The sequence below is a fragment of the Enterobacter sp. JBIWA003 genome (assembly GCF_019968825.1).
In the GTDB taxonomy this organism is placed as follows: Bacteria; Pseudomonadota; Gammaproteobacteria; order Enterobacterales; family Enterobacteriaceae; genus Enterobacter; species Enterobacter quasiroggenkampii.
This window is the reverse complement of record NZ_CP074170.1, coordinates 283,500-514,185: the sequence shown is the minus strand read 5'-3', so window position 1 is coordinate 514,185 and position 230,686 is coordinate 283,500. Positions and strand designations below refer to the sequence as shown.

Below are 230,686 nucleotides of genomic sequence, written 5' to 3'. Positions count from 1 at the left end.
AACGGCCATGCCGGTGCCCATGTTATCGCCCAGCACTTCGACGATTTTACCTACCGCTTTGGTGCGACGGGTTGGGCGCTGGGTGAGTTCCACCACCACCACAAAGCCCATGCGGGCACCCATCACCTCTTCAGGTGGGATCAGGATGTCGAAGCTCAGACGGCTGTCGTCCGGCACCACGAACCCCACGCCCGCGTCGGTAAAGTAGCGGCCGACAATCTGGCTGGTTTTTGGCACCAGCACGCGCACGACGCGCGCTTCGCGGCGGCCTTTACGGTCAGCGCCCAGCGGCTGCGCCAGAATTTGGTCGCCGTGGATGCACATTTTCATCTGTTCAGATGAGAGATACAGATCGTCTTTACGGCCTTCCACGCGCAGGAAGCCGAAGCCATCGCGGTGACCAATGACGGTCCCTTTCAGCAGATCGAGGCGTTCTGGCAGCGCGTAGCACTGGCGGCGGGTAAAGACCAGTTGCCCGTCACGCTCCATCGCGCGCAGGCGGCGGCGAAGGGCTTCAATTTGCTCTTCACCTTCAATGTTTAATTCAACAGCAAGTTCTTCACGATTGGCGGGTTTTTCGCGTTTTGTTAAGTGTTCAATGATGAACTCGCGGCTGGGGATAGGATTCGCGTATTTTTCGGCTTCGCGTTCCTGGAAAGGATCGTGTGACATGTCGGTTCCTCCGTTGTCAGCTCCGGTGGAAATTTTCTTCATTCCACCAGCAATAATTTATAAAGCGGTTGATTCTCTTCAACCAAATCGGCCAGCGTGTAGTTATCCAGTTCCATGAGAAAACTTTGCACGGCCTTAGAAAGCGCCTGTTTCAGGCGGCAAGCGGGCGTGATGTGGCAGAACTCGCTGCTGCAGTTCACCAGAGAGAGCGGCTCCAGTTCACGTACCACATCGCCAACACGAATACTCTGTGCCGGTTTACCAAGACGGATCCCACCATTCTTCCCGCGGACGGCAGCAACGTATCCGGCACGACTAAGTTGATTGATTATTTTGACCATATGATTACGGGATACGCCGTAGACCTCTGTGACTTCAGAGATACTGGTCATTTTCCCATCGGGTAACGACGCCATGTAGATCAGCGCGCGTAAGCCGTAATCGGTGAAACTTGTTAACTGCACATCAACCTCAGGAAAAAGGGAAATCGCGGACAAACCGCAGAGATATTCATTAATGATGATAAACCAGCCAGATAGTTAGCGGCTAATTTATTTGACAGACGGGGCGAAAAAGCGGAGATCCAGGAGCGGTCGCCGGATGGCGCTACGCTTATCCGGCCTACGGGTCTCCCCGCAGGCCAGCAGTCACGAAGATTATGCGTCGAACGGGTCGCGCAGGATCATCGTTTCAGTACGATCCGGGCCGGTAGAAATAATATCGATCGGCACTTCGGTCAGTTCTTCAATACGCTTGATGTAATCCAGCGCCGCCTGCGGCAGGCCGCTACGCTCTTTCACACCGAAAGTGGTCTCAGACCAGCCCGGCATGGTTTCGTAGATTGGCTCAATGCCTTCCCAGTCGTCAGCAGCCAGCGGAGTGGTGGTCACTTCGCGGCCATCTGGCATACGGTAGCCTACGCAGATTTTCACTTCTTTCAGGCCGTCCAGTACGTCCAGCTTGGTCAGGCAGAAGCCAGACAGGGAGTTGATCTGCACTGCACGACGCACGGCAACCGCATCCAGCCAGCCGGTACGACGACGACGACCGGTGGTCGCGCCAAACTCGTTACCCTGCTTGCACAGGAACTCGCCGGTTTCATCAAACAGTTCGGTCGGGAATGGACCCGCACCCACGCGAGTGGAGTACGCTTTGATGATACCCAGAACGTAATCCACATAACGTGGACCCAGGCCAGAGCCGGTCGCCACGCCACCCGCGGTGGTGTTAGAGGAGGTTACGTACGGATAGGTACCGTGGTCGATGTCCAGCAGCGTACCCTGCGCACCTTCGAACATGACGAAATCGCCACGCTTGCGCGCCTGGTCCAGCAGATCGGACACATCAACAACCATACCGGTCAGAATGTCTGCAATCGCCATGACGTCATCCAGCACTTTCTGGTAGTCAACAGCGTCAGCTTTGTAGAAGTTCACCAGCTGGAAGTTGTGATATTCCATCACTTCTTTCAGCTTTTCAGCGAAGGTCGCTTTGTCGAAGAGGTCGCCCACGCGCAGACCGCGACGTGCAACTTTATCTTCGTAAGCCGGGCCGATACCACGACCGGTGGTGCCGATCGCTTTCGCGCCACGTGCTTTCTCACGCGCAACGTCCAGCGCCACGTGATAATCCAGGATCAGCGGGCAGGCTTCGGAGAGCAGCAGACGCTCACGAACAGGGATACCACGGTCTTCCAGACCTTTCATCTCTTTCATCAGCGCCGCTGGAGACAGCACAACGCCGTTACCGATGATGCTGGTGACGTTTTCGCGAAGAATGCCTGATGGAATAAGATGGAGGACGGTTTTTTCACCGTTGATTACGAGAGTATGGCCTGCGTTGTGACCGCCCTGGTAGCGCACAACATATTTAGCCCGTTCAGTCAGAAGATCAACAATCTTCCCTTTACCTTCGTCACCCCATTGGGTGCCCAGTACGACGACGTTGTTACCCATTTTTTTCAAAATCACCGTTTGCTTAAAAATGGATTCTACCATCGCTTTTTCAGATATACAGCACTTTTTGACCTCAAAATACGCCGATTGCGCCTACTTTTTGATCAGCCAATCGTTTTCCTCAACATGTAGTAGATCACGATGCCCGCAACCACAAGACCGCCGCCAAAACGACGTAAAATATTATCCGGCAGTTGGCTCATGGTGGCGATCATTCGACGCCAGGCGCGTGGATAGAGCATCGGTCCCAGACCTTCCAGCACCAGAACCAGGGCCAGCGCGAGCCAGATCGTTGAATTCATTTTTGTTCCTTATAAAAGAAAACCACCGCTCCGTGGGGAGCGGTGGTTTGAATACTCAAACGAGCCTGAGTTTATCGCGTTGCGTTAGTCGGCGTCTTCATATAACGGAAGAAATCGCTGTCCGGGCTGAGCACCATCACATCCTGGTTGCTCTGGAAGCTATTCTCGTAAGCACGCAGGCTACGGATAAAGGCATAGAAGTCAGGATCCTGGCTGAAGGCATCAGCAAACAGTTTCGCGGCTTCCGCATCACCTTCACCGCGCAGGATACGGCCCTGGCGCTCAGATTCTGCCAGCGTCTTGGCCACTTCGTAGTCCGCAGCAGCACGCAGCTTCTCCGCCTCTTCCTGGCCCTGTGAACGGTGACGACGGGCGACCGCTTCACGCTCGGCGCGCATACGGTTGTAAATCGCCTCGGACACTTCCACCGGCAGGTTGATCTGCTTGATACGCACGTCCACCACTTCGATACCCAGCGCAGCCATACTGTTCGGGTTGATCACCGGTACTTTACCGTTGGTCTCCGCCTGAACGCGTTCAGCCGCTTTGGCAATTGCATCGTCAGCTGCTGGCGTTGAAACTTCATCTTCCGTGCCCGCGGTGCCGGAGTTCAGCGCATCGCGAACTTCCAGGGTCAGACGCCCACGGGAGTCGGTCACGATGTCTTTCACATCCAGACGACCAATCTCGGAACGCAGACGGTCAGAGAACTTACGTTTCAGCAGCACTTCCGCCTGAGAAACGTCACCGCCGCCCGTTGCCAGGAAGTAACGGCTGAAATCACTGATGCGCCATTTGATATAGGAATCAACGATCAGGTCCTTCTTCTCTTTGGTCACGAAACGGTCGGCCTGGTTATCCATGGTCTGGATACGCGCATCCAGCGTTTTCACAGACTGAATGAACGGCACCTTGAAGTGCAGGCCCGGTTCGTAAATGACCGGACGTTTGTCGCCATCACGCACGACGCTGCTGAACTGGAACTTAATCCCACGCTCGCCCTCTTTCACCACAAAGATCGAGGTATAAAGCACGACCAGTACGATGACGATGATCGCAATAACTGACTTACGCATCCTTATTCCCCCTGACGCTGGTAGTCGTTACGCTGCGCGTTAGCACGGCGTTGGTCCATAATGTCACCATCGTTCGAAGAAGGCGTTGTGTTCGTGCTGGCGCTGCCCGTTGAGGATGGCGGCAGACGCAGCAGGTTGTTCGCACCGCTGTTGTCTTTTGCTGCCGGAGCAGAACCGCCTTTCAGCATCTGATCCAGCGGCAGCACCATCAGGTTTCCGCCTTTACTGTCGTTAACCAACACTTTGCGGGTGTGGCTCAGCACTTTTTCCATGGTCTCGATATAGAGACGCTCACGGGTAATTTCCGGCGCCGCTTTATATTCAGGCAGGATCTTCGCAAAGCGAGCCACTTCACCCTGTGCTTCCAGGATGGTCTGGGTCTTATACGCACGCGCTTCTTCCAGAATACGCTGCGCCTGACCGTTAGCACGCGGCTGAACTTCGTTGGTATAGGCTTCTGCTTCACGAATGTACTGCTGTTCGTTTTCACGTGCAGCAATCGCATCGTCAAAGGCCGCTTTTACCTCTTCCGGCGGACGGGCAGCCTGGAAGTTGACGTCCAGCAGGGTAATACCCATGTTGTACGGACGAATGGTCTCTTCCAGCTCACGCTGGGTATCGCTACGAATAACGGTACGACCTTCGGTCAGAATGCGGTCCATGGTGTATTTACCGATCACACCACGCAGGGCGCTGTCGGTCGCCTGACGCAGGCTGTCATCGGCACTGGTCACGCTAAACAGATAACGCTCAGGATCGGTTACGCGGTACTGCACGTTCATCTCAACGCGCACGACGTTTTCGTCAGAGGTCAGCATCACGCCAGAGGCGGCCAGTTCACGGACGGATTCCACGTTGACCGCAGTCACGTCGTCAATGAAGGTCGGTTTCCAGTTCAGGCCCGGCTCAACCAGATGGCTGAACTTACCGAAGCGGGTCACCACACCGCGTTCCGCTTCTTTAATGGTGTAGAACCCGGTAGCAGCCCAGATGATTACCACTGCAGCGGCAACAATACCCACTACGCGGCCACCCATTTGCGGGCGCGGCCCCTGGGTAGAATTTCCACCTGAGCCAGAACCTTTACCTCCGCCAAGACCACCAAGCTTTTTGCTCAGCTTGCGGAAGATATCATCCAGATCCGGCGGCCCCTGCTCGCGACCACCTTTGTTGCCATTTCCCCCAGAGTTGCCGCCTTGATTATTGCTGCTTCCCCACGGGTCGCGGTCCTGTCCGTTATTACCGGGCTGATTCCACGCCATGTATATGCTCCATATTTGTTATGCAAGGGCGAATTATTCAGGCATCCCCTTTCTGATCAGACGATATAGTCGACCAGCGCAGGTTCTTGTTTACAGAGGCGACGCCAGTCAACGATCGGCATACGCACCTGCATCCCCACGCTGCCGTCATCCTCCATCCACTCTTTTTCTATCGCCTGAAGCTGATAAAACCGGCTGCGCAGCCTGCCTTCCTGTGGCGGCAGTCGCAGCGTGTGCTGAGCTACCTCACCGGAAAGACGTTCTGTCAAAGCCTGGAAAAGCAGTGGCACACCAATACCGGTCTGGGCAGAAAGCCAGACCCGAATCGGTTTGTTCTCTTCATCTCTGTCGATACGCGGTTCGAAATCGTCCAGCATATCGATCTTGTTCATGACCAACAGCGTGGGAATTTCGTGGGCGTCGATCTCTTCGAGCACCACGTTCACCGCGTCGATGTTCTCCTGCACGCGCACATCTGCCGCATCAATCACGTGCAGCAGCAGCGTCGCCTGTCGCGTCTCCTGCAGGGTGGCCTTGAATGCCGCCACCAGGTCATGCGGCAGGTGACGGATAAACCCTACGGTATCCGCCAGCACCGTTTCACCGACGTCTGCGACGTCAATACGGCGCAGCGTAGGGTCCAGGGTCGCAAACAGCTGGTCTGCGGCATAAACCTGGGCCTCGGTTATCTGGTTAAACAGGGTGGATTTACCGGCGTTGGTATACCCCACCAGCGACACCGTTGGGATGTCGGCTTTGGTTCGTGCCCGACGCCCCTGCTCACGCTGTTTCTCAACCCTTTCCAGACGTGAGAGGATCTGGGTAATTCGGCCACGCAGCAAACGACGGTCGGTTTCGAGCTGGGTTTCACCCGGGCCGCGCAAACCAATCCCGCCTTTTTGTCTTTCAAGGTGTGTCCAGCCACGCACCAGACGCGTTGCCAGATGGCGCAGCTGCGCCAGCTCAACCTGCAGTTTCCCTTCGTGGGTACGTGCACGCTGAGCAAAAATGTCTAAAATCAATCCCGTGCGATCGATAACACGGCATTCGCAGAGAGCTTCCAGGTTGCGCTCCTGGGCTGGAGACAGCGCATGATCAAACAACACGACTGACGCGCCGGTTGCTTTTACGGCATCCGCAATTTCGACTGCTTTACCTTCACCAACAAAATACTTTGGGTGCGGCGCTTTACGGCTACCGGTAATCACCTGCATTGCTTCGACACCGGCGGAAGAGACCAGAGATTCAAACTCCTGGAGGTCTTCCATATCTTTGTCTTGCGAAAAATAGATGTGTACCAGCACCGCCTGCTCACCGGCATCATAACGGTCAAACAAGCGTAAACCTCTCTAAAAAGATCAGCGGGGAACGCAGGATCCCTGGCTCCCCGTGTGGATAACAGTGCGAAACCTTATTCGGTCTCGTCGCTGTCCTGCGCTGGCGTTGAAGAACCCTGCGCGTTGCTGCCATGATGGTAGTTACTACCTGTGCCGCCGCCAGCGTTATTGCTGTGATGAGATACCGGACGGGACGGAACAACAGTAGAAATAGCGTGCTTGTAGACCATCTGACTGACCGTGTTTTTCAACAGAATCACGAACTGATCGAAAGACTCAATCTGACCTTGCAGCTTAATACCATTCACCAAATAAATAGAAACTGGAACACGTTCCCGACGCAATGCGTTCAGGAACGGATCTTGTAAAGATTGCCCCTTAGCCATTCTATCTTTTCCTTATATGCTTGTTTTGTACTTAGAACCTTGCGATTCTGAAAAATTGCGCACGATACGTCTCAATTGTACACATTCAGTGAGCGATATCACCAACAACCTCAATCACGTCGTTTAACGCCTGTTGTGGTTTTTCACTGTCTAACCAGTGAACCCCTTCCCAACCGCGCAACCAGGTGATCTGGCGCTTCGCTAACTGTCTCGTGGCGCAAACACCTCGATAAACCATTTCATCGTATGAAATCTCACCTTCAAGATACGACCACATCTGGCGGTATCCCACACAACGAATGGAAGGCATGTCCGTATGCAAATCTCCACGGGCAAATAACGCCCGCACTTCTGCTTCAAAATCTGAAGCTAACATCTGATGAAAACGCTGCTCAATTCGCTGATGGAGCAGTTCACGGCTCGCCGGGGCGATGGCGAACTGATGCACCTGATACGGCAGAGCGTCTCCTGACGTTTGCGTCAGTTCCGTTAAAGTTTTACCCGAAATGAAAAAAACTTCCAGTGCCCGGGAAAGCCTTTGCGGATCATTTGGATGGATCCGTGCTGCGGCAACCGGATCAATCTCCGCCAGTTGCTGATGCAAAACGTCCCAACCCTGCTCTGCCGCCTGCTGCTCAATTTTCGCTCTTACTTCCGGGTCCGCGGATGGCAGAGGTGATAACCCCTCCAGCAGCGCCTTGAAGTAGAGCATGGTTCCGCCAACCAACAGCGGTATACGCCCCGCCGCCGTTATCTCGGCCATCTCGGCTAAGGCATCCCGGCGAAAATCCGCTGCGGAGTAAGCCTGAGCCGGGTCGAGTATATCCAGCAAACGGTGCGGTGCCGCACGCAGCTCTTCTGCGTCAGGCTTCGCCGTGCCGATGTCCATCCCCCGATAAATGAGGGCGGAGTCGACGCTAATCAACTCTACAGGCAAAACTTTACGCAACTCAATGGCGAGCGCCGTTTTGCCGGAGGCCGTTGGGCCCATTAAAAAAATTGCCTTAGGCAGGCTCGCCTTACTTACATCAATCATGTTTCAGGGCGTTCATCGCCGTTTGTAAATCAACAGGTTGTAATAATCCACCCGGCGGCGTTTTCACCAGATGCGGACAGAGACGTTCCACCTCCGCCAGCACGCTAATGGCCTGTGCCATACTCCACGGCGTGTGTTCGCTTGCCAGATGACGGGCGATCCACTGCGCGGTGTTAGCGGCATCAAACGCTGTTTGCTGCGCCAGGTAGCCTATCAGTTCAGGAATCAAGTTTTGTAAATTTTGTTGGCGTAAGGGTAAAGGCACTGCACGAATTGTCACATGTTGCGGTTCGAGCACAGTTTCAATCCCCATCTGCGCCAGCTGCGCCTCGGCGCGCTGCAATACCCTTGTTTCATCAGGGGATATTTTCAGGCGAACCGGAATTAACAGCGGCTGCGCACAGGCGGCATTTTCGCCCGGCGTGAGCTGCACCTGTTTAAGCCAGCGTTCAGCCACCGGCAGTGCCAGAAGCATCAATTTACCGTCACGCTCCAGCAGCGCCATATCCGGCGCGATGATCGTCAGCACACGACCAAAACTCTGGCTGTGGCCGTCCAGAGAAGGCTGAGGCGCCGGAATAGATGTTTTACGCTCCACGGCCGGCGTTTCCAGCAGTTTGCGGTACAACGCGCCCTGCTGCTTTTGATAGCCAGGCTGGGCATTCGGGTAGTTAGCACCCGTTGGACGCGGTGCTCCCCCGGCGGAGGAAAAGCGCGGCGCTTCCGGTTCACGCGCGACGGCGGGCTCCGCAAAATGGTTGCGGCCGGCCGCGACGCGGTTTTCCAGAATTGGGCGTGGCGCCGGTTCTGCGTGTTCCAGCGGCAATGACGTTTCAACCTGCTGCTGCAGCACGCTCAGCACGCCCTGATAGATAAAATCATGCACCAGTCGCGACTGGTGGAATCGTACTTCGTGCTTGGCAGGATGAACGTTCACATCCACCTGATGCGGGTCGATGTCCAGATAAAGCACGAAAGCAGGCTGCTGATCGGCCCCGAGCTTGTCTTCGCAGGCCTGGCGAATGGCGTGATTGATGAGACGGTCGCGCATCATGCGGCCGTTGACGTAGCAATACTGGATCTCCGCAAACGCAGCGCTGCTCGCGTTCGGATCGGCTACCCAGCCGCGCAGCGCCAGATCGCCGTGCTGCCACTCAATGGCCAGCGCCTGTTCCAGAAACGGGGTCCCGCAAATGGCGCCCAGCCGTCGCTCTTTCTGTCCACCTTCCGCCACCGCGCGATACTGGCGCATCACCTTGCCGTTGTGGCTGAGGTTGATGGTGACATCGAAACGCGCCAGCGCGATACGGCGGATGATCTCGTCGATGTGTCCGAATTCGGTCTTCTCGGTACGCATGAACTTGCGTCGGGCGGGGGTGTTGTAGAAGAGATCTAATACTTCAAGCGTCGTGCCGACAGGGTGCGCCGCGGGTTTGACCGTTACATCCATATCGCGCCCTTCGGCGTACGCCTGCCAGGCTTCCTGCTGTTCGGCGGTACGGGAGGTCAGCGTTAAGCGCGAAACCGAGCTGATACTGGCCAGCGCTTCACCGCGAAAGCCGAGGCTAATAATCGCCTCCAGGTCATCCAGAGAAGCAATTTTACTGGTGGCGTGACGGGCCAGCGCCAGCGCCAGCTCCTCTTTTTTTATGCCACAGCCGTTATCACGAATGCGGATAAGCTTCGCGCCACCGCGCTCGATATCAATATCAATACGGGTCGCGCCCGCATCAAGGCTGTTTTCCACCAGCTCCTTCACGACCGACGCAGGACGTTCCACCACCTCACCGGCGGCGATTTGGTTCGCAAGCTGCGGCGGCAGAACCTGAATCGGCATGAATTCTCCTTAGTTGGTCGCGGTCATCTCACCCGGCAGCGCTGCGCTGGCCGTCTGGCCTGCGCCACTCTGTGGCGCAGACTGCAGCGGATGGGCATCAAAGTATTTACGCAGACCGTTATAAATCGCTTCGGCAATTTGCTGCTGATAGCTGTCGCTTCCCAGCAGACGCTCTTCACCGTTGTTACTGATAAAGCCCGTCTCTACAAGGATGGACGGGATATCTGGCGAGCGCAGAACGCCGAGGCTGGCATGTTCAGGACGACGCTTATGCAGCACGCCAATACTTTGCAGTTGGTTCAATACGTTAGTGGCGACATCATACCCGACGCGCTGAGAATGACCGAATTGTAAATCCAGCACCGCCTGGCTGAGATACGGGTCTGACTGGCTGTTTGCCAGCACATCGCCCGCGCCGCCCAACAGTTCGGACTGCTTCTCATGCTCTTCCAGCCAGTTGGCCATTTCGCTGTTGGCGCGACGGTTCGAGAGTACCCATACCGAGGCGCCGGTCGCGTTACGGTTTGGCGCAGCATCCGCGTGGATGGAGACCAGGAAGTTCGCATTCTGCTTACGTGCAACGTCCGAACGCCCCATCACCGAAATGAAGTAATCCCCGTCGCGGGTCAACACGCCTTTGAACATAGGGTCGTCGTTGAGCAGCGCACGCAGCTTACGGGCAATGGCGATGGTGACATTTTTCTCTTGCGTCCCCCCCGGGCCAATCGCACCCGGGTCCTGTCCACCGTGACCCGCATCAATGGCGATAATCACTTTGTCACCGCTGGCCGCTGTACGGCGCGCACTCGCTGCCGGACGCGTTACCGTATTGCTGCTGGTTGCCGCAGTGATGCGATCGTTCTGCGATTTAAACGGATTACGCGCAGGTTCAGCAGGACGCGGCGTATACACCGGTTCTTCGACGCGTTTCGCAACGACCGGCGGCGGTGGAGGCGGTGGCGGGACATCGGCATTGATGGTAAAGACCACCGTATAGTTCGCCCCGTTTTGCTGCTTCACCGCCTTCGTTTTGCCCTTTTCGGTCAGATCGACCACCAGGCGTAACGACTGGCTATCCTGCGGCGTACCCGAACGGATACTTTTCACCAGGTTGTTGCCGCTGAACTGCAGCGGGAGTCCCTGGATCACGCCTGTCTGTTTGATATCCAGCGCCACGCTGTGGCTGTCTGGCTGTGAAAACGCATACTCAGGATCGCCCATAAAGCTGAACGTGATCCGGGCCTGGCTTTCGCCGTTCGAGACCTGAATATCTGAGAGGTTTGCCGCCCCGGCCTGCGCGCACAGCAGCACGGTGGCAGCAAACAACCAACCTTTAACGCGATTTATCATCCCGTCATCCCTACGCTTAACCGGCCAGTCGCGCCAGTAAGGAACTGCCTGATGAGGAAACAGCACTGATGCGTGCCTCACGCCCTTGTGCCTGGTAATCTAAGTGAATTTCGACATCCGGGTCAGGCAGCACACCCGCACCTTGTTGCGGCCACTCCACCAGGCAGATGGCATCATTGGCAAAATAATCACGGATCCCCATAAATTCCAGCTCCTCAGGATCCGCAAGGCGGTATAAATCGAAGTGGTACACCATGAGATTTTCAAGGGTGTACGGTTCTACCAGCGTGTAGGTTGGGCTTTTCACATTCCCGTTATGCCCTAACGCCTGTAAAAAACCCCGGCTGAAGGTGGTTTTACCCGCACCTAAATCACCATACAGATAAATGACGGTTGCCCCCTGACAGGCCTGCGCCACGCGCTTGCCGAGTTCTAAAGTGGCTTGTTCATCAGGTAAAGGAATCGCTCGATTAGTCATTTTCTACGTCAATCACATCCGGGTTAACAACACGCCGCAGCGTGCAAAAGAGATCGGTGGCCAGCATACCGCGTGTACCGTAACGCGCAGCCAGTTTATCTGCCGCAACGCCGTGGGCCACGCAGCCCGCGCAGGCTGCATCATAAAGGGGAAGTTTCTGTCCAAGCAATGCGCCGATGATGCCGGAAAGCACATCGCCCATGCCGCCGCTCGCCATGCCCGCATTTCCGGCATCAATAATGCCCTCCGTCTCGTCACAGGCGACAACGGTTCCCGCCCCTTTTAAAACAGCAACACCTCCGTAACGTTTTACCAGACGCTGAGCAGAAAGTAAGCGATCGCTTTCAATTTCTGCCACGCTGCAGTTAAGCAGCCGCGCGGCTTCGCCGGGGTGTGGCGTCAGAATGCGATTGTGACGCTTATCCGGGTTTATTGCCAGAAGGTTAAGCGCGTCGGCATCCCACAGCATCGGTTTGCGAAAATTCTCGACCTTTTGCAGGGCCTGTTTACCCCACGCCTGCTGTCCAAGCCCGGGACCGATCACCACCACATCCGCCCATTCGAGGCTTTCCTCTAACGTCTGAAGCGTAAGCTCATGGACCATCAACTCCGGTCGGGCAGTGATGATTGGCGCAATATTCTCAATGCGAGTGAGCACTCGCACTAATCCGGCGCCGCTGCGCAAAGCCGCTTCACCGGTCATGCGAATCGCACCTGCCGTACCGTGGTCGCCGCCCACAATGACCAGCCTGCCGTGATCGCCCTTATGGGACGTCGACCGGCGCGGCGGGAGCCACGCTGGGAGCTGCGAGGCGTCAAAGCGTGACAGTTTCGTTTCCTGCCCGGCGAGCCAGCTCTCCAGCCCCAGCGCACTGTGGTGCAACACGCCGACGACATCCCGCGCTTTGCCGGTCAGTAACCCCGGCTTGAGGGCGATGAAGGTCACCGTATGTGCCGCCTGAATCACCGCCCCCGGCGTCGCGCCGGTTTGTGCCATCAGTCCAGAGGGAATATCCAGGGCGACTACCGGCGCGGAATGTCTGTTCGCGTGTTCAATAAGCGCGGCAACGTTTTCGCGCGGCGCGCTGCGCAGCCCGGTGCCCAGCAGCCCGTCAACAATCAGATCAACATCCTCTGGCCAGACGATATCAGGCGCATGAATCACACCGCCTGCGTTCAGCCATGCCTCCCGCGCCGCGCTGGCCTCTTCCGGCAGCGGTTTATCACTTTCGAGAGCCAGCAAGGTCACGCGGATACCCGCAGCCACCGCGAGACGGGCAACGACGTAGCCATCACCGCCGTTGTTGCCGTGCCCGCACAGAATTAGCCAGTGAGCCGCCTGCGGGAAGGCGCTTCGGGCAACGTCAAACGCCGCCTCACCCGCGCGCAGCATCAGTTCATACAGGGTAATCCCGAGGCTGTCTGCGGCCTCTTTTTCGGCGCGCCGGAGGTCATCCGCATGCCAGATGGAATGTGGTATACTTGCGGGGTTTTTCTTCACCGTATGGTCCGTCATGTCACAGTCCCTCGATCTCAATGAATTAGCGCAAAAAATAAAACAGTGGGGTGCTGAGCTTGGCTTCCAGAAGGTGGGCATTACCGATACCGACCTTTCCGCCAGCGAGCCGAAACTGCAGGCCTGGCTGGACAAACAATACCACGGCGAAATGGAGTGGATGGCGCGTCATGGCATGATGCGCGCCCGTCCACACGAGCTTTTGCCGGGCACATTACGCGTCATCAGCGTGCGCATGAATTATCTGCCCGCCAACGCGGCCTTTGCGCGCACGCTAAAAGACCCCTCGCTGGGTTACGTTAGCCGGTACGCCCTGGGACGTGATTACCATAAGCTTCTGCGTAACCGTTTAAAAAAACTCGGGGAAACTATTCAGCAGCACTGTGTTTCGCTGAATTTTAGACCCTTTGTCGATTCCGCGCCTATTCTTGAGCGTCCGATCGCCGAAAAAGCCGGGCTTGGCTGGACAGGTAAGCACTCACTTATCCTTAGCCGCGACGCCGGATCGTTCTTCTTCCTCGGTGAACTGCTGATCGATTTACCGCTGCCGGTAGACGGCCCGGTAGAGGAAGGCTGTGGCCGCTGCGTGGCCTGTATGACCATCTGCCCTACCGGCGCCATCGTTGAGCCCTACACCGTTGATGCGCGCCGCTGTATCTCCTACCTGACTATCGAACTGGAAGGGGCCATTCCAGAGGAATTTCGACCGCTTATCGGCAACCGCATCTACGGCTGCGACGATTGCCAGCTCATCTGCCCATGGAACCGCTATTCGCAGCTTACTGATGAAGAAGATTTCAACCCGCGTAAGGCGCTCCATGCCCCGCCGCTTATTGAGCTGTTCGCCTGGTCCGAGGCCTGGTTCCTGAAAGTGACAGAGGGTTCGGCTATTCGCCGTATCGGCCATCTGCGCTGGCTGCGAAATGTCGCCGTCGCGCTGGGGAATGCCCCGTGGGATGAAGCCAATATTCGGGCGCTTGAAAGCCGTCGAGGTGAGCACCCACTTCTTGATGAACACATAGAATGGGCGATTGCGCAGCAGATAGACAAGCGTAATGCCTGCGTGGTCGAGGTGCAGCTACCGAAGAAACAGCGTCTGGTGAGGGTGATTGAGAAAGGGCTTCCGCGGGATGCCTGAACTATTCACACCCTGTGAATAAAATTACAAACTCAAGCGCCATCTGGTCTGGAGATGAGGTCAAGTGATCTCAATAACATTTTGAAATCAAATTTTATACTGTAAATACAGTGCGTTATAAAGATATTATTCACCCTGCTAAGTTTTAACCCTGTTTCGGTTAAGCGCAGTTTCTGTGGATAACTCTGTTCACAAGAGTATTTCAGAGACAATAGAAAACGTCCCCAGCGACGCTTTTCGCTATGGATATTTTAGAGATAAAGAAGAATTTGGAGCGGGAAACGAGACTCGAACTCGCGACCCCGACCTTGGCAAGGTCGTGCTCTACCAACTGAGCTATTCCCGCTTGGGTGGTCCGTGCTGTGGAAGCACTTTCAAATTTTGGAGCGGGAAACGAGACTCGAACTCGCGACCCCGACCTTGGCAAGGTCGTGCTCTACCAACTGAGCTATTCCCGCTTGGGCAGTCTGTGCTGTGGAAGCACTTTCAAATTTTGGAGCGGGAAACGAGACTCGAACTCGCGACCCCGACCTTGGCAAGGTCGTGCTCTACCAACTGAGCTATTCCCGCAAATCTGCACTGCTTTTGTTGCTGTCGTAACGTGTAATTCTCTGTCGTTACGGGAGGCGCATTATACGAGAAATCCTTTTAGCTGCAACCCCCCTTAAAGCGATTTTTTCGAAATTCAGTTCAAATGCTTATTTAATCGGCAAGCTGAACAATTTAACGACAAAAACCCGGCCACGCAAGGCGCCGGATCTCAAAATCACAGCTTAATAAAGTTTTCGCGGTAGTAGGAAAGCTCCGCCACGGACTCTCGGATATCGTCCATCGCCTGATGCGTCCCCTGCTTTTTAAAGCCGTCGAGGATTTCAGGCTTCCAGCGACGCGCCAGCTCTTTCAGCGTGCTGACATCCAGATAGCGGTAGTGAAAGTAAGACTCCAGCTCCGGCATGTACTTAAACAGGAAACGACGATCCTGGCCGATGCTATTCCCACAGATAGGCGATTTGCCCGCCGGAACCCACTGTTTCAGAAACTCAAGCGTCGCCAGCTCCGCCTCACGGTCACCCATGGTGCTCACCTTCACGCGCTCCACCAGACCACTGCCGGTGTGGGTACGCACGTTCCACTCATCCATCAACGCCAGCTGGTCATCGGACTGATGCACCGCTATCGTTGGCCCTTCCGCCAGGATATTCAGGTTGGCGTCCGTCACCAGGGTTGCAATTTCAATGATGCGATCGCGCTCGGGATCCAGCCCGGTCATTTCGAGATCGATCCAAATCAGGTTGTTTTCATCCGCGCTCATGTTATTTTCCACCCTTCTCGCATAACCGGCAGTAGCAGGTTAACTAGTATTAATTAGAGTGTATCATAGAGGTTTTGCCCCCTACGGGCGACCAGGAGCCAGTGCGATTGAGTAAAAATAAACTCTCCAAAGGGCAGCAGCGCCGCGTGAATGCCAATCACCAGCGCCGTCTTAAAACCACTGCGGAGAAGGTCGATTACGACGACAACCTGTTTGGCGACCCAACGGAAGGCGTAGTCATCAGCCGTTTCGGTATGCACGCTGACGTGGAATCCGCCGATGGTGCGATTCACCGCTGCAACATCCGCCGGACCATTCGTTCTCTGGTTACCGGCGACCGCGTCGTCTGGCGGCCGGGTAAAGAGGCGGCGGAAGGCGTGACGGTAAAAGGTATCGTTGAAGCGGTCCATGAGCGCACGTCCGTGTTAACCCGTCCCGATTTCTACGACGGGGTCAAACCGATTGCCGCCAACATTAACCAGATTGTTATCGTATCGGCGATTTTGCCCGAACTGTCGCTCAATATTATCGACCGATACCTCGTCGCCTGCGAAACGCTGCAGGTTGAGCCGATTATCGTGCTGAACAAAATCGATCTGCTGGACGACGACGGAATGGCCTTCGTCAATGAGCAGATGGATATCTATCGCAAGATTGGCTACCGCGTCCTGATGGTCTCCAGCTACACCAAAGATGGCCTGAAACCGCTGGAAGAGGCGCTTACCGATCGCATCAGCATCTTTGCAGGCCAGTCCGGCGTGGGCAAATCGAGCCTGCTGAACAACCTGCTTGGCCTCCAGCAAGAGATCCTCACCAACGATGTCTCTGATGTCTCGGGCCTGGGCCAGCACACCACTACCGCGTCACGCCTGTATCACTTCCCGCATGGGGGCGATGTCATTGACTCCCCGGGCGTGCGAGAGTTCGGTTTATGGCACCTGGAGCCGGAACAAATCTTTAACGGATTTGTCGAATTCCATGATTATTTAGGCGCTTGCAAGTACCGCGACTGTAAACACGATAACGACCCAGGCTGCGCTATCCGTGAAGCGGTTGAGAAAGGCGAAATTGCGGAGACCCGCTTCGAGAATTACCACCGTATTCTTGAGAGCATGGATCAGGTAAAAACGCGTAAAAACTTTTCTGATTCTGATAACTGACAACTAAGCTAAGCATCGCTAAAATCGTCCCCTTTTTTCAGGTTCCGGCGGCTTAACGCCGGATCAGGAACGACAAAACAATGGCCTGGAGGCTACCTTGTTAAACGCATTTAAACTTTCGCTTCAATACATTCTGCCAAAACTGTGGCTCACTCGCCTGGCGGGCTGGGGCGCGAGCAAACGCGCAGGCTGGCTGACCAAACTGGTCATCGACCTTTTCGTAAAATATTACAAGGTCGATATGAAAGAGGCGCAGAAGCCGGATACCGCCAGCTACCGCACCTTCAACGAATTCTTCGTGCGCCCGCTGCGTGACGACGTGCGTCCGGTGAACACCGACCCTAACGTCCTGGTGATGCCGGCAGATGGCGTGATCAGTCAGTTGGGTAACATCGAAGACGACAAAATTCTGCAGGCGAAGGGCCATAACTACAGCCTGGAAGCGCTGCTGGCGGGTAACTACCTGATGGCGGATCTGTTCCGCAACGGTACCTTTGCCACCACCTATCTGTCACCGCGCGACTACCACCGCGTGCACATGCCGTGTAACGGCATCCTGCGTGAAATGATTTACGTCCCGGGCGATCTGTTCTCCGTGAACCACCTCACCGCGCAGAACGTGCCAAACCTGTTTGCCCGTAACGAGCGCGTCATCTGCCTGTTTGATACTGAATTCGGCCCTATGGCACAGATTCTGGTCGGTGCGACCATCGTCGGCAGCATCGAAACCGTCTGGGCTGGCACCATTACCCCACCGCGCGAAGGCGTGATCAAACGCTGGACCTGGCCTGCCGGTGAAGCGGAAGGCTCTGTGGCCCTGCTGAAAGGCCAGGAGATGGGTCGCTTTAAGCTGGGCTCCACCGTGATCAACCTGTTTGCGCCGGGCAAAGTGAAGCTGGCTGAACAGCTTGAAAGCCTGTCGGTGACAAAGCTGGGCCAGCCGCTGGCGGTCTCTACTGAAACCTTCGTGACGCCAGAGGCAGAACCGGCTCCGCTGTCACAAGAAGAGATCCAGGCCGAGCACGACGCCAGCCCGCTGGTTGACGACAAAAAAGACGAAGGCTAACAACAGAAGGATCGCTGACGTGCGCCCGATTATCGTTCTACTGATGGCCTGGTGCCTCAGCATGGGGGCGTACGCAGCGACAGCCCCCGACGCCAAACAGATAACCCAGGAACTGGAGCAGGCAAAAGCGGCCAAACCCGCTCAGCCAGAGACCGTCGAGTCGCTCCAGTCCGCACTGAACGCGCTTGAGGAGCGGAAAGGCTCTCTTGAGCGCGCTCAGCAGTATCAGCAGGTTATCGACAACTTCCCCAAACTCTCGCAGACGCTGCGCGCGCAGCTCAATAATTTGCGTGACGAACCGCGCGATGTGCCCGCAGGGATGACCTCCGACGCACTGAACCAGGAGATCCTGCAGGTCAGCAGCCAGCTTCTGGAAAAGAGCCGCCTTGCTCAGCAGGAGCAGGAGCGAGCGCGCGAAATTGCCGACTCTCTCAGCCAGCTTCCGCAGCAGCAAACCGACGCCCGTCGCCAGCTTAATGAAGTTGAGCGCCGCGTGGGTACGCAAAACGGCAACACGCCGCAGGCACAGGCCCAAAATCTGGGCCTGCAGGCAGAATCGGCTCGCCTGAAGGCCCTTGTCGATGAGCTTGAGCTGGCGCAGCTTTCCGCCAATAACCGCCAGGAGCTGTCGCGGATGCGCTCAGAACTCGCTCAGAAGCAGAGCGAGCAACTGGACGCGTATCTTCAGGCCCTGCGCAACCAGCTCAACAGCCAGCGCCAGCGTGAAGCGGAGCGCGCGCTGGAAAGTACCGAGCTGCTGGCAGAAAACAGCGATAACCTGCCTGCCGGCATCGTCCAGCAGTTTAAGGTCAACCGTGAGCTTTCGGCCGCGCTGAACCAACAGGCGCAGCGTATGGATCTGGTGGCCTCGCAGCAGCGTCAGGCCACCAATCAAACCCTTCAGGTTCGCCAGGCGCTTAACACCCTGCGCGAGCAGTCCCAGTGGCTCGGATCGTCAAACCTGCTGGGCGAAGCGCTGCGCGCCCAGGTCGCGCGGCTGCCGGAAATGCCCAAGCCGCAGCAGCTGGATACCGAAATGGCCCAGCTGCGCGTTCAGCGGCTGCATTTTGAAGATCTTCTCAACAAACAGCCGCAAATCCGCCAGATCCGTCAAGCTGACGGACAGCCTCTGACCAGCGAGCAAAACCGCATTCTTGAAGCCCAGATGCGTACCCAGCGTGAACTGCTGAACTCTCTGCTCCAGGGCGGGGATACGCTGATTCTGGAGCTGACCAAGCTAAAGGTGTCCAACAGCCAGCTGGAAGATGCGCTGAAAGAGGTGAACGAGGCGACGCACCGTTATCTCTTCTGGACGTCCGACGTGCGTCCGATGACCTTCTCGTGGCCAATTGAGATTGTCCAGGATCTGCGCCGCCTGATTTCGCTGGATACCTTCAGCCAGCTGGGACAGGCCAGCGTGATGATGCTCACCAGCAAAGAGACCATTTTCCCGCTGCTGGGGGCGTTGATTCTGGTGGGCTTCAGCATTTACTCGCGCAGACATTTCACCCGCTTCCTCGAGCGTTCCAGCTCCCGGGTGGGGAAGGTTACCCAGGATCACTTCTGGCTGACGTTGCGCACCGTATTCTGGTCGATTCTTGTCGCCTCCCCGCTGCCGGTGCTGTGGATGACGCTGGGCTATGGCCTGCGGGAAGCCTGGCCCTATCCGCTCGCGGTAGCGATTGGCGATGGCGTCACCGCCACGGTACCGCTGCTGTGGGTGGTGATGATTTGCGCCACCTTTGCGCGACCCAATGGCCTGTTTATCGCCCACTTTGGCTGGCCGCGTAATCGCGTGGCGCGCGCCATGCGTTACTATCTGATGAGCATCGGGCTGATTGTGCCGCTGATTATGGCGCTGATCATGTTCGATAATCTCAACGACCGCGAATTCTCAGGCTCGCTGGGCCGCCTCTGCTTTATGCTGATATGTGGAGCGCTGGCCATCGTCACGCTCAGCCTGAAACGCGCGGGTATTCCGCTCTATCTGGATAAAACCGGCAGCGGCGACAACATGTTCAACCGGCTGCTCTGGAACCTGCTGCTCAGCGCACCGTTGATTGCGATGCTGGCAGCCGCGGTGGGTTACCTGGCGACGTCGCAGGCGCTGTTGGCACGTCTGGAAACCTCGGTGGCCATCTGGTTCCTGCTGCTGGTGGTGTATCACGTGATCCGCCGCTGGATGCTGATTCAGCGCCGCCGTCTGGCGTTTGATCGTGCCAAGCATCGCCGGGCGGAGATCCTCGCCCAGCGCGCGCGGGGTGAGGAAGAGCCAAACCACGTCAACAGTACGGAAGGCACGACGGAGGCGGATGAGGTCGAGCTGGATCTGGATGCCATCAGTACCCAGTCCCTGCGTCTGGTTCGCTCCATCCTGATGCTGATTGCCCTCCTGTCGGTCATCTTCCTGTGGTCGGAGATCCACTCCGCATTTGGCTTCCTGGAGAACATCTCGCTGTGGGATGTGACCTCCACGGTACAGGGCGTTGAAAGCCTGGAGCCGATCACCCTAGGGGCAGTGCTGATTGCCATTCTGGTGCTGATCATCACCACCCAGCTGGTGCGCAACTTCCCGGCGCTGCTGGAGCTGGCGCTGCTGCAGCATCTGGATTTAACGCCGGGTACGGGCTATGCGATCACGACCATTACCAAGTATCTAATCATGCTGTTTGGTGGACTGGTTGGCTTCTCGATGATCGGCATTGAGTGGTCGAAGCTCCAGTGGCTCGTCGCAGCGCTCGGCGTCGGGTTAGGTTTTGGTTTACAGGAGATCTTCGCCAACTTCATCTCTGGTCTGATCATTCTGTTCGAAAAACCGATCCGTATTGGCGATACCGTCACGATCCGCGATCTGACCGGCAGCATCACGAAGATCAACACCCGTGCGACGACGATCAGCGACTGGGATCGGAAAGAGATCATCGTGCCAAACAAGGCGTTTATTACCGAGCAGTTCATCAACTGGTCGCTGTCAGACTCCGTTACCCGTGTGGTGCTGACGGTACCGGCACCGTCGGACGCTAACAGCGAAGAGGTCACCCAGATCCTCTACACTGCCGCGGAGCGCTGCTCGCTGGTGATCGACAACCCGGCGCCGGAAGTTTTCCTTGTGGATTTACAGCAGGGGATTCAGATTTTCGAGCTGCGTATCTACGCCGCCGAAATGGGGCACCGTATGCCGCTGCGCCATGAGATCCACCAGCTGATTCTGGCGGGCTTCCGCGAGCACGGTATTGATATGCCGTTCCCACCGTTCCAGATGCGTCTGGAAAGCCTGGACGGGCGTAAAACGGGAAGAACGCTGACGTCAGCGGCGCGTACGCGCCCGGCGGGCAGTCTGTAACGCGTCTCCCCTCCCTTTCGGGAGGGGAATATTCCCGCTACGCCACTTCTGCGATGTACGCCGTCGCGCGTCGACGGTAATTCTCATAAATCCCCATCGCTAACAGCGAGAAGAAGATTGGGCCGCCCACCATCCACAGCGCGCTGTTCCAGTCGTTCGCCTCAATCACCGGCTGAATAATGGTGAAGATGTTGGCAAACGCCACCACCAGCAGCACCACCGTGGTGGCCAGCAGCGTTGCCGCGCGGGTTTTGAAGATCACAAACGGACGTTCAAGGTCCTGCTTCGCCTTAAAGAACGGGAACGCCAGGGTCAGGAACAGGTACGGCAGGGTCATCGACACGTTTGCCATCAGGGTCAGCTTGTTGTAAAACGCAGACGCCGTATCGCCGCCAAATGACACCAGCAGAATGAACGCACATACCAGCAGGCACTGCATCCACATCGCGTTAGCAGGCATCCCCGTCGTGTTGAGCTGGGTCATGCGCGCAGGCCACAGCGCCTTCGGCGTACCCTGAATAATCGCTTTCAGCGGCGAATAGATCAGCGTGAAGAATGCGCCGGTATAGGCGAGGAACATCGACAGACCGGTAATACGCGCAAACCAAATGCCCAGCGTTGCCGCCGCATCCGGCGTCAGGTTCATCGCCTGCCCCAGCGTCATCCCCAGGCTTTTCATCAGCACATAAGTGATGTTCCCGAGGTTGGTGGTGCTGTTGCTCAACACCTGTTGCCAGTTGGTGCTGACCCCCCAGAGGAAAATCGCCAGCGAATAGCCGATGGAAATCACGATGGCGGCAAAAATAATGCCTTTGGCAAAGTTTTTCTCCGGGTTCTCGGTCTTGTCGACCAGGCCGCCAACGGCTTCAATGCCGCCGTAAGCGAAGATAGCAAACACCACGAAGGAGAGCATGGCCAGCCCGGACTGGTAACCTGGATTAGGCGATGAAACGAAGTTCACCTCCTGCGCAAAATGACCACCGTTCAGGCACAGGATAGCGATACTCACCAGCAGCAGCACCAGGTTCAGGCACATCACGGAAATCCCGCCAACGGCAGTAATCCGGGCAATTTTGTTGATGCCTTTAGACGCCACCAGCGTCACGACAACCATCCAGCATACCGCCAGAATCCCGACGACCTGCGTGGAGCTCAGCCCGGCTAACGACCAGACCTGGGTTTTATCGGCGCCGAAAACAAACGTCGAGAACGGCACCCAGACTTTAGCGGCCGTACTGACCATCCAGACGACGTAGGATGAGAACCACATAAACGTACCGATAAAGGCATAACGCGGGCCGACGCTGTTATTCATCCATGAGTAAATCCCGCCCTCTTCTTTCCGGTAAGCCGAGCCCATCTCCGCCATCATCAGCGCAAACGGGATAAAGAAGAACAGAGCAGAAACGATATAAAACGGCGTCGCGCTATAGCCCATCAGATAGAACGCGGAGGGGCTGTTTGCAAAGCCAAACACTGAGGTAAATATCATCAGGATGAGCCCGGTGAGGGTCATCTTTTTGAGTGAGTGGGACATAGAACCATCCAAAGCGGAATTAAACTGCGCGGATGGTAGCAGAAGACCAGACTAATATTGTGGCTATAAGGGCCAAATTAAGAAAAACACCCGTATAGTGATAATAGGGCAGTTTTTAATGTGGCAGGGCCAAGTGACCGAGTAGGCCGGGTAAGCGACAGCGCCACCCGGCAATTCTTTAAGCGCGATCGACCGTAAAGGCAATCACATCGCCCAGTTGCTCGGCGCCCAGCGCCAGCATCACCAGACGGTCTACGCCCAGCGCCACGCCGGAGCAATCCGGCAGGCCCGCTTTTAACGCTTCCAGCAGGTTGGTATCGATCGGCTGCTGTGGCAGGCCGCGCGCGGCGCGCTTGCGGTTATCCTGCTCGAAACGCTGCGCCTGCTCGCGGGCGTCGGTCAGTTCGTGGAAGCCGTTCGCCAGCTCAATACCTTTGTAATAGACCTCAAAACGCTCTGCGACACGATGGTCTTCGGTACTGATCTGCGCCAGTGACGCCTGGCTTGCCGGGAAGTGATAGACAAACGTCGGACGGTCTTTGCCAATCTGCGGTTCCACGCCGAAGGTGAACAGCAGCTGCAGCAGCGTGTCGCGATCCTCTTCGGTATCCGCCACGTTGCTCAGATCCAGTTTTGCCGCCACTTCGCGCAGCTGGGTTTTGTCCGCCGACAGCGGATCGATTTCCAGATAGCGCTGGAAGGCCTGCTGATAAGAGAGCGTTTCAGCTTCAGAGCAGTCCAGGACCTGCTGCAGCAGATCGTCCACCTCATTCATCAGGCGGTACATATCATAATGCGGTCGGTACCACTCCAGCATGGTGAATTCCGGGTTGTGGTGACGCCCCATCTCTTCATTACGGAAACTGCGGCACAGCTGATAGACCGGACCACACCCCGCCGCCAGCAGGCGTTTCATGTGGTATTCCGGGCTGGTCATCAGATACAAATTCATGCCCTGAGAGTGGCCGGGGCCAACAAAACGGGTTTCAAACGGGACCAGATGAATATCCGTTACCGTTGCCTGACTCATGCACGGGGTTTCCACCTCCAGGACGCCGCGGTCGGCAAAGAAACGGCGAATCTCCGTCATAATTGCAGCGCGTTTTAACAGATTAGGGATGGATGCGCTCGGCTCCCAGGTGGCCGTTTCGCTCATGAGTTGTTCTCCGATTTCAGACAAGGGCACGAAGTCTACTCGTTAGCAGGGACAGAGACAAATTTTGCGCAGTAAAAAAGCGCATTTCATTTAGGTGAACAATTGCGTGATGCAATTCATCAATCTCAATGATAAATCGCCGGACAGAACAGCAAAAAAATCGAACACGTCAAATTTCCCTGACATCTACACGGTTATACTGTTTTACCCATAAAGGAGCAGTGGAAACGCTTTCGCAATCGTCCTTTTGGACGGGTGAACTACCTTTAGTTTGTCGCGTTGCGAAATAACAAAAATCTGGAGGAATGTCGTGCAAACTTTTCAGGCCGATCTTGCCGTAATAGGCGCTGGCGGGGCTGGATTACGTGCTGCGATTGCTGCAGCGCAAGCTAATCCCAACGCTAAAATCGCATTGATTTCAAAAGTCTATCCAATGCGCAGCCACACGGTGGCCGCAGAAGGAGGGTCCGCCGCCGTTGCGCAGGATCATGACAGCTTTGAATACCATTTCCACGACACGGTTGCAGGGGGCGACTGGCTTTGTGAACAGGATGTCGTTGACTACTTTGTGCACCATTGTCCAACGGAGATGACCCAGCTTGAGCAGTGGGGTTGTCCGTGGAGCCGCCGTCCGGACGGCAGCGTCAACGTTCGCCGCTTCGGCGGCATGAAGATCGAACGCACCTGGTTCGCTGCCGATAAGACCGGCTTCCACATGCTACACACCCTGTTCCAGACCTCCCTTCAGTTCCCACAAATTCAGCGCTTCGATGAGCATTTCGTCCTCGACATTCTGGTGGATGATGGACACGCGCGCGGCCTGGTGGCGATGAATATGATGGAAGGCACGCTCGTCCAGATCCGCGCTAATGCGGTGGTGATGGCGACGGGCGGTGCGGGCCGCGTTTATCGTTATAACACCAACGGCGGCATCGTTACCGGCGATGGTATGGGTATGGCGCTCAGCCACGGCGTGCCGCTGCGCGATATGGAATTCGTGCAATATCACCCAACCGGTCTGCCAGGATCCGGCATTCTGATGACGGAAGGCTGCCGTGGTGAAGGCGGTATTCTGGTCAACAAAAACGGCTACCGCTACCTGCAGGATTACGGCATGGGTCCGGAAACCCCGCTCGGCGAGCCGAAGAACAAGTACATGGAGCTCGGCCCGCGTGACAAAGTCTCTCAGGCTTTCTGGCACGAGTGGCGCAAAGGCAACACCATCTCCACGCCGCGCGGCGATGTGGTCTATCTCGACCTGCGCCATCTGGGCGAGAAAAAACTGCTGGAACGTCTGCCGTTCATCTGCGAGCTGGCGAAAGCCTACGTCGGCGTCGATCCAGTGAAAGAGCCGATTCCGGTACGCCCAACGGCGCACTACACCATGGGCGGGATCGAAACCGATCAGCAGTGTGAAACCCGTATTAAGGGTCTGTTCGCCGTCGGTGAATGTTCCTCCGTGGGCCTGCACGGCGCCAACCGTCTCGGCTCAAACTCGCTGGCCGAGCTGGTCGTCTTTGGCCGCATGGCGGGCGAGCGCGCGATGGAGCGGGCGGCAACCGCAGGCGAAGCCAACGGTGCCGCGCTGGATGCGCAGGTCGCCGACGTTGAAAAACGCCTGAAAGATCTGGTGAACCAGGAAGGTAACGAAAACTGGTCGAAGATCCGCGACGAGATGGGCCTGTCGATGGAAGAAGGTTGCGGTATCTACCGTACCCCTGAGCTGATGCAAAAAACCGTCGACAAGCTGGCGGAACTGCAGGAGCGCTTCAAGCGCGTGCGCATCACCGATACCTCCAGCGTTTTCAACACCGACCTGCTCTATACCATCGAACTGGGCCACGGCCTGAACGTGGCGGAATGTATGGCGCACTCTGCGCTGGCGCGTAAAGAGTCGCGTGGTGCCCACCAGCGTCTGGACGAAGGCTGTACTGAGCGTGACGACGTCAACTTCCTGAAACACACGCTCGCCTGGCGCGATGCGGATGGCACCACACGTCTGGACTACAGCGACGTGAAAATCACCACGCTGCCACCGGCTAAACGCGTGTACGGTGCAGAAGCAGAAGCCGCCGAGAAGAAGGAGAAGGCGAATGGCTGAGATGCAAACACTCAAAGTTGAAGTGGTGCGCTACAACCCGGAAGTGGATGCCGCACCGCACAGTGCTTTCTATGAAGTCCCTTACGACGAGCAAACCTCCCTGCTGGACGCGCTCGGCTATATCAAAGACAACCTGGCGCCAGACCTGAGCTACCGCTGGTCCTGCCGCATGGCGATCTGCGGCTCCTGCGGCATGATGGTCAACAAGGTGCCGAAGCTGGCCTGTAAGACCTTCCTGCGTGACTATACCAAAGGCATCAAGGTCGAAGCCCTGGGCAACTTCCCGATTGAACGCGATCTGGTGGTCGATATGACCCACTTTATCGAAAGCCTGGAAGCCATTAAGCCCTACATCATCGGCAACCCGCGCACGCCGGATCAGGGGCCAAACACCCAGACCCCGGCTCAGATGGCGAAATACCATCAGTTCTCCGGCTGCATCAACTGCGGTCTTTGCTACGCTGCCTGTCCACAGTTTGGCCTGAACCCCGAGTTCATCGGCCCGGCCGCCATTACCCTGGCGCACCGCTATAACGAAGACAGCCGCGATCACGGTAAAAAAGAACGTATGGCGCAGCTTAACAGCCAGAACGGCGTCTGGACCTGTACCTTTGTGGGCTATTGCTCCGAAGTCTGTCCGAAGCACGTCGACCCGGCCGCCGCTATTCAGCAGGGTAAAGTGGAAAGCTCGAAAGACTTTCTTATCGCTACCCTGAAACCACGCTAAGGAGTGCATGATGACGACTAAACGCAAAGCCTATGTGCGGCCTGTGCCGTCCACCTGGTGGAAAAACCTGCCGTTTTATCGCTTCTACATGCTGCGTGAAGGCACGGCGGTACCGGCGGTCTGGTTCAGCCTTGAGCTGATGTACGGCGTTTTTGCCCTCAAGCATGGCCCGGAAACCTGGGCCAGCTTCGTCGGTTTCCTGCAAAACCCGATCATAGTGATTCTGAACCTGATCGTGCTCGCGGCCGCGCTGCTGCATACCAAAACCTGGTTTGAACTGGCGCCAAAAGCGGCGAACATCATTGTAAAAGGCGAGAAAATGGGGCCAGAGCCGGTAATTAAGGGGCTCTGGGCGGTGACGATTCTGGTCACCGTGGTCATTCTGTTTGTCGCACTGTTCTGGTAAGGAGACTATTGTGATCAATCCAAATCCAAAACGTTCTGATGAGCCGGTCTTCTGGGGCCTCTTTGGCGCAGGCGGCATGTGGAGTGCCATCATTGCCCCCGTCATCATTCTGCTGGTCGGCATTATGCTGCCGCTGGGGCTGTTCCCGGGCGATGCGCTGAGCTACGAGCGCGTACTGGCGTTCGCGAGCAGCTTTATCGGCCGCGTGTTCATCTTCCTGATGATCGTCCTGCCGCTGTGGTGTGGCCTGCACCGTATTCACCATGCGATGCATGACCTGAAAATCCATGTACCGAGCGGGAAATGGGTATTCTACGGTCTGGCGACCATCCTGACCGTGGTGACGCTGATTGCGGTGGTCACCCTCTGACGCCTCTGGCCCGCCATCCGGCGGGCCTTTTATTTCTGCATCTTCCCCACCAGCCACTGGGCAAACTCACTCATTGCGGGCGTTTCTGCGCGTGACTGCAGCCTCGTGAGCCAGTAGCTGCCAAGGTCAATCTGCGTCGCAAAGGGTTGCACAATGCGCTCACTGTTCAGCAGGTGGGTAAACATATCGACAGGGGCAATCGCTATGCCCGCGCCTGCCTGCGCAGCTTCCAGCATGGTCACGGACGAATCAAACACCATCACCCGGTGCGTCGGTGAAGGCGGGTGTTCTCCCGCGGCCTGCATCCAGGCGGTCCACTCGTCGCGCCGGTAAGAACGCAGCAGGGTAAACTTCAGGATATCGGCAGGAGTAGGCAACGCGGCAGCGATATCTGGGGTGCAAAGAGGTGCCAGCGGCGCAGAACAGAGAAATGTCGCTTCCGTGCCGTGCCACGCCCCTCCGCCATAGCGAATGGCGTAATCAAGCCCCTCGGCTGCCGGATCGACGCGATTGTTGTGCGTCGACAGCTGAAGATCGATATGCGGATAGCAGCGACGAAAGTCAGCGAGCTGCGAGAATAACATCCCCGTAGCAAAGGTACCCACCACGCCAATTTTCAGCTTCTCCTGAGCGCGCTGGCTGGCAAAGCGATCCAGCATTCCGGCAATTCGGTCGAACGAGTCATTCAGTACCGGCAGCAAATTCTCGCCTTCCGTGGTCAACATCAGCCCACGGGAAACGCGGACGAACAGCTGGCAGTTCAGGTGCTGCTCCAGCGCCTTTACGTGCTGGCTAATCGCGGAATGGGTGACATTCAGCTCGATAGCGGCATGCGTAAAACTGAGGTGCCTGGCGGCGGCTTCAAACGCCCGCAGGGAATTAAGAGGAAGATAGCTGCGCGTCATGGTCTCGTCCGTTAGAAAAATTAACAGCTAATGCTAAATTTAACCGTTTGTCAGCCACAGTCAAATCTCACAGACTACAGCGGTCTGACGGGCCCGGACACTCCCTTGAACTGCTATTACGGAAGATAACTAATGATGAAAAAAACCCTAAGCTGTGCCCTGCTGCTCAGCGTTGCCAGCGCTGCATTCGCCGCACCGATGTCCGAAAAACAGCTGGCTGAGGTGGTGGAACGTACCGTTACGCCGCTGATGAACGCGCAGGCCATTCCGGGTATGGCGGTGGCGGTGATTTATCAGGGTCAGCCGCACTACTTTACCTTCGGTAAAGCTGATGTTGCAGCGAACAAACCCGTCACCCCGCAAACCTTGTTCGAGCTGGGTTCGATAAGTAAAACCTTCACCGGCGTATTGGGTGGCGATGCGATTGCGCGCGGTGAAATAGCGCTGGGCGATCCGGTGACCAAATACTGGCCTGAGCTCACGGGCAAGCAGTGGCAGGGCATTCGCATGCTGGATCTGGCAACCTATACCGCAGGCGGTCTGCCGTTGCAGGTGCCGGATGAGGTCACGGATACCGCCTCCCTGCTGCGCTTTTATCAAAACTGGCAGCCAAAGTGGAAGCCGGGCACCACGCGTCTTTACGCTAACACCAGCATCGGTCTTTTTGGCGCGCTGGCGGTCAAACCCTCCGGCATGAGCTATGAGCAGGCCATGACGACGCGGGTCTTTAAGCCGCTCAAGCTGGACCATACCTGGATTAACATCCCGAAAGCGGAAGAGGCGCATTACGCCTGGGGATACCGTGACGGTAAAGCGGTCCACGTTTCGCCAAGGATGCTGGACGCGGAAGCCTATGGCGTAAAAACCAACGTGCAGGATATGGCAAGCTGGGTGATGGTCAACATGATGCCGGACTCCCTTCAGGATTCCCCACTTAAGCACGGTATTGCCCTGGCACAGTCTCGCTACTGGCGCGTGGGAGCCATGTATCAAGGATTGGGCTGGGAAATGCTGAACTGGCCGGTCGACGCCCAAACGGTGGTCGGGGGCAGCGACAATAAGGTGGCGCTGGCGCCGTTGCCTGCAAGAGAAGTGAATCCACCGGCACCACCGGTTAAGGCCTCCTGGGTCCATAAAACGGGCTCTACCGGCGGATTTGGCAGCTACGTGGCATTTATTCCTGAAAAGCAGCTCGGCATTGTGATGCTGGCGAATAAAAGCTATCCGAACCCGGCACGCGTTGAGGCGGCATACCGTATCCTCGACGCGCTGCAGTAAAACATTGCCGGGTGGCAGCTTCGCCTTACCCGGCCTATAAAATCCACAGTGTGCGGCGAAATACCCCGCACACTCTTCCGCATTTTTCCTGCTGTCATCTACACTTAACAAAAAACAGTAAGGAAACTCCTATGCGCATTCTGCCTGTTATCGCCGCGGTGACAGCCGCGTTTTTAGTGGTTGCCTGCAGTTCCCCTACCCCACCGCCTGGCGTTACCGTCGTCACGCCTTTTGATGCACAACGCTTCCTTGGAACATGGTATGAAATCGCGCGCCTCGACCATCGGTTTGAGCAGGGCTTAGAGAAGGTCACTGCGAATTACAGTCCGATGGATGATGGCGGTATTCAGGTGATCAACCGGGGCTATAATCCCGATCGTGAGATGTGGCAGCAGTCGGTTGGGAAAGCGTACTTCACTGGTGACCCGCGGCGAGCCGCGCTCAAAGTCTCTTTCTTTGGCCCGTTTTATGGCGGCTATAACGTGATCGCGCTCGACAGAGAGTACCGTCACGCGCTGGTCTGCGGGCCGGATCGCGACTACCTGTGGATACTCTCCCGCACGCCAACTCTTTCACCCGAAATGAAGCAGCAGATGCTGGACGTCGCGACCCGGCAAGGGTTTGATGTGTCAAAACTTATCTGGGTAAAACAGCCCCATTAGTGGGTGCTGAGCTTAAGCCCAACGATCCCGGCCACAATCAACGCGAGGCTGGCGATACGCGCCAGACTCGCTGACTCGCCAAGCAGCAGAATGCCGGTGATGGCAGCCCCCACCGCGCCAATACCCGTCCAGACGGCATAAGCCGTTCCCACAGGCAGAGAGCGCATCGCCCAGGATAACAGAACGATACTGACGATCATGGCGGTAACGGTAATGACGCTGGGGGTCAGGCGGGTAAATCCGTGGGTGTACTTGAGACCAATCGCCCATACCACTTCGAGCAGGCCAGCAATAAAAAGAATGATCCAGGACATGTCAGGCTCCTTAACTTAATGCAAGTTGGGGCCGTCCCCGGTGAAAGAAACGCTTACGGGTCGTCCCGTAAGGCAGAGATTACGCCCCCTATTGTGGTTAGCGTGCTATTTTTTTTCAATCATTTTTTGCTGAACACGTTAAGGCAAGAAATAGCCGCAGTATGGCGCGGAGTTCCGGCTTTTAGCACTCATCCGACTTCTCTATGATGATGTGCTTTCTGATGGCAGGAAGCCAAACCACTAGCCGACTGCGAATAAAATATGTTCAAAATTCTTTTGATTGACCGTTGTCACTTCACCCGCGCGGGGTTTGAAGCATGGCTCAATCATTCCGGTTTGTTCCCGGGACACTACGTTGTGACCGGGCTGAATAATCTGTTTCTTGCCAGAGAACACATTCTGCAATGGAAACCTGCGCTGATCATCGCTGACCTGTACGGCTTCAGGCAGGATATTCACCATTTTCAGCAGCTCTCTTCTCTGCTTAACGCCAGTGAACGCTTACCGTTTATTTTGCTGCAGTCGGGAGAGGACAGCGGCATGACCGACTGGCTTGGAAAGTTCCCGGTGTGGTCGTCACTGTTGAAAAACGCCAGTCTCAAAGAAGTAGCGACGGTTATCAACGACGCATTACGCTCGCGCGCAGGCGCTGACAGACCAACGGCGGCGGCCCCCTTGCTGACCCGCCAGGAAGAGAAGGTGCTGACATTGTGGATGGACGGCGCGAGCAATCAAAAAATTGCCGCTCACCTGAGTATCAATGGAAAAACGGTTTATACCTATAAACGCAATATCCGCATGAAATTACATATGGATACGCGTTTTTCTCCGTTCTTATCCCTGCAGGAATCAGAAAGCTGACGGTACGAAACCCGACTGGTCCCGTACCGTTTATTCGTTACTGCTGAGCTTTTGTTGCCGCACCAGAGATTGCGCTACCACCTTCAGAAATATCCTGACCGACGCCACGCGTGGTATTACAGGCCGTTAACACTGAAGAAAGTACCAGGACTGAAAAGATCGCTGCAATTGTCTTCTTAACCATAATATCTTCCTTTTATAGCCAAAGTTGTTTTGTGTATAGCAACTTAAGGATAGACAAAATCCCGCCGGTTGACGGAAAAGGACACATTTTTAGGAAAATTAGACGAACTTAGCTGGCGGCGTGAGAAATGATATGACCCAGATCCTGGATATCTTGTCCCATTCCACGCGTGGTGTTACAGCCGGAAAGTAATGCACTGGAGAGCGCTAACAGAAGCAGAATTTTAACGGTACGTTTCATCATCCCTGCCTGCAAAAATCAGGCGCAGCGGGCGCTGCGCCTTCAGTCATACGTAAATTACTTCACGCGGGACACGTATTCGCCGGAGCGAGTATCCACTTTGATCACTTCGCCAGTCTGTACGAACAGTGGCACTTTCACCACTGCGCCGGTAGACAGTTTGGCTGGCTTACCGCCGGTACCTGCGGTATCACCCTTCAGACCTGGATCGGTTTCTACGATTTCCAGTTCTACGAAGTTTGGTGGGGTCACCGCGATAGGCTGGCCGTTCCACAGGGTCACGATGCACTCAGCCTGATCCAGCAGCCATTTAGCGCTGTCACCTACCGCTTTCTCATCAGCAGAGAGCTGTTCGAAAGTGGAGTTGTTCATGAAATGCCAGAACTCGCCATCGTTGTACAGATAGGTCAGGTTCATATCAACAACATCAGCGCCTTCAGCAGAGTCAGTAGACTTGAAGGTTTTCTCAACACGGGTACCGGTCAGCAGACGGCGCAGCTTAACGCGTGCGAATGCCTGGCCTTTACCTGGTTTAACGAATTCGCTGGCTTCAACCGCGTACGGTTCGCCGTCCATCATGATTTTAAGACCAGCACGAAAATCGTTGCTATAGTACGTTGCCATAAGGCCCTCTAAATTTGTTAACTGGTAGCTAAGCCACAAAATGGCGCATATTGTAACCCTAAACACCCCGTCCAGAGAAGATTGGTTATCGCAACTTGCCGATGTAATCACCAGTCCTGATGAATTGCTGCGTCTTTTAGACCTCGATCAGCACCCAGAGTTGCTTGCAGGTCGCGAGGCAAAGCGCCTTTTCGCCCTGCGCGTTCCCCGTGCGTTTGTGGCGCGGATGGAGAAAGGCAACCCCGACGATCCGTTATTAAAACAAACGCTTACTTCGCAGGATGAATTCATTACTGCGCCGGGATACAGCACCGATCCGCTGGAAGAGCAGAACAGCGTGGTGCCGGGTTTACTGCATAAGTATCTCAACCGCGCCCTGCTGCTGGTCAAAGGCGGATGTGCGGTAAATTGTCGTTATTGCTTCCGCCGGCATTTCCCGTACGCCGAAAATCAGGGCAATAAACGCAACTGGCAGGTCGCGCTGGACTATATTGCCGCCCATCCGGAGCTGGATGAGATTATTTTTTCCGGCGGCGATCCGCTGATGGCGAAAGATCATGAGCTGGACTGGCTGCTGACTCAGCTTGAAGCCATCCCGCACATTAAGCGCCTGCGCATTCACAGCCGCTTACCGATTGTCATTCCGGCACGGATCACCGACGGCCTGGTGTTACGACTGGAGCAGTCCCGCCTGCAGGTGCTGCTGGTGAATCATATTAATCACGCGAACGAAATTGACGATGCGTTTTGCGCGGCGATGGCGCGACTGCGTAAAGCGGGCGTGACGCTGCTGAATCAGAGCGTGCTGCTGCGCGGCGTGAATGACAGCGCCCGCGTGCTGGCCGATCTGAGCAATGCCCTGTTTGATGCAGGCGTGATGCCGTATTACCTGCACGTGCTGGATCGCGTTCAGGGCGCGGCGCATTTCATGGTGACGGATGAAGAAGCCCGGCAGATTATGCGCGAACTGTTAACGCTGGTTTCAGGCTATATGGTGCCGAAGCTGGCACGTGAGATTGGCGGAGAGCCGAGCAAGACGCCGCTGGATTTGCAGCTGCGGCAGCACTAAAAAGGCAGGTGGCGCTACGCTTACCTGCCCTACAGGGCCGGGCGCAGCGCCATCAGTACATTACATCAGTTCGGGCACTTATAAACCTGGCCCGTCATCTGGCTGGCGGTCGGCACGAAGCTGGACAGCATACTCTGCGTTGGGCTGCTTACGCCGTAAATCACGTTGCCGCCCATTGCCGCAGCCTGATTACGCAGGGCATTCGCCGCACCGCGCATTGAGCCGCCTTCTTCGCCATGCTGCCCTGACATCCAGTTACTTTGCTCACCGGTTGCCGTGCCTAACAGCTGGCATTCAGTGCCAGGCTTATCTTCCACAAAGCGAACGCCCTGGCCCGCTGCCGACAGCTCATTGCTGGAGCTACACCCCGCCAGCAGCAGTGCTGCCCCTACAATCCCTGCACAGACTTTTACGCGCATGTTATTCCTCGTTTTCAATAAGCTGGACAGTAGTTGTCCGTGTGTAAATCTTATACCTAAAAGATGACCAAAAGAAAAACGTTGAGCAATTCTGCGGGCCTGATTCCAGTCATCCCGTCCCTGATATCCTAAATGAATTCTGATATTGGCCTTTGGGATATCGTGTTTTCTTCTCCGATCGTTTTTAGTGATGCGACGTACAACTTTTGTACGCAACGAAAAGGAGGTTACATGAGTGCATCATCCTCAGGTGAGGAAAGAGTGACATGGGTGGGCTATCTGGCGTTTGTGCTGACCATCGTTTTTTTCTCCGGTTTTTTCGCAAAAAGCACCGACTGGTGGCGCGTGCTGGACTTTACCGTCTTAAACGGCAGCTTTGGCCCGGTTAACGGCGCCCTGACGTTTCGCGGAACGGGCGGTACGGGGGCGAAAGACGGTTTCCTGTTTGCCCTTGAGCTGGCTCCCTCGGTCATCTTATCGCTCGGTATTATTGCCGTCACCGAAGGTCTGGGCGGGCTGCGTGCCGCGCAGCAGCTTATGACGCCTGTTTTACGTCCGCTGCTTGGTGTGCCGGGCGTTTGCTCCCTGGCGCTGATTGCCAACCTGCAAAACACCGATGCGGCGGCAGGGATGACCAAAGAGTTAACCGATGAAGGCGCGATTACGGACCAGGAGCGCGCTATTTTCGCCACCTTCCAGACCAGCGGTAGCGCCATCATTACTAACTATTTTTCTTCCGGTGCCGCGCTCTTCACCTTCATTACCGTCCCGGTGATTACGCCGCTGGCCGTCATTCTGGTGTTTAAGTTTGTTGGCGCGAACGTCCTGCGCCTGTGGATCGCCCACATGGAAAATCGTCTTCAGGAGGAAGAACATGATCGCCCAGCCGCGTAAAAATATCATGGATATGTTTATTGATGGTGCCCGCCGCGGCTTTACCATCGCCACCACCAGCCTGTTGCCGAACGTCGTCATGGCGTTTGTCATCATTCAGGCGCTCAAGGTCACCGGCCTGCAGGATATTGTCGGCAAACTATGTCAGCCGATTATGGCGCTGTGGGGCCTTCCGGGCGCGGCGGCAACGGTTCTTCTGGCCTCGGTGATGAGTATGGGGGGCGGCGTGGGTGTCTGCGCCAGCCTGGTCGCCGCCGGCACGCTCAACGGCCACGATGCCACCATCCTGCTGCCCGCCATCTATCTGATGGGCAATCCGGTGCAAAACACCGGCCGCTGCCTGGGGACCGCCGGGGTGAATCCGAAATATTATCCGCATATTATTACTCTTTGCGTCATTAATGCCCTGATCTCGATGTGGGTGATGCAGCTACTCTTCTGAGGAGATAAAAATGGATTTTTCAGTGCTGACCCCCCACCTTTTCCGCAACGCGCATCTCTTCGCTCCGGAGGATAAAGGACGTTGCGATCTGCTGATCGCTGCGGGGAAAATCGTGGCGATCGAAAAAGCGAGCCAGGGAACAACGAGGCCAGACTGCCCGGAAAGCGATCTCGCCGGGGCGGTGGTTTGCCCGGGGTTTATCGACCAGCATGTGCATTTGATCGGGGGCGGCGGTGAGGCAGGCCCTCACACCCGCACGCCAGAGGTTCGCCTGTCTGCACTCGTGGCCGCAGGCATCACCTCCGTTGTTGGCCTGCTCGGCACCGACGGCGTAACCCGCCATCCTGAATCGCTGCTGGCAAAAACGCGGGCGCTCGAACATGAAGGGATCAGCGCATGGATGCTGACGGGCGCGTACGGGCTGCCTTCACCGACAATCACCGGCAGTGTCGAAAAAGACGTGGCGCTGATAGACAAAATTATCGGCGTGAAATGCGCAATCTCTGACCATCGTTCTTCCGCGCCAGCAGACCACCAGCTCGCCAGTATGGCTGCCCAGTCTCGCGTAGGTGGGCTGTTGGGTGCCAAAGCGGGCATATCCGTGTTTCACCTCGGCAACAGCCCAAAGCTGCTGGAGCCGCTATTAAGCATCCTGCATAACGCCGACGTTCCCCGCGTAAAACTGCTGCCAACCCACGTTAACCGCGCCCAGGCGCTGTTCCATGCCGCGCTGAACTATGCCCGCGAAGGCGGCTATATCGACATCACGACCAGCATCAGCGAACCGATTGACGCCGCCAGCGCCATCGTGATGGCCCGCGAGGCGCAGGTGCCGTTTAACCGGCTTACGCTCAGTTCTGACGGTAACGGCAGCCAGCCGAAATTTGATGAGAGCGGCAATCTGGTGGGTATAGGCGTAGCGGGGTTCGAATCCCTGCTCGAAACCCTGCAACAGCTGGTCAACCGACATCAGTTGCCGCTGGAAGAGGCGCTTCTTCCGTTTACGCAAAACGTGGCGGCGTTTCTCGGTCTGGAACATAAGGGCCGGATCGCGCCCGGATGCGATGCCGATTTCCTGGTGCTGACGGATGATCTGCAGATCCGCGACGTCTGGGCCAAAGGCCGCCAGATGGTGCGTGAAGGGGCTGTATGCGTCAAAGGGACTTTCGAATAGCACGCAATAAAAAACCCCGGGCATTTCTGCCCGGGGTTCGTTCTGAGAGGTTCAGAACAACATGATTACATCATGCCGCCCATTCCGCCCATGCCGCCCATACCAGCAGCACCTAAGTCAGGCGCATCGCCTTTTGGCAGGTCGGTCACCATACACTCGGTGGTGATCATCAGACCAGCAACAGAGGCCGCGTACTGCAGAGCAGAACGGGTCACTTTAGTTGGGTCCAGGATACCGAAGTCGATCATGTTGCCGTATTCTTCGGTTGCAGCGTTGTAACCGTAGTTACCTTCGCCCGCTTTAACCTTGTTCGCCACTACAGATGGCTCTTCACCGGCGTTAGACACGATCTGACGCAGAGGGGCTTCCATTGCGCGCAGCGCAACTTTGATACCCACGTTCTGGTCTTCGTTCTGAGCAGTCAGGCCAGCCAGTTTAGCGGCAACGCGCACCAGCGCAACGCCACCACCTGCAACCACGCCTTCTTCTACCGCAGCACGGGTCGCGTGCAGGGCATCGTCAACGCGAGCTTTTTTCTCTTTCATTTCAACTTCGGTCGCAGCACCGACTTTGATTACCGCAACGCCGCCAGCCAGTTTCGCTACGCGCTCCTGCAGTTTTTCACGGTCGTAATCGGAAGTCGCTTCTTCGATCTGCTTACGGATCTGACCTACGCGGCCCTGAATAGCGGCTTCTTCACCCACGCCATCGATGATGGTGGTGGTGTCTTTGTTGATCACAACGCGTTTTGCCTGACCCAGGTCTTCCAGGGTCGCTTTTTCCAGCTCCATACCGATCTCTTCGGAGATGACGGTACCGCCGGTCAGGGTAGCGATATCCTGCAGCATCGCTTTACGACGATCGCCGAATCCAGGTGCTTTAACCGCAGCCACTTTCACAATGCCGCGCATGGTGTTAACCACCAGGGTCGCCAGCGCTTCGCCTTCAACGTCTTCAGCAATGATAACCAGCGGTTTGCCTGCTTTCGCAACGGCTTCCAGCACTGGCAGCATTTCGCGGATGTTGGAGATTTTCTTGTCAGCCAGCAGGATGAACGGGCTTTCCAGCTCAACAGCGCCAGTCTCTGGCTTGTTGATGAAGTATGGGGACAGGTAACCGCGGTCGAACTGCATACCTTCAACCACGTCCAGTTCGTCTTCCAGACCGGTACCGTCTTCAACGGTGATCACGCCTTCTTTACCGACTTTATCCATCGCTTCCGCGATCAGTTTACCCACGGTTTCGTCGGAGTTAGCGGAGATAGTACCTACCTGAGCAATGGCTTTAGAGTCAGAGCACGGTACGGACAGCGCTTTCAGTTCTTCAACAGCGGAAGCGACAGCTTTGTCGATACCACGTTTCAGATCCATTGGGTTCATGCCCGCCGCAACGGCTTTCAGACCTTCGGTGATGATCGCCTGCGCCAGAACGGTCGCGGTGGTGGTACCGTCGCCTGCAGCGTCGTTCGCTTTAGAGGCAACTTCTTTCACCATCTGCGCGCCCATGTTTTCGAACTTGTCTTCCAGCTCGATTTCACGTGCTACAGAAACACCATCTTTGGTGATGGTTGGCGCGCCGAAGGATTTATCCAGCACTACGTTACGGCCTTTCGGGCCCAGGGTCACTTTAACTGCATCTGCCAGTACGTTTACGCCGCGGAGCATTTTTACACGAGCGTCGTTACCGAATTTTACGTCTTTAGCTGCCATGTTCTTATTTCCTCAAATTCTCGTGCGTAAATTACGCTTCAACAATTGCCAGAATGTCGCTCTCGGACATGATCAACACTTCTTCATTGTCGATCTTCTCGGATTTCACGCCGTAGCCATCGTTGAAAATTACGATGTCACCAACTTTAACGTCCAGCGGCTGCACAGTTCCGTTTTCCAGGATGCGGCCCTTACCGACAGCGATGATTTCGCCACGCGTTGATTTGGCTGCTGCAGAACCGGTCAGAACGATGCCGCCAGCAGACTTGGTTTCAACTTCTTTACGTTTGACGATCACACGATCATGTAACGGACGAATACTCATTGATAGCTCTCCTTTGAGAAAGTCATTATCAGTTATGGATGACGCCGGCCCGCATGCGGTTTTCCGACTAGTGCCCTGAGAGATGGGGATAGCTTTTTACCCCTTCAAGGGGGAGTTGAAAAAAAAATTTGCGAAAGTGTTACCATCGCCTCTCTTTTGGTATTGGCAGGGCAATGTCAATGAGTGGACTCAAGCAGGAGTTGGGGCTGGCGCAGGGCGTTGGCCTGCTCTCAACCTCCTTGTTAGGTACGGGCGTGTTTGCCGTACCCGCACTGGCGGCGCTGGTGGCAGGAAATAACAGCCTGTGGGCGTGGCCGGTGTTGATTGTACTGGTTTTCCCGATAGCCATTGTGTTTGCCATCCTGGGGCGGCATTTCCCCAGCGCGGGCGGCGTGGCGCACTTTGTCGGCCTGGCCTTTGGCGCACGGCTGGAGCGAGTGACCGGCTGGCTGTTTCTCTCCGTCATTCCGGTTGGCCTCCCGGCGGCGCTGCATATTGCGACAGGTTTTGGGCAGGCGCTGTTTGGCTGGCATCATGAGCAGCTGTTGCTGGCCGAGCTGGGGACGCTGGCTATCGTCTGGTGGGTGGGCTCACGCGGCGCCAGCTCCAGCGCCAACCTGCAGACGCTGGTTGCAGTGCTGATTGTCGCGCTTGTGGCCGCTATCTGGTGGGCGGGCGATATCACCGTAAAGGAGATTCCCTTCCCGGCGGTAACAGACATCGACCACGCGCAGCTTTTTGCCGCGCTCTCCGTCATGTTCTGGTGTTTTGTCGGTCTGGAAGCCTTTGCCCATCTGGCGTCGGAATTTAAGCAACCTGAACGTGATTTCCCCCGCGCGCTGATGATCGGCCTGCTGCTGGCGGGTACGGTCTACTGGGCGTGTACCGTGCTGGTGTTGCACTTCCACGCGTTCGGCGCGGATCTCGCCGCCGCGGCATCGCTGCCGGGTATCGTGGTTGAACTGTTTGGTGTGAAGGCGCTGTGGATCGCCTGCGTTATCGGCTATCTGGCCTGTTTTGCCAGCCTCAACATTTATATCCAGAGCTTTGCCCGTCTGGTGTGGTCGCAGGCGCTGGATAAACCTGATAACCGCCTCGCGCGCCTGTCTAAACGCCAGCTGCCGCTGAATGCCCTGAATGCCGTACTGGGCTGCTGCGTGCTGAGTACGCTGTGCATTTACGCCCTGAAGATCAATCTGGATACGCTGCTCGTCTATGCCAACGGCATTTTTATTATGATCTACCTGCTGTGTATGCTGGCGGGCTGCCGTTTGCTGAAAGGCCGTTATAAAGCACTGGCGGTTGTTGGGGGGCTGCTGTGCCTGCTGTTGCTGGCGATGGTGGGATGGAAGAGCGTGTATGCCATCGTCATGCTGGCGGTGTTGTGGCTGGCGCTTTAGTAGGCCCGGTAAGCGAAGCGCCACCGGGCAACAAAATCACCGATCGTCTTTGTGGTCCAGACGGTCGTGCTGTTCATCCTTACGCTGATATTCCCCTTCAAACGTGTCGCCAGGCCCGGTGCTGAACCCACCGCCGGGCATACGGCTAAAGCGCAGATGCGGCAGCAGCTTCATGGTCAGGTGCTTTTGCACCGGCGGAAGAAGCAGCAGAAGGCCGAGGAAATCGGTGAAGAACCCTGGCAGAATCAGCAGCAGCCCCGCAATAATCAACGACACGCTTTTGATCATCTCTTCCGCCGGGCTTTCGCCTGCGGCCATCTTCTGCTGCATTATCAGGAAATTTTTGAAACCCTGATTACGCACCAGCGACATGCCGATGACGGAGGTGAAAATCACCAGAATCAACGTCAGCAGGACGCCCAGCACATGGGCAACCTGGATGAAAATGGAAATCTCAATGTAAACATAGAGAAAGAAAGCAATAAACGGTATCCAGCGCACTGGCATCTCCTGTGTGGCAGAGGCCATCGGGCCCCTGTCTGAATGTGTTCGCGACGCGCGTTTGTATGAGATGGTGACGGTTAGCGAAAATTCAATCAGTTTGCACGGATATTTTTTTTGGAAATATTAAAGCGGTGACCCATTTCACAGATTAATAATTATCATGGAATCGGCTCGATAATAAGTGATCCAGCTTACGGCAATTCGCTATCATCAGCATATGATCTCGAGCATCTGGCTGATTGAGGGAATAATCGTCGGCCAGAAAATATTCAAAACCACATAAATACTGTGTGTTTAGTACAATCCATCGGCAGCTTGAAAAGAAGGTTCACATGTTAAACAACATTCGTATCGAAGAAGACTTGTTGGGTACCAGGGAAGTTCCAGCGGATGCCTACTACGGTGTCCACACTCTGAGAGCGATTGAAAACTTCTACATCAGCAACAGCAAAATCAGTGACATCCCTGAGTTTGTTCGTGGCATGGTGATGGTGAAGAAAGCCGCAGCCTTGGCCAACAAAGAGCTGCAAACCATTCCTAAAAGCGCGGCAAATGCGATTATCGCGGCCTGCGATGAAGTGCTGAACAACGGCAAATGCATGGATCAGTTCCCGGTTGACGTCTATCAGGGCGGCGCGGGCACTTCCGTCAACATGAATACTAACGAAGTACTGGCAAACATTGGCCTGGAGCTGATGGGTCACCAGAAAGGTGAATACCAGTACCTGAACCCGAACGACCACGTCAACAAATGCCAGTCCACCAACGACGCCTACCCAACCGGCTTCCGAATTGCGGTGTATGCCTCCGTGGTGAAACTGGTGGATGCGATCAACCAACTGGGCGATGGCTTCCAGCGTAAAGCGGTTGAGTTCCAGGACATTCTGAAAATGGGTCGTACCCAGCTGCAGGATGCGGTGCCGATGACCCTCGGTCAGGAATTCCACGCGTTTAACGTACTGCTGAACGAAGAGACCAAAAACCTGCTGCGTACCTCCGAGCTGCTGCTGGAAGTGAACCTGGGCGCCACCGCCATCGGTACGCGTCTGAACACCCCGGATGGCTATCAGCAACTGGCGGTACAGAAGCTGGCTGAAGTGTCCAACCTGCCGGTTGTGCCTGCAGAAGACCTGATTGAAGCGACCTCCGACTGCGGCGCCTACGTCATGGTACACAGCGCGCTGAAACGTCTGGCGGTGAAACTGTCCAAAATCTGTAATGACCTGCGCCTGCTCTCTTCCGGTCCGCGCGCTGGCCTGAATGAAATCAACCTGCCAGAACTGCAGGCGGGTTCATCCATCATGCCGGCCAAAGTGAACCCGGTCGTGCCAGAAGTAGTGAATCAGGTTTGCTTTAAAGTCATCGGTAACGATACGACCGTAACCATGGCCTCTGAAGCGGGTCAGCTGCAGCTGAACGTGATGGAGCCGGTAATTGGCCAGGCGATGTTTGAATCTATCCACATTCTGACCAACGCCTGCTACAACCTGCTGGAAAAATGCATTAACGGCATCACGGCGAATAAAGAAGTCTGTGAAGGTTATGTCTATAACTCCATCGGGATCGTCACCTACCTCAACCCGTTCATCGGCCACCACAACGGCGACATCGTCGGTAAGATTTGTGCCGAAACCGGTAAGAGCGTGCGTGAAGTGGTGCTGGAGCGCGGGCTGTTGACCGAAGCCGAGCTGGACGATATCTTCTCGGCCCAAAACCTGATGCACCCGGCATATAAAGCGAAACGATATACCGATGAAAGCGAACAGTAACCGTTCAGGCTAGGCTTCTTAAGGCACGTCACTTGTGACGTGCCTTTTTTCTTTTTAGGCGTTACCAAAATACAACAATTCAATATCAACTTGTTAATAAGCAAGGCAGGTCCTTATGTTTGGAGCAGAACTCGTCATCGTCTTGTTGGCGATTTATTTGGGAGCACGACTCGGGGGTATCGGCATCGGTTTTGCCGGCGGTCTTGGAGTGCTCGTTCTTACCCTTATCTTTCAGATTAAACCCGGCGCTATCCCGTTCGACGTTATCGAAATCATCATGGCTGTTATTGCCGCTATTGCCGCCATGCAGGTGGCAGGCGGTATGGACTACCTGGTAAGCCTGGCGGAACGCATGCTACGCCGCCACCCTAAATACATTACCTTCCTTGCTCCGCTGGTGACCTGGTTTATGACCATTCTCGCCGGTACTGGCCACACCGCTTTCTCCACGTTACCGGTGATTACCGAAGTGGCGAAAGAACAGGGTATCCGTCCATCGCGTCCGCTCTCTATTGCGGTCGTCGCGTCCCAGATCGCCATTACCGCCTCGCCGATTTCCGCGGCGGTGGTCTTCTTCGCCGGTATCCTGGAGCCGATGGGCGTGAGCTACCTGACGCTGCTGGCGATCTGTATCCCGGTGACGCTGATTGCGGTGATGATTACCGCTGTGCTGTGCAACTTCCTCGGCGCTGAACTGAAAGACGACCCGGTTTATCAGGAGCGTCTGGCAAAAGGTGAAGTGAGCCTGCGCGGCAGCCAGGTCTTCGAACTGAAGCCACATGCGAAACGCTCCGTGCTGCTGTTCCTGATTGGGATTGTCGCCGTCATGTTCTATGCGACCGCCATCAGCGATACCGTGGGGCTGATCCAGAACCCGGTCCTGCCTCGTAACGAAGCGATTGTGGTGTTCATGCTGACCATCGCAACGCTGATTAGCATCACCTGTAAAATTGATACCAGCGAAGTGCTGAACGCCAGCACCTTCAAATCCGGTATGAGCGCCTGCGTGTGCGTGCTGGGTGTGGCGTGGCTCGGTGATACCTTCGTGAAAGCGCACATTAGCGACATTCAGACCGTAGCAGGCGACCTGCTGCATAACTACCCATGGCTGCTGGCGGTCGTGCTGTTCTTTGCGGCTACCCTGCTTTACTCTCAGGCAGCGACCACCAAAGCGCTGATGCCTGCGGCTCTGATGCTGGGCGTCACCCCGTTAACCGCTATCGCCTCGTTTGCTGCTGTTTCTGCCCTGTTCGTGCTGCCTACCTACCCAACCTTGCTGGCGGCCGTTGAGATGGACGACACCGGCTCAACCCGTATCGGTAAGTATGTGTTTAACCATGCGTTCCTGATCCCGGGCGTGGTCGCCATTTCACTCTGCGTGATCCTCGGCTTTATCATCGGTGGCGTGGTGCTGTAAACCGTTACCGGTTGTAAAAATAGTTAAAATCGGGCCGCTCTGCGGCCCGTTTCATTAATGACCAACCGCCTTGCGTGATATAGTGAAACCTTTCGTGATGAGGAGGTCGACTTGTGAACACGCCTGATGCCGTTGTCGTACTGTGTACCGCCCCTGATGAAGCCTCTGCCCAGGATCTCGCCGCCAAAGTGCTGGCCGAAAAACTGGCAGCCTGCGTCACGCTCCTCCCCGGCGCGACTTCTCTTTACTACTGGGAAGGTAAGCTGGAGCAAGAGTACGAAGTCCAGATGTTGCTCAAAACCAATCTGGCGAATCAGCAGGCACTCCTGGACTGCCTCAAATCTCATCATCCTTACCAAACCCCGGAGCTGCTGGTCCTGCCAGTGGTTCATGGCGATAACGACTATCTCTCATGGCTCAACGCTTCCTTACGCTGATCCTGCTGCTGTGCAGCACATCAGTATTTGCCGGGTTGTTTGACGCGCCCGGCCGTTCGAACTTCATTCCTGCCGATCGGGCGTTTGTTTTCGATTTTCAGCAAAACCAGCATGACCTTACCCTTAACTGGCAGGTGAAAGAGGGCTATTACCTCTATCGCAAGCAGGTCAGCATTACGCCTGCTCAGGCCAGCGTGGGCGCTTTACAGATGCCCTCTGGCGAGTGGCATGAAGATGAGTTTTACGGCAAAAGCGAAATCTATCGCCAGCACCTGAGCGTGCCTGTTACGGTGAATCAGGCGGATAAAGGTGCGACCCTGACGGTGACCTATCAGGGGTGCGCGAATGCCGGATTCTGCTATCCGCCTGAAACAAAGGTGGTTCCGCTTAGTGAGGTGAAAGCCTCTGCCACGGCTCCCCCTCTTCCTTCGGGCGAGAAGCGTGAAGCTCCCGCTGACCTTCCGTTCTCCGCGCTGTGGGCCTTGCTGATCGGTATCGGCATTGCCTTCACGCCGTGCGTGCTGCCGATGTATCCGCTCATCTCTGGCATTGTGCTGGGCGGCAAACAGCGCCTTTCCACCGCCCGCGCGCTGCTGCTGGCCTTTATTTACGTGCAGGGTATGGCGCTGACCTACACGGCACTCGGCCTTGTGGTCGCCGCTGCCGGGTTGCAGTTCCAGGCCGCACTTCAGCACCCTTATGTGCTGATTGGCCTGTCGGCGATATTTATCCTGCTGGCACTGTCGATGTTTGGCCTTTTCACGCTGCAGTTACCGTCAGCTCTGCAAACCCGCTTAACGCTGATGAGTAATCGCCAGCAGGGTGGTTCGGCAGGCGGCGTGTTTATGATGGGGGCCATCGCCGGACTGATTTGCTCCCCTTGCACCACCGCACCGCTGAGCGCCATCCTGCTCTATATTGCCCAGAGCGGCAATCTGTGGCTTGGCGGCGGTACGCTGTACCTTTACGCGCTGGGCATGGGCCTGCCGCTGATTCTGGTTACGGTTTTCGGCAATCGCCTGCTGCCGAAGAGCGGCCCGTGGATGGAGACGGTGAAAACCGCGTTTGGTTTTGTCATTCTGGCGCTGCCGGTGTTCCTGCTGGAACGTATTACGGGTGACGTGTGGGGCACTCGCCTGTGGGCGATGCTCGGCGTAGCGTTCTTCTCCTGGGCGTTTATCGTCAGTCTGGGGGCGAAAAAAGCGTGGATGCGCCTGGTGCAAATCCTCCTGCTCGCCGCCGCGCTGGTGAGCGTGCGTCCTCTTCAGGACTGGGCGTTCGGCTCGCCGGTCGGCCAGACGCAGGCGCATCTGAACTTCATCCAGATTAAGAACGTTGATGAGCTCAACAGCGCGCTCGCACAGGCAAAAGGCAAGCCGGTGATGCTCGATCTCTATGCCGACTGGTGCGTCGCCTGCAAAGAGTTTGAAAAATACACCTTTAGCGATCCTCAGGTACAAAACGCCCTGAAAGAGACTGTTCTGCTCCAGGCGAACGTAACCGCCAATAATGCGCAGGATAAGGCTCTGCTGAAGCAGCTTAACGTGCTCGGGCTGCCAACCATCCTGTTCTTCAATCAACAGGGGCAGGAGCAGCCAGAACAGCGTATAACCGGCTTTATGGATGCCGCGGCATTCAGCGCGCATTTGCGCAATCGCCAACCGTAAACAACACTGTAAACGTAACACACCGTTGGGAATAGCGGAGGAGACAACCGTGCAACGCGAAGACGTACTGGGACAAGCCCTGCAATTACTTGAGATTTATGGGATCGCCAGCACCACGCTTGAGATGGTAGCCGACCGTATCGATTACCCCCTGGATGATCTTAAGCGCTTCTGGCCGGATAAAGAGGCGCTCGTTTATGATGCTCTACGCTATCTCAGCCAGCAGGTTGATATCTGGCGCAGGCAACTGATGCTGAATGAAGAACTGACTGCGGAACAAAAGCTGCTGGCGCGCTATACCGCCCTGACGGAATGTGTCAGCAACAATCGCTATCCGGGTTGCCTGTTTATTGCGGCCTGTACGTTCTATCCCGATCCCGACCATCCTGTCCACCAGTTGGCGGATCAGCAAAAACGGGCTGCGCATGACTTCACTCACGAACTGCTGACCCGTCTTGAAGTGGATGACCCGGCAATGGTGGCGAAACAGATGGAGCTGGTGCTGGAGGGCTGCCTGAGCCGCATGCTGGTGAACCGTAGCCAGGCCGACGTAGATACGGCGCACCGACTGGCGGAAGATATTCTGCGCTTTGCTCAGTGCCGTATGGGTGGGGCATTGACGTAAGCGAGCCTGTTAAATTTGCCCTATTCGACGCGCAAACCATCAGATTGCCGCAAAGTTAAGCAATTGAACAGCTTTTCCCGAAATAATGTTGACGATAAGGCGCGATTGCGGTTTAATGCGCTCCGTTGCCCGGATAGCTCAGTCGGTAGAGCAGGGGATTGAAAATCCCCGTGTCCTTGGTTCGATTCCGAGTCCGGGCACCACTATTTAAAGAACCCAGCCTATGGCTGGGTTTTTGCTTTTCTGCGTTTATAAATCCCTTCTTTAGTATTCTTGCTTCTTTTTACCGTGGGATCGTGCGGTCTGCCATGCCCGGTGGCGCTGCGCTTACCGGGCCTACAAAACCATCCGGCATGATTTCTGACGCACAAAGCAAAAAACCCCGCACCTTACGGTACGGGGTTCTTCTTATTTGATGCCTGGCAGTTCCCTACTCTCACATGGGGAGACCCCACACTACCATCGGCGCTACGGCGTTTCACTTCTGAGTTCGGCATGGGGTCAGGTGGGACCACCGCGCTAAAGCCGCCAGGCAAATTCTGTTTAATCTGTATCAAGGCTGAATTTTGATTGTTCGTCTCTTCGCCAAAACATCTTCGGCGTTGTAAGGTTAAGCCTCACGGTTCATTAGTATCGGTTAGCTCAACGCATCGCTGCGCTTACACACCCGACCTATCAACGTCGTCGTCTTCAACGTTCCTTCAGGAGACTTAAAGTCTCAGGGAGAACTCATCTCGGGGCAAGTTTCGTGCTTAGATGCTTTCAGCACTTATCTTTTCCGCATTTAGCTACCGGGCAGTGCCATTGGCATGACAACCCGAACACCAGTGATGCGTCCACTCCGGTCCTCTCGTACTAGGAGCAGCCCCCCTCAATTCTCCAGCGCCCACGGCAGATAGGGACCGAACTGTCTCACGACGTTCTAAACCCAGCTCGCGTACCACTTTAAATGGCGAACAGCCATACCCTTGGGACCTACTTCAGCCCCAGGATGTGATGAGCCGACATCGAGGTGCCAAACACCGCCGTCGATATGAACTCTTGGGCGGTATCAGCCTGTTATCCCCGGAGTACCTTTTATCCGTTGAGCGATGGCCCTTCCATTCAGAACCACCGGATCACTATGACCTGCTTTCGCACCTGCTCGAGCCGTCACTCTCGCAGTCAAGCTAGCTTATGCCATTGCACTAACCTCCTGATGTCCGACCAGGATTAGCTAACCTTCGTGCTCCTCCGTTACTCTTTGGGAGGAGACCGCCCCAGTCAAACTACCCACCAGACACTGTCCGCAACCCGGATTACGGGTCTACGTTAGAACACCAGCCATTAAAGGGTGGTATTTCAAGGACGGCTCCATGCAGACTGGCGTCCACACTTCAAAGCCTCCCACCTATCCTACACATCAAGGACCAGTGTTCAGTGTCAAGCTATAGTAAAGGTTCACGGGGTCTTTCCGTCTTGCCGCGGGTACACTGCATCTTCACAGCGAGTTCAATTTCACTGAGTCTCGGGTGGAGACAGCCTGGCCATCATTACGCCATTCGTGCAGGTCGGAACTTACCCGACAAGGAATTTCGCTACCTTAGGACCGTTATAGTTACGGCCGCCGTTTACCGGGGCTTCGATCAAGAGCTTCGCGTTGCCGCTAACCCCATCAATTAACCTTCCGGCACCGGGCAGGCGTCACACCGTATACGTCCACTTTCGTGTTTGCACAGTGCTGTGTTTTTAATAAACAGTTGCAGCCAGCTGGTATCTTCGACTGATTTCAGCTCCACCCGCAGGGGCTTCACCTACATATCAGCGTGCCTTCTCCCGAAGTTACGGCACCATTTTGCCTAGTTCCTTCACCCGAGTTCTCTCAAGCGCCTTGGTATTCTCTACCTGACCACCTGTGTCGGTTTGGGGTACGATTTGATGTTACCTGATGCTTAGAGGCTTTTCCTGGAAGCAGGGCATTTGTTACTTCAGCACCGTAGTGCCTCGTCATCACACCTCAGCGTTAAAAGGTACCGGATTTACCTGGAACCTCCGCCTACATGCTTAAACCGGGACAACCGTCGCCCGGCTAACATAGCCTTCTCCGTCCCCCCTTCGCAGTAACACCAAGTACAGGAATATTAACCTGTTTCCCATCGACTACGCCTTTCGGCCTCGCCTTAGGGGTCGACTCACCCTGCCCCGATTAACGTTGGACAGGAACCCTTGGTCTTCCGGCGAGCGGGCTTTTCACCCGCTTTATCGTTACTTATGTCAGCATTCGCACTTCTGATACCTCCAGCATGCCTCACAGCACACCTTCAACGGCTTACAGAACGCTCCCCTACCCAACAACACATAGTGTCGCTGCCGCAGCTTCGGTGCATGGTTTAGCCCCGTTACATCTTCCGCGCAGGCCGACTCGACCAGTGAGCTATTACGCTTTCTTTAAATGATGGCTGCTTCTAAGCCAACATCCTGGCTGTCTGTGCCTTCCCACATCGTTTCCCACTTAACCATGACTTTGGGACCTTAGCTGGCGGTCTGGGTTGTTTCCCTCTTCACGACGGACGTTAGCACCCGCCGTGTGTCTCCCGTGATAACATTCTTCGGTATTCGTAGTTTGCATCGGGTTGGTAAGCCGGGATGGCCCCCTAGCCGAAACAGTGCTCTACCCCCGAAGATGAGTTCACGAGGCGCTACCTAAATAGCTTTCGGGGAGAACCAGCTATCTCCCGGTTTGATTGGCCTTTCACCCCCAGCCACAAGTCATCCGCTAATTTTTCAACATTAGTCGGTTCGGTCCTCCAGTTAGTGTTACCCAACCTTCAACCTGCCCATGGCTAGATCACCGGGTTTCGGGTCTATACCCTGCAACTTAACGCCCAGTTAAGACTCGGTTTCCCTTCGGCTCCCCTATGCGGTTAACCTTGCTACAGAATATAAGTCGCTGACCCATTATACAAAAGGTACGCAGTCACACCACGAAGGTGCTCCCACTGCTTGTACGTACACGATTTCAGGTTCTATTTCACTCCCCTCGCCGGGGTTCTTTTCGCCTTTCCCTCACGGTACTGGTTCACTATCGGTCAGTCAGGAGTATTTAGCCTTGGAGGATGGTCCCCCCATATTCAGACAGGATACCACGTGTCCCGCCCTACTCTTCGAGTTCACAACCTGTGTGTTTTCGTGTACGGGACTGTCACCCTGTACCGTGCGACTTTCCAGACGCTTCCACTAACACACAAGCTGATTCAGACTCTGGGCTGCTCCCCGTTCGCTCGCCGCTACTGGGGGAATCTCGGTTGATTTCTTTTCCTCGGGGTACTTAGATGTTTCAGTTCCCCCGGTTCGCCTCGTTAACCTATGTATTCAGTTAACGATAGTGTGACGAATCACACTGGGTTTCCCCATTCGGACATCGCCGGGTCAAAGGTTCATATCACCTCGCCGGCGCTTTTCGCAGATTAGCACGTCCTTCATCGCCTCTGACTGCCAGGGCATCCACCGTGTACGCTTAGTCGCTTAACCTCACAACCCGAAGATGTTTCACTTCATGATTGCGAAAATTTGAGAGACTCGAACACACCTTAAAGATGTGTCGTTTCAATTTTCAGCTTGATCCAGATTTTTAAAGAGCAAAACTTCTTAATGCACTCAAAAGTACATTCAGAAGTTCATCATTCATCAGACAATCTGTGTGAGCACTACAAAGGCAGGTTCTTTAAGGTAAGGAGGTGATCCAACCGCAGGTTCCCCTACGGTTACCTTGTTACGACTTCACCCCAGTCATGAATCACAAAGTGGTAAGCGCCCTCCCGAAGGTTAAGCTACCTACTTCTTTTGCAACCCACTCCCATGGTGTGACGGGCGGTGTGTACAAGGCCCGGGAACGTATTCACCGTAGCATTCTGATCTACGATTACTAGCGATTCCGACTTCATGGAGTCGAGTTGCAGACTCCAATCCGGACTACGACGCACTTTATGAGGTCCGCTTGCTCTCGCGAGGTCGCTTCTCTTTGTATGCGCCATTGTAGCACGTGTGTAGCCCTACTCGTAAGGGCCATGATGACTTGACGTCATCCCCACCTTCCTCCAGTTTATCACTGGCAGTCTCCTTTGAGTTCCCGGCCTAACCGCTGGCAACAAAGGATAAGGGTTGCGCTCGTTGCGGGACTTAACCCAACATTTCACAACACGAGCTGACGACAGCCATGCAGCACCTGTCTCAGAGTTCCCGAAGGCACCAATCCATCTCTGGAAAGTTCTCTGGATGTCAAGAGTAGGTAAGGTTCTTCGCGTTGCATCGAATTAAACCACATGCTCCACCGCTTGTGCGGGCCCCCGTCAATTCATTTGAGTTTTAACCTTGCGGCCGTACTCCCCAGGCGGTCGACTTAACGCGTTAGCTCCGGAAGCCACGCCTCAAGGGCACAACCTCCAAGTCGACATCGTTTACGGCGTGGACTACCAGGGTATCTAATCCTGTTTGCTCCCCACGCTTTCGCACCTGAGCGTCAGTCTTTGTCCAGGGGGCCGCCTTCGCCACCGGTATTCCTCCAGATCTCTACGCATTTCACCGCTACACCTGGAATTCTACCCCCCTCTACAAGACTCTAGCCTGCCAGTTTCGAATGCAGTTCCCAGGTTGAGCCCGGGGATTTCACATCCGACTTGACAGACCGCCTGCGTGCGCTTTACGCCCAGTAATTCCGATTAACGCTTGCACCCTCCGTATTACCGCGGCTGCTGGCACGGAGTTAGCCGGTGCTTCTTCTGCGGGTAACGTCAATCGATGAGGTTATTAACCTCACCGCCTTCCTCCCCGCTGAAAGTACTTTACAACCCGAAGGCCTTCTTCATACACGCGGCATGGCTGCATCAGGCTTGCGCCCATTGTGCAATATTCCCCACTGCTGCCTCCCGTAGGAGTCTGGACCGTGTCTCAGTTCCAGTGTGGCTGGTCATCCTCTCAGACCAGCTAGGGATCGTCGCCTAGGTGAGCCGTTACCCCACCTACTAGCTAATCCCATCTGGGCACATCTGATGGCAAGAGGCCCGAAGGTCCCCCTCTTTGGTCTTGCGACGTTATGCGGTATTAGCTACCGTTTCCAGTAGTTATCCCCCTCCATCAGGCAGTTTCCCAGACATTACTCACCCGTCCGCCGCTCGCCGGCAAAGTAGCAAGCTACTTTCCGCTGCCGCTCGACTTGCATGTGTTAGGCCTGCCGCCAGCGTTCAATCTGAGCCATGATCAAACTCTTCAATTTAAGTTTGATGCTCGTGAATTAAACTTCGTAATGAATTACGTATGTTCACTCAGAGACTTGGTATTCATTTATTGTCCGAAGACATTAAGAATCCATGTCACTTTGAGTGCCCACACAGATTGTCTGATAAATTGTTAAAGAGCAGTGCAACGCGGCTTTCGCTCACCGTTGCGAGGTGGCGTATATTACGCTTTCCTCTTTCAGAGTCAACCCGTTATTTCAGGATTTTTTCTCTTCAACCGACCGGGCTGTCTGTGAAGTGATTCACATCCGCCGTGTCGATGGAGGCGCATTATAGGGAGTTCCCGAACGACCGCAACCGAAAAGTTGCAAAAAAATGACTGACTGCTGCATTCCCCAGCAAAACCCCGCCTTATACCCTTTTATGCACAAAGTTATCCACAATCATGCACAGATCCGGACGCGATCCAACGAATTGAGCGGGAAGATCAACTATACTAGCGGCAAATACTCTCCTCTGTGCAGACCGCTTCATGACCACACAACGCCTCACCCGTGACTGGCGTCTCCCTACCGCTGGGTTGATGCTGCTGGCAATTCTCTTTGCCGGTTTTACCCTACATGCGCACTGGAACGCCTTTATCCAGTGGTGTCTTGCCACGCAAATTACCCTGCACCGTTATCTGGTGATGTACCTGCTGCAGCTGAATAACCACCAGTACAGCGGTGGGTTATGGCTGTTAACGGGGGCTTTCCTTTATGGTGTTCTTCATGCCATCGGACCTGGGCACGGAAAATTCATTGTGACGACCTATTTGACCACCAATAAGGAAAGCGAGCTGGCCGCCCGGGTCGTCCCCTTCCTGGGTAGCCTGATGCAGGGCGTCAGCGCCATTCTGTTTGTCTTTATTCTGGCGGTGGGGTTCAACCTCGCCTCAGGGGATATCAGTACCAGCCGCTGGTACGTGGAGAAGATCAGCGCAGTACTTATTGGCGCATTCGGCGCATTTGTCATTTACCAGGCGCTGAAGAGTCTGCGCCCGCGCAGGATGTCTGTCTCTGCCATTAAGCCGCTTCATCAGCACGACGAACACTGTGGCTGCGGCCATCACGGCGTAGGTACAGACCTGACGCAGGGCGACTGGAAAACCCGTCTGGGCGTAATTCTGGCAATTGGGGCACGCCCGTGCAGCGGGGCGATCATGATTCTGATGTTTTCGAACGCGCTGGGCATCATTACCTGGGGAGTGGCCGCAGTCATGACTATGTCTTTGGGAACCGCGCTCTCTATTGTGGGGCTTTCCCTGGCTGTACGGTACGCCCGCGAACGTACGGTGACCTGGTTCGGAGAAAGCGCCTCATTAAGATGGCTGGTGCCGGCAGTCAAAATAGCCGGAGGGATAGTCCTGATCCTGTTCGCGACGGTGCTGTTCCTGACGGTGATCCCCATCAGTGCCAATGGCGACTACATCGCCGCCGGATGCTAATAAAAGAAAACCCGCCGTTGGCGGGTTTCTTTATTACTCGTTGATGCGTGGATGCTGATCCACCAGTCGGGAGCGTTTTTTCTGCAGCTCTTCAATCTCGGCGTCAATATCCTCAATCTTCTGCTCTACATTATCGTAGTGCTCACGCAGGATCTCTTTCGCCTCCTGAATATCCGATGCCGCAGGCGTGGCGCCTTTCAGAGGACGATTCGCCGTCTCCTTCATGGTAATACCGGTAATCAAACCAATCACCGCGATCACCATCAGGTAATAAGCCGGCATCATCAGGTTCTGCGTGCTCTCCACCAGCGAGGCGGCAAGCGTCGGGGTCAGACCGGCAATCAGTACCGAGATGTTAAAGGCCGCGGCCAGCGCGCTGTAGCGAATGTGGGTCGGGAACATCGCGGGCAGCGTTGAGGCCATCACCCCGATAAAGCAGTTAAGGATCACCGCCAGCATCAGCAGACCGGCAAAAATCAGCCCCAGCACATCGCTGTTAATCAGAATAAATGCCGGGATTGCCAGCGCAAACAGCGCAACGCTTCCCAGAATAATGAACGGTCGACGGCCAAAACGGTCACTCAACAGGCCCATAATCGGCTGCACAAACAGCATACCGACCATGATGGCGATAATAATCAGCACACCGTGATCTTCCGAGTAGTGCAGGTTATGCGACAGATAGCTCGGCATGTAGGTCAGCAGCATGTAGTAGGTCACGTTGGTCGAAATCACCAGACCAATACAGGTCAGCAGGCTGCGCCAGTGCTTAGTGGCAATCTCTTTGAACGATACCTTCGGACCATCCTGCAGCCCTTCACGGTCACCCTGTTCCAGTTTATCGACGTGCTGCTGGAACGCAGGCGTCTCTTCAAGCGCATGACGAAGGTAGAGACCAATGATCCCCAGCGGCAGTGCCAGGAAGAACGGGATACGCCAGCCCCAGTCGAGGAAGTTCGCTTCCCCCACTACGGTTGAAATCAGCACCACCACGCCCGCGCCCAGAACGAACCCGGCAATGGAGCCGAAGTCCAGCCAGCTTCCCATAAAGCCGCGCTTACGGTCGGGGGAATACTCGGCAACAAAGATCGAGGCGCCGGTATATTCACCGCCCACGGAGAAGCCCTGCGCCATCTTACAGATCAGCAGCAGAATCGGTGCCCAAATGCCGATGGTGGCGTAAGAAGGGATAAGACCGATACAGAATGTACTGATCGACATAATGACGATGGTGATAGCCAGGATCTTCTGACGACCATATTTATCACCGAGCATACCGAAGAACAGACCACCCAGCGGGCGAATCAGGAAGGGGACGGAGAACGTACCCAGTGCGGCAATCATCTGCAGGCTGGGATCGGCCCCGGGGAAAAACACTTTACCTAACGCATAGGCCACAAAGCCGTAGACACCAAAATCGAACCATTCCATCGCATTACCGAGCGAGGCTGCGGTAATCGCTTTACGCAGTTTTGCGTCATCAATAATGGTGACGTCGCGAAGCGTGATGGGTTTAATCTTTTTCCTTCTCAGCATAGCTATCCTCGTTGACTCGGCCCTGTCTGTTTCACAGTCCAGTTTACGTTCTGTGAACCATGGGATCCGCTCCATGCGAATCGCCTTATTCAAGCGTAGCAGGTTTACTTACATTGACGTTTTACGTCGATACAACCGAACCTGTTGACGCCTGCCTGGGCAGTTAATGACCTTTTTACCCTACCAGCGTTTATATTTGTGATCAACTTCACACATATTTCAGCGTCAGGTCAACTCGTTCCCGGATTTGTCAATGAGTGCAAATAAGCACTTTCTCATCCCCGCCTTTAGAGCCCCTTCACACACATCATGAGTTCTTTCTCAACAAAAAAACAAACCACGTTTTCTCACATTCAATTTACATAAATTTTCATCATCAAGAAGCCATCGATGCTTTTACATTGAATATGTGACAAAGATAACTAAAACGATGTTTTATTTTCATTGAATCAATATTCCATTGATCGCATGATAAATCCGAATACAACGTTTCATGTGTTTTCCAATGAGGTCAATCGAGAGCACTCATTTATTTTCCTTGCAGGGTTATCGAGAAATGCCCCTCAAGCACAAACGCCAATCAATTGAATTTATTGACTAAATTTTAGCACCGATCGCCCGTCAGGCGGGGTCAGATGTGAGGATTGTCTATGAAGATTAAAGCCACGATAGAACGCATACCCGGCGGTATGATGCTGGTTCCGCTGGTACTGGGCGCCATCCTGAATACCCTTGCCCCTGATACCGGGGCTTATTTTGGCGGTTTCACAAAAGGCATGATAACGGGCACGGTTCCGATTCTTGCCGTCTGGTTTTTTTGTATCGGTGCATCCATTAATTTGCGGGCGACGGGTACCGTATTACGGAAATCCGGTACGCTGGTAATAACCAAAATAGCGGTAGCCTGGGCAGTAGCGATGATATGCGCGATGTTCATCCCGGAGACTGGAATTCAGACCGGGTTCTTCGCGGGATTATCGGTGCTGGCGATTGTCTCAGCGATGGATATGACTAACGGCGGATTGTACGCCAGCCTGATGAATCAGTACGGGACAAAAGAAGAGTCCGGCGCATTTGTGTTGATGTCTCTGGAGTCTGGCCCGCTGATGACGATGCTGATCCTGGGGTCTGCTGGCCTGGCCTCTTTTGAACCCCACCACTTTGTCGGCGCGATCCTGCCCTTCCTGATCGGCTTTGCCCTTGGCAATCTCGATCACGATCTGCGTGATTTCTTCAGCAAAGCCACGCCGGTGCTGATCCCATTCTTCGGCTTCGCGCTGGGGAACACCATCAATCTGAAGGTTATCCTTGATACCGGCCTGCTGGGTATTGTGCTGGGTGTCGCCGTAATTATCATTACCGGTATCCCGCTAATCATTGCCGACCGCGCGATCGGGGGAGGAAATGGCACAGCGGGCGTCGCCGCCTCTTCAGCCGCAGGCGCTGCCGTCGCCAACCCGGTGATTATTGCCCAGATTAACCCGGCCTTCGAACCGGTGGCCGCTTCCGCGACGGCGCTGGTTGCGGCCAGCGTGATTGTCACCGCGATTCTGGTGCCGATCGTCACGGCGCTGTATGCGAAACGCTACGGGAATATGCAAGAGACCCAGCCTGAACCGAAACCAATTGAAATGAATCATTAACGCGCCGCACCAAACCACTCCCTCTCCCCCCGGGGAGAGGATCAAGGTGAGGGGAAGAAGGGATTCACCCAAAAATCTCTTCCACCATCCCGTCCACCAGCCGTTTTGCCGAACAGAGCCTCGGCATTCCCAGCGCGACGGTCTGCCAGTTTTGCGTCACTGACCAGCTCACCGGATGCTTATCCGCCTGACACCAGTCCCCCAGCCAGCCCAGCATGTCTTTATGATCGATCAATCCCGGCGAAGCTGGCGTTGTCAGCCACTGGTGATAAAAATGGCGGGTCGTGGGGGAGGCATTGATGCCCTGCGCCAGATAGTTAGCCGCCATGCTGCGCAGGTTATCCTTAAGCATTGCCGCCACATCTTCGTTCGCGAGACGGCATGCGTCGCCAAATGCCCCCCAGCGCAGCTCCTCCAGGACGATAAAACAGCGCCCGGCCAGCGACCAGCCATCATAATGCCCGGCCCGCCAGCGGGTAAAAATTTGCTCGCTGTGCTCACCCGCCTGCACCGTCAGGCCGCGCTGGGTCAGCGCCTTTTCCTTATAGGCTGCGCGTTGGGTAAAATGAGACACGAGATCGGCGTACTGCTGCGTCAGTCCGGGGGACTGCAGGGTGCGCGGGTGAGTCTGCTGACGCAGCGCAATCAGCTTCTCTGCCATCAGCGTCAGCGCGAGATGACCCGGATCAAGCATGCTGGCCAGTTTTTCCGCCAGCCCCAGACGCAGCCCCGCATTTTCATTGAGCATCCCCGCCATCGCCCAGGGGCGTAGCCGGGTATGCGTCATGATTTCCTGCGTCAAACGCTCACGAAACTGCAGCTGCTGTGGTCCCAGGCGAGGATGACGCGCCGCGTCTCCCCCCTGCACCAGATCGACCATAAATTTTGGATTAATACACTCCAGCGTTCGCCCGGGGCCGTCCAGTAGTGGTGTTGTCATGGTTGCTCTGCCGCGAATAGAGTTTGAATATCATCGCGTAACAGTCGGGTATCTTCCTGTATCCACGTCGCAGTAGTGATGCTTTGCTTCAACAACTGGCAGAGCGCTCGGGTTGAGTGCTCATTTTGCTGACGCACTGCGAGGCTATCACGCAAGCTTTCCTGTAACCCGGTCAGGCACAACGAAAATTCTGCAAAGAACGTCGCCATTCCTGCCGTAACAGAGACATCGACCTGCGCGGACAAAGCTTTACGTATTTGTTCACAAAACTGATCTATATGTTGCTTAAATTTGTCATGTAGCTGCGCAATGTCGATAACATACCGCGTGCGCGTTTCCACATACTCGTCCCAGCCCCAGCCCGGATTATTGAGCCAACGAGAGACCGTTTCACGCATGCTGCTCCCGCCGGAGGGAGGGACGGCCTGGCTGTCGTCCTGCGCAATCGCATCGTTGAACAGCGCCCGCGTATTGAAGTTAAGCTGGCTTGCCTGAAACGCCGGGAAGCTGATCCGCGCCCGAAAACCCGCATGGCTCAGATGCTCTTTAATACGCGTTTCGATGGGACGCATGGCTTCGTTCAGAGAGCGCGCCAGCGTGGACTCCAGCTGATCGAAGCGTAACGCCAGCTCCCGGCCGATCTTCGTCTGGGCATCCAGCATCACCTGCTCGCAGGAGGCGCGTAATTTACTCAGCGCAATCTGCGCCTGCCTTTCATCGTCCAGAACCAGCTGCTTCAGCACCTCACCGCGAAGGTTCGGCCGGTCGGTGCCTGGCAAATCAAGAATCGGGTGCGTGCTGAACACCAGGTCAATTTCATGGTGTAGCGCGGTTTTTTGGGACCCGATAAAGTCCGCGGTAGCGCTCAGCGCTTCCTCAACCTCGTGTTTCACCTCATCGCTCACCACGCACTGACGCGTCTGCAAAAGCGCCATGTCCTCTTCCAGACGTGCAATATTCAACTCCAGCGCCTCAAAGGCCACCGTCAGCCCCTGATAGCGGAAATCGAGATACTCGCGGGCATTTTGCGCGTAGTTGAGCAGCTTATGCGAGGCCGAACGCAGCGCGTATAGCGAGGCATTGGCATAGGCGGCGTAAATCAGCTTACGTATCGGTTGCTCGAAGAGCGAATCTTCCCAGAGCAAATCGGCAGAATGTCGGATATGGTCGATATCGTCCAGGTCCGCCGTACGCCAGCGACGTCCGAGTGCCGCTTCGGCGAAATCCTGCACCCAGGGTTGCTCCTGATGATCCGGCAGTTGCCCGTGCGTACTCAACTCGTAGCGCGCGCGGTTCGCCAGATACGCCCACATGGACGAAACGGGATAAATCTGCCCAGGCGAAATATTGCCTTTCATTAAGGTGCCGGAGATCATCGCCCGGATTTGTTCTTCATCGTCGCTATTGCGATCTTTCTGATCGAATTTATTCACCAGCGCATACAGCGGCACCGATTTTCCCGCCGCGGAAATGGCCTGGCGGACTTCTTCATCAGAGATGGATTTAAGCTGGGTATAATCCATCACGGCCAGCACCGCCGATGCGCGGGAGAGTTGCTCGCTGAGCATTTTTTGCAGATGCGGCTGTCCGGCCTCGTTCGGCCCGGGCGTGTCGAGCAGCGTCAGCTGCCCGAGGTGGGCATCCAGGCCCGCAAGATGCACGAACTCCACTTCAATGACCGGGATATGTTCGATAGCCGCATATTCCGAGAACGGAAACGCCACGCCCAGCGCCTGGGAAAGTCTCACCAGGTCATTGAGGCTTTTCAGACAATGAAATATCGGCTGCGCGCCCAGATGATGCTTCTCAAACGCTTCCCCTTTTTCAATGCGCTCCAGCAGCGTATTCATGTCTTTATCAATTTCCAGACGCTGGGCCAGCTTCCCGCGATCGTAATCGCATAGCTGTTTCTGAAGCAGTTGGATCAATTCATCAATCGGGGAGGCATGAGAGAAATGCAGCACCGGCTCCTTCTGACCCGGCGTGTGGCGGATCAGCGTCGGCAGCGCCGTCATCGGACGATTGCGGTTCGGCAGCACTTCGGTACCCACAATCGCATTAATGGTGGTCGATTTTCCCGCTTTCATGGTGCCCACAATGGCCAGGACCATTTCCAGCCGGGTTATTTTCCGTAATTCATTATTCAGCATCGCCTGCTGCGCGTCGACGCCGCGCGCGCTAAAATGCAAAGGTAAAACGTTGTTCGTTTCGCCTGTAATAGCAGCCGCAGTGCTCTCCAGCATTGCAGTCGGCATTGATTTCAACGTATCAAGATTTTGCAGGGCAAGCTGTAACAAACGCTCCGCTTCCTGGCTTAATTCAAAAATGGTCTGTGTGTGCATGATAAAAGCCTTTCCTTAACGCAAATTTATTACTTTTATTAAGCCACTTGTTTTAATTATGTCGTTCAGGCTTATATGATCACGTGTGGAAAACATGTTCGCCGAAATATAACTGATTGAAGATAATCAGAAATAATTCACTATCCTTGCATGGCGTGTATAGCTTCTCTCCTGGCCCGTTAGCCAAAAGAAAAAAGCGTAGCCCATTTTTAAGAAACTTCAGGATATATCATCATTATTTATCCACCTAAAAAGAGAGGTAATGCGCCACTGCCATAAGATATGTAGGGCAGTGAAGTCCGGCGATAAATAACAATGTGTCGCTTCACCTTATCCGAAATGGCAGAGCGTAGCAATTTGCTGCAATAAAATATTCGATATATTTATCGTCATTTCTTCCCACCGTGTTAATGGGCATAAGCATCGCTTAACTGACTGACAGAACGTGTCACTCCCGATACGCTTTTTGCCTTTTTAATTCACAATATCACCGACAACGGTGTGGATTTGCGCTATACTTGCCGCCTTTTTCGGCACCCTGCCGTCATTTTGCTGGCACTTTCCAGCGCGTTTACACTTTTGAGGATACCGATATGTCACTTCCACACTGCCCAAAATGCAATTCTGAATACACCTATGAAGATAATGGCATGTTCATCTGCCCGGAATGCGCTCATGAATGGAATGATGCCGAGCCGGCTCAGGATGCTGATGCGCTCATCGTGAAAGATGCGAACGGCAATCTGCTGGCGGACGGTGACAGCGTTACCGTCGTTAAGGACCTGAAGGTGAAAGGCAGTTCTTCCATGCTGAAAATCGGCACCAAAGTGAAGAATATCCGTCTGGTTGAAGGCGATCATAATATCGACTGCAAAATTGACGGCTTCGGTCCGATGAAACTGAAATCTGAGTTCGTGAAAAAGAACTGATTTACCCGCCCGGTGGCGCTTCGCTTGCCGGGCTTTCGGGAACTACACTTAATGGGCTTTTCTTACGTGAGGTAAAGATTATGCCGTTAAGTCCCTACATCTCTTTCGCCGGCAACTGCGCTGAGGCCACCGCCTTCTACCAGCAAGCCGTCGGCGCAGAGCTTCTCTATAAAATTACCTTCGGCGAAATGCCAAAAAGCGATAACAGCGATGAAGGCTGTCCGTCCGGTATGCAATTTCCGGATTCGGCTATCGCCCACTCCAACGTCCGCATTGCGGGCAGCGATATCATGATGAGCGACGGGATGCCGCCTGGCAGCAACGCGCAGTACGCGGGCTTTACGCTGGTGCTTGACACCCAGGACGTCGATAAAGGCAAGCGCTGGTTCGACAACCTTGCCGATGGCGGGAATATCGAAATGGCCTGGCAGGAAACCTTCTGGGCGCACGGTTTCGGTAAAGTCACCGACAAATACGGCGTGCCGTGGATGATTAACGTCGTCAAGCAACAAACGTCGTAGGCAGGACACGCGCAGCGCATCCGCCCACAGCGCCGGTGGCGCTGCGCTGACCGGGCCTACGGTGATTGTCATCAAACTCCGCTCAACTCTTCAAACTCCCGCAACCTGCACTTAACCCAAATGTCACATTGATGCGCCAGCATGAGGCCACATTTATCGTGAGGCCCAGCACATGCAAACTGTCATCCGCGTCGAGAAACTGAGCAAGACCTTCAATCACAACAAGGCTCTGCATGCCGTTGATCTGACCGTCCGGCAGGGCGATATGGTGGCGCTTCTCGGGCCTTCCGGCTCGGGTAAATCCACTCTTCTGCGCCATTTGAGCGGGCTTATCACCGGCGATAAAACGCCGGAAAGCCACGTCGAGCTGCTGGGTAATACCGTGCAGCGCGCGGGGCGTCTGGCGAGCGATATCCGCAAGAGCCGTGCCCAGACGGGCTACATCTTCCAGCAGTTCAACCTGGTAAACCGCCTGACGGTGCTGGAGAACGTGCTGATTGGCGCGCTCGGCAGCACCCCGTTCTGGCGCACCTGTCTGCGCTGGTTCACCCCTTCCCAGAAGCAGGAAGCCTTACAGGCGCTGACCCGCGTCGGGATGACGCACTTCGCCCACCAGCGCGTCTCCACCCTGTCCGGTGGACAACAGCAGCGCGTGGCGATTGCGCGCGCGCTGATGCAGAAAGCGCAAATCATTCTCGCTGACGAACCCATTGCCTCGCTGGACCCGGAGTCCGCCCGCATCGTGATGGAAACCCTGCGCGACATTAACCAGAACGACGGTATTACCGTGGTGGTCACGCTGCATCAGGTGGATTACGCCCTGCGCTATTGCGAACGCATCGTCGCCCTGCGTCAGGGACACGTGTTCTTTGATGGCGCGAGCCATCAGTTTGATAACGAACGTTTTGACCATCTCTACCGCAGCATTAACCGCGTCGAAGAGAACGCGCAGGCTGCTTAATTAAACCCGATCCGAGGAAAGTACATGAGCTACAAAGCCGTTGCCGCGCTGGCCTTTACCAGCATGTTCAGCCTCAGCACCCTGTTAAGCCCGGCGTATGCACAAGAGCAGGAAAAAGCGCTGAACTTCGGCATTATTTCGACGGAATCACAGCAAAACCTGAAACCTCAGTGGGAACCGTTCCTGAAAGATATGGAAACCAAACTGGGGATCAAAGTGAACGCCTTCTTCGCCCCGGACTACGCGGGCATCATCCAGGGGATGCGCTTTAATAAAGTAGACATCGCCTGGTACGGCAACCTCTCCGCCATGGAAGCGGTGGACCGCGCGAACGGCCAGGTCTTTGCCCAGACCGTCGCGGCAGATGGCTCCCCGGGCTACTGGAGCGTGCTGATCGTCAACAAAGACAGCCCAATCAACAACCTCAATGACATGCTCGCCAAACGCAAAGCGCTGACCTTCGGCAACGGCGATCCGAACTCTACCTCCGGCTACCTTGTCCCTGGCTACTACGTCTTCGCCAAAAACAACGCCTCCGCCAGCGACTTCAAGCGCACGGTGAACGCCAGCCATGAAACCAACGCTCTGGCCGTGGCCAACAAGCAGGTGGATGTTGCCACCAACAACACCGAGAACCTCGACAAGCTGAAGACCTCCGCACCGGACAAGCTGAAAGAGATCAAGGTTATCTGGAAATCCCCGCTGATCCCCGGCGACCCGATCGTGTGGCGTAAAAACCTGTCCGAAAGCACCAAGGACAAGGTGTACGACTTCTTTATGACCTATGGCAAAACGCCGGAAGAGAAAGCGGTCCTCGAACGTCTGGGCTGGGCGCCGTTCCGCCCGTCAAGCGACCTGCAGCTGGTCCCGATTCGCCAGCTGGCGCTGTTTAAAGAGATGCAGGGCGTGAAGGACAACAAAGGCCTGAAGGACGAGGAGAAAACCAGCAAAGTGGCCGCGATTCAGGCCCAGCTTGAAGACCTCGACCGCCTGACCGCCGCGCTAGGCGCGATGACGAGCGTGAATAAAGCGGTGCAGTAACGCTTTTCGCCCGGTGGCGCTGCGCTTACCGGGCCTACATTTTGGATCGTAGGCCGGATAAGCGCAGCGCCATCCGGCACACAAAGACCTGCGGAGTAATACATGCAAACCATCACCCTCCCACCGCCAAAGCGCAGCTGGTTCTCGCTCATAAGCTGGGCCATCCTGCTGGCGGTGCTGGTTATCTCCTGGAAGGGCGCGGAAATGGATCCGCTGCTGCTCTTCAAAGACGCGGGCAACATGGCGACCTTCGCCGCCGACTTCTTCCCGCCGGACTTCAGCCAGTGGCAGGACTACCTCAGCGAAATGGCGGTCACCCTGCAAATCGCCGTCTGGGGTACCGCGCTGGCCGTTATTCTCTCTGTTCCGTTTGGCCTGATGAGCGCCGAAAACATCGTGCCGTGGTGGGTATACCAGCCCATGCGCCGCCTGATGGACGCCTGTCGAGCGATCAACGAAATGGTCTTTGCGATGCTGTTCGTGGTCGCCGTCGGCCTGGGTCCGTTTGCGGGCGTCATGGCGCTGTTCATCCACACCACCGGCGTGCTCTCCAAGCTGCTCTCCGAGGCGGTCGAAGCCATTGAGCCCGGTCCGGTGGAAGGCATTCGCGCGACCGGCGCCAACAAAATCGAAGAGATCCTCTACGGCGTTCTGCCACAGGTGATGCCGCTGCTGATCTCCTACTCCCTGTACCGCTTTGAGTCCAACGTCCGCTCCGCCACCGTCGTCGGCATGGTCGGCGCAGGCGGGATTGGCGTCACCCTGTGGGAAGCGATTCGCGGTTTCCAGTTCCAGCAAACCTGCGCCCTGATGGTGCTCATCATCGTCACCGTCAGCCTGCTGGATTTCCTCTCTCAACGTTTGCGTAAGCACTTCATCTGAGAAGCGAGGCTTTGTTTTCTATGCACTTATCCAGACATCCGACCAGTTACCCTACCCGCTGGCAAGAGATTGCGGCGAAGCTCGAAGTGGAGCTTCGCACGCACTACCGCTGCGGAGACTACCTTCCTGCCGAGCAGCAGCTTGCCGACCGCTATGAAGTGAACCGACACACCCTGCGCCGCGCCATTGACCAGCTGGTCGAACGCGGCTGGGTACAGCGCCGTCAGGGCGTGGGCGTGCTGGTGCTGATGCGCCCGTTCGACTACCCGCTTAACGCCCAGGCGCGCTTTAGCCAGAACCTGCTGGATCAGGGCAGCCACCCGACCAGCGAAAATCTGCTCTCGGTATTACGCCCGGCCTCCAGCCATGTGGCGGACGCGCTGGGTATTCAGGAGGGCGACAACGTCATCCACCTGCGCACGCTGCGCCGGGTCAACGGCGTTGCGGTGTGCCAGATAGACCACTACTTAGCGGATCTTACCCTCTGGCCAGTGCTGCAGAATTTCTCCAGCGGTTCGCTGCATGATTTTCTCCAGAATGCGACAGGCATTGCGCTGAAACGCACCCAGACGCGCATCAGCGCCCGCCGCGCGCAGGCGAAAGAGAGCAAAGTGCTCGAAATCCCCAATATGGCCCCGCTGCTCTGCGTGCGCACCCTCAACCACCGTGACGGCGAGATCGACGCGACGGAATATTCCGTCAGCCTGACCCGCGCCGACATGATCGAATTCACCATGGAGCACTGAATGCACTTCGACACCGCCACCCGACAGCGCTGGATGCGCGTGCTGGCCCACAGCCAGCCTGCTGCGCTGTCTGCCCGCATGAACGCCCTTAGCCTGGCTCCCGGGTACGACATCCTCCGCGCGCCGGAGATCGGCCTCGTGCAGATCCAGGCGCGCATGGGCGGCACCGGCGAGCGCTTTTTCGCCGGGGATGCCACCCTCACCCGCGCAGCGATCCGCCTGCACAGCGGCACGCTGGGCTACAGCTACGTGCTGGGGCGTGATAAAGCCCACGCCGAGCGCTGCGCGGTCATCGATGCGCTTTTACAGGAACCACCGCATTTCCAGACGCTGATGGAAACCCTTATTTCCCCGCTGGAGGCCGACCGCGCCGCTCGTCTTGCCGCGCGTCAGGCCGAAGTGAATACCAGCCGGGTCGACTTCTTTACGCTCGTTCGCGGAGACAACGCATGACGCTTCAACCTGCTTTTACCCTGGCCGTCCAGGATGCCCAACACAGTTTTCGTCGCCTGCTGAAGGCCATGAGCGAGCCGGGCGTGATTGTCTCGCTGCACCAGCTCTCCCAGGGCTGGCTGCCGCTAAATCTGGCCACCACCAGCGTACTGCTGACCCTGGCCGACAACGATACCCCGGTATGGCTCTCGGGCGCCCTGTCGAACGACATCGCCAGCCAGAACCTGCGTTTTCACACCGGCGCTCCGCTGGTCGATCAGCCCCGGCAGGCGATCTTTGCCGTGGCCGACGAACAAATCAGCCATGAACAGCTGAATGCCCTGAGCGAAGGCACCGCCGTCGCCCCGGAAACCAGCGCCACGCTGATTTTGCAGGTCGCCAGCCTGAGCGGCGGCCGCATGCTGCGCCTGACCGGCGCAGGCATCGCCGACGAGCGCATGGTCGCGCCGCAGCTGCCGGAGTGCATCATTCACGAGCTGACCGAGCGCCCGCACCCGTTCCCACTGGGCATTGACCTGATCCTGACCTGCGGCGAACGCCTGCTGGCCATCCCGCGGACCACCCACGTGGAGGTGTGCTGATGTACGTTGCCGTTAAAGGGGGCGAGAAGGCCATCGCCGCCGCCCATGCGCTGCAGGCGCACAGACGACGGGGCGATGAACAGCTCCCCGAGCTGAGCGTCGCCCAAATCGAGCAGCAGCTAAACCTCGCCGTAGACCGGGTAATGACCGAGGGCGGCATCGCCGACCGAGAACTGGCAGCGCTGGCCCTGAAGCAGGCCAGCGGTGATAACGTGGAAGCGATCTTCCTGCTGCGCGCCTACCGCACCACGTTGGCGAAACTGGCGGTCAGCGAGCCGGTGAATACGGCGGAGATGCGCCTGGAGCGCCGCATTTCTGCCGTTTATAAAGACATCCCCGGCGGCCAGCTGCTTGGCCCTACCTGTGACTACACCCATCGCCTGCTGGATTTTACCCTGCTGGCGAACGGCAAGACGTCGCCGCTCAGCACCTCTGACGCCGAACAGGAACCGTCCCCGCACGTCTTCAGCCTGCTGGCGAAACAGGATCTGGCGAAAACGGAAGCGGATTCCGGCGCGCAGCCGGACGATATCACCCGCACGCCGCCGGTCTACCCGTGTTCACGCTCGTCCCGCCTGCAGCAGCTGATGCGCGGCGACGAAGGCTATCTGCTGGCGCTGGCCTACTCCACCCAGCGCGGCTACGGGCGTAACCATCCATTTGCCGCCGAAATTCGCAGCGGCTACATCGACGTTGAAATCGTACCGGAAGAGTTAGGTTTTGCGGTGAACGTCGGCGAACTGCTGATGACCGAATGCGAAATGGTGAACGGTTTTGTCGCGCCCGAAAATGAAGACCCGCACTTTACCCGCGGCTACGGGCTGGTGTTTGGCCTTGGCGAGCGCAAGGCGATGGCCATGGCGCTGGTCGACCGCGCCCTGCAGGCGCCGGACTACGGCGAACACATCGCGGGCCCGGCGCAGGACGAAGAGTTCGTCCTGGCCCACGCGGATAACGTCGAGGCCGCGGGCTTCGTCTCACACCTCAAGCTGCCGCACTACGTCGATTTCCAGGCCGAACTGGAACTGCTGAAACGCCTGCAACGGGAGCGCAAACATGGCTAACTTAAGCGGCTACAACTTTGCCTATCTGGATGAGCAAACCAAACGCATGATCCGCCGAGCGATACTTAAAGCGGTGGCAATTCCGGGCTATCAGGTGCCGTTCGGCGGCCGCGAAATGCCGATGCCCTACGGCTGGGGGACGGGCGGTATCCAGATTACCGCCAGCGTGATCGGTGAAGCAGACGTGTTGAAAGTGATCGACCAGGGCGCGGACGACACCACCAACGCCGTATCGATCCGCAACTTCTTTCAGCGGGTAACGGGCGTCGCGACCACGGAAAAAACCGAAGACGCGACGCTGATCCAGACCCGCCACCGCATCCCCGAAACCCCGCTGACGGAAGATCAGATTTTGATTTTCCAGGTGCCGATCCCGGAGCCGCTGCGCTTTATCGAGCCACGCGAAACCGAAACCCGCACCATGCACGCCCTGGAAGAGTACGGGGTCATGCAGGTGAAGCTGTATGAGGATATCGCCCGCTTCGGCCATATCGCCACTACCTACGCCTACCCGGTGAAGGTCAACGGGCGCTACGTCATGGACCCGTCGCCGATCCCGAAATTTGATAACCCGAAGATGGACATGATGCCCGCCCTGCAGCTGTTCGGTGCCGGACGTGAAAAACGCATCTACGCCGTCCCGCCCTACACGCGTGTCGAAAGCCTGGATTTCGACGATCACCCGTTTACGGTGCAGGAGTGGGACGAGCCGTGCGCCATCTGCGGATCCAAACACAGCTATCTGGATGAAGTGGTGCTGGATGACACGGGCAAACGAATGTTTGTCTGCTCCGACACCGATTTTTGCCGCCAACAGAGCGAGGCGAACGGCCAATGAAACCGCTGCTTTCGGTTAACAACCTGACCCACCTGTATGCGCCGGGCAAAGGCTTTAGCGACGTGTCGTTCGAGCTGTGGCCGGGCGAAGTGCTGGGGATTGTCGGCGAGTCCGGCTCAGGCAAAACCACCCTGCTGAAGTCCATCTCCGCGCGCCTGACGCCGCAACACGGCGAGATACTCTATCAGGGACACTCCCTCTACGGCATGAGCGAGGCCGAACGCCGCCGCCTGCTGCGCACCGAGTGGGGCGTGGTGCATCAGCACCCGATGGACGGCCTGCGCCGTCAGGTCTCTGCGGGGGGCAACATCGGCGAACGCCTGATGGCCACCGGCGCGCGCCACTACGGCAATATCCGCGCTACGGCGCAGCGCTGGCTGGAAGAAGTGGAAATCCCCGCCTCGCGCATCGACGACCTGCCCACCACCTTTTCCGGCGGTATGCAGCAGCGCCTGCAGATCGCCCGCAACCTGGTCACGCACCCGAAGCTGGTGTTTATGGATGAACCCACCGGCGGGTTGGACGTCTCGGTGCAGGCGCGCCTGCTCGACCTGCTGCGCGGCCTGGTGGTAGAGCTGAACCTGGCAGTGGTGATTGTCACCCACGATCTGGGCGTTGCGCGCCTGCTGGCGGACCGCCTGCTGGTGATGAAGCAGGGCCGGGTGGTGGAAAGTGGGTTAACCGATCGTGTGCTCGACGATCCCCACCATCCCTACACCCAGCTGCTGGTGTCGTCCGTGTTGCAGAACTGAGGTTGCTGCTGCCGGGTGGCGCTGCGCTTACCCGGCCTACGAATAGCGCACCTGTAGGCCGGGTAAGGCGTAGCCGCCACCCGGCAACACGAACACCGCACCTTGTAGGCCGGGTAAGGCGTAGCCGCCACCCGGCAAAACAAATCGCGAGGCCAACATGATCCACGTACAAAACGTAAGTAAAACCTTTGTGCTCCACCAGCAAAACGGCGTACGTCTGCCGGTGCTGCAAAATGCCTCTCTGGAGGTTAATCGCGGCGAATGCGTGGTGCTGCACGGCCACTCCGGCAGCGGAAAATCGACCCTGCTGCGCTCCCTCTACGCCAACTATTTGCCCGACGAAGGCCATATTCATATTCGCCACGGCGATGAATGGGTCGACCTGGTACAGGCTCCCGCGCGGAAGGTGCTGGACGTGCGCCGCACCACGATCGGCTGGGTGAGCCAGTTTCTGCGGGTGATCCCGCGGATCTCCGCCCTCGACGTGGTGATGCAGCCCCTGCTGGATCTCGGCGTGCCGCGCGAAACCTGCGCCGCCAAAGCCGCCAGCCTGCTGACGCGCCTGAACGTGCCCGAGCGCCTGTGGCACCTTGCCCCGTCGACCTTTTCCGGCGGCGAGCAGCAGCGCGTCAATATCGCCCGCGGCTTTATCGTCGACTACCCGATTTTACTTCTGGATGAACCCACCGCCTCGCTCGACAGCAAAAACAGCGCCGCCGTGGTGGAACTGATCGAACAGGCCAAAGCGCGCGGGGCAGCGATCGTCGGGATCTTCCACGACGAGAGCGTTCGCACCCGCGTCGCGGACAGGCTGCACCCAATGGGGACTCCCGCATGATTATCAATAACGTCAAGCTGGTACTGGACAATGAGGTAGTTGGCGGCTCGATTGAGATCCAGGACGGAACAATCCGCGCGTTTGCCGAAACCCAGAGCCGCTCACCCGAAGCGATGGACGGCGACGGCGGCTGGCTGCTGCCGGGGCTGATCGAACTGCATACCGATAATCTGGACAAGTTCTTCACGCCACGGCCGAAGGTGGACTGGCCCGCGCATTCAGCGATGAGCAGCCACGACGCGCTGATGGTCGCCAGCGGCATCACCACCGTACTGGACGCGGTGGCCATCGGTGACGTGCGCGACGGCGGCGACCGTCTGGAGAACCTGGAGAAGATGATCAACGCCGTGGAGGAGACGCAAAAACGCGGCCTCAACCGCGCCGAGCACCGCCTGCACCTGCGCTGCGAGCTGCCGCACCACACCACCCTGCCGCTGTTTGAAAAGCTGGTAGGCCGCGAGCCGGTCTCGTTGGTCTCCCTGATGGACCACTCGCCGGGGCAGCGTCAGTTCGCCAACATTGAAAAGTATCGCGAATACTATCAGGGCAAATATTCTCTCAGCGACGCGGAGATGGCCCGTTACGAAGAAGAGCAGCTGGCGCTTGCGGCACAGTGGTCCCAGCCTAACCGTCTCAGGATTGCGGCGATGTGCCGGGACCGTAATATCGCGCTGGCCAGCCATGACGACGCCACACATGATCATGTCCTTGAATCCCACCAGCTTGGCAGCGTGATCGCCGAATTTCCCACCACGTTCGAGGCGGCTGAAGCCTCCCGCAAGCACGGCATGAACGTGCTGATGGGCGCACCGAACATCGTGCGCGGCGGCTCACACTCCGGCAACGTCGCGGCAAGCAAGCTCGCTTCCCTTGGCCTGCTGGATATCCTCTCGTCCGACTACTACCCCGCCAGCCTGCTCGACGCGGCGTTCCGGGTGGCCGACGACGAGGGCAACCGCTTTACGCTACCACAGGCGATTCGCCTGGTGACGAAAAACCCGGCCTCGGCGCTTAACCTGCAGGATCGCGGCGAGATAGCCGAAGGCAAGCGGGCAGATCTGGTGCTGGCCCACCGCAGGGGCGAGCACATCCATATCGACCACGTCTGGCGTCAGGGAAAGAGGGTGTTCTGATGGGAAGACTTATCTGGTTAATGGGGCCGTCCGGCTCCGGTAAGGACAGCCTGCTGTCCGCCTTACGGCAGCAGGAGCATCCGCAACTGCTGGTAGCGCACCGGTACATTACCCGGGCGGCGAATGCGGGGAGTGAAAACCATATCGCCCTGAGCGAGCAGGAGTTTTTCACCCGTGCCGGGCAAAATCTGCTGGCGCTGAGCTGGCACGCCAACGGCTATTACTACGGGATCGGTATCGAGACCGATCTGTGGCTGCATGCGGGGTTCGACGTTCTGGTCAACGGTTCACGGGCGCATCTTTCGCAAGCGCGCGCCCGCTATGGAGCGGCCCTGCTGCCGGTCTGCCTGCAGGTTTCACCGGACGTCCTGCGCAGCCGGTTGCAGAGCCGGGGGCGTGAATCCGCCCGTGAGATCGACCAGCGGCTGGAGCGTGCGGCCCGCTATACCCCGTCCGACTGCCACGTCCTCAATAACGACGGAAGTTTGCTACAGTCAGTCGAGATCTTTTTATCGCTTATCCGTCAGAAGGAGAAACAGCATGCCTGACTGCACGCTTCGTCCCGCCACCGCCGACGATGCGCAAATCGTTTACGCGTTAATCTGCGAGTTAAAGCAGGCCGAGTTCGATCGCCAGGCGTTTCACGCGGGCTATCTTGCCAATTTGCAGGATCGCAATATGCGCTATCAGCTTGCCGAACTGGACGGGCAGGTGATCGGCATGATCGGCCTGCACCTGCAGTTTCATCTCCATCACGCGCGCTGGATCGGCGAGATCCAGGAGCTGGTGGTGATGCCGCAGGCGCGCGGATTAAAGGTGGGCAGCCAGCTGCTGGCCTGGGCGGAAGGGGTAGCACGAGAGGCCGGCGCGGAGCTGACCGAACTCTCCACCAGCGTGAAGCGCGTGGACGCCCATCGTTTTTACGTTCGTGAAGGATATACGCAGAGCCATTTCCGATTCACCAAACCGCTGTAGAGGTGCGCTATGAGTCTGACCATCACGTTGACGGGAACCGGTGGCGCCCAGTTGGTGCCGGTCTTTGGCTGCGACTGCGCGGCGTGTCGCCGGGCGCGCCTGCAGGATAACTATCGCCGTCGCCCGTGCAGCGCGGTAGTGAAATTCAACGATGCTGTCACCCTGCTGGATGCCGGTATTCCGCACCTGATGGACGACTGGGCCGCAGGCAGCTTTCAGCAATTTTTGCTGACCCATTACCATATGGATCACGTCCAGGGACTCTTCCCCCTGCGCTGGGGCGTGGGCGCGACGATCCCCGTTTACGGTCCGCCGGATGAAGCAGGATGCGACGACCTGTTTAAACATCCGGGGATTCTGGATTTCAGCCACACGGTCGACCCCTTTGTTATGTTTGAGCTTCAGGGTATGCGGGTCACGCCGCTGCCGCTCAACCATTCGAAACTGACCTTCGGGTATTTGCTGGAGTCGGCCCACAGCCGCGTGGCCTGGCTGTCCGACACCGCCGGACTGCCGGAAAAAACGGTGAAGTTCCTGCTCAACAATCAGCCGCAGGCGATGATTATCGACTGCAGCCATGCACCGCGCGACGAAACGCCGCGAAACCATTGCGACTTAAATACCGTGATTGCGCTAAACGAGGTGATTGGCTGCCCGCAGGTGATCCTGACGCATATCAGCCATCAGTTTGACGTGTGGATGATGGATAACCCACTGCCCGACGGCATTGAAGCGGGGTATGACGGGATGGTGCTGGTACTGGACTGAGTTTTGCCGGGTGGCGGCTGCGCCTTACCCGGCCTACGGTCCAGGTTTTTGCAGGCCTGCGTCAGCGAAGCGCCACCAGGCTTTAGCCTCGATCGTAATCGTCTTCTAACCTGCGCTCATCCTCTTCTAACCGACGCCTGTCGTCATCCAGCTGGCGCTGGCGCTCGTCTAAACGGCGGCGTCTGTCTTCGAGCTGCCGACGACGATCGTCGTACTGTCGACTGTCGATTTGACGGCTGCGGTCATAACGATCGTCGTCGTCATTGCTGCGGCTGCTGCTGGGGTTGTAGGCATCGTTGATCGCCTGCTGAATGTTGCCAATAGCATCATCAACAATGTCGGCATGAGCCAGTTGGCTGGTGAGAGACAGCAGACCAAATAACAGAGCAGTTGAGTAACGTTTCATAAGGCCAGACTCGCAGGTGAACTGGCCTTACGATAATGAACAGCAGGAAACGGGGGTAGCGGAGGAATCTCAAATTCAGTTGTGTCCTGGGACTTCCATCAGTTGATTCGCACGCTGTTTATTTTCTGCGACCAGGACGATGCCGTAGCATTTTTGATCCGGCGAATGGCTCCAGATACGATCTTCGGGGATACACCCTCCGTCATAGATAACCTTGCTGCCATCATACGGCCAAAATGCGCCCTGCTCGGTATCGAGAACAAATACAGCGATTTGGTCAGACTCGCGGGCAATTTTCTGCCAGAGCATCTTCCCACCCTCATATTGTTCAAAGTCGCTGACAAGTGTCACGCCACACTGTAATACCAGGGCTTCATACAGGCGAGTTGCCAGTCCCTTGTCACGCTCGGCGGGATCAACACAGATACCTTCTACCTGAATAACATTGGCATCTTCCCAACAGCGCTCGACGGCAATGATATCTTCACCCAAATGCGTTTTACGTTGTAAATCCAGGGCAGCAACAACCCGATGCCGGGGCACCCCATCGAAGGTTTCGATATCCGCTTCAATAATCGCAGCTCTTGGCGTCTGGCTATCAAAAATAACATGTAGCACTCGCCCGGAAAGCTCAAACTCATCAACGAGTTTAAACGACCTGGCAATTGTGCTCGGGCTGTATGTTGTAGGCATCACGATCATTTGTGAGTCCCCCTTTGTGAGTACCGGCATAATTCCTTTTATATCCCAATCTGCTAAATTTTGCGCAGATTAACATCACCGTCGTCAACGATGCTCTTGATGAAATCCTAAACAGGGGCATTTAAAAACATATTTTCCGCAGAGCCTGCGCCAGCTGTGCCCGCGTGAACGGCTTACGCAGTAACGGAACGTCCGGCAGCTGAGGATTATGTGAGGGCCGTAAATCCTGGCCGCTGATCAGCAGCACCGGAAGCTGCGGATAATGACTGCGCACATGGCTAATCACCTCGGCCCCGCTCAGGCTTCCGGGTAACATCAGGTCGCTGATAAACATGCCAATATCCGGCGACGCCGCCAGCATGCTGAGCGCCTGCTCGCCGTTGTCCGCTTCGAGCGTCAGATAGCCAAGCTGGTGCAACTGCTCGCACAGGGTCTGACGGACATCCGCTTCATCCTCCAGCACCAGCACCAGGCGCTCACTCTCGACGGAGGCGGTGGCTGACAGCGCTTCATCAACTGCAGCGGCGGGCTGCGTCGAGCGCGGGAGGTGAAGCCGCACGGTCGTTCCCTGTCCCGGCGCGCTTTCAATCTCCACGCGACCACCGGACTGGCGCACAAAGCCGTACACCATCGACAGGCCTAACCCGCTCCCGCTCCCGGTCTGTTTGGTGGTGAAGAACGGTTCAAAGACCCGGGATTTGACCTCCTGCGACATGCCGCTGCCGCGGTCAATGACTTCCAGCGCCACCATATCCTGCCTGCGTCCGTCGCTGCGGGTAACGCGCTGATTCCAGGTGCGAATTTTAATCACCCCGCTTTGCCCTTCCATCGCATCACGCGCGTTCATCACCAGATTAATGATGGCGTTTTCCAGCTGGCTGACGTCGATCCATGCGGGCCATGCCGGGGATTGCGCTTCGATTTCCAGGGTCAGGGTGGCGGGCAAGGAGTGACGCAGCAGTTCCCGGAGGTTCTCCAGCAGCGGCAGCATCTCTACCGCATGCGGCGTCAGGGATTGCTTGCGGGAAAACGCCAGCAGGCGCTGGGTCAGTAAGGCGCCACGCTCGGCCGCCTTCAGCGCCCGGCTGATGCGCGGCGCATCTTTTGATTCGGGGTCGGTGAGCTCAAGACTGCCGATGATCACCGCCAGCAGGTTATTAAAATCATGCGCCAGCCCGCCCGTCAGCTGCCCAACGGCCTTCATTTTCTGGCTGTGCAGCAGCGCCTCTTCCAGCCCTTGACGCTCAATGCGGTCGATCTCCATCTGCGTGGTTTTTTCTTTCAACAGGCGCGTGGTGTGCTCAAGCGAGGCGGTATTGCGTGCAAAAACGTTAAACGCGCGCGCCAGTTCACCCAGCTCATCGCGCCGCTGCAGCGCGGGGACGGACACATCCTGTTCACCATGAGCAAGACGCGACATCGCCCGGGAAATGGCCGTCAGGTTGGAGGCCAGATTGCGGTAGATATACCAGCAGGCACACCCGGTGATGATCAGTGCCAGCACGGCGAAAATGGTGATAAATACGCTGATGGATTGCAGTTCGTGATGGCTCTGGGCGGTGCGAAGCCGGGAGGCCTGCGCCACCTGCTCAACGTACTGATTGATGTCGCTGTTGAGGATCGCCACCAGCGCCTTGATGTGGAACATATACCAGCTTATCGCCAGATCGCTCTCCTCCAGCTGCTTCGACAGCGGGGCGAGCTGACCTAGCTCGGCATTAAAATCAGGCAGAACCGTATTTACGACCGGCTGTGCGGCACGCCGGGGCAACGTTGCGGCCACCGCGTCCAGTTGCTGGATGGTCGCGCGCGGCGAAGGGGTATCGATGGCGGCGGCGATCAGCCGGTCCATCTCCATCAGCTGCTGCGCACCCGGTACGTTACTGTCATAACGGCGGTTGATGTCCTGCAGATGACGCAGGTAACTCTGGCTTTGGTATAGCGAGCTCAGCAGCGCGTTACGCTCCAGATGGCGTCGCTGTCCGCGCTCCAGCATCTCCGTCACGCTCTGCTGTAGCTCATTGCTTCGTTGAATAATACGCGCCACCAGGGCTGGCTCCTGCTGCGCCAGCGGCGCCTCCGCAAGCTGCTCCAGTGAATGGCGCAGGGCCATTTGCGTCTGCTTGAGGCGCTCGGCTTCCCCTTTGTACTCGAGCGCCCCCACCACCTGCGAGAGCCGCACCGCCGCCGTCGCCACGTTGGCGGTATCGCGGGCCAGGTTCATGCTGCCGGTCATATCGTCCAGCGTTTGCTGCTGCACCTGCTCCTGGATTTGACTGGCGTGACGGAAGCCGAGCACCGCCACACCGCTCACCATCAGCGTCACGGCGACCACCAGCAGATTGAAAATCAGCAGGCGACCGCGGGCGCTGGCGAAGAACGGGGGGCGGTGTGATGGCATGAAGTTGGGTTCCTGTGTGGTTTGATGTCCCCTCACCCTAACCCTCTCCCCAAAGGGGCGAGGGGATGATTTGCTCCCTCTCCCTTTCAGGGAGAGGGCTGGGGTGAGGGTAAAAATATTCATAACTATGACAAATATGAACAGCTTCTGACATTTTGCATTTACGCACCTGTGATGAAGTGCAGAAATCGGCATTCACAGGAGATCCGCCATGAGCAGAACCCCGGTATTAGAGATGCGCAACATTGCCAAAACGTTTGGCAGTTTCCACGCGCTCAAGGGTGTGGATTTGACGGTTTTTCCCGGTGAGATCCACGCGCTGATGGGTGAAAACGGCGCGGGAAAAAGCACGCTGATGAAAATCCTCGCGGGGGCCTATACCGCCACCCACGGCGAGATCCTGATTGACGGTCAGCCGTTTCACATTAAAGGACCGAAGGATGCGCTGGCCGCGGGCATCACCCTGATTTATCAGGAGATGCAGCTCGCGCCCAATCTGACCGTAGCCGAAAATATCTTCCTCGGCAGCGAACTGTCGCGCGGCGGGATGGTGCAGCGCAAAGAGATGGCTGCCCAGGCGCAGGCGGTGATTGACCGCCTCGGCGCACAGTTCAGCGCCACCGATCTGGTGATGAAGCTCACCATCGCCGAACAGCAGCAGGTAGAAATTGCCCGCGCGCTGCACCGCAATAGCCGCATTCTGGTGATGGATGAACCCACCGCCGCTCTCTCCTCGCGGGAAACGCATCGCCTGTTTGAACTGATTTTACGCCTGCGCGATGAAGGGATGGCGATCATCTATATCAGCCACCGCATGGCGGAAGTGTATGAACTCTCTGACCGCGTCAGCGTTCTGCGCGACGGGCAGTACGTCGGCAGCCTGACGCGCGACAAGCTCAACGCCTCCGAGCTGGTGCGCATGATGGTGGGACGACCGTTAAGCGACCTGTTCAACAAGGAGCGTGATATCCCCCTCGGCAGCCCGCGCCTCAACGTGCATCACCTCACCGACGGTAAAAAAGTACAACCCTGCAGCCTGCAGGTGCGTTCCGGCGAAATCGTCGGGCTGGCGGGGCTGGTCGGGGCCGGACGTTCCGAGCTGGCACAGCTTATCTTCGGCGTGCGCAAAGCCACGGGCGGCATGATTGAGGTCGACGGCGAGCCGGTGGTGATCCATTCTCCGCGTGCGGCCATCGAAAACGGCATCGGTTTTCTCACCGAGAACCGCAAGGAGCAGGGACTGTTTCTGGAGCTGGCGGCGCAGGAGAACATCACCATGGCGACGCTGGAGCGCGACGCCACCTTCGGCATGTTAAACCGCAAAAAAGCGCAGGCCATCTCCGATGACGCCATCGCCCTGCTTAACATCCGCGTGCCGCATGCACAGGTGCGCGCGGGCGGGCTGTCGGGCGGCAACCAGCAGAAGCTGCTCATCTCCCGCTGGGTCGCGATTGGCCCACGCATTCTGATTCTGGACGAACCCACGCGTGGCGTGGACGTCGGGGCGAAAAGCGAGATCTACCGCATCATGAACCAGATGGCGCGCAAAGGGGTGGCGATTTTGATGATCTCCAGCGAGCTGCCGGAAGTGGTGGGGATGAGCGACCGGGTGTACGTGATGCGCGAAGGCAGCATCGCGGGCGAGCTTCACGGGCGTGACATCTCTCAGGAAAACATTATGACGCTGGCAACCGGCGTGAACGACACTCATCATCAGGCGGTGCAATCATGACAACTCCAACCCATCCGCAGCAGGTGGCGAAATCCGCCTCCGCCAAAAAAATGCTGATGAGCGATCTGATGCAAACGGTCGGTATTTTGCCAATTCTTATCCTGATTGTGGCGGTATTTGGCTTTATTGCTCCGAACTTCTTTACCGAGAGCAATCTGCTCAACATTACTCGTCAGGCGTCGATCAACATCGTGCTGGCGGCGGGAATGACCTTCATTATCCTCACCGGCGGGATTGACCTCTCCGTGGGGTCGATTCTCGGCACCACGGCGGTGGCCGCGATGGTGGTATCGCTCATTCCCGAATTCGCCGGGCTGTCCATTCCCGCCGCGCTGATGCTCGGCATGGTGCTGGGCCTGTTTAACGGCGCGCTGGTGGCCTTTGCCGGGCTGCCGCCCTTTATCGTCACGCTCGGCACCTACACGGCGCTGCGCGGCGCGGCGTACCTGCTGGCCGACGGCACGACGGTCATTAACTCGAACATCAACTTCGAGTGGATCGGCAATAACTATCTCGGCCCTATTCCCTGGCTGGTGGTGATCGCCCTGGCGGTCATCGTGGTGTGCTGGTTCATCCTGCGCCGTACCACGCTTGGCGTTCATATCTACGCCGTGGGCGGCAACATGCAGGCGGCGCGCTTAACGGGCATTAAGGTCTGGCTGGTGCTGCTGTTTGTCTACGGCATGAGCGGCCTGCTCTCCGGCCTCGGCGGCGTCATGAGCGCCTCACGCCTCTACAGCGCTAACGGTAACCTCGGCACAGGTTACGAGCTGGATGCGATTGCGGCGGTGATCCTTGGCGGCACCAGCTTTGTCGGCGGGATCGGCACGATCACCGGCACGCTGGTCGGCGCATTGATCATCGCTACCCTCAACAACGGCATGACGCTGATGGGCGTCTCCTACTTCTGGCAGCTGGTGATCAAAGGGGCGGTGATCATCATTGCGGTGCTGATCGACAAATACCGTACCCGACACCATCAAAGTGCATAACAACAATACCCTACGAGTGAGGAAGACAAGATGCGTTTGAAACCGTTAGTAACCGCGCTCTGTGCTGGCGCGCTGCTTGCCGCAACGCCGTTTGCGCAGGCGAAAGATCTGAAGTCCATTGGCGTGACGGTGGGTGACCTGGCTAACCCGTTCTTCGTGCAGATCACCAAAGGTGCCGAGCTGGAAGCGCGCAAGCTGGCGGGGGATAACGTCAAGGTGACGCTGGTCTCCAGCGGTTACGATCTGGGCCAGCAGGTGGCGCAGATCGACAACTTCATCGCCGCGAAAGTGGACATGATCATCCTCAACGCCGCGGACTCCAAAGGGATCGGCCCGGCGGTGAAGCGCGCGAAGGACGCCGGGATCGTGGTCGTGGCGGTTGACGTGGCGGCGGAAGGGGCTGATGCGACCATCACCTCCGATAACACCCAGGCGGGTGAGATGGCCTGTAAGTACATTACCGACCGCCTGAAAGGGAAAGGCAACGTGGTGATCATCAACGGACCGCCGGTCTCAGCGGTGCAAAACCGCGTGGAAGGTTGCCAGACGGAGTTCAAAAAACATCCGGATATCAAGGTGCTCTCGGATAACCAGAACGCCAAAGGCAGTCGTGAAGGCGGTCTGGAAGTCATGACCTCCCTGCTGGCGGCCAATCCGAAGATCGACGGCGTGTTTGCGATTAACGATCCGACCGCGATCGGCGCCGATCTGGCCGCGAAACAGGCGCAGCGCAATGAGTTCTTTATCGTTGGCGTGGATGGATCGCCGGACGGTGAGGAAGCGCTGAAGCGTGAAAACTCGCTGTTTGTGGCGACCCCGGCGCAGGATCCGCAGGTCATGGCGGCAAAAGCGGTGGAGATCGGCTATGACATTCTCCAGGGCAAACCTGCACCGAAAGCGCCCGTGCTGATCCCGGTGACGATGATCGATAAAAAGAACGTCGGCACGTATAAGGGGTGGACGGTTAAATGATCCTTTTCCCTCTCCCGCAGGGAGAGGGAACTGTTTTCAAGGAGTCCCCATGAAACGCTCCGACATTAACGAAATCCTCGGCCACACGCGGCAGTTTTTCTCCATGCACGACGTTCATCTCCCGCCTTTTGCCAGCTTTCCGCCAACGAAATGGCAGCAGCTTGACCAGGCTGCATGGCAGGAAGTGTTCGACCTCAGGCTCGGCTGGGACGTGACGGCATTCGGCGGCAACAACTTTGCCGCTGAGGGCCTGACGCTGTTTACCCTGCGCAACGGCTCGCCCAACGGCGTGCCGTATGAAAAAAACTATGCCGAAAAAATCATGCACGTGCGGGACGGCCAGGTCACGCCGATGCATTTTCACTGGCGTAAACGGGAAGACATCATCAACCGGGGCGGCGGGAATCTGATCGTGGAATTATGGAATGCCGGGGCGCATGAAGAGACGGAAAACACCGACGTGACGGTCACCGTCGACGGCTGCCGTCAAACCCACGCCCCCGGCAGCCAGCTGCGCCTCACGCCAGGGGAAAGCATCTGCCTGACGCCCGGTCTTTACCACAGTTTCTGGGGCGAACGCGGCTTCGGCGACGTGCTGGTCGGGGAAGTGTCCTCGGTCAATGACGATGAACACGACAACCACTTTTTGCAGCCCGTTGCCCGCTATAACAACATCGAAGAAGACGAGCCGGCGCTGCTGGTGCTGTGCAACGAGTACAACCTGTTTCGGATATAAGGGGTGAATGATGCCATTGATTTCTCTTGCCGACGGTCTTGCCCACGCCAGACAACACCGCTATGCGCTGGGCGCGTTTAACGTGCTCGATTCCCACTTCCTGCGCGCGCTGTTCGCCGCCGCAAAGCAGGAGCGCTCGCCGTTTATCATCAACATCGCCGAAGTGCACTTTAAGTACGTGTCGCTGGATTCCCTTGTCGAAGCGGTGAAGTTCGAAGCCGCCCGTCACGACATTCCCGTGGTGCTCAATCTCGACCACGGCCTGCATTTCGAGGCGGTGGTGCGCGCCCTGCGCTTAGGGTTCAGCTCGGTGATGTTCGACGGCTCTACGCTGAGCTATGAGGAAAACATCCGCCAGACGCGGGAAGTGGTGAAGATGTGCCATGCGGTGGGCGTCTCGGTGGAGGCGGAGCTGGGCGCGGTCGGGGGCGATGAAGGCGGCGCGCTTTACGGACATGCGGATGAAGCCTTCTTCACCGACCCACAGCTGGCGCGCGAATTTGTCGATTCAACCGGCATCGACGCGCTGGCGGTGGCTATCGGTAACGCGCACGGCAAATACAGGGGCGAGCCGAAGCTCGATTTCCCTCGCCTGGACGCCATTCGTCAACAGACGGGACTGCCGCTGGTATTACACGGCGGCTCCGGGATTAGCGATGCCGACTTCCGCCGCGCCATCGAGCTGGGCATTCATAAAATCAATTTCTATACCGGGATGTCGCAGGCCGCGCTCGCCGCCGTGGAGCAGCGTATGGCAAAACGCCAGCCGCTCTACGACGAGTTTGCCGAGCTGCTGCTGGGCATAGAAGAGGCAATTACGGATACGGTCGCCGAACAGATGCGCATCTTTGGCAGCGCGGGGCAGGCATAATGGAACGCAAAGGCATCATCGCCGCAGGCAATATGCTGGTGGACCACGTCCACCAGATCGTGCAGTGGCCGGAGCGCGGCTGGCTGGCGGAAATCACCCACAGCGAACGCTCAACCGGTGGCGCGCCGCTCAACGTCCTGCTGACGCTGGCGAAAATGCACGTTGGGCTGCCGCTGCAGGCGGTGGGGCTGATCGGGGAAGACAGCGACGGGGACTACATTCTGGCGATGCTCGACCAGTACCACGTCAACCGCCAGCGCGTACAGCGCACCACCTTTGCGCCAACCTCCATGTCGCAGGTGATGACCGATCCCAGCGGACAGCGCACCTTTTTCCACTCTCCGGGGGCCAACCGCCTGCTGGATCTTCCCGCTTTCGATCGCTTAGACGGATCGATGAAGATCTTCCATCTCGGCTATCTCCTGCTGCTCGACAGCCTGGATATGCCCGATGACGAGTTCGGCACCCGCAGCGCGCGGCTGCTGGCACAAATGCGTGAACAGGGGTATGAAACCTCGCTCGACCTGGTTTCCCGCAAGGGTGACCCACGCTATCAGCCGCTGGTGCTCCCTGCCCTGCGCCATCTCGACTATCTGGTCATTAACGAGCTGGAGGCCGGTGAGTTTAGCGGCCTGACAATGCGTGATGAAAACGACGCCCCGCACATTGCCCATATCGCCGATGCCGCGGCGCAGCTGCTGGCGGCAGGCGTACGCCAGCGGGTGGTGATCCACTGCCCGGAAGGCGCATGGGGAGAAGCCCGCGGTGAAGAGGGTCGCTGGATCCCGTCATGGATGCTGGAGCAGGAAGAGATTATCGGCAGCGTCGGCGCGGGCGATGCCTTTTGCGCGGGCTTTTTATACGGCTGCCATGAATCGCTGCCGCTGACAGAGAGTATTTATCTGGCGCACGCCTGCGCGCGGGCAAGCCTACTGGCCGCCAATGCGATTGACGGTGCAAAAACGCTGGCCGAGCTGCAGGCGTTTATTCGCGAGAGCGTGTAATTTAACAATAATTGCGATATTTCATTACAGTTCTATGAATTTTACATCCCCGAACTACACTCTCTCCATCTGGCATATTCGGCGTGGGCAGTACACTGTCCGCACACTTTTCCGAAATGAGATAGAAAGAGGACAAGGGAAAAATGTTCGCAGCCATCATCATCGGTATTTTCATTATCAGCGTTATTTATGCGCATTCACGCGGCAAAGAAAAACAGACGCTTTCTCGTCAGCTCTTCGACCATTCGACGTTCATGGCGCCCATCAATATGTTTATGACAGCGTTTTCTTCCCTGCCCGCCAGGCAGCCTTTCTTTGAAACAGAACGCTTCCCGGAATTAAATAAGCTGACGGAAAACTGGCTGGTTATTCGCGAAGAGGCCCTGCGTTTGCAGCATCATATTAAGGCGGCGGAAAATAATAACGACGCTGGCTTTAACACCTTTTTTAAACGCGGCTGGAAACGTTTTTATCTGAAGTGGTATGCCGATGCCCATCCCTCCGCGCAGTCTTTATGCCCGGTGACGACCCGGCTGGTAAGTGAAATCCCTTTGGTGAAGGCGGCCATGTTTGCCGAGCTGCCGGCGGGGGCGAAGCTTGGCAAGCACCGGGACCCGTACGCGGGCTCGGTTCGTTACCATCTGGGCTTATTCACACCGAATGACGATCGCTGCTTTATTGAAGTCGACAGGCAGCGCCACAGCTGGCGGGATGGTGAAGCCGTTATTTTTGATGAGACCTACGTCCACTGGGCAGAGAATAAAACGGATCAAACGCGCATTATTCTCTTCTGCGATATTGAGCGTCCGATGAAATGGCGCTGGGCGCAAGCGGTTAACCATTGGGTGGGAACCACGCTAATGTCTGCAGCCAGCTCACCGAATGACGAGAATGACAGCACTGGCGGCATTAACCGCATTTTTAAATACGTTCATGCAGGTCGCGAGCGGGGGCAGCGTCTGAAAAAAAGAAACCGTAAGGCCTATTACGCCCTCAAGTATCTGTGCATCGCTGCAATCTTTGCCGCCATCATTGTTCCGGCGATAACGTAAGCCTTATGCCGCCTGTTCGGGCCGGCTCACATCGGTGGCAAACACGTAACCCAGCCCGCGGATCGTTTTGATGAGCGCAGGCTGATGCGGGTTAGCCTCTATTTTCCGGCGCAGGCGCATGATCAGCACGTCAATCGTGCGATCGAACACGTCGGCGCTTTCGCTGTGGGTCAGCTCGAGCAGCCTGTCACGGCTCAGCACCCGACGGGCATTTTGCGTGAGCGCCAGCAGCAGGCCGTACTCGCCCTGGGTTAAGGGCACAGGATTACGCTGCGGATCGCTCAGCTCGCAGCGGGTGGTATCAAGCGTCCATCCGTTAAACGCAATGCCCGCGACGGGCGCTGCGGGAGCTTCCGCCGCCAGCACGCCCGTACGGCGCAGCACCGCTTTCACGCGGGCAACCACCACGCGCGGGTTGAACGGTTTGCCAATATAATCGTCGGCCCCCATCTCCAGCCCCACCACCACGTCTGACTCGCTGCCCAGGCCGGTTAACATCACAACCGGTAGCGCCGGACGCTGCTTTTGCAACTGCAGCAGAACCTGCAGGCCGTTGATATCCGGCAGCATCATATCCAGCAGCACAAGCGCGATATTTGTCTCCTGTTGTACCCGGCGCAGCGCATCCTGGCCGTTATGGCAGACAAGCACGCTAAAGACGTGCTCGCTCAGCACGTCCTGAAGCAGTTCGCAGACTGCCGTATCGTCATCAACCACCAGAATCGCCGGTTTCATCGTATGCTTCCGTCAGGGGATTATGTTAAGTCTGAACTATTCTGCCGTCGGCTCCAGTCAAAAGGTTTTTTCAGTGACGGAAATTCAACCCATGTCACATCCGCCGCCCTGTCGACACGTCAATTTTGACGATTGGCTGCTTTTTGTCAGGGTTTTCACCCCGAATGGGCCGTAAAGTCAGGGGATACCCATACAAAAAACATGGCATAGAAGCTGCATAGTGGGTGCGAACGATTCGATTAACTGGAGCAGACTGATGAAAAAAGTCGTCACGGTTTGCCCTTATTGTGCCTCAGGTTGCAAGATCCACCTGGTGGTCGATAACGGCAAAATCGTCCGGGCGGAGGCCGCACAGGGGAAAACCAACCAGGGCACGCTGTGCCTGAAAGGTTACTACGGCTGGGATTTTATTAACGATACCCAAATCCTTACCCCGCGCCTGAAAACCCCTATGATCCGCCGCGAGCGCGGCGGCAAGCTGGAAGCCGTCTCCTGGAACGAGGCGCTGGATTACGTCGCCACGCGCCTGAGCGCCATCAAGGCCAAGTATGGCCCGGATGCCATCCAGACCACCGGCTCTTCCCGCGGGACGGGAAATGAAACCAACTATGTGATGCAAAAATTCGCGCGCGCCGTTATTGGTACTAATAACGTCGACTGCTGCGCTCGCGTCTGACACGGCCCATCGGTTGCAGGTCTGCACCAGTCGGTCGGTAACGGCGCAATGAGTAATGCCATCAACGAGATAGATAATACCGATCTCGTCTTCATCTTTGGTTATAACCCGGCGGATTCTCACCCTATCGTCGCGAACCACGTTATTCGCGCTAAACAGAATGGGGCGAAAATCATCGTCTGCGATCCGCGCAAAATTGAAACCGCGCGCATTGCGGATATGCACATTGCATTGAAAAACGGCTCGAACATCGCGCTGTTGAATGCAATGGGACACGTCATCATTGAGGAGAACCTGTACGACCAGGCGTTTGTCGCGACCCGTACGGAGGGCTTTGAAGAGTATAAGAAAATAGTCGAAGGCTACACGCCAGAGTCGGTTGAAGCGATAACCGGCGTCAGCGCGCAGGCGATCCGTCAGGCGGCCAGGATGTATGCCGGAGCGAAAACCGCCGCCATCCTCTGGGGCATGGGCGTGACCCAGTTCTACCAGGGCGTGGAGACCGTGCGCTCGCTGACCAGCCTCGCGATGCTGACCGGTAATCTGGGTAAAGCCCACGTTGGCGTGAACCCGGTGCGTGGTCAGAATAACGTGCAGGGCGCCTGCGATATGGGCGCGCTGCCGGATACTTATCCTGGCTACCAGTACGTGAAATTCCCGGAGAACCGCGCCAAATTCGCGAAGGCCTGGGGTGTGGAAAGCCTGCCGGAACACACCGGGTACCGCATCAGCGAGCTGCCGCACCGCGCGGCGCATGGCGAAGTGCGTGCGGCCTACATCATGGGTGAAGATCCGCTTCAGACCGACGCCGAGCTCTCTGCAGTGCGTAAAGGGTTTGAGGATCTGGAGCTGGTGATTGTCCAGGATATCTTCATGACCAAAACCGCGGCGGCGGCGGATGTCATTTTACCGTCGACCTCCTGGGGCGAGCATGAAGGCGTCTACACGGCGGCCGACCGCGGCTTCCAGCGCTTCTTCAAGGCGGTCGAGCCGAAGTGGGATCTGAAAACGGACTGGCAGATTATCAGCGAAATCGCCACCCGTATGGGCTACCCGATGCACTACAACAACACCCAGGAGATCTGGGACGAGTTGCGCAGCCTGTGTCCGGACTTCTACGGCGCCACCTATGAAAAAATGGGTGAGCTGGGATACATCCAGTGGCCGTGCCGGGATGAGTCGGAGGCCGATCAAGGCACGTCCTATCTCTTTAAGGAGAAGTTCGACACCCCGAACGGGCTGGCGCAATTCTTCACCTGCGACTGGGTCGCGCCCATTGATAAACTCACCGATGAGTATCCGATGGTGCTCTCCACCGTACGTGAAGTGGGCCACTACTCCTGTCGTTCGATGACCGGCAACTGCGCCGCGCTGGCCGCGCTGGCGGACGAGCCCGGCTATGCGCAAATCAACACCGCCGATGCGGAACGCCTTGGTATTGAGGACGAGGCGCTGGTGTGGGTGAATTCGCGCAAAGGGCGGATCATCACCCGTGCGCAGGTCAGCGATCGTCCAAACAAAGGGGCGGTCTATATGACCTATCAGTGGTGGATTGGTGCCTGCAACGAGCTGGTAACGGAGAACTTAAGCCCGATAACCAAAACGCCGGAGTATAAATACTGCGCCGTCAACGTTGAGCCGATTGCGGATCAGCACGCGGCGGAACAGTACGTGATCGACGAATATAACAAGCTAAAAGCCCGACTGCGCGAAAGCGCAATGGGTTGAAGCCGTTAATTCATCGATGAATAAAGGGAGTGATATATTCACTCCCTTTTTATTTCCGATTAATTCATAAGAAATAGAAATTATTATTCTGGAAAGCGGCTCGCAGAAATAATGTAATTTTCGCGAAAAGAAATTACATCTTTGCATTTTAATTCAGAGAGATAAGATATGCGGCGGGTGCTTAAGACTTTCTGTCTTGAGCATTGTTGAGGGACAGAAAGTAGAAAGCCCCGGGAAATTTTCATTTACCCGAGGCTACTCCCTCAACTCCCAACAGGTTGAGAGTAGCCTCTTATTCTTTTTTTGACAAGGAGTAAAAGGCATGACGCCATTAAAAACTGCGTTAGGCATCGTCTTTATTGTTTGCCTGACGATAGTGATCTTTACCTTTATTACTCGCGGCAGGCTCTGCGAGTTTTCAATAAAGAGTGAACATCAGGAGGTGGCGGCTAAATTAGCCTGCAACCCAGGCTAACCTCTACGGGCGGAACAACGGTTCCGCCCGGCTTGTAGGATGCTGAGGTCTTAATGCACCCATTTTTTTCTTTTGCGCCCGCGATTATACTGCGCGGCGTGTACCCAGATGATAAGAATCCATGAAAGCCATTTTTCTGTTGTTAGTGTTTTTAACGTCCTTCGCCCGCGCGGATGAGATAGGCAGCCAGTATCGGAAACAGGCGGAAGCCGGTGATGCGCGTGCCCAGTATTATCTTGCCGATACGTACTTCAGCTCCGGCGACAGCAAGCAGGCCGCGCTGTGGGCCGAGAAAGCCGCGAAAGGCGGCGATGTCGACGCCATGGGTTTGCTCTCGCAAATCCTCTTTACACAGGGCGATTACGCACAGGCCAAAGCCCTCGCCCAACAGGCAAACATTGCTGGCAGCAAACGCGGTGCGATCATGCTGGCGCGCATTCTGGTGAATACTCAGGCGGGGAAAACGGACTATCCGCAGGCTATCAGGCTGCTGCAAACGGCAACCGAAGATATCGACAGTGACTCTGCGGTCGATGCACAGCTGCTGCTGGGGTTGATTTATGCCAACGGCGTAGAGGTGGCGCAGGATGACGTGCAGGCCGCCTCGTGGTTCAAGCGGAGTTCAGCCCTTTCGCGTACCGGCTACGCCGAGTACTGGGCTGGGATGTTGTTCAGACAGGGTGAGAAAGGTTTTATCACGCCAAATAAGCAGAAAGCACTGTACTGGTTGAACCTGAGCTGTACTGAAGGGTTTGATACGGGGTGTGAAGAGTTTGATGCGTTGAGCGGAGAATAAAGTGCCGGGTGGCGGTTTCGCCTTACCCGGCCTACAAGACCCGTAGGCCCGGTAAGCGCAGCGCCACCGGGCTTAGGATGTTACTGGTCAGCCGTCTTATCAAAACGACCCAGCACTTCGCGTTCATACGCCAGCGCCTTTTTACGATCGAATTTGTGCTCCCACTTGGCGATAACCAGCACCGCCAGGGCATTACCCACCACGTTCAGCGCCGTACGCGCCATGTCGAGGATACGGTCCACGCCGGCGATAAAGGCCAGACCTTCCAGCGGAATACCGACGCTGCCCAGCGTCGCCAGCAGCACCACGAACGAAACGCCCGGTACGCCTGCGATACCTTTAGAGGTCACCATCAGCGTCAGCACCAGGACGATCTCCTGCCACAGCGACAGATCAATGCCGTACAGCTGGGCAATAAAGATAGCGGCGATACTCTGGTACAGCGTGGAACCATCCAGGTTAAAGGAGTAACCGGTCGGCACCACGAAGCTGGTGATCGACGCTGGCGCGCCGTAGGCTTCCATCTTCTCAATAATACGCGGCAGCACGCTCTCAGAGCTTGCCGTGGAGTAGGCCAGAATCAGCTCATCTTTCAGGATACGGATCAGGATCCAGATGCTCAGCCCGCACAGACGCGCCACGATGCCCAGCACCACCAGCGCAAAGAACAGGATCGCGAAGTGCACCAGAATCACCAGCTTCGCCAGCGGCCAGAGGGAGGCAAAACCGAAGTTCGCCACGGTGACGGCGATAAGCGCGAACACCCCTACCGGCGCGTAACGCATCACCATGTGGGTCACTTTAAACATGGTCTCGGAGATAGAGCGGAACACGGTCACCAGCGGTTCGCGGTGCGTCGCGGGCAGAGAGGAGAGCCCCAGACCAAACAGGACCGAGAAGAAGATAATAGGCAACATCTCGCCCTTCGCCATCGATGCCACGATGTTGGTCGGTACCAGAGAAAGGATAGTGCCCATCAGGCCGTGCGCATGGCTCTGCACGTCAGCGGTTGTACTTTGGTATTTCGAAATATCCACCGTAGCCAGCTGCGACATATCAATCCCGGAACCCGGCTGGAACACGTTCGCCAGGGTAATACCGAGAATGATCGCAACCGTAGTGATCACTTCGAAATAGATAATGGTTTTCGCACCAATACGACCTAACTGCTTCGCATCGCCGACGCCCGCAATACCTACCACCAGCGTCGAGATCACAATCGGTACCACAATCATCTTGATCAGATGAATAAAGATATCCCCTGCCGGTGAAAGCAGGTTCGCAATCAGCCAGTCGCGGCTGTCGCTGTGATAGTGGAGGTAACTGCCCAGCAAGATGCCCAGCACAAGGGCAATTAAGATCTGCCAGGCCAGGCTGACTTTAACGTTTTTCATAGAAACTGACTTCCTCAATGAAGCGCCTTATTCACTCAAACTGCATGAATAGGGGGACATACTGATAGGGTATGAATTGTGTTGCGTCGATTTATGGGATTTTTTAACGCGGCGTATGAGTATCATTTGCGCGGCCTGTTGCGCAAGCCTTAAAGAACGACGCATTTCACTCGGAAAAGCGTCCGTGACGGGAGTTTCTCCTGTTTCTAATAAATAACCTTTTGTTATAAAAACGCTTTTTTAAACATAAATGTGAATAATCGTCAGCATAAATTATTTTCCTTCAAAGTTTCATTCGCTCATTTTTCAACCTGTTCAAACAATGCGTGATCTGTAGCCCAAATAATAAACAAAGCTTGTAAAGCCCCTACTATTAACGTTTTTGCGACATATTATTAACATCTTACAAGGAGAAAAAAAGCCATGAGCCAAATACACAAACATGACATTCCCGCAAACATTGCGGACCGTTGCCTGATCAACCCGGAGCAGTACCACGAGAAATATCAGCAATCTATCACCGCCCCGGACACCTTCTGGGGTGAGCAGGGTCATATCCTGGACTGGATCAAACCTTATCAGAAGGTGAAGAACACCTCCTTTGCGCCCGGTAACGTCTCCATTAAATGGTATGAAGATGGCACGCTGAACCTGGCGGCGAACTGCCTTGACCGTCACCTTGCCGCGCGCGGGAACGAGACGGCGATTATCTGGGAAGGCGATGATGCCTCGCAGAGCAAACACATTACTTATAAAGAACTGCACCGCGACGTGTGCCGCTTTGCCAACGTCCTGCTGGAAAAAGGCATTAAAAAAGGCGACGTGGTCGCAATCTATATGCCGATGGTGCCGGAAGCGGCGGTGGCCATGCTGGCCTGCGCGCGTATCGGCGCCATTCACTCGGTTATCTTTGGTGGGTTCTCGCCAGAGGCGGTTGCGGGTCGTATTGTCGATTCAAGCTCAAAACTGGTGATCACCGCCGATGAAGGCGTGCGTGCAGGACGCGGTATCCCACTCAAGAAAAACGTCGACGAAGCGCTGAAAAACCCGAACGTCAAAACGGTCAGCAACGTCATCGTCCTTAAGCGTACCGGCGGCAAAATCGACTGGCACGAGGGGCGCGACCTGTGGTGGAGCGACCTGATTGAAAAAGCGAGCGACCAGCATCAGCCTGAAGAGATGAATGCGGAAGATCCGCTCTTCATTCTTTACACCTCTGGCTCAACCGGCAAACCGAAAGGCGTGCTGCACACCACCGGCGGCTATCTGGTCTACGCGGCCACCACGTTCAAATACGTCTTCGACTACCACCCGGGCGACATCTACTGGTGTACTGCCGACGTTGGCTGGGTCACCGGGCACAGCTATCTGCTGTACGGCCCGCTGGCCTGTGGCGCAACAACGCTGATGTTTGAAGGCGTGCCCAACTGGCCGACACCGGCGCGTATGTGCCAGGTCGTCGACAAGCATCAGGTCAATATTCTCTACACCGCGCCAACGGCAATCCGCGCATTAATGGCGGAAGGCGATAAAGCCATCGAAGGCACCGACCGCTCTTCATTGCGCATCCTCGGTTCCGTGGGCGAGCCGATTAACCCGGAAGCCTGGGAGTGGTACTGGAAGAAAATCGGCAACGAGAAATGCCCGGTCATGGACACCTGGTGGCAGACCGAAACCGGCGGTTTCATGATCACCCCGATGCCGGGCGCCACGCAACTTAAAGCGGGCTCGGCGACCCGTCCGTTCTTCGGCGTACAGCCTGCGCTGGTGGATAACGAAGGCAACCCACTGGAAGGGGCCACCGAAGGCAACCTGGTGATCACGGACTCGTGGCCGGGTCAGGCGCGTACCCTGTTCGGCGATCACGATCGCTTCGAGCAGACCTACTTCTCGACCTTTAAAAACATGTACTTCAGCGGCGACGGCGCGCGCCGTGATGAAGACGGTTATTACTGGATCACCGGACGCGTGGACGACGTGCTGAACGTCTCCGGCCACCGTCTGGGCACCGCGGAGATTGAATCGGCGCTGGTGTCGCATCCGAAGATTGCCGAAGCGGCCGTTGTCGGTATTCCGCACAACATCAAAGGCCAGGCGATTTACGCCTATGTCACCCTGAACCACGGTGAAGAACCGTCGCCAGAGCTGTACACCGAAGTGCGCAACTGGGTGCGTAAAGAGATTGGCCCGCTGGCCACGCCGGACGTGCTGCACTGGACCGACTCGCTGCCGAAAACCCGCTCCGGCAAAATCATGCGCCGTATCTTGCGCAAAATCGCGGCAGGGGACACCAGCAACCTCGGTGATACCTCAACGCTCGCGGATCCTGGCGTGGTGGAAAAACTGCTCGAAGAGAAGCAGGCCATCGCAATGCCATCGTAATCTTTTCTCCCTCTCCCCGTGGGAGAGGGCCGGGGTAAGGGCATCAGACCGCACCTTCCTCCCCTCGCCCTCACCCTCTCCCCATAGGGGAGAGGGGATAAAAACAAACCAACCTTACCTTTGGAGACTCTGTGATGAATGACCATATTTGTCAGCAGATAGAGAATAGTGCGCACTACAGGGAGCTCGTCGATAAGCGGCAACGGTTTGCCTTCACCCTTTCCATCATCATGCTGATTATCTATGTCGGCTTTATTCTGCTGATCGCCTTTGCGCCGCACTGGCTGGGCACCCCGTTACACGAGGGGACCAGCGTGACGCGCGGTATTCCCATTGGCATTGGCGTGATTGTGATTTCATTTGTGCTCACCGGCGTCTACGTCTGGCGCGCGAACGGTGAATTCGATCGTCTTAATAAAGCGGTACTGCAAGAGGTAAAAGCATCATGAAGCGAGTCCTGACGGCGCTAGCCGCCACACTTCCCTTTGCCGCCCACGCGGCGGATGCCATTACCGGCGAGGTACAGCGCCAGCCAACCAACTGGCAGGCGATTATCATGTTCCTGATTTTCGTGGTGCTGACGCTGTACATTACGTACTGGGCGTCGAAACGCGTGCGCTCCCGTAACGACTACTACACCGCAGGCGGCAACATTACCGGCTTCCAGAACGGCCTGGCGATTGCGGGTGACTTTATGTCCGCCGCCTCGTTCCTCGGGATCTCCGCGCTGGTCTACACCTCCGGCTATGACGGCCTGATTTACTCCCTCGGCTTCCTCGTCGGCTGGCCGATCATTCTGTTCCTGATTGCCGAGCGCCTGCGCAACCTGGGCCGCTATACCTTCGCCGACGTGGCCTCGTATCGCCTGAAGCAGGGGCCGATTCGCACCCTCTCCGCCTGCGGTTCGCTGGTGGTGGTGGCGTTGTATCTGATCGCACAGATGGTGGGCGCGGGTAAATTGATCGAGCTGCTGTTCGGCCTGAACTACCACATCGCGGTGGTACTGGTGGGTGTGCTGATGGTGATGTACGTCCTGTTCGGCGGCATGCTGGCCACCACCTGGGTGCAAATCATCAAAGCGGTATTGTTGCTGTTCGGCGCCAGCTTTATGGCCTTTATGGTGATGAAGCACGTTGGGTTCAGCTTCAATAACCTGTTTACCGAAGCCATGGCGGTCCACCCGAAAGGGGAAGCCATTATGAGCCCGGGCGGGCTGGTGAAAGACCCGATTTCTGCCCTGTCGCTCGGTCTGGGCCTGATGTTTGGTACCGCAGGTCTACCGCACATTCTGATGCGCTTCTTCACCGTGAGCGATGCGCGTGAAGCGCGCAAGAGCGTCTTCTACGCTACCGGCTTCATGGGCTACTTCTATATCCTGACCTTTATCATCGGCTTTGGCGCGATCATGCTGGTGGGGGCAAACCCGGCGTTTAAAGATGCCACGGGCGCGCTGATTGGCGGCAATAACATGGCGGCGGTGCATCTGGCCGACGCGGTGGGCGGCAACCTGTTCCTCGGCTTTATCTCTGCCGTGGCCTTCGCCACCATTCTTGCGGTAGTTGCGGGTTTAACGCTGGCCGGGGCGTCGGCGGTCTCGCATGACCTCTACGCCAACGTTTTCCGCAAAGGCGCGAGCGAGCGCGATGAGCTGAAGGTCTCCAAAATCACCGTGCTGGTGCTGGGCGTTGTGGCGATCCTGCTGGGCATCCTGTTCGAGAAGCAAAACATCGCCTTTATGGTGGGGCTGGCCTTCTCCATCGCGGCAAGCTGTAACTTCCCGATCATCCTGCTCTCCATGTACTGGTCGAAACTGACCACCCGTGGCGCGATGATTGGCGGCTGGCTGGGGCTGCTGACGGCGGTGATCCTGATGATTCTGGGCCCGACGATCTGGGTGCAGATCCTCGGTCACGCCAGCGCCATCTTCCCGTATGAATACCCGGCGCTGTTCTCCATTGCCGTGGCGTTTATCGGTATCTGGGTCTTCTCGGCCACCGACAATTCGCCGGAGGGTAACCTGGAGCGCGAGAAATTCCGCGCCCAGTTTATTCGTTCACAAACCGGTCTTGGCGTTGAGCAGGGCCGCGCGCACTAAACCTTTCTCCCCGGCCATTCTGGCCGGGGAGCTTAAAACATCACCCACGCCACCAGCGGTGCAACCAGCACCATCACCACGCCCGACAGCATCATCACCAGGCTCGCGACAACGCCCTCCTGCTGGCCCAGCTCATAGGAACGTGCCGTGCCCGCGCCGTGCGACGCCGCGCCAAATCCCGCGCCTTTGGCCATTCCTTCCCGAATAGAAAGCCGCAGAAAGAGCATATCGCCCACTGCCATCCCAAAGACGCCCGTCACCACCACAAACAGCGCCACCAGGTCCGGCTGTCCGCCGAGGGGTTTAGCCGCCGCCAGCGCAAACGGCGTGGTCACCGAGCGCACGGCCAGGCTGCGCTGAATTTCATCGGGCAGCGTAAACAGTCTCGCCAGCCAGACGGAGCTACAGACCGCGACCACCGTGGCGGTGATCACGCCTGCGCTGAGCGACATCCAGTGGCGCCTGATAATCGCCAGGTTGTCATAAACGGGCACGGCAAAGGCGATGGTCGCCGGGCCGAGCAGCCACAGCAGCCAGTGGGACTCACCAATGTAGTTCTGCCAGGAAATGTGGCCGAAGACCAGCATCAGCACCAGCAGGATCGGCGTGAAGACCAGCGGCATCAGCGGCAGCGCATGAAACCGGCGATACAGCCGCTTGTTGGCAAAGTAGATCCCGAGCGTCGCGATCAGGCACAGGACGCTGATCTGAAAGTTAGTCATGTTTATGCCTGCTGATTTCAAACCGGTAGACTTTATCCACGACCCAGGCGGTCGCCCCCAGCACCATCAACGTACTCAGCGCGATCACCGCAAAGATTCGCCAGCCGTCCACCATCAGCAGTTGCGCATAGTTCACCACCGCCACCACGGCAGGGACAAAGAACAGCAGCATCTCCGCCAGCAGCCAGCGCGCCCCGGCGCGCACCCAGTTAAGGGGGATCACGCGACAGAGGATGAGCGTCAGCATCAACAGCATCCCCACCAGGTTGGCAGGCAACGGCAGGTGGAGCCAGCCGACAAGATATTCGGCGAAAACAAACAGTCCCGCGTAGAGCAGTACCTGAACCGGGACCTGGAGTCGTTGTACAACGGCAGGCGTAACACGGCTTAACGCCACGGCCATGGGGGTTTTCCTCAAAAATGAGACGAGGTGCCAGTATAGTGAGCGCACGGTGTGGACTGAAATGAATTAAAATCATCAAAGGTATAGTTTCGAGGAATAATCATGGACATAAGAACGCTGCGCTATTTTGTCGAAGTGGTTCGTCAGCAAAGTTTTACCCGCGCAGCGGAGAAGTTGTTTGTTACCCAGCCCACCATCAGCAAGATGCTGAAAAACCTCGAAGATGAACTGAACTGTACCCTGCTGATCCGCGACGGGCGCAAGCTGCTGCTGACCGACACCGGACGCGTGGTGTTCGAACGCGGGCTGGCGATTCTGGCGGAGTTCCGCCAGCTGGAAGCAGAGCTGGACGATATTAATCATCTGACCAAAGGGGTGCTTCGCCTCGGCATTCCCCCGATGGTCGGCATGATGATGGCCGGACCGATTAGCCTGTTTCGCCAGCGTTATCCCGGCGTAGAACTGAAGATTTCGGAGTTTGGTGGGTTAACCGTCCAGCAGGCGGTCACTAACGGCGAGCTCGACGTGGCAATGACCGCCCTCCCCGTTGAGGAAGAGAGCGGCCTGGCGACGCTTCCGCTCTTTAGCCACCCGCTGTGCGTGCTGGTGCCCCGCTCCGGCGACTGGCTAAAGAGGGAGTCGGTGAAGCCTGAACTGCTCGGCGAGCACCCTCTGCTGATCTACAACGAAGACTTCGCCCTCAGCCGCCAGCTGATGACGCTGTTTAACCAGCATAACGTCAAGCCGCGCATTGCGGTACGCAGCGGACAATGGGATTTCCTGGCAGCGATGGTGCAGGCCGGCGTAGGGATTGCCATTCTGCCGCAGCCGATTTGCGAGCGTCTGGATAAAAACACGCTGCGCTGGATCCCACTGGAGAGCGATCTGCACTGGCAGTTAGGGATGATCTGGCGTGAAGGGGTTTATTTGTCGCAGAGCGCGCAGGCGTGGCTGCAATGTTGTGAGGGGTTTTGGGTGCGGTCTGAATAGTGCCCGGTGGCGCTGCGCTTACCGGGCCTACGTTCGAACCGTAGGCCCGGTAAGGCGAAGCCGCCACCCGGCAAAACAGCGCTACTAATTCTCTATCAACAGTGCTTCCAGCAGGTCCAGATCGTGCAGCAGCTTTTGCAGCGTCTCGTTGCTGATCTGGCGCGTGGCGCGCAGGTGGTACAGTTCGGCACGCTCTGAGCGCAGCGCTGCCAGACGGAACCGGCGTTCCAGGTTCTCCTCCTGCAGCGAGCTTTCCACATCGTTACGCCCGTCCGCGCGGCGGCGAAGGTTACCAATTACGCGGGAACTCACCTCCGTCAGCAGCTGATTATCGATGTTCTCTTCCGCATCCGCGGCCAGGCGTTCTTCCATTTTCTGGATGGCGACAATCGCCACTTCGGCGGTGGCCGCACGCGCAATGCGCTCTTCCTTGTGCTGCTGGGTCGAATCACCGACATCAATATGCTGGAGTAAAATCGGCAGCATAATCACGCCGACAAACAGTGAGAACAGAATGACGCCCGCCGCCAGGAACACCAGCTCGTAACGCGCCGGGAAGACGTCGCCCGTCGGCAGCAGCAGCGGAATGGAGAGGACACCGGCAAGGGTGATCGCCCCGCGTACGCCCGCAAAAGAGGCAATCAGCAGTTCACGCGTTGTCCACGAACCAAACTCCATCGGCTTTTTCTTCAGGAAGCGGACGCTGAAGTTTTTCATCGTCCACAGCCAGCCGAAACGCACCAGCATCAGCGCCAGGTAGATCAGCACGATGTCGGTAAACAGCATCCAGACTTCAACGTTCGGATCGGCTTCGGCCGCCACCAGCGAGGATTCCATAATGCCCGGCAGCTGCAGGCCCAACAGCAGGAACACCATGCCGTTAAAGACAAACTCCAGCATGGCCCAGGTGCTGTTGGCACGCAGACGCATAGCCAGCGGCGCGCGGCGCATCACGCCAGAGCGGGTAATGGTCATCCCTGCCGCCACTGCCGCCAGAATGCCCGACACGCCGATATGTTCGGCAATCAGATAAGAGGCGAACGGCAGCAGGAACAGCAGTACGATCTGCGTAGCGGGTTCATCGCCCCCCCAGCGGCTGAGGAAGCGCAGCGAGCGGCCGTACAGCCAGCTCACCACGAAGCCCGCGAGAATACCGCCGATGGCTACCTTAAAGAACTCCAGCGTCGCGCCGCCGACGGTAAAGACCATCGTGCCCATCGCAACGGCCACGGCAAACTTCAGGGCAACCAGGCCGGAGGCGTCATTCATCAGCGCCTCACCCTGTAAAATCCCCATGATTTTCTTCGGAATGCGGCCTTCGCCCACAATGCCGGACAGCGCCACGGCATCGGTTGGCGACAGCACGGCGGCCAGCGCAAAGGCAGGAATTAACGGGATACCCGGTACCGTCCAGTAGATCAGGAAACCAATCCCGACGACGGTGACCACCACCAGCGCAAGTGCCAGGCCGAAGATCTCTCGCCCGTGCTCAAGGAATTCACGCGTGGGCGTTTTCCAGCCATCGGCAAACAGCAGTGGCGGAATGAACAGCACGAGGAACAGTTCGGGGTCAAATTCCACGTGCAGGCCAAACGTCGGCCACGCCAGCAGCGCGCCGATGGCAATTTGCATTAATGGCAGGGGGACCTGAAAGGGCAGTACGCGTGTAACCACCCCGGATAGCGAGACCACAAGGGTCATGATGAGTATTGTGAAGAAGATTTCCATGCGTTCCCTGTTTGCTGTGTTGCTTATGTACTCCGGAAGGCGTCGTGCCTTTTATTCTATCTTCCCCAGAGTAACGCAAAAGGCAACAGGATGAGTCCTGAAAATAAAAACGGGCGGCCTGAGCCACCCGTTTTCGCATCAAAGGCCAATTTAGATTGCCCAGCCGCCCGCGTAAAACGCCACCAGCGCAACGGCAATCACAACGGTGCCAACGTTCAGCTTGCGCCATTCCCCGGAGACCAGACGACCAATCACCAGCGATGCGAAACCGATCATAATGCCGGTCACGATGTTACAGGTCAGCACGATAAAGACCGCGGTAATCAGGCCAGACATCGCGTCCACGAAATCCGCAAAGTCGATTTTCGCCACGTTGCTCAGCATCAGCAGGCCAACGTACATCAGCGCTGGCGCGGTCGCGTACGCCGGAACCAGGTAGGAGAGCGGAGAGAGGAACAGGATCAGCATGAACAGCACGCCCACGGTGATCGCCGTCAGGCCGGTTTTACCGCCTGCCGCCGTACCCGCTGCGGACTCGATGTACACCGCCGCAGGCGCTGCGCCCATCAGGCCTGAGAAGACGCTGCTCAGGGAGTCCGTCGTCAGCGCTTTGCCACCGTCAATAATCTGACCGTCTTTATCCAGCAGGTTCGCCTGACCGGCCACCGCACGAATGGTCCCGGTCGCGTCAAACACCGCGGTCATTACCAGCGCCAGCACGCTTGGCAGGATGACCGGGTTCAGCGCGCCAACGATATCCAGGCTGCCAATCAGAGAGTTGCCTTTGTCATCACTCAGCGACGGCATGGCGAAAATGCCGGAGAAATGGACGTTCGGATCGAAAATCAGGCCGACAATGGAAACGCCGATAATGGTCAGCAGGATGCCGCCCGGGACTTTCAGTTTTTCCAGACCGATAATCACCGCCAGCCCGATCAGCGACATGATCACCGGGAAGCTGGCGAAATGGCCGAGCGCCACCGGCAGACCGTCCAGCGGGTTCTTGATGACCAGACCGACGCCGTTGGCGGCGATCAGCAGCAGGAACAGGCCGATGCCGATGCCGGTACCGTGCGCCACGCCCTGCGGCAGGTTGCGCAAGATCCAGCTACGGATGCCGGTCGCTGAAATAACGGTAAACAGCACACCCATCAGGAACACGGCGCCCAGCGCAACCGGTACGCTGATGTGCTGGCCCAGCACCAGGCTGAACGCGGTAAACGCGGTCAGGGAGATGGCGCAACCAATCGCCAGCGGCAGGTTCGCCCACAGGCCCATCACGATAGAGCCCACGCCGGCCACAAGGCAGGTCGCTACAAAGACAGCGGCTGGCGGGAAGCCCGCTTTGCCCAGCATGCCCGGCACAACGATGACGGAATACACCATCGCCAGAAACGTTGTCAAACCGGCAACGATTTCCTGGCGCACGGTGCTGCCGCGGGCCGAAATTTTAAACATGGCGTCAAGTGAACCGCCAGTACGCGCAGATGGCGTAGACATAGAAAACATCCCCTGAGAGTTTTTTAGGAAGTCCGTAAGCGAGGTGGAGACGCCACTGCCAGCTAAACGTCAAATCCTTGTGTTGCGTTTGCGACGAAAGGGCGTCACAGAAAAAGCAAACGTTTAGCTCCGCGCTTACAAACGGGTGGTCAAATTAAGGCAAACGATTATCTAGCCTAATCCCCGCCCTTTTCAACTGAACTTTATCGTTTTTCGCTAAAATTCACTTATGACGCTGAAGAAATAAACAGAGGATGCGCAAACGTTATCGTCTATGCGCAATTTGTTTACATTTCAATCCTCCCCCGGGATGGATAACGGCCCCCCTTGTGCCAGGGTTCGTTGCCAGCCAGGGCTGTTTTCAACCTTCGTTTTCCATGCCTGACTATGCGGCAGGTTATTAATACCGCCGCGCGCCAGCAGGGCAAAGATCGGGAAGCTCATCTGGATGTCGGCCATGCTGAGCGAATCCCCGGCAAACCAGCTGTTTTTAGCAAGGTGCGACTCAATAAAGCGTGCATGGGTTTCCAGCTGGCGGTTGAGGTACGCTTTCTGCACCCCCTGCCCCAGCGCTTTCCCCAGGGTTCGGATACCAAACGGCACCGGCGGCTTGCCGAGGCTGTTGAAGACCAGCTTCATTAACAGCAGCGGCATCAGCGATCCTTCCGCGTAGTGCAGCCAGAAGCGGTACTGCACCTTATGCGCCGGATCTAAAGGCTTAAGCCGCGACTCGGGATCGTACGTCTCCTGCAGATACTCCAGAATGGCGCCTGACTCTGCGAGGATCAGTCCGTTATCTTCGATGACCGGTGATTTGCCCAACGGATGCACCTTTTTGAGCGCCTCAGGTGCCAGCATGTTCTTTTCGCGCTGATAGTGAACGATCTCATAAGGCAGACCGAGTTCTTCCAGCGCCCAGATTACGCGGTGCGAGCGCGACTGGTTTAGGTGGTGTACCGTGAGCATGGCTTTCTCCTGTTATTCATACTTTTTAACTATAGAAAATTGAACAACACCGCGAAAAAAATTCGGCTAAAAACCGGTCAGCGTCGCTGGCGAAAAAACGGGCCTTGCATAGAATTAAAGTGTCAGCACAATCCGGAACCTCCCCAACCAGCTCGACACGAGGGGTGCTGATGTCGGGGGAAACCCTCCCGTGAACCAGCGGGATAGAGAGAAAGACAAAGACCGGGAAAAACTAAAGCGCCCTTTGTGGCGCTTTAGTTCTTTATGTATGTGGGGTTTTGCCTACGTTCTCGGTTTTGTAGGCCGGGTAAGGCGCAGCCGCCACCCGGCAAACCGATCTCAATCCTCTTCCAGCAACCGCGCTCCCGTCCCCTGCTCGCCCAGTTTGTCGCCGGGGTTACGCAGTGGGCAGTCGCTGCGCGACAGGCAGCCGCAGCCAATGCAGCCATCCAGTTCGTCACGCAGCGCGACCAGCGTATGAATACGCCTGTCCAACTCTTCACGCCACTGGGACGACAGCTCTTTCCACTCTTTCGGGCTCAGCGTGTGCCCTTCCGGCAGCACGCCAAATGCCTCGCCGATCGTGGCCAGGGGAATTCCGATTCGTTGCGCAATTTTGATAATCGCCACGTAGCGGAGCACGTCGCGGGTATAGCGACGCTGGTTGCCGCCATTACGGATGCTTTTAATTAACCCTTTGCTTTCATAGAAGTGGAGCGCCGATACCGCCACGCCGCTTCGCTTTGCCACTTCGCCGGGGGTTAACAGCGCTTTAATGCGCGGCAATCTCTTTTCCATAAAACCTCTTTACCTCAAGTTAACTTGAGGAATTATACTCCCCCGCAGAGAAAACGACGAATTAACCGAGATAGTTGTATCTACAGAGGGGCAACCTTATGTCGCATCAGCAGATTATTCAGACGCTTATTGAATGGATTGATGACCATATCGACCAACCGTTGAACATTGATGTGGTCGCGAAAAAGTCGGGCTATTCGAAATGGTATTTACAGAGAATGTTCCGTACGGTCATGCATCAGACGCTGGGTGAGTACATTCGTCAGCGCAGACTGCTGCTGGCGGCGCAGGCGCTACGCTCAACGCAGCGGCCGATTTTTGATATCGCGATGGATCTTGGCTATGTGTCGCAACAAACCTTTTCCCGCGTGTTTCGCCGCGAGTTTGACCGCACGCCGAGCGACTATCGCCACCAGTTAAATTAATCACGCTCAGTGCAAAGGTTGCTGCTGCCAGGTCATAAATTCCTGGGGCGGCATCGCTTTCGCGAAGTGCCATCCCTGACAAAACTGGACGCCGCGCTTCAACAGCCAGCTCACCTGCTCTGCCGTCTCAACCCCTTCCGCAATGGTTTTCAGCCGCAGGCTTTGCGCCATCTCGATAATATGCTCGGCGATCAGGTGGCTGGTGCTGTTGGTCGTTAAGGTATCGATAAACGATTTGTCGATTTTCAGAATATCGACGTTCAGCGAGTAGAGATTGTGCAGGTTCGAGTAGCCGGTACCGAAATCATCGATGGCCACTTCATACCCCGCCTGACGAAAAGCCTGAATCACCGGCGTGGTTTTAGGCACATCGATAAAACCGCGTTCCGTCACTTCAATTTTGATTTGCTGCGCGCGGACGGCATAGTGGCGGGCCTTCTCAGAAATCATGGCGATCAGCCGCGAGGAGTGGAAATCCGTCGCCGACAGGTTAATCGAAATATAGAGATGCGGATGCTCGGCCAGGAAATGGCCTAAATCACTGAACACTTCCTCAACGACATAATCCGTAATCCGCTCGCTCATCCCCTCATTTTCAGCCAGCGGAATAAACTCAGCCGGGCTCATCACCTGCCCGTTAAAACCAGGCCAGCGTAATAACGCCTCCGCGCCGACACACCGGTTGTTCTTGATATCAATAATCGGCTGATAGTGCACGCAAAGCTGGCGTTTGTTCAGCGCCCTGTGCAATAAACGCCCCGGCGAATTGAGCTCACGATGGGTACGGGACCAGACCAGCAAAATAATAATGCTGCAAATCATTCCCAGCGGCAGCGTTAATGTCGCCTGATGGTAAAGCGTTTCATAAAAGCGTTTATTCGATGTCGACACGATGGCCGCAATCGGTCTTTTGGGGGATGTGACGATCGTATAAAAGCGGTTATCTTTTTGAAATACCGATTCCTTATCCCGAATCATCGAATTTAATAAAGAAACATTGGCTTTCTGACTGACGGAAAAGAAAGCATTGGTTACCGTGTCGTATACCCCCCACGAGAGAGAATGATCCGCAGACATGACTTCGCTGTATGAAAGTGGATTAACGACCACCACATAATTTCCACGCTGCATATATGTCATTTTATAACCAGTATAAAATGGGGTGTCGCGATAATAATAGATAGCGACGTCAGGTTTACGCGTGTAATTAGCGACGGGAATGGCGTAGGGACGATCCGGTGTAAAAACGGTCGAACAAAGAAAATTCTGACCTTCAGCATAAATTAAATCGGCAACAAACAGGCGGCCACGAACAACGTTCAACATATATTGACGGTGTCCCGGGGTGCAAAGCTCGCCCCGATATTTTTCCGCCTCGTCCCGGGCCAGATCAACCTGCTGTATAACCAGCTCTGTTTTGTCTAAAGCCAGTTCAGCAAATGTCCGTAGCTGGGCGCTTGTTTCAGACACGGCTCTTAGCTGGGCAAACCATAGCGCAAGCATCACCGGCAGCATAACTACCATGATGATCCCTACCACCCTGAGCATCTTGCGCTGCGCGCTACGATTCATTTCCCGCCCTATATCCCTGCATGTTGTACGCCTGTAGTAATGAAGGCCGGATGCTGTGTTAAACAGGTGATTACGTTGCATGAATCATGCGAAGTTAGCAACTGACTTTTCGTATTAAAAATCTTAAATTTCGTTATGACGATAATATTTTCCCGTAAGTGAAACTGTAAGTATTCGTTCCGTTTCAATTAAGGAAAATAATTATCCAGCCCGTAAGGGCGGTGGGAAGATAACACAACAGACGATTGTTGATTAAGCCAAACTTCTGGCAGCATGAAAAAAGCACACTGTCATCATGACGTTTTATGCTATTTGATCGGGTGTATTGTGTTCACTGATTTATAAATAATCAGCCGCCACCACCGTTTTTCCTCGCCCTAAATGCTTAGCCTCATATAACGCTTTATCAGCACGCCTTAGCAAGGCTGAAGTATCCCGCTGTCCCCCGCGGACTTCCACGACCCCTGCGCTAAACGACAGCGACAGCGTTCTCTCGCCCACAATCAGCGGATGAGTTTGCAGAACGGTGCGCAACCTGACGGAGAGTTGCGCAGCGCCATTGCCGTCAGTTTGCGCCAGCAGGAGCAAAAATTCCTCCCCTCCCACACGCCCTAATGCGGAGCCCGAAGGGGCCAACTCACGGATAGCATTACAGAAGTAAAGAAGCGCCGCATCGCCCACCGGGTGTCCCCACTCGTCGTTGATCTGTTTGAAAAAATCCAGGTCAAACATCAGAACGCAAAAATGGCTGTTAGCCTCCTGCCTGGTACTGGCGGCCAGCGCAAGCTCCAGCTGCTGCAAAATCGCCGACCGGTTAAAGCAGACGGTGAGATCGTCAGTGGTGGCTTTAACCTCGAGCTGCTGTTCGGCTTTTTTCCGCTCGGTGATATCCAGCCCAATATTGAGGATAGAGTTGTCCGGCAACAGAATGTTTGACCACAGCACCGTCAGCGGGGTGCCGTCTTTGCGTAGCGGATGCCATTCATACATATCCTTCAGCGGCGAGACATTGACCGACTCTCTTACCCGCCGCCGCTCTTCAGGATCGGGATAAAACAGCGAAAGCGGATCGGCATGTTCCGCGATCTCCGCCATCGTCCAGCCGAATACTTTTTCACATTCGGCATTCCACAGCACGCAGCGGTTAAATTTGTCGAAAGAGTTCATTAAAACCGGGGCGCGTTCAAAGAGCGTCTTATATTGCGTCACGACGCGCTGCATTTCCTGCGCCGTTTTTTCTCGGGCAATAATTTCCGCAAAATAGTCTTTTAATTTTTCGACCAGCACCACGACGATATTTTTCAGAATCGGCAAAGAAGAAAGCCTTTCTTCGAACGCTAAAAAGAAATAGCCGCTGCAGTGCCAGTTTTGGGTTGAAAGCTTGCACAGCACACCGCTTTGCAGTTGCGCATAGCCCGGGTGCTGAGGAGGAAATAACGTGCGGCCAATATTCTCTTTCCAGTAAACCACCCGCCACGATCGATGATGTCGCTGAAGCAGCGTGTTCGCCAGGAAATCGGCCACGTCGAGGGGATGGCAGGTCATCTCCCCGGCGGACACCACGCGCTTCAGCCCGTCATCACCGTTAACGCTGACCCAGGCAAGGCTTGCGCCCAGCGCGCGACTGATGGTCGCCAGCATGTCGGCCAGAGAACATTGAGCATGAAGCTGGGGCATTAGCTTAGCCAGCGCATGCAACGCCTGCATGCTGTCATTAACAATCTCACGTCGGTTTTCTTTCATTTTTTTCGCTGATTATCAGGCGATAAACCGGACGCAACTTTCTTCAGATTCGAAAAATCGACAAACCAACGTGCAGGCTGAATCTCAGCGTAGCGAATTAAAAACAACGTTGTGTGTAATTAAAAACGTACAAAGAAATAAAAAAATAATGAAATTCAAAAACCTGAAAGGTTAGCTGCGAGTAAAATTAATTGTCCACTCAAGCATAAGCCATAGGGTTATTGCTGTAAACATTGTACAGCGTGCGTCCTTTTGCATCAGTTTTGCTATCTTAATGAATTCATTATAAAGAGTGCGGGAACTGGGGAACTTAGCCAGCAAAGATATATTTTCACTCAGACACCCACTGATTCTCGGCAACTATGAATCGCTCGTTTTTCATCATCCCGGGACTGGCGAATAAAACAGCAAACGTGATATAGTTCACACAACTTATGTAACAAAAACACTCTGTTTCATTCAGTTCGTCTGTTTTATAGAGGATGGGTTTTATGGCAACCATTACTACCAGCATGGTACTCCTGCGCTGGCCTTTGTTGAGTGCGGTACTGATGTTTTTGGCCAGCACGCTGAACATTCAGTTTCGTAAATCTGACTACGCGGGTCTCGCTGTCATCAGCACGCTGTTGGGGCTGGGGGCTGCCTGCTGGTTTGCAACGGGTCTGCTTGGCATTACCCTGCTGGATATGGCCGCCGTCTGGGAAAATATCAAAGTGGTGATGGTTGAGGCGATGAGTCACACGCCACCAGACTGGCCGATGGTGATTACCTGATCCCTTATGGAATAAAAAAACCCAGACGATGTCTGGGTTTTTTGTTTGGGGAACGCGGAAATCAGAACGGAATGTCGTCGTCGAAATCCATTGGCGGTTCGTTAGACGGTGCAGGAGCAGACTGCTGCTGCGGGCGAGACTGCGCGCCGCCGCTGAACTGGTTGCCACCCTGCGGCTGCTGAGGCTGACCCCAACCGCCCTGCTGCTGGCCGCCACCTGCTGGTGCGCCGCCGCCCTGACGGCCACCCAGCATCTGCATGGTGCCGCCGACGTTAACCACCACTTCCGTCGTGTACTTCTCAGCACCGGACTGATCGGTCCATTTGCGGGTGCGCAGCTGGCCTTCGATATAGACCTGAGAACCTTTACGCAGATATTCACCGGCCACTTCGGCCAGTTTGCCAAACAGCACAACGCGGTGCCATTCGGTCTGCTCTTTCATCTCACCGGTCGCTTTATCACGCCAGGATTCGGAAGTAGCCAGCGTAATGTTGGCAACTGCGCCACCACTCGGCATGTAGCGTACTTCCGGGTCCTGGCCCAGATTACCGACGAGAATCACCTTGTTTACGCCTCTGCTGGCCATGTTCGTGTCTCCTGAATACGTTTCTTAATAGTGTAAACGCGCGAGTGTACCATTTCCATGCTGCACTTTGATAGTTGCGTAGCACGTTCCAGAGTTCTCCCGCAACTCCACATTGTTACACAGAGAATCAGAAAATGCATTCCAATACTGTATATTCAAACAGGTCAAATTGTGTCATAATTAGCCGTTTCTGACAGCCGTTTGTCCTTCAAACAAACCAGGCAATCCGTGTTCCAACCGGGAAAGGTGAATGGATAAGATCGAAGTTCGGGGCGCCCGCACCCACAATCTCAAGAATATCAACCTGATAATCCCTCGCGACAAGCTGATTGTCGTGACCGGGCTGTCGGGGTCTGGCAAATCCTCACTGGCTTTCGACACCCTGTATGCCGAAGGACAGCGTCGTTACGTTGAATCACTCTCTGCGTACGCGCGTCAGTTCCTGTCGCTGATGGAAAAACCGGATGTCGACCACATTGAAGGGTTGTCCCCTGCTATCTCTATTGAGCAGAAATCCACCTCGCATAACCCGCGTTCAACGGTCGGTACCATTACCGAAATCCATGACTACCTGCGTCTGCTGTATGCCCGCGTGGGTGAGCCGCGCTGCCCGGACCACGACGTCCCGCTGGCGGCACAGACCGTCAGCCAGATGGTGGACAACGTCCTGTCGCAGCCGGAAGGCAAGCGCCTGATGCTGCTGGCGCCGATCATCAAAGAGCGTAAGGGTGAGCACACCAAAACGCTGGAAAACCTGGCAAGCCAGGGTTATATCCGCGCCCGTATTGACGGCGAAGTGTGTGACCTGTCCGATCCGCCCAAGCTGGAACTGCAGAAGAAGCACACCATCGAGGTGGTGATTGATCGCTTTAAGGTGCGTGACGATCTCGCCACGCGTCTCGCAGAATCGTTTGAAACGGCGCTGGAACTCTCCGGCGGCACGGCCGTGGTCTCCGATATGGACGACCCGAAAGCGGAAGAGCTGCTCTTCTCCGCCAACTTTGCCTGCCCGATTTGCGGCTACAGCATGCGCGAGCTGGAACCGCGCCTGTTCTCGTTCAACAACCCGGCGGGCGCCTGCCCGACGTGTGACGGCCTGGGCGTGCAGCAGTATTTCGATCCGGACCGCGTGATCCAAAATCCGGAGCTTTCTTTGGCGGGCGGCGCCATTCGCGGCTGGGACAAGCGTAACTTCTATTACTTCCAGATGCTGAAGTCGCTGGCGGAGCACTACAAGTTCGACGTGGAAGCGCCGTGGGCCAGCCTGAGCCCGAACGTACACAAAGTGATCCTGTTCGGCTCTGGCAAAGAGAACATCGAGTTCAAATACATGAACGATCGCGGTGATACCTCCGTACGTCGCCACCCGTTCGAAGGGGTGCTGCACAATATGGAGCGCCGCTACAAAGAGACCGAATCCAGCGCGGTGCGCGAAGAGCTGGCGAAGTTCATCAGCAACCGCTCCTGCGCCACCTGCGAGGGCACGCGCCTGCGTCGCGAAGCGCGCCACGTGTTTGTGGAAAATACGGCGCTGCCGACCATCTCAGACATGAGCATCGGCCACGCGATGGACTTCTTCAATAACCTGAAGCTCTCTGGCCAGCGCGCGAAAATCGCCGAAAAAGTGCTGAAAGAGATTGGCGATCGCCTGAAGTTCCTGGTGAACGTCGGCCTGAACTACCTGACACTTTCCCGCTCGGCAGAAACGCTCTCCGGCGGTGAAGCCCAACGTATTCGTCTGGCGAGCCAGATTGGTGCGGGCCTGGTGGGCGTGATGTACGTGCTGGACGAGCCGTCAATCGGCCTGCACCAGCGCGATAACGAACGTCTGCTCGGCACCCTGATCCACCTGCGCAATCTCGGTAACACGGTGATTGTGGTCGAGCACGACGAAGACGCGATCCGCGCCGCAGACCACGTGATCGACATCGGCCCGGGTGCTGGCGTGCACGGTGGCCAGGTGGTGGCGGAAGGGACGCTGAAAGACATTATGGCGGTGCCCGAGTCGCTGACCGGCCAGTACATGAGCGGCAAGCGCAAGATTGATGTACCCAAACAGCGCGTAGCAGCGGATCCGGAAAAAGTGCTGAAGCTGACCGGCGCGCGCGGCAACAACCTGAAAGACGTCACCCTGACCCTGCCCGTCGGGCTGTTTACCTGTGTCACCGGCGTGTCCGGCTCCGGTAAATCGACGCTGATCAACGATACGCTGTTCCCAATTGCACAGACCGCGCTAAACGGTGCGACGCTGGCAGAGCCGGCACCGTACCGCGACATTCAGGGGCTGGAGCATTTCGATAAAGTTATCGATATCGACCAGAGCCCGATTGGCCGTACGCCGCGATCTAACCCGGCAACCTATACCGGCGTTTTCACGCCCGTACGTGAACTGTTTGCCGGTGTGCCGGAAGCGCGTTCACGCGGGTATACGCCAGGGCGTTTCAGCTTTAACGTACGCGGCGGCCGCTGCGAAGCGTGCCAGGGCGATGGCGTGATCAAGGTTGAGATGCACTTCCTGCCGGATATCTACGTGCCGTGCGACCAGTGCAAAGGCAAACGCTATAACCGCGAAACGCTGGAGATTAAGTACAAGGGCAAGACCATCCACGAAGTGCTGGACATGACTATCGAAGAGGCGCGCGAGTTCTTTGACGCCGTTCCCGCACTGGCGCGTAAGCTGCAGACGCTGATGGACGTCGGCCTGACCTACATTCGTCTGGGTCAGTCCGCAACAACGCTGTCCGGCGGTGAAGCGCAGCGCGTGAAGCTGGCGCGCGAGCTGTCAAAACGCGGTACTGGCCAGACGCTGTATATCCTGGATGAGCCGACCACCGGTCTGCACTTTGCCGACATCCAGCAGCTGCTGGACGTGCTGCATCAACTGCGCGATCAGGGCAACACTATCGTGGTCATCGAACATAACCTGGACGTGATTAAAACCGCGGACTGGATTGTCGATCTCGGCCCGGAAGGCGGCAGCGGCGGCGGTGAAATCCTCGTCTCCGGTACGCCAGAGACCGTTGCAGAGTGCGAAGCCTCGCACACCGCGCGCTTCCTTAAACCGTTGCTGTAATTGTCAGACGGAGAGCTGCTGTCGGGTCGTTTCCGGCAGCAGCTCAACCGCCTGCTGATAGGATGCGTCCACCAGGTAGTAAATTTGTGAGCCTGGAATCGATCCATCCAGATAGACGGTGCTCCAGTGCGCCTTATTGAGGTGCTGGCTCGGCCTCACGTCATCATGCTGCTGACGGAGTAAATCGGCCAGTTCAGGGCTGGTTTTCAGCGACGCCGCCGGACGGCCTTCCACCTCTTTCACCATCGCAAACAGCACATCCCCCACCTTAACCTGCGTGGCCTTCCAGTCGCTGTGGACGCTCTGCTCCGCGCCGGGCTTGCTCATGCAGTACTGAAGTATCTCCGAAATTGTCATCTTTATTCCCCTTGTAGCGTGGCGATAATTTTACGCGAACCACCGTGAATGCGATGCTCTCCCAGCCAGATCCCCTGCCACGTGCCCAGCAACAGCCGCCCGTTGTGGACCGGCAGCATCAACGATACGCCCAGCAAAGAGGATTTAATATGCGAAGGCATATCGTCCGCCCCCTCATAGTCATGCTCGTAAGGGGCGTTGTCCGGGACGCTCTTCAGAAAATGCCGCTCCATGTCAGACCGGACGGTGGGATCGCAATTTTCATTCAGCGTCAGAGAGGCAGACGTATGCTGAAGCAGCAGATGCAGCAAACCCGTTCTGACGCACGACAGGTCGCGGAGTTGCCCGATGACTTCATCCGTCACCAGGTGAAATCCGCGTGGCTTCGCGCTTAAGGTCAGGGTCTGTTGGTACCACATAGGCTGCTCCGTGATGAAAGATGAATCTTTCTAAGTGTGCAGCAAGAAGACGAAAGGTAAAACCCGCAGCAGCGAGATTTGATTAAAAAAGAATCAAACTCGCTGCCAGGGACTCAGTACTCCGAGTTGACGATCACCTCTTCGCCAAACTTTCCGGCCATCGGCAGCGGTCGATAGGTAGAGTTAGACGCGCGTAACACCCTGATCCCTCTGGCTCCTGCATCCTGCGCGGCGGTAATATCGTTATCCGAATCGCCATAAAACACTTTGATGTTTTTCTTTTCCAGCCACTGGGTTTTGGTGTTTTGCCCCTCTTTGTCACCGGCAAAAATGACCGGGTTCATGTTGGCTGCCGGGATCTGGAAATCGTCCTGCAGTGTTCTGGAGACGGTTTCCGTTTTGGTCTGGCTACGACCGGTGACGAAATAAATACTGTCGCCACGCTTAACATGCATAGCAATTACCGCCCGGGCGACCTCTTTCGGAATGCTGTACTCGTCCCAGCCGTTATTCATCTTTTCCCAGAACTCCGGGTTCTTCAGATACGCTTCGCTGTCGGGAGAATACATTTTTTTGCCGCGCCAGAATCCCGGGCTTGAGAACAACACGGTATCGTCAATATCGAAGCCCACGGCCATTGGTGGGCGCCCCATCAGGCTGTTTTCGATTTGGGCCACGGAAACCCAGTGAATGGGCGCCTGCTCGGCGAGAATGGCGGCGGTAGTGCCGGTGTAAAGCGGCGTCGGGGCGGAAGCTCGCGCGACGACGGCGCTGTTAAGTGAGAACAATAAGCAGGCGGCGCTGAGCGCCAGTGTGATCTTGCGCATATTTTCCCCTGAATATTCAGCTTGTTATTGTTTTATTTTGAGTGAATGGTCAAAAAACTATCCGACCATAACCCCAGCGGGAGGTGAAAGGAAGGAGTTTTTGCTTATGAAGCGGAATAAAAAGAAGACGATCACAAAGCTCAGCGCCACCGGGCAATGACTGGCACCGGCGCGAACAAAAAAGCCGGGTGGCGGCTGCGCCTTACCCGGCCTACATATAGCATGCAAGTAAGTGAATACTTACATTACGGAGGCAAACGCCTGCGCCACGCGATGAACGTTGCCGGCATTCAGGCCCGCCACGCACATACGGCCGCTGGCGATCAGGTAGACGCCGAACTCTTCGCGCAGGCGATCGACCTGCGCCGCGCTCAGTCCGGTATAGCTGAACATCCCGCGCTGCTTGAGCAGATAATCAAAGTTATGCCCGGGCACGGCCTCTTTCAGGACATTAACCAGCTCCTGACGCATCGACAGGATGCGCTTACGCATCGCCTCCACTTCGCCAAGCCAGGACGCTTTCAGCGTTTCGTCACCGAGAACCGTTGCCACCACCTGCGCACCAAAGTTTGGCGGGCTGGAGTAGATACGGCGCACCGTCGCTTTCAGCTGACCCAGCACGCGGCTGGCTGCTTCGGCGTCTTCACATACCACGGAAAGACCACCAACGCGTTCACCGTACAGGGAGAAGATTTTAGAGAAGGAGTTACTCACCAGAACAGGCAGCCCGGCGCTGGCAGCGGCGCGAATGGCATAGGCGTCTTCTTCCATACCCGCGCCAAAGCCCTGATAGGCGATATCGAGGAATGGGATCAGGTTACGGGCCTTCAGCACCTCAATCACCGCATCCCACTGAGCATTGGTGAGATCGGCACCGGTCGGGTTATGGCAGCACGGATGCAGCAGCACAATACTGCGCTCCGGCAGGGTGTTCAGTTTTTCCAGCAGCGCATCAACGCGCACGCCGTTAGTTTCACTGTCAAACCACGGATAGGTCGCCACCTTAAAGCCCGCGCCCTCGAAGATCGCAACGTGGTTTTCCCACGTCGGGTCGCTGACCCACACGCCTGAATCCGGGAAATATTTTTTCAGGAAGTCTGCGCCCACTTTCAGCGCACCCGAGCCGCCCAGCGTCTGGATGGTCGCCACGCGTTTTTGCGCGAGCACCGCGTGATCGGCGCCGAACAGAAGCGGTGCGATGGTGTTGCGATAAGCGTTTAGCCCTTCCATCGGCAGATACAGAGAAGCGCCGTGTGGAACAGCGTTCAGACGCGCTTCGGCTTCAGCTACGGCTTTTAATTGAGGAATAATGCCATCCTCGTTGTAATACAGACCGATGCTGAGGTTCACTTTGTCGCTGCGAGGATCTTCTTTAAAACGCTCCATTAAGGAGAGGATAGGGTCGCCGGCATAGGCGTCAACTTTCTGAAACACGCGATAGTTCTCCGGAATTCGATGAGGCAGGGATTTCAACAATAAACCGGAAGCAGGTGAAGGTCGAGTGCGATATCAGGCCAGACACTCGATATATCGGCAAATGCAATCGATTCGCTCAGGCACCGAGCCCTGCACGCGCAGAAAAGGAATGTTTCGTTGTGATAGCTCTGCTTCATACCATACCTGCTGTCTGTGGCGAAACGCCTCCCCCTGCCGGGTGCCATCCTGCACAAACGGAAAATCATCTCCGCAAAGTACGACCAGTGCATAGTCTCGTTCAGCAAGCGCCATTAACGCCTGCGGCGCGCTGCCAAACTGATCGAGGGCGTAAAACAGGGTCGTTAAAGGTGACGTATCACAGACCAGATAAGGCGCCGTGCAGGCTGATTCTTCCCGACGCACCTGCTCGCGGGCAATATGCAGCAAATCCTCCAGATCAAGGATGCCGTTCTTCTCTTCCCAGTGTTCACGACCATACTCTGCAACGTACGGAACGTTTAGCGTTTGCGCCAGTGCCTTTGCAAGCGTGCTTTTGCCCGTCGATTCTCCACCTAATAAGCAGATACGAAAAACAAAGCTGCGATACACCTCAGGGGACATCATCTTGCGATAACGATGAACATCAGAGCGGATGAGCGTTCCCGATGGAGCTTCTGGTCCCTGTTGACGCTGGAGACGCACGTGCGCAACCGGTCGTCCGAAACGCTGGCTCAGGACAGTGGCAAACCCGTCTCCATAGTCTTCGGCAGTAAATACCGCCTCTGGCTGACAATGCAGAATGTCCTCACATAGCGTTGCAACATAATGCCGGTGAAGATCGTCATCAGCGTCATTCGGTGGCGGTGGCGCAAGGCCATATGAAGCCAACACTTGCGGCGAAAGCACGAGGTGGCGACATTGTGGGAAGCGCGTTGTTAACCAGTTAAGCCGCTTTTCAGGTTCGTAACCGCGTATTTCCGGTGACGAATAGCTGATGATACAGACCGTCTCGCACTGCTCAAGTGCCGTATTGATAAGCGCTTCATGGCCCGCATGTAATGGTGCGAATTTGCCTACCACCAGGCCGTTGGCATACAGCGTCATTGCGCACGGATCTCCTTGCGCCACTGATACAGTCCGTGCCACGCATTAAACCAAAACACCAGATATAAACCGGCGGTCAGATACAGTTCTCTCGTCGCGTACAGCGGTACTGCCAGCGTGTTAACGGCAAGCCAGATGTACCAGTTTTCCAGACGCCGTCCCATCAACATAAACTGAGCAAGAATACTGAATGTCAAAATGATGGAGTCCAGCCAGGGGGCCCATGCATTGGTATAAAGATGCAATATCCACCCGTACGCCGCTGCTACGCTTACGGCGCAGGCTAAAAGCATAAAAAAATGTCCCGGTCTGGTACGACGAACAGTCAAGACCTCTCCATGATTGCCTTTAAGCCAATGCAGCCAGCCGGTTATGCTCGTTATGATGAAAAAGAACTGAAGGGTAACGTCAGCATAAAGCTGTACAGAATAGAAGACCCAGGCATAAAGCCCGCTACCAATGATACCTATCCACCACGTATGGATATTGTTTCTGGCGGCCAGCCAGACTGAGAGAGCATAGGCCAGACACGCAGCGATTTCTGAAGGGGACATTATCCTTCCCTGGAATAAAATGTTAGTCGACGTACTTCATCGCCACCCGAGACGTCAGGCGTGTGATAAGTTCGTAAGCACTCACTTTCGTGATTTCAGCAATACGTTCAACGGGTAAACCTTCCCCCCACATCACCACATCGTCGCCGGGTTTATCCTGGGCTTCAGGACCCAGATCGACACAAATCATGTCCATCGCCACGCGGCCAACGATCTTCACTTCGCGACCGTTGACCAGCACCGGCGTACCCGTGGGTGCAGCGCGCGGATATCCGTCGCCATAGCCCATCGCCACGACGCCGAGGCGGGTATCACGCTCGCTGATCCAGGTGCCGCCGTAGCCCACCGGCTCACCGGCTTTGTGTTCGCGCACGGCAATCAGAGTAGACACCAGAGACATGACTGGCTGAAAACCCATGTCCGGCCCCCAGGGTTTATTCTCCAGCGGCGACACGCCGTAAAGAATGATGCCTGGTCGCGCCCAGTCGAAATGCGACTGCGGCCACAGCAGGATCCCGCCGGATGCGGCGATCGAGCGCATCCCCGGCTTGCCTTCGCAGAAGGTATTAAAAATATCCAGCTGCCGCTCGGTCGCACCGCACTCGGGCTCATCGGCACGGGCGAAGTGGCTGACAATATTCACCGGCTGGCGCACGTTTTTACACCGGCATAAACGCTGATAAAACGCTTCCGCATTTTCCGGACGCACGCCCAGACGATGCATGCCCGTATCAAGCTTCATCCACACGGTCACCGGCTCGCTCAGCTCGGCGGTTTCCAGTGCGGCCAGCTGTTCTTCGTTGTGTACCGCCGTGTGCAGATGCTGATCTGCGATGGTTGGCAGATCGGTGGCTTCGAAAAAGCCTTCGAGGAGCAGAATCGGTTGGGTAATCCCCCCCGCGCGCAGGCGGAGGGCTTCTTCAAGACGGGCGACGCCAAAGGCGTCGGCATCGGGGAGCGTTCGCGCGGTCTCAAGAAGACCGTGTCCGTAAGCGTTCGCTTTCACGACTGCAACGAGCTTGCTGGCGGGGGCCAGTTCACGCAGACGTTGCAGGTTGTGTCGCAGAGCGCGGCGGTTAATTACAACAGTTGCCGCTTGCATTTGAATTCCTTAGAAATTACTCATCATCATATTGAGGACCGGCATAGTTGTCGAAACGCGACCACTGTCCGTTAAAGGTCAGACGTACCGTCCCGATCGGGCCGTTACGTTGTTTACCAATAATAATTTCGGCGATCCCTTTCAGGTCGCTGTTCTCGTGATAAACCTCATCACGGTAGATAAACATGATTAAGTCGGCATCCTGCTCGATGGAGCCGGATTCACGCAGGTCGGAGTTGACCGGGCGCTTGTCAGCACGTTGTTCCAGAGAACGGTTAAGCTGCGACAGCGCCACCACCGGCACGTGCAACTCTTTGGCTAACGCCTTGAGCGAGCGGGAAATTTCGGCGATCTCCAGCGTACGGTTGTCGGAGAGCGACGGGACGCGCATCAGCTGAAGGTAGTCGATCATGATAAGGCCGATACCGCCGTGTTCACGGGCGATACGACGCGCGCGGGAACGGACTTCCGTCGGCGTCAGGCCGGAAGAGTCATCAATATAGATGTTCCGTTTTTCCAGCAGAATGCCCATGGTGCCGGAGATGCGCGCCCAGTCCTCATCGTCGAGCTGGCCGGTACGGATGCGGGTCTGGTCCACGCGTGACAGCGATGCCAGAGAACGCATCATGATCTGCTCAGAGGGCATCTCAAGACTGAAAATCAGTACCGGCTTATCCTGCAACATCGCCGCATTTTCGACGAGGTTCATCGCAAATGTCGTTTTACCCATCGACGGACGCGCGGCAACGATAATCAAATCCGACGGCTGCAAACCGGCGGTTTTCTTGTTGAGATCGTCATAACCGGTGTTCACCCCGGTCACACCGTCGTGCGGCTGCTGGAACAGCTGTTCGATACGGGCGACGGTGGCGTCGAGGACATCGGCGATGTTTTTGGGGCCTTCGTCTTTGTTGGCGCGGCTTTCGGCGATTTTGAAGACGCGGGACTCGGCAAGATCGAGCAGGTCTTCGCTGGTGCGCCCCTGCGGATCAAAACCGGCTTCGGCGATCTCATTCGCCACCGAGATCATCTCTCGGACAACGGCACGTTCACGCACGATGTCGGCATAAGCGCTGATGTTCGCCGCACTTGGCGTGTTTTTTGACAGTTCTGCCAGATAGGCAAACCCGCCGACGCTGTCCAGCTGTCCCTGACGCTCCAGCGATTCCGCGAGCGTGATCAGGTCAATCGGGCTACCCGACTCCTGCAGGCGCGCCATTTCGGTAAAGATATGACGGTGCGGACGGGTGTAGAAATCCTCTGACACCACGCGCTCGGCGACGTCGTCCCAGCGTTCGTTATCCAGCATTAAACCGCCCAACACCGACTGTTCCGCTTCAATCGAGTGCGGCGGGACTTTTAACCCTGCGACCTGGAAATCACGCTCGCGAGGTTCAGTCTGTTTGTTGAAGGGTTTGTTTCCTGCCATAGTGAATGGAGTTACCGAGATAAAGAGTGGGTCGAAAGATTACCACATTCTGGAGGAAGCATGGCAACACGTATTGAATTTCACAAGCATGGTGGCCCTGACGTACTCAACGCGGTGGAGTTCACCCCCACCGCGCCTGGCGAAAACGAAGTGCAGGTTGAAAACAAAGCCATCGGCATAAACTACATCGACACCTATATTCGCGGCGGGCTCTACCCGCCTCCGTCGATGCCAAGCGGACTGGGCACCGAGGCAGCCGGTGTCGTCATCAAAGTGGGCAGCGCGGTTAAGCATCTTAAAGAGGGTGACCGCGTGGTGTATGCGCAATCTGCGCTGGGCGCTTACAGCTCCGTCCACAACGTCCCGGCGGATAAAGCCGCCCTGCTGCCTAATGCCATCTCCTTTGAGCAGGCGGCGGCCTCCTTTCTGAAAGGCTTAACCGTTTACTACCTGTTGCGTAAAACCTATGAAATTAAACCCGACGAGCAGTTCCTGTTTCATGCCGCGGCGGGTGGTGTCGGGCTCATCGCCTGTCAGTGGGCAAAAGCGCTGGGTGCAAAACTGATCGGCACCGTGGGCAATGCCCAAAAAGCGCAGCGCGCACTGCAGGCGGGCGCCTGGCAGGTGATTAACTACCGTGAAGAGAGCATCGTCGAACGGCTGAAGGAGATCACAAGCGGCAAAAAGGTGCGCGTCGTGTATGACTCGGTTGGGAAAGACACCTGGGAAGCATCGCTGGACTGCCTGCAGCGTCGTGGGCTGATGGTGAGCTTCGGAAACGCCTCAGGTGCTGTCACCGGCGTGAATCTCGGCATCCTGAACCAGAAAGGCTCGCTGTACGTCACGCGCCCTTCCCTGCAGGGCTACATCACCAACCGGGAAGAACTTGAGGAAGCCAGCAATGAGCTGTTCTCACTGATCGCCAGCGGCGTCATTAAGGTGGATGTGGCAGAAGCGCAGAAATACCCGCTAGCCGATGCGCAGCGTGCGCATGAGGTGCTGGAGAGCCGGGCAACGCAGGGGTCGAGTTTGTTGATTCCCTGAGCCCCAAAAAGAAATTGGGCTTCCCGTGGGAAGCCCTTTCTTTTTTTAGTTCGGCTGTATGTAGGGTACAGCGCGATGAATTCTTTAACGGCAGTCATAGTGACAGATTCGATAAGTAAATCCTATTCTGTTCTAAGCCATGCTGCCGGAAAAGTTACAACTCTGTGACGAACCCCTCAATACCTTAGTAACGGAAGCGGTTATTGCGCTGATAACTGGGTACTTTTGGCGATTTAATCGCCCGTATCACCCACACCACCGCCACGGCCAGCAGTAGCCACGGCAGCAGTTTGATCGTCAGGGCAAACAATCCGCCAATAAACATGACGACCGTCGCCACCACGATAGCCGCCAGAATGCCGAGCAGCGAAATGCCCGTTGCTAACAGCATGACAAAAAAGCCAATCACAAAAAGTAGTTCCAGCATGGTGCTCTCCCACGAGTTCCCGAATGATGCTGCAAACATTACAAGAATCATGCCAGACATAACCTGTTGTTCTTAAAGCAAAACGCCCCGCGAGAATTCGCAGGGCGTGGTGAATTTGACGAACTTTTAGCGAAAGTTATCGCTTGTCTGCCACCAGTCGCAGCGCATGTTCCAGCACCTCGATATCGGCACCGGCTTTATGTGCGTTTTCGCTCAGGTAGCGACGCCACTGACGCGCGCCCGGAATGCCCTGGAACAGCCCAAGCATATGGCGGGTGATATGGCCGAGATACGTACCGTTGCTCAGCTCGCGCTCAATGTAAGGATACATCGCCCGCACGACGGCAACCGGATCGGTGTCTGCACCTTCGATGCCAAAGATTTCGCGATCGACCGTCGCCAGAATGCCCGGATTCTGATACGCCTCGCGCCCAACCATCACCCCATCCATATGTTCAAGGTGCGCTTTGGCCTCTTCCAGCGACTTGATGCCGCCGTTAATGGACATGGTCAGGTGCGGGAAGTCACGCTTCAGCTGATACACGCGCGGATAGTCCAGCGGCGGGATTTCACGGTTCTCTTTCGGGCTCAGGCCGGAGAGCCAGGCTTTTCGCGCATGGATGATGAACATCTCGCATTCACCCTTTCCGGAGACCGTATTGATGAAATCGCACAGGAATTCGTAGCTGTCCTGGTCGTCAATCCCGATACGGGTTTTGACCGTCACCGGAATGGAAACAACATCACGCATCGCCTTGATACAGTCCGCCACCAGTTGGGCATTCCCCATCAGGCAGGCACCGAACATACCGTTTTGCACACGGTCGGACGGACAGCCAACGTTCAGGTTGATCTCGTCGTAGCCGCGCGCTTCCGCCAGCTTCGCACACTGCGCCAGCGCGGCCGGATCGCTGCCGCCCAGCTGCAGGGCAACCGGATGCTCTTCTTCGCTATAGGCCAGATAGTCGCCCTTCCCGTGGATGATTGCGCCCGTGGTCACCATTTCGGTGTACAGCAGCGTATGGCGGGAGAGCTGGCGCAGGAAATAGCGGCAGTGTCTGTCCGTCCAGTCGAGCATCGGCGCAATGGAAAAACGGTGTGCAGGGAAAGCGGTCTGTAATTCTGACGACATGGCGAAGTTTTAAGCATCTGGTGGAAAAGGGGCGCTACTATAGCACAAAGAAAAGCCGGAGGCGCAGCGCCTCCGGTTGACTTTAGAACGTCATGCTCAGCTGAGCCCCTGCGCCCCAGGTTTCGTCTTCACCGTACAGGCCCATCAGGTCAACATGCACGGTGCTAAACGGCGCGAAACCGACACCGCCGGTAAAGACATTGCTGTCGTTACCCTTCACGTCGGCACGATAACCCGCACGGACCGCCAGCCAGCTCAGCGGCGTCACCTCGGCACCGACACCCACGTACTGCGACGTATCTTCGCTCTTGAAGCCTTTGGTTTCCGTCAGATCGCCATCGGCGGTCAGCGTCACCAGGTCGTTGTGCCAGGCAGCACCGGCGGTCACCAGCGGACGGATCTGGTAGGTGTCTTTATAGCTCACCACTTCTCCCGTACGGCCATTGCGGATACGGATATCTTTGGTGTCGATATCACGCGACATCAGGTTTTGTCCGCTCACGCCGACGGTCCAGTTTTCGCCGAAATCGGCCGCAATGCCGGCATCCACGTTGAAGCCCGTATCGTCAGTACGGTAGCGGCTGTCGTTCCACTTGTTACTGTCGTAATCGTAGATGGACGTGGTGTAGTTATAGACCCAGGTTTTTTGCAGTTTTGGTGTTACGCCCACGGAAACCGGGACGCCGCCGAGATCAAACTGACGGGCAACGGCAACACCGTAGTCGGAGACAATCGCCGCCCGGCCGGACGCCGTTGAGTTGAGGTTCTTAGTGATCTGATCCGTACCGTTCAGCGCAGCATCCAGCGCAACACCGGCCGCCACCACATTACTTCGTTGAATACCACGCAGATAATCAATGTCTTGCTGATCGATAGACGAGCTCACCCGGCCATGGGCATAGCCTTTCGCCATGAAGGCGACGGAAAGGACATCGTTAGGGATACTTACCGCAAGCCCTGCACCAGCCGTTGCGCGTGCGGTTTTGCCTTTGAGATAGTCCAGCTCATCGGCCAGATCTTTGGCCGCGCCCTGGAATTGATTAATGGAACCTAACGGATTGGTGATAATTTCTCGTGGCGTGAGATTATCAACCACATCCTTGTAGTGATTGATTTTGTCGTTGATGTTATCAATCTCGTCCTGAAGATTGTCTTCATCCGTCACCTGTACCCCAACGGCTGGCAAGATGACCGTCACATCATCGTCCGGTTTTGCCTTTGCCAGCAGCGCCGGGTTGATTAACGCCCCACTGCCATAGCTTCCCGACGCCACGCCGGTGCCACCCATGGCGTCACTGCGTGATTCTGTCCAGGTATTGGCTGCTCCCGCCTGATTTGCCATAAACAAGGAGACAGCAATGCTAACCACCGAAAATTTAAAATTTTTTTTCACAGTATGCCCGTTATAGTCTGTTATGAAATAACCCCTGTCTGTTATCACCCAAACAGGAACGAACTATTGCTGTGAATAAGTAGTAAAAGACCCGCTATTTCTTTCCCTAAGTAAAACTCCCTTACGGCCTGTTATATTTTGTGACGGCCCTCAATATTTATAGAAGAGGAAATTATTTTTTCCCAGGTTTTCCATCATGCGGCCCAAAAAACTGTGGGGGATGGTCTACCCAGCGATCTTCCCGCGTGGCGGCATACTCAGGGTTGAGCGGATAGTAGATGCGGTTGTGCTTCTTATTGGCCTCGCCAACGACCAAGAGCCTAACCTCGTCGTCCGTGTTGTTGATAAAGGTATGACAGATGCCGGTGCCGGCGGGAAAACCTACACTGTCGCCAGGCTCCAGCTTCCACAAGTAGCCGTTAATCCAGGCTTCAGGGTTACCTTCGAGCACGTAAATAAACTCTTCTTCGTCGCTCTCCGCATGCGGATAGGACGTTCTGCGCCCCGGCGGCAGGCGCTCATGATGGATGCCAATACGCCTGAGCCCAAGCCTGCGAGCCAGCGGTGCGCCGATAGAGAACAGCTCATCGCTGTCGGGGTAGGTCGAGTCATCCGCGCCTTCCACGTCGCGCCAGTGCCGAATACAGTCAGGTCTTTTCATTCTGGTTCTCCCGGTTTTCGATGGGTCAGGTATAGCACAGACTGGCGGATCTCGGTGTTTTTAGCAGAACATGATAAAGTGGGGGTTTTCCGTCCTATAACATCCGGGGTGCTACATGGATAAGTCCACAAAAGAGCTGTTAGCGCAGGCCGAAAAGCTGTGTGCGCAACGCAATGTGCGCCTGACTCCGCAGCGCCTTGAAGTCTTACGCCTGATGAGCCTGCAGCAGGGTGCCATCAGCGCCTACGATCTGCTGGATCTGCTGCGCGAAAGCGAGCCGCAGGCAAAGCCGCCAACGGTCTATCGCGCACTGGATTTCCTGCTTGAACAAGGTTTTGTGCACAAGGTGGAATCCACTAACAGCTATGTGCTGTGCCATCTGTTCGATCAGCCCACCCACACATCGGCGATGTTTATCTGTGACCGCTGCGGCGTGGTGAAAGAAGAGGCTGCGGAAGGCGTGGAAGATATTATGCATTCGCTGGCAGCGAAAATGGGTTTTGCCCTGCGTCATAACGTGATTGAGGCGCACGGGCTCTGTTCCGCGTGCGTGGAGGTGGAAGCCTGCCGTCATCAGGACGCGTGTCAGCACGACCACTCTATTCTGGTGAAGAAAAAGCCGCGTTAACGGCAAAAGAAAAGGCGGCTTAGAGCCGCCCTGTGGGTTATTCAGCGTTACCAGCGGTAGTCGTTGCGTTTTTCCCAGTCGCCCACTTCTTTTTCCGCCTGGTCTTTTGCGTAGCCGTAACGTTCCTGAATTTTACCGACAAGCTGATCGCGTTTACCTTCGATGACGGTCATGTCGTCATCCGTCAGCTTACCCCACTGTTCTTTCGCTTTACCTTTGAACTGCTTCCAGTTGCCGCCGATTTCGTCTTTATTCATCATCGTGTCCTCTTCGTTAAGCGTCGGGTCGTAACGTCCGTTACGTTCTTTTCTGCTGGACGTGATAATTATTGTAGTTAAGGATTCCGTGGTTAATTTCATATTCGGAATCTTTAACCGTCACGATATATCGTGGCGCGGGGGAAACCAGGTATTGTTTTGCCAGTGTCGATGCCAGATAAACGCCAGCGATAACCCGCGCAGTGAGAGGAAGACGGCCAGGGCCAGCCATAAACCATGATTCCCCAGCCAGGGGAGCGTCAGCAGCGTCAGACCAAACCCTGCCGCCGCGACGGCCATACTGTTACGCATTTCGGCCCCGCGCGTCGCCCCAATAAACATGCCGTCCAGCAGATAACACCAGACGCCAACCACCGGTAAGACGACTTGCCAGATGAGATAGTGGCTCGCCAGCTCGCGTAGCGCAGGGAGAGAGGTAAGCAATGCAACGATCTGCTCACCAAAGCAGGCGTAAACCAGGCCAAAGGCCAGCGCCACCAGCCCCGACTGACGGCAGGCTGCCCGCCAGACATCTCGTAGCTGCCCGCTTTCGCGCGCACCGTACGCCTGCCCGGAATGCGCTTCAACCGCATAGGCAAAACCGTCCAGCGCGTAGGCGGTAAACGTCAGCAACGTCATCAATACTGCGTTGACCGCGACGATGTCTGGCCCCAGTCGAGCCCCGAAAACCGTCAGTGCCCCGAAGCAGAGCTGGAGAAGAAGCGAGCGCAGCATGATGTCACGGTTGAGGGCCAGCAACTTACGGATATTGCCGCGCCATGCGGTTTTGAGCAGCGCCAGGGTGATCCCGCGCATGGCCAGGACACGCCAGACCATCCACAAGCCAATGATAAAGGTCCCGTATTCGGCAATCGCCGTTGCCAGCGCCGCGCCCTGCACGTTCATATGCAGACCCATGACCAGCCAGACATCCAAAACGATATTGAGCAGGTTACCCACCACCAGCAAAATCACGGGCGCACGGGCGTACTGCACGCCCAGTAGCCACCCCAGCAGAACCAGGTTAGCCAGCGACGCGGGCGCGCTGAGCCAGCGGATTTCAAGGAAACGTCGCGCCTGCTCTAATACCGCCTCGCTGCCGCCAACAATATGAAGCGCAAGATCAATCAGGGGTGCCCGCAATAAAACGATGAACGCACCCGCGCCAAGCGCGAGGATCAGCGGCTGCACCAGCGCGCGCGCCAGACGCAGCGGATCTTTCGCGCCATAAGCCTGTGCGGTAAGACCGGTGGTGCTCATGCGCAAAAAGAGCAGCAGCATAAACAGGAAGCTGGTTGCCGTCGCGCCAATCGCCACGCCGCCAAGATAAACCGGTGAATCAAGATGGCCTATAACGGCAGTATCGACCAGCCCCAGCAAGGGCACGGTAATATTGGAGAAAATCATCGGCAGAGCAAGACGCCACAATGCCTTATCGGATGCCGTCAGCAGTGACATGAAAGATACCGGGAGTGGGGAATGAATCAGGCTACAGCGGTGCCATAGCCTGTCAGGAAGAGGTTACAGCCATTCACCGTTGCGAATCACCCCGACCGCCAGTCCTTCGATAGAGAAGTTCTGTTCGCGGAGATCGACCACAATGGGTGAAAACTCGCTGTTTTCAGGCAGCAACTGTACGCTGTTACCCTGTTTTTTCAGACGCTTAACGGTCACTTCGTCATCAATGCGCGCCACCACCACCTGGCCGTTTCGCACATCCTGTGTTTTATGCACCGCAAGCAGATCGCCATCAAGAATACCGATGTCTTTCATCGACATGCCGCTGACGCGCAGCAGGAAATCAGCGCTCGGTTTGAACATGCCAGGATCGACCTGGTAATGGCCTTCAATATGCTGCTGAGCCAGTAAAGGCTCACCGGCAGCAACACGCCCTATCAGCGGAATGCCCGTCTCTTCTTCCACCAGCAGGCGGATACCCCGTGAAGCGCCCGAGACAATCTCAATCACGCCCTTACGCGCCAGCGCTTTCAGGTGTTCTTCGGCAGCATTTGGAGAACGGAAACCCAGACGCTGCGCGATTTCCGCACGCGTGGGTGGCATACCCGTCTGGCCGATATGATCCCGGATGAGATCAAACACCTCTTGCTGCCTGGTCGTTAACGCTTTCATTCCGCCCCCTGGGTGTATATACAGTTATGCTGTGAGTATATACAGTCAAAGGCGATTTTGGAACCAAAAACTGCACAAAAAACCAGGGACTTAATTATTCCTCGAGGCTCATCGGAAATGTGACCAAAGCAGCGTGACCCAGGTGATAACGGCAGTGATAATCGCCAGCAACACGGCAGCAGAGCCCATGTCTTTTGCACGGCCAGAAAGCTCATGGAAATCGGCACCAATGCGATCCACAACGGCCTCAATAGCGCTATTAAGAATTTCCACTATCATCACCAGAAGAACGGAACCGATAAGCAGTACGCGGGTAATCGCATCAACATCAAGGAAACAGGCGACGATCACCGCGATGATAGCGGCGACGCCCTCCTGGCGAAAGGCGGCTTCGTTGACCCATGCGGCACGGAAACCTTTCCATGAATAGCCGGCGGCTTTGATGATACGTGTTAACCCAGTGGTATTATTGGCCATTAAAAGAACCTTTTTTAAAAAAGAGCGTCAGTAACAGGAGCCGTAGCGCGTTTCGCTACAGCCTGAAGTATGACGGGTAACAACAGAAATTTTGCGCGCTTTCTGTTATCCTTGCGCCGCAATTGCATTATTAACCAGAGGCTTTACATCGTTTATGTCCGGCTGGCCACGAATTTACTACAAATTACTTAATTTACCATTAAGCATCCTGGTAAAAAGCAAGTCTATCCCAGCAGAACCCGCGCTGGAATTGGGGCTCGATACGTCATGCCCCATTATGTACGTTTTGCCTTATAACTCGAAGGCTGACTTACTGACGCTTCGCGCCCAATGTCTGGCGCATGACTTACCTGACCCGCTTGAACCGCTGGAAGTTGACGGTACGCTGCTGCCGCGCTACGTGTTCATTCACGGTGGGCCGCGCGTGTTTACCTATTACACGCCAAAAGAAGAGTCCATCAAGCTGTTCCATGACTATCTCGACCTGCACCGCAGCAATCCCGATCTGGATGTGCAGATGGTGCCGGTATCGGTGATGTTTGGTCGTCGTCCGGGCCGTGAAAAAGGCGAAGAGAATCCGCCGCTGCGCATGCTTAACGGCATCCAGAAGTTCTTCGCGGTCTCCTGGCTGGGACGCGACAGCTTTGTGCGTTTCTCCCCTTCCGTTTCGCTGCGTCGCATGGCGGACGAGCACGGCACCGACAAGATCATCGCGCAAAAGCTGGCGCGCGTGGCGCGTATGCACTTCGCCCGTCAGCGCCTGGCTGCCGTAGGGCCACGCCTCCCGGCGCGTCAGGATCTGTTCAACAAGCTGTTGGCCTCCAAAGCGATTGCCCGCGCCGTTGAAGACGAAGCGCGCAGCAAGAAAATTTCGCATGAGAAAGCCCAGCAGAACGCCATTGCGCTGATGGAAGAGATTGCAGCGAACTTCTCTTACGAGATGATTCGCCTTTCTGACCGTATTCTCGGCTTTACGTGGAACCGCCTCTATCAGGGCATCAACGTCCATAACGCCGAGCGCGTGCGTCAGCTGGCGCATGATGGCCATGAGATTGTCTATGTCCCCTGCCACCGCAGCCACATGGACTACCTGCTCCTTTCCTACGTGCTCTATCATCAGGGGCTGGTACCACCGCACATCGCAGCCGGTATCAACCTGAACTTCTGGCCAGCAGGTCCGATTTTCCGCCGCCTGGGCGCGTTCTTTATTCGTCGTACCTTCAAGGGCAACAAGCTCTACTCCACCGTGTTCCGCGAGTATCTGGGCGAGCTGTTCAGCCGCGGCTATTCCGTGGAGTACTTCGTGGAGGGCGGTCGTTCCCGTACCGGACGTCTGCTCGATCCGAAGACCGGCACGCTGTCGATGACCATCCAGGCGATGTTGCGCGGAGGTACCCGTCCGATCACGCTGGTGCCTATCTACATCGGCTACGAGCACGTGATGGAAGTGGGCACGTACGCGAAAGAGCTGCGTGGTGCGACCAAAGAGAAAGAGAGCCTGCCGCAGATGCTGCGCGGCTTGAGCAAGCTGCGTAATCTCGGTCAGGGCTACGTGAACTTCGGTGAGCCGATGCCGCTGATGACGTACCTGAACCATCACGTTCCGGAGTGGCGCGAGTCCATCGATCCTATCGAAGCGGTGCGTCCGGCCTGGCTGACGCCAACGGTTAACGGCATCGCATCCGAGCTGATGGTGCGCATTAACAACGCCGGCGCGGCTAACGCCATGAACCTGTGCTGTACGGCACTTCTGGCTTCACGTCAGCGCTCGCTGACCCGTGAACAGCTCACGGAGCAGCTGGATTGCTATCTGGATATGATGCGTAACGTGCCGTACTCGGTTGATTCGACCGTGCCTTCTGCAACCGCCAGTGAACTTATCGATCACGCGTTGCAGATGAACAAGTTTGAGGTCGAAAAGGACACGATCGGCGACATCATCATTCTGCCGCGCGAGCAGGCAGTGCTGATGACCTACTACCGCAACAACATCACGCATATGCTGATGCTGCCGTCGCTCATGGCCGCCATTATTACCCAGCATCGTCATATCTCCCGTCAGGAGCTATTGCGCCATCTTGAGACCATCTATCCGATGCTGAAAGCGGAGCTGTTCCTGCGCTGGAGTAAGGATGAGCTGGCGACAGAACTGGATAAGATGACGGAAGAGATGCGTCGCCAGGGGCTGATTACCCTGAACAACGACGAGTTGCACATCAATCCGTCACGCTCCCGCACCCTGCAACTGCTGGCGGCCGGTGCGCGCGAAACGCTGCAGCGCTACGCCATTACATTCTGGCTGCTGAGCGCGAATCCGTCTATCAACCGCGGTACGCTGGAGAAAGAGAGCCGGACGCTGGCCCAGCGCCTGTCCGTTCTGCACGGCATTAACGCCCCTGAATTCTTCGACAAAGCGGTCTTCAGTTCCCTGGTGCTGACGCTGCGTGATGAAGGCTTCATCAGCGATACGGGTGATGCTGAGCCGGAAGAGACGCTGAAGGTATACCAGATGCTGGCAGAGCTGATTACCTCGGACGTGCGCTTGACGATTGAGAGCGCCACGCAGGGTGAGTAACACAATGCCGGGTTATGGCCCGGCCTGACGCCCTGGATAATAAAAAGGCCCGGTAAGCGCTGACGCTACCGGGCCTTATTTTTAGCCTTGTTAAATCACCGCATTTAGCTGAGCAGCGTAAAGGCAATCATCCCGACAATTGCACCCGTCGTGCCGAGAATGGTTTCCATCAGCGTCCAGGTTTTCAGGGTTTGCGCTTCGGTGGCGCCGGTAAACTTACCGAACAGCCAGAAGCCGGCGTCGTTAACGTGAGAGACCACAATCGAACCACCCGCGATACAAATAGAAAGCGCGGCCATCTGGGCACCGGAGTAGTTCAGCTGTTCAATCACCGGCATCACCAGACCCACGGCGGTTAAACACGCCACGGTAGCAGAACCCTGGATGATACGTACCGCCGCAGCCAGCACAAAGCAGGTCACCGCAATCGGCAGGCCCATCCCGGTCAGCGCTTCACCCAGAGCCGGGCCCACGCCGGAATCCACCAGCACCTGCTTGAACACGCCGCCTGCACCGATCACCAGCAGGATAATCCCCGCAGGCTGCAGCGCCGCGCCGCAGATCTCCATCACCCGGTCTTTTGGCATCCCCTGACGCATCGCCAGGCCGTAAATCGCCACCAGGCACGCCACCAGAATCGCCGTGAACGGGTGACCGATGAACTCAAACCACTCGTAGGCAGTGGACCCCACCGGCACAAAGTGCGCAGCGATGGTTTTCAGACCCACCAGCACCAGCGGCAGCAGGATCAGCGACAGGCTGAAGCCGAAGGATGGCATTTTGCCCTCGCCCAGGTGCGGCTCGGTGATGTCATCCGGAATATGCAGCTCAACGTAACGGCTGATGAAGTTGCCCCACAGCGGGCCGGCGATGATCATCCCCGGGATTGCCGCGCACAGGCCAATCAGGATCATCCAGCCAAAGTCGGCGTGCATCTGGGATGCCAGCAGCATCGGGGCGGGTCCCGGCAGCAGAAACGCCGCAGCCGCCGCCACGCCCGCAAACAGCGGAATGACCAGCTTCACGAGGTTAGTACCGGTATGGCGCGCCATAGAGAATGCGACGCTTATCAGCAGCACAACGGCCACTTCGAAGAACAGCGGCAGCGCGCAAATCAGACCGGCCAGACCAATCGCGTAGTGCGCACGGCTGTGGCCAAAGGATTTCAGCATCTTGACGGCAATCTGGTCGACCGCACCCGTCTCGTGCAAAATCTTGCCAAACATCGCGCCCAGCGCGACCACAATCGCCAGGAAGCCCAGCGTACCGCCCATCCCTTTTTCCATCGTCGCGGCGATCTTGTCGAGCGGCATACCGGAAAAGAGACCAGCACCAATAGAAACCACCATCAAAGCAACAAAGGCGTGCATACGCGCCTTCATCACTAAAAACAGCAGCAGCAATACCGAACCCACTGCTGTCAAAACTAGCGTTAATGTACTCAAAACTTACTGCCTTTTATTAATGACCTCGATGGTGCTGGCAACAACACCCTCCAGTGACTGATCGATATCAACCACTAAGACGTCTTTCTCGTCTTCACCCGGTTCCTGCAGCGCTTCGAACTGCGTTACCAGCATCTGGGTTTTGAAGAAGTGACCTTTGCGCGCCTTCAGGCGGCTTTCAATCACCTCGAAATCCCCTTTCAGGTAGATGAAAGAGAGGTTTGGGTTGCCGTCGCGCAGCAGGTCGCGATAGGTTTTTTTCAGCGCGGAGCAGACGATCAGGGAGACTTTGTTGGTGCGCTGCATCGCGAACGCGGCGTCATTCAGCGCCTGCAACCACGGTTTGCGGTCGTCGTCGTTCAGCGGCTCGCCGGAGGCCATTTTCATGATGTTGCTGCGCGGATGGAGGAAGTCGCCATCAAGAAACGCAGCCTGGAGTTGATGCGCCACTTCGCTGGCCACGGCTGATTTCCCGCTACCGGAAACGCCCATCAGGACGTAGACGTGGTGATCGTGATTAGTCGTGCTCAAAGGGTGTCCCTCAGTCAATTGTTACGGGTAACAGTTATCGGTAACATTGTCCTGCTGGGGCAAAAGAGAAGCAATATCCAAACGTGCGCGGAGTGAATAAGTGTGAGCTACTTCAAATTTGTCAGTTCAAATAGATCCACCCGGTGACAAGGTGAAACCTAAATCTAACATTTTCGGGGTCACCGTCTCGCCACGAATGCGCGCCAGCAGGCGTTCTGCGCCAATACGGCCCATACGTTCACGCGGCGTCAGGACGCTCGCCAGACGCGGCTCCATCACCTGGCCAATATCGTGGCCGTGGAAACCGGCGATCGCCATATCATCAGGGATCTTCAGCCCCAGACGCTGACACTCAAATGCTGCGCCGACCGCAAGGTCATCGTTGGTACAGAAAATACCGTCCAGTTGCGGATACTCGCGTCGCGCCTGACGCATCAGCTCAATACCCGACGTATAGGAAGAGGATTGCTCCACCATCACGCTGTACGGGGTTAAGTTCGCGTCGAGCATCGCCTGCTCGTATCCCTTCTGTTTGATGATAGTACGTTCATCAAGACGCGCACCCAGATAGGCGATATGACGATGCCCACGGGCGATGATGGCCGCCGTCATCTGACGCGCCGCTTCGAAGTTATCAAACCCCACGGCGATGTCGAGGCACGGCGACTGGCTGTCCATCAGCTCCACGACTGGGATACCGGCCACTTCAATCATTTTGAGCGTGCGGGCAGTGTGGGTTCGTTCGGTTAAAATCAGGCCGTCAATGTTCCAGGAAAGCATCGATTCAAGACGTTCCTCTTCGAGTTCCGGCTTGTACCCGTAGTGGGCGAGCATGGTCTGGTAGCCAAACGCATCGGTAACGCTTTCGATTCCACGTAATACTTCGGCGAAAACCTGGTTGGTCAAAGAAGGAAGCAGAACGCCCACCGCGCGGCTGGTCGCATTGGAGAGAATATCGGGCGCGCGGTTGGGGATATAACCCAGTTCATCAAGGGCAGCGGCAATCTTGCCACGTAACGCTACGGAAACCTGTTCCGGGTTACGTAAAAAACGGCTGACCGTCATTTTGGTCACACCGACGCGATCGGCGACATCCTGAAGTACGGGGCGTTTCTTTTTCATCGTCCTGAGAAATCTTGAAGTGAGAGATTTGCTCAGTTTACCACGGACAAAGCCCATCCTTCCCCTGTCAAAGGGAAGGATGGGGATTTATTTATGTTTTATTACACCGGCGGCAGGTCAAACAGCAGAATTTCGCTTTCGCTGTCGGCGTGCACGGAGATCGCCTGCTCGTCCCAGATGGCCAGACCATCGGCGGTTGTCGCTTTGGTCCCGTTGATGGACACGTCGCCTTTCACCACCTGGATCCAGACGCGGCGGTTAGCGGCAATCTGATGCACGGACTGTTCATCTTTCGCCAGCGCCCAGCGGTACAGCTCCATATCCTGATGCACTTTCAGGGAGCCTTCACGCGCATCCGGGGAGAGCACCAGCTGTTTACCCTGTTTCGCGTCGAAGCGGCGCTGCTCGTAGCGCGGCGTGATGCCGGTCTCTTCTGGAATGATCCAGATTTGATACAGGTGCAGTTTTTCCGTTTTGCTTGGGTTGTACTCAGAGTGACGCACCCCGGTACCCGCGCTCATAATCTGGAACTCGCCCGCCGGAACCTGCTCTTTGTTGCCCATGCTGTCCTGGTGCTCAACCGCGCCTTCCAGCACATAGGTCAGGATTTCCATGTCTTTGTGCGGGTGGGTACCGAAGCCCTGACCTGCATCAATCACGTCGTCGTTAATCACGCGCAGTGCGGAGAAGCCCATGAAGTTCGGGTCGTAGTAGTCGGCAAACGAGAATGAATGCCATGAGTCCAGCCAGCCATGATTCGCGTGACCACGTTCGTTTGCTTTGCGTAAGTAGATCATTGTTTTCACCCTCAGTTCGTTTCGATGGAGTAAGTGTGGACGCAAACGGCCTGGGATCATAGAGGGTGAAAATTGACTCCTATGTTCAAAAATTGTGAACAAGTGCAGAGGAGCCGTTTTTGCTTATTTTGCGAGGGTTATCGTGGCAGGAGAAGCCTGTTCGAAGGCCCGTTCAAGGATTTCGAGGTTGGTCAGAACGTCAGATTCCTTGACGTAATTCGCCGTGCCGTTTGTGAGGGTCTCAAACAGCGCATCATAGACGCGACCATAGTCGCCGGTTTCCGGTTTCAACGTTTCTTTGACCGTCACGCCCTCGTCGTTCACATACTCCAGCACGCCCACGGAATCGTCCGCGGCAAATCCCGGCTCACCCGGCATGATATTGGCCTTCAGGCTGGTCTCCTGCTGGTCGATACCGTATTTGATAAACGAACCTTTAGTGCCGTGAACGATAAATTTCGGGTAGTCGATCTTCACCAGGTGACTGGTTTTGACGATGGCCTTCAGGTCGCCGTAGAACAGCTGGGCTTCGAAGGTATCATCCGGGTTGGCTTTGTTGCGCAGGCTGCGAATGTCATACGCCACGTGGTCCGGGCGGCCAAACAGGGAGATGATCTGGTCCATGGTGTGCACGCCCAGACCATAGAACGAACCATCCTGAGGCAGTCCGGGTTGCGTTTCCGCCACCGGACGGTAGTAATCGAAGTGGCTTTCGATTTCCACGATGTTGCCGAGCTTGCCGCTTTCAATCGCTTTTTTCGCCGTCAGGAAGCAGCTGTCAAAGCGACGGTTCTGATACGGCGTGACGGTCAGGCCTTTGCTTTTCGCCAGCGCGAACAGCTCTTTCGCTTCGGCAATAGTCGGGGTGAACGGCTTTTCTACCAGCACGTTTTTACCCGCATTGAGCGCGCGTTTGGCATAGTCAAAATGGCTGTCGGCGTGGGTGCAGACAACCACCAGCTTCACCTGTGGGTCGTTAAGCACCTCATCGAGATCGCTGGTGAAGTGGATGTGGGAATACTGCGGAGATTGCTCTTCCGGCTTCGCGCGGCGGCGGTAGATATGGGCCACATGCCAGCTGTCTTTGCGGTTAAGAACATACGGCAGGTGATAGCGGGTCGTACTTTTACCAAATCCAATAAATGCGCAATGTAGTGTCATAGCTCAGTCCTTTTGGAAGGTTACTGAGTCTAACCATAACAAAAAAAAAGCCAGCTAAAAGCTGGCTAAAGTAATACTGGAAGCAATGTGAGCAATGTCGTGCTTTCAGGTTCCCGTAGGGGTCTTCCTGAATGCAGAGCAATAATAATCATTCTCATTCGCACTTGTCCAATACTTTTTGCAAAAAATAGCGGTTGACTCAAATTTTAAAGTCATTGATGTTGGAAGGGACGTTTAACTGACTGAGGAACAAGGAATGAGTGAGATAGTGATACGCCATGCGGAACCGAAAGATTATGACGCCATTCGTCAGATCCACGCCCAACCGGAGGTGTACCACAACACACTACAGGTTCCTCATCCGTCTGAGCAAATGTGGCAAGAACGACTCACCGACCAGCCCGGCATTAAGCAACTGGTCGCCTGTATAGACGGTCATGTCGCCGGGCATCTGTGCATCGCCGTCGCGCAACGCCCACGCCGCAGCCATGTGGCTGATTTTGGGATTTGTGTCGGCGCGCAGTGGCAAAACCGGGGAGTTGCCAGCGCGCTGATGCGCACCATGATTGATATGTGCGATAACTGGCTGCGCGTTGACCGCATTGAGCTGACGGTGTTTGTCGATAACGAGCCGGCGATTGCGGTGTACAAAAAATACGGGTTCGAAATTGAAGGCACCGGCAAGCGCTATGCCCTGCGCAACGGCGAATATGTGGACGCGTATTTTATGGCGAGAATGAAGTGACGCACTCCCCTCACCCCGGCCCTCTCCCCATAGGGGCGAGGGAGAAAAGACCGCACCGTGCAATCCCCTCTCCCCTATGGGGAGAGGGTTAGGGTGAGGGGAATAATCAATACCCCGCCGTCAAATCATCCACCGAACGCGGATCTGATGCGCCAAACAGCGCTCCGTCCGGCCCCACCATAATGCTCTGGGTGCTGCCCATCGCCTCTTTCACCGCCACCTTCTGCCCACGCTGCTCAAGCAGTTTAATGGTGTCCGGGCTAAAGCCCTTCTCGACGCGCAGCTCGTCCGGCAACCACTGGTGGTGGAATCGCGGGGCGTTGGTGGCTTCGGCGACGTTCATCCCAAAGTCGATGCTGTTCACCACCATCTGCAATACGGTGGTGATAATCCGGCTGCCGCCCGGGCTACCGGTTACCAGCCAGGTTTTGCCCTCTTTCACTACGATGGTGGGCGACATGGACGACAGCGGGCGTTTCTTCGGCCCTACCGCGTTCGCATCGCCGCCGACCAGCCCGTAGACGTTCGGCACGCCCGGCTTGGCAGAGAAGTCATCCATCTCGTTATTCAGCAGAATGCCGCTGTTACCCGCCACAATCCCGGTGCCGAAGGTCGTGTTGAGCGTATAGGTCACCGCCACCGCGTTACCGTCTTTATCCACCACCGAGAAGTGGGTGGTCTGGTTGCTTTCATACGGCGCCAGCTTGCCGGGGCGGATCTCGCTCGACGGCTTAGCCTTGTTGATGTCGATCTGATCGGCAATAGATTTGGCATAGGCTTTATTAGTCAGCGCCTGCCACGGCACCTTCACGAAGTCCGGATCGCCGAGATATTCCGAGCGGTCGGCGTAGGCGCGTTTTTCCGCTTCCGCCATCACCTGCATGGAATCCGCGCTGCCGAAACCGAACTTGTGCATATCGAAGTTTTCAAGAATGTTGAGGATCTGCACGATGTGAATGCCCCCGGAAGACGGTGGCGGCATGGAGAAGACCTCGTAGCCGCGGTAGGTGCCGCTAATCGGCTCGCGCTCTACCGCCTTGTAGTCCGCCAGATCCGCTTTGGTGATGAGCCCGCCGTTCTTCTGCATCTCTTGTGCAATCTGGTCGGCAATCGCCCCTTTGTAGAAGGCGTCAGGACCGTGCTCGGCAATCAGCTCCAGGCTTTTAGCGAGGTTCTTCTGCACCAGCTTATCGCCCTTCTTCAGCGGTTCACCGTCTTTCCAGAAGATGGCCTTGCTGTTTTCGTGATTCGGAATCACTTCGCTGCCGTAGGTTTTGAGGTCGTCTGCCAGCGCGTCATTCACCACAAAGCCCTCCCGCGCCAGCTTGATAGCAGGCTGTACCACCTTATTCAGCGGCATCGTACCGTATTTTTCCAGCGCCAGCGAGAAGCCCGCAACGGTACCCGGCGTGCCGGACGCGAGATGCGAGGTCAGGGATTTTTTACTGTCCGGATTCCCCTGGTCATCAAGGAACATGTCCCGTGACGCCTGAGAAGGTGCCATTTCACGGAAGTCGATGGCGGTGGTTTTCCCGTCTTTGGTGCGCAGCATCATAAAGCCACCGCCGCCCAGGTTCCCCGCCTGCGGGTGCGTCACCGCCAGCGCATAGCCGACGGCGACCGCCGCATCCACCGCGTTACCGCCCTGCCTGAGAATATCGACGCCCACGCGGGTCGCCAGCGCATCCACGGATGCCACCATGCCGTGGGTTGCCCGCACGGGATGAAAAACATCTTCCTCCACGCCGTAAGAGACCGGAGGCGCCGCGGGCGGGTTGGCCGCCACGCTAAATGTACCGCCTGCCATCAGCGCGGCGAGGGCGACCCAGCGCAAAAACGTTGGTTTCATCATTATTGTTCTCCAGGTGAAGGGATCCATATTCCCCGCTTAAGCCTGGTTCACAACTCCTAAAAAATCATCGTCATGGTGAAATCAGGGTAAACTTAAGAGAGACCTCAAAAGGAGGAAATGACAATGAAACGCTTATTGATTCTTACGGCGCTGATCCCCTTTGCCGCGCTCGCACAGCCACTCAACACCATGAATAACCCGAACCAGCAGGGGTATGTCATCCCGAGCCAGCAGCGTATGCAGACCGAGATGATGAGCCAGCAACAGCAGCAAAAAGGGATGCTGAATCAGCAACTGAGAACGCAGACCCAGATGCAGCAACAAAGCCTGCAAAATCAGATGAACGCCAATACCCAGCGCGTGCAGCAGGGGCAGGTGCGCGAGCAGCCGTTGCCGAACAAAAACGGCGGAATGTTAGGTGGGATGACCTCGTCAGGCAGCGGACAGCAGCATATGCTGCCGCCGCAGTCGAATGGCAGTATGCTTAATCCGCAGAACTAAAGTCCGGGCCGATCAGGTCAATCGCATCGGTACAGATGCTGTCCACGCCCCAGCGCAGCAGTTCGGCCGCACGCTGGGGTTTATTGACGGTGTAAACCAGAATACGCAGGCCCGCGTCTTTCAGCATCTTCACCCGCGCCTCATCCAGCAGCTTGTGATTAAGATGAATAGAGACACACGCTAAGCGCGTCGTCAGCTCGCACCAGTCCTCGCGCCACTCGTCCAGCAGCAGTCCGCGCGGCAGTTCCGGCGCTGCGGCCTGTGCGGCCTCCAGCGCATCGATTTCAAATGATGACAGCAGCGGTGCGGTCATCCCCTCCCACAGCTCACGCGCGGCAAGGGCAATGACTTTGCCCGTCAGCGGCCCGGTGCCGGTGGTCGGTTTAATTTCGATATTGGCCATCATGCCGTGCTGGCGACAGCGATCGGCCACTTCCGCCAGCAGCGGCAGCGGTTCGCCTTTGAATTCGCCGCTGTACCAGCTTCCGGCGTCGACTTTCAGCAGATCGCGCCACGGCAGCTCGCCCGCGACGCCCCAGCCGTTGCTGGTGCGTTCGAGGTTATCGTCATGCAGCAGGAAAATCTCGCCGTCTTTCGACAGCTTGGCGTCGAACTCGATCATCGTGTGACCGTAGCGCGCGCCAACGTCAATCGCCGCCAGGGTATTCTCCGGCGCCAGCTTACCGCCGCCCCGGTGGGCGACGACATGGGGATAAGGCCAGTTGCTCATACTCGTTGTCCTGTTTCACCGTCAAACAGGTGCAGATGATTTTCCGGCAGGTGCAGCCACAGCGTGCTGCCTGCTTTAGGGCGCTCCTGATGTGCCAGCCGCACCACCATTTTTTGCTCGCCCCAGCGCCCGTGCGCCAGGTTATCTGCACCCAACATCTCCAGCGTGTCCATCACCAGCGGCACGCCGCCTTCCGCCTGAGTGGTTAAACCGATATGTTCCGGGCGGATACCGAGCGTCATCTTACGCCCGGCGTAGCCACGATAGTACCAGTTGATCGGCAATGCCATCCCGCTTTCCAGCTCAAAGTGCGAGCCCGCACTGCTGATGCGCCCTTCCAGCAGGTTCATCGCCGGGCTGCCGATAAAGCTCGCCACGAAACGGGTGGCTGGTTTCTCGTAGACTTCCACCGGGGTACCAATCTGCTCGGCAACGCCTTTGTTCATCACCATCACGCGCTGGGCGAGGGTCATGGCTTCGACCTGATCGTGGGTAACGTACAGCGACGTGGTTTTCAGACGACGGTGCAATTGCTGCAGCTCAAGGCGCATCTGCACGCGCAGCTTGGCGTCGAGGTTAGAGAGCGGCTCGTCGAACAGAAATACCGCCGGGTCGCGCACGATGGCGCGCCCCATCGCTACGCGCTGGCGCTGGCCGCCGGAGAGCTCGCGCGGGCGGCGCTTGAGCAGGCCGTCCAGTTCCAGAATACGGGCGGCTTCTTTCACGCGCTCCTCGATATGGCCTTTGCCCATGCCGCGGATTTTCAGCCCCCAGGCCATGTTCTCTTCCACGCTCATGTGCGGATAGAGAGCGTAGTTCTGGAAGACCATCGCGATGCCTCTGTCTTTCGGCTCCATCTCGGTGACGCGCTGGCGGTCAATCCAGATATCCCCGGAGGTCACGCGCTCCAGCCCCGCCACCATGCGCAGCAGGGTGGATTTGCCACAGCCGGACGGGCCGACCATCACGATAAACTCCCCGTCCGCCACGTCGAGCGTGAGCGGCTGAATCACCTGGGTTTTGCCGTCCCAGCTTTTGGTTACTGCCTGAAGTTTTAAACCTGCCATCTTATTTCTCGCTATCGACCAGGCCGCGGACAAACGCGCGCTGCATGGCTAAAACAATGACTACGGGTGGGATAAGGGTAAGCAGCATCGCCGCCATCACCTGGTTCCAGAGGGTGGTGCCTTCGCCGGTGGCAATCATGCCTTTGATGCCCGCCACGGCGGTGCCGAGATTGACGTCCTGAATAATCAGCAGCGGCCACAGGTACTGGTTCCAGCCGTAGATAAAGGTGATCACAAACAGCGCCGCAAGGTTGGTTTTCGACAGCGGCAGCACGATGTCGCGGAAGAAACGCATCGGCGATGCGCCATCAATGCGCGCCGCTTCAATCAGCTCGTCCGGCAGGGTCATAAAGAACTGGCGAAACAGGAATGTGGCGGTCGCCGAGGCCATCAGCGGCAGGGTCAAGCCCGCGTAGCTGTCGAGCATCTTCAGGTTGGCGATCACTTCCACCGTAGGGAAGATACGCACCTCCACCGGCAACATCAGGGTGATAAAAATCATCCAGAAAAACAGGTTGCGCAGCGGAAAACGGAACCAGACGATGGCGAAGGCCGAGAGCATCGACACCGTAATTTTGCCGACCGTAATGCCGAACGCCATGATGAAGCTGTTGAGCATCATCAGCCAGAACGGCGCGCTGTTGGCGCCCACGCCCTGGGTCCAGATGGTCTTCATGTTCTCGAACAGATGTGTGCCTGGGATCAGCGTCATCGGCGTGTCGAACACCGCTTTGGTGTCCAGCGTGGCGGCGACAAAGGCCACGTACAGCGGGAAGAGGATGACGATAATCCCCAGAATCAGCATGGTGTGGCTGAAAATCGTCAGCCCGCGACGGTTCTCAATCATTGGTAGCGCACCTTACTTTCGACATAGCGGAACTGCACCACCGTGAGGATGATGACGAGGAACATCAACACCACCGACTGCGCGGCGGAGGCGGAGAGATCCAGCCCGGCGAAGCCTTCGCGGTAGATCTTGTAGATAAGCGTCGTGGTCGCCTGCACCGGGCCGCCTGCGGTGGCCGCATCGATCACCGGGAAGGTGTCGAAGAAGGCGTACACGAGGTTAACCACCAGCAGGAAGAAGCTCACTGGGGCGATCAGCGGCAGCGACAGCCTGAAGAAGCGACGAATCGGCCCTGCGCCGTCAATCGCGGCGGCTTCCACCAGCGAACGGGGAATGGACTGCAGCGCGGCAAAGAAGAACAGGAAGTTGTAACTGATCTGCTTCCACACCGAGGCGAACACCACCAGGAACATCGCCTGACCGCTGTTCTGGGCGTGGTTCCAGTCGTAGCCGAACTCTGCCAGGAAATGGGTAATCAGCCCGCGACCGGGGTTAAACAGGAAAATCCACAGTACGGCAGCGACGGCGGGTGCCACGGCGTACGGCAGCAGCATCAGGGTCTGATAAATACGACTGCCGCGCACCACGTAGTCCACCAGCGCGGCGAAAAACAGCGAGGCGACAAGGCCGCTGACGGTGACCAGCGCGCTGAACTTCATCGTCGTCCAGAAGGCGTCCAGGTAGTAGCTGTCATGGAACAGCGCGGTAAAGTTGTCCAGCCCGACAAACTGGCTGGAGAGCCCAAACGGATCGACGCTTTGTACCGAGTACCACAGCGCTTCGCCCGCAGGCCAGATAAAGAAGATAACGGTGATGACCAGCTGAGGCGCGACCAACAGGTACGGCAGCCAGCGGGAACGGAACACCGGACGGGATGATGACATAGGTTAGCTCTGTAGGTATTCACCCCTCACCCTAACCCTCTCCCCAGAGGGGAGAGGGGACTGCACGGAGCCGTCTTTTCTCCCTCGCCCCTGTGGGGAGAGGGCCGGGGTGAGGGGCAGGTTTGAATTACGATTTCGTCGACTGCTCAAAGCGGCGCAGCAGCTGATTCCCGCGCTCTACTGCGGAATCCAGCGCCTGCTGTGGCGTTTTTTTCCCGGTCCAGACGCTTTCCAGCTCTTCATCCACGATGGTGCGGATCTGCGGCATGTTGCCCAGGCGCAGGCCTTTGGTGAACGGCAACGGCGGCTTGTTCAGCATCTGACGAGTCGCGATGTCCGCGCCCGGGTTCTTGCTGTAGAAGCCCTGCTCGCGGGTCAGGTCATACGCGGCTTTGGTGATCGGCAGGTAGCCGGTCTTCTGGTGCCATTCGGCCGCGTTTTCCGGCTTCGCCAGGAAGTCGAGGAATTCGGCCACGCCTTTATAGGTGCCCTTGTCTTTACCCTGCATCACCCACAGGCTCGCCCCGCCGATGATGGCGTTCTGTGGCGCGCCCTTCACGTCAGCGTCGTACGGCATCATGCCCACGCCGTAGTTGAATTTGGCGTAGTGACGGATATCCGCCAGAGAGCCGGACGAGGCGGTGGTAATGGCGCAGTCGCCGTTGTAGAACTTCTCGGTGGATTCGTCTTTACGCCCGAAGTAGCTGAAGTCGCCCTTCTTGTTGAGTTCTTCCAGCAGCGCAATGTGCTTCACCTGCTCCGGCTTGTTGAACTCCAGTACCGCATCGGTGCCGTCGAAGCCGTTGTTTTTGGTCGCCACCGGCAGGCCGTGCCAGGCGCTGAAGTTTTCAATCTGGATCCAGCCCTGCCAGCCGCTGGCGTAGCCGCACTTCATCCCCGCCGCTTTCAGCTTCGCGGTGTATTCGGCCAGATCCTGCCAGGTTTTTGGCGGCTGCTCCGGGTCTAAACCGGCTTTCCTGAAGGCGTCTTTGTTGTAGTACAGCACCGGCGTGGAGCTGTTAAACGGCTGAGACAGCAGATGCCCGGTTTTGGAATCGGTGTAGTAACCCGCTACGGTCGGCACAAACTGGGATTCATCAAAGTTGATACCCGCCTCTTTGAACACTTCGTACACCGGCTTGATGGCTTTGGAGGCCATCATGGTGGCGGTGCCCACTTCATAAACCTGTAACAGTGCAGGCGCGTTGCCGGTACGGAAGGCGGCGATGCCCGCGCTCAGGCTCTGCTCGTAGTTACCTTTGTACACCGGCACAATTTTGTAATCCGGATGGGTGTCGTTGAAACGCTGCGCCAGGGAGTCAACTTCTTTACCCAACTCCCCTTCCATGGAATGCCAGAACGGAATGGTCGTCACAGCCATTGCGTTCGTCGCAAAAGCCAGACCCAGTGCCAGACCCAAAGCTGTGTGTCGTAACGATGTCATTGTCATCTCTCTTATTGTGCCGGATGCGCGATATCACGCGTTTTATGCTCGCGAGGTAACATGACATGCTCGAATGACAGAAAAATAACTGTTTGTTTACAGATAAGTGACAGTAAAGGGTCAGGGGGATGATGGTTGTGTGAAGGGGTGTAGCGGTTAAAAAAGCCGGGTGGCGGCTACGCCTTACCCGGCCTACTCGATCCCTGTAGGCCCGGTAAGCGTAAGCGCCACCGGGCGATACAGACGGCTCAGCCGCCCAGGTAAGCGCTCCGCACCGCTTCGTTCGCCAGCAGCGCATCGCCGGTGTCTTCAAGCACCACGCGGCCGTTCTCCAGCACGTAGCCACGGTCAGCCAGCTTCAGCGCCTGGTTGGCGTTCTGCTCAACGAGGAAGATGGTCATCCCCTCTTTACGCAGCTGCTCGATGGTGTCGAATATCTGCTGGATGATGATCGGCGCAAGACCGAGCGACGGCTCGTCCAGCAGCAGGAGACGCGGCTGGCTCATCAGCGCGCGGCCAATTGCCAGCATCTGCTGTTCACCGCCGGACATGGTGCCCGCACGCTGAATGCGACGCTCCCACAGGCGCGGGAAGAGTTCGTACACCCACTTGATGCGGGTCTGGTATTCATCGCGATGGGCGAAGAAACCGCCCATCGCCAGGTTCTCTTCCACCGTCATACGCGAGAAGACGCGACGCCCTTCCGGGACAATCGCCACCGCCTCACGCATGATTCTGGCCGTCTGCCAGTCGGTAATGTCTTTACCATCGAACACAATCCGCCCGCTGGTGGCGCGCGGGTCGCCGCACAGGGTGCCGAGCAGCGTGGTTTTGCCCGCGCCGTTGGCGCCAATCAGGGTAACGATTTCACCCTGATTGATATGCAGGCTGACATCGTGCAGCGCCTGGATCTTGCCGTAGTGCGCGTTGACCTTGTCGAACGTTAACATCGCTTTTTCCATCTTATGCCTCACCCAGGTATGCGCGGATCACGTCCGGGTTGTTGCGGATCTCTTCCGGCGTGCCGTTTGCCAGCGGCGTACCCTGGTTAACCACGTAGATACGGTCGGAAATGCCCATTACCAGCTTCATGTCGTGCTCAATCAGCAGAATGGTGGTGTCGTGGTGATCGCGCAGTTCGGCAATCAGCTCGTCCAGCTCTTTGGTCTCTTTCGGGTTGAGGCCCGCCGCCGGTTCGTCGAGCATCAGGATCTCCGGCTGGGTCACCATGCAGCGCACAATCTCCAGACGACGCTGGTCGCCGTAGGCCAGGTTACTCGCCTGACGGTTGGCGTGCTGCAGCAGGCCAATGCGGTCGAGCCAGGTGGCGGCGCGATCGAGCGCTTCATCCTGGGCGCGGCGGAAGGCCGGGGTTTTCAGCAGGCCGGAGAACAGCCCGGTTTTCAGCTGCTGATGCTGCGCGACCAGCAGGTTCTCAATCACCGTCATCTCGCGGAACAGACGCACGTGCTGGAAGGTACGCACCACGCCCATGCGGGCAATCTGCTGGCCCGGCAGCCCTTCAAGATGCTTGTCGCGCAGCATGATGGTGCCGCCCGTCGGCTTGTAAAAACCGGTCAGGCAGTTAAAGACGGTGGTTTTCCCCGCGCCGTTCGGGCCAATCAGGGAGACAATCTCTTTCTTGTGCAGATCCAGTGACACATTGTTGACCGCCAGCAGGCCGCCAAAACGCATCATCAGACCGTTAACGGATAATAATGGCTGACTCATGCCTGCTCTCCTTTCGCTTGCCCGTTCTTCAGCTTCAGCTGTGGACGGGTCATCGGCAGCAAGCCCTGCGGACGCCAGATCATCATCAGCACCATCAAACCACCCAGCATTAACATGCTGTATTCGTTAAAGTCGCGCATCAGCTCGCGCGAGACCACCAGCAGGATGGCCGCGAGGATAACGGCAAACTGCGAGCCCATCCCGCCGAGCACCACAATCGCCAGCACAAAAGCGGATTCGGCAAAGGTGAACGATTCCGGGCTGACGAAGCCCTGACGCGCGGCAAACAGCGTCCCGGCGAAACCGGCAAACGCGGCGCTGATGGTGAACGCGGTCAGCTTGATGCGGGTCGGGTTCAGGCCCAGGGAACGGCAGGCAATCTCATCTTCGCGCAGCGCTTCCCACGCACGGCCCAGCGGCATGCGCAGCAGACGGTTAATCACGAACAGGGTAATCACCACCAGCAGCAGCGCCACCAGATAGAGCCAGATGACGCGGTCGGACGGGTCATACTTCACGCCGAAGAAGTTACTGAAGGTGTCCCAGCCGCCTTCGCGGGCGGTACGGCTGAACTCCAGGCCAAAGAAGGTTGGTTTCGGGATCTGGCTGATGCCGTTCGGGCCGCCGGTCACTTCGGTGTTGTTCAGCAGCAGGATACGGACGATTTCGCCAAAGCCTAAGGTCACAATCGCCAGGTAGTCACCGCGCAGGCGCAGTACCGGGAAGCCGAGCAGGAAGCCTGCCGCGGCTGAGACCAGCCCCGCCAGCGGCAGGCAGGTCCAGAAGCCGAGGCCGTAATAGTGGTTCAGCAGCGCGAAGGTGTAGGCGCCGATGGCGTAGAAGCCGCCGTAGCCCAGCACCAGCAGGCCAGAGAGCCCCACCACCACGTTCAGACCGAGACCGAGGATCACGTAGATCATGGTCAGGGTAGCGATATCCACGGTGCCACGAGAGACCACAAACGGCCACGCCACGGCAGCCACCAGCAGCGCCACGAGGAACAGCTTCTGCTTAACGGTAGACCCGTCGATGGCCGGCAGAACGAATTTCGGCCCGGAGACGTTTTTCAGCGACTTCTGGAACAGCGGACGCAACAGCTGGAACAGGAACACCACGGCAGTGCCGATAAATACCCACTGCCAGCGGATGTCGGGTGCGGTATCCACCACCAGCTTCGTCCCATCCAGACCTAACTGGACGCCCATAAAGACGCCTGCCAGCACGAAGAACATGGCGGCAGAGAGCAGCGCCATTGCAAAATGCATCGGTTTCATACTTTCTCTACCTCCGGACGGCCCAGAATGCCGGTAGGCATGACCAGCAGAACCAGAATCAGCAGGGCAAACGACACCACATCTTTATATTCCGTGCTCAGATACGCCGAGGAGAGCGCTTCCGCCACGCCCAGGATCAGGCCGCCAATCATCGCGCCCGGAATACTGCCGATACCGCCCAGCACCGCCGCGGTAAAGGCTTTCATCCCGGCCATAAAGCCGATGTACGGGTTGATCACGCCGTAGAACTGGCCGAGCAGGACACCTGCGACGGCCGCCATCGCGGCGCCAATCACGAAGGTCAGGGCAATCACGCGGTCGGTGTTGATGCCGAGCAGGCTCGCCATTTTCAGGTCTTCTGCGCAGGCGCGGCAGGCGCGTCCCATCCGCGAGTAGCGGATGAACAGCGTCAGGGCAAGCATTGCAATAAAGGTGACGACCCAGATAACCAGCTGCATGGTGGTGATAGAGGCCGCGAAGTTTTCACTGGCCCCCACAATCCACTGGCCGTTAAAGAGGCTTGGCAGCGCCACGTCGCGCGAGCCTTCGGTCAGGCTGACGTAGTTTTGCAGGAAGATCGACATCCCGATGGCGGAAATCAGCGCAATCAGGCGTTTAGAGCTGCGCACCGGCCGATAGGCCACGCGCTCGATGCTCCAGCCGTAGGCGCTGGCAATCACAATCGCGCCGACAAACCCGGCGGCGACCAGCAGCCAGCTGCTGTCGATGCCCATCATCATCAGGGCGGCGATAATCATAAAGGAGACATAGCTACCGATCATGTAGACCTCGCCGTGGGCGAAGTTAATCATGCCGATAATGCCGTAAACCATCGTATAGCCGATGGCGATCAGCGCGTAGGTGCTTCCCAGCGTGACGCCGTTAAACATCTGCTGCAGGAAATAGAGAAACTGCTCGGACATATGTAAACCTTTTTATACCCGCCCGTCAGTCCGGGCGGTGGGATAATTATTTGGCGGCCGAGGATGACCCGTCGGCGTGCCACTTAAAGACACCAAACTCAAATCCCTTCAGATCGCCTTTCTCATCCCAGTTCAGCGGCCCAATCACGGTGTTCGCCCCGTGTGCTTTTAAATCTTTCACCAGATCCAGCGGTTCTTTGCTGCCGGTACGATCCAGCGCGGTGGCCAGAGACTGCACGGCGGCGTAGGTGATCCAGACGTACGGACCACTCGGATCTTTCTTCTGCGCCTTGAGCGCATCCACGATAGCCTTGTTGGCCGGATCCTGGTCATAGCGTTTTGGCATCGTCACCAGCATGCCTTCGGCAGAATCCCCGGCGATGTTGGACAGGGAAGCATTGCCCACACCCTCTGGCCCCATAAACTGGGTCTTCAGACCGGTGGCGCGCGCCTGACGCAGCATCTGCCCCATCTCCGGGTAGTAGCCGCCGTAGTAAACAAAGTCGATATTCTCTTTTTGCAGACGAGCGATCAGCGCGGAGAAGTCTTTTTCACCGGCGGTAATCCCGTCGAAGAAGACGATGTTTGCGCCGCCTTTTTTCAGGCCGTCCTGAACGGAGCGCGCCAGGCCTTCACCGTACTGCTGCTTGTCATGAATAATGGCGATACGCTGCGGCTTGACGGTTTCAAGGATGTATTTGGCGGCGGTTGGCCCCTGAGAGGAGTCCAGCCCGGCGGTACGCATGATGTGCTGATAGCCGCGCTGGGTCAGTTCCGGGTTGGTCGCACCGGGGGTGATCATCAGAATGCCTTCGTCTTCGTAGATATCAGACGCGGGCTGGGTGGACGACGAGCACAGGTGGCCGATCACATACTGGATGCCATCGTTGACGATTTTGTTAGCGACCGCGACGGCCTGTTTCGGATCGCAGGCGTCGTCATATTCTACGCCCACCAGCTTGTCGCCTTTGATGCCGCCCTTAGCGTTGATGTCTTTGATGGCCTGGCGCGCACCGTTGAACTCCATGTCACCCCACTGGGCAACAGGGCCGGACATCGCACCCACTACCGCAACTTTAATGTCCTCCGCCATGGCGGCATGCGAGATCGACAGTGCGACCATCCCCGCGATTAACGTCTTCGCGTTCCTTTTCATCTCTGAATCCCCATTCGTGATGTCGTGTTTATATTTTGTTTTATTATGGTTAAAAAGCATTCTGTACTTTTAATGAACAACGCTATTTTTACCAGTGCCTTTAATGGTTTAGCGCAGGTTTTTGTCAAAAACCAGACTAAAATCTCTATTTTTCAGGCGATTAAGCAAAGATAATATTCTGAAATCAGGCAGAGATAAACAACTAAAAGTGCAGTTTGCAGCATAAAATAACGGTACAAAGCGCCGAATAAATCACTACCCATCAGGTTAAAATTCTGCGTATTTTTCGATCCATGTGTTTTCAAACTGCCCAACGCGTTGCCAAAAAACTAATCACCTGGCGAATGAGAATAAAAAGAGGAAGCCCCTGAGTGAATAAATTGAGTACACTGCCTCTACTCAATTTGATTTGGACAAGTAGCTAATGAAACTGACTATCGTGCGTCTGGTGACCTTTAGCGACCAGGATCATATCGACCTGGGCAAGATCTGGCCGGAATATTCCCCTTCGTCGCTACGCGTGGATGAGACCCACCGCATTTATGCCGCGCGTTTTAACGAGCGCCTGCTGGCAGCGGTTCGCGTCACCCTGAGCGGTACAGAAGGGGCGCTGGACTCGCTGCGCGTACGTGACGTCACCCGTCGTCGCGGCGTGGGACAGTATTTAATTGAAGAAGTGATCCGCGAAAACCCGAGCGTGACCTCCTGGTGGATGGCCGACGTGGGCGTGGAAGACCGCGACGTGATGGCGGCGTTTATGCAGGCGTTAGGCTTTACGGCGCAGGAGAGCGGGTGGGAGAAGCGCTAAAAGAAAGCCGGGTGGCGGCTGCGCCTTACCCGGCCTACGAGGTGCTGTGCGGTCTGATGCCCTCACCCCAGCCCTCTCCCACGGGGAGAGGGTGCAAACACTAAAATGGCAACCTTACGGTTGCCATTTGCGTTTATTTTGCTTCGGTCGCCGTGCCGTTAGCATGCCAGTCAAACACGCCGAACTCGAAGCCCTTCAGGTCGCCCTTCGCGTCCCAGGAAAGAGGCCCCATGACGGTCTCAACCGTGTTCGCTTTCAGCCAGGTGGCAATCTCAGCCGGATCGGCTGACTGGTTCAGGCCCGCCTGCAGAGACTGCAGCGCCGCATAGGTGGTCCAGACGAACGCGCCGCTTGGATCCTGTTTCTTCGCCTTGATGGCATCTACGATAGGTTTGTTCGCAGGAACCTGGTCGTAGTTCTTCGGTTTGGTCACCAGCAGGCCTTCAGCGGATTCACCTGCGATGTTAGACAGAGAAACGTTCGCCACCCCTTCCGGGCCCATGAACTGGGTTTTCAGACCCGCTGCGCGCGCCTGGCGCAGGATCTGGCCCATTTCCGGGTGGTAGCCGCCGTAGTATACGAAGTCGATATTCTCTTTCTTCAGACGCGCCACCAGGGTGGAGAAGTCTTTCTCACCGGCGGTGATCCCGTCGAAGAACACCACGTCGGCATTGGCTTTCTTGAGGTTGTCCTGCACTGAACGCGCCAGACCTTCACCGTACTGCTGCTTGTCATGAACGATGGCAATGCGCTTCGGCTTCACTTTTTCAACGATGTATTTCGCCGCGGTTGGGCCCTGGTCAGAGTCCAGACCGGTGGTACGCAGGGTCAGCTTGTAGCCGCGCGCGGTCAGCTCCGGTGCGGTCGCAGCCGGGGTGATCATCAGGATACCTTCGTCTTCGTAGATGTCAGACGCGGGCTGAGTAGAAGAAGAGCACAGGTGACCGATAACGTATTTGATCCCGTCGTTCACCACTTTGTTCGCGACCGCGACCGCTTGTTTCGGGTCACAGGCATCATCATATTTTACGATCTGCAGTTTTTCGCCCTTAATACCGCCTTTGGCATTAATGTCTGCAACCGCCTGTTCTGCGCCAGTAAACTCCTGGTCGCCGTACTGCGCTACCGGTCCGGACATGGCGCCAACCACAGCCACTTTAATGTCTGCCTGCGCCATGGTGCTGAATGCCAACGCGATACATCCTGCCAGTAACGCTTTACCCTTCATGTTCATCCTGAGATTCCCCATTATTATGGTTATTACGATTGTTGTGATGTTGTTGTGCAGCGCTTTATGTCAGTTATAGGTGTGCTGTTCGCGCTTTTTCAGCATACTCTGCTAAAACATACCCGATTTTTATGATTTTGGAATAGCTAATTTGAAATGAATATATGATAGGCCCGGCAGGGATTTTCGCCGGGCATATGGCTTTAACGTGTCAGCGAGGCGGAGATAATGTCCAGCGCTTTACGGAACTGCACTTCGGGGATCGTCAGCGGATACAGGAAACGAATGACGTTGCCGTAGACGCCGCAGCTCAGAAGAAGCAGCCCTTCCTGCAACGCCCGCTCCTGCACCTGGCGGGTAAATTCCGGCGAAGGCTGGCCCGTTTGCGGGTCGTTAAACTCCACCGCCACCATCGACCCCTGGGCGCGAATATCCGCGATATACGGGCAGTGTTCCTTCGCCTTGTTCAGCACTTCCACCAGGTGATGGCCCAGATGCGCCGAGCGCGTGCAGAGATCTTCCTCATCAATCACGTCCAGTACGGCATGCGCCGCCGCAATCGCCAGCGGGTTACCTGCGTAGGTGCCACCCAGCCCGCCCGGCGCGGGCGCATCCATCACCTCAGCACGTCCCGACACCGCCGAGAGCGGCATCCCGCCCGCCAGGCTTTTCGCCATGGTGATCAGATCCGGTTTCACGCAGTGGTGTTCCATCGAGAACAGCTTGCCGGTGCGGGCGAAGCCGCTTTGGACCTCGTCGGCAATCAGCAAAATGCCGTGGGTATCGCACAGGGCGCGCAGCGCCTGCATAAAATCAGCAGGAGCGATGTTGAAGCCGCCCTCCCCCTGAACCGGTTCGAGAATGATCGCTGCGACCTGGTCAGGAGCAATATCCGCTTTAAAGATACGTTCCAGGCTTTTTAACGCCTCAGCGGTGCTGACGCCGTGCAGTTCATTCGGATACTGCGCGTGATACACCGAGCCGGGGAAGGGCCCAAAGCCGAGCTTGTAAGGCGCAACCTTGCCGGTCAGCGCCATGGTCATAAAGGTGCGGCCGTGGAACGCGCCGCCGAAGGTGATAAGGCCAGGACGTCTGGTAAAGGCGCGGGCAATTTTTACGGCGTTTTCCACCGCTTCTGCGCCCGTCGAGAAGAACGCCGTTTTCGCCGGGCCGTCAATGGGCACGCGTGCGTTGATGCACTCGGCAAGCGCCACGTAGCCTTCGTACGGCACGATCTGGTAGGCCGTGTGGGTAAAGGCGTGGAGTTGTTTTTCGATGGCGGAAATGACTTTGGGATGGCGATGGCCGGTATTCAGCACCGCGATACCGGCGGCGAAGTCGATGTACTCATTGCCCTCGACGTCCCACACCGTGGCGTTTTCTGCTTTATCGGCATAGAAGTTACACATCACGCCGATGCCGCGCGGCGTCGCCTGTAAACGCCGGTCGTTCAGTTCGTTGTTTTTCACCCTGTCCCCCTGAGAAAGTCGCCTGCTTAGCGCATCAGTAAGTGTTTGCCAGGGGGAGGGAATTCGCCAGAGCGGGCGCTAAAAAAACAAAACCCCCAGACTCTCATCCAGGGGTTCTCGGTGTACTTCGCGGAAATTACGCTTCGATAGCGGCGCGAAGTTTTTTCATGGCGTTCTTTTCAAGCTGACGGACACGTTCCGCAGATACGCCGTAGCGGTCGGCCAGCTCCTGCAGCGTGGACTTGTTGTCTTCGTCCAGCCAGCGGGCGCGGATAATATCCTGGCTACGTTCGTCGAGACCTTCCATCGCATAGCTCAGCTTGTTCGCGGCCTGATCTTCCCAGTTGTCCTCTTCGATGCCGTCAGCAAAGTTAGAGGTTTTATCCTGCAGATACAGAACCGGTGCCATTGGCTGGCTGTCGGATGCGTCGTCGTCGGAGGACATATCAAAGGTCATGTCCTGCGCGGCCATACGGGATTCCATCTCACGCACGTCTTTGCTGGATACGCCCAGCTCGCGCGCCACCATTTCCACTTCATCCTGATTGAACCAGCCCAGACGCTGCTTGGTTTTACGCAGGTTGAAGAACAGTTTGCGTTGCGCTTTTGTCGTGGCGACTTTCACGATACGCCAGTTGCGCAGCACGTATTCATGAATTTCTGCTTTGATCCAGTGTACGGCGAAGGAGACGAGTCGCACACCCACTTCCGGGTTAAAGCGACGCACAGCCTTCATCAGGCCGATGTTACCTTCCTGAATCAAGTCCGCCTGCGGCAGGCCATAGCCCGCATAATTACGAGCAATGTGAACAACAAAGCGCAGGTGAGACAGGATCAGCTTTTTCGCTGCTTCCAGATCGCCCTGGTAATGCAGCTTTTCAGCAAGCTCCTTTTCTTCCTCGGCCGTTAACATCGGCCAGGTGTTCGCAGCCCGGATGTAAGATTCCAGGTTACCAACAGGGGCTAAAGCTAAAGTTTGCATTTCTTTGGTCATTCATTCCTCTCAGTGTTTCTTCTGGTCCAGGTTGTCCCCGTCAGGCAACAACCATGCCAAAGCGTTTGAGCAACGAGATTAGCATTCACTCTTTTATCAGACAGTGATTTTATCCACAAGTTCCAGGTGCAACGGTGAATAAATTACGCACAAAATGTGACATGGAGATGATAACAGGGGAAGAGACAACAGGGACGCTTTCCCTGCAGAGCGAACATCTCGGTGCAGGGAAAGATTATATCACGCTTTTATTAGTCGGGAGTAAAGTGACGTAAATGTTGAACGGTTGCCAGCCACGCTGCCACCCACCCAATCATCGAACACACCAGCAGCAACAACAGGCACTCATCGAACCCTAATCCACTGATATCAAACTTGGTTCCGAAAACCTGCGCCACTTCAGTCACGGCAGAGGAAAGCCGCATCACCAAAATTTCTGACAATATCAGTGAAAGAAATGCGCCGGAAAAACCGAGCAGTGCGCCACCGTAAAGGAACGGTCGGAGGATGAAGCCATCCGTCGCACCAATCAGTTTCTGCACGTTGATGGTGTCGCGACGGGCGAAGATGCTCAGGCGAACGCTGTTGCCGATGACGAGGAAGACCGCCGCCACCATCAGCACGCCAATCATCGCCGCGACGCGGCCTACGAGCCCGGTCAGAGCAGAGAGACGCGCAAACCAGCTGTCATCCATGCGCACTTCATCAATCCCCTTAATGCGCGTGATGCGATCGCGCAGGGTGTTAAGCGAATCGGTCCCCTGGAAATCCAGCTTCGGGATCACCACCGCCACGGCGGGCAGCGGGTTCTCCTCGAGCATATCCAGCGCGCCGCCAAAGCCAGACCAGTTCCTGAACTCGCCCAGCGCGTCTTCACGTGAGAGATAATTGACCTTCTCCACGCCCTGCTCGGCCTGAATTTGCCCAACCACCTGCGCCGCCGCGTTATCGTCGAGCGCTTTATCCAGATAGACCGTGATCTGCGGAGACGGATAATACTGCGACGCCGCCTGGTTGACGTTTTTATAGACCATATAGCAGACGCTTGGCAGCGTGAGGGAGATGGCGATCACCATCACCGTCAGGAACGTCGCCAGCGGTTTGCTTTTCAGGTCCTGCAGCGCGCCGTGGAACGCGTAGCGCACCTGCTCGTTAAACACGTTGGTTTTACGGGAGGCTGGCTTTGGCGTGGCCTTCTGGCGCTTCGGCGCATTACGATTGCCGTCACCCCCGCCCTGCGGCTTACGGAAACGGTCAAACCGGTTCCCGAACTGCCGAATCTGGTTTATTGCATCACGCTTATTCACCGTGGCCTCCGTGCAAATGACCGTCGCTCAGGGTCAGCATGCGGTACGAACGACGGGAAATCAGCCCGATGTCGTGCGTCGCCATCAATACGGTAACCCCCACGCGGTTAAACTCCTCAAACAGACGCAAAATCCCTTCTGACAGGGCATCGTCCAGGTTACCGGTCGGTTCATCCGCCAGCAGCACCGCAGGCTTGTTCACCACCGCACGGGCGATACCCACGCGCTGCTGTTCACCGCCGGAGAGCTGGATCGGGAAGTTCTTCGCTTTGTCCAGCAGCCCGACCTTATCCAGCGCCGCGGAAACGCGACGGCGGATATCGTCATAGCTGGCGCCGGCAATAATCAGCGGAATGGCCACGTTATCGAAAACGGTGCGATCCATCAGCAGGTGGTGATCCTGGAAAATCATGCCGATCTGACGACGCAGGAACGGCACTTCGCGGTTTTTCAGGCGGCTGATCTCATGGCCGCCGAAAAAGATTTTCCCGGCGCTTGGCCGCTCGATCCCGCAGATAAGCTTGAGCAGGGTACTTTTCCCCGCGCCGGAATGGCCGGTCAGGAATGCCATCTCGCCCGGCTGCAGGTGGAATGTGACCCCCTGCAGCGCTTGTCTCCCACCGAGATAGGCCTTGCTGACGTGTTCAAAGCGAATCATTGTTAGTCCTCTCGGGCAAATAATGCCTCAATAAAGTCGTCCGCCTTAAACGGACGTAAATCCTCAATACGCTCGCCCACACCGATGTAACGGATAGGAATGCCGAACTGGTCGGCCACGGAGAAGATCACCCCGCCTTTCGCGGTGCCGTCCAGTTTGGTCAGCGTGATCCCCGTCAGTCCTACCGCTTCATGGAACAGTTTTGCCTGGCTGATGGCGTTCTGTCCGGTGCTGGCATCAATGGTCAGCATAATTTCATGCGGTGCGTCTTCGTCCAGCTTCTTCATGACGCGAACGATTTTCTTCAGCTCTTCCATCAGGTGCGATTTATTCTGCAAACGCCCTGCGGTATCGGCAATCAGCACATCCACGTTGCGCGCCTTCGCTGCCTGGATGGCGTCAAAGATCACGGAAGCGGAATCCGCGCCAGTATGCTGAGCAATGACCGGGATGTTGTTGCGCTGGCCCCACACCTGCAGCTGCTCAACCGCCGCCGCACGGAAGGTGTCGCCCGCCGCCAGCATCACCGATTTACCCTGCTGCTCGAACTGACGTGCCAGCTTGCCGATGGTGGTGGTTTTACCCACGCCGTTCACGCCGACCATCAGAATAACAAATGGCGTTTTGCCTTCAATATTAAGCGGTTCGTCAACTTTTGCGAGAATTTCACCCATCTCGTCTTTCAGCAGGCCGTACAGCGCTTCGGCGTCACGCAGCTGTTTGCGGCTCGCCCCTTCGGTCAGATTAGTGATGATCTTACGGGTGGTTTCGACACCCACGTCCGCAATCAGCAGTTGCTCTTCCAGCTCTTCAAACAGATCGTCGTCGATCTTCTTGCCGCGGAACAGACTGATAAATCCGGAACCTAAGTTTTCTTTGGTTTTAAGCAGGCTGCGCTTCAGGCGCGCGAAGAAACCTTCTTTGGTCGGTTTTTCCTGCTCCTGAACGGTCTCTTCTTCGGCCTGCTCTTCTACCGGCACAACGATAACCGCTTCTTCAGCGGCCTCGGCCGCCAGCGCCTGAGCTTCCAGCTCTTCGTCGGTCAGCTCTGGCTCAAGCGCCGCCTCTTCTTCCACCGCATCAACGATTTCAACGATTTCCGCTTCGGCCTGCCACTCTTCGGCAGACACCGCTTCGTCTTTGACCTCTTCCGGCAGCGGAAGCTCTTCGTGTTCGATAGCAGCCTGTGGTGCTTCGATAGCGGCTTCTACGACAACCGGCTCTGGCTTCTCGCTTTCCTGAACCTGTTCAGTGACCTCAACCACCTCTTCAGCAAAGGTTTCAACCTCTTCTTTGCTGTGCGCCGTCTCTTCCGCATCGACAACCGCGGCGGTTTCTACAGGCGTTTCAGGCTGCGACGGCTCTTCAACGGCATGTTGCTCTTCGGTTTTCTGTTCTGTTTCTTGCTCTTTTTCACCGAAGCCCAGCCAGGAAAAGAAGCCACGTTTTTTTTGTTTTGCCATCTGCGACTACACTCCTCGCGGCGCTATATACATGGAAGCTAAAAAAATGATGAAATAGTCTAACACTTTACTTAATTGACATCACCGCCCGCAATCGCAGGCCAATTGTTAACAGAGCTTTCCTGAGATGAAGAAACCCAACCGCGCCCCGGCCGGTCAAATTCGTATTATCGGCGGTCAGTGGCGAGGCCGGAAATTACCGGTTCCGGACAGCCCCGGTTTACGCCCTACTACCGACCGCGTGCGCGAGACGCTGTTTAACTGGCTGGCCCCGTCAATGGTAGACGCCCGCTGCCTGGACTGCTTCGCCGGTAGCGGCGCGCTCGGGCTGGAAGCGCTGTCGCGCTATGCTGCCAGCGCCACGCTGCTGGAGATGGAGCGCGGCGTGGCGCAGACGCTGCAGCAAAATCTGGCGACGCTGAAAGCGAGCAACGCGAAAGTGGTGAACACCAATACGCTGAGCTTCCTTGCGCAAAAGGGCACGCCGCACACCGTGGTGTTTGTCGACCCGCCGTTCCGCAAGGGGCTGCTGGAGGAGACGTTATCCCTGCTGGAGCAAAACGGCTGGCTAGCGGATGACGCATTGATTTACGTGGAAAGCGAAGTGGAAAACGGTATACCGCCGGTTCCCGCCCACTGGGATCTGCACCGTGAAAAAGTCGCAGGTCAGGTTGCTTATCGTCTGTATCACCGTCAGGCACAAGGAGGATCCGATGCCGGTACTGATTAATCTGGGACGCTTGCTGATGCTGGGCGTCTGGGCGTTTTTGCTGCTCAACCTGGTGCACCCGTTCCCGCGCCCGATGAATATTTTCGTTAACGTGGCGCTGATTTTCACCTCGTTCATGCACGCCCTGCAGATGGTGATGCTGAAAAACGGTCTGCCGAAAGACGGCCCGCAGATGACGGGCTGGCAGCAGCTGCGCGTGTTTATTTTCGGCGTGTTTGAGCTGCTGGTGTGGATGAAGAAGTTTAAGGCGCAGGTGAAGAAGTAAGGTGCGCGCTATCGCCCGGTGGCGCTTCGCTTACCGGGCCTACGAAACCCTGTAGGCCGGGCAAACGCAGTGCCGCCCGGCGTTACCGCTCCGGTGCAAACCCTTCGAATCGCGACCCTTTGTAGCTCAGCGTTCCTTTCTCTCCTACCGTCAGTTGGTGGTACTGCTGCGCCTCCAGACGGAAGGTCATCTCCAGGCCGCCCGTTTCCGGCTTAAAGCTCGCTTCATAGCGCATTGTTGTGCCCGCAGGCGTCACCTGCTGCTGGCGCGAGCGGCGGTCATTGAGCGGTTTTTCGCGTTTGTTCGTCACCACCACGCGCTTTTGCATCAGCGGTGCGGCATCGTTATCCGCCTTCTCGCGGCGCTGCTGCACGAAGCGGAACGAGGCGGCAATGACGATAATCGCCACCACGATAATGAAAAACAGCGGCATCTTGCTCATTCTACAATCCCATCAGATTATGCGGAATTCAGGATACCCTGCCTTCCCCGGCATTGCCAAACGCCCGCCCGCGTCACTACACTGGATCAGAAACTGATTATTCAGACTTAACAGATACAGGGAGTTAATATGCTTTGGTCATTTATCGCTGTCTGTTTTTCCGCATGGCTTTATGTCGATGCGTCGTACCGTGGTCCCACCTGGCAGCGCTGGCTGTTTAAACCGGTCACGCTGTTGCTCCTGTTGCTGCTGGCCTGGCAAGCGCCGATGTTCAATGCCGTCAGCTATCTGGTGCTCGCCGGGCTGTGCGCCTCTCTGATTGGCGACGCCCTGACCCTGCTGCCGCGCCAGCGCCTGCTGTATGCCGTAGGGGCATTTTTCCTGTCGCACCTGCTGTATACCATCTACTTCGCCAGCCAGATGACGCTCTCTTTCTTCTGGCCGCTGCCGCTGGTCCTGCTGGTGATTGGCGCCCTGCTGATCGCGGTGATCTGGTCGCGTCTGGAAGAGATGCGTTTGCCGGTCTGCACGTTTATCGCCATGACCCTGGTGATGGTATGGCTGGCAGGTGAACTGTGGTTCTTCCGTCCGACCGCTCCGGCAATGTCCGCATTCTTCGGCGCCGCGCTGCTGCTGATTGGGAATATCGTGTGGCTGGGCAGCCACTATCGCCGCCGTTTCCGGGCGGATAACGCGATTGCCGCCGCCTGTTACTTTGCCGGGCACTTCCTGATTGTGCGTTCGCTGTATATCTAAATAACGCTTGACTCTGGAGTCGACTCCAGAGTGTATGCTGCGGTTAATGAGAAAATTATCATTGCCGGAGACTGCCATGTCGACTCCAGAAACACCCAAAAAAGTTCCTCAATTCTCGGCGCTTAAGCTCAGTCCGGTTCCGCCGCAAGACGACTGCTGCTGCGAAGGCGCGTGCGAAACGCAAACGGAAATGCTGCCCGAAAGCGGCAACCGCTACAGCTGGGTCGTTAACGGCATGGACTGCGCCGCCTGCGCCCGTAAAGTAGAAAATGCGGTGAAGCAGGTGCCGGGCGTCAGCCACGTTCAGGTGCTGTTCGCCACCGAAAAGCTGCTGGTAAGCGCCGAAAACGACGTCAGCAAACAGGTTGAAGCCGCGGTAAGCAAGGCGGGTTACAGCCTACGTAGCGAAGCCGCGCCCGCGGAAAAAACGTCATCCCTGCGGGAAAATCTGCCGCTCATCACCCTCATCATCATGATGGCCCTGAGCTGGGGGCTGGAACAGATTAACCATCCGTTCGGCAACCTGGCGTTTATCGCCACCACGCTGGTCGGTCTGTTCCCGATTGCCCGTCAGGCGCTGCGCCTGATGAAAAGCGGCAGCTGGTTTGCCATCGAAACGCTGATGAGCGTGGCGGCCATCGGCGCGCTGTTTATTGGCGCGACGGCAGAAGCGGCGATGGTGCTGCTGCTGTTCTTAATCGGTGAACGCCTTGAGGGCTGGGCAGCCAGCCGGGCGCGCAAAGGGGTCAGCGCGCTGATGGCGCTGAAGCCGGAAACCGCCACGCGCGTGGTAAACGGCACGCGTGAAACGGTCGCCATCACGACCCTTCGTCCGGGCGACGTGATTGAAGTCGCGGCAGGCGGACGCTTGCCTGCAGACGGTGCGCTGCTTACCGCCACCGCGAGCTTTGATGAAAGCGCCCTGACCGGCGAATCCATTCCGGTTGAACGTGAGGCGGGTGAAAAAGTGCCTGCAGGCGCCACCAGCGTCGACCGTCTGGTGCAGCTCACCGTGCTTTCCGAGCCGGGCGACAGTGCCATCGATCGTATCCTGAAGCTGATTGAAGAGGCCGAAGAGCGCCGCGCGCCAGTCGAACGCTTTATCGACCGCTTCAGCCGCATCTACACGCCCGCCATTATGCTGGTTGCCCTGCTGGTTACCGTCGTTCCGCCGCTGTTCTTTGGCGCGCCGTGGGAGGGGTGGATTTATAAAGGGCTGACGCTATTGCTGATCGGCTGTCCTTGCGCGCTGGTCATTTCCACCCCGGCGGCGATTACCTCCGGGCTGGCGGCGGCGGCACGTCGCGGGGCGTTGATTAAGGGCGGCGCGGCGCTGGAGCAGCTAAGCCAGGTCCAGCATATCGCTTTTGATAAAACCGGTACGCTGACCGTGGGCAAGCCGCAGGTGACCGGCGTGTATCCGCAGGACATCAGTGAAGATGAACTGCTGACCCTGGCCGCCGCCGTTGAGCAGGGGTCCACTCACCCGCTGGCGCAGGCGATTGTGCGAGAAGCGCAGTCGCGCGGGCTGAACATCCCTCCGGCAACTGCCCAGCGGGCGCTGGTCGGGACAGGGATTGAGGCCACCGTTGACGGTAAAAAGGTACTGATTGTCGCGGCGGGCAAGTCTTCTACGCCAGAGGTGGAGGCGTTAGAACAGACCGGACAAACTGTCGTGACCGTTATGCAGGACGGCACCGCAAAAGGGATGCTGGCGCTGCGCGATACCCTGCGCGATGACGCAAAAGAGGCCGTGGCAGCGCTCCATCAGCTGGGCGTGCAGGGCGTGATTCTCACCGGCGATAACCCGCGCGCGGCCGCCGCCATTGCCGGTGAGCTGGGGCTGGCGTTTAAAGCCGGATTGCTGCCGGCGGATAAGGTCAGCGCGGTGACGGAACTGAATGCTCAGGCGCCGCTGGCGATGGTCGGTGACGGGATTAACGATGCCCCGGCGATGAAAGCGTCCACCATCGGTATTGCGATGGGCAGCGGGACCGACGTGGCGCTGGAAACGGCTGACGCGGCGCTGACCCACAACCGCCTGACCGGGCTGGCGCAGATGATCGATCTTGCGCGCGCGACGCGGGCCAATATCCGTCAGAACATCGGCATCGCGCTGGGGCTGAAGGGAATTTTCCTGGTGACCACGCTGCTGGGCATGACCGGGCTGTGGCTGGCGGTGCTGGCGGATACCGGCGCGACGGTGCTGGTGACGGCGAACGCGCTCCGGCTGTTGCGTCGCCGGTAAAAAAACGCCCGGTGGCGCTGACGCTTACCGGGCCTACATATCCTGCTAAATCGTAGGCCGGGTAAGGCGAAGCCGCCACCCGGCTTTTTTTAGATGAAGTAGCTCATCGCCAGCCCTAAAAACAGCACCAGACCGACGTAGTTATTGTTCATAAACGCCTTGAAGCAGGCGTCGCGTTCGCGCTTCGCAATCAGCTTTTGCTGGTAGGCAAACAGCAGCCCCGCCACCAGCACGGACCAGTAAAACTCCCAGTTCAGCCCGTTCAGGCGACCGATCGCCACCATCAGCGCCAGTACCGCGACCTGCAGGATACCAATAATCAGCTTGTCCTGACGGCCAAAGAGGATGGCGGTGGATTTGATGCCAATTTTCAGGTCGTCATCGCGGTCAACCATCGCGTACTGCGTGTCGTACGCCACCGCCCAAAGTATGTTCGCCAGGAACATCAGCCAGCAGCTGAGCGGTAAGGACTCACTAACTGCCGCAAACGCCATCGGAATCGACCAGCCAAACGCCGCCCCGAGCACCACCTGAGGCAGGTGGGTATAGCGCTTCATAAACGGATAAACCCAGGCCAGGGCCAGGGCCGCGACGGAAAGCAAAATGGTCATAGTGTTGAGGGTTAACACCAGCAGGAAAGAGAGCAGCACCAGAATGATGAACAGCACGCGGGCTTCTTTCCCGGTGACCTGCCCGCTGGGTAACGGACGACCGGCAGTACGCTTTACATGGCCGTCGAATTTACGATCGGCATAATCATTGACCACGCAGCCCGCCGCGCGCATCAGCCAGACGCCAGCCACGAACACGCCAAGGATCCACAGCGGCGGCACGCCCGGCGTGGCAACCCATAGCGCCCATAGGGTCGGCCACAGCAGCAGCAACGCGCCAATCGGTTTATCGGTACGCATTAAGCGGTGATACGCCAACAGCTTATTCTGCGTCAGGCTCCACTCCATTTTTTTCTTCCTCTTAGTACAACGGCGATGCCGGTAAAAAAAGCTCCGTCAGAATTAACGGCTTACCGCTCAGGCGAAGGCGGGAACGACGCCCCCACAGTTCTGCATCACGACCAATCTCAATAAAATCCCGGGTAAGCTCAGACGAGGTGAAAAGGTAACGCCCCAGCGGCGTTTTCCCCAGACGTTGCAGCGCCAGTTCTGGCCCGGACAAAGTGGACTCGGGCACCACCGTCCGCCCGGCAAGCCATGGCTCGCCATCAGCGCAAAGTAAAATTTCACGCAGCCAGTAACGTGGCTCGTGCGGCAGCAGCGGCAGCTCGTTGGCGATCTCATCGCCGGAGACAAACCCTTCCTGAATCAGGGTCACCGTGACCGTTTTTCCCTGCTGCTCAAAACGTTTCGTCATGGAATCTTCCAGCAGCAACCAGTCCAGTTGCTGGGGATCAAGCGCAGGTATTTGGTCGAAATAGCGCAGCGCACGCAGTTGCGTTAGCGCAGGGTGTGACATGCCAGACTCTCCGATACATAACGTAATGGCATTGTATCGCAGAAACACGGATTGAGGGGGGCCAAACGTTATTTAACGATCACGATCGCAACAAGAGTGCAACAGCCCGGCGGAGACGAAAAAAAGTGCGCCCACTCAGGCGCACCAAACGACTAACAAATCAGCACTGCGGGGAAACGGTTACCCCTTGCCTTTTACACTGCTGATAAAGGTGGAACGGGCAGTGGTTGAACCTAAACGTTCGGCTTCATCAAGCAGTTTCAGCGCTTTATCGACATCGCCGCGCTTCACCGCCTGCTTGATGGCATTGTTGAAGTATTCTTCGGTGTCGTTCAGTACCGGCTCCGCTTTCTTCGCCGGGGCTGGCGCTGCGGTCGCTACCGGTGCGGCTGTCGTGGCAGCAGGTGCGGTATAGGCAGGCGCAGCGGTATTACCTACCGTGACAGGGCCGGTACCGGAGGAGCCAAACAGCGGGCCAACCAGGACGCTGGACGCACTGCTGGTCGACACTTTCAGCTTCACAAGGCCGTCAGTGGTATGGCGGGCAATCGGGTCCGGAATATCCGGCACGGCGTTACCTACGCCTTTGGCATAGGCCTTAGCGGGATCAAGCAGCGTAGTGGTTTGCTGCAAATCTTTTTCCGTGGTGAAGACGAGCACATAAATTTTCTGCTGACCCAGCGCCGGCGTCAGGCGCATTACCCCTTCCAGGCGGTCTGCGCTCATGACGCCGGGTTCCTGATAGGTAAAGTATTCGCTCGGGAAGAATGCAGAAGGCGTCATGTTCTGGTCAAGAATCAGCACGTTCGGTGCAAAGACGCTGGTCTGTTTATTGACTTCACTGGAGAGCGTTAACGTCAGTTCGCCAATGTTAGCGGGCACGCTGTATGCGACCACCGGGCCACTGATGCCCGGAACATTAAGTGGTTGTCCCCCCGTCGAGAGCTGGGTCGTTTGGGCTTTAGATTGATCGACAGGCGTCCAGACCAGCTGTTGCAACGCTGCGGCCGGTATGGCCGGCGCGGATGTTGTGTTTTGCGGAACGAAATTCACATTAGCGAGCGTTACTGCAGGCGCGCTCGCCAGCAGCCCTGCGGATAAACAAAGGGCAAGGAGAGTTTTGTTCATTTTCATTGTTATCACCTCAAAATGCACAGGTCAGCGGTAGCCAGGCAATAGCGCGCCGTCCCAAGGATTGAGGGGCTTGCGCCCCTCAGTTTGGTCATTACGTCAGGTTAAGACGGTATTACCACCAGATTTCCATCTGGGCGCCGAAGGACCACTCGTCGTTGTCACCGCGGCTGTAGGTTGTGGCTTTGGTATCGCTTTTTGCAATGCCGTTGTCATAACCCCATTTCTCATCCCACTTCGCGTAAGTTGCGAAGACACGGATCGCTGGACGGGACCAGATGCTGTCACCGGCCTGCCATTGCTGTGCAAGGGTAATTTTGTACTGGTTGTTGGTATCGTCAGTTTTCTGCGACTTAACGTTGTCGTAGCCCACTTCAAGCAAGGTGCTCATGATTGGCGTCCATTTATACATTGGGCGCACACCCACGGTGTACCAGGTCGTACCGTTGTTGTCGTCACGATCGATATCCTGATACATACCGACGTACATCAGATCCCAGCTGTCACCCAGAGAGATCGCACCGTGGTCGAGAATACGAACCAGAGAGCCGTTGTTGTTGATCTTGTTGTCTACAACACCAATTTCAGCGTCTTTGTCATAGTTGTTGCCGGTGAAGGAACCCTGCGGAATACCTTTGCCCTGAGTGGTCATTGCATCGGTAGCGTACTGGACAACAAACTTGTTGTAGCCTTTCAGCATGCTCTGGGTATGTTCAGCGGTGAACATCCAGCCATCTTTAGATGCGCCGTCAGCGAAGCTGTAACCGTCAGTTTTGTTAGCTCGGCCATAGTCAACACCCAGCTCCAGCGTACCGCCCGGGTTGATTTCCATCTGCGCTAAACGCACATCGAAGACGTCGTTAGCGGTGTCTTTGAAGTTATGATAGATATCGTTGCTGGTGAAGATGTATGAACCACCCGCTTCCTGAGAACGGGTCGCGGCCAGAGACAGTTTACCGAAGCCCAGATCGACGTTTTCGATACCCGCACCAGGACCTGAAATATCCCAGTAGTAGAAGTCGATCATGTGGACGTCATGACGCTGATAGAAGCGCTTACCGGCCCAGATGGTGGAACCTGGCAGCCACTCAATCAGGTTTTTACCCTGCACGTTGGCTTCACGGAACGCCGGATCAGTGGCTTCCCAGTCGTTCTGTTGCGCCACGGAGTACGCTACGTTGGTGTCGAAGTAGAAGCTCTTGTCGCCTTCTTTCCACACTTCCTGGCCCAGCTTCAGTTCCGCATAGGTTTCACATTCGTTACCCAGACGGTATTTACTTTGAGCACCGGTTGCCTGGAAGCACTGTTGTTCGCCGCCACTCCCCGTCCAGCCGATACCGGAACGAGCATAACCATGGAAATCCACGGCCATTGCCTGAGCAGACATTACGCCCGCTGCGACGGCAACTGCCAGAGGAAGTTTGCGCAGAGTAATCATCATTCTATCTCCTGAGATCATTGCTTTTCTTTGAACACTTCACCTGTCGGTTTCGTGTCTTCTTTTGGGATTGCTTAAACGCCTGGCTCTTTGTGCAACCGACGACATGCAGTGCCATCCTCACGGAACAGATGGCAACGCTCTGGCGGCAAGCCGATAGCGAATGTGGCACCCTCTTCTACCAACACCACGTCGTTCTGGCGGTAGACCAGGTTCTGACGGATGGCGGGGATCTGGATATGAATCTGTGTTTCGTGACCAAGCTGTTCGACGACCTGAACTTCACCTTCCAGCGTCACATCGGCGATGTGGCTCGGCAGTAAATGCTCAGGACGAATACCGAGGGACATGTTTGCCCCCACCTGTACGTTGGCGCTGTCGACCGGCAGCCAGACCTGCTGGCGGTTTGGCAGCTCCACCTGTACCTGTTCAATGGCTGTCGCGGTCACTTTGACGGGCAGGAAGTTCATCTTTGGCGAGCCAATGAAGCCCGCAACAAAGCGGTCTGCCGGGTAGTGATACAGCTCTAGCGGTTTGCCCACCTGCGCCACGCGACCGGCATCCAGCACCACGATTTTGTCGGCGAGGGTCATCGCTTCGACCTGATCGTGGGTGACGTAAATCATCGTGCGGCCAAGACGCTTGTGCAGACGGGAGATTTCGATACGCATCTGGACGCGCAGGGCGGCATCCAGGTTGGAAAGCGGTTCATCGAGCAGGAAGACGCGCGGCTCGGCAACCAGCGTACGGCCGATCGCCACACGCTGACGCTGACCGCCGGAAAGCGCTTTCGGCTTACGCTCCAGCAGGTGCGCCAGCTGTAACACTTCCGCCACCTGCGTCACGCGCTGGTTAATGACCTCTTTCTTCGCGCCGGCCAGCTTCAGACCAAAAGACATGTTCTCGGCGACGGAAAGATGGGGATAGAGGGCATAAGACTGGAACACCATGCCTACGCCACGTTCGGCAGGCGGGATGTCATTCATTCGGGTATCACCGATCAGCAGGTCGCCGCTGGTGATGGTTTCAAGACCGGCAATCATACGCAGCAGAGTTGATTTACCGCAGCCTGATGGGCCGACAAATACCACGAATTCACCTTCGTGGATGTCCAGATTGATGTCTTTCGACACCACAACGTCACCCCAGGCTTTCGTTACATTACGCAGCTGTACGCTCGCCATGCCCTTCTCCCTTCGTTACAACCTGTCACCGACAGAAACATTCAAGATAAGTTCACTATGGGGTATCCATTACTTTCCCGAATCCTCCACCCCCCGGCTTTTTTATGGGGGAGGAGGCGGGAGGATGAGAGAGCAGGCTCTGCGACCTGCACGGGCGGGCCAGGGCAAAATTCGTGAAGCCGCCTGCAAAATTCAGTGCGTTTTTATGTGCGCCAGCACTCATAACTTAAATTTATGCAACGGAGATCACACAAACGGGGGGTGGGGCGTAGGGGTTGGGAGGATGGAAAGAGGATGTCAAATAAGGAGACTGAGTCACGTTGAACCACTGAAGTCATACCACGAGACATCACCAAAAAGGATGGCAGATATGAATATCAAGACTGGCGCACGCGTTTTCGCATTGTCCGCCCTCGCAGCAATGATGATTTCCGCACCGGCGCTCGCCAAAATTGAAGAAGGCAAACTGGTTATCTGGATTAACGGCGACAAAGGCTATAACGGCCTGGCCGAAGTGGGCAAAAAATTCGAGAAAGACACCGGCATCAAAGTGACCGTAGAGCATCCGGACAAATTGGAAGAGAAATTCCCGCAGGTTGCGGCAACCGGCGACGGCCCGGACATCATCTTCTGGGCGCATGACCGTTTCGGCGGTTACGCGCAGTCTGGCCTGCTGGCTGAAGTCACCCCGGACAAAGCGTTCCAGGACAAACTGTTCCCGTTCACCTGGGATGCCGTTCGCTATAACGGCAAGCTGATCGCGTACCCTGTCGCGGTCGAAGCCCTGTCTCTGATTTACAACAAAGACCTGGTCCCTAACCCACCGAAAACCTGGGAAGAGATCCCGAAACTGGATAAAGAGCTGAAGGCGAAAGGTAAATCCGCCCTGATGTTCAACCTGCAAGAGCCGTACTTCACCTGGCCGCTGATTGCTGCCGACGGCGGTTACGCATTCAAGTTTGAAAACGGCAAATACGACGTGAAAGACGTGGGCGTCGACAGCGCAGGTGCGAAAGCGGGTCTGACCTTCCTGGTTGACCTGATCAAGAACAAACACATGAACGCGGATACCGATTACTCCATCGCGGAAGCGGCGTTCAACAAAGGTGAAACCGCGATGACCATCAACGGTCCGTGGGCCTGGACCAACATCGATAAGAGCAAAATCAACTACGGCGTGACGCTGCTGCCAACCTTCAAAGGCAAGCCGTCTAAACCGTTTGTTGGCGTGCTGAGCGCAGGCATCAACGCTGCCAGCCCGAACAAAGAGCTGGCGAAAGAGTTCCTCGAAAACTACCTGCTGACCGATCAGGGTCTGGATGAAGTGAACAAGGACAAACCGCTGGGCGCCGTCGCGCTGAAATCTTTCCAGGATCAGCTGGCGAAAGACCCACGTATCGCGGCCACCATGGATAACGCCCAGAAAGGCGAAATCATGCCGAACATCCCACAGATGGCCGCATTCTGGTACGCGACCCGTACCGCGGTTATCAACGCTGCAAGCGGTCGCCAGACCGTTGATGCCGCGCTGAAAGATGCTCAGGGTCGTATTACTAAGTAAGCAGAAAAACGGCGGGTGGCGCGTGCGCTTACCCGCCCTACGACTACGGCACGATCCGTAGGTCAGGTAAGCGCAGCGCCACCTGACGATAAGATTCCATCGTTGTAGAGGAAGAACCCCATGGATGTCATTAAAAAGAAACGCTGGTGGCAAAGCGACGCGCTGAAGTGGTCAGCGATCGGTCTGCTGTGCCTGCTGGTGGGTTACCTTGTTGTTTTAATGTACGTACAAGGGGAATATCTGTTCGCCATCATGACGCTGATTTTAAGCTCTGCTGGCCTGTATATTTTCGCCAACCGTAAAGCCTACGCCTGGCGCTATGTCTACCCTGGAGTGGCCGGGATGGGGCTGTTTGTCCTGTTCCCGTTGATTTGTACCGTCGCTATTGCGTTTACCAACTACAGCAGCACCAACCAGCTTGCGCAGGAACGCGCGCAGCAGGTCCTGCTGGACCGCTCATACCAGGCAGGCAAGACCTTTAACTTCGGCCTCTATCCTGCAGGCAATGAGTGGAAGTTAGCGCTCACTGACGAAGCAAGCGGGAAATACTATGTCTCTGACGCCTTCAAATTTGGCGGCGAGCAGAAGCTGGCCTTAAAAGAGGCGCAAGCCCTGCCGGAAGGTGAACGTGCCAACCTGCGCGTCATTACCCAGAACCGTCAGGCGCTGACCCAGCTCACCGCCGTGCTGCCGGACGAAAGCAAAGTGATCATGAGCTCGCTGCGCCAGTTCTCAGGCACCCAACCGCTCTATACCCTGGCGGATGACGGCACGCTGACCAACAACCAGAGCGGTGTGAAATATCGTCCGAATAAAGACATTGGTTTCTATCAGTCCATTACTGCCGACGGCAAATGGGGTGATGATAAGCTCAGCCCGGGCTACACCGTCACCATCGGCTGGGACAACTTTACCCGCGTGTTTACCGACGAAGGCATTCAGAAACCGTTCTTCGCCATCTTCGTCTGGACGGTGGTCTTCTCCGTACTGACCGTGATCCTCACCGTGGCCGTGGGCATGGTGCTGGCCTGTCTTGTCCAGTGGGAATCCCTGAAGGGCAAAGCGATCTACCGCGTGCTGCTGATTCTGCCGTATGCCGTGCCGTCGTTTATCTCAATTCTGATTTTCAAAGGGCTGTTTAACCAGAGCTTCGGTGAAATCAACATGATGCTGAGCGCCCTGTTCGGCATCAAACCGGCCTGGTTCAGCGACCCAACTACCGCCCGCTCGATGATCATCATCGTGAATACCTGGCTGGGCTATCCGTACATGATGATCCTGTGCATGGGGCTGCTGAAGGCCATCCCGGATGACCTGTACGAAGCTTCGGCGATGGACGGTGCGGGCCCGTTCCAGAACTTCTTTAAGATTACGCTGCCGCTGCTCATCAAGCCGCTCACCCCGCTGATGATTGCCAGCTTCGCCTTTAACTTTAACAACTTCGTGCTGATTCAGCTGTTGACCAACGGCGGCCCGGACCGCCTGGGCACCACCACGCCGGCAGGCTATACCGACCTGCTCGTGAGCTACACCTACCGTATCGCCTTCGAAGGCGGCGGCGGTCAGGACTTCGGTCTGGCGGCGGCGATTGCCACCCTGATCTTCCTGCTGGTAGGCGCACTGGCGATAGTGAACCTGAAAGCCACGCGTATGAAATTTGACTAAGGAGGGCACTGAACATGGCTATGGTACAACCCAAATCTCAGAAACTGCGCCTCCTGGCGACGCATTTAGGCCTGCTGATTTTTATCGCGGCGATCATGTTCCCGCTGCTGATGGTAATCGCCATCTCCCTGCGTTCGGGTAACTTTGCCACCGGGAGCCTGATCCCGGACGAAATCTCCTGGGAGCACTGGAAGCTCGCGCTGGGCTTCAGCGTGGAGCACGCGGATGGCCGCGTCACGCCACCGCCGTTCCCGGTGCTGCTGTGGCTGTGGAACTCGGTGAAAATCGCAGGCATTACCGCGATCGGTATCGTGGCGCTGTCCACCACCTGCGCTTACGCCTTTGCCCGTATGCGTTTCCCGGGCAAAGCGACGCTGCTGAAAGGGATGCTGATTTTCCAGATGTTCCCGGCGGTGCTGTCGCTGGTGGCGCTGTACGCCCTGTTTGACCGCCTGGGCCAGTACATTCCGTTTATCGGTCTGAACACCCACGGTGGCGTGATCTTCGCCTACCTTGGCGGTATCGCACTGCATGTGTGGACCATTAAAGGCTATTTCGAAACCATCGACGGTTCGCTGGAAGAAGCGGCCGCGCTGGATGGGGCTACCCCGTGGCAGGCGTTCCGCCTGGTGCTGCTGCCGCTGTCGGTGCCGATTCTGGCGGTGGTGTTTATCCTGTCGTTTATCGCTGCGATCACCGAAGTACCGGTTGCCTCACTGTTACTGCGTGATGTGAACAGCTACACCCTGGCCGTGGGTATGCAGCAATACCTCAACCCGCAAAACTACCTGTGGGGCGACTTTGCCGCGGCGGCCGTACTCTCTGCCATCCCGATTACTGTGGTGTTCCTGCTGGCGCAGCGCTGGCTGGTCAACGGCCTGACGGCGGGCGGTGTGAAAGGTTAAGTTTCATTTTGTTATGCCACTGCAACCCTCAACTTTAGACGTATTGTATTGACCCAACTTGTGACTGTTGTTAGGCGCTCTTCGGAGCGCCATTTTTTTATTCTCGCTTCAGCCGCTTCGAGTTACACAGCCAGAGGGTGATCACCAGCAGCAGGATCGCCGCCGAGTAGATCAGCACGTCGAGCGGGGATTTATGATCGACGATGATCAGCCGCACAATCGCGGTGATCCCGATGTAGACAAAATAACGCAACGGGAAGTGAAAGCCGGACTGAAAATACTTCACAATCAGGGCGATAAATTCAAAGTAGAGAAAGTAGACCACCAGTCCTTCCACCAGCGCATATTTGCTGGTTTGTTCAGGGGCAAACAGCACATCCGCCAGATGCACCGTCTCCTTACCCAAAAAGACGACCAGTATCAGGCCAAGGCTCAACAGACCGAGGTTCAGCACGGTCTGGAGGATAGTTGAGATAAACTCAACGCGCGGGCGAGTCAGGGATGTCATACAGCACCTCATTCTCCAGGGCGAGGTTTCTGTATAACGCAAAAATGTGACGGAGATCTATATTTTTTGTTTATGTTTAGCGCACCGGAGAGGATTCCCCTCACCCCGGCCCTCTCCCCAAAGGGGCGAGGGGGAAAAGACAGCACCGAGCGATCCCCTCTCCCCTTTGGGGAGAGGGTTAGGGTGAGGGGCATCAGCGGAAGTTAATGTTCTTATCGCTGGTCATATCATACAGCTGGAACTTACGTCCAAGCTGCTGACCGCCGTCGCGCGTCAGCGGCGTCCAGCCAATGGCCGCGCGGCTGCGGGTTGGACCGGATGAGAACAGATCCAGCGGAATCGACACGTAAACCCCTTTGGTGAAGTCTCCTTCCCCGTACTCGTCCGGCGAGACGTTGGTGATGGTGGCATAGCCGCCCACCACGACGCCGCTGTCGAAGTGTTTGGAGATGTCCAGCGTGCCGCCCTTGTCGCCCGCCAGGTACTGGCCGACGCTGGCTTTCACCAGCACGTCAGGCGCGAACGACGGCGTCCAGTAGGCGGTCAGGTGGCCGGTTTTGACGCTATAGTCGGTGAACTTCATCATGTCCTGGGCGCTGCGCCAGTCACGCTGTTTGACGTAGTTGGCATCAATCCCGAACGCCCAGTTGCTGTCGACAGGACGATAAAGCACTTCTGCCCCCGCACCGCCGTACATGGTTTCCAGATACCCGCCGTACACCTGGCCGTAGAAGCCATTGCCGAAGTACTGGAAGTAGTTGGCCTGCAGGTTATTCACGTAGGCATCGTTCTGCACGTACTCACGCACGCGGGTACGCACGCGCGGCAGCGTCGAGTCTTTTGGCGGATTGGTGTAGTTGAACTTGTCGTAGTTGTTGGCGATGTTGCCGAACAGGCTGCCGGTGGTCAGCAGGTGGTCGGTGAGCCACAGATCCGCCGTCGCCATAACGCCCAGCTGATACATGTAGAAGTTTTCCGGCCCGCCGACGGACTGGTTCAGCACCGGATCGATATGGAAATCGAAGCGCGACTTGTCGATATACCAGCCCTGCTCGGTGGTCTCCGGCACGATCGGCTCAACGCGTTTTTGCACCAGCTCGGTTTCATGCCCAAGCGGTTCGCCTTCCAGGTGGCGCTTAAGGCTGGCAACGTCCGTTTCCGTCGTCACCTGCGGCAGATTGAGACGATTCTCCGTCACGCGGATCGTGCGGATCCCGTCCGGGAGATCGTTCATAATGATCCGGTTGGCGCGTTCGATCCCTTCACGCGAGTCGCGGTATTTTACCTGCTCGCCGGTGACATACAGCGTATCGCCTTTCACCTGAATTTTCGGATCCGCCAGACCGGCATTGTATTTCAGCAGCGTCAGCTGGTTTGCCACCACGGAGTGCTGCAGAATCGCATCCTGCGGCTCCGGCTGGTATGCAGGCCGCGCGTTATCATTGTAGTGCGGCCGCATGTCGTTAAAGTTGGTGCGCAGCGTGAAGCCAAACATCACCGTATTGCCGCGCTCGTAGCTGAGGTTAACGTCGGCCCAGTCGGTGACGCGATAAATGGCGCCGACGTTAAACTTGCTCTTCTGCTCAATCTTCCCGGCGAAGTCCTGCGAGTAGTCATTCCCCTCGTACTCCAGCTTCAGGCGTAATGGCTGCCAGGGCGTCTGATATTCAACGCCGCCAAACAGTGACGCCGGACCATGGAACATCTGGTCACCGTTGATGGAGCCCGCTTTCTGGTAGCTGTTATCGCGGTAGCAGTATTTATCGCTGTAGGAGCAAAACGGGTTTTTCACGTTGCCGCTGGTGCCGAGATAGCCCCATCCCAGACCGAGCGAGAAGTCGAACGGTCCCCAGGCCTTGCTGGCCACGATGTATTCCGCGTCAAACAGGCCGGTACCGCCGATATCTTTGGCGCCCACAGAGACCTGCGGCATCCAGTAGCTCTCTTCCCACAGGCGCAGCTTGACGTCGAAGGCTTTATCTTTGTAGGTCTGATCGCCTGAGAACGCCTCGACGCTGCTGTATTGTTTCGTCCGCACGTCGGTATAGCGCAGGGTGGTTTCAAGCCACGGGAACAGCTGCACCGACGCCGAGTAGTAGCGATACTGGTCGTTATCACGGTAGTTAAGGCTAATTTCCCCTTCACGCGCCATACGCGCGGTGGGCGTTTGCAGTAAACCGACGCCGCCGAAGTCTGACTGAGACGGGCCAATGGGTGCCGGATACGTTTCTGCATGGCAGGCGGCACTCACGCAGAGCGCCAGCATGCTGTAGAGATAGGTTCTTTTCATTATTCCGGTATCCGCTGAATCAGGGAGTGAAGGATATCGGCGTTAAGCCCGTCATACGCCTTCGTCCAGAAATGGTCGGCAAAACCGACAAAAATAATGCTGCCCGGCATGGGTTCGATATGACGCTTATTCCAGTAAGCGACAGGGGCTTTTTGCGTGTGGCCGTCAGGGTAAACCACCCAGGCATAGCTGTTATCCGCGCCGCTCAGCAGACTCTGCTCGTCGAGATAGCTCGCCACGTCACGACCGGGGGTAAAGGGCTTATTACCCGGGCTGCTGATAAGCCCCATCACGGTCACCGTCGTCGGCTTCGCCGGAAGCCAGAGCGTATAGTCCCCTTCCAGCGTGGGGTTGCCGTTTTCCGTGACGCGCACGTCATCCGGGTCAAGATTGACGTTCTGTCGGCCCGTCACCTTCAGCGCCTGCAGTTGCTGACGGACGCTATTAATGGCCGCCGCGTCGTCGCCATCTTCCTGTTCCGCGAGTCCCGTTAGCCTGGCAAGAAGCGCCTTGTGCTGCTGTTCCGCTTCCACGGTCTTCTGCCGTTCAGCGATGACCGCGCCTGGCCACCAGCTGTTGGCGAGCCTTGGCTGTCCGACAAGATCGAGCAGGTGTTCGGCGTGGGTTAAGGTTTTGGGTTTTTCACTGTCCGACGTGTAGACCTTTACTGTCCCGGCGGACCATGCCAGCGGCGCGGCAAAACTGGCGATAAGCGCAACGTGAATGAGCGTTTTCATGATTTCGCCGCCTTGATCAGGGTGGTTTTGACCGGGAAGAAACCGGCACCGAGATACTGTAAGGACTGACGGATCTGCCCTTCCTCGTCGATCCAGAAGCGGTTATGCCAGGTGGCCTGGTCGGTGGTGACCTCTTCATCCAGCACGCGAACCTGCGTTTCGTCGCTGCCGACTTTCACGCTGTCGGTGCCGTCCCAGCGGAAGGTCGAGCGTGCCGTGGCGTAACGCACCTGCTTGTGTTCGGTCCAGCCCATCGTGCGCGTCCAGCCTGCGCCGTCGGCGATCTGGTTCGGCTTGATCAGCGGGTCGTCGGCGATATTATTCACCTCCAGCAGGTTATCGCCGCCCAACAGGGTTTTCACGATACGGCCATGCTGCGTCACGATGGTGGCCTGATCCTGCGTCACCCATTTCTGCTGCCCGTTTTCATCGAAAGCGAGCACCACAAACAGTTGCGGGCCATCGTTAAGCTGCATGTACTGACTGGCATAGGGCATGTTCTGAAGTTCGTCATCGGTCAGATGCACGCCCGGTGTGCCGAACAGGCTTTCCCACAGTGAGTTTCCCAGCCCCTTAGTGGTGGCCGAGCACGCCTGCAGCAGCAGGCAAATCAGAATGATTGCAGGTCGCTTCACGACTCTTCTCCGAAGGGGCGAAATAACCACACCGAAGTGTGGTTATGATTAAAACACCCGCTATTACTGGGTGCTGGTTGTCGTGGTGGTCGTGGTTCCGGTGTTGGAGCCATCACCGCCACCGGTTGCCGCCAGCGCGACACCCACGGCTGAACTTACGGTGCTGGCGCTGGCTGCGGTAGAACTCCCCGCAGACGCAGACGTCGCAGCCGACCCTGCCGCTTCCCCGACCTGAACCGGAGCTGCATAGACAGATGTCGCCGCAAGCGCAGATATGGCAAAAATGCCATACAGTACTTTCTTCATAACAATTTCCCTTCAATGAATGAATGGAGATTTGCCCGAAAAGAATTTCAGGCGGAATCGAGTATACACAACTACTGCCGTGGGTTTGCCGTAAGGGGAAATAGGGAGAGGGTTTTCGGACTAATGGATAAAATCGAAATGAAAGAAAAAACAGATAAATATATAATCAATAAAAATCAACAAGTTATAATATAGAGACATTAACTGACTTCTGCGTATTTTCTTAAAATAAACCGCAGCAATTAACGGGTTAAGCGTCTTTTTCGGATTAAACTCAGAACCAGAATTTGAGTTAACTAACAGACATCAGGAATTATCCGATAAAAAAATGCCGGCATTAAGCCGGCACGTTTTCATGACATTTTAATTACGCACGCCATGCTTTATAACGGTTGATCAAACCATTGGTCGAGCTGTCATGGCTGGTAATCGCTTTATCATCACCCAGCTCTGGCAGAATACGGTTTGCCAGCTGTTTGCCCAGCTCAACGCCCCACTGGTCAAAGGTGAAGATGTTCAGGATCGCGCCCTGCGTGAAGATTTTGTGCTCGTACAGAGCAATCAGCGCACCCAGGCTGAACGGCGTGATTTCGCGCAGCAGGATGGAGTTGGTTGGACGGTTGCCTTCGAATACTTTGAACGGCACCACGTGGTCCAGCGTGGCCGGATCTTTACCCTGGTCGCGGTATTCCTGCTCTACCACCTCGCGGGATTTACCGAACGCCAGCGCTTCGGTCTGGGCGAAGAAGTTGGACAGCAGCTTCGGATGGTGATCGGACAGCGGGTTATGGGTGATAGCCGGCGCGATGAAATCGCACGGTACCATTTTGGTGCCCTGGTGAATCAGCTGGTAGAAAGCATGCTGGCCGTTAGTACCCGGCTCGCCCCAGATGATTGGGCCAGTCTGGTAGTCCACCGCGTTGCCATTACGGTCAACGTATTTACCGTTGGATTCCATGTTGCCCTGCTGGAAGTACGCAGCAAAGCGGTGCATATACTGGTCGTACGGCAGGATCGCTTCGGTTTCAGCGCCGAAGAAGTTGTTGTACCAGATCCCGATCAGCGCCAGCAGTACCGGCAGGTTTTTCTCTGGTGCGGTGGTGGAGAAGTGTTTGTCCATCGCGTGCGCGCCGGAGAGCAGCTCAACGAAGTTGTCGAAGCCCACGGACAGGATGATAGACAGGCCAATTGCAGACCACAGAGAGTAGCGGCCACCAACCCAGTCCCAGAACTCGAACATGTTCGCGGTGTCGATACCGAACTCGCTGACGGCTTTACCGTTGGTAGACAGCGCCGCGAAGTGTTTCGCCACGTGCTTGTTGTCGCCCGCGGTTTTCAGGAACCAGTCGCGCGCGCTGTGGGCGTTGGTCATGGTTTCCTGGGTGGTAAAGGTTTTAGACGCAACCAGGAACAGGGTGGTTTCCGGGTTCACGTTCTTCAGCACTTCGGCGATGTGGGTACCGTCGACGTTAGACACAAAGTGCATATTGAGGTGGTTTTTGTACGGACGCAGCGCTTCGGTCACCATGAACGGGCCGAGGTCAGAACCGCCGATACCGATGTTTACCACGTCGGTGATCGCTTTGCCGGTGTAGCCTTTCCAGCTACCGGAGATGATCGCTTCGGAGAAGGTTTTCATCTTTTCCAGCACCGCGTTCACTTCCGGCATGACGTCTTTGCCATCAACGATGATTGGCGTATTGCTACGGTTACGCAGAGCGACGTGCAGCACGGCACGGTCTTCGGTGCGGTTGATCTTCTCACCGGAGAACATGGATTTGATGGCGTCCGCCAGCTCGGTTTCTTTCGCCAGATCCTGCAGTTTTGCCAGCGTCTCTTCGGTAATGCGGTTTTTAGAGAAATCCACCAGCATCAGGTCGTCGAAAGTCGCGGAGAACTTGTTGAAACGATCGGCATCTTTCGCGAACAGATCCGCGATGGTGACGTCTTTCATTTCATCAAAATGTTTCTGGAGTGCCTGCCAGGCAGCGGTCTGCGTTGGGTTGATGTTTTTCATTAGCAATACTCTTCTGATTTGAGAATTGTGACTGCGGTCGATTGTAGCGCCTGCAAATAAAAATTGTGATGGTTTTTATGCCATTGCCCTGGCCTGCATCAAACACAGGTGAAAAGACCCGAAAAGTATAGCTGCTGAAGCGCCTTCCAGGAGCGGTGAAATGTCGGTCAAAATGCCCTAAAACGGAGCATAAAATCTGGCCCTGTTATAAGTCCTGTTTCTCAGGGGTACCCCCCCATAAAAAATCCGCATAATCCCAGCATTGACAGGACCTCCCCCGCATTTTATTTATAGGGCCGTATTTTGCGCCTGCACCTGTTTTCGTTTCACTCTTGTGCCAAGGTCGCTTATTCATTCCCTGACACGAGGTTGTTATGACGAGTTTTGTGGTCGCCAAATTTGGCGGCACCAGTGTGGCCGATTACGATGCCATGAACCGCAGCGCCGATGTGGTGCTGGCCGATCCGAATACCCGCCTGGTGGTGCTGTCTGCCTCTGCCGGCGTGACGAACCTGCTGGTTTCTCTGTCTGAAGGACTGGAAGCGACAGAACGTTTCGTGAAGCTGGATGCACTGCGCAAAATTCAGTTCGACATTCTTGAGCGTCTGCAGAACCCGAACGTCATCCGCGAGGAAGTGGAACGTCTGCTGGAAAACATCACCACCCTGGCAGAAGCCGCCTCGCTGGCCACCTCCACCGCCCTGACCGACGAGCTGGTCAGCCACGGTGAGCTGATGTCCACCCTGCTGTTTGTTGAAATCATGCGCGAGCGTAACATTCAGGCGCAGTGGTTTGACGTGCGTAAAGTGATGCGCACCAGCGACCGCTTTGGTCGCGCCGAGCCGGACGTTGAAGCACTGGCCGAGCTGACCAATCAGCAGCTTGCCCCGCGTCTGGCAGACGGCATCGTGATCACCCAGGGCTTTATCGGCAGTGAAGCGAAGGGCCGCACCACCACGCTTGGCCGTGGCGGCAGCGACTACACCGCCGCGCTGCTGGGCGAGGCCCTGCATGCCACGCGCGTCGATATCTGGACTGACGTTCCGGGTATTTACACTACCGACCCGCGCGTCGTTTCTGCGGCGAAACGTATTGATGTGATCGCGTTTGAAGAAGCGGCTGAAATGGCCACCTTCGGTGCGAAAGTGCTACATCCGGCAACGCTGCTGCCAGCCGTACGCAGCGATATTCCGGTCTTCGTCGGCTCGAGTAAAGATCCGAAAGCGGGCGGGACGCTGGTCTGCAAGAAAACGGAAAACCCGCCGCTGTTCCGCGCCCTGGCCCTGCGCCGTCGCCAGACGCTGGTGACGCTGCACAGCCACAATATGCTGCACTCCCGCGGTTTCCTGGCGGAAGTGTTTGGCATTCTGGCGCGCCACAATATCTCCGTGGATCTGATCACCACCTCTGAAGTGAGCATTGCGCTGACGCTGGACACCACCGGTTCTACCTCAACCGGTGATACCCTGCTGACGCAGTCGCTGCTGATTGAGCTGTCTGAGCTGTGCCGCGTGGAAGTCGAAGAAGACCTGGCGCTGGTTGCCATCATCGGTAACAAGCTGTCACGCGCCTGCGGCGTGGGCAAAGAGGTGTTTGGCGTGCTCGACCCGTTCAACATCCGCATGATTTGCTACGGTGCGTCCAGCTATAACCTCTGCTTCCTGGTGCCAGCCGATCAGGCCGAGCAGGTGGTGCAGAAGCTTCATCAGAATTTGTTTGAATAAGCGCAAGAATGGCCCGGGCATTTTCACTACCGGGCCATTCTTTAGCTTTTCATTACTGTTCTCATCAGCAACGAATCCAGATCTTTTAAATTTCCTTCTCTGCTGTCGGGTAGTACCGGCGGTACTTCTCCTCTCACCAGCTCATTTTGCAAAAAAGCGTGGAGTAATGGCCGTTTAGGACCATATTCCGCTTCATCTGCGCGCTGTTTTATTTCCAGCAATGCATCGATTTCCGCACGTAACGGCGCACACAGTTCGCTCCCGGCAAGCAGTTCGGTAAAACGCATCGGTGGAACGCCTTTCCCCGCTTCTACCCACCGCGCCGCCAGCAAAGGGCGCAGAACATAAAAGTACTTTTTCAGCCGAACCGTTTCCCCCTGTAAATATTCATGGAAGTTTTTTCGGGCCATCGAGTAGTAATGCCAGCGGGCGCGCAATGGTGAGAACCACGCGGGTATCAGCGCGCGCAACTCGGCCACTACCGTCTCATCCTCCTGATAAACAACAGGGGAATCCAGCCACTCGATAAGCGTCGGGTTTGCCCCCTTCAGCAGGCCCAGTGCCTTGCGCCATTCCCAGCCACATACGTCCAGTTCATCATCTATCGGCAGCTCGATCACATCCCGTTGGGCTTCGACGCGCAGATACCATTCTGGGCGGTGAACGTACAAAAACCGCACATCATAATCGCTATCCGGTGAGGCAAATCCCCATCCCCGGCTGTCCGATTCACAGGCGTAGAGCACGCGCACGTTATAGCGCTGCTCTATATCGCGAAGTTGCGCGCAGACTCGTGCGCGCATCGCGCTATCAACATCGTTGTTGCTCATTTTTTTATCCTTTTACACACACTACCTGACGCAGGGTGTGAACGATCTCCACCAGCGACGATTGCGCGGCCATCACGGCGTCAATGTCTTTATAGGCCATCGGCGTTTCATCGATCACCTCATTGTCTTTGCGACACTCTACGTGAGAGGTCGCCTGAATATGGTCGCTAAGGGTATAGCGTTTTTTTGCCGCCGTTCGGCTCATCACTCGCCCAGCGCCGTGGCTGCAGGAACAGAAGCTTTGCTCGTTGCCGAGGCCACGCACGATGAAGCTCTTTGCGCCCATTGAGCCCGGAATAATCCCCATTTGCCCTTTCTGCGCCGACACCGCACCTTTGCGCGTGATCAGTACCTCTTCCCCAAAGTGATGCTCTTTCTGCACATAGTTATGATGGCAGTTAACCGCCTCCTGCTGCGTAATAAAGGGCTTAGTCACTTCGCGAGAGAGCGCCGCCAGCACGCGCGACATCATCACTTCCCGATTGTGGCGGGCAAAATCCTGCGCCCACTCCACCGCCTCGATGTAGTCCTCATAGTGACGACTCCCCTCCTGAAAATAGGCCAGATTTTTATCCGGCAGATGTCCCAGGTGATGCTGCATATCCTGCTGTGCCAGGGCGATAAACACATTACCAATGGCGTTTCCTACGCCGCGCGAGCCGCTGTGCAACATCACCCAGACGCGCTGCTGCTCATCGAGACAAATTTCAATAAAGTGGTTTCCGGTACCCAGCGTGCCCAGATGCTGGTAGTTGTTGGTTTTCCGCAACTGCGGGTATTTATCCGTGAGTTGTTTAAAACGTGGGGCCAGCGCCCACCAGCGATCGTCCACTTCTTTCGGTGGCGTTTCCCACGCGCCTTTATCCCGTCGAGAACGGGTATTGGTTCTCCCATGCGGTACTGCCTGTTCAATGGCGCTACGTAAACCGCTGAGATTATCCGGCAAATCACCGGCCACCAGCGACGTGCGAACGGCAATCATCCCGCAGCCAATATCTACGCCAACCGCCGCAGGAATAATTGCCCCTTTGGTCGGGATCACGCTGCCAATGGTTGAGCCTTTGCCGAGGTGAACGTCGGGCATCACCGCAAGGTGTTTGAAAATAAACGGCATCTTTGCGGTATTCAGTAACTGCGCCTGTGCCTCTGGTTCCACGGGCACACCGTGAGTCCACATTTTGATCGGGGCGCCGTATGGCGCTGTCAGTAATTCAAAATCATTCTGTTGCATTGCGTTATCCTTTCAGGTTAACAAGGCCGTGTAATACCTGGTCCAGGCCACCAAATACTGAAATTTTGTCGATACGCTCCGCGACCCTTTCCAGGGTTTCCAGCTCTTTTAAACGCAGCGCCACCGGGTTGTTTTCCATCACCTTTGCGGTGTTTAACAGCGATCGTGTCGCCGCCGTTTCTTCACGTCGGCGAATAACATTCGCCTGGGCCGCTTTTTCGGCCTCTACCAGACGGGATAAAATCGTTTTCATATCACCAGGTAAAACAATATCTTTTACCCCAAGCGACGCAATTTCCATTCCAAAGGATGACAGGCGGCCTTGCACCTGTTTGCTGACCACCTCGTCAATGATCTGCTTATCTTCCAGTAACTCATCGAGAGTGCGGGTGCCGACCGCTTCACGCAGTGCGAACTGGAGTTCGCGGTACAAATGTTCCAGCGGTTTCGTAAGCTGTCCGCAGGCCTGCAGCACGTCGCTGTAGCGCCAGTTAGCCGCCAGGTTCAGGCGCAGGTTAACTTTGTCCTTCGTCAGGATCTCCTGCCCGCTCACTTCCACCACCTGAAGGCGCGTATCCACTACCTCTGCCTCAACCAGATGGTTAATTTTCCAGTAAGCCGTCAGTCCCGGCGGTAACAGTGCCTGAATTTCTCCGTCGATTTTCACCACCCCGACGTGCCAGGCAGGTACCTGTACGACCAGCATCGCGTCACGCCCTTTTACCGCGCCATTGCGACGCGGCTGCAGAGCAGCATTCATCACGTCCTCCGGCACCCGCACATCACGGGTATCAATTCTTCGCAGGCTCAACGCCGCATCCTGCTGCCAGTACAGACGACGTGTACAAGGCGGCACAATCTCCTGCAATACGCCGTTGTTCGATAACACCCCGATTTCATCCGCAGTAAGATCAACCGCCAGGCAGTAACGTGCCACCCAGTCAGGCTGAAAGCGGCGCAGATAATCCGCCAGCGCACCCGGCACCTCGCTGCCGTCCTGGCTCACCACCAGCACGTCGTCAGTATTGAACCAACCCAGACGGTGTTCACCCGCCTCCAGTACCCGGTAATAATCGCCAGCTTTTGCTACCAGTCCTAACTGACCTTTTTTTATCGTGATTTTTTTAGCCATTTTATATTCCTTAAAGTCAGGCGCGGGTGCAGGCACGAAATCACAGGGGAATGCCTTTTCGCCTGCGATCCGGCGCCATTACCGGCGACCTTCATTGGGATTGCTGACTGCGCAATCCCCGTTTTTACTTTGATGTTTACAACCAGTTTTCATTGGGAGAATGAATCGGGAATCGAACCCTTCTGTCTGTCATTGGTTGACGGAACGCCCCCGGAAAACAGCCTTGCCGTTCCTGGTGCGCCGACGGGGCCTTAACCCCCAGTGTGCTCAACGTCGTGACGTTATCTGTATTGCCAGAAGCGTGCCAAAAACAAAAATTGCCGTTTTATTTTTTTATTTCATTGATAATTAATGGTTTTTATTTATCACACTTTTCATTCATTGCCGTTCGGCTCAACATTTTTTATCCTGTTATATCGACAATTATCTTTCTGGATAAACATGAAGAAGCGGAAGGTGGTAATCGGGGTGCTTGGCACCGTGATGGATAAACGGGGAAAGCGGGCTAATCGCTTTCGCAAATGGCGACCGACCGTCGGGCTGTGCCAACAGCCGGATTTCCCGGTCGACAGGCTGGAGCTGCTACATCAACCGCGAGATCTCGGCATGGCTCAGCAACTGGCGGAAGATATTGTGCTGGTTTCCCCCCACACCGAGGTGCGTCCCAGCACGGTAATCATTGAAGACCCGTGGGATTTCGAAGAGGTTTATGCCGCGTTTCTCGATTTCGCCACCCAGTACACGTTTGATACCGATCACGAAGAGTATTTCGTCCATATCACCACCGGCACGCATGTGGCGCAGATCTGCTGGTTCCTGCTGACGGAAGCCCGTTATCTTCCCGCCAGCCTTTTGCAGACTGGCCCTGCCAGAAAAGAAGCCTCTGCTGAGGAGACTGCAGCCGGAACTTACTCAATTATCGACCTGGATTTAAGCCGCTACACAACCCTTACCAACCGTTTTCAGCGCGAGCAGCAGCAGTCAATCTCATTTCTGAAAGCGGGCATTGATACGCGAAATGCCACCTTTAACACTCTTATCGACAAGATTGAACGCGTGGCGCTACGTTCAACAGCCCCGATCCTGCTGACTGGCCCCACCGGCGCGGGCAAGTCGTTCCTCGCGAACCGCATTTATCAGCTTAAGCAGTCACGCCATCAAGTTTCCGGCAAGCTGGTTTCCGTCAACTGCGCGACCCTGCGCGGTGATAACGCCATGTCCACGCTGTTCGGCCATGTGAAAGGAGCCTTTACCGGCGCACTGTCGGCGCGCAGCGGCCTGCTGCGTGAAGCCGATGGCGGCGTCCTTTTCCTCGACGAGATTGCCGAACTAGGCCTGGATGAACAGGCGATGCTGCTCAAAGCCATTGAAGAGAAAACTTTTTTCCCGTTTGGCTCCGATAAAGAAGTTCACAGCGATTTTCAACTTATCGCCGGAACCCACCGTGATATGCGCCAGTGGGTGGCAGAGGGACGTTTTCGTGAAGATCTCTATGCCCGTATTAATATGTGGAGCTTTGCCTTGCCCGGCCTTGCCCAACGGAAAGAGGACATCACGCCGAATGTCGACTACGAACTTCAACGTTTCTCTCGTGAAAGCCAGACGCAAATCCGCTTCGATAAAGAGGCGCGCGAAGGCTATCTGGCCTTTGCCTGTTCCAGCAGGGCGCTGTGGCGGGGCAACTTTCGCGAACTGAGCGCCAGCGTCGCACGCATGGCGACGCTGGCGGAACGAGGGCGTATTACTCAGGATCTGGTGCTGGAGGAGATCTCACGTCTTCAGACCGACTGGCAAACTGACGTGACGCAGCCTGCAACTGACATGGAGATTGACCTCTTTGACCAGCGGCAACTTGAAACGGTGCTGGAGGTATGTCGCCGCAGCGCATCGTTGTCTGAAGCCGGACGTGAGCTGTTTGCCGTTTCACGGCTCAAAAAAGCCAATCCTAACGACGCCGACCGACTGCGCAAATATCTGGCTCGCTTTAGTCTGAGCTGGGAAAGCATCCGGTCATAATTCATTTGAATATTACTTCCTTACGCGATAAACAATAACTATAGCCGGGCTCGATCCCGGCTTTTTATAACAAACACATACAACATTCATCGCAAGGAAATCATTATGTTATCCGCTATTACGCGGCTGTTCCCGTTATGGGCGCTGCTGCTCTCCGTACTCGCGTATTACACGCCCACCACGTTCACCGGTATTGGTCCGTGGGTCACCACGCTGCTGATGCTGATCATGTTCGGTATGGGCGTGCATCTGAAAGTCGACGACTTCAAACGCGTGCTGTCTCGCCCTGCGCCCGTCGCGGCAGGAATATTTCTGCACTACCTGGTGATGCCGCTCGCGGCGTGGCTGCTGGCGATGGCCTTTAAGATGCCGCCCGACCTTTCCGCCGGGATGGTGCTGGTGGGCAGCGTGGCCAGCGGCACGGCGTCCAACGTCATGATCTATCTGGCGAAAGGCGACGTGGCGCTCTCCGTCACTATCTCGTCCGTCTCCACGCTGGTGGGCGTGATTGCCACGCCGCTGTTAACCCGCCTGTACGTAGATGCACATATTCAGGTGGACGTGATGGGCATGCTGCTGAGCATTCTGCAAATCGTGGTGATCCCGATTGCGCTGGGGCTGGTCATTCATCATCTTTTCCCGCGCGTGGTGAAGGCCGTTGAGCCATACCTGCCCGCATTTTCGATGGTCTGTATTCTGGCCATCATCAGCGCCGTGGTGGCGGGCTCCGCCTCGCACATTGCTTCCGTAGGCTTTGTGGTGATCGTCGCGGTGGTGCTGCATAACACCATTGGCCTGCTGGGCGGCTACTGGGGCGGGAAACTGTTTGGCTTCGACGAATCGACCTGCCGCACGCTGGCAATCGAGGTAGGGATGCAGAACTCCGGCCTGGCGGCGGCGCTCGGTAAAATCTACTTCTCGCCGCTGGCGGCCCTGCCGGGTGCGCTGTTCTCAGTCTGGCACAACCTCTCCGGCTCGCTGCTGGCGGGCTACTGGTCCGGCAAACCGATTGAGGAACAAACGAAAAAAGATGCGGTGAAGCAGGGTTAATTGACTCAGCTTGCTTTACACTGAAGCCTCTCTCTCAGGAGGCTTCAGCAATGGCGACACCACGTTTGACCCAGAAAGACATGACGGAAGCCGAGCAGCGCGAACTGAAAACGCTTCTCGACCGCGCCCGCATCGCGCATGGCCGTACGCTGACCAACGCCGAAACCAATCAGGTGAAAAAAGAGTACATCGACAAACTGATGGCGCAGCGTGACGCCGAGGCGAAAAAAGCCCGCAAACTGAAAAAGCAGCAGGCTTACAAGCCGGATACCGAAACGACCTTTTCCTGGTCGGCCAATACCTCTACCCGTGGAAGGCGCTAGCTAGCGCCCTTTCTTTTTACGGCCAGGCTGGGTAAATCGCTTCCCGTTGCCCGGTTTGCCGCGTCCTTTCTCTTCCGCCTGCGGTGCCTTCACGACCGGACGTTTAATCGCCTGGGTTTTCGGTTTTGCTTTGGCCTTCGGCTTCGCTTCGGACGAGGAGTTCTCGATAAGCTTGAACAGCTCGATCAGTTCGTCGTCCGTTAAGTCGCGCCATTCGCCCAGCGGAATGCCAGTCAGGCTGACGTTCATGATGCGCGTGCGCTCTAGCTTCGTCACTTCATAACCGAAGTATTCGCACATGCGGCGGATCTGGCGGTTTAAGCCCTGCACAAGGGTAATACGGAACGCGAACGGCGCTTCTTTCTTCACCTTACACTTTTTCGTAACGGTACCCAGGATCGGCACACCGGCGCCCATACCGCGAATAAAGTCGTCCGTGACCGGCTTATTTACCGTCACAATGTACTCTTTCTCGTGATCGTTACCGGCACGCAGGATCTTGTTGACCAGATCGCCGTGGTTGGTGAGGAAAATCAGCCCCTGAGAGTCTTTATCCAGACGGCCAATCGGAAAGATACGGCTGCTGTGGTTCACGAAATCAACGATGTTGTCCCGCTCGCCATCTTCCGTGGTGCTGACAATCCCAACCGGTTTGTTCAACGCGATAAACACCAGGTCTTCGGCATCACGCGGTTCGATGAGCTGACCATTCACTTTAACCACGTCGCCAGGCATCACCTGGTCACCAATCGTGGCGCGTTTGCCGTTGAGGAACACATTACCTTGTTCAATGTAACGGTCCGCCTCGCGACGTGAGCAGATCCCGCTCTCGCTAATGTATTTGTTTAATCGGGTTGATTGAGTTGGCAGCATAGTTTCTCCTGTGAAGGGCGAAATATACCTTAGGTATGGACTGGAAAAAAAGATTAGCCGACGGTAACTGAGACGGGTTTTTAAGTTTGCGAGACGCTTTCAGGATTTTGCGTCCTGTCATTTACCCATGTGTTCAAGCCTTTTAGTTTTACTCTCCATGGAGAAGTGTTTGTAGTTTATAAATCACAGGGAGTAATATGAAGGAGATTGTTCAGACAGAATCCTTCCGACGCTGGGAGTAAAACTTAAAAGATCGACGAGCGAAGACCATTATCGCTTCCCGCCTCTTTCGGTTGGCAAATGGCTTAGCGGGCGACGTTAAACCCGTGGGAGAAGGTATAAGTGAGCTAAGGATCCACTTTGGTCCGGGCTACAGAATCTATTTTAAAGACCAGGGCAATTACATCATCGTGCTGTTATGTGGTGGTGACAAAAGCAGCCAGGCCAGAGACATACTGATGGCAAAAATGCTGAGCAATGTATCCCAATGGCAGGAGTGAATGAGCATGCATAAATTAACACCTTACGATCCCGCCAACGCGTTGGTGGATGACGAGGAAATCGCCGTGTTTATCGCTGATGCACTAGAAACAGGCGACTCGACATATATCGCTAAAGCCCTTGGTGTTGTCGCGCGAGCCAAAGGCATGTCGAACATTTCACAGCAAACCGGTTTATCACGTGAGCAGCTTTATCGGTCATTCAGTGATAAAGGAAACCCAACGCTCAAAACCACGCTCGCGGTCATGAAAGCATTGGGTTTTGGGCTAACACTCAAACACGCCGGGGATTAATACTCATCCCGCTGGTCATCTTCATCCGGCTGTTCCATCACGCTGTAGGCCACCGCACAGAACAACGAGTTAAGGCGCTTCATATCACCCAGCAGTCCCAGGTGGAGTGAGCTGGTCTCGATACTTTGCACGTTTTGCTGATGCAGACGCTCAACGTGGGCGTGCGAGTAGCGGCGGTTAAGAATGCGGAATCGATGCTTGTTACGGCGCAGGCGGCGCGCGCTCGGGACGTCGCTGGAAAAGAAGACCAGCATCGCCAGCTTCAGGTTACTGACCAGCTGCTCGTGCAGCGCTTCCAGCTCCTTCAGGCCTTCAACGGAGAACGCCCGGCGTGCGGCCAGCGATTTATCGGCGATCTCGCTGCCCATGCGCTCAACGATATCGGAGGCCTGCTCAAGGTTGAGCGACATCTCAATGATTTCCGCCCAGCGGCGGGACTCCTCCTCCGCCAGCTCGTCCTGCGGCATGCGCGCCAGGTAGAGCTTAATGGCGGTATAGAGCACGTTGATATCGTCCGCCAGTCTGCGCAGCTCTTTCTCCTCCCGCGGCTCGCCGTGCATTACCTTTTGCAGGCCTTCGAGCATGGTCTCCATCGCGTCGCCCATGCGCAGTGTCTCGCGTGCGGCATTCGCCAGCGCCAGCGCCGGGGTGTCCAGCGCGGAGGTATCCAGGTGCTTCGGCTTCAGGCGCGCATCCAGCTCCGGTTCGTCCTGAATGAGTCGTTCGCAGAAGCGGGCCATCGACCCGGCAAAAGGGATCATCGCCAGGCAGCGCACCAGGTTGTAGAACACGTGGAAATAGATCACCAGCTCCGCTTTCGGCAGCGGGAGGTTGTCCATCAGGTTCGCCAGCGGATGGATAAAGGGCAGGATAATCAGGCTGCCCACCAGCTTAAACAGCAGGCTACCGAGTGCCACGCGGCGGGCGGCAGCGTTGGCGGCGCTGTTATTGAGCATCGCCAGCAGGCCAGAGCCGAGGTTGGCACCGATCACCAGACACAGCGCGACCGGGAAGGAGATCGCCCCGGCGGCGGTGAGCGTGGCCGTCAGCAGCACGGCGGCCAGGCTGGAGTAGCTGACGATGGCAAACACCGCGCCAATCAGCGCGTCGAGCATGATGTCCCCGGTCAGGGAAGCGAAGATGACCTGAACGCCGTTGGCCTCGGTAATCGGGGTGACCGCCTGCACAATCAGCTCCAGCGCCAGCAGAATCAGCCCCAGGCCAATGCCCACGCGTCCAAGCTGGCCGGCCCGCGTCTGTTTGCGGCCGAGGAAGAAGATGACGCCGACAAAAATCAGCAGCGGCGACAGCCAGGAGAGGTCAAACGTCAGGATACGCGCCATCAGCGCGGTACCCACATCAGCCCCAAGCACAATGACCAGCGCCGGGGCCAGCGCCACCAGATCCTGCGCCACAAAGGAGGTGACAAGCAGAGTTGTGGCGTTGCTGCTCTGAACCAGTGCCGTTACGCCAATGCCCGCGCAGAAGGCGAGCGGCTTCTTCTCAACGCTGCTGCTGAGAACAGTACGTAAACGGGCGCCAAAAACGCGCATCACGCCGGTACGGACGATATGGGTGCCCCATACGAGCAGTGCAACTGCAGAGAGCAGATGTAACAGGGTCAGCACGGAAGGTTTTCCTCCTTATCATTATTCGTTTTCCATAGGTTTAGTATAAGGGGTTAAGCGTAAGAAAGAGACAAGGCACCCTTGAGGTGCCCTGTTTGTTGTAAGGAAAAGTGACGTTAGTCTGCGTCGTAGCCTAAGTTCGGGGCCAGCCAGCGCTCCACTTCTGACACGCTCATGCCTTTGCGCAGGGCGTAATCTTCAATCTGATCGCGCTGCAGCTGCGCCACGGCAAAGTACTTGCTGTCCGGATGACTGAAGTACCAGCCTGAAACTGACGCACCCGGCCACATGGCGAACGACTCGGTGAGCTTCATCCCGGTATGGGCTTCGACGTCCAGCAGTTGCCAGATCGTGCCCTTTTCGGTGTGCTCCGGGCAGGCCGGATAGCCCGGTGCCGGACGAATCCCCTGGTAGTTTTCGCGGATCAGCTCCTCGTTGCTGAGGTTTTCATTCGCCGCGTAGCCCCAGTGCACCTTACGCACGCGCTCGTGCAGGTACTCGGCGAAGGCTTCCGCCAGTCTGTCGGCGATCGCTTTCACCATGATTTTATTGTAATCGTCGTGCTGCGCTTCGAACGCGTCCGCCAGCGCATCTTCTTCCAGACCGCCGGTCACGGCAAAGGCGCCAATATAGTCGGCTTTACCGCTCAGCTTCGGCGCGACAAAATCGGCCAGGCAGTAGTTGGCAAAGCCCACTTTCTCGGTTTGCTGACGCAGATGGCGGCTGACCGCCAGTATGTGGGTGCGAGTTTCATCGCGGTAAATTTCGATGTCGTCACCCACACGGTTAGCCGGGAACAGGCCCACGACGCCGCGCGGGTTAAGGGTTTTCTCCGCACTCAGCCTGTCGAGCATGTCGTTAGCATCTTTAAACAGGCGTTTCGCCTCCTCACCTACCACCTCATCTTCCAGGATGCGGGGATATTTGCCCGCGAGCGACCAGGTCATAAAGAACGGCGTCCAGTCGATGTAGTTGCGCAGCGTTTCAATGCTGGCGCTGACCTCCTGAACGCCCAGGCGGTGCGCGACCGGCGGCGTATAGCTCGACCAGTCAAACGCCAGATCGTTATCGCGTGCCGCCTGGAGTGAAACTGGCGGGGTACGCGGTTTCTTGCGCCCGTGCTGGATGCGAACGGTTTCGTACTCTTTGCGGGTGCGCTCAACAAACTCGTCGCGCTGGGTGTCAGAGAGCAGCGCGGAGACCACGCCCACCGTACGCGAGGCGTTCTGCACGTACACCGTCGGCCCGCTGTAGTTCTGCTCGATTTTCACTGCCGTGTGCGCTTTAGAAGTGGTCGCGCCGCCAATCAGCAGCGGAATGGTGAAGCCCTGACGCTCCATCTCCTTCGCCACGTTAACCATCTCGTCCAGCGACGGGGTGATCAGCCCGGAGAGGCCAATCAAATCGGCATTCACTTCGCGCGCGGTCTTGAGGATTTTATCCGCCGGGACCATCACGCCGAGGTCGATAATCTCGTAGTTATTACACTGCAGCACCACGCCGACGATATTCTTGCCGATGTCGTGCACGTCGCCCTTGACGGTGGCGATGACCATCTTGCCGTTGCTGGAGCCTTTCTCTTTGCTGGCCTCGATAAACGGCTCCAGGTACGCCACGGCCTGCTTCATCACGCGGGCGGATTTCACCACCTGCGGCAGGAACATTTTGCCCTCACCGAACAGATCGCCCACCACGTTCATGCCGTCCATCAGCGGCCCTTCGATCACTTCAATCGGGCGGGCTGACTGCTGACGCGCCTCTTCGGTGTCCTGCTCGATAAACTCGGTGATGCCTTTTACCAGCGAATATTCCAGACGCTTTTTCACGTCCCAGGCACGCCACTCGGCCTGCTGAACGTTGGCTGCGTCATCCGACTTGCTGCCGCGGTATTTCTCCGCCAGGTCCAGCAGCCGTTCGGTGGCGTCGTCGCGGCGGTTAAGGATCACGTCCTCTACGGCATCGCGCAGCTCGGCAGGCAGGTCGTCGTAAATCGCCAGCTGGCCGGCGTTAACGATCCCCATGTCCATCCCGTTGCGGATGGCGTAGTAGAGGAACACGGCATGGATCGCTTCACGCACCGGGTCGTTACCGCGGAACGAGAACGAGACGTTCGATACGCCGCCGGAGATGAGGGCATGCGGCAGTTCGCGCTTAATGTCCTCGCACGCGCCGATAAAGTCCTGGGCGTAGTTATTGTGCTCTTCGATTCCGGTCGCCACGGCGAAGATGTTCGGATCAAAGATGATGTCTTCCGGCGGGAAGCCCACCTCTTCGGTCAGTATTTTGTACGCGCGGCGGCAAATCTCAATTTTACGCGCGCGGGTATCGGCCTGGCCCACTTCGTCGAAGGCCATCACCACCACGGCGGCACCGTAGCGGCGGACCTGCTTCGCGTGGTGGATGAAGACATCAACGCCCTCTTTCATGGAGATGGAGTTGACGATGCCTTTACCCTGAATGCACTTCAGCCCCTTCTCGATCACGTCCCATTTGGAGGAGTCGATCATGATCGGCACGCGGGCGATGTCCGGCTCACCGGCAATCAGGTTGAGGAAACGCACCATCGCCGCTTCGGCGTCGAGCATCCCCTCATCCATGTTGATATCGATAATCTGCGCGCCGCTTTCCACCTGCTGGCGGGCAACGTCCAGCGCTTCGCTGTACTTCTCTTCTTTGATCAGGCGTTTAAACTTCGCGGAACCGGTGACGTTCGTACGCTCACCCACGTTCACAAACAGGCTGTCTTCACCAATGGTCAACGGCTCAAGGCCGGAGAGGCGACAGGCAACCGGCAGCTCGGGCAGCTTGCGCGGCGGCAGCCCGGCGACGGCGTTGCTCATGGCCGCGATGTGCTCCGGCGTGGTGCCGCAGCAGCCGCCGACGATGTTCAGAAAGCCAGACTCGGCCCACTCGCGGATTTGTGCCGCCATGGTGTCGGCATCCAGATCGTATTCACCGAAGGCATTTGGCAGACCGGCGTTCGGGTGCGCGGTGACGTAGCATTCCGCGATGCGCGATAGCTCCTGCACGTACTGGCGCAGTTCATCCGGGCCCAGCGCGCAGTTCAGGCCGAAGGAGAGCGCGTCGGCGTGGCGCAGGGAGTTATAAAACGCTTCGGTGGTCTGGCCGGACAGGGTACGGCCGGAGGCGTCGGTGATGGTGCCGGAAATCATGATCGGCAGGTCAACGCCCAGCGCCTCGAACTCCTCTTTCACCGCGTAAATTGCGGCTTTGGCGTTGAGGGTGTCGAAGACGGTTTCAATCAGGATCAGATCGGAACCACCTTCCACCAGCGCTTTGGTCGATTCCCGGTAGGCCGCAACCAGCTGGTCAAAGGTGATATTACGAAACGCCGGGTCGTTGACGTCCGGTGAAATCGACGCGGTGCGGTTCGTCGGGCCAAGCACCCCGGCAACGTAGCGCGGCTTATCCGGCGTGCGGGCCGTCCACTCGTCGGCGCAGGCGCGCGCCAGCTTCGCGGCTTCAAAGTTGATTTCCGCCGACAGGGATTCCATCTGGTAATCCGCCATGGCGATGGTTGTCGAGTTAAAGGTGTTGGTTTCAACGATATCCGCACCCGCTTCGAAGTAGGCGTTGTGGATATCCTTAATAACGGACGGCTTGCTGAGCACCAGCAGGTCGTTGTTCCCTTTCAGGTCGCAGGGCCAGTCGGCAAAGCGTTCGCCGCGGAAATCATCTTCACTCAGGCGATAGCCCTGGATCATGGTGCCCATGCCGCCGTCCAGCACCAGAATTCGTTCATTTAACTGCGCACGCAGTTGCTCTACTTTGCTGCTCACACTTGCTCCCGACAACGCTCAACAAGGCCAAAAGGCTGCGTTCCATACTGGCACAATCTCGCAGGGTGGAAAAGCCGCTCAGCGGTAACATGAGACATGTTCACCATCACTCCTCCGATCAGTCAGGATAACGGTTGCAAATTCACCAAATAAAACGAAAATGATTTCCACGATACAGAAAAAGGAGATCGTCATGGTCGCGACCGTTCCCGCTAAACGCGGCAGAAAACCTGCTGCCACCACCGCCGCCGCACAACAGGGCGGACAGGTTCAATCGCTCACGCGCGGTCTGAAGCTGCTGGAGTGGATAGCCGAGTCGCACAGCAGCGTGGCCCTGACGGAGCTGGCCCAGCAGGCTGGCCTGCCGAACTCCACAACACACCGCCTGCTGACCACCATGCAGCAGCTGGGTTTTGTCCGCCAGGTGGGCGAGCTGGGACACTGGGCTGTGGGCGCGCATGCGTTTATCGTTGGCAGCAGCTTCCTGCAGAGCCGCAACCTGCTGGCGATTGTGCACCCGATTCTGCGCAAGCTGATGGAAGAGTCGGGCGAGACCGTGAATCTGGCGGTGCTGGACCAGAGCGATCACCAGGCGATTATCATCGACCAGGTACAGTGCACGCAGCTGATGCGCATGTCCGCGCCGATTGGCGGTAAGCTGCCGATGCACGCGTCCGGGGCGGGAAAAGCATTTCTCTCGCAGCTTAGCGAGGAACAGGTGACAGGCCTGCTGCACCGTAAAGGGCTACACGCCTATACCCACGCCACGCTGGTGTCGCCCGTCCATCTGAAAGAAGATCTGGCCCTGACCCGCAAGCGCGGCTATTCGTTTGACGACGAGGAGCACGCCCTCGGCCTGCGCTGTATCGCAGCCTGTATTTTTGACGAGCACCGCGAGCCGTTTGCCGCCATCTCTATCTCCGGGCCGATTTCGCGTATGACCGACGATCGCGTAACCGAACTGGGTGCGCTGGTGATTAAGGCGGCGAAAGAGGTGACGCTGGCGTACGGTGGGATTCGTTAAGCATGCATTGCCGGGTGGCGGCTTCGCCTTACCCGGCCTACATGATGCCCTCTGAAAACCTGATGCAAAACCGCTGCTTGCGGCGGTATGCATACACATCTTCGACATGCCCATTTTTGATCCGCGTTTGCAGTCCGCGCCAGTAGCTGGCGCGAAACAGATCGGCATGCATCTCTTCGAATAGCGGCCCGATGCGCGGATCGGCGCACAGCCAGTGGCGAAACTCTTCGGGAAACACATCGCCCGGCGAAACGCTGTACCACGGCTCGCTGGAAAGCTCATCTTCCGGGTAGCGGGGCGGTGGAATATCGCGGAAGTTTACCTCGGTCATGTAGCAAATTTCGTCGTAATCGTAGAACACCACCCGACCGTGACGGGTGACGCCGAAGTTTTTAAACAGCATATCGCCCGGGAAGATATTGGCGGCGGCAAGCTGGCGAATCGCGTTGCCGTACTCTTCAATCGCATCTCTTAAAGCCTGACCGTCGGACTGCTCCAGCCAGATATTCAGCGGCACCATGCGTCGTTCAATGTAGAGATGGCTAATGACGATCTTGTCACCAAGATCGGTGATTTTGGCAGGTGCTTCGTGCAGTAAAAGCGCCATGAGTGCCGGATCGATCTGCTGCTTATCCAGCACAAAGTTTTCGAATTCCTGTGTATCCGCCATGCGCCCGACGCGGTCATGCTCCTTAACCAGCTGGTAGCAGGCGCGGACGTGCGCGGCGGTCATCTCTTTCTGCGGCGCGAATCTGTCCTTAATCACCTTAAAGACCCGGTCAAAGCCCGGCAGCGTAAACACCAGCATCACCATGCCGCGAATGCCGGGCGCTTCGATAAACTGCTCATCAGCGGTAGTGACATAACGCAGGTATTCCCGGTAGCTTTCCGTTTTAGCGTGCTTCTGGCAGCCAATAGCCATATACAGCTCGGCGGTGGTTTTGCCCGGCAGGATCTCGCGCAGCCACTCCACCAGCGCGGCAGGTAACGGGGCATAGACCATAAAATAGGAACGGGCGAAGCCAAACACGATGCTGGCCTCGGCGCTGGTGGTCAGGCAGGTATCGACAAACAGTTCCCCGCCGTCGGTGCGGTGAATGGGCAGCAGAAACGGCACAATGGCCGTCGGTGTAACCAGTTTGCCCACCAGCCAGGCCGCTTTATTGCGGTAGAAAAGCTCGTTGGCCACCTGCAAATGGCTGTGGCTGAGCACCTCTGCACCGAACGTTTCGTTGAGATGGGCGTGGATATACCCGATATCCCGGGTTTTATTCTCCCAGGGCAGGCGCAGCGGCAGATCCGTCAGCACGCGGTGCAGGAGCTTTTCCCATCCGCGATCGGGGAAGAAATCTTTCGCCAGCGGACGCGGAATGGTACGAAAGCGTCGCTCGGGCTGGGAACTGAAGATAAATAACCGCTCAGGAGATAATGAGCGGTGGTCAAATAACCGGCAATAGACGGAGTTGAAAAAGCTCTCCGCAATCTCGAAGCGCGGGTAGTCGGGTAACAAATGGGTGTAATGCTCTTTTACGCGCAGTAAAAATTCCGCGTCCGGACTTTTACCGTCGGTAATACAGCGCAACTGCTCCACCACCAGACCCACGTGGTGGTCATAAAGATGGATACGCTGCTTCATGGCCTGCTGAACCGCATGCCAGTCTGCGTGTTCGAAGCGCTGCTGCGCGCCGGAGGTCACTTCAAGAAAACGACCATACTGGGCATCGAAGCCCTGCAAAATAGTTTGGGCAATCAGTAATTCCAGGCCACGCGACATATATTCCCCCTCACCACCAACCCTCTCCCCAGGGGGGAGAGGGGGAAAAGATTAGAACTGTGCTTCTTCCGTTGAACCCGTCAAGGCGGTGACGGAGGAGGTGCCGCCCTGAATAATCGTGGTCACATTATCAAAGTAGCCGGTGCCCACTTCCTGCTGGTGAGAGACGAAGGTATAACCATCTTTGCCCGCCGCAAATTCTGGCTGCTGCACCTTCTCAACGTAGTGCTTCATGCCCTCACCCTGCGCATAGGCGTGCGCCAGGTCGAACATGTTGAACCACATGCTGTGGATGCCTGCCAGAGTAATGAACTGGTATTTGTAGCCCATGTCGGACAGCTGCTGCTGGAAGCTGGCGATCGTTTTGTCATCCAGCTTTTTCTGCCAGTTGAAGGACGGCGAGCAGTTGTAGGCCAGTAGTTTGCCCGGGTACTTCGCATGAATGGCATCAGCAAAGCGTTTTGCCAGCGCCAGATCCGGCGTGGACGTTTCACACCAGACCAGATCCGCGTACGGCGCGTACGCCAGACCGCGGCTGATCGCCTGCTCGATACCCGCGTGTGTACGATAGAAACCTTCACTGGTGCGCTCGCCGGTAATGAACTCGCTGTCGTACGGATCGCAGTCAGAGGTGATCAGGTCAGCCGCGTCGGCATCGGTACGGGCAATGACCAGCGTCGGCACGCCGAGCACGTCAGCAGCCAGACGCGCGGCAACCAGCTTCTGAACCGCTTCCTGTGTGGGAACCAGCACCTTACCGCCCATATGTCCGCACTTCTTCACTGACGCCAGCTGATCTTCGAAGTGAACGGCCGCTGCACCGGCCTCAATCATCGATTTCATCAGCTCGAAGGCGTTCAGCACGCCGCCGAAGCCCGCTTCCGCATCCGCCACGATCGGCAGGAAATAATCAATAAAGCGCGGATCGTTAGGTTCGATGCCCGCCGCCCACTGGATCTGATCCGCTCGACGGAAGGTGTTGTTGATCCGATCCACGACCGACGGCACGGAGTTAGCCGGATAGAGCGACTGATCCGGGTACATGCTGGAGGCCAGGTTGGCGTCCGCCGCGACCTGCCAGCCGGAGAGGTAAATCGCCTCAATACCGGCCTTCGCCTGCTGCAGCGCCTGACCGCCGGTCAGCGCGCCGAGGCTGTTGATGTAGCCCTTTTTAGAGCCACCGTGCAGCAGCTTCCACATTTTAGCCGCGCCATTTTGCGCCAGCGTGCATTCCGGATTGACCGAGCCGCGTAATTTCACCACGTCCTCCGCGCTATACGGACGGCGGATGCCTTCCCAGCGAGGTTGTGTCCACTCTTTCTTTAATTCTTCGATTTGTTGGGTACGGGTTTTCATGTGCAGATGCTCCATATTGTTATGTGGTGAGTTACGCCAGGAAGCGGTAGCCCGGCAGGGTCAGGAAGTCGATTAAGTCATCTGATGTGGTGATTTGCTCCATCAGGCGCGCAGCGTCGTCAAAGCGTCCGCTGCTGAAGCGGTGTTCGCCCAGCTCGTCCTGGATCACCCGCATCTCTTCGGCCAGCATCTGGCGGAACAGGGATTTGGTCACCGGCTTGCCGTTGCTGAGCGTTTTTTGATGGTGGATCCACTGCCAGATAGAGGTACGTGAGATCTCCGCCGTCGCAGCATCTTCCATCAGGCCGTAGATCGGCACGCAGCCGTTGCCGGAGATCCACGCTTCGATGTACTGCACCGCAACGCGGATATTGGCCCGCATCCCCTCTTCCGTCCGTTCGCCCGCGCACGGGGCCAGCAGCTGTTCTTCAGCCGTTGGGGCATCGTCTTCACGCGTGACAAACAGCTGGTTTTTATTGTCGCCAAGCACGCGGTTAAAGACGTCCATCGCCGTATCGGCCAGACCCGGATGCGCGATCCACGTCCCGTCATGGCCGTTACGTGCTTCAAGCTCTTTGTCGGCTTTCACCTTGTTGAGCACCTGATTGTTGCGCTCGGCATCTTTGCTCGGGATAAAGGCCGCCATGCCGCCCATCGCGAAGGCTCCGCGCTTGTGGCAGGTTTTGATCAGCAGACGCGAGTAGGCGCTCAGGAACGGTTTATCCATGGTCACGACCTGGCGATCCGGCAGTACGCGATCGGGATAGTTTTTCAGCGTTTTGATGTAGCTGAAAATATAGTCCCAGCGTCCGCAGTTCAGGCCGACAATGTGGTCACGCAGAGCGTGCAGAATTTCATTCATCTGGAACACGGCAGGCAGCGTTTCAATCAACAGGGTGGCTTTGATAGTGCCGCGTGGCAGGTTGAAACGATCTTCCGCATAGCTGAAGACTTCGCTCCACCAGGCCGCTTCCTGCCAGGCCTGCGTTTTAGGCAGATAGAAATATGGGCCGCTGCCCTTCGCCAGCAGGGCTTTGTAGTTGTGGAAGAAATAGAGGGCAAAATCAAACAGGCTTCCTGGAATGGCTTCTCCACGCCAGGTGACATGTTTTTCGGGCAGGTGCAGGCCGCGCACGCGACAGATCAGCACCGCCGGGTTCGGTTTGAGCTGGTATATTTTGCCGGCTTCATTGGTATAGCTGATGGTGCCGTTTACGGCGTCGCGCAGGTTGATCTGCCCCTCGATGACCTTACGCCAGTCCGGTGCCAGCGAGTCTTCAAAATCGGCCATAAAGACCTTAACGTTGGCGTTCATGGCGTTGATCACCATTTTGCGCTCTACCGGACCGGTGATCTCAACGCGGCGATCCTGTAAATCTTCAGGGATGCCGCGGATTTTCCACTCGCCACGGCGAATGGAAGCGGTTTCCGAAATGAAACCAGGCAACTTGCCGTTATCAATTTCCTGCTGCTGATGAATACGTGCCGCCAGCAGCTTATTGCGCTGCGGCGTAAAGCGGGTCACCAGTTCAGTCAGAAATTCTACCGCTTCTGCCGTCAAAACTTGCTGTTCTTGCTCGCCATACGGCTGGGTAAAGGCCAGTTCATCGACCGTCGTTGCCTGTTGAGTCATTACTCTGCTCCTCATCAAAGATCCAAAATCACGCTCCCGATGCGAACGAAAGATCGTTGGGTAGTTTTCGCTCAGCAGAATTAAGACTACCTCTATTTTTTCTAAAATAAAAAACAATTTCCATTTTAATTATAAATTGCGATTAATTTATTGATTTTATTGAAATTAAAGTTTTAAAGAATGATGAGTGGCATTTCGGAAATAAAAAAGGCACCCGAAGGTGCCTGATTTGAATAGCTGAAACGCTTTAGGATCGTTTAGTGCAGACGATTACTCCAGCGTTGGATTCATGTGACGCAGATCGTATGGTGTTATCTGGTAGACGTAATAGTTGAGCCAGTTAGTAAAAAGCAAATTCCCGTGGCTGCGCCAGGTCGCTCTCGGTTTGTTTTGCGGATCGTCTTTCGGGAAATAGTTGTACGGGACATCCGGGTTCAGACCCGCTTCGACATCACGGAAATATTCTGACGCAAGGGTGTGCGGATCGTACTCAGGATGTCCGGTCACAAAGGCAATGCGCTTATCTTTACTGGCAAACAGGTAAGCGTCTCCATCTTCCGTTTCGGCCAGAATCTCCAGATCGGTGTAATCACGAATCAGCTGGGCCGGGAAGTCAGCGTAGCGGGAATGCGGAGCCAGGAAAGAATCATCAAACCCGCGCGTCAGCAACGCATGGGGATGGAGAATATGGTGTTCGTATACGCCGGAGAGCTTTTCAGTGCGGGTTTGCTTGGGGATGCCATAGAGAATATTCAGTGCGGCTTGTACCGCCCAACAGACAAACAGCGTGGACGTGACGTGATCTTTTGCCCACTCCAGAACCTGTTTGATCTGCGGCCAGTAAGCGACATCGTTAAATTCCACCAGGCCCAGCGGCGCGCCGGTCACAATCAGACCGTCGAAGTTTTCACCCTGAATGTCATCAAAGTTGCAGTAGAAGTTGTTCAGATGCTCAGAAGGCGTATTGCGTGACTCACGGGCGTCGATCCGCAGCAGTTGAATATCGACCTGCAGCGGGGAGTTCGACAGCAGACGCAGGAACTGGTTTTCTGTTTCGATCTTTTTGGGCATCAGATTGAGAATAAGCACCTTCAGCGGGCGAATTTCCTGACCTGTCGCACGTGAAGTCGTCATCACAAAGACATTTTCTTCACGCAAGAAATTGACGGCTGGTAGCTCGTCCTGCACCCGAATCGGCATAGCTTTGTATCCTCACAGCATACGTATAAACGTTTAGACATCCAGACAGCTAACGATACCCAGAAATGGTTTGAATGTCGAGTCTGCAAGCAGAAGGTGAGAAAGTTTCAAGGAGAGGATGGTGCGGTTTGATGCCCTCACCCCGTCCCTCTCCCACAGGGAGAGGGAGAAAACAAAAGCAAAAAACCCCGCACCTTACGGTACGGGGTTCTTCTTAATTGATGCCTGGCAGTTCCCTACTCTCACATGGGGAGACCCCACACTACCATCGGCGCTACGGCGTTTCACTTCTGAGTTCGGCATGGGGTCAGGTGGGACCACCGCGCTAAAGCCGCCAGGCAAATTCTGTTTAATCTGTATCAAGGCTGAATTTTGATTGTTCGTCTCTTCGCCAAAACATCTTCGGCGTTGTAAGGTTAAGCCTCACGGTTCATTAGTATCGGTTAGCTCAACGCATCGCTGCGCTTACACACCCGACCTATCAACGTCGTCGTCTTCAACGTTCCTTCAGGAGACTTAAAGTCTCAGGGAGAACTCATCTCGGGGCAAGTTTCGTGCTTAGATGCTTTCAGCACTTATCTTTTCCGCATTTAGCTACCGGGCAGTGCCATTGGCATGACAACCCGAACACCAGTGATGCGTCCACTCCGGTCCTCTCGTACTAGGAGCAGCCCCCCTCAATTCTCCAGCGCCCACGGCAGATAGGGACCGAACTGTCTCACGACGTTCTAAACCCAGCTCGCGTACCACTTTAAATGGCGAACAGCCATACCCTTGGGACCTACTTCAGCCCCAGGATGTGATGAGCCGACATCGAGGTGCCAAACACCGCCGTCGATATGAACTCTTGGGCGGTATCAGCCTGTTATCCCCGGAGTACCTTTTATCCGTTGAGCGATGGCCCTTCCATTCAGAACCACCGGATCACTATGACCTGCTTTCGCACCTGCTCGAGCCGTCACTCTCGCAGTCAAGCTAGCTTATGCCATTGCACTAACCTCCTGATGTCCGACCAGGATTAGCTAACCTTCGTGCTCCTCCGTTACTCTTTGGGAGGAGACCGCCCCAGTCAAACTACCCACCAGACACTGTCCGCAACCCGGATTACGGGTCTACGTTAGAACACCAGCCATTAAAGGGTGGTATTTCAAGGACGGCTCCATGCAGACTGGCGTCCACACTTCAAAGCCTCCCACCTATCCTACACATCAAGGACCAGTGTTCAGTGTCAAGCTATAGTAAAGGTTCACGGGGTCTTTCCGTCTTGCCGCGGGTACACTGCATCTTCACAGCGAGTTCAATTTCACTGAGTCTCGGGTGGAGACAGCCTGGCCATCATTACGCCATTCGTGCAGGTCGGAACTTACCCGACAAGGAATTTCGCTACCTTAGGACCGTTATAGTTACGGCCGCCGTTTACCGGGGCTTCGATCAAGAGCTTCGCGTTGCCGCTAACCCCATCAATTAACCTTCCGGCACCGGGCAGGCGTCACACCGTATACGTCCACTTTCGTGTTTGCACAGTGCTGTGTTTTTAATAAACAGTTGCAGCCAGCTGGTATCTTCGACTGATTTCAGCTCCACCCGCAGGGGCTTCACCTACATATCAGCGTGCCTTCTCCCGAAGTTACGGCACCATTTTGCCTAGTTCCTTCACCCGAGTTCTCTCAAGCGCCTTGGTATTCTCTACCTGACCACCTGTGTCGGTTTGGGGTACGATTTGATGTTACCTGATGCTTAGAGGCTTTTCCTGGAAGCAGGGCATTTGTTACTTCAGCACCGTAGTGCCTCGTCATCACACCTCAGCGTTAAAAGGTACCGGATTTACCTGGAACCTCCGCCTACATGCTTAAACCGGGACAACCGTCGCCCGGCTAACATAGCCTTCTCCGTCCCCCCTTCGCAGTAACACCAAGTACAGGAATATTAACCTGTTTCCCATCGACTACGCCTTTCGGCCTCGCCTTAGGGGTCGACTCACCCTGCCCCGATTAACGTTGGACAGGAACCCTTGGTCTTCCGGCGAGCGGGCTTTTCACCCGCTTTATCGTTACTTATGTCAGCATTCGCACTTCTGATACCTCCAGCATGCCTCACAGCACACCTTCAACGGCTTACAGAACGCTCCCCTACCCAACAACACATAGTGTCGCTGCCGCAGCTTCGGTGCATGGTTTAGCCCCGTTACATCTTCCGCGCAGGCCGACTCGACCAGTGAGCTATTACGCTTTCTTTAAATGATGGCTGCTTCTAAGCCAACATCCTGGCTGTCTGTGCCTTCCCACATCGTTTCCCACTTAACCATGACTTTGGGACCTTAGCTGGCGGTCTGGGTTGTTTCCCTCTTCACGACGGACGTTAGCACCCGCCGTGTGTCTCCCGTGATAACATTCTTCGGTATTCGTAGTTTGCATCGGGTTGGTAAGCCGGGATGGCCCCCTAGCCGAAACAGTGCTCTACCCCCGAAGATGAGTTCACGAGGCGCTACCTAAATAGCTTTCGGGGAGAACCAGCTATCTCCCGGTTTGATTGGCCTTTCACCCCCAGCCACAAGTCATCCGCTAATTTTTCAACATTAGTCGGTTCGGTCCTCCAGTTAGTGTTACCCAACCTTCAACCTGCCCATGGCTAGATCACCGGGTTTCGGGTCTATACCCTGCAACTTAACGCCCAGTTAAGACTCGGTTTCCCTTCGGCTCCCCTATACGGTTAACCTTGCTACAGAATATAAGTCGCTGACCCATTATACAAAAGGTACGCAGTCACACCACAAGGGTGCTCCCACTGCTTGTACGTACACGGTTTCAGGTTCTTTTTCACTCCCCTCGCCGGGGTTCTTTTCGCCTTTCCCTCACGGTACTGGTTCACTATCGGTCAGTCAGGAGTATTTAGCCTTGGAGGATGGTCCCCCCATATTCAGACAGGATACCACGTGTCCCGCCCTACTCTTCGAGTTCACAACCTGTGTGTTTTCGTGTACGGGACTGTCACCCTGTACCGTGCGACTTTCCAGACGCTTCCACTAACACACAAGCTGATTCAGACTCTGGGCTGCTCCCCGTTCGCTCGCCGCTACTGGGGGAATCTCGGTTGATTTCTTTTCCTCGGGGTACTTAGATGTTTCAGTTCCCCCGGTTCGCCTCGTTAACCTATGTATTCAGTTAACGATAGTGCAACGAATTGCACTGGGTTTCCCCATTCGGACATCGCCGGGTCAAAGGTTCATATCACCTCGCCGGCGCTTTTCGCAGATTAGCACGTCCTTCATCGCCTCTGACTGCCAGGGCATCCACCGTGTACGCTTAGTCGCTTAACCTCACAACCCGAAGATGTTTCACTTCATGATTGCGAAAATTTGAGAGACTCGAACACACCTTAAAGATGTGTCGTTTCAATTTTCAGCTTGATCCAGATTTTTAAAGAGCAAATATCTCAAACGTGACTCGCAAGTCAGTTTTGAGATATGACGGCAGGTGACTTTCACTCACGAACCAGCAAGTGGCGTCCCCTAGGGGATTCGAACCCCTGTTACCGCCGTGAAAGGGCGGTGTCCTGGGCCTCTAGACGAAGGGGACGTGAAGTCTCAATCGCAAGACGCCTTGCTATTTACTTTTCATCAGACAATCTGTGTGAGCACTACAAAGGCAGGTTCTTTAAGGTAAGGAGGTGATCCAACCGCAGGTTCCCCTACGGTTACCTTGTTACGACTTCACCCCAGTCATGAATCACAAAGTGGTAAGCGCCCTCCCGAAGGTTAAGCTACCTACTTCTTTTGCAACCCACTCCCATGGTGTGACGGGCGGTGTGTACAAGGCCCGGGAACGTATTCACCGTAGCATTCTGATCTACGATTACTAGCGATTCCGACTTCATGGAGTCGAGTTGCAGACTCCAATCCGGACTACGACGCACTTTATGAGGTCCGCTTGCTCTCGCGAGGTCGCTTCTCTTTGTATGCGCCATTGTAGCACGTGTGTAGCCCTACTCGTAAGGGCCATGATGACTTGACGTCATCCCCACCTTCCTCCAGTTTATCACTGGCAGTCTCCTTTGAGTTCCCGGCCGGACCGCTGGCAACAAAGGATAAGGGTTGCGCTCGTTGCGGGACTTAACCCAACATTTCACAACACGAGCTGACGACAGCCATGCAGCACCTGTCTCAGAGTTCCCGAAGGCACCAATCCATCTCTGGAAAGTTCTCTGGATGTCAAGAGTAGGTAAGGTTCTTCGCGTTGCATCGAATTAAACCACATGCTCCACCGCTTGTGCGGGCCCCCGTCAATTCATTTGAGTTTTAACCTTGCGGCCGTACTCCCCAGGCGGTCGACTTAACGCGTTAGCTCCGGAAGCCACGCCTCAAGGGCACAACCTCCAAGTCGACATCGTTTACGGCGTGGACTACCAGGGTATCTAATCCTGTTTGCTCCCCACGCTTTCGCACCTGAGCGTCAGTCTTTGTCCAGGGGGCCGCCTTCGCCACCGGTATTCCTCCAGATCTCTACGCATTTCACCGCTACACCTGGAATTCTACCCCCCTCTACAAGACTCTAGCCTGCCAGTTTCGAATGCAGTTCCCAGGTTGAGCCCGGGGATTTCACATCCGACTTGACAGACCGCCTGCGTGCGCTTTACGCCCAGTAATTCCGATTAACGCTTGCACCCTCCGTATTACCGCGGCTGCTGGCACGGAGTTAGCCGGTGCTTCTTCTGCGGGTAACGTCAATCGATGAGGTTATTAACCTCACCGCCTTCCTCCCCGCTGAAAGTACTTTACAACCCGAAGGCCTTCTTCATACACGCGGCATGGCTGCATCAGGCTTGCGCCCATTGTGCAATATTCCCCACTGCTGCCTCCCGTAGGAGTCTGGACCGTGTCTCAGTTCCAGTGTGGCTGGTCATCCTCTCAGACCAGCTAGGGATCGTCGCCTAGGTGAGCCGTTACCCCACCTACTAGCTAATCCCATCTGGGCACATCTGATGGCAAGAGGCCCGAAGGTCCCCCTCTTTGGTCTTGCGACGTTATGCGGTATTAGCTACCGTTTCCAGTAGTTATCCCCCTCCATCAGGCAGTTTCCCAGACATTACTCACCCGTCCGCCGCTCGCCGGCAAAGTAGCAAGCTACTTTCCGCTGCCGCTCGACTTGCATGTGTTAGGCCTGCCGCCAGCGTTCAATCTGAGCCATGATCAAACTCTTCAATTTAAGTTTGATGCTCGTGAATTAAACTTCGTAATGAATTACGTATGTTCACTCAGAGACTTGGTATTCATTTTTCGTCCGAGGACGTTAAGAATCCATGTCACTTTGAGTGCCCACACAGATTGTCTGATAAATTGTTAAAGAGCAGTGCAACGCGGCTTTCGCTCACCGTTGCGAGGTGGCGTATATTACGCTTTCCTCTTTCAGAGTCAACCCGTTATTTCAGGATTTTTTCTCTTCAACCGAACCGCTTGTTGTGTGAAGTGTTTCACATCCGCCGTGTCGATGGAGGCGCATTATAGGGAGTTCTCCGCAGGCCGCAACCGCTAAATGACAGAAAAATGACTGACTGCTGCATTCCACAGCAAAACCCCGCCTTATACCTTTTTACACACAGACTTATCCACAATGATACGAAAAAGTAAAAATGTGCGAGCGTTGCGCAAACGTTTTCGTTAAAATGCTCGCGCTTAACAAGGATGCCTCGTCAGGTGTGTTAGATGAGTTTTTCACAGGAAAATTCATCTAACGCTCTCTGTAATCGTGAAATCCAGGGGATTTACCATGCAACAACGTCGTCCAGTCCGCCGCGCTCTGCTCAGTGTTTCTGATAAAGCCGGTATCGTCGAATTCGCTCAGGCACTTTCTGCACGCGGTGTGGAGCTGCTTTCCACAGGTGGAACCGCTCGCCTGTTAGCAGATAAAGGTCTGCCGGTAACCGAAGTGTCCGATTACACCGGTTTCCCGGAAATGATGGATGGACGCGTCAAAACCCTGCATCCGAAAGTCCACGGCGGTATTCTTGGCCGTCGCGGCCAGGACGACGCCATTATGGAACAGCACGACATCGCGCCGATCGACATGGTTGTCGTTAACCTCTACCCGTTTGCCCAGACCGTTGCCCGCGAAGGCTGCTCTCTGGAAGATGCTGTAGAGAACATTGATATCGGCGGCCCGACCATGGTGCGCTCTGCGGCCAAGAACCATAAAGATGTCGCCATCGTGGTAAAGAGCAGCGATTACACCACCATTATTAATGAGATGGACGCCAACGAAGGGTCGCTCACCCTGGAAACGCGTTTCGACCTCGCCATCAAAGCCTTCGAACACACCGCGGCGTACGACAGCATGATCGCCAACTACTTCGGTAGCCTGGTACCGGCTTACCACGGTGAAAGCAAAGATCCGTCCGGCCGCTTCCCGCGCACCCTGAACCTGAACTTCATTAAGAAGCAGGATATGCGTTACGGTGAGAACAGCCACCAGCAGGCGGCCTTCTATATAGAAGAAGAGGTAAAAGAAGCCTCTGTTGCGACCGCTCAGCAGGTGCAGGGCAAAGCGCTCTCCTATAACAACATTGCCGACACCGACGCGGCGCTGGAATGCGTGAAAGAGTTCAGCGAGCCGGCCTGCGTTATCGTCAAGCACGCCAACCCATGCGGCGTGGCGGTAAGCACGTCGATTCTGGAAGCTTACGATCGCGCATACAAAACTGACCCAACCTCCGCGTTCGGTGGCATCATTGCCTTCAACCGTGAGCTGGATGCGGAAACGGCTCAGGCCATCATCTCCCGCCAGTTTGTCGAAGTGATCATCGCGCCATCGGCCTCCGATGAAGCGCTGAAAATCACCGCGGCAAAACAGAACGTGCGCGTACTGGTTTGCGGCCAGTGGGCAGAACGCGTGCCGGGCCTGGACTTCAAGCGCGTGAACGGCGGTCTGCTGGTTCAGGATCGCGATCTGGGTATGGTGACAGAAGCCGACCTGCGCGTGGTGACCAAACGTCAGCCGACCGAACAGGAACTGCGTGACGCGCTGTTCTGCTGGAAAGTGGCGAAGTTCGTGAAATCCAACGCCATTGTCTACGCCAAGGAGAACATGACCATCGGGATAGGCGCAGGCCAGATGAGCCGCGTTTACTCTGCGAAAATCGCGGGTATTAAAGCAGGTGACGAAGGCCTGGAAGTCAAAGGCTCCGCCATGGCCTCTGACGCCTTCTTCCCGTTCCGTGATGGTATCGACGCCGCAGCCGCTGTCGGCATCACCTGCGTGATCCAGCCTGGCGGTTCAATCCGCGACGACGAAGTGATTGCCGCTGCCGACGAACACGGCATCGCGATGATCTTCACCGACATGCGCCACTTCCGCCATTAATTCCCGGAGCTGAAAATGAAAGTATTAGTGATTGGTAACGGCGGACGCGAGCACGCGCTGGCGTGGAAAGCGGCGCAGTCTCCGCTGGTGAAAACGGTCTTCGTGGCACCGGGCAACGCCGGTACCGCACTGGAACCCGCGCTGCAGAACGTGGCTATCGGCGTGACCGACATTCCGGCGCTGCTCAGTTTTGCCCAGAGCGAGAAAATCGACCTGACCATCGTCGGCCCGGAAGCGCCGCTGGTGATTGGCGTGGTGGATGCGTTCCGCGCAGCGGGCCTGAAAATCTTCGGCCCAACGGAAGGCGCCGCGCAGCTGGAAGGCTCCAAAGCCTTCACCAAAGATTTCCTCGCGCGTCATAACATCCCGACGGCGGAATATCAGAATTTCACTGAAGTGGAGCCTGCTTTGGCCTACTTACGTGAGAAGGGCGCGCCGATTGTTATCAAGGCCGACGGTCTGGCCGCCGGTAAAGGCGTGATCGTCGCGATGACGCTCGACGAAGCCGAAGCCGCGGTTCAGGACATGCTGGCAGGTAACGCCTTTGGCGATGCGGGCCACCGCATCGTGATTGAAGAGTTCCTCGACGGTGAAGAGGCGAGCTTTATCGTCATGGTCGACGGCGAGCACGTTCTGCCGATGGCCACCAGCCAGGATCACAAGCGTGTGGGTAATGGCGACACGGGTCCTAACACCGGCGGGATGGGCGCTTACTCCCCTGCTCCGGTCGTGACTGACGACGTCCACCAGCGCACCATGGATCGCATCATCTGGCCTACCGTGAAGGGAATGGCAGCAGAAGGGAATACCTACACCGGTTTCCTTTACGCAGGTCTGATGATCGACAAGCAGGGTAACCCTAAAGTCATCGAATTCAACTGCCGCTTTGGCGATCCGGAAACGCAGCCAATCATGCTGCGCATGAAATCCGATCTGGTGGATCTGTGCCTGGCAGCCTGCGATGGCAAGCTGGACGAGAAAACCTCCGAGTGGGACGAGCGTGCGTCTCTCGGCGTGGTGATTGCTGCGGGTGGTTATCCGGGCAACTACAGCACCGGAGATGAAATCCACGGTCTGCCGCTGGAAGAGAGGGAAGGTGCGAAGGTGTTCCACGCCGGTACGAAGCTGGCTGAGGACGATCGCGTTCTGACCAACGGTGGCCGTGTGCTGTGTGCAACCGCGCTGGGCCATACCGTGGCAGAAGCGCAGAAGCGCGCCTATGCGCTGATGGCGGATATTCACTGGAACGGTAGCTTTAGCCGTCAGGATATCGGCTATCGCGCGATTGCGCGCGAGCAGGGGGAGTAATTCCTCCTCGCCCTCACCCTCTCCCACAGGGAGAGGGAATCGTTCGTAGGCCGGATAAGCGTCAGCGCCATCCGGCTTAATCCACAGAACTCAGAAACTCTTCTCTGTCGGCTGCCAGGTGCAGAAGTCTTCGTTCGCCACCAATAGCAATTGAGAACCTTCCGGCGCCTCAAGCCACGCCACACTCACTTCCATTGATGAATGACGCTGACGGCGTTGAATGTGTTCGGTCGCCCAGGACTCGAGCTCAGGCTTGACCGTTTGCCCTTCGCAGGTCGTCACCGTCCCGTCATTATGCCAGCGCCCCTGGCGCAGCACGACGCGTCCCAGACGAAGCGCATCGCTGGTCTGGCGGATTTGTTCGGCCCGGTAACGGTAGAGGGCGATTTGATCGCTGGAAAGCTGCTGTTTTTGACCGCTGACTTCGCGCTGCATAAAGCTCAGCTCGCCATGGTCGTCAAAACGCACTTTCACGTGTTCGGGGGTCTTGCTGTAGACGTTCAGCTCAATCAGCGACAGGTCATCTCCCTGCCAGCGATACTCCGCCGTCGATGTATTGCCGCTATGCCACGGGCTAAAGGCAGAAAGCAGATGCACTTCGCCGCCGGAATCTTTACGCCAGATCCTGACCGCGCCCTGGTTGTCCGCGTAGCCGCTGGCGGTAAACGGCGGCAAAGCGGTGTCGTGGCTACAGGCTGACAGCAGCAGCATGCCCGCCAGCGCGAGCGTTCCGCGCCAGAAAGACAAAAGGGGCGTTGCCGCCCCTTCGCTAAAACTGTTCACTGCCACGCGTCTTACTTAACTGCGTCTTTCAGTGCTTTACCCGAAACAAATGCCGGCACGTTCGCTGCGGCGATTTTGATTTCTTTACCGGTCTGCGGGTTGCGGCCAGTACGCTCAGCGCGGTGGTTCACTTTGAAGGTACCGAAACCAACCAGTTGTACAGCATCGCCTTCTTTCAGAGACTCAGTAATAGCAGCCAGGGTAGATTCCAGAGCAGCTTTAGCCTGCACTTTAGACAGATCAGCCTTGTCCGCAATTACATCAATCAGTTGAGTCTTGTTCATAAGTTATCCTTTCAATGTGTTTATCGCTTGCTAAGCATCGAGTGCGACGAAAATGCCAAAAAAGCACTCTCCTGCATACACGCACCGATAGCCACTTTTTTTCGCCCCCCAAATGTAGACCAGACAAGGGGCGAAAGGGAAGAGTCGAGGAGCGACAAAACGGGCGTTATCTCAAGTTTTCTTATCTCATTGGTTAAAAATTATACCAATATTACTCTCGCCGGCCTCACGTAAGTCCGCACGCAGCCCTTTTATCAGTTCAATATCGCGTTCTTCACACTCTGCCAGCAGGCGGAAAATTTCCCACTGGATATCCCATTCTTGCTCAACGGCCGGGTTTGCGCGCAGCTCTTCGTCGGTCATTTCGCGACCTTCCTGGGTCATTTCCAGCATCGCTACGGTAGTGATAGAGGCCTTACTGACTTCGATAGCGTGCTCCAGCGTCTCACCGCTCAGGCGGGAGTGGAGCAATTCGCTTAACGCCACACAGGCATCAATTGCCGGGTAGACGCCGTACAGGTCAAAATCATCCGCCACCGGAATCGCCTCTTCCAGCTTTTCGAGCTGAGAGTCGAAATTCACCTTCGCGTCTTTCACCGTCAGCGTTTCCCAGATCAGATCCAGAATACGGCGGTAGATATGGCCATCACCAAAGCCCGTCTGCTTGCAGAACGCGGCATAGTTGGGATACATGCGCTCGCACAGGCAAGCCATAAAGGTGACGTGCTGCCAGCTTTCCAGCTTTTCAAGGCGCAGGTGAATCGGGTTTTGTAGCATGATGATCTCTCGAATCGAAAATTAGGCGCAGTTTACCTGAATCATCGCTGAATTTCCTGCCAACGAACAAAAGCCGGACGCGAAGAGGCCACCGCGTCAGCCCAGCGCGTCGGCTCCGGTAAGCGGTAGCCCTTCATGCAGCGCTGTACCCACGCCAGAGCGCTGTCCATGCTTACCCGATGGCCGGTGGCGATGAACAGCGGATTACAGCGAGCCTTGCTGCGCCAGACCCACGCCAGCTGCTCGCCCTTATGGATGAGCGGCGCCAGCGCACCCGGCTCGGCGGAAAGTGGCTCAAACGCGCCGCACAGGCGTTTCTTGGCAACGCCAATGGTCGGCACATCCACCAGCAGCCCAAAGTGACTGGCAACGCCTAAGCGGCGCGGGTGTGAGATCCCGTGCCCATCGACAAACAGCAGGTCAGGTTTTTGCGAGAGCTGCTCCCACGCTGCCAGCAGCGCGGGATATTCGCGAAAGGAGAGAAAGCCGGGAATATAGGGCATGGTGGTGGCAATACGCGCGACCTTGTACTCCACCAGCTCGAGCGAAGGGTACTTCAGTACCACCATCGCCGCTCGCGTCACGTCCCCACCCTGCTCGAACCCGACGTCTGCTCCGCCAATGTACTGCGGAGGATCCTTATCCAGACGATCCTCGCGGATCACCGATGAGGCCAGTTCGATTTGTTGAGCGCGTAGCGACGCGAGATCCATAACGACTCCTTACTTGTGATACTGGGCAGAAAGCCGATGCACCGCCTCCACAAATACGCCTGCATGCTCTGGCGGTACATCCTGATGAATACCGTGGCCGAGGTTAAAGACGTGGCCTTCCCCCTGGCCGAAACCAGACAGTATAGTCGACACTTCTTCTTCAATGCGGGCAGGCGGTGCATAGAGCATGGACGGGTCCATATTGCCCTGCAGCGCCACTTTGTCGCCCACGCGGCGGCGGGCATCGGCAATATCGGTGGTCCAGTCGAGACCCAGCGCGTCGCAGCCGGTGGCCGCCATCGCTTCCAGCCACTGGCCGCCACCTTTGGTGAACAGCGTCACCGGCACGCGGCGACCTTCGTTTTCACGCAGCAGGCCGTCGACGATTTTATGCATGTAGTACAGGGAGAACTGCTGATAATCACGGCCGGTCAGCACGCCGCCCCAGGTGTCGAAAATCATCACCGACTGTGCACCGGCTTTAATCTGCGCGTTCAGATAGAGCGTGACGCTCTTCGCCAGCTTGTCGAGCAGCGCATGCAGGGCCAGCGGCTCGGCGTACATCATCTTTTTAATCAGGGTGAAGGCTTTGCTGCTGCCCCCTTCCACCATATAGGTCGCCAGCGTCCACGGGCTGCCGGAGAAGCCAATCAGCGGCACTTCGCCTTTCAGCTCGCGACGAATGGTGCGCACGGCGTTCATCACGTAGCCCAGTTCACCTTCCGGATCGGGGATCGGCAGCTTGTCCACGTCGGCTTTGCTTTTAATCGGAGAAGTGAAACGCGGGCCTTCACCCGTTTCAAAGTACAGGCCAAGGCCCATGGCATCCGGAATGGTCAGAATATCCGAGAAGAGGATCGCCGCATCCAGCGGGAAGCGGCGCAGCGGCTGGAGCGTCACTTCACAGGCCAGCTCGGCGTTTTTGCACAGCGACATAAAATCGCCCGCCTGCGCGCGCGTGGCTTTGTATTCTGGCAGATAGCGTCCCGCCTGGCGCATCATCCACACCGGGGTGACATCAACGGGCTGTCGCAGCAGCGCACGCAGATAACGATCGTTCTTCAGTTCGGTCATTTTTGCAGTTCCTTAAGCGTCATGGCCTCAGTGTAACACTACTCATACTCGGCCCGACACATCGCTACGGTATCTTCTATCAGCCGGCGCGCCACGGTGCCCGGCGGTGGTAACAGCGGTAAATCGTCGTAGCGATACCAGTTCGCGTCCAGCAGCTCTTTCTGATCGATAACGATCTCGCCGCTGTCGTATTCGGCCATAAAGGCCGTCATCAGCGACTGCGGGAACGGCCACGGCTGGGAGGTGACGTAGCGCAGGTTCTTCACTTTGATCCCGCTCTCCTCCATCACCTCGCGCGCCACCGCCTGCTCCAGCGTTTCGCCCACCTCGACGAAGCCGGCCAGCACGGTGTGAACGCCGTTGCGATGGCGGGTATGTTGCGCCAGCAGGATGGAATCCTCCCGGCGGATAGCGACGATAATGCACGGCGCAATCTGCGGATAGTAGCGCTCGCGGCAGTGGCTGCAGAGCATCGCCCATTCGGTTTTGCTCGGACGCATGGTATGACCGCAGTAGCCGCAGTATTTGTGCGAGCGATAAAACTCCGCCAGCTGCACGCCGCGCCCCGCCAGCTGGAACAGGCCCACGTCCAGATCCAACACCTGGCGAACGGATCCCATATCCTGACGACGCGCTTGCTGGATAAACCACACGGGCTCACCCTGCCACTCGCCGATCTTTAGCGCTGGCTGGCCCACGAGATCGAACGTTTCCGCCGCACCGTAGGGCAGTTCTCCACCGGGCAACCATAATTTTTGTTCGTGGCTGACGATCCACCAACCCAGATCTGATTTTTCAATAATACGATCCATATCTATTGCACTACCTTCGCTTCACTGACATGTTGTTAGCATTGTGGTTACATTCTGGATAAGCAGATTCAATCCTACACTTTGCGGAGTCGACCATGTTAAACCAGCTAGAAAGCCTGACTGAGCGCGTTAGAGGAAGTAACAAACTGGTGGATCGCTGGCTTCATGTGCGCAAGCATCTACTCGTGGCTTATTACAATCTGGTCGGCATTAAGCCTGGCAAAGAATCGTTTATGCGGCTGAACGAAAAAGCGCTGGATGATTTTTGTCAGGGCCTGGTCGACTATCTGTCTGACGGCCATTTCAATATTTATGAACGCATTATCCGCGAAATGGAAGGGACAACGCCGTATTTAGCGGCCAGCAAACTCTATCCGCTGCTGGAGGCCAACACCCAGCAGATCATGGATTACTATGATTCCACGCTCGAGAATGCCATCGATCACGATAACTACCTTGAGTTTCAGCGGGCGTTATCCGACCTCGGTGAAGCGCTGGAGGAGCGATTCACGCTGGAAGATAGGCTGATTAGCCTCGTCCTGGATGCCAGTCCCGAAGATAACGTCGCGCGCCCGGCTTGAGTTCTTAATCGTTAACGAGTAATTTACAACCATTCGCCCCTCTCACGAGGGGGATTTTTCTTGTCGGAGTGCCCAGAGCGAAAGCCGGGCTGAGACCGTTAATTCGGGATCCGCGGAACCTGATCAGGTTAATACCTGCGAAGGGAACAAGAGTCACACTGCTGTTGTATCGCCCCCCGGGCGATCCTCTCTTGCTTCATCCGTCGTCTGACAAGCCATGTCCTTCACTTTTGGAATGAGCTATGTCTACTGCAAAACTGACCCGCCGCGAACAGCGCGCACAGGCCCAACACTTCATCGACACCCTGGAAGGCACCGCTTTCCCGAACTCGAAACGCATCTACATTTCCGGCTCGCAGGCCGATATCCGCGTCCCGATGCGCGAAATCCAGCTCAGCCCGACGCTTATCGGCGGCAGCAAAGAGAATCCGCAGTATGAAGACAACGAAGCCGTACCGGTGTATGACACCTCCGGCCCGTACGGCGATCCCTCTGTTACGATCAACGTTCAGCAGGGTCTGGCAAAGCTGCGCCAGCCGTGGATAGAGGCGCGTAACGACTGCGAAGAACTCAGCGTACGCAGTTCTGCGTACACCAAAGAACGCCTGGCCGACGACGGTCTGGACGCGCTGCGCTTTACCGGCCTGCTGACGCCAAAACGTGCCAAAGCGGGCAAATGCGTGACCCAGTTGCACTACGCCCGCCAGGGGATCGTCACGCCGGAGATGGAGTTCATCGCCATCCGCGAGAACATGGGCCGCGAGCGTATCCGCAGCGAAGTGCTGCGCTACCAGCATCCGGGAGAGGGCTTTGGCGCGCGCCTGCCGGAGAACATCACGCCGGAATTTGTGCGTGACGAAGTGGCCGCCGGCCGCGCGATTATCCCCGCCAACATCAACCACCCGGAATCCGAGCCGATGATTATTGGCCGCAACTTCCTGGTGAAGGTCAACGCTAACATCGGTAACTCGGCCGTCACCTCCTCCATCGAAGAAGAGGTTGAAAAGCTGGTCTGGTCAACGCGCTGGGGCGCGGACACGGTAATGGATCTCTCCACTGGCCGCTATATTCACGAAACCCGCGAGTGGATCCTGCGTAACAGTCCGGTACCGATTGGCACCGTCCCGATTTATCAGGCGCTGGAGAAGGTCAACGGCATTGCCGAAGACCTGACCTGGGAAGCGTTCCGCGACACGCTGCTGGAGCAGGCCGAGCAGGGCGTCGACTACTTCACCATTCACGCGGGCGTGCTGCTGCGCTACGTGCCGATGACCGCGAAGCGTCTGACCGGTATCGTCTCGCGCGGCGGTTCCATCATGGCGAAGTGGTGCCTCTCCCATCACCAGGAGAACTTCCTCTACGAACACTTCCGCGAGATCTGCGAAATCTGCGCCGCTTATGACGTCTCCCTCTCGCTGGGCGACGGCCTGCGCCCGGGCTCCATCCGTGACGCCAACGACGAAGCGCAGTTTGCCGAGCTGCACACGCTGGGCGAACTGACCAAAATCGCCTGGGAGTATGACGTGCAGGTGATGATTGAAGGCCCGGGACACGTGCCGATGCAGATGATCCGCCGCAACATGACCGAGGAGCTGGAGCACTGCCACGAAGCGCCGTTCTATACCCTGGGGCCGTTGACCACCGATATTGCGCCGGGCTATGACCACTTCACGTCAGGCATTGGCGCGGCGATGATCGGCTGGTTCGGCTGCGCCATGCTCTGCTACGTGACACCGAAAGAGCACCTCGGCCTGCCAAACAAAGAGGACGTGAAGCAAGGGCTGATTACCTACAAAATTGCCGCCCACGCGGCGGATCTGGCCAAGGGCCATCCGGGCGCGCAAATCCGCGATAACGCCATGTCGAAGGCGCGCTTTGAATTCCGCTGGGAAGATCAGTTCAACCTGGCGCTGGACCCGTTCACCGCCCGCGCCTACCACGACGAAACCCTGCCGCAGGAATCGGGCAAAGTCGCGCACTTCTGCTCCATGTGCGGACCAAAGTTCTGCTCGATGAAAATCAGCCAGGAAGTGCGCGACTACGCCGCCACGCAAACCATTGAAGTGGGTATGGCGGACATGTCTGAAACCTTCCGCGCCAAAGGCGGCGAAATCTACCTCAAAAAAGAGGAGGCGTAATGTACCAGCCCGATTTCCCACCCGTCCCCTACCGTTTAGGGCTCTATCCGGTGGTGGACAGCGTGGCGTGGATAGCGCGACTGCTGGAGGCAGGCGTTCGCACCCTCCAGCTGCGCATCAAGGATAAGCGCGATCACGAGGTGGAAGCCGATGTGGTTGCCGCCATTGCGCTGGGGCGTCGGTATAACGCCCGGCTGTTTATCAACGACTACTGGCGGCTGGCCGTTAAGCACCGGGCGTACGGCGTGCATCTGGGTCAGGAGGACCTGGAAACAACGGATCTGAGCGCAATCCGTGAAGCCGGGCTGCGTCTTGGCGTGTCAACGCACGATGACATGGAGATCGACATGGCCCTGGCGGCCCGTCCCTCTTACATCGCGCTCGGTCACGTCTTCCCGACGCAAACCAAGCAGATGCCCTCCGCACCGCAGGGTCTGATGCAGCTGGCGAGTCACGTTAAACGCCTTGCCGATTACCCCACCGTCGCCATCGGCGGAATCAGTCTTGAACGTGCCCCGGCGGTGCTGGAGACCGGCGTCGGCAGCATCGCCGTCGTCAGCGCCATCACCCAGGCGGCAGACTGGCGGTCCGCCACCGAACAGCTTTTACAGCTGGCAGGAGCCGGTGATGAATGATCGCGACTTTATGCGCTACAGCCGTCAGATCCTGCTGGAGGATATCGCCATCGACGGCCAGCAAAAACTGCTCGCCAGCCGGGTGCTGATTGTTGGCCTGGGGGGATTAGGTGCACCCGCCGCGCTCTATCTGGCAGGTGCGGGTATCGGCACGCTGGTGCTGGCCGACGACGATGAGGTCCACCTCAGCAATCTGCAGCGGCAAATCCTCTTTACTACCGACGATATCAACCAGCCGAAAGCGAAAATCACCCGACAGCGGCTGAACCAGCTTAACCCGGATATCGAGCTGATTGCCTTACAGGAGCGTCTTAGCGGTGAAAGCCTGCACCGTGAAGTCGCCCTTGCCGACGTGGTGCTGGACTGTACCGACAACATGGCGACGCGCCAGGCGATCAACGCCGCCTGCGTGGCAAATCATACGCCGCTTATCACCGCCAGCGCGGTGGGGTTCGGCGGGCAAATGATGGTTCTGACGCCACCGTGGACGCAGGGCTGCTATCGCTGCCTGTGGCCGGACGATGCCGAGCCGACGCGCAACTGCCGTACGGCGGGTATTCTGGGTCCAGTGGTCGGCGTGATGGGCACCATGCAGGCGCTGGAGGCTATCAAGCTGCTCAGCGGCATGGAGACGGAACGCAATACGCTGCGGCTGTTTGATGCCCGCTCCAGCGGCTGGCGCCAGCTGGCGTTACGCCGCGCCAGCCGCTGCCCGGTATGTGGGGGCCGCGATGCGCATTCTGTTTAACGATGAGCCGATGAGATGCGATGACGGGCTTACCGTTGCCGCACTGCTCGACAAGCTGCGTCAGCTCAAGCCGGGAACGGCGCTGGCGCTCAATCAACAGATCCTGCCGCGCGAGCAGTGGGAACATCAGCAGGTCAATGAAGGCAACCAGATCCTGCTGTTTCAGGTTATCGCAGGGGGCTGAGATGTTACGTATTGCCGATAAGGTTTTTGATTCGCATCTGTTTACCGGAACCGGAAAATTCGCCTCGCCGCAGCTGATGGTGGAGGCCATTCGTGAAAGCGGCAGCCAGCTGGTGACGCTGGCGCTCAAGCGCGTGGATCTGCGCCATCACAGCGATGCCATTCTGGCTCCGTTGCTGGAAGCAGGCGTGACGCTGCTGCCCAACACCTCCGGAGCGAAAACCGCCGAAGAGGCGATTTTCGCCGCACAGCTGGCGCGTGAAGCGCTCGGCACCGGCTGGCTGAAGCTGGAAATCCATCCGGATGCCCGCTGGCTGCTGCCCGACCCGATTGAAACGCTGAAAGCGGCTGAAAAGCTGGTTCAGCAAGGATTTACCGTTCTGCCTTACTGCGGGGCCGACCCGGTGCTGTGCAAACGTCTGGAAGAGGTCGGCTGCGCCGCCGTCATGCCGCTGGGGGCCCCCATTGGCTCCAACCAGGGGCTGGAAACCCGCGCGATGCTGGAAATCATTATTGAGCAGGCTACCGTGCCGGTGGTGGTTGATGCGGGCATTGGCGTGCCCAGCCATGCCGCGCAGGCGCTGGAAATGGGGGCTGACGCGGTGCTGGTCAATACGGCTATCGCGGTTGCCGACGATCCGGTCATGATGGCGCGGGCATTCCGCCTGGCCGTGGAGGCTGGCCTGCTGGCAAGGGGATCCGGCCCCGGCTCGCGCAGTTTCCAGGCGCAGGCCACCAGCCCGCTGACCGGTTTTCTGGAGGCGATCTCATGAGCACGTTTACCGAGCACTGGCGACAGCTTAACTGGGACGACATTGCCCTGCGCATCAACAGCAAAACGGCGGCTGACGTGGAGCGCGCGCTGCATGCCCGTCAGCTGACCCGCGAGGATCTGATGGCCCTGCTCTCCCCGGCGGCCAGCGCGTACCTCGAACCGATGGCTCAGCGAGCGCAGCGGCTCACCCGCCAGCGTTTTGGCAACACGGTGAGCTTCTACGTGCCGCTCTATCTCTCCAACCTGTGCGCCAATGACTGTACCTACTGCGGCTTCTCCATGAGCAATCGCATCAGGCGAAAAACCCTTGATGAGGGTGAGATTGCCCGTGAGTGTGCAGCCATCCGTGAAATGGGCTTTGAACATCTTCTGCTGGTCACGGGCGAACATCAGGGGAAAGTGGGAATGGACTATTTCCGTCAACACCTTCCCGCCATTCGCCGTCAGTTTGCGTCGTTGCAGATGGAAGTGCAGCCTCTGTCGCAGGAGGAGTACGCGGAGCTCAAAACGCTCGGGCTGGACGGGGTTATGGTCTATCAGGAAACCTACCACGAGGCGACGTACGCCCGGCACCACCTGAAAGGCAAGAAACAGGATTTCTTTTTCCGCCTGGAAACACCGGACAGGCTGGGTCGCGCCGGCATCGACAAAATCGGTCTGGGTGCGCTGATCGGGCTCTCCGACAGCTGGCGGGTGGATTGTTACATGGTGGCGGAACATCTGCTGTGGCTTCAACAACGCTACTGGCAGAGCCGTTATTCCATCTCCTTCCCGCGCCTGCGTCCCTGCGCGGGAGGAATTGAACCGGCTTCGCAGATGGATGAACGCCAGCTGGTGCAGACCATCTGCGCGTTTCGCCTGCTCGCACCGGAAGTGGAATTATCGCTCTCAACGCGCGAGTCCCCGGCGTTTCGCGATCGCGTCATCCCGCTTGCGATTAACAACGTCAGCGCATTTTCCAAAACGCAGCCAGGCGGCTACGCCGACGATCGTCCGGAGCTGGAACAGTTTGTACCGCATGATGGCCGACGTCCGGAAGCGGTCGCTGCCGCCCTGACGGCGCAGGGTCTGCAGCCTGTCTGGAAAGACTGGGACAGCTGGCTGGGAAGAGCCTCGCAGTGACGTTGAAACGCACTGCAACACGTTAAAAAATTATCGAGGCGCAACGAAAAGGCAAAACCGGAGGATTGTCAGCGATCGTCCGGTTTTTTATTGTCACACGGTCAGCAACGGATGCTGACCAGGGCGAAAAGCTTCTTCCTCGTTTCGCCCTGCCTCTGGTGCATTACACAAACGGTCCCTGCCAGTTTAATAAGTATTTTCTTAATGGTTCTTAAGATAAATCATCCCGTCAGAAATCGTGTGCCGTATAATTCACCGCTAACCGCAGGACAGCGACTATGCTGAGAGGATATCGGCAGACGAAAAGTATTCACCATCAGGAACGATGTACAGCTCATGGCACTTCACAGCAAAAAGCTCTCTTTTACCCGGCCCATTATGCTCAGCTTCGCGGGGATCCTCTGCAGTTTTGCGGTGATCGCGATCGCGGTGACGCTTTCGCAACGGAAGGATTTTCTTGAGGATTATCATAAGATCAATAGCAACTTCACGCACAACCTGGCGGTGAACTACACCGAATCTATCCTGCGTGAAAACGACTATATCCTGGGCCGTTCCGCGATGTACTTTGCGCGCGACGACAGGCTAAACGAGAGGCTCAACGTCAACCCGACGCAGGGGTTGCAGATGATGATGCATCTGCAGAACCTGATGCCGACCGTCTCCTCCATCTCGCTGGCGGACACGCAGGGGCATTATCTCCGCGCGCCGGAAGTGCTCCCCACGGAGACGAGTAAAACCTTCGATCCCCGGACGCGACCGTGGTTTGTCGCTCAGGCGGAAGCCAGCATCTTCAGCCACTATACCCGTCCTTACATGGACTACTTCACCGGTCATCCGACGGTGACCCTTTATAAGCCTTTGATCTCGCCTGAAGGGAGACTGAAGGGAACGCTCGCTTTCCATCTCGATTTGACCTCAATGGGCTTCACCCTGCGCCAGATGGTGGCGCCCGTTCAGGGGGAATTCTTCGTCGTCGAACGCGATGGTGCCGTGGTGCTGCATCCGGATACCGGCGCGCTCTTCAAGCAGTACGTGAGCGAAGCGCTGATGGACAAAATGACCAGCGGCGAAGGTCATCTTTACGACAAGAAAAGCAACGCCTGGTATTACTACTATTCGTTTACCAACCCGGACTGGTTTGTCATCTACCGGGTATCCGGCGCGACGCTTACTGATATTACCCGCCACGAAACGACAATCGTTGGCTGGGGGTTTGCGCTGGCGGCCATCATCATCATTCTCTTCGGCTTATACCTCCGCCACGCCTCGCGTAGCGTGCTGATGCACATTATCAATGCCATCAAAACCGGCGATGTCAGCGAGGCGCCGCGCCTGGAAGCGATGCTGAGCCACACGATTCAGTCCAATAAAGAGCGCGAAATGGCGTATGTGCGCCAGGCCACCCATGATGCGCTGACGGGCTGTAAAAACCGCCGCGCGTTCGACAGCGATGTCGCAGAGCTGCTGAATACTCAGCAGCCTTTCGCGATGGCGCTGGTGGATATCGATAACTTCAAGTCAATTAACGACACGCTGGGTCACCTGACCGGTGATATCGTTCTGCGCAACGTGGCTCGGGAAGGGATCCAGATTATGCAGCCACATCACGTTTCGGTTTACCGTTATGGTGGAGAAGAGTTCGCGGTCATCTTCCAGGCGGAGAAGATGTCTTCCGCGCTCTCCTTGCTCGAAGCATGGCGCACCGCCGTTGAAAATCGCGTCTGGCGGGAAGAAAACCTGCGCGTTACGTTCAGCGGTGGTCTTGGAGAGTGGCATTTTGAACCGCTGGAACAATTCGTCGGAAGCGTTGATAACGCCCTCTACAGCGCCAAACAGCAGGGAAAAAACCGCATCGTTCGCACATCCATCAGTTAATCCTCTCTCCTTAACCCTGCCCGTTTCGACGGGCCGGGTACCCGCCAGTGTAAAATTGTAACCGGTTTCAGAAAATCGCCTGTTTCTTTGTGATGCCTGACACACAATCGCGGTAAAGCGGTTGTTGAAGCGGTCTGCACGGGATAATTATCAATAAACACATGTAGATCGAGGCTGATTATGAAGAACATCGTTTTATGCTGTGCAGCGGGAATGTCAACCAGCATGCTGGTTCAACGTATGAAAGACGCCGCGCAGAAAAAAGGGGTTGAAGTCACCATTAAAGCCGTTCCGGTTGCGGAGTTTAAAGACAACATCGCGACGGCCGACATCGTATTACTGGGGCCACAGGTTAAATACGAGCAGGCTAAATTACAGGCACAGGCCGACCCGTTAGGTAAAAAGGTCGCGGTGATCGACATGATGGATTACGGCATGATGAAAGGTGATGCCGTACTGGATAAAGCGCTCAAACTTCTGGAGTCATAATGGAAGACTTAGAAACCACGATTATGGAACTGCTTGTTAACGCAGGTGCAGCGCGCAGTGCGGCCCTGACGGCGTTGCAGATGGCGCGTAAAGGTGAGTTTGACGAAGCTGAAAAAGCGATGGAAGAGTCGCGTGAATATGTGAAGCATGCGCACACCATACAGACGCAGCTTATTGGTCTTGATGAGGGGACCGGGAAACTTCCGGTTAACCTGATCACCGTCCACTCTCAGGATCACCTGATGAACGCCATGGTCATTCAGGACCTGGCAGGCGATATGATTGAGCTTTATCGCCGGATCCCGTTAGTGAATTGAAAACATGCAGCTGTAAAAAAACCCGCCGAGGCGGGTTTTTTATTAGCGGCTCAACGATTACTCGTTGTCGGAACCACCCAGACCTGCGTTCAGCAGTTCTGCCAGGCTCGCGGATGCATCTTCAGCAGTCACCTGCGGTGCAGCTGGCAGTTCGCCCGCAGCACGACGACGCATACGATCCTGATGGTACGCATAACCGGTACCAGCCGGGATCAGACGACCCACGATAACGTTCTCTTTCAGACCGCGCAGTTCATCACGTTTACCTGCAACAGCGGCTTCGGTCAGGACACGAGTCGTTTCCTGGAACGATGCTGCAGAGATGAAGGACTCGGTTGCCAGAGACGCTTTGGTGATACCCAGCAGATCGCGCGAGAAGGTCGCACCGATTTTGCCGTTCGCTTCCAGTTCGCGGTTAGCGATCTTGACGCGTGAGTATTCAACCTGCTCGCCTTCCAGGAACTCGGAGCTGCCCGCGTTTTCGATGGTTGCTTTACGCAGCATCTGACGAACGATAACTTCAATGTGCTTATCGTTAATCTTAACGCCCTGCAGACGGTAAACGTCCTGTACTTCGTTGGTGATGTAACGCGTTACCGCGTGTACTCCACGAAGACGCAGAATGTCGTGCGGTGCTTCTGGACCATCGGAAACCACGTCACCACGTTCTACACGTTCACCTTCGAACACGTTGAGCTGACGCCACTTAGGAATCATCTCTTCGTACGGTTCGCTGCCATCTACTGGCGTGATAACCAGACGGCGTTTACCTTTGGTCTCTTTACCGAAGGAGATGATACCGCTGATTTCAGCCAGGATTGCAGGCTCTTTCGGACGACGCGCTTCGAACAGATCCGCAACGCGTGGCAGACCACCGGTGATGTCCTTGGTACCGCCGGATTCCTGAGGAATACGCGCCAGGGTGTCACCAGAGCTGATCTGTACGCCATCTTCCAGCTGTACAATCGCTTTACCCGGCAGGAAGTACTGCGCAGGCATATCTGTACCCGGGATCAGAACGTCGTTACCCTGAGCATCAACGATTTTCAGTGCAGGACGCAGATCTTTACCACCAGTAGTACGTTCAGCAGAATCCAGAACCACCAGAGAAGACAGACCGGTCAGCTCGTCTGTCTGACGAGTAATGGTCTGGCCGTCAATCATGTCAGTGAAGCGGATGAAACCACTTACTTCGGTGATAACCGGCATGGTGTGTGGATCCCAGTTTGCAACGGTTTCACCGCCGGCAACCTGCTCGCCATCACCTTTCGCCATAACCGCACCGTAAGGCACTTTATAGCTCTCTTTGGTACGACCGAATTCGTCGATCAGCTTCAGCTCGGTGTTACGGGAAGTGATAACCAGTTTACCGCTGGAGTTCACAACCGACTTCGCGTTGCTGAGCTTGATGCTACCTTTGTTTTTCACCTGGATGCTGGATTCAGCAGCCGCACGAGATGCCGCACCACCGATGTGGAACGTACGCATCGTCAGCTGTGTACCCGGCTCACCGATGGACTGTGCCGCGATAACGCCGATGGCTTCACCTTTGTTGATGATGTGGCCACGCGCCAGGTCACGACCGTAGCAGTGTGCACATACACCAAAGTCGGTGTCACAGGATACAACGGAACGGACTTTCACGGAGTCAACAGAGTTTGCTTCCAGCAGGTCACACCAGTGCTCATGCAGCAGCGTGTTGCGTGGAACCAGAATGTCTGCCGTGCCCGGCTTCAGAATGTCTTCCGCGGTTACACGACCCAGAACGCGATCGCGCAGTGGCTCTTTAACATCACCACCCTCGATAACCGGGGTCATGGTGATACCTTCGAGGGTGCCACAATCGTCTTCGGTCACAACCAGGTCCTGCGCAACGTCAACCAGACGACGCGTCAGATAACCGGAGTTCGCTGTTTTCAGTGCGGTATCCGCCAGACCTTTACGCGCACCGTGCGTGGAGATGAAGTACTGGAGTACGTTCAGACCTTCACGGAAGTTCGCGGTGATTGGCGTTTCGATGATGGAGCCATCTGGCTTCGCCATCAGACCACGCATACCTGCCAGCTGACGAATCTGTGCTGCAGAACCACGCGCACCGGAGTCGGCCATCATGTAAATGCTGTTGAAGGAAACCTGCTGCTCTTCAACGCCGTCACGGTTAATCACGGTTTCGGTCTGCAGGTTATCCATCATCGCTTTGGATACACGATCGTTCGCCGCGGCCCAGATATCGATAACTTTGTTGTAGCGTTCGCCCGCGGTAACCAGACCAGACTGGAACTGCTCCTGGATCTCAGCAACTTCAGCTTCCGCTTCAGAGATGATCTCGTGTTTCTTCTCTGGGATGACCATGTCATCGATACCAACAGATGCACCTGAACGCGCTGCATACGCAAAGCCGGTGTACATTGTCTGGTCAGCGAAGATAACGGTCGGCTTCAGACCCAGAATGCGGTAACAGGTGTTCAGCATTTTGGAGATCGCTTTCTTGCCCAGCGCCTGGTTGACGATGGAGAAAGGCAGACCTTTCGGTACGATCATCCACAGAATGGCACGGCCAACGGTCGTGTCTTTCAGGCTGGTTTTCGCAACGAATTCGCCGTTTGCATCTTTTTCGTATTCGGTGATACGCACTTTAACGCGCGCATGCAGAGAGGCCAGGCCAGCGCGATAAATACGCTCAGCTTCTTTCGGGCCAGTCAGCACCATGCCTTCGCCTTTGGCGTTAACACAGTCACGGGTCATGTAGTACAGACCCAGTACAACGTCCTGAGAAGGAACAATGATTGGCTCACCGTTCGCTGGAGACAGGATGTTGTTGGTAGACATCATCAGCGCACGCGCTTCGAGCTGGGCTTCCAGCGTCAGCGGTACGTGAACAGCCATCTGGTCACCATCGAAGTCGGCGTTATATGCCGCACAAACCAGCGGGTGCAGCTGGATAGCTTTACCTTCGATCAGGACCGGCTCAAATGCCTGGATACCCAGACGGTGCAGGGTTGGTGCACGGTTCAGCAGTACCGGGTGTTCGCGGATCACTTCGTCCAGGATATCCCAAACGACAGCTTCTTCACGCTCAACCATTTTCTTCGCGGCTTTGATGGTGGTGGCCAGGCCACGCAGTTCCAGCTTGCCGTAGATGAATGGTTTGAACAGCTCCAGTGCCATTTTCTTCGGCAGACCGCACTGATGCAGACGCAGGTATGGACCTACGGTGATTACAGAACGACCGGAGTAGTCAACACGCTTACCGAGCAGGTTCTGACGGAAACGACCCTGTTTACCTTTGATCATGTCGGCCAAAGATTTCAGAGGACGTTTGTTAGAACCGGTGATCGCACGGCCACGACGACCGTTATCCAGCAGGGCATCTACCGCTTCCTGCAGCATACGTTTTTCGTTGCGTACGATGATGTCCGGCGCAGCCAGATCCAGCAGACGTTTCAGACGGTTGTTACGGTTGATCACGCGACGATACAGATCGTTCAGATCGGACGTTGCGAAACGACCACCATCCAGCGGAACCAGTGGACGCAGATCTGGCGGCAGAACCGGCAGAACGGTCAGGATCATCCACTCTGGCTTGTTACCAGACTGAACGAACGCTTCCAGCAGTTTGATACGCTTGGTCAGCTTTTTACGCTTGGTTTCGGAGTTGGTTTCGTTCAGCTCTTCACGCAGCTGCTCGCACTCTTGCTCCAGATCCATGCTCTTCAGCAGGGCCTGAATAGCTTCCGCACCCATCTTCGCGTCGAATTCGTCACCGAACTCTTCCAGCGCGTCCAGATACTGCTCTTCAGTCAGGATCTGATGACGTTCCAGGTTCGTCATCCCGCCTTCGATAACCACATAAGATTCGAAGTACAGAACACGTTCGATATCACGCAGCGGCATATCCAGCAGCAGACCGATACGGGACGGCAGGGATTTCAGGAACCAGATGTGAGCAGTCGGAGACGCCAGCTCGATGTGGCCCATACGCTCACGGCGTACTTTGGTCTGGGTCACTTCAACGCCGCACTTCTCACAGATCACACCACGGTGTTTCAGGCGCTTGTACTTACCGCACAGGCACTCGTAATCTTTTACTGGCCCGAAAATACGCGCACAGAAAAGGCCGTCACGCTCAGGTTTGAACGTACGGTAGTTGATGGTTTCCGGCTTTTTAACTTCACCGAAAGACCATGAACGGATCATGTCTGGCGAAGCCAGAGCAATTTTGATCGCATCAAACTCTTCGGTTTTAGTCTGCGCTTTCAGAAACTTTAATAAATCTTTCACGGATTTGCTCCCGTCGGAGTTAGCACAATCCGGTGCCGGGGATTAACCCGGCACCAGTGACCTGTTTGAGCGAGAATTACTCGTCTTCCAGTTCGATGTTGATACCCAGCGAACGAATCTCTTTCAACAGTACGTTGAAGGATTCTGGCATGCCCGGTTCCATCTGATGGTTGCCGTCCACGATGTTTTTATACATCTTGGTACGACCGTTCACGTCATCAGACTTAACGGTGAGCATTTCCTGCAGGGTGTATGCCGCGCCGTATGCTTCCAGCGCCCACACTTCCATCTCCCCGAAGCGCTGACCACCGAACTGTGCCTTACCACCCAGCGGCTGCTGAGTAACCAGGCTGTAAGAACCGGTAGAACGAGCGTGCATCTTGTCGTCGACCAGGTGGTTCAGTTTCAGCATGTACATGTAACCTACGGTTACCGGACGTTCGAACTGTTCACCGGTACGGCCGTCAAACAGCGTAATCTGACCAGACGTTGGCAGACCACCCAGTTGCAGCAGCTCTTTAATTTCAGCTTCTTTTGCACCGTCGAATACCGGCGTTGCAATTGGCATACCTTTGCGCAGGTTCTCTGCCAGACGCAGCACTTCTTCATCGCTGAAGGTGTTCAGGTCGACTTTCTGACGCACGTCGGTACCCAGATCGTAGGCACGCTGGATGAATTCGCGCAGTTTCGCGACTTCCTGCTGCTGTTTCAGCATGGCGTTAATCTTGTCGCCGATGCCTTTCGCAGCCATACCCAGGTGAGTTTCCAGGATCTGACCAATGTTCATACGAGACGGTACGCCCAGTGGGTTCAGTACGATATCTACCGGCGTACCGTTAGCATCGTGCGGCATATCTTCGATCGGGTTGATCTTAGAGATAACACCCTTGTTACCGTGACGACCTGCCATCTTATCACCAGGCTGGATCTGACGTTTAACAGCCAGATACACCTTAACAATCTTCAGCACGCCTGGTGCCAGATCGTCGCCCTGAGTGATTTTGCGGCGTTTCGCTTCGAGTTTTTTCTCGAACTCGTGTTTCAGTTCGTCATACTGCTCAGCCAGCTGTTCCAGCTGATTTTGTTTCTCTTCGTCGGTCAGGCCCAGTTCCAGCCAGCGATCGCGTGGCAGTTTGTCGAGCTTCTCAGCTTCAACGCCACCGGCAACCAGCACCGCATAGATACGGCTGAACAGACCCGCTTCGAGGATCTGCAGTTCTTCAGACAGGTCTTTCTTAGCCTGTTTGAGCTGCATCTCTTCGATTTCCAGCGCACGCTTATCTTTCTCAACGCCGTCACGAGTGAAGACCTGAACGTCGATAACCGTACCGGAAACACCGTTTGGTACGCGCAGAGAAGAGTCTTTAACGTCAGACGCTTTCTCACCGAAGATGGCACGCAGCAGTTTCTCTTCTGGCGTCAGCTGGGTTTCACCTTTAGGCGTAACCTTACCTACCAGAATGTCGCCGCCGGTCACTTCCGCACCGATGTAAACGATACCGGATTCATCCAGTTTGGAGAGCGCAGCTTCACCCACGTTAGGGATGTCAGCGGTGATCTCTTCTGGCCCCAGCTTGGTGTCACGGGACACACATGCCAGTTCCTGAATGTGGATGGTGGTGAAACGATCTTCCTGAACCACACGCTCGGAGACGAGGATGGAGTCTTCGAAGTTGTAACCGTTCCACGGCATGAACGCTACGCGCATGTTCTGACCGAGCGCCAGTTCACCGAGGTCGGTGGACGGACCGTCTGCCAGCACGTCGCCGCGCTCAACTGGCTCACCCAGAGATACGCAAGGCATCTGGTTGATACAGGTGTTCTGGTTAGAACGGGTGTATTTGGTCAGGTTATAAATGTCGATACCTGCTTCGCCCGGATACATCTCGTCTTCGTTAACTTTGATAACGATACGGGATGCGTCGACGTACTGAACGGTACCGCCACGCTTAGCAACTGCAGTAACACCGGAGTCAACGGCAACAGCACGTTCCATACCGGTACCAACCAGCGGCTTATCAGCGCGCAGAGTTGGAACGGCCTGACGTTGCATGTTCGCACCCATCAATGCACGGTTGGCGTCATCGTGTTCCAGGAACGGGATCAGGGACGCACCGACGGATACCACCTGCTGGGTGGATACGTCCATGTAGTCAACCTGGTCGCGGCTGAACAAGCTGGATTCGCCTTTGCTACGGCAGGTCACCAGATCTTCTACAAAGTGGCCTTCGTCATCCAGGTTGGAGTTCGCCTGAGCGATAACGTAGTTGCCTTCTTCGATAGCAGACAGGTAGTGAATTTCGTCGGTTACAACACCGTCAGTCACTTTACGGTACGGCGTCTCAAGGAAACCGTATTCGTTCGTCTGTGCGTACACGGACAGGGAGTTGATCAGACCGATGTTTGGACCTTCAGGCGTTTCGATTGGACATACGCGACCGTAGTGCGTCGGGTGTACGTCTCGAACTTCAAAGCCTGCACGTTCACGGGTCAGACCGCCTGGGCCGAGTGCAGAGATACGACGTTTGTGCGTAATCTCAGACAGCGGGTTGTTCTGGTCCATGAACTGAGACAGCTGGCTGGAACCAAAGAACTCTTTCACTGCTGCAGAAATCGGCTTGGCGTTGATCATATCCTGAGGCATCAGGGTATCCAGATCGCCCAGAGACAGACGCTCTTTCACCGCACGCTCTACACGCACCAGGCCAACGCGGAACTGGTTTTCCGCCATTTCGCCGACGGAACGGATACGACGGTTGCCGAGGTGGTCGATATCGTCCACTTCGCCTTTACCGTTACGGATATCGATGAGCTTCTTCATCACTTCGATGATGTCGTCTTTGCTCAGGATACCGGAACCTTCAATTTCGTCGCGCAGCAGAGAACGGTTGAACTTCATACGACCAACCGCAGACAGATCGTAGCGGTCTTCGGAGAAGAACAGATTCTCGAACAGGCTTTCCGCCGCTTCGCGAGTTGGTGGCTCACCAGGACGCATCATGCGGTAGATTTCAACCAGCGCACTCAGACGATCGGTCGTTGGGTCGACGCGTACAGTCTCAGAGATGTACGGACCGTGGTCCAGATCGTTGGTAAACAGCGTTTCGATACGTTTGTGGCCAGCCTGACTCAGCTTAGCCAGCAGATCCAGGCTCAGCTCCATGTTCGCCGGGCAGATCAGCTCGCCAGTTGATTCATCAACGTAATCTTTCGCGGCTACTTTTCCTGCAATGTATTCAACCGGAACTTCGATGTGTTTGATATCATCTTTTTCCAGCTGGCGGATGTGGCGCGCGGTGATACGGCGACCTTTTTCCACATACACTTTGCCGTCGGCTTCGATGTCGAACGACGCGGTCTCACCACGCAGACGTTCCGGCACCAGCTCCATCTGCAGCTTGTTGTCGCGGATTTCAAAGATCACTTTCTCAAAGAACAGGTCCAGGATCTGCTCAGTGGTATAGTTCAGTGCACGCAGAATGATGGTTGCAGGCAGTTTACGACGACGGTCGATACGGACAAACAGGTTGTCTTTTGGATCGAACTCGAAGTCCAGCCAGGAACCACGGTAAGGAATGATGCGTGCGTTATACAGTACTTTACCGGAAGAGTGTGTTTTACCTTTATCGCTGTCGAAGAAGACGCCCGGGCTACGATGCAGCTGGGAAACGATAACACGCTCAGTACCGTTGATAACGAAAGTACCGTTGTCAGTCATGAGTGGAATTTCACCCATGTAGACTTCTTGTTCTTTAATGTCTTTTACGGTGCCTTCCGGCGCTTCGCGCTCGTAGATCACCAGACGCAGTTTTACGCGCAGCGGTGCGGAATAGGTCACGCCACGGATCTGACATTCCTGAACGTCAAACACCGGTTCGCCAAGGCGGTAGCTGACGTACTGCAGCTCGGAGTTACCGCTGTAGCTCTGAATCGGGAACACGGAGCGGAAGGCTGCTTCCAGACCGTACTGCCCTTCAGGATCTTGCTCGATAAACTTCTGGAACGAGTCAAGCTGGATAGAAAGGAGATATGGAATGTCCAGAACTTGTGGACGTTTACCAAAATCCTTACGAATACGTTTTTTCTCGGTATAGGAGTAAACCATAGGGTTCCTCAGCTCGCTGACAAGTCGACCCATCTGTCCGACGAAGGGACAGTTTGTGCAACACCATTTTGTGGACCGGAAAATTGAATACTTTCCGCAATACCTGTTGCTATCACGCTTAAATCATTTCGTCGCGATTTACACAGAGCGAGCACCCTGTCGCAATATATTAAGTCGTCGATAGAAACATGCATTGTCAGGACAATCAGCAGTCAAACAGTGTGAAATGCTACTGATGCCTTACAGCGCAAAAAGGCTGGTGACTAAAAAGTCACCAGCCATCAGCCTAATGACTTAGGCTGCAACCAGAAAAGTTGGCTTATTTAACTTCAACTTCAGCGCCAGCTTCTTCCAGAGATTTTTTCAGTGCTTCTGCGTCGTCTTTGCTCACGCCTTCTTTCAGCGCAGCTGGAGCAGATTCTACCAGGTCTTTAGCTTCTTTCAGACCCAGGCCAGTTGCGCCACGTACTGCTTTGATAACAGCAACTTTGTTCGCGCCAGCAGCTTTCAGAATTACGTCGAATTCAGTTTTTTCTTCAGCAGCTTCAGCCGGGCCCGCAGCTACAGCTACAGCAGCAGCAGCAGAAACACCGAATTTTTCTTCCATTGCAGAAACCAGCTCTACAACGTCCATTACGGACATAGCTGCTACTGCTTCAATGATTTGATCTTTAGTGATAGACATTTAAATTGTTCCTGAAAATCAGAATAAGTTTATACGTAAGCAAATGCTTTATAAAGATAACTGCGATTAAGCAGCTTCTTTCGCATCGCGTACAGCAGCCAGAGTGCGAACCAGTTTGCCAGCCGCAGCTTCTTTCATGGTTGCCATCAGGCGTGCAATTGCTTCTTCGTAGGTCGGCAGGGTTGCCAGGCGATCGATTTGCGATGCCGGGATCAACTCACCTTCAAAGGCTGCAGCTTTGACCTCAAATTTTGCATTCGCTTTCGCGAACTCTTTGAACAGACGAGCAGCAGCGCCCGGGTGTTCCATAGAGTATGCAATCAGGGTCGGACCAACAAACGTGTCTTTCAGGCACTCGAACTGAGTACCTTCAACTACGCGGCGCAGCAGGGTGTTACGAACAACACGCATGTATACGCCAGCTTCACGACCTGCTTTACGCAGTTCAGTCATTTTGTCTACAGTAACGCCACGGGAATCCGCAACTACTGCAGACAGCGCGCCTTTGGCTACTTCGCTGACTTCAGCAACAATCGCTTGTTTGTCTTGAAGATTTAAAGCCATTAGCTTTGCTCCTGGATGTTTGCCGGAACTCATGTTCCGGAACTCACTTCACTCTTCCCAACGGAAAGAGCGTCTTAATACGGTGAGCAGAAACAAGCCAGAGTATCCAAAAATAATCTTAGCGTTCTGTCACCGTCTACGCAGGGGATTAAGTCTCTTGCGAAACACCTGCGGTCTTCGACGGAGGCCTGGATTAGGCCAGGCTCCAACGAACAAATCTTTTAGCCGCTAACTTTTGTTAGCAAACGTGGGGGTAAGATTGTAGACAAAATCACCGCCCACGTAAAGGCATTAGTTTGCAGCAGCGCTCAGGCCAGCCTGGTCAACTGCAACACCTGCACCCATGGTGGTGGAGATGCTAACTTTCTTGATGTACACGCCTTTCGCCTGAGTTGGTTTTGCTTTTTTCAGCGCAACCAGCAGAGCTTCCAGGTTTTCTTTCAGTTTGTCAGCGTCAAAGTCCACTTTACCGATGGTGGTGTGGATGATGCCGTTTTTGTCGTTACGATAACGAACCTGACCTGCTTTAGCGTTCTTAACCGCTTCAGCAACGTTAGGCGTTACAGTACCCACTTTCGGGTTTGGCATCAGGCCGCGTGGACCCAGAACCTGGCCCAGCTGGCCAACAACGCGCATTGCATCTGGAGAAGCAATAACAACGTCAAAGTTCATTTCGCCTTTCTTGATCTGATCAGCCAGATCTTCCATACCTACCAGTTCAGCGCCGGCAGCTTTAGCAGCTTCAGCGTTTGCACCCTGAGCAAATACAGCTACACGAACGGAACGGCCAGTACCGTGTGGCAGTACAGTTGCGCCACGAACGTTCTGATCAGATTTACGCGCGTCGATGCCCAGGTTAACGGCAACGTCAACGCTTTCAACGAACTTAGCAGTTGCCAGTTCTTTCAGCAGAGCGATAGCTTCGTTGATGTCGTACTGTTTGGTCGCATCAACTTTGTCACGGATCACGGACATGCGCTTGGTCAGTTTAGCCATTTCTTAGTCCTCCACTACCAGGCCCATGGAACGTGCAGTACCTTCGATTGAGCGAGTCATCGCTTCAATGTCGGCACCAGTCATGTCGGCAGCTTTGGTCTGCGCGATTTCCTGCAGCTGAGCGCGGGAAATTTTACCCACTTTGTCTTTGTTCGGTTTACCGGAACCAGACTTGATACCAGCCGCTTTCTTCAGCAGAACTGCTGCTGGAGGGGTTTTGGTAACGAAAGTGAAAGAACGGTCAGCGTAAACAGTGATTACGACTGGGATTGGCAGACCTTTTTCCAGGGATTCAGTTTTTGCGTTGAACGCTTTACAGAATTCCATGATGTTCACACCCTGCTGACCCAGAGCTGGACCAACTGGTGGACTTGGGTTCGCCATACCAGCTGCAACCTGCAGCTTGACGTAGGCTTGTACTTTCTTAGCCATTCTAAAATCCTCTGATTGGGTAATAGCGCCTCAGTGAGGCTCCCCGTGAATAAAATTCGTTTTACGGGCCGGGCCCATAAAAACAAAAGGCGCGAAATTGTATTCCAATCTCGCGCCCTGTGCAACGATTAAATCGTCGCTTTTTTGATCGCTGCTTAGGCTTTTTCGACCTGAGCAAAGTCCAGTTCTACCGGGGTCGCACGACCGAAGATAGATACAGAAACTTTCAGGCGGGACTTCTCGTAGTCCACTTCTTCAACGACGCCGTTAAAGTCAGCAAACGGACCGTCATTAACACGCACCATTTCACCCGGTTCAAACAGCGTTTTCGGACGCGGCTTATCACCAACCTGCTGCAGGCGGTTCATAATCGCATCCACTTCTTTGTCGCTGATTGGCGCCGGACGGTCAGACGTGCCGCCGATAAAGCCCATCACGCGCGGTACGCTGCGCACCAGGTGCCAGCTCGCGTCGTTCATCACCATCTGAACCAGCACGTAACCCGGGAAGAATTTGCGTTCGCTTTTGCGACGCTGGCCGCCACGGATCTCGACCACTTCTTCGGTCGGAACCATAACTTCGCCAAATAACTCTTCCATGTTGTGTAATTTGATATGCTCACGCAGCGACGTTGCTACGCGGCCTTCAAAACCGGAAAACGCCTGAACGACGTACCAGCGCTTTTTAGGGGCTTCAGACATCTCAGAACCTCAGGCCAGTGATAAAGGATACCAGGCGAACCAGAATACCATCCAGTCCCCACAGGATCAGTGACATTACAGCGGTAACCGCCGCTACGATCAGCGTGGTGTGCAATGTTTCCTGGCGAGTCGGCCAAATTACCTTACGGACTTCGGTACGCGCTTCGCGAGCAAAAGCGACAGTCGCTTTGCCTTTCGTCGTCAACAGCGCGACACCACCCGCTGCAGCAATCAGAATTACCACTGCAAGCGCGCGTAGCGGCAGCATCATGTCACGATAAAGGTAGTTGCCGACAATCGCTACGATCAGCAGAACGGCTACTACTACCCATTTCATCGCTTCCAGGCCGCGCCCGCTCCCTTGAGCTTCGGTATTCGCACTCATAAACCAACCTGTCAGAAGTATTCTACAAACATTTTCACCCCGCGATTGCGAGGCAAACCAAATCGAAATGCTAATTCGCTTTTCGAATTATACGCTCTCTGCAGAGCCTGTCTCAGCAATGATTATGACAAAAATAATCACTGATGAGCCAGGTTCTGACGTGAAAGCGTGCAAAAAGGGCATCAAATGATGCCCTTTTATTGCGCATTGCGTCAAATGTTATCAGCAATTAGCCGAGAACTTTAGCAACCACGCCCGCGCCAACGGTACGGCCACCTTCACGGATTGCGAAACGCAGACCGTCGTCCATCGCGATTGGGTGGATCAGCGTCACAACCATCTTGATGTTGTCGCCTGGCATTACCATCTCAACGCCTTCTGGCAGTTCGATGGTACCGGTCACGTCAGTCGTACGGAAGTAGAACTGTGGACGGTAGCCTTTGAAGAACGGAGTATGACGGCCGCCTTCGTCTTTGGACAGGATGTACACTTCAGATTCGAACTTGGTGTGTGGCTTGATTGAGCCTGGCTTAGCCAGAACCTGACCACGTTCGATTTCTTCACGTTTGATACCACGCAGCAGAACACCAACGTTCTCACCAGCACGGCCTTCGTCCAGCAGTTTGCGGAACATTTCAACGCCAGTACAGGTAGACTTCGCAGTCTCTTTGATACCAACGATTTCAACTTCTTCACCAACTTTGATGATACCGCGCTCTACACGACCGGTAACAACGGTACCACGACCGGAGATGGAGAATACGTCTTCGATTGGCAGCAGGAATGGCTTGTCAATCGCACGCTCTGGTTCTGGGATGTAAGAATCCAGGAAGCCAGCCAGTTCGATGATTTTCGCTTCCCACTCTGCGTCGCCTTCCAGCGCTTTCAGAGCAGAACCACGAACGATTGGGGTATCGTCGCCTGGGAAATCGTACTGAGACAGCAGTTCACGAACTTCCATCTCTACCAGTTCCAGCAGCTCTTCGTCATCAACCATGTCGCACTTGTTCAGGAACACGATGATGTAAGGAACGCCTACCTGACGACCCAGCAGGATGTGCTCACGAGTCTGAGGCATTGGGCCGTCAGTCGCAGCAACAACCAGGATCGCGCCGTCCATCTGCGCAGCACCGGTGATCATGTTTTTAACATAGTCGGCGTGGCCTGGGCAGTCTACGTGTGCGTAGTGGCGAGTCGGGGTGTCGTACTCAACGTGAGAGGTGTTGATGGTGATACCACGAGCTTTTTCTTCTGGTGCGTTATCGATCTGGTCGAATGCACGAGCAGAACCACCGTAGGTTTTTGCCAGAA

Annotated in this window: 204 protein-coding genes, 5 tRNA genes, 6 rRNA genes, 1 pseudogene and 1 riboswitch (2 of these 217 only partly in view); of the genes and pseudogenes, 89 read left to right on the top strand and 127 right to left on the bottom strand. The window is 56.3% G+C overall.

Annotation, left to right across the window (positions count from 1 at the left end):
* From rnr to nnr, 13 genes are all read right to left on the bottom strand, one after another.
* Positions 1 to 672: the start of a ribonuclease R gene (gene rnr, locus KGP25_RS02465; RefSeq protein ID WP_048027861.1), read on the bottom strand. It extends 1,770 nt beyond the left edge of the window; 672 of the gene's 2,442 nt are visible here — the first part of the coding sequence; the start codon lies at positions 670 to 672; its stop codon lies beyond the left edge, outside the window.
* Positions 673 to 710: 38 nt separating this feature from the next.
* A complete protein-coding gene (gene nsrR / locus KGP25_RS02460; RefSeq protein ID WP_010427492.1) occupies positions 711 to 1,136 on the bottom strand; it encodes a nitric oxide-sensing transcriptional repressor NsrR in 426 nt (141 codons plus the stop codon).
* A 192-nt stretch (positions 1,137 to 1,328) separates the two neighbouring features.
* Entirely contained in the window at positions 1,329 to 2,627 is a 1,299-nt protein-coding gene (locus KGP25_RS02455) for an adenylosuccinate synthase (protein WP_006178975.1), read from the bottom strand.
* Positions 2,628 to 2,731: 104 nt separating this feature from the next.
* The gene (locus tag KGP25_RS02450; RefSeq protein ID WP_003855996.1) at positions 2,732 to 2,929 is read right to left on the bottom strand and encodes a DUF2065 domain-containing protein; all 198 of its coding nucleotides are present in this window, start codon (positions 2,927 to 2,929) and stop codon (positions 2,732 to 2,734) included.
* 71 nt (positions 2,930 to 3,000) lie between these two features.
* Complete coding sequence (gene hflC / locus KGP25_RS02445; RefSeq protein ID WP_008502916.1) at positions 3,001 to 4,005, bottom strand: protease modulator HflC; 1,005 nt, start codon at positions 4,003 to 4,005, stop codon at positions 3,001 to 3,003.
* Positions 4,006 to 4,007: 2 nt separating this feature from the next.
* Positions 4,008 to 5,267 (bottom strand): FtsH protease activity modulator HflK, encoded by a 1,260-nt coding sequence (gene hflK / locus KGP25_RS02440; RefSeq protein WP_045907965.1) that lies wholly within the window; start codon positions 5,265 to 5,267, stop codon positions 4,008 to 4,010.
* A gap of 56 nt (positions 5,268 to 5,323) precedes the next feature.
* Positions 5,324 to 6,604 (bottom strand): ribosome rescue GTPase HflX, encoded by a 1,281-nt coding sequence (gene hflX / locus KGP25_RS02435; protein WP_023310136.1) that lies wholly within the window; start codon positions 6,602 to 6,604, stop codon positions 5,324 to 5,326.
* 74 nt (positions 6,605 to 6,678) lie between these two features.
* A complete protein-coding gene (gene hfq, locus KGP25_RS02430; RefSeq protein WP_008502919.1) occupies positions 6,679 to 6,990 on the bottom strand; it encodes an RNA chaperone Hfq in 312 nt (103 codons plus the stop codon).
* 85 nt (positions 6,991 to 7,075) lie between these two features.
* A complete protein-coding gene (gene miaA, locus KGP25_RS02425; protein ID WP_047073328.1) occupies positions 7,076 to 8,026 on the bottom strand; it encodes a tRNA (adenosine(37)-N6)-dimethylallyltransferase MiaA in 951 nt (316 codons plus the stop codon).
* Positions 8,019 to 9,863 carry a DNA mismatch repair endonuclease MutL gene (gene mutL, locus KGP25_RS02420; protein ID WP_223539904.1) on the bottom strand — a complete coding sequence of 615 codons (1,845 nt, stop codon included), beginning with the start codon at positions 9,861 to 9,863 and terminating at the stop codon, positions 8,019 to 8,021. Before mutL ends, miaA begins: the two co-directional genes overlap by 8 nt.
* A gap of 9 nt (positions 9,864 to 9,872) precedes the next feature.
* Complete coding sequence (amiB, locus tag KGP25_RS02415; protein ID WP_048225274.1) at positions 9,873 to 11,213, bottom strand: N-acetylmuramoyl-L-alanine amidase AmiB; 1,341 nt, start codon at positions 11,211 to 11,213, stop codon at positions 9,873 to 9,875.
* A 16-nt stretch (positions 11,214 to 11,229) separates the two neighbouring features.
* Positions 11,230 to 11,691: a tRNA (adenosine(37)-N6)-threonylcarbamoyltransferase complex ATPase subunit type 1 TsaE gene (gene tsaE, locus KGP25_RS02410; protein ID WP_013095283.1), complete on the bottom strand. Its 462-nt coding sequence runs from the start codon at positions 11,689 to 11,691 to the stop codon at positions 11,230 to 11,232.
* Positions 11,684 to 13,207 (bottom strand): bifunctional ADP-dependent NAD(P)H-hydrate dehydratase/NAD(P)H-hydrate epimerase, encoded by a 1,524-nt coding sequence (gene nnr, locus KGP25_RS02405; RefSeq protein WP_223539903.1) that lies wholly within the window; start codon positions 13,205 to 13,207, stop codon positions 11,684 to 11,686. Before nnr ends, tsaE begins: the two co-directional genes overlap by 8 nt.
* On the opposite strand from nnr, the gene queG reads away from it, so the two are divergent.
* Complete coding sequence (gene queG, locus KGP25_RS02400; RefSeq protein ID WP_223539902.1) at positions 13,206 to 14,345, top strand: tRNA epoxyqueuosine(34) reductase QueG; 1,140 nt, start codon at positions 13,206 to 13,208, stop codon at positions 14,343 to 14,345. The two genes, nnr and queG, sit on opposite strands and share 2 nt — an antisense overlap.
* A gap of 270 nt (positions 14,346 to 14,615) precedes the next feature.
* Here the strand turns inward: queG and KGP25_RS02395 are convergent.
* The 4 genes from KGP25_RS02395 to orn form a co-directional block, all read right to left on the bottom strand.
* A tRNA-Gly gene (locus tag KGP25_RS02395) sits at positions 14,616 to 14,691 on the bottom strand.
* Positions 14,692 to 14,727: 36 nt separating this feature from the next.
* Positions 14,728 to 14,803, bottom strand: a tRNA-Gly gene (locus KGP25_RS02390).
* 36 nt (positions 14,804 to 14,839) lie between these two features.
* Positions 14,840 to 14,915, bottom strand: a tRNA-Gly gene (locus tag KGP25_RS02385).
* Between the two features lie 196 nt (positions 14,916 to 15,111).
* Positions 15,112 to 15,657 carry an oligoribonuclease gene (gene orn, locus KGP25_RS02380; protein ID WP_063622716.1) on the bottom strand — a complete coding sequence of 182 codons (546 nt, stop codon included), beginning with the start codon at positions 15,655 to 15,657 and terminating at the stop codon, positions 15,112 to 15,114.
* A gap of 107 nt (positions 15,658 to 15,764) precedes the next feature.
* On the opposite strand from orn, the gene rsgA reads away from it, so the two are divergent.
* The 3 genes from rsgA to mscM all read left to right on the top strand — a co-directional run bounded on the left by rsgA (position 15,765) and on the right by mscM (position 21,226).
* Positions 15,765 to 16,817 carry a small ribosomal subunit biogenesis GTPase RsgA gene (gene rsgA, locus KGP25_RS02375; RefSeq protein WP_008502927.1) on the top strand — a complete coding sequence of 351 codons (1,053 nt, stop codon included), beginning with the start codon at positions 15,765 to 15,767 and terminating at the stop codon, positions 16,815 to 16,817.
* A 97-nt stretch (positions 16,818 to 16,914) separates the two neighbouring features.
* The gene (gene asd / locus KGP25_RS02370; protein ID WP_023293460.1) at positions 16,915 to 17,883 is read left to right on the top strand and encodes an archaetidylserine decarboxylase; all 969 of its coding nucleotides are present in this window, start codon (positions 16,915 to 16,917) and stop codon (positions 17,881 to 17,883) included.
* 19 nt (positions 17,884 to 17,902) lie between these two features.
* Positions 17,903 to 21,226, top strand: a complete 3,324-nt coding sequence (gene mscM / locus KGP25_RS02365) for a miniconductance mechanosensitive channel MscM (protein ID WP_045909543.1) — start codon at positions 17,903 to 17,905, stop codon at positions 21,224 to 21,226.
* A gap of 37 nt (positions 21,227 to 21,263) precedes the next feature.
* Here the strand turns inward: mscM and yjeM are convergent, their stop codons facing one another.
* Both yjeM and epmA read right to left on the bottom strand, forming a co-directional pair.
* Positions 21,264 to 22,763: a glutamate/gamma-aminobutyrate family transporter YjeM gene (gene yjeM, locus KGP25_RS02360; RefSeq protein WP_045909544.1), complete on the bottom strand. Its 1,500-nt coding sequence runs from the start codon at positions 22,761 to 22,763 to the stop codon at positions 21,264 to 21,266.
* A gap of 178 nt (positions 22,764 to 22,941) precedes the next feature.
* Entirely contained in the window at positions 22,942 to 23,919 is a 978-nt protein-coding gene (gene epmA, locus KGP25_RS02355; protein ID WP_045909545.1) for an elongation factor P--(R)-beta-lysine ligase, read from the bottom strand.
* Between the two features lie 310 nt (positions 23,920 to 24,229).
* On the opposite strand from epmA, the gene frdA reads away from it, so the two are divergent.
* The 4 genes from frdA to frdD are packed head-to-tail and all read left to right on the top strand — an operon-like array spanning position 24,230 to position 27,523.
* Complete coding sequence (gene frdA / locus KGP25_RS02350) at positions 24,230 to 26,020, top strand: fumarate reductase (quinol) flavoprotein subunit (protein ID WP_045909546.1); 1,791 nt, start codon at positions 24,230 to 24,232, stop codon at positions 26,018 to 26,020.
* On the top strand, positions 26,013 to 26,747 hold the full coding sequence (locus tag KGP25_RS02345) for a succinate dehydrogenase/fumarate reductase iron-sulfur subunit (RefSeq protein WP_045909547.1): 735 nt from the start codon (positions 26,013 to 26,015) through the stop codon (positions 26,745 to 26,747). Before frdA ends, KGP25_RS02345 begins: the two co-directional genes overlap by 8 nt.
* 10 nt (positions 26,748 to 26,757) lie before the next feature.
* Positions 26,758 to 27,153: a fumarate reductase subunit FrdC gene (gene frdC, locus KGP25_RS02340; RefSeq protein ID WP_008502933.1), complete on the top strand. Its 396-nt coding sequence runs from the start codon at positions 26,758 to 26,760 to the stop codon at positions 27,151 to 27,153.
* Positions 27,154 to 27,163: 10 nt separating this feature from the next.
* Complete coding sequence (gene frdD / locus KGP25_RS02335) at positions 27,164 to 27,523, top strand: fumarate reductase subunit FrdD (protein WP_032662398.1); 360 nt, start codon at positions 27,164 to 27,166, stop codon at positions 27,521 to 27,523.
* A 29-nt stretch (positions 27,524 to 27,552) separates the two neighbouring features.
* Here the strand turns inward: frdD and ampR are convergent, their stop codons facing one another.
* Positions 27,553 to 28,428 (bottom strand): LysR family transcriptional regulator AmpR, encoded by an 876-nt coding sequence (gene ampR, locus KGP25_RS02330; protein WP_223539901.1) that lies wholly within the window; start codon positions 28,426 to 28,428, stop codon positions 27,553 to 27,555.
* A 132-nt stretch (positions 28,429 to 28,560) separates the two neighbouring features.
* On the opposite strand from ampR, the gene blaACT reads away from it, so the two are divergent.
* Both blaACT and KGP25_RS02320 read left to right on the top strand, forming a co-directional pair.
* Positions 28,561 to 29,706, top strand: coding sequence for an ACT family cephalosporin-hydrolyzing class C beta-lactamase (gene blaACT, locus KGP25_RS02325; RefSeq protein WP_223539900.1), 1,146 nt, complete (start codon positions 28,561 to 28,563; stop codon positions 29,704 to 29,706).
* A 131-nt stretch (positions 29,707 to 29,837) separates the two neighbouring features.
* Positions 29,838 to 30,368 carry a lipocalin family protein gene (locus KGP25_RS02320; protein WP_045909551.1) on the top strand — a complete coding sequence of 177 codons (531 nt, stop codon included), beginning with the start codon at positions 29,838 to 29,840 and terminating at the stop codon, positions 30,366 to 30,368.
* On the opposite strand, the gene sugE is transcribed toward KGP25_RS02320, so the two are convergent.
* The gene (sugE, locus tag KGP25_RS02315) at positions 30,365 to 30,682 is read right to left on the bottom strand and encodes a quaternary ammonium compound efflux SMR transporter SugE (RefSeq protein ID WP_008502938.1); all 318 of its coding nucleotides are present in this window, start codon (positions 30,680 to 30,682) and stop codon (positions 30,365 to 30,367) included. The genes KGP25_RS02320 and sugE overlap by 4 nt on opposite strands.
* Before the next feature lie 261 nt (positions 30,683 to 30,943).
* Between sugE and KGP25_RS02310 the strand changes: the two genes are divergently transcribed.
* Positions 30,944 to 31,543 (top strand): LuxR C-terminal-related transcriptional regulator, encoded by a 600-nt coding sequence (locus tag KGP25_RS02310; RefSeq protein WP_223539899.1) that lies wholly within the window; start codon positions 30,944 to 30,946, stop codon positions 31,541 to 31,543.
* A 37-nt stretch (positions 31,544 to 31,580) separates the two neighbouring features.
* On the opposite strand, the gene ecnB is transcribed toward KGP25_RS02310, so the two are convergent.
* The 3 genes from ecnB to efp all read right to left on the bottom strand — a co-directional run bounded on the left by ecnB (position 31,581) and on the right by efp (position 32,591).
* The gene (gene ecnB, locus KGP25_RS02305; RefSeq protein ID WP_003025482.1) at positions 31,581 to 31,727 is read right to left on the bottom strand and encodes a lipoprotein toxin entericidin B; all 147 of its coding nucleotides are present in this window, start codon (positions 31,725 to 31,727) and stop codon (positions 31,581 to 31,583) included.
* Between the two features lie 108 nt (positions 31,728 to 31,835).
* Positions 31,836 to 31,967 carry an entericidin A/B family lipoprotein gene (locus KGP25_RS02300; RefSeq protein WP_024907352.1) on the bottom strand — a complete coding sequence of 44 codons (132 nt, stop codon included), beginning with the start codon at positions 31,965 to 31,967 and terminating at the stop codon, positions 31,836 to 31,838.
* 57 nt (positions 31,968 to 32,024) lie between these two features.
* Positions 32,025 to 32,591, bottom strand: coding sequence for an elongation factor P (gene efp / locus KGP25_RS02295; RefSeq protein WP_008502940.1), 567 nt, complete (start codon positions 32,589 to 32,591; stop codon positions 32,025 to 32,027).
* A gap of 40 nt (positions 32,592 to 32,631) precedes the next feature.
* Here efp and epmB point away from each other — a divergent pair, with 40 nt between their 5' ends.
* Entirely contained in the window at positions 32,632 to 33,660 is a 1,029-nt protein-coding gene (gene epmB, locus KGP25_RS02290; protein WP_196347152.1) for an EF-P beta-lysylation protein EpmB, read from the top strand.
* A gap of 65 nt (positions 33,661 to 33,725) precedes the next feature.
* Here the strand turns inward: epmB and KGP25_RS02285 are convergent, their stop codons facing one another.
* Complete coding sequence (locus KGP25_RS02285; protein ID WP_045909554.1) at positions 33,726 to 34,079, bottom strand: DUF4156 domain-containing protein; 354 nt, start codon at positions 34,077 to 34,079, stop codon at positions 33,726 to 33,728.
* A gap of 231 nt (positions 34,080 to 34,310) precedes the next feature.
* Between KGP25_RS02285 and KGP25_RS02280 the strand changes: the two genes are divergently transcribed.
* From KGP25_RS02280 to iadA, 3 genes are read left to right on the top strand one after another with little or no spacing between them, the layout of a single operon-like run.
* A complete protein-coding gene (locus KGP25_RS02280; protein ID WP_045909555.1) occupies positions 34,311 to 34,973 on the top strand; it encodes a nucleoside recognition domain-containing protein in 663 nt (220 codons plus the stop codon).
* On the top strand, positions 34,954 to 35,415 hold the full coding sequence (locus tag KGP25_RS02275) for a YjiG family protein (protein WP_223539898.1): 462 nt from the start codon (positions 34,954 to 34,956) through the stop codon (positions 35,413 to 35,415). The genes KGP25_RS02280 and KGP25_RS02275 overlap by 20 nt, the downstream gene beginning before the upstream one ends.
* A 10-nt stretch (positions 35,416 to 35,425) precedes the next feature.
* Positions 35,426 to 36,589: a beta-aspartyl-peptidase gene (gene iadA, locus KGP25_RS02270; protein WP_045909557.1), complete on the top strand. Its 1,164-nt coding sequence runs from the start codon at positions 35,426 to 35,428 to the stop codon at positions 36,587 to 36,589.
* Between the two features lie 65 nt (positions 36,590 to 36,654).
* Here iadA and groL read toward each other — a convergent pair whose 3' ends face one another.
* Together groL and KGP25_RS02260 are read right to left on the bottom strand one after the other, a co-directional pair.
* Entirely contained in the window at positions 36,655 to 38,298 is a 1,644-nt protein-coding gene (gene groL / locus KGP25_RS02265) for a chaperonin GroEL (protein WP_008502946.1), read from the bottom strand.
* A 31-nt stretch (positions 38,299 to 38,329) separates the two neighbouring features.
* Positions 38,330 to 38,623, bottom strand: coding sequence for a co-chaperone GroES (locus KGP25_RS02260; RefSeq protein ID WP_003855929.1), 294 nt, complete (start codon positions 38,621 to 38,623; stop codon positions 38,330 to 38,332).
* Positions 38,624 to 38,802: 179 nt separating this feature from the next.
* On the opposite strand from KGP25_RS02260, the gene yjeH reads away from it, so the two are divergent.
* Positions 38,803 to 40,023, top strand: coding sequence for an L-methionine/branched-chain amino acid transporter (yjeH, locus tag KGP25_RS02255; RefSeq protein ID WP_045909558.1), 1,221 nt, complete (start codon positions 38,803 to 38,805; stop codon positions 40,021 to 40,023).
* A 36-nt stretch (positions 40,024 to 40,059) separates the two neighbouring features.
* Here yjeH and KGP25_RS02250 read toward each other — a convergent pair whose 3' ends face one another.
* Entirely contained in the window at positions 40,060 to 40,524 is a 465-nt protein-coding gene (locus KGP25_RS02250; RefSeq protein ID WP_023616652.1) for an FxsA family protein, read from the bottom strand.
* 335 nt (positions 40,525 to 40,859) lie between these two features.
* Between KGP25_RS02250 and aspA the strand changes: the two genes are divergently transcribed.
* From aspA to KGP25_RS02220, 6 genes are all read left to right on the top strand, one after another.
* Positions 40,860 to 42,296 carry an aspartate ammonia-lyase gene (aspA, locus tag KGP25_RS02245; RefSeq protein ID WP_003855923.1) on the top strand — a complete coding sequence of 479 codons (1,437 nt, stop codon included), beginning with the start codon at positions 40,860 to 40,862 and terminating at the stop codon, positions 42,294 to 42,296.
* 115 nt (positions 42,297 to 42,411) lie between these two features.
* Positions 42,412 to 43,713, top strand: a complete 1,302-nt coding sequence (locus tag KGP25_RS02240) for an anaerobic C4-dicarboxylate transporter (protein WP_024907357.1) — start codon at positions 42,412 to 42,414, stop codon at positions 43,711 to 43,713.
* Between the two features lie 113 nt (positions 43,714 to 43,826).
* Positions 43,827 to 44,150: a divalent cation tolerance protein CutA gene (cutA, locus tag KGP25_RS02235; protein ID WP_014168278.1), complete on the top strand. Its 324-nt coding sequence runs from the start codon at positions 43,827 to 43,829 to the stop codon at positions 44,148 to 44,150.
* Positions 44,126 to 45,817, top strand: coding sequence for a protein-disulfide reductase DsbD (locus KGP25_RS02230; RefSeq protein ID WP_223539897.1), 1,692 nt, complete (start codon positions 44,126 to 44,128; stop codon positions 45,815 to 45,817). Before cutA ends, KGP25_RS02230 begins: the two co-directional genes overlap by 25 nt.
* A 49-nt stretch (positions 45,818 to 45,866) precedes the next feature.
* Positions 45,867 to 46,442, top strand: coding sequence for a transcriptional regulator (locus KGP25_RS02225; protein ID WP_021240733.1), 576 nt, complete (start codon positions 45,867 to 45,869; stop codon positions 46,440 to 46,442).
* Between the two features lie 127 nt (positions 46,443 to 46,569).
* A tRNA-Phe gene (locus KGP25_RS02220) sits at positions 46,570 to 46,645 on the top strand.
* A 214-nt stretch (positions 46,646 to 46,859) separates the two neighbouring features.
* Here KGP25_RS02220 and rrf (KGP25_RS02215) read toward each other — a convergent pair.
* The 3 genes from rrf (KGP25_RS02215) to KGP25_RS02205 form a co-directional block, all read right to left on the bottom strand.
* Positions 46,860 to 46,975: ribosomal RNA gene (gene rrf / locus KGP25_RS02215) — 5S ribosomal RNA — on the bottom strand.
* Between the two features lie 73 nt (positions 46,976 to 47,048).
* A 23S ribosomal RNA gene (locus tag KGP25_RS02210) occupies positions 47,049 to 49,952 on the bottom strand.
* A 199-nt stretch (positions 49,953 to 50,151) separates the two neighbouring features.
* Positions 50,152 to 51,693, bottom strand: a 16S ribosomal RNA gene (locus tag KGP25_RS02205).
* The 16S, 23S and 5S rRNA genes sit together here, the layout of an rRNA operon.
* Before the next feature lie 494 nt (positions 51,694 to 52,187).
* Between KGP25_RS02205 and KGP25_RS02200 the strand changes: the two genes are divergently transcribed.
* A complete protein-coding gene (locus KGP25_RS02200; protein WP_223539896.1) occupies positions 52,188 to 53,141 on the top strand; it encodes a nickel/cobalt transporter in 954 nt (317 codons plus the stop codon).
* A 33-nt stretch (positions 53,142 to 53,174) separates the two neighbouring features.
* Here the strand turns inward: KGP25_RS02200 and proP are convergent, their stop codons facing one another.
* Positions 53,175 to 54,677, bottom strand: coding sequence for a glycine betaine/L-proline transporter ProP (gene proP / locus KGP25_RS02195; RefSeq protein WP_024906762.1), 1,503 nt, complete (start codon positions 54,675 to 54,677; stop codon positions 53,175 to 53,177).
* Between the two features lie 650 nt (positions 54,678 to 55,327).
* On the opposite strand from proP, the gene kdgT reads away from it, so the two are divergent.
* Positions 55,328 to 56,320, top strand: a complete 993-nt coding sequence (kdgT, locus tag KGP25_RS02190) for a 2-keto-3-deoxygluconate transporter (RefSeq protein WP_045909208.1) — start codon at positions 55,328 to 55,330, stop codon at positions 56,318 to 56,320.
* A gap of 64 nt (positions 56,321 to 56,384) precedes the next feature.
* Here kdgT and KGP25_RS02185 read toward each other — a convergent pair whose 3' ends face one another.
* Positions 56,385 to 57,260 carry a diguanylate cyclase regulator RdcB family protein gene (locus KGP25_RS02185; RefSeq protein ID WP_045909207.1) on the bottom strand — a complete coding sequence of 292 codons (876 nt, stop codon included), beginning with the start codon at positions 57,258 to 57,260 and terminating at the stop codon, positions 56,385 to 56,387.
* On the bottom strand, positions 57,257 to 59,602 hold the full coding sequence (gene crfC / locus KGP25_RS02180; protein ID WP_223539895.1) for a clamp-binding protein CrfC: 2,346 nt from the start codon (positions 59,600 to 59,602) through the stop codon (positions 57,257 to 57,259). The genes KGP25_RS02185 and crfC overlap by 4 nt, the downstream gene beginning before the upstream one ends.
* 593 nt (positions 59,603 to 60,195) lie before the next feature.
* Here crfC and KGP25_RS02175 point away from each other — a divergent pair.
* From KGP25_RS02175 to phnP, 16 genes are all read left to right on the top strand, one after another.
* Positions 60,196 to 60,531, top strand: a complete 336-nt coding sequence (locus KGP25_RS02175) for a zinc ribbon domain-containing protein YjdM (RefSeq protein ID WP_008500067.1) — start codon at positions 60,196 to 60,198, stop codon at positions 60,529 to 60,531.
* An 80-nt stretch (positions 60,532 to 60,611) separates the two neighbouring features.
* Positions 60,612 to 61,052 (top strand): VOC family metalloprotein YjdN, encoded by a 441-nt coding sequence (gene yjdN, locus KGP25_RS02170; RefSeq protein ID WP_223539894.1) that lies wholly within the window; start codon positions 60,612 to 60,614, stop codon positions 61,050 to 61,052.
* Between the two features lie 172 nt (positions 61,053 to 61,224).
* On the top strand, positions 61,225 to 62,013 hold the full coding sequence (gene phnC, locus KGP25_RS02165; RefSeq protein WP_126534913.1) for a phosphonate ABC transporter ATP-binding protein: 789 nt from the start codon (positions 61,225 to 61,227) through the stop codon (positions 62,011 to 62,013).
* A 24-nt stretch (positions 62,014 to 62,037) separates the two neighbouring features.
* Positions 62,038 to 63,054: a phosphonate ABC transporter substrate-binding protein gene (gene phnD, locus KGP25_RS02160; protein ID WP_196353095.1), complete on the top strand. Its 1,017-nt coding sequence runs from the start codon at positions 62,038 to 62,040 to the stop codon at positions 63,052 to 63,054.
* 102 nt (positions 63,055 to 63,156) lie between these two features.
* Positions 63,157 to 63,936, top strand: a complete 780-nt coding sequence (gene phnE / locus KGP25_RS02155) for a phosphonate ABC transporter, permease protein PhnE (RefSeq protein WP_048226491.1) — start codon at positions 63,157 to 63,159, stop codon at positions 63,934 to 63,936.
* Positions 63,937 to 63,956: 20 nt separating this feature from the next.
* Positions 63,957 to 64,682 (top strand): phosphonate metabolism transcriptional regulator PhnF, encoded by a 726-nt coding sequence (phnF, locus tag KGP25_RS02150; RefSeq protein WP_223539893.1) that lies wholly within the window; start codon positions 63,957 to 63,959, stop codon positions 64,680 to 64,682.
* Complete coding sequence (phnG, locus tag KGP25_RS02145; RefSeq protein WP_045909201.1) at positions 64,683 to 65,135, top strand: phosphonate C-P lyase system protein PhnG; 453 nt, start codon at positions 64,683 to 64,685, stop codon at positions 65,133 to 65,135.
* Entirely contained in the window at positions 65,132 to 65,716 is a 585-nt protein-coding gene (gene phnH / locus KGP25_RS02140; RefSeq protein WP_023345283.1) for a phosphonate C-P lyase system protein PhnH, read from the top strand. The genes phnG and phnH overlap by 4 nt, the downstream gene beginning before the upstream one ends.
* Positions 65,716 to 66,780 carry a carbon-phosphorus lyase complex subunit PhnI gene (locus tag KGP25_RS02135; RefSeq protein WP_223539892.1) on the top strand — a complete coding sequence of 355 codons (1,065 nt, stop codon included), beginning with the start codon at positions 65,716 to 65,718 and terminating at the stop codon, positions 66,778 to 66,780. The genes phnH and KGP25_RS02135 overlap by 1 nt, the downstream gene beginning before the upstream one ends.
* The gene (gene phnJ / locus KGP25_RS02130) at positions 66,773 to 67,618 is read left to right on the top strand and encodes an alpha-D-ribose 1-methylphosphonate 5-phosphate C-P-lyase PhnJ (protein ID WP_223539891.1); all 846 of its coding nucleotides are present in this window, start codon (positions 66,773 to 66,775) and stop codon (positions 67,616 to 67,618) included. Before KGP25_RS02135 ends, phnJ begins: the two co-directional genes overlap by 8 nt.
* Complete coding sequence (gene phnK, locus KGP25_RS02125; protein WP_045909197.1) at positions 67,615 to 68,370, top strand: phosphonate C-P lyase system protein PhnK; 756 nt, start codon at positions 67,615 to 67,617, stop codon at positions 68,368 to 68,370. Before phnJ ends, phnK begins: the two co-directional genes overlap by 4 nt.
* A gap of 157 nt (positions 68,371 to 68,527) precedes the next feature.
* Positions 68,528 to 69,208, top strand: coding sequence for a phosphonate C-P lyase system protein PhnL (gene phnL / locus KGP25_RS02120; protein WP_048226483.1), 681 nt, complete (start codon positions 68,528 to 68,530; stop codon positions 69,206 to 69,208).
* On the top strand, positions 69,205 to 70,341 hold the full coding sequence (gene phnM / locus KGP25_RS02115) for an alpha-D-ribose 1-methylphosphonate 5-triphosphate diphosphatase (protein ID WP_223539890.1): 1,137 nt from the start codon (positions 69,205 to 69,207) through the stop codon (positions 70,339 to 70,341). The genes phnL and phnM overlap by 4 nt, the downstream gene beginning before the upstream one ends.
* A complete protein-coding gene (gene phnN / locus KGP25_RS02110; protein WP_086374964.1) occupies positions 70,338 to 70,889 on the top strand; it encodes a ribose 1,5-bisphosphokinase in 552 nt (183 codons plus the stop codon). The genes phnM and phnN overlap by 4 nt, the downstream gene beginning before the upstream one ends.
* Complete coding sequence (phnO, locus tag KGP25_RS02105) at positions 70,882 to 71,316, top strand: aminoalkylphosphonate N-acetyltransferase (RefSeq protein WP_045909193.1); 435 nt, start codon at positions 70,882 to 70,884, stop codon at positions 71,314 to 71,316. The genes phnN and phnO overlap by 8 nt, the downstream gene beginning before the upstream one ends.
* Before the next feature lie 9 nt (positions 71,317 to 71,325).
* Positions 71,326 to 72,084, top strand: a complete 759-nt coding sequence (gene phnP / locus KGP25_RS02100) for a phosphonate metabolism protein PhnP (protein WP_048226477.1) — start codon at positions 71,326 to 71,328, stop codon at positions 72,082 to 72,084.
* A gap of 82 nt (positions 72,085 to 72,166) precedes the next feature.
* Here phnP and yjdP read toward each other — a convergent pair whose 3' ends face one another.
* The 3 genes from yjdP to KGP25_RS02085 form a co-directional block, all read right to left on the bottom strand.
* Positions 72,167 to 72,490, bottom strand: coding sequence for a DDRRRQL repeat protein YjdP (gene yjdP, locus KGP25_RS02095; RefSeq protein ID WP_033144428.1), 324 nt, complete (start codon positions 72,488 to 72,490; stop codon positions 72,167 to 72,169).
* 75 nt (positions 72,491 to 72,565) lie between these two features.
* Entirely contained in the window at positions 72,566 to 73,192 is a 627-nt protein-coding gene (locus KGP25_RS02090; protein WP_008500049.1) for a GNAT family N-acetyltransferase, read from the bottom strand.
* 121 nt (positions 73,193 to 73,313) lie between these two features.
* A complete protein-coding gene (locus KGP25_RS02085) occupies positions 73,314 to 75,593 on the bottom strand; it encodes a hybrid sensor histidine kinase/response regulator (RefSeq protein WP_223539889.1) in 2,280 nt (759 codons plus the stop codon).
* Between the two features lie 211 nt (positions 75,594 to 75,804).
* On the opposite strand from KGP25_RS02085, the gene KGP25_RS02080 reads away from it, so the two are divergent.
* From KGP25_RS02080 to lpxO, 7 genes are all read left to right on the top strand, one after another.
* Entirely contained in the window at positions 75,805 to 77,325 is a 1,521-nt protein-coding gene (locus tag KGP25_RS02080) for a sugar ABC transporter ATP-binding protein (RefSeq protein ID WP_039266969.1), read from the top strand.
* Positions 77,322 to 78,317 (top strand): ribose ABC transporter permease, encoded by a 996-nt coding sequence (locus KGP25_RS02075; protein ID WP_048030254.1) that lies wholly within the window; start codon positions 77,322 to 77,324, stop codon positions 78,315 to 78,317. The genes KGP25_RS02080 and KGP25_RS02075 overlap by 4 nt, the downstream gene beginning before the upstream one ends.
* 30 nt (positions 78,318 to 78,347) lie before the next feature.
* Positions 78,348 to 79,289, top strand: a complete 942-nt coding sequence (locus tag KGP25_RS02070) for an ABC transporter substrate-binding protein (protein ID WP_021242935.1) — start codon at positions 78,348 to 78,350, stop codon at positions 79,287 to 79,289.
* A 49-nt stretch (positions 79,290 to 79,338) separates the two neighbouring features.
* Positions 79,339 to 80,025 carry a D-lyxose/D-mannose family sugar isomerase gene (locus KGP25_RS02065; RefSeq protein ID WP_045909188.1) on the top strand — a complete coding sequence of 229 codons (687 nt, stop codon included), beginning with the start codon at positions 79,339 to 79,341 and terminating at the stop codon, positions 80,023 to 80,025.
* A gap of 10 nt (positions 80,026 to 80,035) precedes the next feature.
* A complete protein-coding gene (locus tag KGP25_RS02060; protein ID WP_063622853.1) occupies positions 80,036 to 80,896 on the top strand; it encodes a ketose 1,6-bisphosphate aldolase in 861 nt (286 codons plus the stop codon).
* The gene (locus KGP25_RS02055; RefSeq protein ID WP_063622854.1) at positions 80,896 to 81,900 is read left to right on the top strand and encodes a carbohydrate kinase family protein; all 1,005 of its coding nucleotides are present in this window, start codon (positions 80,896 to 80,898) and stop codon (positions 81,898 to 81,900) included. Before KGP25_RS02060 ends, KGP25_RS02055 begins: the two co-directional genes overlap by 1 nt.
* A 143-nt stretch (positions 81,901 to 82,043) precedes the next feature.
* Positions 82,044 to 82,952 carry a lipid A hydroxylase LpxO gene (gene lpxO / locus KGP25_RS02050; protein ID WP_223539888.1) on the top strand — a complete coding sequence of 303 codons (909 nt, stop codon included), beginning with the start codon at positions 82,044 to 82,046 and terminating at the stop codon, positions 82,950 to 82,952.
* 3 nt (positions 82,953 to 82,955) lie between these two features.
* On the opposite strand, the gene KGP25_RS02045 is transcribed toward lpxO, so the two are convergent.
* Positions 82,956 to 83,687: a response regulator transcription factor gene (locus KGP25_RS02045; protein ID WP_223539887.1), complete on the bottom strand. Its 732-nt coding sequence runs from the start codon at positions 83,685 to 83,687 to the stop codon at positions 82,956 to 82,958.
* A 256-nt stretch (positions 83,688 to 83,943) separates the two neighbouring features.
* Here KGP25_RS02045 and fdhF point away from each other — a divergent pair, with 256 nt between their 5' ends.
* From fdhF to KGP25_RS02030, 3 genes are all read left to right on the top strand, one after another.
* Positions 83,944 to 86,091, top strand: coding sequence for a formate dehydrogenase subunit alpha (gene fdhF / locus KGP25_RS02040; protein ID WP_082087749.1), 2,148 nt, complete (start codon positions 83,944 to 83,946; stop codon positions 86,089 to 86,091).
* A gap of 322 nt (positions 86,092 to 86,413) precedes the next feature.
* Positions 86,414 to 86,566 (top strand): Hok/Gef family protein, encoded by a 153-nt coding sequence (locus KGP25_RS02035; RefSeq protein ID WP_008500037.1) that lies wholly within the window; start codon positions 86,414 to 86,416, stop codon positions 86,564 to 86,566.
* A 121-nt stretch (positions 86,567 to 86,687) separates the two neighbouring features.
* Positions 86,688 to 87,362 carry a tetratricopeptide repeat protein gene (locus tag KGP25_RS02030; RefSeq protein WP_023618154.1) on the top strand — a complete coding sequence of 225 codons (675 nt, stop codon included), beginning with the start codon at positions 86,688 to 86,690 and terminating at the stop codon, positions 87,360 to 87,362.
* 80 nt (positions 87,363 to 87,442) lie between these two features.
* On the opposite strand, the gene gltP is transcribed toward KGP25_RS02030, so the two are convergent.
* Positions 87,443 to 88,756: a glutamate/aspartate:proton symporter GltP gene (gene gltP, locus KGP25_RS02025; protein ID WP_069719694.1), complete on the bottom strand. Its 1,314-nt coding sequence runs from the start codon at positions 88,754 to 88,756 to the stop codon at positions 87,443 to 87,445.
* Between the two features lie 423 nt (positions 88,757 to 89,179).
* Between gltP and acs the strand changes: the two genes are divergently transcribed.
* From acs to actP, 3 genes are all read left to right on the top strand, one after another.
* Positions 89,180 to 91,138, top strand: coding sequence for an acetate--CoA ligase (gene acs, locus KGP25_RS02020; RefSeq protein WP_045909182.1), 1,959 nt, complete (start codon positions 89,180 to 89,182; stop codon positions 91,136 to 91,138).
* Between the two features lie 134 nt (positions 91,139 to 91,272).
* Positions 91,273 to 91,587, top strand: coding sequence for a DUF485 domain-containing protein (locus tag KGP25_RS02015; protein ID WP_008503396.1), 315 nt, complete (start codon positions 91,273 to 91,275; stop codon positions 91,585 to 91,587).
* Complete coding sequence (gene actP, locus KGP25_RS02010) at positions 91,584 to 93,233, top strand: cation/acetate symporter ActP (RefSeq protein WP_223539886.1); 1,650 nt, start codon at positions 91,584 to 91,586, stop codon at positions 93,231 to 93,233. Before KGP25_RS02015 ends, actP begins: the two co-directional genes overlap by 4 nt.
* Before the next feature lie 32 nt (positions 93,234 to 93,265).
* On the opposite strand, the gene KGP25_RS02005 is transcribed toward actP, so the two are convergent.
* A complete protein-coding gene (locus KGP25_RS02005) occupies positions 93,266 to 93,955 on the bottom strand; it encodes an LrgB family protein (RefSeq protein WP_045909180.1) in 690 nt (229 codons plus the stop codon).
* Positions 93,948 to 94,358 (bottom strand): CidA/LrgA family protein, encoded by a 411-nt coding sequence (locus tag KGP25_RS02000; protein ID WP_021242769.1) that lies wholly within the window; start codon positions 94,356 to 94,358, stop codon positions 93,948 to 93,950. Before KGP25_RS02000 ends, KGP25_RS02005 begins: the two co-directional genes overlap by 8 nt.
* 102 nt (positions 94,359 to 94,460) lie before the next feature.
* On the opposite strand from KGP25_RS02000, the gene KGP25_RS01995 reads away from it, so the two are divergent.
* Positions 94,461 to 95,348: a LysR family transcriptional regulator gene (locus tag KGP25_RS01995; RefSeq protein WP_024906729.1), complete on the top strand. Its 888-nt coding sequence runs from the start codon at positions 94,461 to 94,463 to the stop codon at positions 95,346 to 95,348.
* Between the two features lie 84 nt (positions 95,349 to 95,432).
* On the opposite strand, the gene KGP25_RS01990 is transcribed toward KGP25_RS01995, so the two are convergent.
* The 4 genes from KGP25_RS01990 to soxR form a co-directional block, all read right to left on the bottom strand.
* Positions 95,433 to 97,076, bottom strand: coding sequence for a Na+/H+ antiporter (locus KGP25_RS01990; protein ID WP_223539885.1), 1,644 nt, complete (start codon positions 97,074 to 97,076; stop codon positions 95,433 to 95,435).
* A 150-nt stretch (positions 97,077 to 97,226) separates the two neighbouring features.
* Entirely contained in the window at positions 97,227 to 98,576 is a 1,350-nt protein-coding gene (ghxP, locus tag KGP25_RS01985) for a guanine/hypoxanthine transporter GhxP (RefSeq protein ID WP_223539884.1), read from the bottom strand.
* Positions 98,577 to 98,870: 294 nt separating this feature from the next.
* On the bottom strand, positions 98,871 to 99,542 hold the full coding sequence (locus KGP25_RS01980; protein WP_048989830.1) for a glutathione S-transferase: 672 nt from the start codon (positions 99,540 to 99,542) through the stop codon (positions 98,871 to 98,873).
* A 339-nt stretch (positions 99,543 to 99,881) separates the two neighbouring features.
* Positions 99,882 to 100,340, bottom strand: a complete 459-nt coding sequence (soxR, locus tag KGP25_RS01975) for a redox-sensitive transcriptional activator SoxR (RefSeq protein ID WP_008503388.1) — start codon at positions 100,338 to 100,340, stop codon at positions 99,882 to 99,884.
* 98 nt (positions 100,341 to 100,438) lie between these two features.
* Between soxR and soxS the strand changes: the two genes are divergently transcribed.
* On the top strand, positions 100,439 to 100,765 hold the full coding sequence (gene soxS, locus KGP25_RS01970) for a superoxide response transcriptional regulator SoxS (RefSeq protein WP_008503387.1): 327 nt from the start codon (positions 100,439 to 100,441) through the stop codon (positions 100,763 to 100,765).
* Between the two features lie 6 nt (positions 100,766 to 100,771).
* Here the strand turns inward: soxS and KGP25_RS01965 are convergent, their stop codons facing one another.
* Both KGP25_RS01965 and KGP25_RS01960 read right to left on the bottom strand, forming a co-directional pair.
* On the bottom strand, positions 100,772 to 102,337 hold the full coding sequence (locus KGP25_RS01965) for an EAL domain-containing protein (RefSeq protein WP_048030238.1): 1,566 nt from the start codon (positions 102,335 to 102,337) through the stop codon (positions 100,772 to 100,774).
* 339 nt (positions 102,338 to 102,676) lie between these two features.
* The gene (locus KGP25_RS01960) at positions 102,677 to 104,080 is read right to left on the bottom strand and encodes a sensor domain-containing diguanylate cyclase (protein WP_223539883.1); all 1,404 of its coding nucleotides are present in this window, start codon (positions 104,078 to 104,080) and stop codon (positions 102,677 to 102,679) included.
* Positions 104,081 to 104,571: 491 nt separating this feature from the next.
* Here KGP25_RS01960 and KGP25_RS01955 point away from each other — a divergent pair, with 491 nt between their 5' ends.
* Entirely contained in the window at positions 104,572 to 104,853 is a 282-nt protein-coding gene (locus KGP25_RS01955) for a YjcB family protein (protein ID WP_045261050.1), read from the top strand.
* 61 nt (positions 104,854 to 104,914) lie between these two features.
* On the opposite strand, the gene ssb1 is transcribed toward KGP25_RS01955, so the two are convergent.
* Positions 104,915 to 105,439: a single-stranded DNA-binding protein SSB1 gene (ssb1, locus tag KGP25_RS01950; RefSeq protein ID WP_008503384.1), complete on the bottom strand. Its 525-nt coding sequence runs from the start codon at positions 105,437 to 105,439 to the stop codon at positions 104,915 to 104,917.
* Positions 105,440 to 105,689: 250 nt separating this feature from the next.
* Here ssb1 and uvrA point away from each other — a divergent pair, with 250 nt between their 5' ends.
* A complete protein-coding gene (gene uvrA / locus KGP25_RS01945; RefSeq protein WP_045909175.1) occupies positions 105,690 to 108,512 on the top strand; it encodes an excinuclease ABC subunit UvrA in 2,823 nt (940 codons plus the stop codon).
* Between the two features lie 3 nt (positions 108,513 to 108,515).
* Here uvrA and KGP25_RS01940 read toward each other — a convergent pair whose 3' ends face one another.
* From KGP25_RS01940 to dnaB, 8 genes are all read right to left on the bottom strand, one after another.
* Positions 108,516 to 108,869, bottom strand: coding sequence for an MmcQ/YjbR family DNA-binding protein (locus tag KGP25_RS01940; RefSeq protein ID WP_008503382.1), 354 nt, complete (start codon positions 108,867 to 108,869; stop codon positions 108,516 to 108,518).
* 2 nt (positions 108,870 to 108,871) lie between these two features.
* Positions 108,872 to 109,288, bottom strand: coding sequence for a secondary thiamine-phosphate synthase enzyme YjbQ (locus KGP25_RS01935; protein ID WP_223539882.1), 417 nt, complete (start codon positions 109,286 to 109,288; stop codon positions 108,872 to 108,874).
* Between the two features lie 113 nt (positions 109,289 to 109,401).
* The gene (aphA, locus tag KGP25_RS01930; protein WP_111967844.1) at positions 109,402 to 110,115 is read right to left on the bottom strand and encodes an acid phosphatase AphA; all 714 of its coding nucleotides are present in this window, start codon (positions 110,113 to 110,115) and stop codon (positions 109,402 to 109,404) included.
* Between the two features lie 240 nt (positions 110,116 to 110,355).
* A complete protein-coding gene (gene tyrB / locus KGP25_RS01925) occupies positions 110,356 to 111,549 on the bottom strand; it encodes an aromatic amino acid transaminase (RefSeq protein WP_048226451.1) in 1,194 nt (397 codons plus the stop codon).
* A gap of 75 nt (positions 111,550 to 111,624) precedes the next feature.
* Positions 111,625 to 112,635 carry an AAA family ATPase gene (locus KGP25_RS01920; protein WP_223539881.1) on the bottom strand — a complete coding sequence of 337 codons (1,011 nt, stop codon included), beginning with the start codon at positions 112,633 to 112,635 and terminating at the stop codon, positions 111,625 to 111,627.
* On the bottom strand, positions 112,632 to 113,189 hold the full coding sequence (pnuC, locus tag KGP25_RS01915; protein ID WP_021242759.1) for a nicotinamide riboside transporter PnuC: 558 nt from the start codon (positions 113,187 to 113,189) through the stop codon (positions 112,632 to 112,634). Before pnuC ends, KGP25_RS01920 begins: the two co-directional genes overlap by 4 nt.
* A gap of 22 nt (positions 113,190 to 113,211) precedes the next feature.
* The gene (alr, locus tag KGP25_RS01910; protein ID WP_111967852.1) at positions 113,212 to 114,291 is read right to left on the bottom strand and encodes an alanine racemase; all 1,080 of its coding nucleotides are present in this window, start codon (positions 114,289 to 114,291) and stop codon (positions 113,212 to 113,214) included.
* A gap of 16 nt (positions 114,292 to 114,307) precedes the next feature.
* A complete protein-coding gene (gene dnaB, locus KGP25_RS01905; RefSeq protein WP_008503375.1) occupies positions 114,308 to 115,720 on the bottom strand; it encodes a replicative DNA helicase in 1,413 nt (470 codons plus the stop codon).
* Between the two features lie 60 nt (positions 115,721 to 115,780).
* On the opposite strand from dnaB, the gene KGP25_RS01900 reads away from it, so the two are divergent.
* Entirely contained in the window at positions 115,781 to 116,764 is a 984-nt protein-coding gene (locus KGP25_RS01900) for a quinone oxidoreductase (RefSeq protein ID WP_048226446.1), read from the top strand.
* Positions 116,765 to 116,948: 184 nt separating this feature from the next.
* On the opposite strand, the gene pspG is transcribed toward KGP25_RS01900, so the two are convergent.
* From pspG to KGP25_RS01880, 4 genes are all read right to left on the bottom strand, one after another.
* Positions 116,949 to 117,191: an envelope stress response protein PspG gene (gene pspG / locus KGP25_RS01895; protein WP_008503373.1), complete on the bottom strand. Its 243-nt coding sequence runs from the start codon at positions 117,189 to 117,191 to the stop codon at positions 116,949 to 116,951.
* A 136-nt stretch (positions 117,192 to 117,327) separates the two neighbouring features.
* Entirely contained in the window at positions 117,328 to 118,323 is a 996-nt protein-coding gene (gene dusA / locus KGP25_RS01890; RefSeq protein WP_032623124.1) for a tRNA dihydrouridine(20/20a) synthase DusA, read from the bottom strand.
* A gap of 82 nt (positions 118,324 to 118,405) precedes the next feature.
* Complete coding sequence (locus tag KGP25_RS01885) at positions 118,406 to 119,716, bottom strand: conjugal transfer protein TraF (protein ID WP_048030222.1); 1,311 nt, start codon at positions 119,714 to 119,716, stop codon at positions 118,406 to 118,408.
* Positions 119,717 to 119,888: 172 nt separating this feature from the next.
* Positions 119,889 to 120,377: a cupin domain-containing protein gene (locus tag KGP25_RS01880; RefSeq protein WP_223539880.1), complete on the bottom strand. Its 489-nt coding sequence runs from the start codon at positions 120,375 to 120,377 to the stop codon at positions 119,889 to 119,891.
* A 115-nt stretch (positions 120,378 to 120,492) separates the two neighbouring features.
* On the opposite strand from KGP25_RS01880, the gene zur reads away from it, so the two are divergent.
* Positions 120,493 to 121,005, top strand: coding sequence for a zinc uptake transcriptional repressor Zur (gene zur / locus KGP25_RS01875; protein ID WP_223539879.1), 513 nt, complete (start codon positions 120,493 to 120,495; stop codon positions 121,003 to 121,005).
* A gap of 47 nt (positions 121,006 to 121,052) precedes the next feature.
* On the opposite strand, the gene KGP25_RS01870 is transcribed toward zur, so the two are convergent.
* The 4 genes from KGP25_RS01870 to KGP25_RS01855 form a co-directional block, all read right to left on the bottom strand.
* A complete protein-coding gene (locus KGP25_RS01870) occupies positions 121,053 to 121,262 on the bottom strand; it encodes a CsbD family protein (protein ID WP_014830284.1) in 210 nt (69 codons plus the stop codon).
* Positions 121,263 to 121,382: 120 nt separating this feature from the next.
* On the bottom strand, positions 121,383 to 122,720 hold the full coding sequence (dinF, locus tag KGP25_RS01865) for an MATE family efflux transporter DinF (protein ID WP_045909166.1): 1,338 nt from the start codon (positions 122,718 to 122,720) through the stop codon (positions 121,383 to 121,385).
* Between the two features lie 63 nt (positions 122,721 to 122,783).
* Complete coding sequence (gene lexA, locus KGP25_RS01860) at positions 122,784 to 123,392, bottom strand: transcriptional repressor LexA (protein WP_045909165.1); 609 nt, start codon at positions 123,390 to 123,392, stop codon at positions 122,784 to 122,786.
* 108 nt (positions 123,393 to 123,500) lie between these two features.
* Entirely contained in the window at positions 123,501 to 123,869 is a 369-nt protein-coding gene (locus KGP25_RS01855; protein ID WP_063622866.1) for a diacylglycerol kinase, read from the bottom strand.
* Between the two features lie 154 nt (positions 123,870 to 124,023).
* On the opposite strand from KGP25_RS01855, the gene plsB reads away from it, so the two are divergent.
* The gene (plsB, locus tag KGP25_RS01850; protein ID WP_223539878.1) at positions 124,024 to 126,444 is read left to right on the top strand and encodes a glycerol-3-phosphate 1-O-acyltransferase PlsB; all 2,421 of its coding nucleotides are present in this window, start codon (positions 124,024 to 124,026) and stop codon (positions 126,442 to 126,444) included.
* Positions 126,445 to 126,548: 104 nt separating this feature from the next.
* On the opposite strand, the gene gntU is transcribed toward plsB, so the two are convergent.
* The 5 genes from gntU to KGP25_RS01825 all read right to left on the bottom strand — a co-directional run bounded on the left by gntU (position 126,549) and on the right by KGP25_RS01825 (position 131,500).
* Positions 126,549 to 127,889 carry a gluconate transporter gene (gntU, locus tag KGP25_RS01845; RefSeq protein ID WP_223539877.1) on the bottom strand — a complete coding sequence of 447 codons (1,341 nt, stop codon included), beginning with the start codon at positions 127,887 to 127,889 and terminating at the stop codon, positions 126,549 to 126,551.
* Between the two features lie 3 nt (positions 127,890 to 127,892).
* Positions 127,893 to 128,420, bottom strand: coding sequence for a gluconokinase (gene gntK, locus KGP25_RS01840; RefSeq protein ID WP_008503362.1), 528 nt, complete (start codon positions 128,418 to 128,420; stop codon positions 127,893 to 127,895).
* 126 nt (positions 128,421 to 128,546) lie between these two features.
* Positions 128,547 to 129,542: a gluconate operon transcriptional repressor GntR gene (gene gntR / locus KGP25_RS01835; protein WP_021242747.1), complete on the bottom strand. Its 996-nt coding sequence runs from the start codon at positions 129,540 to 129,542 to the stop codon at positions 128,547 to 128,549.
* Between the two features lie 101 nt (positions 129,543 to 129,643).
* Complete coding sequence (locus KGP25_RS01830) at positions 129,644 to 130,339, bottom strand: pirin family protein (protein WP_021242746.1); 696 nt, start codon at positions 130,337 to 130,339, stop codon at positions 129,644 to 129,646.
* A 123-nt stretch (positions 130,340 to 130,462) separates the two neighbouring features.
* Positions 130,463 to 131,500 (bottom strand): oxidoreductase, encoded by a 1,038-nt coding sequence (locus tag KGP25_RS01825; protein ID WP_063622868.1) that lies wholly within the window; start codon positions 131,498 to 131,500, stop codon positions 130,463 to 130,465.
* A gap of 256 nt (positions 131,501 to 131,756) precedes the next feature.
* Here KGP25_RS01825 and yhhY point away from each other — a divergent pair, with 256 nt between their 5' ends.
* On the top strand, positions 131,757 to 132,245 hold the full coding sequence (yhhY, locus tag KGP25_RS01820; RefSeq protein ID WP_196353076.1) for an N-acetyltransferase: 489 nt from the start codon (positions 131,757 to 131,759) through the stop codon (positions 132,243 to 132,245).
* Positions 132,246 to 132,351: 106 nt separating this feature from the next.
* On the opposite strand, the gene ggt is transcribed toward yhhY, so the two are convergent.
* Positions 132,352 to 134,097: a gamma-glutamyltransferase gene (gene ggt / locus KGP25_RS01815; RefSeq protein WP_074180454.1), complete on the bottom strand. Its 1,746-nt coding sequence runs from the start codon at positions 134,095 to 134,097 to the stop codon at positions 132,352 to 132,354.
* A 123-nt stretch (positions 134,098 to 134,220) separates the two neighbouring features.
* On the opposite strand from ggt, the gene KGP25_RS01810 reads away from it, so the two are divergent.
* A complete protein-coding gene (locus KGP25_RS01810; RefSeq protein WP_045328887.1) occupies positions 134,221 to 134,598 on the top strand; it encodes a DUF2756 family protein in 378 nt (125 codons plus the stop codon).
* Here the strand turns inward: KGP25_RS01810 and ugpQ are convergent.
* The 10 genes from ugpQ to livK all read right to left on the bottom strand — a co-directional run bounded on the left by ugpQ (position 134,582) and on the right by livK (position 144,654).
* Positions 134,582 to 135,328, bottom strand: coding sequence for a glycerophosphodiester phosphodiesterase (gene ugpQ / locus KGP25_RS01805; RefSeq protein ID WP_069719702.1), 747 nt, complete (start codon positions 135,326 to 135,328; stop codon positions 134,582 to 134,584). The genes KGP25_RS01810 and ugpQ overlap by 17 nt on opposite strands.
* A complete protein-coding gene (locus tag KGP25_RS01800; protein WP_045909162.1) occupies positions 135,325 to 136,395 on the bottom strand; it encodes a sn-glycerol-3-phosphate import ATP-binding protein UgpC in 1,071 nt (356 codons plus the stop codon). The genes ugpQ and KGP25_RS01800 overlap by 4 nt, the downstream gene beginning before the upstream one ends.
* Before the next feature lies 1 nt (position 136,396).
* Positions 136,397 to 137,242, bottom strand: coding sequence for a sn-glycerol-3-phosphate ABC transporter permease UgpE (gene ugpE, locus KGP25_RS01795; RefSeq protein WP_013099125.1), 846 nt, complete (start codon positions 137,240 to 137,242; stop codon positions 136,397 to 136,399).
* Positions 137,239 to 138,126, bottom strand: coding sequence for a sn-glycerol-3-phosphate ABC transporter permease UgpA (gene ugpA, locus KGP25_RS01790; protein WP_032650577.1), 888 nt, complete (start codon positions 138,124 to 138,126; stop codon positions 137,239 to 137,241). The genes ugpE and ugpA overlap by 4 nt, the downstream gene beginning before the upstream one ends.
* A 127-nt stretch (positions 138,127 to 138,253) precedes the next feature.
* Entirely contained in the window at positions 138,254 to 139,570 is a 1,317-nt protein-coding gene (ugpB, locus tag KGP25_RS01785; protein WP_008500103.1) for a sn-glycerol-3-phosphate ABC transporter substrate-binding protein UgpB, read from the bottom strand.
* Between the two features lie 248 nt (positions 139,571 to 139,818).
* On the bottom strand, positions 139,819 to 140,532 hold the full coding sequence (gene livF, locus KGP25_RS01780; protein WP_008500102.1) for a high-affinity branched-chain amino acid ABC transporter ATP-binding protein LivF: 714 nt from the start codon (positions 140,530 to 140,532) through the stop codon (positions 139,819 to 139,821).
* Position 140,533: 1 nt separating this feature from the next.
* On the bottom strand, positions 140,534 to 141,301 hold the full coding sequence (gene livG / locus KGP25_RS01775) for a high-affinity branched-chain amino acid ABC transporter ATP-binding protein LivG (protein ID WP_024906698.1): 768 nt from the start codon (positions 141,299 to 141,301) through the stop codon (positions 140,534 to 140,536).
* A complete protein-coding gene (livM, locus tag KGP25_RS01770) occupies positions 141,298 to 142,575 on the bottom strand; it encodes a branched chain amino acid ABC transporter permease LivM (protein ID WP_045909161.1) in 1,278 nt (425 codons plus the stop codon). Before livM ends, livG begins: the two co-directional genes overlap by 4 nt.
* A complete protein-coding gene (gene livH, locus KGP25_RS01765) occupies positions 142,572 to 143,498 on the bottom strand; it encodes a high-affinity branched-chain amino acid ABC transporter permease LivH (RefSeq protein ID WP_008500099.1) in 927 nt (308 codons plus the stop codon). The genes livM and livH overlap by 4 nt, the downstream gene beginning before the upstream one ends.
* A 46-nt stretch (positions 143,499 to 143,544) precedes the next feature.
* A complete protein-coding gene (gene livK / locus KGP25_RS01760; protein ID WP_008500098.1) occupies positions 143,545 to 144,654 on the bottom strand; it encodes a high-affinity branched-chain amino acid ABC transporter substrate-binding protein LivK in 1,110 nt (369 codons plus the stop codon).
* A 424-nt stretch (positions 144,655 to 145,078) separates the two neighbouring features.
* On the opposite strand from livK, the gene panM reads away from it, so the two are divergent.
* Positions 145,079 to 145,462 (top strand): aspartate 1-decarboxylase autocleavage activator PanM, encoded by a 384-nt coding sequence (panM, locus tag KGP25_RS01755; RefSeq protein ID WP_045909159.1) that lies wholly within the window; start codon positions 145,079 to 145,081, stop codon positions 145,460 to 145,462.
* Positions 145,463 to 145,595: 133 nt separating this feature from the next.
* Here the strand turns inward: panM and livJ are convergent, their stop codons facing one another.
* The 6 genes from livJ to ftsY all read right to left on the bottom strand — a co-directional run bounded on the left by livJ (position 145,596) and on the right by ftsY (position 152,581).
* Positions 145,596 to 146,696, bottom strand: coding sequence for a branched chain amino acid ABC transporter substrate-binding protein LivJ (gene livJ / locus KGP25_RS01750; RefSeq protein ID WP_223539876.1), 1,101 nt, complete (start codon positions 146,694 to 146,696; stop codon positions 145,596 to 145,598).
* 197 nt (positions 146,697 to 146,893) lie between these two features.
* On the bottom strand, positions 146,894 to 148,159 hold the full coding sequence (locus KGP25_RS01745; RefSeq protein WP_223539875.1) for a 4-aminobutyrate--2-oxoglutarate transaminase: 1,266 nt from the start codon (positions 148,157 to 148,159) through the stop codon (positions 146,894 to 146,896).
* 136 nt (positions 148,160 to 148,295) lie between these two features.
* Positions 148,296 to 149,153 (bottom strand): RNA polymerase sigma factor RpoH, encoded by an 858-nt coding sequence (gene rpoH / locus KGP25_RS01740; protein ID WP_008500093.1) that lies wholly within the window; start codon positions 149,151 to 149,153, stop codon positions 148,296 to 148,298.
* 251 nt (positions 149,154 to 149,404) lie between these two features.
* Complete coding sequence (gene ftsX / locus KGP25_RS01735) at positions 149,405 to 150,460, bottom strand: permease-like cell division protein FtsX (RefSeq protein WP_223539874.1); 1,056 nt, start codon at positions 150,458 to 150,460, stop codon at positions 149,405 to 149,407.
* Complete coding sequence (ftsE, locus tag KGP25_RS01730) at positions 150,453 to 151,118, bottom strand: cell division ATP-binding protein FtsE (protein ID WP_025758973.1); 666 nt, start codon at positions 151,116 to 151,118, stop codon at positions 150,453 to 150,455. Before ftsE ends, ftsX begins: the two co-directional genes overlap by 8 nt.
* A gap of 2 nt (positions 151,119 to 151,120) precedes the next feature.
* A complete protein-coding gene (ftsY, locus tag KGP25_RS01725; RefSeq protein WP_045909156.1) occupies positions 151,121 to 152,581 on the bottom strand; it encodes a signal recognition particle-docking protein FtsY in 1,461 nt (486 codons plus the stop codon).
* A gap of 127 nt (positions 152,582 to 152,708) precedes the next feature.
* Between ftsY and rsmD the strand changes: the two genes are divergently transcribed.
* Both rsmD and KGP25_RS01715 read left to right on the top strand, forming a co-directional pair.
* Entirely contained in the window at positions 152,709 to 153,311 is a 603-nt protein-coding gene (rsmD, locus tag KGP25_RS01720) for a 16S rRNA (guanine(966)-N(2))-methyltransferase (RefSeq protein ID WP_223539873.1), read from the top strand.
* The gene (locus KGP25_RS01715) at positions 153,295 to 153,576 is read left to right on the top strand and encodes a DUF1145 family protein (RefSeq protein ID WP_008500088.1); all 282 of its coding nucleotides are present in this window, start codon (positions 153,295 to 153,297) and stop codon (positions 153,574 to 153,576) included. Before rsmD ends, KGP25_RS01715 begins: the two co-directional genes overlap by 17 nt.
* 82 nt (positions 153,577 to 153,658) lie before the next feature.
* Here KGP25_RS01715 and KGP25_RS01710 read toward each other — a convergent pair whose 3' ends face one another.
* Positions 153,659 to 154,018 (bottom strand): DUF2500 domain-containing protein, encoded by a 360-nt coding sequence (locus KGP25_RS01710; RefSeq protein ID WP_048030196.1) that lies wholly within the window; start codon positions 154,016 to 154,018, stop codon positions 153,659 to 153,661.
* A gap of 129 nt (positions 154,019 to 154,147) precedes the next feature.
* Between KGP25_RS01710 and KGP25_RS01705 the strand changes: the two genes are divergently transcribed.
* Both KGP25_RS01705 and zntA read left to right on the top strand, forming a co-directional pair.
* Positions 154,148 to 154,774, top strand: coding sequence for a lysoplasmalogenase (locus KGP25_RS01705; protein WP_045909154.1), 627 nt, complete (start codon positions 154,148 to 154,150; stop codon positions 154,772 to 154,774).
* Positions 154,775 to 154,850: 76 nt separating this feature from the next.
* Positions 154,851 to 157,022, top strand: coding sequence for a Zn(II)/Cd(II)/Pb(II) translocating P-type ATPase ZntA (gene zntA / locus KGP25_RS01700; protein WP_223539872.1), 2,172 nt, complete (start codon positions 154,851 to 154,853; stop codon positions 157,020 to 157,022).
* A gap of 89 nt (positions 157,023 to 157,111) precedes the next feature.
* On the opposite strand, the gene ubiA is transcribed toward zntA, so the two are convergent.
* The 5 genes from ubiA to malK all read right to left on the bottom strand — a co-directional run bounded on the left by ubiA (position 157,112) and on the right by malK (position 162,245).
* Complete coding sequence (ubiA, locus tag KGP25_RS01695; protein WP_063622879.1) at positions 157,112 to 157,981, bottom strand: 4-hydroxybenzoate octaprenyltransferase; 870 nt, start codon at positions 157,979 to 157,981, stop codon at positions 157,112 to 157,114.
* Positions 157,982 to 157,994: 13 nt separating this feature from the next.
* A complete protein-coding gene (ubiC, locus tag KGP25_RS01690) occupies positions 157,995 to 158,492 on the bottom strand; it encodes a chorismate lyase (protein WP_021242729.1) in 498 nt (165 codons plus the stop codon).
* Between the two features lie 180 nt (positions 158,493 to 158,672).
* Complete coding sequence (malM, locus tag KGP25_RS01685; protein WP_048030189.1) at positions 158,673 to 159,626, bottom strand: maltose operon protein MalM; 954 nt, start codon at positions 159,624 to 159,626, stop codon at positions 158,673 to 158,675.
* A 112-nt stretch (positions 159,627 to 159,738) separates the two neighbouring features.
* A complete protein-coding gene (locus KGP25_RS01680) occupies positions 159,739 to 161,064 on the bottom strand; it encodes a maltoporin (protein ID WP_074168353.1) in 1,326 nt (441 codons plus the stop codon).
* A 71-nt stretch (positions 161,065 to 161,135) separates the two neighbouring features.
* The gene (gene malK, locus KGP25_RS01675) at positions 161,136 to 162,245 is read right to left on the bottom strand and encodes a maltose/maltodextrin ABC transporter ATP-binding protein MalK (RefSeq protein ID WP_008500080.1); all 1,110 of its coding nucleotides are present in this window, start codon (positions 162,243 to 162,245) and stop codon (positions 161,136 to 161,138) included.
* 370 nt (positions 162,246 to 162,615) lie between these two features.
* Here malK and malE point away from each other — a divergent pair, with 370 nt between their 5' ends.
* The 3 genes from malE (at position 162,616) to malG (ending at position 166,376) form a co-directional block, all read left to right on the top strand.
* Entirely contained in the window at positions 162,616 to 163,806 is a 1,191-nt protein-coding gene (malE, locus tag KGP25_RS01670; RefSeq protein ID WP_045909150.1) for a maltose/maltodextrin ABC transporter substrate-binding protein MalE, read from the top strand.
* A 120-nt stretch (positions 163,807 to 163,926) separates the two neighbouring features.
* On the top strand, positions 163,927 to 165,471 hold the full coding sequence (gene malF / locus KGP25_RS01665) for a maltose ABC transporter permease MalF (protein WP_223539871.1): 1,545 nt from the start codon (positions 163,927 to 163,929) through the stop codon (positions 165,469 to 165,471).
* Between the two features lie 14 nt (positions 165,472 to 165,485).
* Complete coding sequence (malG, locus tag KGP25_RS01660) at positions 165,486 to 166,376, top strand: maltose ABC transporter permease MalG (RefSeq protein ID WP_008500077.1); 891 nt, start codon at positions 165,486 to 165,488, stop codon at positions 166,374 to 166,376.
* A gap of 97 nt (positions 166,377 to 166,473) precedes the next feature.
* Here malG and psiE read toward each other — a convergent pair whose 3' ends face one another.
* From psiE to pgi, 6 genes are all read right to left on the bottom strand, one after another.
* On the bottom strand, positions 166,474 to 166,884 hold the full coding sequence (gene psiE, locus KGP25_RS01655) for a phosphate-starvation-inducible protein PsiE (RefSeq protein ID WP_000202963.1): 411 nt from the start codon (positions 166,882 to 166,884) through the stop codon (positions 166,474 to 166,476).
* 193 nt (positions 166,885 to 167,077) lie between these two features.
* The gene (locus KGP25_RS01650) at positions 167,078 to 169,174 is read right to left on the bottom strand and encodes a YjbH domain-containing protein (RefSeq protein ID WP_023345255.1); all 2,097 of its coding nucleotides are present in this window, start codon (positions 169,172 to 169,174) and stop codon (positions 167,078 to 167,080) included.
* A complete protein-coding gene (locus tag KGP25_RS01645) occupies positions 169,174 to 169,911 on the bottom strand; it encodes a capsule biosynthesis GfcC D2 domain-containing protein (protein ID WP_223539870.1) in 738 nt (245 codons plus the stop codon). The genes KGP25_RS01650 and KGP25_RS01645 overlap by 1 nt, the downstream gene beginning before the upstream one ends.
* Positions 169,908 to 170,546, bottom strand: coding sequence for a YjbF family lipoprotein (locus tag KGP25_RS01640; protein WP_024906676.1), 639 nt, complete (start codon positions 170,544 to 170,546; stop codon positions 169,908 to 169,910). Before KGP25_RS01640 ends, KGP25_RS01645 begins: the two co-directional genes overlap by 4 nt.
* A gap of 63 nt (positions 170,547 to 170,609) precedes the next feature.
* A complete protein-coding gene (yjbE, locus tag KGP25_RS01635; protein WP_008503423.1) occupies positions 170,610 to 170,852 on the bottom strand; it encodes an exopolysaccharide production protein YjbE in 243 nt (80 codons plus the stop codon).
* A 367-nt stretch (positions 170,853 to 171,219) separates the two neighbouring features.
* Positions 171,220 to 172,869, bottom strand: a complete 1,650-nt coding sequence (gene pgi / locus KGP25_RS01630; RefSeq protein ID WP_045909146.1) for a glucose-6-phosphate isomerase — start codon at positions 172,867 to 172,869, stop codon at positions 171,220 to 171,222.
* Positions 172,870 to 173,243: 374 nt separating this feature from the next.
* Between pgi and lysC the strand changes: the two genes are divergently transcribed.
* Entirely contained in the window at positions 173,244 to 174,593 is a 1,350-nt protein-coding gene (gene lysC / locus KGP25_RS01625; protein WP_045909145.1) for a lysine-sensitive aspartokinase 3, read from the top strand.
* A gap of 41 nt (positions 174,594 to 174,634) precedes the next feature.
* Here the strand turns inward: lysC and KGP25_RS01620 are convergent, their stop codons facing one another.
* From KGP25_RS01620 to KGP25_RS01610, 3 genes are read right to left on the bottom strand one after another with little or no spacing between them, the layout of a single operon-like run.
* Complete coding sequence (locus KGP25_RS01620) at positions 174,635 to 175,423, bottom strand: nucleotidyltransferase domain-containing protein (protein WP_223539869.1); 789 nt, start codon at positions 175,421 to 175,423, stop codon at positions 174,635 to 174,637.
* A 4-nt stretch (positions 175,424 to 175,427) separates the two neighbouring features.
* Complete coding sequence (locus KGP25_RS01615) at positions 175,428 to 176,654, bottom strand: RtcB family protein (RefSeq protein ID WP_048030178.1); 1,227 nt, start codon at positions 176,652 to 176,654, stop codon at positions 175,428 to 175,430.
* Between the two features lie 4 nt (positions 176,655 to 176,658).
* Positions 176,659 to 177,786: a slipin family protein gene (locus KGP25_RS01610; protein WP_048030175.1), complete on the bottom strand. Its 1,128-nt coding sequence runs from the start codon at positions 177,784 to 177,786 to the stop codon at positions 176,659 to 176,661.
* A 441-nt stretch (positions 177,787 to 178,227) separates the two neighbouring features.
* Between KGP25_RS01610 and rtcR the strand changes: the two genes are divergently transcribed.
* The 3 genes from rtcR to KGP25_RS01595 all read left to right on the top strand — a co-directional run bounded on the left by rtcR (position 178,228) and on the right by KGP25_RS01595 (position 181,175).
* Positions 178,228 to 179,802 carry an RNA repair transcriptional activator RtcR gene (gene rtcR, locus KGP25_RS01605; RefSeq protein ID WP_048030173.1) on the top strand — a complete coding sequence of 525 codons (1,575 nt, stop codon included), beginning with the start codon at positions 178,228 to 178,230 and terminating at the stop codon, positions 179,800 to 179,802.
* Positions 179,803 to 179,907: 105 nt separating this feature from the next.
* The gene (panS, locus tag KGP25_RS01600; protein WP_045909140.1) at positions 179,908 to 180,852 is read left to right on the top strand and encodes a ketopantoate/pantoate/pantothenate transporter PanS; all 945 of its coding nucleotides are present in this window, start codon (positions 179,908 to 179,910) and stop codon (positions 180,850 to 180,852) included.
* Between the two features lie 50 nt (positions 180,853 to 180,902).
* Entirely contained in the window at positions 180,903 to 181,175 is a 273-nt protein-coding gene (locus KGP25_RS01595) for a DUF3811 domain-containing protein (RefSeq protein ID WP_014830263.1), read from the top strand.
* On the opposite strand, the gene rluF is transcribed toward KGP25_RS01595, so the two are convergent.
* Positions 181,176 to 182,048 (bottom strand): 23S rRNA pseudouridine(2604) synthase RluF, encoded by an 873-nt coding sequence (gene rluF / locus KGP25_RS01590; RefSeq protein ID WP_023293552.1) that lies wholly within the window; start codon positions 182,046 to 182,048, stop codon positions 181,176 to 181,178.
* A gap of 197 nt (positions 182,049 to 182,245) precedes the next feature.
* Here rluF and KGP25_RS01585 point away from each other — a divergent pair.
* Together KGP25_RS01585 and KGP25_RS01580 are read left to right on the top strand one after the other, a co-directional pair.
* A pseudogene (locus tag KGP25_RS01585) lies at positions 182,246 to 182,548 on the top strand (type II toxin-antitoxin system RelE/ParE family toxin).
* A gap of 6 nt (positions 182,549 to 182,554) precedes the next feature.
* Positions 182,555 to 182,842: an addiction module antidote protein gene (locus KGP25_RS01580; protein WP_021242718.1), complete on the top strand. Its 288-nt coding sequence runs from the start codon at positions 182,555 to 182,557 to the stop codon at positions 182,840 to 182,842.
* Here KGP25_RS01580 and KGP25_RS01575 read toward each other — a convergent pair.
* Positions 182,839 to 184,470 carry a Na/Pi cotransporter family protein gene (locus KGP25_RS01575; RefSeq protein WP_048226411.1) on the bottom strand — a complete coding sequence of 544 codons (1,632 nt, stop codon included), beginning with the start codon at positions 184,468 to 184,470 and terminating at the stop codon, positions 182,839 to 182,841. The two genes, KGP25_RS01580 and KGP25_RS01575, sit on opposite strands and share 4 nt — an antisense overlap.
* Before the next feature lie 116 nt (positions 184,471 to 184,586).
* The gene (gene metH, locus KGP25_RS01570) at positions 184,587 to 188,270 is read right to left on the bottom strand and encodes a methionine synthase (RefSeq protein ID WP_223539868.1); all 3,684 of its coding nucleotides are present in this window, start codon (positions 188,268 to 188,270) and stop codon (positions 184,587 to 184,589) included.
* 193 nt (positions 188,271 to 188,463) lie between these two features.
* Between metH and iclR the strand changes: the two genes are divergently transcribed.
* Entirely contained in the window at positions 188,464 to 189,294 is an 831-nt protein-coding gene (gene iclR / locus KGP25_RS01565; RefSeq protein WP_126534939.1) for a glyoxylate bypass operon transcriptional repressor IclR, read from the top strand.
* Between the two features lie 37 nt (positions 189,295 to 189,331).
* Here the strand turns inward: iclR and aceK are convergent, their stop codons facing one another.
* The 8 genes from aceK to KGP25_RS01525 all read right to left on the bottom strand — a co-directional run bounded on the left by aceK (position 189,332) and on the right by KGP25_RS01525 (position 200,458).
* A complete protein-coding gene (gene aceK / locus KGP25_RS01560) occupies positions 189,332 to 191,068 on the bottom strand; it encodes a bifunctional isocitrate dehydrogenase kinase/phosphatase (protein ID WP_223539867.1) in 1,737 nt (578 codons plus the stop codon).
* Between the two features lie 51 nt (positions 191,069 to 191,119).
* Positions 191,120 to 192,424 (bottom strand): isocitrate lyase, encoded by a 1,305-nt coding sequence (gene aceA, locus KGP25_RS01555; RefSeq protein ID WP_008503407.1) that lies wholly within the window; start codon positions 192,422 to 192,424, stop codon positions 191,120 to 191,122.
* Between the two features lie 31 nt (positions 192,425 to 192,455).
* Positions 192,456 to 194,057, bottom strand: coding sequence for a malate synthase A (aceB, locus tag KGP25_RS01550; protein WP_223539866.1), 1,602 nt, complete (start codon positions 194,055 to 194,057; stop codon positions 192,456 to 192,458).
* A 270-nt stretch (positions 194,058 to 194,327) separates the two neighbouring features.
* Positions 194,328 to 195,257, bottom strand: coding sequence for a homoserine O-succinyltransferase (metA, locus tag KGP25_RS01545; RefSeq protein ID WP_008503405.1), 930 nt, complete (start codon positions 195,255 to 195,257; stop codon positions 194,328 to 194,330).
* Positions 195,258 to 195,480: 223 nt separating this feature from the next.
* Positions 195,481 to 195,596 (bottom strand): 5S ribosomal RNA (rrf, locus tag KGP25_RS01540).
* A 73-nt stretch (positions 195,597 to 195,669) separates the two neighbouring features.
* Positions 195,670 to 198,573 (bottom strand): 23S ribosomal RNA (locus tag KGP25_RS01535).
* A gap of 183 nt (positions 198,574 to 198,756) precedes the next feature.
* Positions 198,757 to 198,832: transfer RNA gene (locus KGP25_RS01530), tRNA-Glu, on the bottom strand.
* Positions 198,833 to 198,916: 84 nt separating this feature from the next.
* Positions 198,917 to 200,458, bottom strand: a 16S ribosomal RNA gene (locus KGP25_RS01525).
* Positions 200,459 to 201,019: 561 nt separating this feature from the next.
* On the opposite strand from KGP25_RS01525, the gene purH reads away from it, so the two are divergent.
* Positions 201,020 to 202,609, top strand: a complete 1,590-nt coding sequence (gene purH, locus KGP25_RS01520) for a bifunctional phosphoribosylaminoimidazolecarboxamide formyltransferase/IMP cyclohydrolase (protein ID WP_048030768.1) — start codon at positions 201,020 to 201,022, stop codon at positions 202,607 to 202,609.
* A 15-nt stretch (positions 202,610 to 202,624) separates the two neighbouring features.
* Positions 202,625 to 203,917: a phosphoribosylamine--glycine ligase gene (gene purD / locus KGP25_RS01515; RefSeq protein ID WP_045909512.1), complete on the top strand. Its 1,293-nt coding sequence runs from the start codon at positions 202,625 to 202,627 to the stop codon at positions 203,915 to 203,917.
* Between the two features lie 90 nt (positions 203,918 to 204,007).
* Here the strand turns inward: purD and KGP25_RS01510 are convergent, their stop codons facing one another.
* The 6 genes from KGP25_RS01510 to nudC form a co-directional block, all read right to left on the bottom strand.
* On the bottom strand, positions 204,008 to 204,700 hold the full coding sequence (locus KGP25_RS01510) for a DUF1481 domain-containing protein (protein WP_045909513.1): 693 nt from the start codon (positions 204,698 to 204,700) through the stop codon (positions 204,008 to 204,010).
* Between the two features lie 11 nt (positions 204,701 to 204,711).
* The gene (hupA, locus tag KGP25_RS01505; RefSeq protein WP_002445246.1) at positions 204,712 to 204,984 is read right to left on the bottom strand and encodes a nucleoid-associated protein HU-alpha; all 273 of its coding nucleotides are present in this window, start codon (positions 204,982 to 204,984) and stop codon (positions 204,712 to 204,714) included.
* Between the two features lie 186 nt (positions 204,985 to 205,170).
* Entirely contained in the window at positions 205,171 to 205,761 is a 591-nt protein-coding gene (locus tag KGP25_RS01500) for a YjaG family protein (protein ID WP_008503468.1), read from the bottom strand.
* A 41-nt stretch (positions 205,762 to 205,802) separates the two neighbouring features.
* Positions 205,803 to 206,474: a deoxyribonuclease V gene (nfi, locus tag KGP25_RS01495; protein ID WP_021242964.1), complete on the bottom strand. Its 672-nt coding sequence runs from the start codon at positions 206,472 to 206,474 to the stop codon at positions 205,803 to 205,805.
* 9 nt (positions 206,475 to 206,483) lie between these two features.
* On the bottom strand, positions 206,484 to 207,548 hold the full coding sequence (gene hemE, locus KGP25_RS01490; RefSeq protein WP_024908252.1) for a uroporphyrinogen decarboxylase: 1,065 nt from the start codon (positions 207,546 to 207,548) through the stop codon (positions 206,484 to 206,486).
* Positions 207,549 to 207,586: 38 nt separating this feature from the next.
* Positions 207,587 to 208,360 carry an NAD(+) diphosphatase gene (nudC, locus tag KGP25_RS01485; protein ID WP_223539865.1) on the bottom strand — a complete coding sequence of 258 codons (774 nt, stop codon included), beginning with the start codon at positions 208,358 to 208,360 and terminating at the stop codon, positions 207,587 to 207,589.
* Positions 208,361 to 208,455: 95 nt separating this feature from the next.
* Here nudC and KGP25_RS01480 point away from each other — a divergent pair, with 95 nt between their 5' ends.
* The 10 genes from KGP25_RS01480 (at position 208,456) to KGP25_RS01435 (ending at position 217,226) form a co-directional block, all read left to right on the top strand.
* The gene (locus KGP25_RS01480) at positions 208,456 to 208,941 is read left to right on the top strand and encodes an Rsd/AlgQ family anti-sigma factor (RefSeq protein WP_045909516.1); all 486 of its coding nucleotides are present in this window, start codon (positions 208,456 to 208,458) and stop codon (positions 208,939 to 208,941) included.
* 54 nt (positions 208,942 to 208,995) lie between these two features.
* Positions 208,996 to 209,104: riboswitch (TPP riboswitch) on the top strand.
* Positions 209,105 to 209,183: 79 nt separating this feature from the next.
* Positions 209,184 to 211,079: a phosphomethylpyrimidine synthase ThiC gene (thiC, locus tag KGP25_RS01475; RefSeq protein ID WP_045909517.1), complete on the top strand. Its 1,896-nt coding sequence runs from the start codon at positions 209,184 to 209,186 to the stop codon at positions 211,077 to 211,079.
* Complete coding sequence (thiE, locus tag KGP25_RS01470; protein WP_223539864.1) at positions 211,079 to 211,714, top strand: thiamine phosphate synthase; 636 nt, start codon at positions 211,079 to 211,081, stop codon at positions 211,712 to 211,714. Before thiC ends, thiE begins: the two co-directional genes overlap by 1 nt.
* Complete coding sequence (locus KGP25_RS01465; protein ID WP_045909519.1) at positions 211,707 to 212,462, top strand: HesA/MoeB/ThiF family protein; 756 nt, start codon at positions 211,707 to 211,709, stop codon at positions 212,460 to 212,462. The genes thiE and KGP25_RS01465 overlap by 8 nt, the downstream gene beginning before the upstream one ends.
* Positions 212,446 to 212,646 carry a sulfur carrier protein ThiS gene (gene thiS, locus KGP25_RS01460; protein ID WP_223539863.1) on the top strand — a complete coding sequence of 67 codons (201 nt, stop codon included), beginning with the start codon at positions 212,446 to 212,448 and terminating at the stop codon, positions 212,644 to 212,646. The genes KGP25_RS01465 and thiS overlap by 17 nt, the downstream gene beginning before the upstream one ends.
* Position 212,647: 1 nt before the next feature.
* Positions 212,648 to 213,418, top strand: coding sequence for a thiazole synthase (thiG, locus tag KGP25_RS01455; protein ID WP_223539862.1), 771 nt, complete (start codon positions 212,648 to 212,650; stop codon positions 213,416 to 213,418).
* A complete protein-coding gene (thiH, locus tag KGP25_RS01450; protein ID WP_223539861.1) occupies positions 213,415 to 214,542 on the top strand; it encodes a 2-iminoacetate synthase ThiH in 1,128 nt (375 codons plus the stop codon). Before thiG ends, thiH begins: the two co-directional genes overlap by 4 nt.
* A 336-nt stretch (positions 214,543 to 214,878) precedes the next feature.
* Entirely contained in the window at positions 214,879 to 216,420 is a 1,542-nt protein-coding gene (locus KGP25_RS01445; protein WP_223539860.1) for a sensor domain-containing diguanylate cyclase, read from the top strand.
* 180 nt (positions 216,421 to 216,600) lie between these two features.
* Positions 216,601 to 216,909 carry a PTS sugar transporter subunit IIB gene (locus KGP25_RS01440; protein WP_008503456.1) on the top strand — a complete coding sequence of 103 codons (309 nt, stop codon included), beginning with the start codon at positions 216,601 to 216,603 and terminating at the stop codon, positions 216,907 to 216,909.
* Entirely contained in the window at positions 216,909 to 217,226 is a 318-nt protein-coding gene (locus KGP25_RS01435; protein WP_008503455.1) for a PTS lactose/cellobiose transporter subunit IIA, read from the top strand. The genes KGP25_RS01440 and KGP25_RS01435 overlap by 1 nt, the downstream gene beginning before the upstream one ends.
* Before the next feature lie 57 nt (positions 217,227 to 217,283).
* Here KGP25_RS01435 and rpoC read toward each other — a convergent pair whose 3' ends face one another.
* The 9 genes from rpoC to tuf all read right to left on the bottom strand — a co-directional run.
* Positions 217,284 to 221,507 (bottom strand): DNA-directed RNA polymerase subunit beta', encoded by a 4,224-nt coding sequence (gene rpoC, locus KGP25_RS01430; protein ID WP_045909523.1) that lies wholly within the window; start codon positions 221,505 to 221,507, stop codon positions 217,284 to 217,286.
* Positions 221,508 to 221,583: 76 nt separating this feature from the next.
* Positions 221,584 to 225,612, bottom strand: a complete 4,029-nt coding sequence (gene rpoB, locus KGP25_RS01425; protein ID WP_045909524.1) for a DNA-directed RNA polymerase subunit beta — start codon at positions 225,610 to 225,612, stop codon at positions 221,584 to 221,586.
* A 319-nt stretch (positions 225,613 to 225,931) separates the two neighbouring features.
* Positions 225,932 to 226,297: a 50S ribosomal protein L7/L12 gene (gene rplL / locus KGP25_RS01420; RefSeq protein ID WP_002445276.1), complete on the bottom strand. Its 366-nt coding sequence runs from the start codon at positions 226,295 to 226,297 to the stop codon at positions 225,932 to 225,934.
* Between the two features lie 66 nt (positions 226,298 to 226,363).
* Positions 226,364 to 226,861 carry a 50S ribosomal protein L10 gene (gene rplJ, locus KGP25_RS01415; protein ID WP_003862338.1) on the bottom strand — a complete coding sequence of 166 codons (498 nt, stop codon included), beginning with the start codon at positions 226,859 to 226,861 and terminating at the stop codon, positions 226,364 to 226,366.
* A gap of 291 nt (positions 226,862 to 227,152) precedes the next feature.
* A complete protein-coding gene (gene rplA / locus KGP25_RS01410; protein WP_006810530.1) occupies positions 227,153 to 227,857 on the bottom strand; it encodes a 50S ribosomal protein L1 in 705 nt (234 codons plus the stop codon).
* 3 nt (positions 227,858 to 227,860) lie between these two features.
* Positions 227,861 to 228,289, bottom strand: a complete 429-nt coding sequence (gene rplK, locus KGP25_RS01405) for a 50S ribosomal protein L11 (protein WP_008503452.1) — start codon at positions 228,287 to 228,289, stop codon at positions 227,861 to 227,863.
* Positions 228,290 to 228,444: 155 nt separating this feature from the next.
* A complete protein-coding gene (nusG, locus tag KGP25_RS01400) occupies positions 228,445 to 228,990 on the bottom strand; it encodes a transcription termination/antitermination protein NusG (RefSeq protein WP_003862341.1) in 546 nt (181 codons plus the stop codon).
* Between the two features lies 1 nt (position 228,991).
* A complete protein-coding gene (secE, locus tag KGP25_RS01395; protein ID WP_003862342.1) occupies positions 228,992 to 229,375 on the bottom strand; it encodes a preprotein translocase subunit SecE in 384 nt (127 codons plus the stop codon).
* 229 nt (positions 229,376 to 229,604) lie between these two features.
* Positions 229,605 to 230,686, bottom strand: the 3' portion of a protein-coding gene (gene tuf, locus KGP25_RS01390; protein WP_014830236.1) for an elongation factor Tu. The gene runs 103 nt beyond the window's last position; the window shows 1,082 of its 1,185 coding nt (coding positions 104–1,185); its start codon lies off the right edge, out of view; its stop codon occupies positions 229,605 to 229,607.

What these genes read in the sequence shown, in the direction of transcription:
- KGP25_RS02455 (WP_006178975.1), bottom strand. Translation starts at nt 2,627, where the DNA reads ATGGGTAACAACGTCGTCGTACTGGGCACCCAATGGGGTGACGAAGGT.
- KGP25_RS02450 (WP_003855996.1), bottom strand. Translation starts at nt 2,929, where the DNA reads ATGAATTCAACGATCTGGCTCGCGCTGGCCCTGGTTCTGGTGCTGGAA.
- hflC (WP_008502916.1), bottom strand. Translation starts at nt 4,005, where the DNA reads ATGCGTAAGTCAGTTATTGCGATCATCGTCATCGTACTGGTCGTGCTT.
- hflK (WP_045907965.1), bottom strand. Translation starts at nt 5,267, where the DNA reads ATGGCGTGGAATCAGCCCGGTAATAACGGACAGGACCGCGACCCGTGG.
- hfq (WP_008502919.1), bottom strand. Translation starts at nt 6,990, where the DNA reads ATGGCTAAGGGGCAATCTTTACAAGATCCGTTCCTGAACGCATTGCGT.
- miaA (WP_047073328.1), bottom strand. Translation starts at nt 8,026, where the DNA reads ATGATTGATGTAAGTAAGGCGAGCCTGCCTAAGGCAATTTTTTTAATG.
- mutL (WP_223539904.1), bottom strand. Translation starts at nt 9,863, where the DNA reads ATGCCGATTCAGGTTCTGCCGCCGCAGCTTGCGAACCAAATCGCCGCC.
- amiB (WP_048225274.1), bottom strand. Translation starts at nt 11,213, where the DNA reads ATGATAAATCGCGTTAAAGGTTGGTTGTTTGCTGCCACCGTGCTGCTG.
- tsaE (WP_013095283.1), bottom strand. Translation starts at nt 11,691, where the DNA reads ATGACTAATCGAGCGATTCCTTTACCTGATGAACAAGCCACTTTAGAA.
- queG (WP_223539902.1), top strand. Translation starts at nt 13,206, where the DNA reads ATGTCACAGTCCCTCGATCTCAATGAATTAGCGCAAAAAATAAAACAG.
- nnr (WP_223539903.1), bottom strand. Translation starts at nt 13,207, where the DNA reads ATGACGGACCATACGGTGAAGAAAAACCCCGCAAGTATACCACATTCC.
- orn (WP_063622716.1), bottom strand. Translation starts at nt 15,657, where the DNA reads ATGAGCGCGGATGAAAACAACCTGATTTGGATCGATCTCGAAATGACC.
- yjeM (WP_045909544.1), bottom strand. Translation starts at nt 22,763, where the DNA reads ATGTCCCACTCACTCAAAAAGATGACCCTCACCGGGCTCATCCTGATG.
- epmA (WP_045909545.1), bottom strand. Translation starts at nt 23,919, where the DNA reads ATGAGCGAAACGGCCACCTGGGAGCCGAGCGCATCCATCCCTAATCTG.
- KGP25_RS02345 (WP_045909547.1), top strand. Translation starts at nt 26,013, where the DNA reads ATGGCTGAGATGCAAACACTCAAAGTTGAAGTGGTGCGCTACAACCCG.
- frdC (WP_008502933.1), top strand. Translation starts at nt 26,758, where the DNA reads ATGACGACTAAACGCAAAGCCTATGTGCGGCCTGTGCCGTCCACCTGG.
- ampR (WP_223539901.1), bottom strand. Translation starts at nt 28,428, where the DNA reads ATGACGCGCAGCTATCTTCCTCTTAATTCCCTGCGGGCGTTTGAAGCC.
- blaACT (WP_223539900.1), top strand. Translation starts at nt 28,561, where the DNA reads ATGATGAAAAAAACCCTAAGCTGTGCCCTGCTGCTCAGCGTTGCCAGC.
- KGP25_RS02320 (WP_045909551.1), top strand. Translation starts at nt 29,838, where the DNA reads ATGCGCATTCTGCCTGTTATCGCCGCGGTGACAGCCGCGTTTTTAGTG.
- sugE (WP_008502938.1), bottom strand. Translation starts at nt 30,682, where the DNA reads ATGTCCTGGATCATTCTTTTTATTGCTGGCCTGCTCGAAGTGGTATGG.
- KGP25_RS02310 (WP_223539899.1), top strand. Translation starts at nt 30,944, where the DNA reads ATGTTCAAAATTCTTTTGATTGACCGTTGTCACTTCACCCGCGCGGGG.
- ecnB (WP_003025482.1), bottom strand. Translation starts at nt 31,727, where the DNA reads ATGGTTAAGAAGACAATTGCAGCGATCTTTTCAGTCCTGGTACTTTCT.
- KGP25_RS02300 (WP_024907352.1), bottom strand. Translation starts at nt 31,967, where the DNA reads ATGAAACGTACCGTTAAAATTCTGCTTCTGTTAGCGCTCTCCAGTGCA.
- efp (WP_008502940.1), bottom strand. Translation starts at nt 32,591, where the DNA reads ATGGCAACGTACTATAGCAACGATTTTCGTGCTGGTCTTAAAATCATG.
- epmB (WP_196347152.1), top strand. Translation starts at nt 32,632, where the DNA reads ATGGCGCATATTGTAACCCTAAACACCCCGTCCAGAGAAGATTGGTTA.
- KGP25_RS02285 (WP_045909554.1), bottom strand. Translation starts at nt 34,079, where the DNA reads ATGCGCGTAAAAGTCTGTGCAGGGATTGTAGGGGCAGCACTGCTGCTG.
- KGP25_RS02280 (WP_045909555.1), top strand. Translation starts at nt 34,311, where the DNA reads ATGAGTGCATCATCCTCAGGTGAGGAAAGAGTGACATGGGTGGGCTAT.
- KGP25_RS02275 (WP_223539898.1), top strand. Translation starts at nt 34,954, where the DNA reads ATGATCGCCCAGCCGCGTAAAAATATCATGGATATGTTTATTGATGGT.
- iadA (WP_045909557.1), top strand. Translation starts at nt 35,426, where the DNA reads ATGGATTTTTCAGTGCTGACCCCCCACCTTTTCCGCAACGCGCATCTC.
- groL (WP_008502946.1), bottom strand. Translation starts at nt 38,298, where the DNA reads ATGGCAGCTAAAGACGTAAAATTCGGTAACGACGCTCGTGTAAAAATG.
- KGP25_RS02260 (WP_003855929.1), bottom strand. Translation starts at nt 38,623, where the DNA reads ATGAGTATTCGTCCGTTACATGATCGTGTGATCGTCAAACGTAAAGAA.
- yjeH (WP_045909558.1), top strand. Translation starts at nt 38,803, where the DNA reads ATGAGTGGACTCAAGCAGGAGTTGGGGCTGGCGCAGGGCGTTGGCCTG.
- aspA (WP_003855923.1), top strand. Translation starts at nt 40,860, where the DNA reads ATGTTAAACAACATTCGTATCGAAGAAGACTTGTTGGGTACCAGGGAA.
- KGP25_RS02240 (WP_024907357.1), top strand. Translation starts at nt 42,412, where the DNA reads ATGTTTGGAGCAGAACTCGTCATCGTCTTGTTGGCGATTTATTTGGGA.
- KGP25_RS02230 (WP_223539897.1), top strand. Translation starts at nt 44,126, where the DNA reads ATGGCTCAACGCTTCCTTACGCTGATCCTGCTGCTGTGCAGCACATCA.
- KGP25_RS02200 (WP_223539896.1), top strand. Translation starts at nt 52,188, where the DNA reads ATGACCACACAACGCCTCACCCGTGACTGGCGTCTCCCTACCGCTGGG.
- proP (WP_024906762.1), bottom strand. Translation starts at nt 54,677, where the DNA reads ATGCTGAGAAGGAAAAAGATTAAACCCATCACGCTTCGCGACGTCACC.
- kdgT (WP_045909208.1), top strand. Translation starts at nt 55,328, where the DNA reads ATGAAGATTAAAGCCACGATAGAACGCATACCCGGCGGTATGATGCTG.
- KGP25_RS02185 (WP_045909207.1), bottom strand. Translation starts at nt 57,260, where the DNA reads ATGACAACACCACTACTGGACGGCCCCGGGCGAACGCTGGAGTGTATT.
- crfC (WP_223539895.1), bottom strand. Translation starts at nt 59,602, where the DNA reads ATGCACACACAGACCATTTTTGAATTAAGCCAGGAAGCGGAGCGTTTG.
- KGP25_RS02175 (WP_008500067.1), top strand. Translation starts at nt 60,196, where the DNA reads ATGTCACTTCCACACTGCCCAAAATGCAATTCTGAATACACCTATGAA.
- yjdN (WP_223539894.1), top strand. Translation starts at nt 60,612, where the DNA reads ATGCCGTTAAGTCCCTACATCTCTTTCGCCGGCAACTGCGCTGAGGCC.
- phnC (WP_126534913.1), top strand. Translation starts at nt 61,225, where the DNA reads ATGCAAACTGTCATCCGCGTCGAGAAACTGAGCAAGACCTTCAATCAC.
- phnD (WP_196353095.1), top strand. Translation starts at nt 62,038, where the DNA reads ATGAGCTACAAAGCCGTTGCCGCGCTGGCCTTTACCAGCATGTTCAGC.
- phnE (WP_048226491.1), top strand. Translation starts at nt 63,157, where the DNA reads ATGCAAACCATCACCCTCCCACCGCCAAAGCGCAGCTGGTTCTCGCTC.
- phnF (WP_223539893.1), top strand. Translation starts at nt 63,957, where the DNA reads ATGCACTTATCCAGACATCCGACCAGTTACCCTACCCGCTGGCAAGAG.
- phnG (WP_045909201.1), top strand. Translation starts at nt 64,683, where the DNA reads ATGCACTTCGACACCGCCACCCGACAGCGCTGGATGCGCGTGCTGGCC.
- phnH (WP_023345283.1), top strand. Translation starts at nt 65,132, where the DNA reads ATGACGCTTCAACCTGCTTTTACCCTGGCCGTCCAGGATGCCCAACAC.
- KGP25_RS02135 (WP_223539892.1), top strand. Translation starts at nt 65,716, where the DNA reads ATGTACGTTGCCGTTAAAGGGGGCGAGAAGGCCATCGCCGCCGCCCAT.
- phnJ (WP_223539891.1), top strand. Translation starts at nt 66,773, where the DNA reads ATGGCTAACTTAAGCGGCTACAACTTTGCCTATCTGGATGAGCAAACC.
- phnK (WP_045909197.1), top strand. Translation starts at nt 67,615, where the DNA reads ATGAAACCGCTGCTTTCGGTTAACAACCTGACCCACCTGTATGCGCCG.
- phnL (WP_048226483.1), top strand. Translation starts at nt 68,528, where the DNA reads ATGATCCACGTACAAAACGTAAGTAAAACCTTTGTGCTCCACCAGCAA.
- phnM (WP_223539890.1), top strand. Translation starts at nt 69,205, where the DNA reads ATGATTATCAATAACGTCAAGCTGGTACTGGACAATGAGGTAGTTGGC.
- phnO (WP_045909193.1), top strand. Translation starts at nt 70,882, where the DNA reads ATGCCTGACTGCACGCTTCGTCCCGCCACCGCCGACGATGCGCAAATC.
- phnP (WP_048226477.1), top strand. Translation starts at nt 71,326, where the DNA reads ATGAGTCTGACCATCACGTTGACGGGAACCGGTGGCGCCCAGTTGGTG.
- yjdP (WP_033144428.1), bottom strand. Translation starts at nt 72,490, where the DNA reads ATGAAACGTTACTCAACTGCTCTGTTATTTGGTCTGCTGTCTCTCACC.
- KGP25_RS02090 (WP_008500049.1), bottom strand. Translation starts at nt 73,192, where the DNA reads ATGATCGTGATGCCTACAACATACAGCCCGAGCACAATTGCCAGGTCG.
- KGP25_RS02085 (WP_223539889.1), bottom strand. Translation starts at nt 75,593, where the DNA reads ATGCCATCACACCGCCCCCCGTTCTTCGCCAGCGCCCGCGGTCGCCTG.
- KGP25_RS02080 (WP_039266969.1), top strand. Translation starts at nt 75,805, where the DNA reads ATGAGCAGAACCCCGGTATTAGAGATGCGCAACATTGCCAAAACGTTT.
- KGP25_RS02075 (WP_048030254.1), top strand. Translation starts at nt 77,322, where the DNA reads ATGACAACTCCAACCCATCCGCAGCAGGTGGCGAAATCCGCCTCCGCC.
- KGP25_RS02070 (WP_021242935.1), top strand. Translation starts at nt 78,348, where the DNA reads ATGCGTTTGAAACCGTTAGTAACCGCGCTCTGTGCTGGCGCGCTGCTT.
- KGP25_RS02065 (WP_045909188.1), top strand. Translation starts at nt 79,339, where the DNA reads ATGAAACGCTCCGACATTAACGAAATCCTCGGCCACACGCGGCAGTTT.
- KGP25_RS02060 (WP_063622853.1), top strand. Translation starts at nt 80,036, where the DNA reads ATGCCATTGATTTCTCTTGCCGACGGTCTTGCCCACGCCAGACAACAC.
- KGP25_RS02055 (WP_063622854.1), top strand. Translation starts at nt 80,896, where the DNA reads ATGGAACGCAAAGGCATCATCGCCGCAGGCAATATGCTGGTGGACCAC.
- lpxO (WP_223539888.1), top strand. Translation starts at nt 82,044, where the DNA reads ATGTTCGCAGCCATCATCATCGGTATTTTCATTATCAGCGTTATTTAT.
- KGP25_RS02045 (WP_223539887.1), bottom strand. Translation starts at nt 83,687, where the DNA reads ATGAAACCGGCGATTCTGGTGGTTGATGACGATACGGCAGTCTGCGAA.
- KGP25_RS02035 (WP_008500037.1), top strand. Translation starts at nt 86,414, where the DNA reads ATGACGCCATTAAAAACTGCGTTAGGCATCGTCTTTATTGTTTGCCTG.
- KGP25_RS02030 (WP_023618154.1), top strand. Translation starts at nt 86,688, where the DNA reads ATGAAAGCCATTTTTCTGTTGTTAGTGTTTTTAACGTCCTTCGCCCGC.
- gltP (WP_069719694.1), bottom strand. Translation starts at nt 88,756, where the DNA reads ATGAAAAACGTTAAAGTCAGCCTGGCCTGGCAGATCTTAATTGCCCTT.
- acs (WP_045909182.1), top strand. Translation starts at nt 89,180, where the DNA reads ATGAGCCAAATACACAAACATGACATTCCCGCAAACATTGCGGACCGT.
- KGP25_RS02015 (WP_008503396.1), top strand. Translation starts at nt 91,273, where the DNA reads ATGAATGACCATATTTGTCAGCAGATAGAGAATAGTGCGCACTACAGG.
- actP (WP_223539886.1), top strand. Translation starts at nt 91,584, where the DNA reads ATGAAGCGAGTCCTGACGGCGCTAGCCGCCACACTTCCCTTTGCCGCC.
- KGP25_RS02005 (WP_045909180.1), bottom strand. Translation starts at nt 93,955, where the DNA reads ATGACTAACTTTCAGATCAGCGTCCTGTGCCTGATCGCGACGCTCGGG.
- KGP25_RS02000 (WP_021242769.1), bottom strand. Translation starts at nt 94,358, where the DNA reads ATGGCCGTGGCGTTAAGCCGTGTTACGCCTGCCGTTGTACAACGACTC.
- KGP25_RS01995 (WP_024906729.1), top strand. Translation starts at nt 94,461, where the DNA reads ATGGACATAAGAACGCTGCGCTATTTTGTCGAAGTGGTTCGTCAGCAA.
- KGP25_RS01990 (WP_223539885.1), bottom strand. Translation starts at nt 97,076, where the DNA reads ATGGAAATCTTCTTCACAATACTCATCATGACCCTTGTGGTCTCGCTA.
- ghxP (WP_223539884.1), bottom strand. Translation starts at nt 98,576, where the DNA reads ATGTCTACGCCATCTGCGCGTACTGGCGGTTCACTTGACGCCATGTTT.
- KGP25_RS01980 (WP_048989830.1), bottom strand. Translation starts at nt 99,542, where the DNA reads ATGCTCACGGTACACCACCTAAACCAGTCGCGCTCGCACCGCGTAATC.
- soxR (WP_008503388.1), bottom strand. Translation starts at nt 100,340, where the DNA reads ATGGAAAAGAGATTGCCGCGCATTAAAGCGCTGTTAACCCCCGGCGAA.
- soxS (WP_008503387.1), top strand. Translation starts at nt 100,439, where the DNA reads ATGTCGCATCAGCAGATTATTCAGACGCTTATTGAATGGATTGATGAC.
- KGP25_RS01965 (WP_048030238.1), bottom strand. Translation starts at nt 102,337, where the DNA reads ATGAATCGTAGCGCGCAGCGCAAGATGCTCAGGGTGGTAGGGATCATC.
- KGP25_RS01960 (WP_223539883.1), bottom strand. Translation starts at nt 104,080, where the DNA reads ATGAAAGAAAACCGACGTGAGATTGTTAATGACAGCATGCAGGCGTTG.
- KGP25_RS01955 (WP_045261050.1), top strand. Translation starts at nt 104,572, where the DNA reads ATGGCAACCATTACTACCAGCATGGTACTCCTGCGCTGGCCTTTGTTG.
- ssb1 (WP_008503384.1), bottom strand. Translation starts at nt 105,439, where the DNA reads ATGGCCAGCAGAGGCGTAAACAAGGTGATTCTCGTCGGTAATCTGGGC.
- uvrA (WP_045909175.1), top strand. Translation starts at nt 105,690, where the DNA reads ATGGATAAGATCGAAGTTCGGGGCGCCCGCACCCACAATCTCAAGAAT.
- KGP25_RS01940 (WP_008503382.1), bottom strand. Translation starts at nt 108,869, where the DNA reads ATGACAATTTCGGAGATACTTCAGTACTGCATGAGCAAGCCCGGCGCG.
- KGP25_RS01935 (WP_223539882.1), bottom strand. Translation starts at nt 109,288, where the DNA reads ATGTGGTACCAACAGACCCTGACCTTAAGCGCGAAGCCACGCGGATTT.
- aphA (WP_111967844.1), bottom strand. Translation starts at nt 110,115, where the DNA reads ATGCGCAAGATCACACTGGCGCTCAGCGCCGCCTGCTTATTGTTCTCA.
- KGP25_RS01920 (WP_223539881.1), bottom strand. Translation starts at nt 112,635, where the DNA reads ATGACGCTGTATGCCAACGGCCTGGTGGTAGGCAAATTCGCACCATTA.
- pnuC (WP_021242759.1), bottom strand. Translation starts at nt 113,189, where the DNA reads ATGTCCCCTTCAGAAATCGCTGCGTGTCTGGCCTATGCTCTCTCAGTC.
- alr (WP_111967852.1), bottom strand. Translation starts at nt 114,291, where the DNA reads ATGCAAGCGGCAACTGTTGTAATTAACCGCCGCGCTCTGCGACACAAC.
- dnaB (WP_008503375.1), bottom strand. Translation starts at nt 115,720, where the DNA reads ATGGCAGGAAACAAACCCTTCAACAAACAGACTGAACCTCGCGAGCGT.
- KGP25_RS01900 (WP_048226446.1), top strand. Translation starts at nt 115,781, where the DNA reads ATGGCAACACGTATTGAATTTCACAAGCATGGTGGCCCTGACGTACTC.
- pspG (WP_008503373.1), bottom strand. Translation starts at nt 117,191, where the DNA reads ATGCTGGAACTACTTTTTGTGATTGGCTTTTTTGTCATGCTGTTAGCA.
- dusA (WP_032623124.1), bottom strand. Translation starts at nt 118,323, where the DNA reads ATGTCGTCAGAATTACAGACCGCTTTCCCTGCACACCGTTTTTCCATT.
- KGP25_RS01880 (WP_223539880.1), bottom strand. Translation starts at nt 120,377, where the DNA reads ATGAAAAGACCTGACTGTATTCGGCACTGGCGCGACGTGGAAGGCGCG.
- zur (WP_223539879.1), top strand. Translation starts at nt 120,493, where the DNA reads ATGGATAAGTCCACAAAAGAGCTGTTAGCGCAGGCCGAAAAGCTGTGT.
- KGP25_RS01870 (WP_014830284.1), bottom strand. Translation starts at nt 121,262, where the DNA reads ATGAATAAAGACGAAATCGGCGGCAACTGGAAGCAGTTCAAAGGTAAA.
- dinF (WP_045909166.1), bottom strand. Translation starts at nt 122,720, where the DNA reads ATGTCACTGCTGACGGCATCCGATAAGGCATTGTGGCGTCTTGCTCTG.
- lexA (WP_045909165.1), bottom strand. Translation starts at nt 123,392, where the DNA reads ATGAAAGCGTTAACGACCAGGCAGCAAGAGGTGTTTGATCTCATCCGG.
- KGP25_RS01855 (WP_063622866.1), bottom strand. Translation starts at nt 123,869, where the DNA reads ATGGCCAATAATACCACTGGGTTAACACGTATCATCAAAGCCGCCGGC.
- plsB (WP_223539878.1), top strand. Translation starts at nt 124,024, where the DNA reads ATGTCCGGCTGGCCACGAATTTACTACAAATTACTTAATTTACCATTA.
- gntR (WP_021242747.1), bottom strand. Translation starts at nt 129,542, where the DNA reads ATGAAAAAGAAACGCCCCGTACTTCAGGATGTCGCCGATCGCGTCGGT.
- KGP25_RS01830 (WP_021242746.1), bottom strand. Translation starts at nt 130,339, where the DNA reads ATGATCTACTTACGCAAAGCAAACGAACGTGGTCACGCGAATCATGGC.
- KGP25_RS01825 (WP_063622868.1), bottom strand. Translation starts at nt 131,500, where the DNA reads ATGACACTACATTGCGCATTTATTGGATTTGGTAAAAGTACGACCCGC.
- yhhY (WP_196353076.1), top strand. Translation starts at nt 131,757, where the DNA reads ATGAGTGAGATAGTGATACGCCATGCGGAACCGAAAGATTATGACGCC.
- ggt (WP_074180454.1), bottom strand. Translation starts at nt 134,097, where the DNA reads ATGATGAAACCAACGTTTTTGCGCTGGGTCGCCCTCGCCGCGCTGATG.
- KGP25_RS01810 (WP_045328887.1), top strand. Translation starts at nt 134,221, where the DNA reads ATGAAACGCTTATTGATTCTTACGGCGCTGATCCCCTTTGCCGCGCTC.
- ugpQ (WP_069719702.1), bottom strand. Translation starts at nt 135,328, where the DNA reads ATGAGCAACTGGCCTTATCCCCATGTCGTCGCCCACCGGGGCGGCGGT.
- KGP25_RS01800 (WP_045909162.1), bottom strand. Translation starts at nt 136,395, where the DNA reads ATGGCAGGTTTAAAACTTCAGGCAGTAACCAAAAGCTGGGACGGCAAA.
- ugpE (WP_013099125.1), bottom strand. Translation starts at nt 137,242, where the DNA reads ATGATTGAGAACCGTCGCGGGCTGACGATTTTCAGCCACACCATGCTG.
- ugpA (WP_032650577.1), bottom strand. Translation starts at nt 138,126, where the DNA reads ATGTCATCATCCCGTCCGGTGTTCCGTTCCCGCTGGCTGCCGTACCTG.
- ugpB (WP_008500103.1), bottom strand. Translation starts at nt 139,570, where the DNA reads ATGACATCGTTACGACACACAGCTTTGGGTCTGGCACTGGGTCTGGCT.
- livF (WP_008500102.1), bottom strand. Translation starts at nt 140,532, where the DNA reads ATGGAAAAAGCGATGTTAACGTTCGACAAGGTCAACGCGCACTACGGC.
- livG (WP_024906698.1), bottom strand. Translation starts at nt 141,301, where the DNA reads ATGAGTCAGCCATTATTATCCGTTAACGGTCTGATGATGCGTTTTGGC.
- livM (WP_045909161.1), bottom strand. Translation starts at nt 142,575, where the DNA reads ATGAAACCGATGCATTTTGCAATGGCGCTGCTCTCTGCCGCCATGTTC.
- livH (WP_008500099.1), bottom strand. Translation starts at nt 143,498, where the DNA reads ATGTCCGAGCAGTTTCTCTATTTCCTGCAGCAGATGTTTAACGGCGTC.
- livK (WP_008500098.1), bottom strand. Translation starts at nt 144,654, where the DNA reads ATGAAAAGGAACGCGAAGACGTTAATCGCGGGGATGGTCGCACTGTCG.
- panM (WP_045909159.1), top strand. Translation starts at nt 145,079, where the DNA reads ATGAAACTGACTATCGTGCGTCTGGTGACCTTTAGCGACCAGGATCAT.
- livJ (WP_223539876.1), bottom strand. Translation starts at nt 146,696, where the DNA reads ATGAACATGAAGGGTAAAGCGTTACTGGCAGGATGTATCGCGTTGGCA.
- rpoH (WP_008500093.1), bottom strand. Translation starts at nt 149,153, where the DNA reads ATGACCAAAGAAATGCAAACTTTAGCTTTAGCCCCTGTTGGTAACCTG.
- ftsE (WP_025758973.1), bottom strand. Translation starts at nt 151,118, where the DNA reads ATGATTCGCTTTGAACACGTCAGCAAGGCCTATCTCGGTGGGAGACAA.
- ftsY (WP_045909156.1), bottom strand. Translation starts at nt 152,581, where the DNA reads ATGGCAAAACAAAAAAAACGTGGCTTCTTTTCCTGGCTGGGCTTCGGT.
- rsmD (WP_223539873.1), top strand. Translation starts at nt 152,709, where the DNA reads ATGAAGAAACCCAACCGCGCCCCGGCCGGTCAAATTCGTATTATCGGC.
- KGP25_RS01715 (WP_008500088.1), top strand. Translation starts at nt 153,295, where the DNA reads ATGCCGGTACTGATTAATCTGGGACGCTTGCTGATGCTGGGCGTCTGG.
- KGP25_RS01710 (WP_048030196.1), bottom strand. Translation starts at nt 154,018, where the DNA reads ATGAGCAAGATGCCGCTGTTTTTCATTATCGTGGTGGCGATTATCGTC.
- KGP25_RS01705 (WP_045909154.1), top strand. Translation starts at nt 154,148, where the DNA reads ATGCTTTGGTCATTTATCGCTGTCTGTTTTTCCGCATGGCTTTATGTC.
- zntA (WP_223539872.1), top strand. Translation starts at nt 154,851, where the DNA reads ATGTCGACTCCAGAAACACCCAAAAAAGTTCCTCAATTCTCGGCGCTT.
- ubiA (WP_063622879.1), bottom strand. Translation starts at nt 157,981, where the DNA reads ATGGAGTGGAGCCTGACGCAGAATAAGCTGTTGGCGTATCACCGCTTA.
- ubiC (WP_021242729.1), bottom strand. Translation starts at nt 158,492, where the DNA reads ATGTCACACCCTGCGCTAACGCAACTGCGTGCGCTGCGCTATTTCGAC.
- malM (WP_048030189.1), bottom strand. Translation starts at nt 159,626, where the DNA reads ATGAAAATGAACAAAACTCTCCTTGCCCTTTGTTTATCCGCAGGGCTG.
- KGP25_RS01680 (WP_074168353.1), bottom strand. Translation starts at nt 161,064, where the DNA reads ATGATGATTACTCTGCGCAAACTTCCTCTGGCAGTTGCCGTCGCAGCG.
- malK (WP_008500080.1), bottom strand. Translation starts at nt 162,245, where the DNA reads ATGGCGAGCGTACAGCTGCGTAATGTAACGAAAGCCTGGGGTGACGTT.
- malE (WP_045909150.1), top strand. Translation starts at nt 162,616, where the DNA reads ATGAATATCAAGACTGGCGCACGCGTTTTCGCATTGTCCGCCCTCGCA.
- malF (WP_223539871.1), top strand. Translation starts at nt 163,927, where the DNA reads ATGGATGTCATTAAAAAGAAACGCTGGTGGCAAAGCGACGCGCTGAAG.
- malG (WP_008500077.1), top strand. Translation starts at nt 165,486, where the DNA reads ATGGCTATGGTACAACCCAAATCTCAGAAACTGCGCCTCCTGGCGACG.
- psiE (WP_000202963.1), bottom strand. Translation starts at nt 166,884, where the DNA reads ATGACATCCCTGACTCGCCCGCGCGTTGAGTTTATCTCAACTATCCTC.
- KGP25_RS01650 (WP_023345255.1), bottom strand. Translation starts at nt 169,174, where the DNA reads ATGAAAAGAACCTATCTCTACAGCATGCTGGCGCTCTGCGTGAGTGCC.
- KGP25_RS01645 (WP_223539870.1), bottom strand. Translation starts at nt 169,911, where the DNA reads ATGAAAACGCTCATTCACGTTGCGCTTATCGCCAGTTTTGCCGCGCCG.
- yjbE (WP_008503423.1), bottom strand. Translation starts at nt 170,852, where the DNA reads ATGAAGAAAGTACTGTATGGCATTTTTGCCATATCTGCGCTTGCGGCG.
- pgi (WP_045909146.1), bottom strand. Translation starts at nt 172,869, where the DNA reads ATGAAAAACATCAACCCAACGCAGACCGCTGCCTGGCAGGCACTCCAG.
- lysC (WP_045909145.1), top strand. Translation starts at nt 173,244, where the DNA reads ATGACGAGTTTTGTGGTCGCCAAATTTGGCGGCACCAGTGTGGCCGAT.
- KGP25_RS01620 (WP_223539869.1), bottom strand. Translation starts at nt 175,423, where the DNA reads ATGAGCAACAACGATGTTGATAGCGCGATGCGCGCACGAGTCTGCGCG.
- KGP25_RS01615 (WP_048030178.1), bottom strand. Translation starts at nt 176,654, where the DNA reads ATGCAACAGAATGATTTTGAATTACTGACAGCGCCATACGGCGCCCCG.
- KGP25_RS01610 (WP_048030175.1), bottom strand. Translation starts at nt 177,786, where the DNA reads ATGGCTAAAAAAATCACGATAAAAAAAGGTCAGTTAGGACTGGTAGCA.
- rtcR (WP_048030173.1), top strand. Translation starts at nt 178,228, where the DNA reads ATGAAGAAGCGGAAGGTGGTAATCGGGGTGCTTGGCACCGTGATGGAT.
- panS (WP_045909140.1), top strand. Translation starts at nt 179,908, where the DNA reads ATGTTATCCGCTATTACGCGGCTGTTCCCGTTATGGGCGCTGCTGCTC.
- KGP25_RS01595 (WP_014830263.1), top strand. Translation starts at nt 180,903, where the DNA reads ATGGCGACACCACGTTTGACCCAGAAAGACATGACGGAAGCCGAGCAG.
- rluF (WP_023293552.1), bottom strand. Translation starts at nt 182,048, where the DNA reads ATGCTGCCAACTCAATCAACCCGATTAAACAAATACATTAGCGAGAGC.
- KGP25_RS01580 (WP_021242718.1), top strand. Translation starts at nt 182,555, where the DNA reads ATGCATAAATTAACACCTTACGATCCCGCCAACGCGTTGGTGGATGAC.
- iclR (WP_126534939.1), top strand. Translation starts at nt 188,464, where the DNA reads ATGGTCGCGACCGTTCCCGCTAAACGCGGCAGAAAACCTGCTGCCACC.
- aceK (WP_223539867.1), bottom strand. Translation starts at nt 191,068, where the DNA reads ATGTCGCGTGGCCTGGAATTACTGATTGCCCAAACTATTTTGCAGGGC.
- aceA (WP_008503407.1), bottom strand. Translation starts at nt 192,424, where the DNA reads ATGAAAACCCGTACCCAACAAATCGAAGAATTAAAGAAAGAGTGGACA.
- aceB (WP_223539866.1), bottom strand. Translation starts at nt 194,057, where the DNA reads ATGACTCAACAGGCAACGACGGTCGATGAACTGGCCTTTACCCAGCCG.
- metA (WP_008503405.1), bottom strand. Translation starts at nt 195,257, where the DNA reads ATGCCGATTCGGGTGCAGGACGAGCTACCAGCCGTCAATTTCTTGCGT.
- purH (WP_048030768.1), top strand. Translation starts at nt 201,020, where the DNA reads ATGCAACAACGTCGTCCAGTCCGCCGCGCTCTGCTCAGTGTTTCTGAT.
- purD (WP_045909512.1), top strand. Translation starts at nt 202,625, where the DNA reads ATGAAAGTATTAGTGATTGGTAACGGCGGACGCGAGCACGCGCTGGCG.
- hupA (WP_002445246.1), bottom strand. Translation starts at nt 204,984, where the DNA reads ATGAACAAGACTCAACTGATTGATGTAATTGCGGACAAGGCTGATCTG.
- KGP25_RS01500 (WP_008503468.1), bottom strand. Translation starts at nt 205,761, where the DNA reads ATGCTACAAAACCCGATTCACCTGCGCCTTGAAAAGCTGGAAAGCTGG.
- nfi (WP_021242964.1), bottom strand. Translation starts at nt 206,474, where the DNA reads ATGGATCTCGCGTCGCTACGCGCTCAACAAATCGAACTGGCCTCATCG.
- hemE (WP_024908252.1), bottom strand. Translation starts at nt 207,548, where the DNA reads ATGACCGAACTGAAGAACGATCGTTATCTGCGTGCGCTGCTGCGACAG.
- nudC (WP_223539865.1), bottom strand. Translation starts at nt 208,360, where the DNA reads ATGGATCGTATTATTGAAAAATCAGATCTGGGTTGGTGGATCGTCAGC.
- KGP25_RS01480 (WP_045909516.1), top strand. Translation starts at nt 208,456, where the DNA reads ATGTTAAACCAGCTAGAAAGCCTGACTGAGCGCGTTAGAGGAAGTAAC.
- thiC (WP_045909517.1), top strand. Translation starts at nt 209,184, where the DNA reads ATGTCTACTGCAAAACTGACCCGCCGCGAACAGCGCGCACAGGCCCAA.
- thiE (WP_223539864.1), top strand. Translation starts at nt 211,079, where the DNA reads ATGTACCAGCCCGATTTCCCACCCGTCCCCTACCGTTTAGGGCTCTAT.
- KGP25_RS01465 (WP_045909519.1), top strand. Translation starts at nt 211,707, where the DNA reads ATGAATGATCGCGACTTTATGCGCTACAGCCGTCAGATCCTGCTGGAG.
- thiS (WP_223539863.1), top strand. Translation starts at nt 212,446, where the DNA reads ATGCGCATTCTGTTTAACGATGAGCCGATGAGATGCGATGACGGGCTT.
- thiG (WP_223539862.1), top strand. Translation starts at nt 212,648, where the DNA reads ATGTTACGTATTGCCGATAAGGTTTTTGATTCGCATCTGTTTACCGGA.
- thiH (WP_223539861.1), top strand. Translation starts at nt 213,415, where the DNA reads ATGAGCACGTTTACCGAGCACTGGCGACAGCTTAACTGGGACGACATT.
- KGP25_RS01445 (WP_223539860.1), top strand. Translation starts at nt 214,879, where the DNA reads ATGGCACTTCACAGCAAAAAGCTCTCTTTTACCCGGCCCATTATGCTC.
- KGP25_RS01440 (WP_008503456.1), top strand. Translation starts at nt 216,601, where the DNA reads ATGAAGAACATCGTTTTATGCTGTGCAGCGGGAATGTCAACCAGCATG.
- KGP25_RS01435 (WP_008503455.1), top strand. Translation starts at nt 216,909, where the DNA reads ATGGAAGACTTAGAAACCACGATTATGGAACTGCTTGTTAACGCAGGT.
- rpoB (WP_045909524.1), bottom strand. Translation starts at nt 225,612, where the DNA reads ATGGTTTACTCCTATACCGAGAAAAAACGTATTCGTAAGGATTTTGGT.
- rplL (WP_002445276.1), bottom strand. Translation starts at nt 226,297, where the DNA reads ATGTCTATCACTAAAGATCAAATCATTGAAGCAGTAGCAGCTATGTCC.
- rplJ (WP_003862338.1), bottom strand. Translation starts at nt 226,861, where the DNA reads ATGGCTTTAAATCTTCAAGACAAACAAGCGATTGTTGCTGAAGTCAGC.
- rplA (WP_006810530.1), bottom strand. Translation starts at nt 227,857, where the DNA reads ATGGCTAAACTGACCAAGCGCATGTCCGTGATCCGTGACAAAGTTGAT.
- rplK (WP_008503452.1), bottom strand. Translation starts at nt 228,289, where the DNA reads ATGGCTAAGAAAGTACAAGCCTACGTCAAGCTGCAGGTTGCAGCTGGT.
- nusG (WP_003862341.1), bottom strand. Translation starts at nt 228,990, where the DNA reads ATGTCTGAAGCCCCTAAAAAGCGCTGGTACGTCGTTCAGGCGTTTTCC.
- secE (WP_003862342.1), bottom strand. Translation starts at nt 229,375, where the DNA reads ATGAGTGCGAATACCGAAGCTCAAGGGAGCGGGCGCGGCCTGGAAGCG.